Source organism: Pseudomonas sp. BIGb0176, assembly GCF_024810175.1.
GTDB classification, from domain to species: domain Bacteria; phylum Pseudomonadota; class Gammaproteobacteria; order Pseudomonadales; family Pseudomonadaceae; genus Aquipseudomonas; species Aquipseudomonas protegens.
The window spans coordinates 1032663-1263348 of the sequence record NZ_JANUEC010000001.1 but is presented as its reverse complement, the minus strand read 5'-3'; the positions used below and the strand labels follow the sequence as shown (position 1 = coordinate 1263348).

Here is a 230686-nt window from a genome sequence, read left to right as displayed (position 1 = left end):
AACCCTATGAGTCGCTTGACCGGCCTGTTGGCCAGAATCCGCCGCAAGGGCCTGCGTGGCAGCCTGCGGGTGCTGCGTGAACGCTTCTTCTATTACCACTGGGAATTGCTGACCCTGGAACGCTCCCTGGCCTTGCCGGTGCCCTGCCCCATCAACCCCGGCCGCTGGCCCCAGGTGCCCATCACCCGCGAGCTGCTGCCGGCCTTCGACAAGTACTTCAAGGCGCAACTGCCGGCCATTCGCGGCCTGCTGGACAAAGGCAGCCGCGGCAGCGCACACCTGGATGAAGACGGCAACGTGATGATGATGGTGTGGATCAGTGAGCGCGATTACTACGACGATCAGTTGTACCGCTGCTGGATGCGCATCCCGCCGGGCTGCCTGTATCAGTTCGCCGGAGAGTGCGCGGTGCCGTATCGCGGCTCGGGGGTGGTGATCCTGGCGCAGAAGCTGCTTTGGGACGAATACCGCGAGCGCGGCTTCAAGGCCACCCGGGCCCTGGTCAACGTGCGCAACGAGCCGGCGCTGAAGATGCACATGCGCCTGGGGTTCCAGGAAGTGGGTGAATCCCTGCATGTCTACTGCCTGTTGCGCTGCCTGCACTTCCACCGCCGCCGGCCCTACCACCAGACACGCCTGCACCACCTGCGCCGCGGGCGCCTGGCACAGCAGCCCAGCGGTTCCAGCCCTATCGACAAGGAACGTTCGTGAGCCTGCGTTGGCAATGGTGCGCCAGCCTCTGCACCCAGGACTTTCCCGTGGCGGCCTATGAGCAACTGCACCAGCAAGTGCCACAGGCCACGCCGTTCAATCGCTTGAGCTGGCTGCAGGGGGCGGAACGGGCCCTGGATCACCGGCACTTGCAGATCCTCCTGGGCTGGCACGGCCAGCGCCTGGTGCTCTGCCTGCCGCTGACCCTGGGCCGCGAAACCCGGGCCGGCCTGCGCCTGCAGGTGGTACGCCACCTGGGGCATCCGCTGAGCGACCGCCTGGCGCTGCTGGTCGCGGACCCGGCGCAAGGCGCCATGCCCGAGGTGCTGGAGCAGATCCGCCGGCAACTGCCCCATGACCTGCTGCAACTTCATGAACTGGTGGACGCCGAGGGCCTGCTGGCGCCCTGGCGCCGGGCCAGCTGGTACAGCGAACAGGCCCTGAGCTGCCGGGCGCCGGAACACCTGATTGTCGACAGCGACCGCGAGGAAGCCACCGGCACCTTGCGCTACGAGCTGCGCCGGGCGAAGAAACGCTGCGCGGAAATCGACGCTCGGGTGATCCGCATGGCGCCCCAGGCCGACGGCATGGACGGGGTGCTGGAAATGCTCCGCGAGGTGGAACAGGCCAGTTGGAAAGGCGCAGACGGGCTGGGGATCTTCTCCGGGGAGCTGCGCTGGCAATGGATGGCCAGCGCCCTGCGCGGCCTGGCCGCCGAAGGTTGTGTGCGGGTGGTGATGCTAGAACACCAGGGCCGTTGCATCAGCTATCGCCTCGGCCTGCTGGAGCGCGGCCGCCTGTACGACTACAACATCGCCTTCCTGGCGCAATACAAGAACCTGGGTAGCGGCCGGCTGCTGCTGGATGAGTGGATCCGCTGGGGGCTGGACGAAGGCTGGCAGTGGGTCGATGCCTCGCGGGTGAGCCTCAGCCGCTCCAGCCATCAGTTGCATGAACGCATGAGCGGCCTGGTGGAACACCAGCGCTGGAGCTTCTATTCCTGGCGCCCGCGAGCGCTGCTGGCCGGTACCGCCGAACGCATCTGGCAGTGGCTCAAGCCGCGCCTCAAGGCCTGGCGCGAACGGCGCCAGGCCAACACCGTACAAGGATCCCGCCCATGAACCGCCCCCTGACTGCCGCCCGGGCCCACCGGGTCATCGTCAATGCCGACGACTTCGGTCTCGACCTGGACTACAACCAGCTGACCCTGCGCGCCTTCAAGCGAGGTGTGATCAGCTCAGCGACCCTGATGGCCAACATGCCGGCGTTCAACGACGCCTGTGAACTGACCCTGCAGCACGGTTTGCTGGGACGCATCGGCCTGCATTTCAACCTCACCTACGGCGCGCCACTGAGCCCGGCGATGCGCCACCAGCCGTTGTTCTGTGACCCTCAGGGGCAGTTCGACCTGAACCTGCGGCGCTCGGCCCTGCGCCTGCCGGCCGCGGCGGCCGAGGCAGTGCGCGAGGAGTTGCAGGCCCAGTGGCAGCGCTGTGTCGATCAGGGCGTGCGGCCCAGCCATATCGACTCCCACCAGCACGTGCACAACCTGTGGCCGGTGGCAGCCATCGTCGCTCGCTTCGCCGCGCAGCAAGGGGTGCCGGTGCGCCTGGCGCGCAATGTGGGGGGCAACATCGGGCCCCTCAAGCGGTTGTTCAAGAGCGCGCTCAACCTGCGTATCCGCTGGTTGTGCGGGGCCGGGGCCCAGAGCGTGTGCACGCCCAGGGACCTGCTGGAAGGTTTTCGCCCGCCCGGCGTGATTGAAGTGGTGGCCCACCCGACCCAGCTGGCCGAGGGTGATTTCGGTGACGATTACCTGCCGGCGCAGCAGTCTCTGGAACAACTGCTGCAACAGGCATTGCCCGGGTATCAACGCATTGCCTACAGCGAGCTGTAAAAACATTAGCTCCCTATGCAATTTAATCGGCAATTAATCCGTCAGGCTAAAAGTGTCATTGACCGCGCTAGTTCAGAACAATCTGAAGCGCTGCGCGGCAAGTTCTAACGCCTGATTGGCGCGGAACTGACGTAGCCTGCATCGGAGAATTGCCATGAACCTGCGTATCGGTTTGACTGCCACCGCCCTGCTGTTGAGTGCCCTCAGTGGCCTGGCCCAGGCAGACAGCACCACCGCCGTGCCCTACCACTATGGAATGCCGCTGCATGTGGGCAAAGTGATCTCGATGACCGAACCTGCGACCCAGGAGTGCAAAGTGATCACCGCCGACATGAAGTTCATCGACAACCAGGGCAAGCCCGAGGAAATCACCTACAGAAAGATGTCGGATGCGTGCACCACCGATAATTGAGGCTGTGCAACACGCTCACACGGGGCCGCGCTGCGGCCCCTCATCACGCCCGGTGCCGATCGGCAAGCCGGGTTTCGCGGCGGCCTGGCGGCCCCCCTGTTGAATTCCCTACTCCCGAAGGCGCCTAGAATGCACGCCGCAGAGGGGCAACCTGGCGAGGGTTGTGCGCCAGGTCGTAGCGCAATTCGGCAATCAGCTCGTTGATTTCCCGACAGCCGTTGAGCTGCGAGGCGTCGATGCCGGTAACCACCAGGTCGACCCGGTCGGTTTGATGGTCGCCGAAGACCTTCACGGTCATCGACAGGTCGGGGCTTAGGGTGCATTGGCAGCGTTTGGGCAGAAAGCTGCTTTCAATGATATTTCGCAGTTCAAGGGCAGATAGAAACATGGCGACTCTCTCCTTTGTTCGAGACGGCCAATCAATAGGCAAACAACCTGACAACAATGACGTCCGTGTTCGGTAGTGATCCGGGCCCGGTCTTGATCCTTGCAGACGGAGCCAAGCTACAGACTAAGCCGCTTTCCCGAGGCTGCTAAATTCGATTTCGCTCTGAGCACCGGGGTTTTTCGCTGGGTTGGCTGCCAGCCCATACCGGCCGCCGGCCTATCCCTCCATTTGCGTGCAACTGGTCTTGTTTCAAGGTTTTGCTCAATCGCGGGCCTGATTGATAAAGCAGCAGGAAACGTGCCTGGCCGGCAGCGCCACAGGGCCCTGCGAAATCGGCACGCGGCGTACGAGCAGCCGTGCAAAGTGCAAGAAAGCAGGCAGTTGGCCTTGCAAAATGCCCTGCTACCCAGGACGTTTGCATTGCGCCTCGGGCGCCGGTCAGAATGCCCGGGCCGGACTTTCCCCAAGGCGCCCACTCAAACGGGTGTATCGCGCTTTCAATCAGCCAGGAGGCTTCATGCGTCTGCTCCCCCTTGCCAGCGTCACCCTGCTTTCGGCTCTCTGCGCCCAGGCCTTTGCCGCCAAGCTCGAAGACACCGCACCCTACCCCAAGGCCGAAGACGGCTTCACCCGCCAGGTCATCCACCTGCCCAAGCAACAGCACGAAGACCGCTACAAGGTCGAGATCCTCGCCGGCAAGACCCTCACCGTGGACTGCAACCTGCAGCGCCTGGGCGGCAAACTGCTAGAGAAGAACCTCGAAGGCTGGGGTTATCCCTACTACCGCCTGGACCAGGTCAGCGGCCCGATAAGTACGCGGATGGCCTGCCCCGACGGCAAGACCCGCGAGGATTTCGTCCCGGTGACCGGTGACGGCTTCGTCTTGCGCTACAACAGCAAGCTGCCGATCGTGATCTACGCGCCCAAGGACGTGGAAGTGCGCTACCGCCTGTGGAGCGCCGCGGACAAGACAGAAAACGCCCGCCAGGAATAAGCCATCCCCCCAGCCGGAGTGCCGCCCTTGATTACCTGCCATGTCAAATACGTGATCGACCCCTACCAACTGGCCGAGTTCGAAGCCTACTCCAAGGCCTGGATCGCGGTGGTGAGGCGGCTGGGCGGCACCCACCACGGCTATTTCCTGCCCTGCGAAGGTGCCAGCAACATCGCCTACTGCCTGTTCAGCTTTCCTTCCCTGGCGGACTACGAAGCCTACCGCCAGAGCGCCCTCAGTGACCCGGAAAGCGTGGCCCTGGTAGCGGCGGTGGTGCAAAAGCGCTTCATCCTCAGCTACGAACGCAGCTTCATGCGCCCTCTGCTGTCGTAGGAGCCGGCTTGCCGGTGAAGCTTGCATCGCTGTGCCGGACGCCTTCGCTGGCAGGTCTGTTCCTACAAGGCGGCGTTGCTCAGGGCGGCGCGTTCGGCGACGTGGCGCAAGCTGTCAAAGTTGATGTTGGCCCCCGAGTCGATCGCCACCAGGGTCTGGCCGCGGACGCCGCTTTGCGCCACGTATTCCTTGATGCCCGCCACCGCCAGGGCGCCCGAGGGCTCGGTGATGGAGCGGGTATCGTCGTAGATGTCCTTGATCGCCGCACACAGCTGGTCGTTGCTGACGCTGATCACTTGATCCACGTGATGCCGGCAGATCTGGAAACCATGCTCACCGATCTGCGCCACCGCAACGCCGTCGGCAAAGGTTCCCACTTCAGGCAGCACCACCCGCTGCCCTGCCGCCAGAGCCTGTTGCAGACAGTTGGAATGTTCGGACTCGACACCAACGATGCGGATCTGTGGCCGTAGGTATTTGACATAGGCGGCGATCCCGGCGATCAGCCCGCCACCGCCGACCGGAACGAAGATCGCGTCCAGTTCGCCCTGCTGCTGGCGCAGGATCTCCATGGCCACGGTGCCTTGCCCGGCAATCACATGGGGATCATCAAAGGGTGAAACAAAGGTACTGCCGGTGCGTTGGGCCAGATCCAGGGCATGCTCCAGGGCGAAGGGAAAGCTCTGGCCATGCAGGATCGCCTCGGCGCCGCGGCTGCGCACCCCCAGCACCTTGAGTTCCGGGGTGCTGGCGGGCATCACGATGCTTGCCTTGATCCCCAGTTCCCGCGCCGCCAGCGCCACGCCCTGGGCATGATTGCCGGCGGACGCGGTGACCACTCCGCGCAGCTTCTGCTCCGGGGTGAGGTGCGCCAGGCGGTTGTAGGCGCCACGGATCTTGAAGGAAAAGGTCGGTTGCAGGTCTTCGCGCTTGAGCAGGATCTGATTGCCCAGCCGCTCGGACAGCGCCGGCGCCGCCTGCAACGGCGTACGGATCGCCAGGTCGTAGACCGGCGCCGCAAGAATCATCTTCACGTAGCGCTCCAGCAACGCCATGTCGGCACTGGGCTGGGGGGTAGCAGAACGGCTGGGGCGACTCATGGTGGATCTCCTGGCTGTGTACGAAGCCCGGGAGACAGAGAGAAAAAACCCGCCTCCAGGGCGGGTTGGGTGCAGTCGTCAGCAAGCCCGCCAATAAGGAATGGCGGTAATAATGCTTGGCTGGGAACGATATGCAGGGAAAGTCATGGGCTGGAAATTACTCGCGCCAGCAGGGTCCGGTCAACGCTTTTTTCCCGGCCTCCTTGAACGGCGACGTCTGCCATTGGGCACCGTGGCTTGAAGCTCAATATACGAAACATATATGATTCGTATATTTCCTCAAGGGAGGCCCCCATGGGCATCGTCAAGATCTCCGATGAACTGCACGAGCAGATCCGCGTGGCCAGCGCCGCCATGGACCGCTCGATCAATGCCCAGGCCGAGTTCTGGATGAAGATCGGCCTGCTGGCCGAACTCAACCCTCACCTGGCCTACAACGACCTGATCAACAAGCTGTTGCTGAACAAGCCCGACCTGCTCAGGGGGCGCGCATGACCCAGGCCCTGATCAAGACCCCGGAACAACTGGCGCTGATGCGCGAAGCCGGGCGGCTGCTGGCCCAGGTGTTCACCTATCTCGACGGTTTTGTCGCCCCCGGCCTGTCCACCCTGGAGCTGGACGCCGCGGTGGAACACCTGATCCGCCATGAACTCAAGGCGCGCCCGGCCAGCAAGGGCCAGTACAACTACCCCTACTGCATCAACACCTCGATCAACGAGGTGGTGTGCCACGGCATGCCCCACCCCAAGGCCGTGCTCAAGGACGGTGACATCATCAATATCGACATCACCCTGGAGAAGAACGGCTACATCGCCGACTCCAGCAAGATGTACCTGATCGGCACCGTCGGGCCCAAGGCCCGGCGCCTGGTGGACACCACGTTCGAGGCCATGTGGGCGGCGATCAAGGTGGTGCGCCCCGGCGCCCGGCTGGGCGATATCGGCCATGCCATCCAGGCCCATGCCGAAGCCAAGGGCTACAGCGTGGTCCGTGAATACTGCGGCCATGGCATCGGCCGGCAGATGCACGAAGAGCCGCAAATCCTCCACTTCGGTCGCCCCGGTACCGGCCTGGAGCTGCGCGAGGGCATGGTCTTCACCATCGAGCCGATGCTCAACCAGGGCAGCGCCCGGGTTCGCGGGCTCAAGGATGGCTGGACCGTGGTCACCCGCGACAACGGCCTCTCGGCCCAGTGGGAACACACGGTGGCGGTGACCCGGGACGGCTTCGAGGTGCTGACCCTGCAACCGCAATGAAGGCCCCTACCAGGCCTGGCCGCGCCGCTTGAGCTCCAGGCGGCGGACAAACTCCTCCAGCACCAGGGCATAGAGATCGTCCTGCAGGTAGGCATCCTCGATGCCGGCGTCGAGGTTGGGGTTGTCGTTGACCTCGATCACCACCACCTTGTCGCCGGACTGCTTGAGATCGACGCCGTACAGGCCGTCGCCGATCAGGTTGGCGGTCTTCACCGCCAGATCCACCACCGCCCGGGGCGCTTCGTGGATCGCCAGGGTGCGGCACTCGCCGTTGATGTCCTGGCCCTTGGCCTTGTGGTTGTAGATCTGCCAATGGCCCTTGGACATGAAGTACTGGCAGGCAAAGATCGGTTTGCGATTGAGCACGCCGATGCGCCAGTCGTACTCGGTGTAGAAGAACTCCTGGGCCAGCAGCAGTACCGAGTGCTCGAACAGCTCGGCGGTGGCTTCCATCAAGGCCTGCTGGCTCTCGACCTTGATCACTCCGCGGGAAAAACAGCCGTCGGGGATCTTCAGCACCAGGGGAAAACCCAGGCGCTCGCCGACCCGTTCGAAATCCTGCGGTCGCTCCTTGTAGAGAATCTCGGTGGCGGGCATGCCCAGTTGATGGCCCTTGAGCAGGTCGCTGAGGTAGACCTTGTTGGTGCAGCGCAGGATCGACGCCGGGTCGTCCATCACCACCAGCCCTTCGCTCTCGGCCTTCTTGGCAAAACGGTAGGTGTGGTTGTCGACGCTGGTGGTCTCGCGGATCAGCAGCGCGTCATATTCGGCCAGCCGCGAATAGTCCTTCTTCTCGATCAGTTCCACATCGATGCCCAGGCCCTTGCCCACGCGAATGAAACTCTCCAGCGCCCGAGGGTTGGAAGGCGGCAGCAGTTCCTGGGGATCATGGAGAATGGCCAAGTCATAACGGGCCACTTGCCGGGAGCGCGGAACCCGCCAGACCTTGCGGCTGAAACTGTCCAGGGAGTTGGCGAACTGATCTTCCTGATCTTCGCGCAACTTATGCAGCGCCCCCGACTTGACGCCTTCGATGTGCCAACTGTTAGTTCGCTTGAAATCAACTAACAGGATCGGACAAGGGAAGAGTTCAAATAATTGCCGAGCCAATTCCTGCAAGGGCTCTATATGAGTTCGACCGAAGTAAAGGGTCAGCGTAAAGCCTTCGGTATCGCGGTAAAGATGATTGCTCAGGGCCTTTTCCAGGCTCTTGTCGAGATCATCCAGGGCCAACCCGTAAAGCGCCTTGCGGGTCAGTTCGCTGATGGTGCGCACCGAGGGAATCACCCGGTGACCGCGGGCTTCAGCCAATAGCGAGCAATAGTAGCCATGCCCCAGGTACTTGTAGCTGCGGCACAGGTTGATCACCTGGACGCGCTTGCCGGGCGCGCTTTCGCGGCTGTGTTCGAGGTACTCCTGGGCCGTGAGGATGTCGTCGCTGGGAAAGTACGAGGCCCAGTCTTCCTTGCGTTCGACAATAATGATTACCTGGCTTGAGGTTTTGTCCAGCCGGGCAATATTAGTTGAGGAAGTGATTGTCGCAGGCAAACTTTGCCCGGATACTTCTCGCCAATGACCTTGTACCGCTGACATAAAGTTCGCTCTCGCTGAAGAACCTGACCCTTTCTATTAAGCACGAACTTTTTTTGAAGTCTCGTTTCATTACGCAACTTTTACGGCGGTCATATGGATCTTGTCTTTCGCACTGCAACCCTCGAGGACTTGCCGGCGCTGGTGGCGCTGGAAGAGCAATGTTTCACCAGCGACCGGCTGACCCCGCGCAGCTTCCAGTGGATGATCAGCCGCGCCCATGGGCAGCTGCTGGTGGCCGAACAGCAGGCGCAGGTGCTGGGGTATGCCCTGGTGCTGTTTCATCGCGGCACCTCCCTGGCGCGCCTGTATTCCCTGGCCATCGCCGAAAGCGCCCGGGGCCTGGGGCTGGGCAAGCGCCTGCTGCAACGCATGGAGGCCTGTGCCCTGGCCCATGACTGCGCCTACCTGCGCCTGGAGGTACGCACCGACAACCCTGCGGCCATCGCCTTGTACGAGCGCAACGGCTACCGGCGTTTCGCCCTGGTCCCCGACTATTACCAGGACCACGCCGACGCCCTGCGCCTGGAAAAACGCATCCTCCAGCACCGCGAGACCCGCAGCATCCGCGTGCCCTACTACCAACAGACCACCGACTTCACCTGCGGCCCCGCCTGCCTGCTGATGGCCATGGGCGCCCTGCAACCTTCACGGCCCCTGGAGCGTCGGGAGGAACTGCAGATCTGGCGTGAAGCCACCACCGTCTTCATGACCTCGGGCCATGGTGGCTGCAGCCCCCAGGGCCTGGCCCTGGCGGCCTGGCGCCGCGGTTTTGCCGTGCGCTTGCAGGTCAACAGCAGCGGGCCGCTGTTTCTCAACGGCGTGCGCGACGAACATAAAAAGGACGTCATGCGCCTGGTCCACGATGAGTTCTGCAAGGAACTGGATGCCAGCGAAGTGCAGCAGGTGCTCGGCGGGCCGCTGGACCTGCCCGGCCTGTTGCGTGAACGCGGCCAGCCCCTGGTGCTGATCAGCAGCTATCGCCTGACCCGCTCCAAGGCGCCGCACTGGGTGATAGTCACCGACTGCGACCAGGACTTCGTCTACCTCCACGACCCGGATGTCGACCACAGCCAGCACCGCCAGCCCCTGGACTGCCAGCACCTGCCGGTGAGTCACGGCGAGTTCGCCAAGATGTGCAGTTTCGGCAGCAGCAAACTGCGCGCCGCGGTGATCCTCTTCCCCCCGCGAGCCCACCCGTAGGAGCCGGCTTGCCGGTGAAGAGGCGCAGCCTTGCGCGGCCCCTGCCAGCGCCTTCGCTGGCAAGCCAGCTCCTACAGCAGCCAGATACGCCCCGCAGCCGCCCCCCGTAGGAACCGGCTTGCCGGCGAAAAGGCCCGCAGCCTTGCGCGGCCCCTGTGGGCGCCTGCAAGGGAGCCCGGGGCTATTGCAGGCCGACTTTGTACAGCGTGCCCTGGTCCTCGTCGGTGAGGATGTAGAGGTAGCCGTCCGGGCCCTGGCGCACATCACGAATACGCGCCTTGAGCCCGCCCAGCAGGCGTTCCTCGTGCTCGACCCGATCACCGTTGAACTGCAGCCTGATCAGCTCCTGGCTGGCCAGGGCGCCAATGAACACGTTGTGCTGCCAGGGCTTGAAGCGGTCGCTGTCATAGAAGGCCATGCCGCTGATGCCGGGGGACTTCTCCCACACATGGTGCGGCGCCACGGTGCCGGGCGCGGTCTGGCCCACGGCCTCGGGGATCGGCTGGCCGGAATAGTTGATGCCGTGGGTCGCCAGAGGCCAGCCGTAGTTCTTGCCGCGCTCGATGATATTGATCTCGTCGCCACCCTTGGGCCCGTGTTCGTTCTCCCAGAGGGTGCCGCTCCAGGGGTTGAGCGCCGCCCCCTGGGGGTTGCGGTGGCCGTAGCTCCAGATCTCCGGGCGCACCCCGGCCTGGCCGACGAAAGGGTTGTCATCCGGCACCCGACCATCCGGGTACAGGCGCACGATCTTGCCCTGGAGCTTGTCCAGATCCTGGGCGGTGGGCCGGTCGTTGTTTTCTCCCAGGGTCACGAACAGGTAGCCGTCGCGGTCGAACACCAGCCGCGAACCGAAGTGATTGCCCGTGGACAGCTTGGGTTCCTGCCGGAAGATCACCTGGAAATCCTTGAGCCCGCTCAGGTCATCGCTCAAACGGCCACGGCCCACGGCGGTGCCGGCAGTCCCGCCCGCGCCGCCACCTTCGGCATAGGACAGATACACCATGCGGTCCTGCTTGAAGTCCGGCGACAGCGCCACATCCAGCAAGCCGCCCTGGCCCTTGGCCCAGACCTTGGGCACCCCGCTCAGGGGCGCCGAAAGCTTGCCGTCCGCGCCGACCAGCCGCAGGTTGCCCGGGCGCTCGGTCACCAGAATGCCCTGGCGGTCCGGCAGGAATGCCAGGGCCCAGGGATGGTCAAGGCCGGCAGCCACCGGAGTCAGGTTCAGCGTGCCCTGTTCACTGGGAAAAGCCTGGGGTGTGGCGGCCATGGCGGGCACGGCACTGCCCAGCAAGACGCTGGAGCACAAGGTGGCGATAAGGGTTTTACGCAACATGCTCGCTTCCTTTTGTCGATCGAGAAAATCCTCGGTAGCAGGTTTCGCACCTGCCGCCAGGGTGGCAGGACAGTGCTTCAGCGCCGGTTGCCGGGATCGCTGTCGCGGGGGCTTTGCACCCGGGGATCAGGGTTGGGTCGCTGCACCCCGCCACGCGGGTAGCCATTGCCGATGCCACCGTTCTCAAGGGTTGGCGGGCGACCGGTCGGAGCGGTGCTGGGGCCGCGCACGGGCGGGCTGCTGGGCTGGGTGCCCTGCATGCTGTTGGGGTTGGCGCGACGGATGGGGTTGCTGTAGGGGTCGTTGTTGCCGCTGCTGGGCAGGTTCTGCGCCAATTGCAGAGGGTGTTGATGGGTGGGAGGTGCTTTAGGGGCGCCAGCCCAGGCCGCGCCGCTGGTCCAGACCAGCGCGATGAGTGCGGCAAGCCCGCGAGCCAGACCGTTCATGAAAAGCCTCCTGAGGAGCGACAAGGTATCGAATTCGATTCCACGCTACGCCCAGGGTTCGGCTTTGTTAACTAAATAATCCTTCAGAACATGTAACACCCGGTATCCACGGTGCCTTCATCTGCAAGCGCTGGCTGGCCTGCGAACGGGCCCTTTGGCCATGCCTCTGGCTCAAGGATGCGTTCGCCGGCAAGCCCGCTCCTACACCGCGGGGGAGCAACGTCAGATGTAGATGAACAGCAACAGCAGTGCAGCGAAGATCGCCCACTTTTCCAGGTAGTAGCGCGCGCGGTTGCGCTTTTTCAGTTCTTTGCCCCGCAAGCGGATCTTGTACAGCTTGTTGAAGGCACGGTTCAGGCCACCGGTCTTGTCGCCGGCATCGTTGGGCGCGCCGGCGGCGGACATCACGGTACGGCTGAACCAGCCATTGAACGCAGCGGCCCAGCGGTACTTCATCGGCCGCTCGACATCGCAGAACAGAATGATGCGGTTCTGCTCGGTGGTGTTTTCCGCGTAGTGAATGTAGGTCTCGTCGAACATCACCGCTTCGCCGTCGCGCCAGTGATAACGCTCACCGTCGACCTCGATGAAGCAGCCTTCGTTGTTCGGCGTGGAAAGACCCAGGTGGTAGCGATATGAACCGGCATAAGGGTCGCGGTGACGAACCAGGCGCGAACCAGGCGGCAGCTCGGCGAACATCGCAGCCTTGATTGAACCGATGCTCTGCACCAGCTCGGTGGTGCGTGGGCACAGCTTCATCGCCGAAGGGTGGCTGTCGCCGTACCACTTCAGGTAGAAGCGTTTCCAGCCGGTCTTGAAGAAGGAGTTGAAACCCACATCGTTGTACTGGTCCGAGCGCTTGATCTCGCCGGCCTGTAGCAGGCTCTGGCCTTCGGCACGGATCTCTTCCCAGTGTTCCTGCAGCTTGTTCATCTCCGGGAAGTCGGCCGGGTCCAGGTACGGCCGGTTGGGGTACTTGGAGAACAGATAGAGGAAGCAGTTGATGGGCGCCAGGAAGGTCGAGTGATCGCTGAGCTGGCGGCCCAGTTTATGGCGCACGCGCCCCCGCAGGTGTACGTACGCAATGGATAAAACGTATACAGCGGCAATGATGAGTTTCACGGAAATCGTCACACGTCAGAAGAGAACATGCTGCGCCTCTGAAAGCCCGGAAGGCCAAAGGCAAATTGCAGCGTCTGAGTTGAAAAAAGCGTAACCGGCGACGCTCTTCGTCGCAGGTTCGACCCTCGGCATCTGGCCGTCGGCTGGCATTTTAGCCACAGTTTGTAACCAATGGTTAACTCATATTTGTTAAAAGCTGCGCTCCTTTCGTTGAAAGATGCGGGTATTGCGCCGGCTGTTGATTCAGCTCAACAAAAGCCGCTCGGTGCCGGTAGCGACCCGCAAGTGACTGTGTTGCCAGGCCTTGCCGAGGTATCCTGCGTGCCGCTGCCCTCTCCTCTTCGGCAAGGATTCCCGACTTGATCGACCCCAATCTCCCACCAACCCTGGTGCTGCTGCCGGGCATGGATGGCACCGGCACCCTGTTCGAACCGCTGCTCCAGGCCCTGGGCCAGCATTGGCCGGTACAGGTCTTGCATTATCCCGGCGATCAGCCCCTGGGCTACCCGGCCCTGGTGGAGCGGGTGATGGCGCAATTGCCGACGAACCGGCGATTCATCCTGTTGGGCGAGTCCTTTTCCGGCCCGGTGGCGGTGAGCGTGGCCGCCCGCAATCCCGAAGGGCTGATGGGCCTGGTGCTGTGCAGCAGCTTTGTACGCAATCCGCGCCCGCGCCTTGCGCCTTTGCAGCCCCTGCTCAAGGTTCTGCCGGTGCAGCGCCTGCCGTTCTGGCCCATGGATGCCCTGCTGCTGGGCGGCTTTTCCACCCCGGCACTGCGTCAGGCACTGGCGGCGGCGATCGCCCAGGTGGCGCCGCAGGTACTGCAGGCCCGGTTGCAGGCGGTGATCGCCGTGGATGTACGCCAGGCCCTGGCTGCCAGCCGGGTGCCGCTGCTGTACCTGCGGGCCCGCCAGGATCGCCTGGTGCCCCCATCGGCTTCGGCCCTGGTCCGGCAGCTGCGCAGCGACGCCCGGCTGGTGGAGATCGAGGCGCCCCACTGCCTGCTCCAGGCCGCGCCGGCCGCGGCAGCGGCGCAATTGCAGCACTTCCTGAACGACCTGCTGGAAGCGGCTGCCATGCCCGTCAGGGGTTGAACATCGTCTGCCCGCGCTAAAATCCCTGCCCCTGTGTCATACAACTGCTCGTTTACATATGCGACAATGCGCGCAAATTTCAACATGCACCCCGCACTCTTCGCTCAGCAACCTGGCCTCTTGGCCGGAATGTTGCGCTCGACGTACGCCCGCTGGCTCAGTTCCACACCCATACCGGTCCGACCTGGAAGGCTCCAGATCGCGCCCTGTGGATTTAAGGTCGGCGCTAAAACATTGGTAGGTAAGTAATTGATCTCCACAGCTAACATCACCATGCAGTTCGGCGCCAAGCCGCTGTTCGAGAACGTTTCGGTCAAGTTCAACGGCGGCAACCGCTACGGCCTGATCGGCGCCAACGGTTGCGGCAAGTCGACCTTCATGAAAATCCTCGGTGGCGACCTCGAGCCGTCCGGCGGCCAGGTCATGCTGGAACCGAACGTGCGCCTGGGCAAGCTGCGCCAGGACCAGTTCGCCTACGAAGAATTCACCGTGATCGACACCGTGATCATGGGCCACGAGGAGCTGTGGAAGGTCAAGGCCGAGCGCGATCGCATCTACTCGCTGCCGGAAATGACCGAAGAAGACGGCATGGCCGTGGCCGAGCTGGAAACCGAATTCGCCGAGATGGACGGCTACACCGCCGAGTCCCGCGCCGGTGAGCTGCTGCTGGGCCTGGGCATACCCCTGGAACAGCATTTCGGCCCGATGACCGAAGTCGCGCCAGGCTGGAAACTGCGAGTTCTGCTGGCCCAGGCGCTGTTCTCCGATCCGGAAGTGCTGCTGCTGGACGAACCGACCAACCACCTGGACATCAACACCATCCGCTGGCTGGAAAACATCCTCACGGCGCGTAACAGCACCATGATCATCATTTCCCACGACCGGCACTTCCTCAACAGTGTCTGCACCCACATGGCCGACCTGGACTACGGCGAGCTGCGCCTGTTCCCGGGCAACTACGACGAATACATGATCGCCGCGACCCAGTCCCGCGAGCAACTGCTGTCGGACAACGCCAAGAAGAAAGCGCAGATCGCCGAACTGCAGACCTTCGTCAGCCGCTTCTCCGCCAACGCCTCGAAAGCCAAGCAGGCCACGTCCCGGGCCAAGCAGATCGACAAGATCCAGCTGGCCGAAGTCAAGCCGTCGAGCCGCGTCAGCCCGTTCATCCGCTTTGAACAGACCAAGAAACTGCACCGCCAGGCGGTGACCCTGGAGCGCATGTCCAAGGGTTTCGACGGCAAGACCCTGTTCCAGAACTTCAGCTTCACCGTCGAGGCCGGCGAGCGCGTAGCGATCATCGGCCCCAACGGCATCGGCAAGACCACTCTGCTGCGCACCCTGGTGGGCGAGCTGACCCCGGACGCCGGCACAGTGAAGTGGACCGAAAGCGCGGAGCTGGGCTACTACGCCCAGGACCACGCCCATGACTTCGAAGACGACGTCAGTCTGTTCGACTGGATGGGCCAGTGGACCCAGGGCGAACAGATGATCCGCGGCACCCTGGGCCGGATGCTGTTCTCCAACGACGAGATCCTCAAGTCGGTGAAGGTGATTTCCGGTGGTGAGCAAGGCCGCATGCTGTTCGGCAAGCTGATCCTGCAAAAGCCCAACGTGCTGGTGATGGACGAACCGACCAACCACCTGGACATGGAATCCATCGAGGCGCTGAACCTGGCCCTGGAGAACTACCCGGGCACCCTGATCTTCGTCAGCCACGACCGTGAGTTCGTATCGTCCCTGGCCACCCGCATCATCGAGTTGAGCCCAAGCGGCGTGACCGACTTCAGCGGCACCTACGACGACTACCTGCGCAGCCAGGGCGTGATGTTCTAAAGACAGCGGCAAGCGGTAAGCGACAACAAAAAAGCCCCGTCCAGTGTGACGGGGCTTTTTTGTATGCCCCCTTCGCTCGCAGGTGCCGGCTTGCTGACGAAAAGGCCCGTCAGCCTTGCATCACCCGGCGGGCGCCTTCGCTGGCAAGCCAGCTCCGGCACGAACCCACAGGTCTCTGTAGGAGCCGGCTTGCCGGCGAACAGGCCCGCAAGACTTGCACCGCTCCTGCCAGCGCCTATCGGGTACGGGGAATAGATAGTTAGCCTGCTTTCTTTTACGTTCACGGCACGCGATGATGCAGGCCTCTAACCGCCGCCCGCGAACGAGCCTTCATGCCCGAGCCACAAACGCCCGCTCAAAGCTCCATGGCGATCACCCTGCAGATCGTCTCCATCGTCTTCTATACCTTTATCGCCTTCCTTTGCATCGGCCTGCCGATCGCGGTGTTGCCAGGTTATGTCCACGAACAGCTGGGCTTCAGCGCGGTGGTCGCCGGGCTGACCATTGGCGCGCAATACCTGGCCACCCTGCTCAGCCGGCCCATGGCCGGGCGCATGTCGGACACCGTGGGCACCAAGCGTTCGATCATCTACGGCTTGCTGGGGATTCTGCTCAGCGGGGTGCTGACCCTGGTTTCGGTGCTGCTCGTCCAGTGGCCGCTGCTGAGTCTCGCCGTGCTGCTGGGCGGGCGCCTGCTGCTGGGGGTGGCCCAGGGCCTGATCGGGGTCGGCACCATCAGTTGGTGCATGGGCCAGGTCGGTGCGGAGCACACCGCGCGGTCTATCTCCTGGAATGGCATTGCCTCCTACGGCGCTATCGCCATTGGTGCACCGTTGGGGGTGCTGATGGTCCAGCAATACGGTTTCGTCAGCCTCGGCATCGCCTTGTCGATCCTGGCGATCCTGGCGTTGCTGCTGATCCGCAACAAACCCTCGGTGCCGGTGATTCGCGGCGAGCGCCTGCCGTTCTGGGCCGTGTTCGGGCGCATTGCACCCTTTGGCGCCAGCCTGAGCCTGGCCTCCATCGGCTACGGCACCCTGACCACCTTCATCACCTTGTTCTACCTCAGCCGCGGCTGGACCGGCGCGGCCTATTGCCTGACGGTGTTCGGCGTGTGCTTTATCTTTTCGCGGCTGCTGTTCATCTCCTGCATCAGCCGTTTCGGCGGCTTTCGTTCGGCCATCGCCTGCATGTGCGTCGAAACCCTGGGCCTGGCCCTGCTGTGGCTGGCGCCCTCCACCGGCTGGGCCCTGGTGGGGGCCGGGTTGACCGGCTTCGGCCTGTCGCTGGTGTACCCGGCCCTGGGAGTGGAGGCCATCAAGCAAGTGCCCAACAGCAGCCGTGGCGCAGGTTTGAGCGCCTATGCGGTGTTTTTCGACCTGGCACTGGCCATCGCCGGGCCGTTGATGGGCGCGGTGGCGTTGAACCTGGGGTATTCGTGGATTTTCTTCTGCGCCGCCCTGCTCTCGCTGACCGGCCTGGGCCTGACCCTGATGCTCAAGCGCCGGGCCGGCGCCTGAGTCATTGATCGGCGGTCTGCATCCCGGCCCGGCTTGGCCGGCCCAGGGTATGGGCGAAGAAGTTGCCGGCTTCGAGAATCAGGTTGCGGTGGATGTCTTCACGGTCGACGCCGTCGGCATCGGTGCACAGCGCCGGCATCGCGGCCATCTGCTGTGCGGAACAAGGCGCCATGAACACGAAATGCCCGGCGCCGGCCAGCAGCTTGAAGTCCGGGGCCACCGGCAGTTTGCGCGCCAGGGCCGCGGCGTTCTTGTCCAGCGCCACCAACTGGTCGCCATCACCACTGTAGAGCAGCACCGGCACATGCACCCCGGCCAGGGTCTGGCGGCCGAACTTGAGGCTCAGGGGGGCCAGCAGCATCAAGGCATGCACCCGGGGGTCGGCCACCGGTTGCAGGTCGTCGCGGTCGACGATCAGTTCGCCCTGGGTGTTGCAGGCATCCCGGTCATTGGGGCGCTCCTGGCAGTAGCGCCGCAAGCGGTCCAGGTCCGGCGTGGCGCCGGAGAGAATCAACGCAGTCTCGCCACCGGCGGAATAGCCGATCACCCCCACCTGGTCGGCATTGACGAAGGGCGACAGCATGGGGTCTCCGAGGGTTGCGGTGATGGCTTCGGAAATCTGGATCGGCCGTCCGTACAGATTGCTCAGGGTACCCAGACGGCTGTGGTCCTTGGAGTTGTCGCCGGGGTGAATCACCGCCACCACGACAAAGCCCTTGCGTGCCAGAGAGGTGGCCAGGTCATGCAGGGCCAGAGGGGTGCCAGTGTTACCGTGGGACAGCATCAGCATCGGGAAGCGGCCGATGGCGATCTTGGCATCCCGCGAGGCAGCGATCTGATAGCCCTCAAGCTGGCTGCCGTGCTCGATACCGGTGGATGGGTAGAAGGCGATGGCGCGCATCGGTTGCCGGTCCAGGGGGTCGAGAAAACTCATCTCGTGAAAGCCCACGCTCCAGTGCGGATGCGGCCCAGGGGCGGCCTGCACCGAAAGCAGGCTGCTGAGCAAGCAGATCAGTAACATTGCACAAAGACGTTTCATCGCACGCCCACCTTTGCCGCCGGATCGAGAAAGCCGTTCTCCCCTGCCATCCCTTGCCGCCAAGGCCTTGCAGCTGTACCACGCCGTAGCCAGGGATGCACAAGCCGGGAGCCTTGCTCCGTGTGTTGCATAACCCGGGCCAGAAACCCTGAACACCACAATAAAAAAACTCCGCACCCTGCCCACTTCATGCGGTGAGCAGAATACAGAGTTTAGTGGCCCTTGCCGTGCAGCAAAGGCTCTTTACACAAGCCTTACGCGGCAGCGAAGAGTTGCTGGCTGATCTGCGCCTGGGCGTCGCTCATGGCTTTGCTGCGTACTTCCTCGCCGTAGGCCAGGCCATGGGCGCGAACGAATTCGACATCGGTGATGCCGAAGAAGCCGAACAGCACTTTCAGGTAGTCCTCGTGAGCCACCCCAGTGGCCTGGCCCACGTGCAGGCCGCCGGAAGTGGACACCACAATCACTTTCTTGCCGCCGCACAGGCCTTGCGGGCCGGCTTCGGTGTAGCGAAAGGTCTCGCCAGCCACGGCGATGCGGTCGATCCAGGCCTTGAGTTGGGTGGGAATGGTGAAGTTGTACATCGGCGCGGCGACTACCACGGTATCGGCAGCCTTGAATTCGGCCAGGGCCTGAGCGCTGAGCAGGGCCTCATGCTTCTGCGCGGCGTCACGCAGCTCCGCGGCGGTACCGGCAGCCACCAGGGTGGCGGCGGAGAAGTGGCTGATGGCGTCATTGGCCAGGTCGCGGTAGGTCACCACGGTGGCCGGATGAGCGGCTTTCCAGGCCTCGACCACGCTGTGGCTGAGCTGACGGGAGGCCGAGTTGTCACCAAGAATGCTGGAATCGATATGCAAGAGTTTCATCTGGGATCTCCAAGTGAGGACCGCCACTGGGCGATCGGATGTGGGCAATCCTACAGATGAAACCAATAGCTGATTAGCCGGCATAAATGCGATAGTTCGTCCCATCAGCAGGACAATCGAGCGAAAAATCATCATGCAAGACCTCAACGACCTCTATTACTTCGCCAAGGTGGTGGAAGCCGGTGGCTTCGCCGCCGCCGGACGCCTGCTGGGCATTCCCAAATCGCGGCTGTCACGGCGTATCGCCGAGCTTGAAGAACGCCTCAACGCCCGGCTGCTGCAACGCACCACCCGGCAACTGAGCCTGACTGCCGTGGGCGAGCGTTACCTGCGTCACTGCCAGGCCATGCTGCTGGAAGCGGAGATGGCCGACGAAGCCGTGGCCAGCATGGCCAGCGAACCCCGCGGGCGCCTGCGGGTGTCGAGCCCGGTGGGCCTGGCCCACGAACTGCTGACACCGCTGGTCAGCAGCTTTCTGGAGAAGTACCCCCAGGTGCAGCTGGAAATGCTCCTGCTCAACCGCCGTGTCGACCTGATCAACGAGGGTGTGGACGTCGCCCTGCGGGTGCGCGAGCTGGGCGACGAAGACCCGCTGCTGGTGACCCGGCGCCTGCGCCGGGCCCAGACGGCGATCGTGGCGACCCCAGACTTCCTCCGGCAGTACCCGGTGGAGCATCCGGAAGACCTGCGGCGCGTGCCGATTCTCGGCGCCCTGGAGGCCGACCGCCTGGTGCACCTGCGCCTGCTGGACCAGCAAGGCCAGGCCTGCGACCTGGCCCTGGAGGCACGCCTGGGCATCGACGACTTCATCGTGCGCCGTGCCTGTGCCCTTGCTGGCCAGGGCTGCACTGTGCTGCCCATGCTGTATTGCGAGGAGGAACTGGCCAGCGGCCAGTTGGTGCAGATGCTGCCGCAATGGTCATTGCCCGGCGGCTGGCTGCAGGCCGTGTATCCTCACCGCCGGGGTGTGATGCCGGCCGTGCGCGCCTGGATCGAGCACTTGAGTGAATCCTTCGAACGCTGCGGAGAACGACTGTTGTGAAAGCCCGAACCTTGAATGAAGAGCAAGTGGCGCAATTCTGCCTGGGCCTGCCGGGTGCGCGGGAAGACTACAAGTGGGGCGGTGTGCGGGTGTTCTCGATTGCCGGCAACAAGATGTTTGCCGTGCAGCACCTGCGGGGCGACTCGCTGGCCTTCAAGGTCGATCAGGAGCTGTTTCTCGGCCATGTCGACCGCCCGGGCATTGCGCCGGCGCCCTACCTGGCCCGGGCGCACTGGATCATCATGAACACCCCCTACCCCCTGGGCGCCTCGGAGCTCGAGGCGCTGCTGCAGCGCTCTCACCAGTTGGTGGTGAGCAAGCTGCCCAAGCGGGTTCAGGTGGGTTTGCTGCTCTAGAACAGGCTCAGCAGGCTGCTTTCCAGGAACAGCCGGTCGATCCAGAACACCTGGTGCAAGGCCACGATCAGCCAGAACACCAACTGGTAGGAGACCTTGCGGGTCTTGTGGCGCAACAACTGCTGGGCCAGCAAGGCCCCGGGCCAGCCACCGGCCAGTTCCAGGGCATGCAGGACGTTCTCCGGGGTACGCCGGCCCTCGGCCTGGGCCCGGCGCTTGTCGTGCCAGTAGACCAGGAAGGCCAGCAGGCTGACCGCGCCATAGGCGATCAGGGGAATGAGCGAAATCCCCTTCCACCACAGCGACAGCGAACCGAACAGCGGCAACCCGCACAGCAGTACGAACGCCAGCAGCTTGGCCCTGGGATGCTGGAGCCGTGCAGCACTGGCCGAGGACGCCGGGCGCCGGGCCGTACTCATGGCTTGGCCGCCGTCCAGTCGACCCAGCCGAACTGCCAGGTCGCCAGGATCAACAGGCCGAAGGCAATGCGATACCAGGCGAAGGCCGCGTAGCTGTGGCTGGCGATGAACTTCAGCAGGCCCTTGACCGCGATCATGGCGAAGACAAAGGCGGTGACGAAACCGATGGCGAACACCGGGAAGTCATCGGGCTGGAACAGATGGCGGTACTTGTAGCCTGAATACACCGCGGCGCCGACCATGGTGGGCATGGCCAGGAAGAACGAAAACTCGGTGGCGGTCTTGCGCGACAGGCCGAACAGCAGGCCACCGATGATGGTGGAGCCCGAGCGCGAGGTGCCCGGGATCATCGCCAGGCACTGGGCGCAGCCGACCTTGAGCGCGTCCTTCCAGGTGATGTCGTCCACTGTCTCGGCATGCACCTGGTGCTGCCGGCGCTCGGCCCACAGCATGATGAGGCCGCCGACCACCAGGGCCGTGGCCACGGTAATGGGGTTGAACAGGTAGGCATGGATCAGGTCGGCGAAGATCACCCCCAGCACCACCGCCGGCAGGAAGGCGATCAACAGGTTGATCGTGAAGCGCTGGGCCTTGGGCTGGGTCGGCAGGCCGATCACCACATCGAGGATCTTGCGGCGAAACTCCCAGACAACCGCAAGGATCGCCCCCAACTGGATAATGATGTTGAAGGCCATCGCCCGCTCGCCGCCAAAGTCGAGCAAGTCGGCCACAATGATCTGGTGTCCGGTGCTGCTGATGGGTAAAAACTCGGTCAGGCCTTCGACAATCCCGAGTATCAATGCCTGTGCGGCGGTCCAAAGATCCATCAATTCCCCCATGAGGCGATGCTCGTGGCATGCCTCTTTTTAATTGGTCAAAGCATTTGCTGCGTCGAGCGTAGCCGAGAAATCGGCGCTCGTAAGATCAACACAAGCCCATGAAAATTATGTGAAAAGTTCAGAAAGGTTCAGGTTTTCGGCAAAGGCGCCGAAATCCTAACAGACAGGCGCAAAACACGCCGCGATGTTATTGGACTTCCGTAGGGTTGGCGTTGGAAGGCCAGCGTGCTTGGATGCTCCGGGCCTTTTATGACAAGAACAAGAATCTGGAGTGACCGGATGATGAATAGCTTACGCAAGATGTCCATCAGTCAGCGCCTGTGGCTGATCCTGATCGTGGCGGTGCTGACCCTGGTGACCCTGGGCGTGATGATGCTCAAGCAGATTCATGGGGACCTGTACCTGGCCAAGGCGCAGAAGACCCAGCACGTGGTGCAGACTGCCGCCGGCGTGCTGAATTACTACCAGGGCCTGGAAGCCGCCGGCAGCCTGACCCGCGACCAGGCGCAGAAGCAGGCGCTGCAGGTGATTCGCGGGCTGCGCTACAACCAGAATGACTACTTCTGGATCAACGACCTGACGCCGGTGATGATCATGCACCCGGCCAACCCCAAGCTCGACGGGCAGAACCTGGCCGCGGTCAAGGACCCGGACGGTTTCGAGGTGTTCAACGAGATGGTGACCCTGGCCAAGGCCAAGGGCGGCGGCATGGTTGACTACCGCTGGCCCAAGCCCGGCGCCGAGCAACCGGTCCAGAAGACCTCCTACATCCAGCTGTTCCAGCCCTGGGGCTGGATCATCGGCTCCGGAGTCTATATCGACGACCTGCAGGACGAGTTCTACGCCCAGGTACTGCGCGCCTCCTCCATCGGCCTGGTGATTGCCCTGCTGATGGCCGCCCTGGTGGTGCTGATCGTGCGCAGCATTGTCAGCCCGCTGCGCGAAACGGTGCACGCCATGGCCAACATCGCCAGCGGCGAAAGCGACCTGACCCGCAGCCTCGACACCCACGGCCAGGACGAGGTCACCGAACTGGCCCGGCACTTCAACGGCTTTACCGCCAAGTTGCGCGGTGTGGTGATGCAGCTGCAATCCAGCGCCGCAGCCCTGGAACAGTCCTCCAGCGAACTGGGTAGCAACGCCAACGACGCCCAGGAGCGCAGCCAGCAGCAATCCCAACAGATGGAACAGGTGGCGGCCGCTATCAGCCAGGTCACCAGCGCAGTCCAGGATGTGGCGCGCAACGCCGAGCACGCCGCCACCGAGGTGCGCGAGGCCGAGGCCCAGGCCCAGCAGGGCCAGGTCAACATCGACGGCAGCTTGCAGCAGATCGACCAGCTTTCGGTGACCATCGACCAGGCGGTGGAAGTGATCCGCACCCTGGCGGCGGAAAGCACCCAGATCGGCACGGTGCTGGAGGTGATCCGCTCGATTGCCGAACAGACCAACCTGCTGGCCCTGAACGCTGCCATCGAGGCGGCCCGGGCTGGTGAGCAAGGGCGCGGCTTTGCCGTGGTGGCCGACGAAGTGCGCCTGCTGGCCCAGCGTACCCAGCAGTCCACTGCGGAAATCCAGGGCATGATCGAGCGCCTGCAAAACCACTCCGAAGCGGCGGTCAAGGTCATCGGCGATAGCAGCCGAGCCTCGCAACTGACCATCGAGCAGGCCGGGCTGGCCGGCGCCAGCCTCAACGCCATCGGCCAGGCACTGCGCAACCTCAACGGTCTGAACGCGACGATTGCCAGCGCCACCCTGGAACAGGCCCATGTGGTGGAAGACATCAACCACAACGTCGGCCAGGCAGCCGGCCTGTCCCAGGGCACGGCCCTGGCGGCCCAGCACTCCAGCGCCGCCAGCCGCCACCTCAAGGAGCTGTCGGAGCAGCTCAACGGCCTGTTGCGCCAGTTCCGCGTCTGACCCCTCGCTGAACCCAAGGCCCCGGACTGACGCCCGGGGCCGACTCTGGGTACAATCGCCCCCCTCCTCCATTTCCCCAAGGAACCGCCATGTCCGGGCTTGAACTGTTTGCCGCCGCCCTCGGCGTGATCGCCGTCTGGCTGACGGTCAAACAGAACCCCTGGTGCTGGCCCATCGGCCTGGTCATGGTGCTGCTGTACAGCTGGATCTTCTACGAGGTCAAGCTCTATTCCGACATGCTCCTGCAGGTGGTCTACGCGGTGCTGCAGCTCTATGGCTGGTGGCAGTGGACCCGGGGCGGCGAACAGCACCAGGGGCGGCCGGTCAGCCAGTTGCAGTCCAGCGGACTGCTACAGGGGCTGGCCCTGGGCGCAATGGGCAGCCTGCTGCTGGGGGCTGCCATGGCCCACTGGACCGACGCCGCGCAGCCCTGGCTGGACGCCGCCTTGACCGCCTTCAGCCTGGTGGCGCAGTGGTGGATGGCGCAGAAGCGCGTGCAATGCTGGCCGCTGTGGATTGCCGTGGATGTGATTTTCGTCGGGCTGTTCGTCTACAAGGAGCTCTACCTGACGGCGGCGCTGTATGCCCTGTTCACCCTGCTGGCCGTCCAGGGCTGGCGAGCCTGGCGCGCCGACCCGGCCCTGCAGTCGTGAAGGTCCTGGTACTGACCGGCCCCGAGTCCAGCGGCAAGAGCTGGCTGGCGAGCGAGCTGCAAGCCCACTTCGGTGGCATCCAGGTGAGCGAATACGTGCGCCACTTCATCGAGCAGCAGGGCCGCGACACCTGCCTGGCGGACATTCCCGAGATCGCCCGGGGCCAGCTCGCCTGGGAAGATCAGGCCCGCGCCCAGCAACCTGGACTGCTGATTCTCGATACCCACCTGTTAAGCAACCAACTCTGGAGCCAGACCCTGTTCGGCGACTGCCCGCCGTGGCTGGAACCCCAACTGCTGGCCCGCCACTACGACCTGCACCTGCTGCTGTCGCCGGAAGATGTGGCCTGGAGCGACGACGGCCAGCGCTGCCAGCCACAACTGGCAGAACGCATGGCGTTCTTCGAGGCTACCCGCCATTGGCTGGAGCAACACCGCCAGCCGTACCGCATCATTGGCGGCGACTGGCAAGCCCGCCGGCAACAGGCCTTCGAGCAGGTCCGGCAACTGCTGCAAGCGTGATCGGTGCAGTGCCGCAGGGCCACAAGTGTCCATCCCTGAAACACCTGCCTGGCCATCAGGCCGCCATTTTCCGCGGTGGCGCCCACGGCCGGGCAAACTGTTAAGCCCCTGATACACCCCCGCAGCAACCCCTGTTCCAGAGCGTTGCCCCGGTTATGGCCAATGGCCGTCGGGGGTACTTGTCTCATCCCTGAAACAGTCCCGAAAGCCGACGCCCCGCAGCGTTCGCAAGCCGTTGAATCTTAAAAACAAACAAAAAGCGGCACGGCTTCTGCTCTCTTCCTCGCAACGCCGGCTAGGGCCAGCACTGAGAAGAAGGAATACCGCCGTGGGGACGCTGAATAAAAGTTTCACCCGCCTACTGCTGATCGGCTGCGCCGTCAGCGCGGTGTACAGCCTTCCGGTGATGGCTGCGGGGAATGGCGAAATCATCATCCAGCGCACCGTCCAGGCGCAGCCCATCGGCCGCGCACCTTTGCAAAAGGATCCCAACCCCGTCGAGGTCAACACCAACCCGTCGGTCCTGGTCAATCAGATGACCAGTAATGAAATGAGCGATGGCGACTTTGCCGGAATCAAGACCGGAGCGCTGGTCCGCGGCACGGTGCTGTCCGGCAGCGCCGGTGTACCCGGCATGAATGTGCTGACCAACAACAACGGCCTGCCCGGCATGTCCGCCGGCCATGGCGGCGGTGCGGGCGCCAGTATCTCCAACTCGATCAACCGCAGCATCAGCTCCGGCATGGCTCCCTTGAGCAACATTGGAGGGCAATAACATGAGTCGCTCCCTGCTGTTCCTCGCCTTGCTGACCTGCACCGGGGCCATGGCCGACTCGGCCAGCCCAGTCACCGATACCTCGAACATCCAGAACTCCGGCGCAGGCTATACCGGCAACTTCAACGTCAACCAGGCCGCCGGCGACCAGCAGCAACAGACCAACGTACGGGCCATTGCCATCGGCACCAACGCCACGGCAACCACCAGCGTGACCCAGAAGATCACCACCGCCGCCAGCCGCGCGGTCAACGCCAGCAGCACCATCGGCGGCAACTCTTTCAGCAACGGCAACGGCGCACTGGGCGTGAACCAGTCGGCCGGGGCCAACAACCAGATGGCCAATGCCCTGCGGATCAGCATCAGTGCCAATCCGCAAAGCATTGACGACAGCGCCCTGTCGCAACAGAACGTGGCGCTGTTACCAGACTCAGGAGCAACTGGCACTCAACAAGGCAGCCGCCAGGTCGTTACCAGCGACCAGGCCTTCACCGGCAGCCGTGGAGTGATTCAGGTGAACCAGAGTGCCGGGGTGGGGAACCGAATGGCTAACACCCTGAGCATCCGGGTCGCAGATTGACCCCTCGTAGTGCAATTAGAAAGTACCAACACTTAACCAACTAATAAGCACCGGAGAAACACCATGAAACCTACAATGGCTCTCAAACCACTGGTTTTCGCACTGGCCGCCGTCATGGCAATGGCTGCTCAGGCAGGTGGTAACGATCATGGTAACAACGGCGGTCATGGCAACGGCCATGGCGATCACGATCAAGGTCCGGACCTCAGCACTCTGCTGCAAATCACCGCTGGAGCCGGTGCCGCAGTCATCGATGTGCAGAACAGCAACACCAACGTAGTGAAAAACCAGGGCACCAACAACAACGCCAAGGCCGACAACTCCCTGAACAACTCCAACGGCAACATGGGTGCCAACGTCGCCGCCGGCGACGGCAACCAACAAGACAATGCCGCTGCCCTGGCAACCGCTGACGAAAGCTTCATCTTCGGCAGTGCCGTGGCCGCTTCCAGCGCCACCCAGGTCAACAACAACAACTACGTGAAAAACTCTTCGACCCAAAACAATGCCGTGCTCAACAACTCCGGCAACAACGGTTCCGGCAACATCGGCATCAACGTGACCGCCGGCGACTTCAACCAACAGAAAAACAACCTGGCCATTGCCGTTTCCGGTGGCCGCGTAGCCACTGCCGCTGCTTCAGCCAACCAGCAGTCGACCAATCTGGTCGTGGATAACAAAGGTGTCCAGGCCTACAAAAAAGACACCCTCTCTGGCGGCTTCGTTGCCTCCGGCACCTACAAAGGCACCGGCAGCGGCAAAATCGAAGGTGGCGACGATCACAGCGGCCATGGCTATGGCGACAACAAAGGCCACGGCAACGACGATCAAAAATTCACCTTCAAAGAACAAGGCACCATCGAACTGGCTGGCTACTGGACCCAGCAAGTGCTGACCAAAGACGGCTGGAAAAACCCAGTGGTCAACAACGCCAGCATGACCAACTCGATGAACGGCTTCTCCGGCAACGGCGGCGCCAACGTCTCGGCCGGTGTGGGCAACCAACAAAGCAACTCGCTGTCCATCGCTGCTGGCTGCAAAGCCTGCATGTAATCGCGATCGTAACGAAAGCCCCGGAAACGGGGCTTTTCCACAGTCCGACTCAGGCGTAACGATCATGCGTACTGCGATCCTCTCTCTCTTGCTTTGCCTCTGTGCTCCCGTCCAGGCTGCGCAGATGGCCGTCGCCGGCCTGCCCGGTGGCAACCTGATCTTCAAACAGGTGCAGAGCGTGCGCGAGCGCAAGTTCAGCGACATCGTCGAACAGAAGACCGACTTCAGCTGCGGTGCCGCCGCACTGGCGACCATTCTGCGTCAAGCCTACTGGCTTGATGTCGATGAGGAGCACGTCATCAAGGGCATGCTGGTCAATTCGGATCAGGGCCTGGTGCGTACCCAGGGGTTCTCCATGCTCGACATGAAGCGCTACGTGGAAAGCATCGGCATGCGCGCCCGGGGCTACCGGATTCCGCCAGACAAGCTCGAGGCGGTGACCATCCCGGTGGTGGTACTGATGGAGATTCGCGGCTACAAGCACTTCGTGGTGATGCAGCGGGCGCAGAAAGGCTGGGTCTATATCGGTGATCCAGTGCTGGGCCACAAGCGCTACACCCATGATGACTTCGTCAAAGGCTGGAACGGTATCGTGTTCGCCATCATCGGCCCTGGCTACGACAAGGCCAACGCCTTGCTCGACCCGCCAGCCCCACTGACCGCGAAGAACAAGCTCGATAACTTCTACCCGGTCAGGGACGCGGACTTGATGGACTTCGGCTTCATCCAGAGCGACTTCTTCTAGAAGCGCAAACACTATAAAGGGGCAGGATGCTCCGGGAGCAGCAAGCAGATGAAGACTTCATACTGGCTGGCCGCCGCCTGCCTGGCAGCAGCTCTTCCAGCACATGCTGGTTTCAAGCCCGAACTCATCCAGGATCAGGAACTGTCGCAGTTGCGGGGCCGTTACGTCATGCCGGGGCGGATCATCAGCTTCGGCATTGTCATGAGCAGTACCTGGCGCAACGCCAGCGGTGACCTGATCGGCGCGTCCACTTCGCTGCAGATCCAGCAAGCCACGATCAAACCGCAATTCTACGTCTCCACCATCAGCCAGGCCGGCAATGGCACTACGCCCCCGCCCGGGACCGGCAACGTGATCGGCGGCGCAGGGCTGGCCAGCGGCCAGGGCGTAACCCAGAGCGTAAGGGCCGCCGGCGACGGCAACTCGGCCTACAACAACATCAATATCAATGTCACAGAAGCCAATCAGGCGCCGGCACTGGCGGCCGGTGTGGGGCAGGCATTGATCAGCGGCCAGACCATCACCGGCAGCAACGCCGCCGGCAGTGTGGCGGTGTCGGCCCTCAACGGTGGCATCCAGATGGCCATTCAGGCCAGCGGCAACCAGGGCAATGCCTTGCAGCAAGTGGCCCAGGGCAATTTGCTGCAGAACACCCAGTTGATGGGTAACAGCAACCTGGTGAACAACATGACACAGCTCAATGTGGTGCTCAGGAACAACGGTCCCAGCACCGGTGCTTTGGACTGTAATTTGAGTACGCTCAACGCTCTACGCAAATTCTGATCTTGAACTACGCTGATTCTCGACCATTGGGGTTCACAAGGGACGGTTTATTTCATGTATCGATCGGTTTCACTGCGCGCAATAGTCTGTTTAAGCACTCTATTCCCGGCGGCGCTGGTACAAGCGGCGCCGGACGCCGATGTAGAGACCCTGAAACGAGAGCTTCTGGAACTCAAGCAACGTTACGAAGTACAGCAGAAGGCCCTCGCGGTGCTGGAACAACGGGTTCGCCAAGTGGAGGATCAACCGGCGGCTCCGCCCCCCAAGCGCCTGGCCAAATCACCTGCTGACCTGAAGGGCAATCAACAGGTCGCCGGTACTGGGGCCGGTGCCGCTTCCGGAGGCGCTGCAGGAGGCGCTTCCTATGGCCAGTCCCTCAAGGATGATTCGGAACCGGCACAAAGCGTCAGCAACCTCTACGACGAGGCCAGTGGTTTCTTTGGCGGCGGCAAGTTCAGCGTCGAGACCGGCTTGACCTATGCCCGCTACGATGCCCGCCAACTGACAGTCAACGGCTTCCTGGCGCTGGATTCGATCTTTCTCGGCAACATCAACCTGGACCGGATCAAGTCCGATACCTGGACCCTCGACCTGACCGCGCGCTACAACCTCAACAACCGCTGGCAATTCGATATCAACGCACCCGTGGTCTATCGCGAATCCACCTTCCAATCCGGCGGTGGCGGCGGCTCAGGCACCCAGACCACCGAAGAGTCGGTCACCCGCGACCCGACCCTGGGTGACGTGAACTTCGGCGTGGCCTACAAGTTCCTCGACGAGTCCGAGTTCTGGCCCGACGCGGTGGCAACCTTGCGCGTCAAAGCCCCTACCGGCAAGGACCCATTCGGCATCAAGCTGGTGCGGTCCTCTGCCAACAACAACCTCTACGTGCCTGAAAGCCTGCCCACCGGTAACGGCGTCTGGTCGGTCACCCCCGGGATCTCCCTGGTCAAGACCTTCGATCCGGCCGTGCTGTTCGGGACCCTGGCCTATACCCACAACCTGGAAGAGTCCTTCGATGACATCAGCTCGACAGTGGGCAGCAAGACCCCCGGCAAGGTGCGCCTGGGCGACAGCTTCCAGATCGGCGCCGGTGTCGCCTTTGCGCTCAACGAGAAGATGAGTATGTCCTTCTCGGTTTCCGACCTGGTGCAGCGTAAAAGCAAGCTCAAGCAGGACGGTGGCGACTGGCAGTCGGTGGTCTCCAGCGATGCCAACGCCGGCTACTTCAACGTCGGCATGACGATTGCCGCATCCGACAACCTGACCATCGTACCCAACCTGTCCATCGGCATGACCGAGGATGCTCCGGCCTTCACCTTCAGCCTGAAATTCCCCTACTACTTCTGACCCACCGGCAAAAACGCCAAGGCCCGCTGCGATTCCCCAATCGCAGCGGGCCTTGGCGTTTCTCCCCGCCCTAGCGGATCTGGTGCTTGTGCAGCAAACGGTAGAAGGTCGGGCGCGAGATCCCCAGGACCCGCGCCGCCACGCTGAGGTTGTCGCTGTGCCGGTTCAACACGTCGCACAGGGCCTGGCGCTCGGCGCGGTGCTTGTAGTCTTCGAGGGTGCCCATGGGCAGGTCCTGGGCCTGCAGGCTGAGCAGGCCCAGGTCGCTGGCCTGGATCTGCCGCCCCTCGGCCAGCACCAGGCCGCGACGCACCCGGTTGGCCAGTTCGCGGACATTGCCCGGCCAATCATGCTTGCCCATGGCCACCAGGGCATCCTCGCTGAAACTGCGGGGCCGGCGCCCGGTTTCCTGGCTATAGAAGTGGGCAAAATGGCTGGCCAGCATGCCCAGGTCGCCATGGCGCTCGCGCAACGGCGCGGTGATCACTTGCAGCACATTCAGGCGGTAGTAGAGGTCCTCACGGAAGCGCCCGCTGGTAATGGCCGCTTCCAGATCGACGTGGGTGGCCGCCAGAACCCGCACATCCACCGGAATCGGCTGGCTGCCCCCTACCCGTTCGATGTGCTTTTCCTGCAGGAAGCGCAGCAGATTGGCCTGCAGTTCCAGCGGCAGGTCGCCGATCTCGTCAAGAAACAAGGTGCCGCCATGGGCCGCCTCGATGCGCCCGACCTTGCGTTGATGGGCGCCGGTAAAGGCGCCCTTCTCGTGCCCGAACAGTTCGGACTGGATCAGGTGTTCGGGAATCGCCCCGCAGTTGATTGCGACAAAGGGTTTGTCGTGGCGCTGGGACTGACGATGCAGGGTACGCGCCACCAGCTCCTTGCCGGTGCCGCTTTCGCCTCGGATCAGCACGGGCGACTCGGTGGGCGCCAGCTTGCCCAGCAGCTTGCGCAAGTCGCGGATCGGCCGGCTATTGCCCAGCAACTCATGCTCGGGCTGATCCACATGGATCGAGCCCTGGCCCCGCAGGCGCGCCATGCCGAACGCCCGGCCGAGGGTCACCTGGACCCGCGACACGTCGAACGGCAGGGTGTGGAAGTCGAAAAACCACTCGCAGACGAAATCCCCGACCTTCTGCAGGCGCAGCACTTCCTGGCTCAATACTGCGATCCACTCGGTGCCGCTGCGGCTGATCAGGTCCTTGACCGCCTCCGGGCGCTCCAGGTGAAAAGGCTGCAGGCGCAGCAGGCCGACATCGCAGGAACGTTCGCGAGCGGACTCCAGGTCACAGCTGTCGACATCCCAGCCAATGGTGCGCAAACCGGGTAACAGGCGATGGCAATCGTCACAGGGATCGACCACCAGCAAACGGCGCTGCACAGGGGCTTCGAGCATGACTGTTCCTTGGCGCCAGGGTATGGAAAAGTTATTAGAAACAGTGATTTGGAAAACCTGGCTGTAACATTAGCAAGAACTTGACGGTGGAATGTATCAATTGCTTATAGCGCTGATTACCAAAGGAACTAACGTGGGACTCCAAGCTGTTCACGAGCGACTGATTGTCGCAGTTGTTTTATCCAGCCCCCGCAACTAAGGGCCCGGCCACAAGGCCTATGCACGAAAGTTGTAAAAACTTGTTTTTCAGTGTGACCCGAGTGCTACCTCGGTGCATCAGTACAAATGACCAGCCGAACGGTAAGCCCAACCGACGGCACATCATTTGATTGGGCACACAGAGAGAAGACCCCATGAACGCCCCGCTCCGTATCAACGAAGCACTTTTGATCGCCGACCGCGCATTCCAGCCTTTTCAATGCGTGGCCTGGGCTCCACAGGACGGTAATGGCGAACTCAGCCTGACCGTCATCGACCGCACCAGCACCCGTATTGGCCACACCCAGATTCCCAGCAGTGCCTACTCCGATCCAGCCCAGCTGGAAGACCTGCTCAAACAGGCCCGCGCCGAACTGAGCCAGGACGGTTATACCTTGCAGTCCTGGGCCATGCCCAAGTAAGCGATGCTGTTAACGGATCACCCGAAGGGGTGATCCGTTATTTAAAGCAAACAACTAAGCACCCTATCTATCCTGCCCTCCTCTACAACTTCTACCTTCCGGGTATTAGTTGCTCTTGTCGTTATCCAGCCCGGCTTCCGGTTTCACTTCGAAAGCGCCCTCATTTTTGCCAAGGTCTTCATGCCCGGCCCATCAAGGGGTCGCTGATGCTGTGTGCTCCGGTTTCCAGGCGCCCGGCGATCCGGCGCAGCCAGCCGCCGTCGCTGCGCAGCGTGAGGTCGTACCAGCCGCCACTGCCCTCGTAGGCAAACACCTGGCGCACCTCGCCCCGGGCCGGTACCGCCAAGGTCCATGGGCCCTGCTGGGTGTAGGGGCAGCGATCGATACTGATGACCACCCCGTGTTCCCCCGGATTGCTCAGGGTCAGTTGCAACTGGCTGTTGCTGGTGGTCACCAGCAGTTCGGGCTGCAGGGTTTTCAGGTCGCCGTGGAAACTGCGGTGAAACCCGTTGGGGCCCAGGACCCAGAGCTGATAGCGCTCCACCACCGGCCAGCTGTCCTGCAGGGCTTTGCCGGCTTCCACGGTATAGCGGCGGGGAATCTCGCTCAGGTGCAGGCCATCGTAGACATGCAATACCGCCCCTTGCTCCCCAGTGTTCTGCAGGCTCAGCGACAAGGTGCGAGCCTTGGGATCGGCCTGGCTGTCCACATGCAGCCGATAGGGCAAGGCCCGGGAAGGCCGGGCCAGGCGCTGCTGCTGCGGCGCCAGTTGCTGGCCGGCCGAGGGCAGCGGTACCGGCAGCAGTTTCTCCTGGCGCTGGCGCAGGCTGTCGGCGGCCTGGCGGGTAGTGGTCTGCAGCGCGGGAAGGGTTTCATGGTTGGGGTCGGCAAAGTTGAACGCCGAGGTCAGGTCGCCGCAGACTGCTCGCCGCCAGGCGCTGATGTTCGGCTCTCGCACGCCAAAGCGTTTCTCGAGAAATTGCAGCACCGAGGTATGGTCGAACACTTGCGAGTTGACCCAGCCACCACGGCTCCAGGGCGACAGCACCAGCATCGGCACTCGCGGCCCCGGCCCGTATACGCCGCCATCGGGCAAGGGTTGCTGGGTCGAGCCCGCCGGGGCCGGGTGGGTGAACAGTTCGCTGTCGAAACCCAGGGTGGACTTGCCGGCAAAGCTGCCGTCCTTGCGCCGCGAAGGCGCCGAGGGCGACGGCATATGGTCGAAGAAGCCGTCGTTTTCATCGTAGGTCACCAGCAGTACCGTCTTGCTCCAGACCTCGGGGTTGCTGGTCAAGGCCAGGAGAATTTCCTGGGTGAACCAGCCGCCCTGCACCGGGCTCGAAGGCCCGGGATGCTCGGAATAGGCTGCCGGCGCGACAATCCAGCTGACCTGGGGCAGCTTGCCGGCCTGCACGTCGTTGCGAAACCCGCCAATGATGGTCTCCAGGTTGCTGCCGCTGCTGGCCGGCAGGGTGTTGCCATTGCCCTTGTACAGCGGCGCCACGGCGTTGAGCCCGTCGCTGTAGGGCACGAAGGCATTGAAATCCTTCGGCGGCTGGGCCGGGTTGCCGACCTGCACGCTGGCGGCCCGGTACTGCCGGAACCCCGCCAGCGGGTTGTCGCCGAAGTTGTCCGGCAGGTGCTGGTACACCTTCCAGCTCACGCCCTGCTCTTCCAGGCGCTCGGGGTAGGTCTTCCAGCTGTAGCCGACATTCACCGGCCCCGGGCCGTCCCATTCGTTGACCACCGCCGCCACCTTGGCTGCGCTCGCGCCATTGCTGCCAGTCCAGAGGAACAGCCGGTTGGGGTTGGTGCCGGCGTGCACCGAGCAGTGGTAGGCGTCACACAGGGTGAAGGTGTTGGCCAGGGCGAACTGGAAAGGCAGTTCCTGCTCGCGGTAGTAGCCCATGGAGGTATTGGTCTTATAGGTCGGCCAGGCGCTGATACGCCCCTCGCCCCAGGCCGAGTGGGCGTCCGCCCAGGAATGCGGGGTGCCGCTGACGCGCTGGGCGTTGCCCTTGCTGCTGTCCAGGTGATAAGGCATCACCAGCCGGCCCTTGCCCTGTTGCTCCCACACTTCCCGTTGACCGGTCTGGGGGATGGTGAAGCGGTCACTGAAGCCGCGTACCCCGGGAAAGGTGCCGAAGTAGTGGTCGAACGAACGGTTTTCCTGCATCAGGATCACCACGTGCTCGACGTCCTTGATGGTCCCGGTCCGATTGTTCGCCGGTATCGCCAGGGCCTGGCGGATGGATGCCGGCAATGAGGAAAAGAAAGTACCGATGGCGGCCGCTTGCAAGAGCTTCCTGCGTGTAAGACTGGGCATGGGTTATTGAGTCCTTATGGTTGCAGCGCGATATATAACGCTGCCCCCAAGGTATTGGTCGCAAATAACAATGCAGTGACATTGCCATTGCAGTTTGTTCATGAAACGTACAACTACCCGCCACTGCCCTGCCTTGCCAGTTCGGCAATAACTCATTGCCAGGTAACGCAGGAAGAATATTTCATGAATAAAACACCCGAGCTCAAGAAACGCCCGGTACATTTCGCCGGCGCCTTAACTTTGCGCTGGCGAAATGCACTATAGAGCGGGCCAGAAAACAGGCTTCGCACACTCCCTGGGCTGTATCCGTTTTACCGGAGAAAGCACAGTGCTATTAAAGGCTATCGGCTACTTCATTGCGCTGGACCCGCAGCGGGTTGAATAGCAGGCGAATGAACTGCGGATCTCGGGCCAGTTTGTAATCTTCACCGACAAAGTATTCTTTGGCGGCCGGGTCATTCTTGCCGATATATAAGATCCAAGCCGTGGTAATACCGGCAAACTCATCTTCCCTGACGCTTCTGACCGGGCTGAAATGGGTGGCGTTATGGGCGGTTGCGCTCCAGCCCGGCACGGCCTTGATCAGCCCGCCCTGCCACAGCCTTGGCCAGGCCCAGGCCGGGACCACTACGTCCGCTGCGCCGGTGAGCACCAGGGTCGGTGTCTTTACCGTGGAGCCAAGGCCGATCGGCCCGGGTTCGATCGGCAACGAGCCGATATAGCGCAACTGCGGGTCGATGCCCTTCAAGGTCTCTGGCAAGAGGCTTGCCGATAGAATCGATGCGCCTCCTCCCGCCGAATGCCCCGCCACAATGGTGCGCGATAGGTCGACCTTGCCGAACAGTGGCGAGGTCGGGTCCTGGTTGAGCTTGCTCAGTTCCAGGGCGCCGAGCACATGCATGGTGGGGGCGGTGTTGATGAAGTCCGAGGAGATGATCACGATGAAGCCGTAGCTGGCCCACAGCCGCAGCAGATCTGTGTACTGCCCCTGGTTGGAAAGAATGCCGCCAACAAAGTTGACCACTGGCAACTTGTCCAATTGCTTGATATTGGACGGGTAATAGACACTGGTGGAGATCGGATTGGAGAATCCGTAAGGAAAGGACTGATTGCATTGCAGGCTGTTATCCAACAGCATGATCCGCGCCAATACCCCCAACAACCCACGGCAATCACTCAGAACAGCATTGGTGTTGACTGCATAGGGCCCCGGAGACTTGGCATATTGATCATTGGCCAGCCCAAATGCCGGAACCAGTTGCGAAGCAATAGCCAACTTGCCCCAAATAACCAACATCATGGCCAGGCCGAACTTTGTAGCCAGGTTGCGAATCCACTTCATCGATAATTCCTTTATCTGTCTGCTTTCCCTGCAGGACCGAATACCTGTACCTGGCCATGCTCCCTATATTGCAAATATCTTCAAACTTGCAGTGCACGTCATTCAACTGTAATAGCGCTGAAACATTCTCTGCTTAGTTGCATTGAATACGTTCGCGACCCTAGATCAGGACAAATTCGCAGGTCAATGACTATTTAACATCCGGGCCGTGATAAACCCGGGCTGCAACGCCCGGGGCCGCCCCCTTGGCCTCGGGCATCGCAGCTGGCACCCCGTGGATGGGCGGGCTAGACCAGCCCGCCAAAACGCCGGTAGTAGCTTTCGCCGACATCCGGCAACGGGCCATCGGCGTTCTCCAGGGCAGTGGCCAGCCATTCTTCGGCCCGGGCCTGGATCAGGCGATAGATGTTGCGACACAACTGGCGCGCCGCGCGGCCTTCCCAATCCCCGGGCAGCAGTTCGTCGGGCAGTTGCGGATCGCGCAGCAGCAGCTTGCGGTACTCATGAATCAGCAACAGCCGGGCCAGGAAGCAATCCTGGGGCTGCAATTGCTCCTGCTCGCGCAGGGCCTGCCAGAGCGGGCGGAACAGCTGGATGAACTCGCTGTAGTGGGCTGCCAGTTCATCGATGTTCCAGCTTTCCCGCACTTGCAGGCGCAGGGCCCTGGAACCCAGGACATCCTGGGGCGTGGTCTCGAAGACGATGGTGTCTTCCTGGGCACCAAGCTCCGCCAGGGTGGCGTTGATATCGGCCCGATCAGTGCGCGGGCAGGCCAGCAGTACCGGCGACATGGCGCCGAACCCCTGCCATTCCAGCTCTTCGCGCACCTGCTTGCGCAACTCGACAGACAGTTGCGAGAGCATCACCAGGCACCAGGCGCCGTCCCAGGCCGGCACTCCGGCGCTGTACACGCGCTTGAAGGCTTTGTCGAAGCGCCGGCGCCCGGTCAGGGTCAGGCTGTAGTAACTGCGCCGGCCGACCTTTTCAGCGCTCAGCCAGCCCTCTTTGCTCAGGCGGAAGATCGAGGTGCGGATCAAGCGCTCGTTGATCCCCATGGGCTCCAGCAACTGAATCAGGCTGCCCAGCCACACCGTGCCGCCGTGGGGCTCGATGGCATCGCCGTACAGGGTGATGATCAGCGAACTGGCGCGGATCGGAGTCTGCTCCTGGAAACGTTTGATCAGGTGGTTCAGTGGCGCTAGGGACGACATGGATGTACCGGTAAAAAAGGAAGGAATATAGCGGGTTTCAGGCAGCTATAACGCCCGGGCAGGTTCATGGGCGAGCCTTGGGGCGCAGCGCACTGTTGCCGATTCGCGGGCGTCCGGGCTCTGCCTCCCGCAGCGGCTCGCAAGGCCGCATCTGCGCCAGGCAACGCCTGGCCAGCTGTTGGTATTCGCGGGTCCCCGCCTGCTTCCAGGCCAGCTCCGCATCACTGAGCGGGCGGCTGACCCGGGCCGGCGTGCCCATGATCAGCGACTGTGGCGCACACTCGAAGCCGGCCTTGACGAAGGCTGCCGCGGAAACGATGCAACGGGGCGCGATATGCGCGTTGTCCATCACCACCGCATTCATGCCCACCAGGGCGTCGGCGCCAATTCGACAGCCATGCAGGACAGCGCCATGACCTATATGGCCGTTGCGCTCGACCACCGTATCGCTGTCGGGAAAACCATGCATCACACACGTATCCTGCAGGTTTGCCCCCTCCTCCAGAACGATCCGCCCAAAATCGCCCCGCAAGCTGGCCAACGGGCCGACGTAACAATGGGCGCCGACAATCACATCACCAATCAGCACCGCTGAAGGGTGCACATAAGCGCTGGGGTCGACCACCGGGGTCAATCCATCGAGGCTGTAACAGGTCATGGAGAGGTTCCTTGAAGAACACGTCATCTGAAAGCAGGAAATACGATGAACTGCGGATGGCAGTTTGTATCAGATTATTGGCCAGGCACAAGACCGGCGCCGCCGCAATCAGCCAGCCTGGCTGCTCCACAAAGAGTTGTCAGTCCCGTATTTATCAACGCCTCAAGCAGCCTGGAGGCTTTTGTCGTGAGCCTGGGGCTACAAAAAAAGCTGGACCGACACTCAAAATCAAGACACATTAAATTCAAGTCACTATTGTTTTTATGTATCGCATTGGCGATATACTCGACGAAAACCGGCCAACCAGCCGACCCGACAATCGAGCCGACCACCGGCCACCCCGAGGACATTCACCATGCCTCAACGCCTTGCCTCCACGCCTGTCGGCGGTGTTCGCCTGATCGCCCAGCACAGAGCGCCCCGCCCATGAACTTCACCACCATCCTGTTCTCCATCAGCGAGGGCGTGGCCCTTCTCAGCCTCAACCGCCCCGAACAGCTCAACAGCTTCAACCCGACGATGCACCGCGAGGTTCAGGCAGCCCTGGACCTGGTGCGCAATGACCCGCAGGTGCGGGTCCTGCTGCTGACCGGGGAAGGCCGGGGCTTCTGTGCCGGGCAGGACCTGGGCGAGCGCACCGTGTCACCCGGCGGCGCCGCGCCGGACCTGGGGGCCTCCATCGAAACCTTCTACAACCCCCTGGTGCGGGCCCTGCGGGACCTGCCGCTGCCGGTGATCTGCGCGGTCAACGGGGTGGCCGCCGGGGCCGGGGCCAACCTGCCCCTGGCCTGCGATCTGGTCCTGGCCGCACGCTCGGCAAGCTTTATCCAGGCCTTCTGCAAGCTCGGGCTGGTTCCCGATTCCGGCGGTACCTGGCTGCTGCCGCGCCTGGTGGGCATGGCCCGGGCCAAGGCCCTGGCCCTGCTCGGCAACCGCCTGAGTGCCGAACAGGCCGAGCAGTGGGGCCTGATCTACCAGTGCGTGGATGATGCCCAACTGCGGGACCAGGCCCTGAGCCTGGCCCGGCACCTGGCTACCCAACCCACCTACGGCCTGGGCCTGATCAAGCGCAGCCTCAATGCCAGCCTGCACAACAGCTTCGATGAGCAACTGGACCTGGAGCGCGACCTGCAACGCCTGGCCGGGTGCAGCGACGACTACCGCGAAGGCGTCAGCGCCTTCATGGATAAACGCAGCCCCGTGTTCAAGGGCTGCTGACCACGGCGACTCCAAGGAGGCCCCTGCATGACTGAACATGACGCCATGGAACTGGCCCGGCGCTGCGCCCGGACCCTGTTCGAACGTGACCCGGCAAGCAACGCCCTGGGCATGCGCCTGTTGTCGGTGGCGCCCGGTGCGGCGCGCCTGGGCATGAGCGTGCGGGCCGACATGCTGCAGGGCCACGGCACCTGCCACGGCGGCCTGATCTTCACCCTCGCCGACTCGGCCTTCGCCATTGCCTGCAACAGCCATGACCGGGCCACGGTGGCCCTGGGTTGCAGCATCGAGTACATCGCCCCGGCGCAGTTGGGCGACACCCTGACCGCCGACTGCCATGAACAGAACCGCGGCGGCCGCACCGGCCACTACGCGGTGCGCGTGGAAAACCAGCAGGGCCGGCTCATCGCCCTGCTCCAAGGCAAATCCTACCAAGTGCACGGCCCGGTGCTGACACAGGAGACCTCCCATGAATGACCCACTGCTCATCGATGCCGTCCGTATCCTCATTCGCAGCGCCGGGGCCGCTACGCGCTGTGCACCATGTGCATCGGTGTCGACCCGGGCATCGCGCTGATCAGCGAGCGGCTGCAAGCACAGTAAAAAGACTCCCCCGGGGCTCGCCTGCGCCCCGGGGCATGCACTCAGAGCCCGCCCGCCGGCGGGCTACAAGACAACAACAATTCGAGTGACACCATGAACATGCCGATTGCCGGAACCGTGCCCGACGCGCTGCTGGACCCGATGGAAACCGCCAGCATCGACCACCTGCGCCAGCACCAGCTGGAACGCCTGCGCTGGAGCCTGAACCACGCCTACGACAGGGTCCCGCTGTACCGCCAGCGCTTCGACCAGCTCGGGGTGCACCCCCAGGACATCAAGCGCCTGGAAGACCTGGCGCACCTGCCCTTCACGACCAAGGCCGATCTGCGCGACCACTACCCCTATGGCATGTTCGCCGTGCCCATGGACCAGGTGGTACGCCTGCACGCCTCCAGCGGCACCACCGGCAAGCCCACGGTGGTCGGCTACACCCGCAATGACATCGACACCTGGGCGCAGGTGGTGGCGCGCTCGATCCGCGCCGCCGGCGGCCGGCCCGGGGACAAGGTGCATATTTCCTACGGCTACGGCCTGTTCACCGGCGGCCTGGGGGCGCACTACGGCGCCGAACGCCTGGGCTGCACGGTGATTCCCATGTCCGGCGGCCAGACCGAGAAGCAGGTGCAACTGATCAAGGATTTCCAGCCGGACATCATCATGGTCACCCCCTCCTACATGCTCAACATCGCCGACGAGATCGAGCGCCAGGGCCTGGACCCGCACCAGCTGGCGCTGCGCCTGGGAATCTTCGGTGCCGAACCCTGGACTGACGAACTGCGCAGTGCCATCGAACAGCGCCTGGGCATCACTGCCCTGGACATCTACGGGCTCTCGGAAATCATCGGCCCCGGGGTGGCCATGGAATGCGCGCAGACCCGCGACGGCCCTACCCTCTGGGAGGATCACTTCTACCCGGAAATCATCGACCCGATCACCGGCCAGGTACTGGCCGATGGCGAACTGGGCGAGCTGGTGCTCACCTCCCTGACCAAGGAAGCGCTGCCGATGATCCGCTATCGCACCCGCGACCTGACCCGGCTGTTGCCGGGCACGGCGCGGCCCATGCGGCGCATCGACAAGATCACCGGGCGCAGCGACGACATGCTGATCATCCGCGGGGTCAACGTGTTCCCCACCCAGGTCGAAGAGCAGGTGCTGAAGGTCGGGCAACTGGCCCCCTGCTACGAGATCCACCTGTACCGCCACGGCAACCTCGACAGCGTTGACATCCACGTCGAGCTCAAGCCTGAGCACCAGCAACTGGGGGACGAGCAGCAGCGGGCCCTCTGCGGCGATCTCAGCCGCCACATAAAGACCCATATTGGTATCAGCTCACGTATCGTTTTGCAGCCGGCATTCAGCATCAAGCGCTCCGAAGGCAAGGCCTGCCGGGTAATCGACAAACGCAACCGCTAATCCATCCTTCCTGGAAGCCCCGCTGATGCGGGGCTTTTTTTTGCCTTGGCAAAGGCCCAGGGGCGCAATGCGATACCAAAATCAATCATGACACGTTATTTTATGTTTGATATTAATTTGCGTATCACATATAAACATTCCCATGCCCAGCCACACCTTCACACCGGGAGACGCCACATGTACGCACAGCTGGTAGAAACGGGGGTCAAGCGCGTCACGCCACTGGCCGAGATGTCCGAACAGGAACGCAGCTTCCAGCAAAGGATCGACGGCGAGATCAAGATCGAAGCCAAGAACTGGATGCCCGAGGCCTACCGCCAGACCCTGATCCGGCAGATCTCCCAGCACGCCCATTCGGAAATCGTCGGCATGCTGCCCGAAGGCAACTGGGTCACCCGTGCCCCGACCTTCAAGCGCAAGCTGCAACTGATGGCCAAGATCCAGGACGAAGCCGGCCACGGCCTGTACCTGTACAGCGCCATGGAAACCCTGGGGGCCGACCGCGACGAAGAAGTGGCCCGGCTGCACAGCGGCAAGGCCAAGTATTCGAGCATCTTCAACTACCCGACCCTGAACTGGGCCGACATGGGCGCCGTGGGCTGGCTGGTGGATGGCGCGGCCATCGTCAACCAGGTGGTGCTGCAACGCACCTCCTACGGCCCCTATTCCCGGGCCATGGTGCGCATCTGCAAGGAAGAGAGCTTCCACCAGCGCCAGGGCTACGAAATCCTCCTGACCATGATGCGCGAGGGCAACCAGGCACAGCGGGACATGGTCCAGGACGCCATCAACCGTCTCTGGTGGCCGGCCCTGATGATGTTCGGCCCCAGCGACGAACACTCCCCCAACAGTGCCCAGTCCATGGCCTGGAAGATCAAGCGCCAGAGCAACGACGAACTGCGCCAGCGCTTCATCGACCAGACCATCCCGCAACTGGAGCTGCTGGGCTGCACCTGCCCCGACCCGGAGCTTGCGTGGAACGCCGAGCGCGGCCATTACGACTTTGGCGAAATCCAGTGGGAAGAATTCTACGAAGTGCTCAAGGGCAACGGCCCGTGCAACCAGGAACGCCTGGACACCTGCCGCCAGGCCACCGAGGACGGCGCCTGGGTGCGGGCTGCCGCCGTGGCCCACGCCGCCCGGAAGGCCGCTCGCGACGCCGCCTGAGAGCCCGTTCACCCCCGGTCATTGCCCCCAGGGGCAATGGCCCTCCAGCCCTGATGTGGAGTCACTGCAATGTCTGAATGGACCCTCTACGAGGTTTTCGTGCGCAGCAAGCACGGCCTCAACCACAAGCATGTCGGCAGCGTGCACGCCGCCGATGCCCCGATGGCCATGGCCAACGCCCGCGACCTCTACACCCGGCGCAGCGAAGGCGTGAGCCTGTGGGTGGTGCCGTCGGCGCAGATCGTCGCCTCCTCGCCGGACGAAAAGGAGCCGCTGTTCGACCCGGCGGACGACAAGGTCTACCGCCACGCCAGCTTCTATCAGTTGCCCCCCGAAGTCGGACACATGTGAGGCCGGCCATGAACCCTGCAAACGATCTGCTCAACCACCTGCTGCGCCTGGGCGACAGTGCCCTGGTCCAGGGCCAGCGCCTGTGCGAATGGTGCGGCCGGGCCCCGGCCCTGGAAGAAGAACTGGCACTGATGAACGTCGGTCTCGACCTGGTGGGCCAGGCCCGCAACTGGCTGGACTATGCCGCCGAACTGCTGGCGGATGGGCGAGATGCCGACCATCTGGCCTTTCGCCGCGACGAACGCGCCTACCGCAACCTGCTGCTGGTGGAACAACCCAATGGCGACTTCGCGGTGACCATGCTCAAGCAGTTCTTCTACGACGCCTGGCACCTGGAAACCCTCCGTGGCCTGTGCCTGTCCGGCGATCCACGCATCGCCGGGGTCGCCGCCAAGGCGTTCAAGGAAGTCACCTACCACCTGCGTCGCTCCAGCGAATGGGTCGAGCGCCTGGGGGATGGCACCGAGGAAAGCCACCGGCGCATGCTCCAGGCCCTGCCGCGGCTGTGGCGCTTTACCGGGGAACTGATCGCCACCGATCCTGCGGAGAACGCGTTGCACCAGGCCGGGCTGCTGGCAGACCCGGCTCAGGTCGCCACCGCCTGGCAGGACAGGGTCGCCGCGGTGTTCGCCCGGGCCACCCTGCCTGTGCCCGAAGCGCCCAGCCACTTCTACCTGGATGCGCGCAAAGGCCTGCATACCGAACACCTGGGCCTGCTGCTGGCCCAGATGCAATCACTGCCGCGAGCCTATCCCGATGCGGTCTGGTGAGCTGATCGGCAGCGACCTGGGGGCACGCGACCCGTTGCCCGGGGACCTGGACACCGCCTGGGCCACCCTCGACCGGGTCATGGACCCGGAAGTGCCGGTGGTCAGCGTGCTCGACCTGGGCATCGTGCGCCACCTCGACTGGCACCAGGGGCACCTGCAGGTGACGGTCACCCCGACCTACTCCGGCTGCCCGGCCACCGAGGTGATCGACAGCGACATCCGCCAGGCCCTGGAGCGCGCCGGCTTCAAGGCACCCAGGCTGCTGCGCCAGCTGACCCCGGCCTGGACCACCGACTGGATCACCGAGCGCGGGCGCCAGCGCCTGCAGGCCTACGGCATTGCACCGCCCTCGGGCAGCAGCAAGCGCAGCCTGCTGGGAGAAACGCCCCAGGTGCTCTGCCCGCAATGCGGCAGCGCCCACAGCGAGCGCCTCAGCGAGTTCGGCTCCACCGCCTGCAAGGCCCTGTATCGCTGCCGTGATTGCCTGGAACCCTTCGACTACTTCAAGTGCATCTGAGCGGCCCGGCGCCGCAGTGGAGAACCACCATGAGCCAGTTCCACCGCCTGACCATCAAGGACCTGCGCAATGAAACCCGCGACGCGGTGTCCATCGCCTTCGAGGTTCCCCCGCACCTGCAGCAGCACTTCCACTTCACCCAGGGCCAGCACCTGGTGCTGCGCACCGAGCTTGAAGGCGAGGAAGTGCGCCGCTCCTATTCGATCTGCACCGGGATCAACGACGGTGAACTGCGCATCGCGGTCAAGCGCGTGGCCGGCGGGCGTTTCTCGGCCTTCGCCAATGAACGATTGCAGCCCGGCCAAAGCCTGGACGTGATGCCCCCGGCCGGGCGTTTCCATGTGGAGCTGGACCCGGCGCGGCGCGGCCATTACCTGGCGGTGGCGGCCGGCAGCGGCATCACGCCGATCCTGTCGATCATCAAGAGCACCCTGCAAACCGAGCCCCACAGCCGGGTCACCCTGCTCTACGGCAACCGCTCCAGCAACTCGGCGCTGTTTCGCGAACAGCTTGAGGACCTGAAGAACCGCTACCTGCAGCGGCTGAACCTGATGTTCGTGTTCAGCCGCGAACGGCAGGACATCGACCTGTACAACGGGCGCATCGACCAGGGCAAGTGCCAGCAGCTGTTTTCCCGCTGGCTCGACGTCCAGCAACTGGAGGCCGCGTTCATCTGCGGCCCCCAGGCCATGACCGAAACCGTGCGCGACAGCCTCAAGGCTGCCGGCATGCCGGCCGAGCGCATCCACTTCGAACTGTTCCACGCCGGCAGCGACGGGCACAAGCGCCAGGCCCGGGAAACCGCCAGCGCCCTGGATGCCCGGCACAGCCGGGTCACCGTCATCAGCGACGGCCGCGCCCTGGCCTTCGACCTGCCGCGCAACAGCCAGAGCATTCTCGACGCCGGCAACGCCCAGGGCGCCGAACTGCCCTACTCGTGCAAGGCCGGAGTCTGCTCCACCTGCAAATGCAAGGTCATCGAAGGCGAAGTGGAAATGGACAGCAACCACGCCCTGGAAGACTACGAAGTCGCGGCCGGCTACGTCCTCTCCTGCCAATCGTTCCCGCTCAGCGACAAGGTGGTACTGGACTTCGACCAGCTCTGACTCCGGCGCTCCCCGCAGCCGCCCGTAGCCGCTGCCGAGCCCCAGCGAAGCTGCGAAAGGCCGCGCAGCGCCTTCACGTGCCAGCAACAACAAAAACAAGAGAACGCGCCATGACCCCACAACAGATCGCCCGCATCACCCGCCATCCGGACTTCATCCAGCTGGTGCGGCGCAAGCAGCGCCTCTACTGGTCGCTGACCCTGATCATGCTCCTGGCCTACTACGGCTTCGTACTGCTGGTGGCTTTCCACCCCGGGCTGCTGGGGCGCTCGTTGGCCGGCGGAGCCACCAGCGTCGGCATGCCGGTGGGCGTGGCTATGATCGGCCTGGCCTTTGCCCTCACCGGCTTCTACGTCTACCGCAGCAACCGCCTGCTGGACCCGCTGAACGACAAGCTCAAGCGCGAGTGCCAGCCATGAAGCGCCTGCTCGCTCTATTCCTGCTGCCCTGCCTGCTGGCCACCGACCTGGCCCTGGCGGCCGACACGCCGGCGCGGCCATTGAACTGGAACGCCATCGGCATGTTTCTGGTGTTTGTCCTGATGACCCTCGGCATCACCCGCTGGGCCGCCCGGCGCACCCGCTCCGCCAGCGACTTCTATACCGCCGGTGGCGGCATGAGCGGCTTGCAGAATGGCCTGGCGATCGCCGGCGACATGATTTCCGCGGCGTCCTTCCTCGGCATCTCGGCAATGATGTTCCTCAATGGCTACGACGGTCTGTTGTACGCCTTGGGGGTGCTGGCCGGCTGGCCGATCATCCTGTTCCTGATCGCCGAACGCCTGCGCAACCTGGGCAAGTACACCTTCGCCGACGTGGTGTCCTATCGCCTGGCCCAGACGCCGGTGCGCCTGACCTCGGCCTTCGGCACCCTGAGCGTGGCGCTGATGTACCTGGTGGCGCAGATGGTCGGCGCCGGCAAGCTGATCGAGCTGCTGTTCGGCATCAGCTACCTCTATGCGGTGATGCTGGTGGGCCTGCTGATGGTCTGCTACGTGACCTTCGGCGGCATGCTGGCCACCACCTGGGTACAGATCATCAAGGCGCTGATGCTGCTCTCGGGCACCAGCTTCATGGCCTTCATGGTGCTCAAGCACTTCGGCTTCAGCAGCGAGGCGCTGTTCGCCCAGGCCAGCGCGGTGCACGCCAAGGGCAGCGCGATCATGGCCCCGGGTGGGTTGCTGTCGAACCCCATCGATGCCATTTCCCTGGGGCTGGGCATGATGTTCGGCACCGCCGGCCTGCCGCACATCCTCATGCGCTTCTTCACCGTCAGCGATGCCCGGGAAGCGCGCAAGAGCGTGTTCTACGCCACCGGTTTCATCGGCTACTTCTACCTGCTGCTGATCATTGTCGGCTTCGGCGCCATCGTCATGGTCGGTACCGAGCCCCAGTACCGCGATGCCGGCGGCGCGATCATCGGCGGCGCCAACATGATTGCCGTGCACCTGGCCCAGGCGGTGGGCGGCAACCTGTTCCTGGGCTTCATCTCGGCCGTGGCCTTCGCCACCATCCTGGCGGTGGTGGCCGGGCTGGCGCTGTCCGGCGCCTCGGCGGTCTCCCACGACCTGTACGCCTGCGTGCTGCGCAAGGGCCAGGCCAGCACCCGGCAGGAAATGCGCGTCTCGCGGATCGCCACCCTGTGCATCGGGGTGCTGGCGGTGCTGCTGGGGCTGTTGTTCGAATCGCAGAACATTGCCTTTCTCTCGGGGCTGGTGCTGGCCATCGCCGCTTCGGTGAATTTCCCGGTGCTGTTTCTTTCCATGTTCTGGAAAGGCCTCACCACTCGCGGCGCGGTGGGCGGCAGCCTGGCTGGCCTGGTCTCTGCGATTGTGCTGCTGATGCTCAGCCCGGCGGTCTGGGTCAATGTGCTGCATCACCCCCAGGCGCTGTTTCCCTATGCCAACCCGGCGCTGTTTTCCATGAGCCTGGCGTTCTTCTGTGCCTGGGCCTTCTCCGTCAGCGACCGCTCGCCCCGGGCCGAACTGGAGCGCGGGCGCTACCTGGCGCAGTTCATCCGTTCCATGACCGGCATTGGCGCATCCGGCGCCACTCATCATTGACCCCATCCATGAGTGCGGGCTGCCGCGCTCAAACCCGGTTCACCCTCTGGAGGAATCCCCATGCCACAGGCTCCTACCCTGCAAAGCTTCATCGCCGGCCGCTGGTTCGGCCAGCATCCGGCCCAGTCACTGCGCAGCGCCATCGATGGGCATGAAGTAGCGCACGCCCACGAGGAGGCCCCGGACTTCGCCGAGGCCCTGGCCTTTGGTCGCCATCAGGGCGGCAAGGCCTTGCTGGCCCTGGATTTCCAGCAGCGGGCCCAGCGCCTCAAGGCCCTGGCGCTGTATCTGAGCGAGCGCAAGGAGCAGCTCTATGCCCTGTCCCATCACAGCGGCGCGACGCGGGCCGACAGCTGGATCGATATCGAGGGCGGCAACAGCACCCTGTTCAGCTACGCCGGCCTCGGCGCCCGGGAACTGCCGTCGGGCAACCTGTTGCACGAAGGCCCGGCGCAATCCCTGAGCAAGCTCGGCAGCTTCGCCGGCAGCCACATCCTTGTGCCCCGAGGGGGCGTGGCGGTGCACATCAACGCGTTCAACTTCCCGATCTGGGGCATGTTGGAGAAGTTCGCCCCGTGTTTCCTGGCCGGCATGCCATGCATCGTCAAGCCCGCCAGCGCCACCAGCTACCTGACCGAAGCCGCAGTGCGGCTGATGCATGAATCCGGGCTGCTGCCCGAAGGCAGCCTGCAACTGGTGATAGGTGGCACCGGCGACCTGTTGGATCGCCTGCAAGGCCAGGACCTGGTGACCTTCACTGGCTCTGCCAGCACTGCCGGCAAGCTGCGGGCCAACCCCAACCTGATCCGCCACTCGGTGCCGTTCAATGCCGAGGCCGACTCGCTGAACTGCGCGATCCTGGCCCCGGACGTAAGCCCGGACGACGAGGAGTTCGAGCTGTTCATCAAGGAAGTGGCACGGGAAATGACGGTCAAGGCCGGGCAGAAGTGCACCGCCATCCGCCGCGCCATCATCCCCGCCAAACAACTGGATGTGGTGGCCACCAGGTTGCGCGAACGCCTGTCGAAGGTGGTGGTGGGCGACCCGGCGGTGGAAGGTGTGCGCATGGGCGCCCTGGCCTCCCATGAACAGCAGCGCGATGTGGCCGAGCGCCTGCAAAGCCTGCTGCACAGCAGCGACCTGCTGTTCGGTGCCCGGGACGGCTTCGAGCCCCGAGGCACAAACGTCAGCCAGGGCGCGTTCTTCGCCCCGACCCTGTTGCTGGCGCGCGATCCCATGGCCGAGGGCGGCGCCCACGACATCGAAGCCTTTGGCCCGGTCAGCACCCTGATGGCCTATGACGACCTGGACCAGGCACTGGAGCTGGCCTCTCGCGGCAAGGGCAGCCTGGTGGCCAGCCTGGTCACCAAGAGCCCGGCCATTGCCGCCCAGGTCATTCCCCGGGCTGCGGCCTGGCACGGTCGCTTGCTGGTGCTGGACCGCCACTGTGCTGGCGAATCCACCGGCCACGGCTCGCCCCTGCCACAGCTCAAGCATGGCGGCCCGGGCCGCGCCGGGGGTGGCGAAGAGCTGGGGGGCCTGCGGGCGGTCAAGCATTACCTGCAACGGGCGGCGATCCAGGGCTCGCCAAGCATGCTGACGGCGGTAACCGGTGAGTACGTGCGCGGTGCCCAGGTGATCGAAACCGAGGTCCACCCCTTCCGCCGGCACTTCCAGGACCTGCGGATCGGCGAATCCCTGCTGACCCACCGGCGCACCGTGACCGAGGCCGACCTGGTGAACTTCGGCTGCCTGTCCGGGGACCACTTCTACATGCATTTCGACGACATTGCCGCCAAGGCGTCGCAGTTCGGCAAGCGCATCGCCCATGGCTATTTCGTGCTGTCGGCGGCGGCCGGGCTGTTCGTTTCCCCGGGCCCCGGCCCGGTGCTGGCCAACTACGGCCTGGACACCCTGCGCTTCATCACCCCGGTGGGCATTGGCGACACCCTGCAGGCGCGCCTGACCTGCAAGCGCAAGATCGACCAGGGCAAGCTCAGCCCCCAGGGCACGCCGCAAGGAGTGGTGGCCTGGGATGTGGAAGTCAGCAACCAGCTGGGCGAGGTGGTGGCCAGCTACGACATCCTGACCCTGGTGGCCAAGCGTACTGAGTGAAACCGTTGAAGGCTGCGCAAGGCTCGAGGCCCTCTTCGCCGGCAAGCCGGCTCCTACAAGAGTTTCGCGCCGCCAGCCCCCCCCGTAGGAGCTGGCTTGCCAGCGAAGGCGTGCTTGAGGACTGCGCAAGGCTCGAGGCCCTCTTCGCCGGCAAGCCGGCTCCTACAACAGTTTCGCGCCGCCAGCCCCCCGTAGGAGCTGGCTTGCCAGCGAAGGCGTGCTTGAAGACTGCGCAAGACTCGAGGCCCTCTTCTCCGGCAAGCCGGCTCCTACGGAAGGTCGTGCACTGGCGGCCGCTGGGGCGCTGGCGAAGTTTGTCGCAAAAGATTTCATCAATTCTTGATTATCAATCCGCCATGGGGCAAGTTGCGCGCTTCTCACTACAAGGAGCCGCCAATGTCCGGTTCAATGGCCCAGGCGTTCGCCCACAATTTTCTCGGCCAATCACCCCGCTGGTACAAGGCAAGCATTGTCGCGTTCCTGTTGCTCAACCCTCTGCTGTTCTTCGCTGTCAGCCCGGCCGCCGCCGGCTGGTGCCTGGTGATCGAATTCATCTTCACCCTGGCCATGGCCCTCAAGTGCTACCCCTTGATGCCCGGCGGCCTGCTGCTGGTGCAGGCACTGGTGCTGGGCATGACCACGCCCCAGGCGCTGTATGACGAGCTGGTGCACAACTTCCCGGTGATCCTGCTGCTGATGTTCATGGTGGCCGGCATCTACTTCATGAAGGAGTTGCTGCTCTACCTGTTCTCCCGGCTGCTGCTGGGGGTGCGCTCCAAGGCGCTGCTGGGCCTGCTGTTCTGCTTTCTCTCGGCCTTCCTCTCGGCCTTTCTCGACGCCCTGACCGTTACCGCGGTGATCATCAGCGCCGCGGTAGGCTTCTATTCGGTGTATCACCGGGTGGCGTCCGGCAATGACCCGCGTCAGGACAGCGCCTTCGCCGACGACCAACAGTTGCCTGCCCTGCATCATGACGACCTGGAGCAGTTCCGTGCCTTCCTGCGCAGCCTGCTGATGCATGGCGCCGTGGGCACCGCCCTGGGCGGTGTGTGCACCCTGGTGGGGGAACCGCAGAACCTGCTGATCGGCCATGAAATGGGCTGGCACTTCGCCGATTTCTTCAGCAAGGTGGCACCGGTTTCGATGCCGGTCCTGGCGGCTGGCCTGGTGACCTGCGTACTGCTGGAGAAGCTGCGCTGGTTCGGCTACGGCACCCTGCTGCCGGACAACGTGCGCCAGGTGCTGGCCAACTACGCCGCCGAGGACGATGCCCAGCGCACCTCGCGCCAGCGCGCGGCCCTGCTGGTGCAGGGGCTGGCGGCACTGATCCTGATCGTCGCCCTGGCCCTGCATGTGGCCGAGGTCGGGCTGATCGGCCTGCTGGTGATCGTACTGATCACCGCCTTTACCGGGATCACCGACGAGCACCGCCTGGGCAACGCGTTCAAGGACGCCATGCCTTTCACCGCCCTGCTGGTGGTGTTCTTTGCCGTGGTGGCGGTGATTCACCAGCAGCAGCTGTTCACCCCGCTGATCCAGTGGGTGCTGGCGCTGCCGGCGGACCAGCAGCCGGGCATGCTGTTCATTGCCAATGGCCTGCTCTCGGCCATCAGCGACAACGTGTTCGTGGCCACCATCTACATCACCGAAGTGAAACAGGCCTTCATCTCCGGGCAGATGAGCCGCGAGCACTTCGAAACCCTGGCGATCGCCATCAATACCGGTACCAACCTGCCGAGCGTGGCCACGCCCAACGGCCAGGCGGCCTTCCTGTTCCTGCTGACCTCGGCGATTGCGCCGCTGGTACGCCTGTCCTACGGACGGATGGTGTGGATGGCCCTGCCCTACACCGTGGTGATGGGGCTGCTGGGCTGGTACGCGGTGAGCTACTGGTTGTAACCGCCGCTTGGGGCGCCCCGGGACTGCAGATGGGGCGCAATGGGTGCAGGACTGGGGGCCGTGGCCCGGCGCGATGCCGGGCCACGGCCCTCAGCGCATGAGGATATAGCGCTCGATGGCTTCGGCGGCGCCGTCTTCCAGGTTGCTGCCGGTGATCACATCAGCCTGGCGCTTGACCTGTTCTTCCGCCTGGCCCATGGCAATCGACAGGCCGGCACGCTGGAACATCGCCGGGTCGTTGCCGCCATCGCCCAGGGCCGCGGTGCGCTCCAGCGGCACCCCCAGGTATTCGGCCAGGGTCACCAGGGCCTGCCCCTTGTCCGCCTGCAAGGCAGTGAGATCGAGGAACCTGGGTTGGGAACGGGACGCCTGGGCCTGCCCTGCAGTGGCGGCCTGCAGGCGGGCCTCCAACTGCACCAGCAAGCGGTGATCGCTGCTGGCGGCGACGATCTTGTCGATGCGCGGCAGGTATTCCTCGAAGCTGTCCACCACCTTGGGGGCGTAACCCAGCGCCTGGCGCTCCAGGGGCATCAGGGCACCGTCCAGGTTGCGCAGCAGCCATTCGTTGTCGGCAAACACCCAGGTCTCGACCTGTGGGCAGGGTTCGAACAGCAGCAAGGCGGTGACCGCCGCTTCCACCGGAACATGGTGACGAGCCAGGAAACTGCCATCGGGCTTGACGATACTGCCGCCGTTGAAGCCGGCAGTGGGCAGGTCGACGCCCAGGGCCTCGATCTGCTGCAGCATGGCCCGCGGCGGCCGTCCGGTGGCCAGGCTGAAGGCTACCCCGGCCTCGCGCAGCGCACGGACCGCGTCCAGGGTGCGGGGGCTGAGGCTGTGGTCGGGGCGCAACAGGGTGCCGTCCATGTCACTGAGGAGGAACTCGACAGGCCGCGCCTGCACGCCACTCACCCCAGGGGTCGCCATACGCGGCCATCCCGGGCCAGCAGTTCATCCCCGGCTGCCGGGCCATCCACGCCCGCCGGGTAGCTCTGCAAGCTGGCGTCCTGTTGCCAGGCATCGAGGAAGGGTTGCACCGCGCGCCAGCCGTTCTCGATGTTGTCGGCGCGCTGGAACAGGGTCTGGTCGCCGATCAGGCAGTCGTAGATCAGGGTTTCGTAGCCGGTGGAGGGCTGCATCTCGAAAAAGTCGCGGTAGGCAAAACCCAGTTCGATGTTGGCCATGTCCAGGCTCGGCCCGGGCTTTTTCGCCAGCAGGTCGAACCACATGCCTTCGTTGGGCTGGATCTGGATCCGCAGGTAGGTCGGCAACAGGCGCTCGACCTCGGTATCGCGGAACTGTGCATAGGGCGCCGGCTTGAAGCAGATGACGATCTCGGTGTCGCGCACACTCATGCGCTTGCCGGTGCGCAGGTAGAACGGCACCCCGACCCAGCGCCAGTTGTCGATCATCACCTTCAGCGCAACGTAGGTTTCGGTGCTGCTGTCCGGCGCCACGTTCGCTTCCTCGCGGTAGCCCGCCAGGGCCTTGCCGGCCACTTCACCGGCGCTGTACTGGCCGCGCACCGAGTTGGCCCGGGCCTCTTCCACGGACCAGGGGCGGATAGCCCCCACCACCTTGGCCTTTTCGCCACGTACCGCATCGGCGCCAAAGGCAGCGGGCGGCTCCATGGCCACCATCGCCAGCAACTGGAACAGGTGGTTGGGCACCATGTCCCGCAGGGCACCGGTGTGTTCATAAAAGCTGCCACGGGTTTCCACGCCGACGGTTTCCGCCGCGGTGATCTGCACGTGGTCGATGTAATGGTTGTTCCAGAATGCCTCGAACAGGCTGTTGGAAAAACGGCTGACCAGGATGTTCTGGACCGTTTCCTTGCCCAGGTAATGGTCGATGCGATAGATCTGCTTCTCGCTCATGACCTTGAGCAGGCAGCCGTTGAGGGCTTCGGCGGTCTGCAGGTCGGAGCCGAAGGGTTTTTCGATCACCACCCGGCGAAAAGCCTGCGGCCCCTCCTCCAGCAACCCGGCGCTGCCCAGGCGGCGCACCACTTCACTGAAGAAGCGCGGTGCGGTGGCCAGGTAGAACACCGCGTTGCCGGTGCCGCTGGCGGCAATCCGCGCCGCCAGTTCGGCATAGGTGGAGTCGTCGAGAAAATCGCCCTGGACATAGCTGATGCCCCGGGTCAGGCGGGCCCAGACGGCGGCATCCACCGCCGCCCCCTGGCCTTGCTTGTTGAGCACTTCATCGCGAAGGAAGTCTTCCAGCAGCGTGGCGAACTCGGCGTCGCTCACCGCGTTGTGGTCAACGCCGACAATCCGCAGCCCCTCATCCAGCAAACCGTCGCGGCTGAGGTTGTACAGCGCCGGCATCAGCAGGCGCTTGACCAGATCACCGCGGGCGCCGAACAGGAACAGCGTGGTCGGCGGCGCCGGCAACGCCTTGGACTTCTTTCGCGTGGTGGTCATTTTTTCCCGGTCTCCACATGGCCGCCAAAGCCGAAGCGCATGGCCGACAGCAGCTTGTCACCGTAGGTGCCCTGGCCGCGGGAGCGGTAGCGGGAGAACAGCGAGTTGGACAGCACCGGCACCGGCACCGATTGCTCCATGGCCGCTTCGATGGTCCAGCGCCCTTCGCCACTGTCGGCCACCGAGCCGGAGAAGCCGTCGAGCTTCGGATCGCCCGCCAGGGCATCGGCGGTCAGGTCCAGCAGCCAGGAGGACACCACGCTGCCACGGCGCCAGACTTCGGCGATATCGGCGACATTGAGGTCGAAGCGCTGGTCTTCCGGAAGGCTTTCCGAGGCCTTGGTCTTGAGGATGTCGAAGCCCTCGGCGAAGGCCTGCATCATGCCGTACTCGATGCCGTTGTGGATCATCTTGACGAAGTGCCCGGAACCGGCCGGGCCGGCGTGGATGTAGCCGCGTTCGGCACGGTCGTCATCGGCGACCCGGTCCTTGGTCCGCGGGATGGTGCCCATGCCGGGCGCCAGGGCGGCGAACAGCGGGTCCAGGCGCAGCACTTCGGCGGCGTCGCCGCCGATCATCATGCAGTAGCCACGCTCCAGGCCCCAGACGCCGCCGGAGGTGCCGACGTCGATGTACTTCAGGCCCTTTTGCGCCAGGTCGCGGGCGCGGCGGATGTCGTCTTTATAGTAGGTGTTGCCACCGTCGATGATCACATCGCCCGGCTCCAGCAACTGGCTGAGGGTGTCGATGGTGTCTTCGGTGGGTGCGCCCGCGGGCAGCATGACCCAGACCGCCCGGGGCTTTTCCAGGCCCGCCACCAGGGCCGGCAGGTCGGCGACGCCCTTGGCGCCTTCAGCGGCCAGGGCGCTGACGAAGTCGGTGTTGCGGTCAAAGACTACGGTCTCGTGCCCATTGAGCATCAGGCGCCGTGCAATGTTGCCGCCCATGCGGCCCAGTCCAATAATCCCCAGTTGCATGTGCTGATGCTCCTACTGCAAAAATTCTGATCAAAAAAAGTTATAGCCCAGTGGGCCGGGGCAAAATCCCGAGGGGCGCAACTATACAAGGCAAGAAGCCCCAAGACAGCGCAATCTTCAGGTAGATTCCGAGTTTTTACCCCCGACGGCGCGAATTACCCATCGACCGGCCCCAGCCGATTCCCCTGACGGGCAGCAGAACAATGAAGATTAGTCCCGTGCCAGCCCCTGAAGTTTCCCTGGCCCTGGGTGGATAACGCTGCAAATCTGCGCGAAGACACAGCGACCGCGAAAAATAAAAAAGTTCCCTTTGCCCGAAAAAGAAATAAAATTGCCGCCGATAGTGTTTTGCGCAGGGATGCGGCCAGCGAAGCATAGTTGAGACACGCCATTTGCGAGGTGAAGCAATGGGCACAGTACTACCGGCACGACCAACACAAACCCTGTACGTCAGCATTCGTCGTGACGAATTGCGTCAACTCAAAGACGAACGCGATCAACTGCAACGGGAGCTCGCACAATTGCGCCTGCAGTTGCAAAGCCAGGGTCAACCGGCGCCGCTACACCTCTCCTCCGCGAGCTGAGCCTCGCCCCTGAACGCAGGCCCGACCTGCGTTCAGCCCCGCTGCAGGTCCCGGGCCAAGCCGCCTTCCCTCGCCATACCGCCATAGCCCCCCGTTGCAGACCACAAAATAGCGACGTTCAGCTGACAAAGTTTTCACACTTGCCTGTCGATACTCCCGGCCATTGTGGCCGTCTTGTTACAAGACGGCGCTCATTCGCGACGCCCTTGGCGCGCAATGAATCTGGATCCCTGGGGAGCGCTCAATGGCATTGTTCAAACGCAGTAGTGCATCTGCGAAAGGTTTTGACTGGATGGGGCTGCTCTGGCTGTTCCTGTTCTTCTGGTATTTCTCCGGCATCACCCAACTGCTGATCCAGCTGACCGACACCTCCGGCTTCACCGGTTTCCGCCAGGCGTTCTTCATGAGCGCCATCTGGCTGGCACCGATGCTGCTGTTCCCGGCGCGCACCAAAGTCATGGCCGCCGTGATCGGCGTGGTGCTCTGGGCCTGTTCCATGGCCAGCCTGGGCTACTTCTTCGTCTACCAGCAGGAGTTCTCGCAAAGCGTCATCTTCATCATGTTCGAGTCCAACCCCTCGGAAGCCGGTGAATACCTGACCCAGTACTTTGCCTGGTGGATGCTCCTGGCGTTCCTCGCCCACAGCGCATTCGCCTTCTTCCTCTGGACCCGCCTGCGCCCGGTCTACCTGCCTCGGGGCCAGGCCCTGGTGGCGGCGACGGCAATCCTGGTGGCCATCGTCGGCTACCCGCTGGTCAAGCAGATCTCCCGCGCCGATACCCTGGCCGCCGGCCTGGAGAAATTCGAAACCCGCATCGAGCCCGCCGTGCCCTGGCAGATGGTGATTGCCTATCGCCGCTACCGCGAGCAACTGGACGGCATGCAGGGCATGCTCGCCAGCGCCAGCAAGATCGCCCCCCTGACCAACCTCAAGGACAGCATGGCCAACCAGCCGGCGACCCTGGTACTGGTCATTGGCGAATCCACCAACCGCCAGCGCATGAGCCTGTACGGCTACCCGCGCCAGACCACCCCGGAGCTGGACAAGCTCAAGGACCAGCTGGCGATCTTCAACAACGTCATCACCCCGCGCCCCTACACCATCGAGGCGCTGCAGCAGGTACTGACCTTCGCCGACGAAGAAAACCCCGACCTGTACCTCAAGAGCCCGTCCCTGGTCAGCGTGATGAAGCAGGCCGGCTACAAGACCTACTGGATCACCAACCAGCAGACCATGACCAAGCGCAACACCATGCTCACCACCTTCTCCGAACAGGCGGACGAGCAGGTGTACCTGAACAACAACCGCAACCAGAACGCCCGCCAGTACGACGGCGACGTGCTCGAACCGTTCTCCAAGGCCCTGGCCGACAGCGCACCGCGCAAGTTCATCGTGGTCCACCTGCTGGGCACCCACATGAGCTACCAGTACCGCTACCCGCCCAGCTTCGACAAGTTCAATGATCGCCAGGGCGTACCGGCCGGCGTGCGCGACGACCAGTTGCCCACCTACAACAGCTACGACAACGCCGTGCTGTACAACGACTTCGTGGTCTCGAACCTGATCAAGAACTACGCCAAGACCGACCCCAACGGTTTCCTGCTGTACCTCTCGGACCACGGCGAGGACGTCTTCGACTCCGCCGGCCATGACACCCTGGGGCGCAACGAAGCCCGGCCGACGGCGCCGATGTACACCATTCCGTTCATGGCCTGGGCCTCGCCGAAATGGCGGGAAACCCATGACTGGAGCTTTGCCTCGGACCTCAGCCGCCCCTACATGAGTTCCCAGCTGATTCACACCTGGGCGGACCTGGCGGGCCTGAGTTTCGATGAGCTGGACCACAGCCGCAGCCTGGTGAGCGACAGCTTCAAGCCACGCCCGCTGCTGATCGGCGACCCCTACTCGCGCCAGAGCAAGCCCTTGATCGACTTCAGCCTGATGAAACCCAAGGCTCCGGTCGAAGCCACGGTGGTACAGAAGTAAGCCCCCTGTCACGCCCGCAGGATCCGGCTTGCCGGCAAACAGCCCCGAGAACCCTGGCCGGTTCCCGGGGCTTTTTTTTGCACCAGGCCGCGTCCGCAGGCGGCGCCTTCAAGGAGGTGCCCTTGCCGGCCAGCGCGGCCAAGCGCCGGCAAAGACACATGATGTCGAAATTGTAATCAGCACTTCAGGCTGACGTTAACCCTCGCTTAATACACTTCGGTGAAACTTTCGCCCATCACTTCTTGTGCAGGGACGTAACAAGTACCGAACATTCTTAAGCAGGAAAAACAGCATGAAACTTTCAACTTTGGTATTAAGCGGCCTGATTCTGGTAGGTTCCAGCGCGGCCTTTGCCGAAGGTGGCTCGGAAAATATGCAGCGCTTCTATGACAACTTCCGCGTTAGCCAGCAGCAACTTCATGGCGACAAGACCGAAAACACCGCAAAAGCCGAAAAGCAGAAATCCGAGCCCAACTATTCCGCCTCGGATGCCAAGCAACAACAGCCTGGTGCCTGACCCCCAGTTCCAGCGATACCCCTTCCCGGCAATCTGCTCCTTTGCCAGAAGTGGATGTTTGGCGCCCTTGCGGGCGCCTTTTTCATAGGGGCTGCCCTCCTTCTCTTGCACCCGCATGACAGGCAGATGACAACCCGGTCATCTGCCGCCCGCAGTGCCCCGGCTCAATTAGTATCGCCGCACCATGCCACTCGCCACTGATCGGACAGCCTGGTTAATCAGTTGAATTAGCTGGGTTATTTTATTGACCCTATAGCTACTACAGACTTTAACCTGCGCTCGCTCGACAGCCCCGACAGCTTTGAAGAGGATATTGCAATGCGCATTCTGGTGATTGAGGACGAACCCAAGACGGCCGACTACCTGCATCAGGGCCTGAGTGAAAGTGGCTATGTGGTGGACCGGGCGAACAATGGCGTGGACGGCCTGCACCTGATTCAACAACAGCCCTATGAATTGGTAATCCTGGATATCAACCTGCCCGGCAAAGATGGTTGGCAAGTTCTTGAACAACTGCAGGGAAACTATCCCGCACGGGTCATGATGTTGACTGCCCGCGGGCGCCTGGAAGACAAGGTCAAGGGCCTGGATATGGGCGCCGATGATTATCTGGTCAAACCGTTTCAATTTCCCGAGTTGCTGGCCCGGGTTCGTACCCTGATGCGTCGTAGTGAAGTCATTGTCCAACCGGAAGTTCTGCAAGTTGCCGACCTGCAACTTGACCCGCGCCGTCATCGGGCTTATCGCGGCAGTCGGCGTATCGACCTGACGACCAAGGAGTTCACCCTGCTGCATGTATTGATGCGCCACAGCGGAGAAGTACTGACCCGCACCCAGATCATTTCCCTGGTCTGGGACATGAACTTCGACTGCGACACCAATGTGGTGGAAGTCTCCATCAGCCGCTTGCGGGGCAAGATCGACGACGCCAGTGACGTCAAGCTGATCCATACCCTGCGCGGTGTCGGTTATGTCCTGGAAGCACGCCCATGACAGCGCGCCCCGCCGCCGCGGCCAGCAGCCTGTCCATGCGCCTGGGGCTGACCGTCGCCCTGATGGGCGCGGCACTGGTGGTGCTGCTGGCAACCCTGGCCTACCTGGCGTTGAACCATGAGCTGGACAACCTGGCGCGCAAGGGCCTGGACAGCAAGCTGGAGCAGATCCGGCACAGCCTCACCAGCGACCTCAAGAGCAGTGACCTGGCGGCCCGCCCCCATTCCCTGCTGGACCTGGTGATGGGCCACGACAACCTGCAATTGAGCATCCTCGGCAGCGATCCGCTGGCCGAACCCCTGCTGATTGTCGGCGGCATGGCCCAGGAGTCCCTGCCCGAGCCCCTGGGCAATATCGGTGGCGACGGCTATATCGACTGGCGCGACAGCCGCGGCAACCCCTTGCTCAGCGCCCTGCGGCAGATGAGCCTGCGCAACGGCGAGCAGGTCCAGGTGGTACTGACCCTGGACCGCAGCAACGATCAGGCGCTGCTCAGCGCCTACCTGCGTTCCACGGTGATCGCCCTGCCCCTGTTGCTGCTGCTGATCGGTTTCGGCGCCTGGTGGCTGGTGCAACGGGGCCTGCTGCCGCTGCAGCAGTTCAGCCGGGTCGCGGCGCGGGTGACCACCCAGGACCTGACCCACCGCCTGAAGCTGCAGGGCCTGCCCCGGGAGCTGGCGGAGCTGGGCCAGGGCATCAATGTCATGCTGCAACGCCTGGACGGCGGCGTGCAGCGCCTGTCGCAGTTCTCCGACGACCTGGCCCACGAGTTGCGCTCGCCCATCAGCAACCTGATGGGCAAGGCCCAGGTGACCTTGTCCCGGGAACGCCCGCCAGAGGAGTACAAGGCGGTGCTGGAGGCCAGCATCGAAGAGCTGGAGCGGGTCACGCGGATCGTCGCCGACATGCTGTTCCTGGCCCAGGTCAGCCAGCCGGCGTCCCAGGCCCGGTTCGCCCGGGTCTCGCTGGGGGAAGAAGCGCGCCGGGTCATCGACCTGTTCGCCCTGAGCGCCGAAGAGAAGCAGCTGCAACTGCAGCCCAGTGGCGATGCCTGGGTGCTGGGGGACCGGCTGATGATCCAGCGGGCCATTTCCAACCTGCTGTCCAACGCCATTCGCCACAGCCCGGCGCGGGGGCAGATCAGCCTGCGGGTGGAGCAGACCATGGAGGCCGTGAGCCTGAGCGTGGGCAACCCCGGCCCGGGCATCGCTGCCAGCCACCTGCCCCATCTGTTCGAGCGCTTCTATCGGGTCGACAGCAGCCGCACCCGGGCCGAAGGCGGCACCGGGCTGGGCCTGGCCATCGTCCGTTCGATCATGAACCTGCACCAGGGGCGCACCGAGGTCAGCAGCATCCCGGAACTCCTGACCGAGTTCCGCCTGGTATTCCCCCGGCTCGACCCGGCGCAGCACGACCTCTAGAGCAGCCAGGCACCGGCACCGGCCCCCAGCAGCACCAGGGCCCAGGGCGGCACCCGGCCGCTGCGCAACAGCAGCAGCGCCAGCAACACCGCCACCAGTTCCGGCGCGCCGGTCACGCTGCTGGTCCACAGGGGTTGGTACAACGCTGCCGCCAGCAGGCCCACCACCGCGGCATTGACCCCGGCCAGGGCCGCCTGGATGCCCTGGCGGTGGCGCAGCCGCTGCCAGAAGGGCACCACGCCGATCACCAGCAACAACCCCGGCAGAAAGATCGCCAGCAGGCACACCACCGCCCCACTCCAGCCATCGATGGCCGCGCCGAGAAAGGCCGCGACGCTGAACAGCGGGCCGGGCATCGCCTGGGCGCTGGCGTACCCGGCCAGGAACAGCGGGCTGCTGACCCAGCCGGGCTCCACCACCTGCGCCTGCAACAGCGGCAGCACCACATGGCCGCCACCGAATACCAGAGCGCCGACCCGGTAGAAACCATCGAACAGGCTCAGCAGGCGCCCCGGCCAGAGCAGCACCAGCCCCGGCAACAGCACCAGCAGCAATAGCGCCAGCCCCAGGCAACACGCCCCCAGGCGGCGACTCGACCCAGAGGGAGGGCTCTGGACCTGCACCTGGAACACCGGCCTGATCAGCCAGCGGCCCAGCAGCGCCGCCAGCAGCATCACCAGCAACTGCCCGCCCAGGCCCGGCCAGCGCAGCACCAGCGCCGCGGCCAGCACTGCAATGACGATCTGCAAGGCGCCCCGGCACAGGCTGCGGGCCATGCCCCACAAGGCCTGGGCCACCACCGCCACCGCCACCAGTTGCAAGCCCTTGAGCGCCCCGGCCGGGACCCCGCCCCCCAACCCCAGGGCCAGCAGTGCCAGGGCCAGGGCCGAAGGCAAGGTAAAGCCGGCCCAGGCACACAGGGCCCCGGGCAGGCCACGGCGAGACAATCCCAGGGCGATGCCGACCTGACTGCTGGCAGGTCCGGGAAGAAACTGGCACAGCGCGACCAGCTCGGCATAGGCCGCCTCCCCCAGCCAGCGCCGGCGCTGGACGAATTCCTGGCGAAAGTAGCCCAGGTGCGCCAGCGGCCCGCCAAACGAACTCAGGCCCAGGCGCAGAAACACCAGGAAGATCCGCCAGGGTGTTTCTACCGGGACCGGCGCGCAGGGGCTGGGGGCGTGCATTACAAGGCTTTGCTCCAGAACAGCATGCGCCCGTGAGTCGGGTCGAGCATGGCATTGGCGAAACCGCAGGCGCGATAGGCGGCCTGGGCCTGGGCATTGCCCTCCAGCACTTCCAGGGTGACCTTGCAGCAGCCCCGTTGCCGGGCGATGTCCTCGACCTTCTGCAGCAGGCGCTTGCTCAGGCCCTGGCCGCGGTAGCTGTCCAGCACCACCACGTCATGGATATTCACCAGGGGCCGGCAGGCAAAGGTGGAGAAGCCTTCGAAGCAGTTCACCAGGCCCACCGGCTGCCCGCCGGCAAAGGCCAGCACGCTGAACGCCTGGGGCCGCTTGGCCAGTTCCGCCGGCAACTGCTGGAGCCGGTCTGCGTCCAGGGGCTGGCCGCCGCCCATGGGGTCCTCGGCATAGTGGTTGAGCAACACGCCTATGGCTTCGGCATGCACCGGGTTGCTGTAACTGGCTTGCAACACCACGACATCGGCAACGTCCATGTTCATCCTCGATCAACGTATTGAAAGTGAGCGCTCAGGGCTCAGGCAGCCTCGATTGTAGGCTGGGGGATTTGACCAAACGAAGATTTTTAACCCGCGCACTACAGAAAAAATCCTAAGCAGCGGCCGGGATCCACGGCAGCCGGAAAGGTTTCCCTTCAGGCCGCGGGCCCACCGGCAAAACGCTGCAACTGCATTTCCTGCAGGCGGCTGAGGGTGCGGCGGAAAGCGAACTCCAGGTAGCCCTCGGTGTACAGCTGTTCCATGGGCACCCGGGCTTCCAGGTAGAGCGGCACCTTGCGGTCGTAGCACTCGTCCACCAGGGCGATGAAACGCCGCACCGCGTCGTCATGTACCGACAGCTGCGGCAACTCACGATCCCCGGCCATCACCCGCTCGGCACCATCCTCGGTGCCCCGGGCAATGCGTGCGGGGCGCTGGCAAGCGCTGAGGTTGGGCACATCGCTCAGGAGAATGGCCTGGAAGCGGTCGCACAGGGCCATGAAGTCCATGGCGGAAAACGGCTGTTCGCACAGTTCGACGAAGCTGCACCAGGCCACCGTCCCGCACGCCTTGACCACCTGCAACGGGCGATAGCCGAGCAACAGCGGCTCGCTACTCGCCGGCTGCCCGGCACTCAAGCGCTCGAACACCGGCCCCAGGGCGCTCGGCTGCCCCTCGGCGCCAAGCCAGTAGCGTTGCTCGGCGGCGCCCGGGTGCAGGCGGTGATCCTGCTCGCCGTCCACCGCCACCACCTGCATGTGCTGGCGGATGGCGCTGATCGCCGGAACGAAGCGCTCGCGGTTGAAGCCATCGGCATACAGCTGCTCCGGGGGCTGGTTGGAGGTGCAGACCAGCACCACGCCCTGGTCGAACATCACCTGGAACAGGCGCCCGAGGATGATCGCGTCACCGATGTCATTGACGAACAGCTCATCGAAACACAGCACCCGCACCTCTTCGGCCAGCTCCCGGGCCAGGGCCTGCAAGGGGTCGGCAATACCGGTCAGTTGGAACGACCGCTGGTGCACCCAGCCCATGAAATGATGAAAGTGCTGGCGCCGCGCCGGGACCCGCAGGCTCTGGTAGAACTGGTCCATCAGCCAGGTCTTGCCCCGCCCAACCGCCCCCCACAGATAGACCCCGGGCACCGCCGTGCGCCCTTGATGCAGGGCTTCATGGCATTGCTGCAAGGCCTGCACCGCCCGCGCCTGCGCCGCGTCGGCGACAAAGCCCTGCTGCTCCAGGGCGTATTGGTAGGCGCTCATGGGGGAATCGAATGGCATGGGGCTCGGGCCTCCTGGCAAAGAGCCGCAGTATGCCAGCATGAGTCGCTCCAGGCCGACCTGTAGCCGCTGCCGAGCCCGCGAAGCTGGGAAAAGGACCGCAGGGCCTTGCCTGGCGATCTCCAGCAAAACCTTGGGCATGCTCAGGTTTTTCGCCGCCTGCGCCAGCGGCTACATCAGCGGGAAATATCCAGGCGTTCGATCCGCCCCTGGGCGTCCAGGCGGAAGGTATGGCGCAGGGCCTGGGGGCTGCCGGGGAAGTCACCGCACACCCGGCTGTCGAGCAGCACTTTGCCGGTGCGCTGCTGGACTCCGAGGATTTCCAGGCGGCACGCGCCTTTGCCCATCCAGCGGGCGATCTGCTGGGGCCCCACGCAGTGCTCGCGTTCATCGAAGACCTGGGCGCGGTCGGCGAAGATCGACGCCACCACTGCGCTGTCGCCGCTGTTGATGGCCGTGACATAAGCGGCGATGGCCGGGGCCAGGGAAGGGTCTATGGCCGACATGACAAAAGCTCCTTGCTGTTGAATGAGCGGGCCATGCTAAAGCCCCCGCGTGTCATTTCCTGTCAGCAGTGAAACGGCCCTGCTCGTCGCTGTGCATGCGTTTGCGCCAGGCTCGCAGCCAGTCGCTGCGCCGCCCCGGATACCGCTCGCCCTGCTCCTGGGCCGCAGCAATGCGGTCGGTGCGAAAGGTCCGGTAATCCTCGCGCAATTCACACCAGGCCACGATCACCCGGGCCTCGTTGAGAAAGCCCAGGGCCAGGGGCCAGACCCGGCGCTGGCTGGGGTTTTGGTTGACGTCGGCATAGTCGATCAGCAGCTTGGCCTGAAGGCGGATCGCCTGGCGAAACACATTGAGCGACACCGGGTTGTCGGGGAAACCGTAGCCCGCCGGGCCGGGCAACAGGGTCGGATTGCGCAGTGCGTCCTGGGCCGCGGGGGCCAGCACCGCGGCGATCTTGGCCATGGCATCGGCGGCGGCCTTGCTCAGTTCCTCGTCGCCGCGCTGGTCGACGTAGCGCAGGCCCAGCACCACGGCCTCGGTCTCGTCGGCATTGAGCATCAACGGCGGCAGGAACAGCCCGCTGCGCAGCACATACCCTATCCCGGCCTCACCGTAGATCGGCGCGCCCAGGGCGGTCAGCTCGGCGATATCGCGGTACAGGGTGCGCTCGGAAACTTCCAGCTCCGAGGCCAGGGTCGCGGCGGTCACCGGACGGCTTTTGCCCCGCAGCATCTGCAGCAGGGTGAGTAAACGACTGGCTCGCGACACGCAGGTGCACTCCGGAAAAAACACCGGCGCAGATTACCAGAGCCTCCTGACAGTTTCTGTCAGGAGGCTGGGGGTTGGCGGGACGTTGCCAGTCATGGTTCTGCCTGGGTCTTGTAGCCGCTGGCGCAGGCGGCGAAGGCACTGCGTCGCAGGGTTCGGCTGGGGGTGCCAAGCAAGGCCCTGCGGGCCTTTGCACAGCCTCGCTGGAGCTCGGCAGCGGCTACAGGGGCCGCAAGAGCCCCCGGGGCGTCAGTAGGCCATGGTCCAGGTCAGGGTGTAGGTGCGGCCACGGCCCTGGTAGTCGTAGAGGTAGTCGGGGCCGTAGGTCGGCGAGTAGAACAGCTTGGCGCGCTGGCCCCAGACGGTGCTGTACTGCTTGTCCAGCAGGTTCTGGATGCCGCCGCTGAAGGTGCCGAACTCGGTGTCGTGGCTGCCCAGCAGGTCGAAGGTGGTGTAGCCGTCGATGGTGTTGGGCGCATCCACGCTGTGGGTGGCGTCGATCTGCTTGACCGCGTCGTCCTTGAGGGTGAAGGCGTGGTTGCCCTGCAGGCGCACGCTGCTGCTGTCGTCCTTCCAGCCGACGAAGGCGGTGAGTTTCGACAGCGAGGCATAACGGGCGTCGCGCTTGCTCCAGCCGCCGTTCTTGTTCTCCTCCTCGGAGCGCACGGCATGCAGGGTGCCGCCCAGCTCCCAGCCGTTCTGGAAGTGCCGGGTCAGGGCGCTCTCAAAGCCGTAATCGCGGCTTTTCTGGTCCTTGACGTCGATGGTCAAGGTGGCCTGGTCGGTGGTGATCACCTTGTCCGACCAGATGTAGTACAGCGCCGCCTGGGCATCCCAGTCGCTATCGGAGAAGCGCCAGCCGGTCTCCACCTGGCGGCTCTTGATCCCCGCCAGGGGGTTGTCGTCCACGCTCAGGCCCGGCTTGCCGTAGAACTTGGCCGGGTCCGGCAGATCGAAGCCCTCGCCGTAGTTGACCCACAGCTGGTGGCCGTTCTTGAAGTCGTAGATGGTGCCCAGGTTGTAGAGGTTGACCGCATAGTCGTTGCTGCCGCCGGGTACGTTCTTGAACTGGCCCACGTCCACGTCCATCTGCTGGCGCCGGTAGCCGCCGGATACCGTCAGGTTGTCGGTGGCGTGCCAGTCCAGCTGGGCATAGCCGGACAGGCCGTCGACCCGGTAGCTGGGATAGCGCGGCGCCTTGCTCTGGGTCACCAGGTCGAGGCCGCCGCTGCCCGAGGAGATGCCCTGGTCGAAGGTGCTCTGCTGGGCATTGAAACGCTCGCGGTCCAGGTCCACGCCGTAGGTCAGCTTGAACGCCTCGAACTCCTTGGCGAACAGCGCCTTGAGGCTGGTGACTTCGAAATTCTGCTGGGACGCGGCGAAGTACACACCCTTGGAGCCTGCGGGGCTGCCGCTGTTGTAGTAGGGGAACGGGAAGAAGTTGTCGTCTTCCTTGCGGTACGAGGCCTGCAGGTAGAAATCCTGGCCCAGCACGTCGCTGTGGTGGTAGTTGGCGTTGAGCAGCAGGCGCTTGGTACGCGGTTCCAGGTCGGTGGAGTAGCCGCCGCGCAGCTCGGCGTCTTCCAGGTTGGACGGCGCCTTGTACTTGAGGTTGGGGAAGTAGATCCCGGTGCTGCCATGGTTGCCGGAGTCGTAGTACTGGGCCAGCAGGGCCAGGCTCTGCTCTTCGTTGAACTGCAGGGCCAGGCTGCCCATCAGGTCCAGGGTACGGTTGTACTGCAGGTCGGTCTGGGTGTTGTCGATGAAGATCTGCTTGCCGGCACCGTCATAGAACGCCTGGTTCTGCTCCCCCGCCACCGCCAGCCGGCCGCTGATGGCTTCGTTGCCGCCGCTCACCGACTGGGCGATGCGGGTCGTCAGGTCGTCACTGTTGTTGAAGCCGCTGCTGGCCCCCAGCTGGGTCTCGAAGCGCGCCGGGCCCGGTTCGCCTTTCTTGGTGACGATATTGATGATGCCGCCGGTGGCGCCGCCGCCGTAGATGGCGCTGGCCCCGGACAGCACTTCGACCCGCTCGACGTTGAACGGCGAGATGCTGTCGAACTGCCGGGACAGGCCCCGGGAGCTGTTCTGGCTGACCCCGTCGATCATCACCAGCACGTTGCGCCCGCGCATGTTCTGGCCGTAGTTGGTGCGCCCTTCCGGGGCCAGGTCGAGGCCCGGTACCAGCTTGCCGATGGCTTCCTTGAGGCTGACCCCGGTGCTCAACTGCTCGCGCAGCTGGCTCTGCTCCACCACCCACACGGTGCCGGGAATCTCGCTGATGGCGGCGCTGGTGCGTGACGCCACGGTGACCTGGGTCGGCTTGAGGTTGAGGCTGGCAGCCGGCACGCCAGCCCGACGCAGGATCACCGTGTGCCCGTCGCTGAACGACCAGCTCATGCCACTGCCGGCCAGCAGGCTTTGCAGGGCCTGGGCCACCGTGACCTCGCCGTTGAGGGCGGTGGATTGCAGGCCCTCGACATCGCTGGTGGTGTACAGCAGGCGCAGGTCGGCCTGATCGGCGAAGCGGGTCAGCGCCTGGTCCAGGGGCTGGGCCGGCAGGTTCAACGAGACCCGACGCTCCTGGGCGCTGCCGGCCTGGCTGACCGTGGCGGCCTCCTGGGCCTGGGCCAGGACCGGGCTCAAGGCCCCGGCGAACAGGGCCTGGGCCAGTAATGTGCGGCGCATGATGTGGTGACCGCGCCCCAGTGTCGACAGCTTGAACATTGCTTTCACGTGTTCCTTCCCAGCCGGTTGAAATGACGTCAATGAGAATGATTGTCTTCTCAGTCTCACTACGACGATTTCCCCCAGGGGAACTTGCAGTGCCCAGGCAAAAAAAATTCGACTCAGTGCAGGACCGCCAGCCATGGCAGGTAGGTGACGTGCAGCGGGTAGCGCTGCTGCAGGGCGTTGAGCGAGCCTTGCGGATCATGCAGGTCGAACACACCGCTGATGGCCAGGGCCGCCAACTGACCGTCGGAAATCAGGATGCGCCCGTGCTGGTAGCGCTCCAGTTCACCTATCACCTCACCCAGCGGGCGGCCGTTGAAGATCAGCTTGCCGCGCTGCCAGGCGGTCAGGCTGGCGGCGTCCACGGTCTGCTGGGCCAGCAGCGGCTGGCCGGGCTGGTATTGCAGGCGCTGGTCGGCCTGGAGCAGCACTGGTGCGTGGTCACCGCTGAACTGCACCTGCCCTTCGCGCACCACCACCGTCAGTTGGTGGCCGTCGCGGCGCACGCTGAAGGCACTGGCAGCGCTTTGCAGTTGCTGGGCCTGGGCCTGGACCACGAAGGGCCGCTGCGGGTCGGCCAGCGGTTCGAACAGCGCTTCGCCGCTGCGCAGGATCACCCGGCGCTCATCCGCCGAGTAGGCCACCGACAGCGCACTGGCGCTGTTGAGGGTGACCCGCGAGCCGTCCGCCAGGGTGATGCTCTGTTGCTGGCCGACCCCGGTGTGGTAGTCCGAGGTCAAGGCCGGCCACTGCTGCCAGCCCAGGCCAGCCCCCAGCGCCAGCAGCAGCGAAGCGGCCAGCGCCGGCCAGAAGCGCCGTGGCCGGCGCACCATGACGGGCGGCGCCTGGTGCTGCCGCGCGGTCTCGGTCTGCCCCAGGTCACCCCACAGTTGCTGGGCCTCGGCGGCCGCTGCGGCATGGGCCGGGCTGCGCTGGCGCCATTGCTGGAAGGCCATGCGCTGGGCCGGCGTGGCGTTGCCGGAGTGCAGCAGCACCAGCCAGTCGATGGCGGCGTCTTCGAGGCTTTCGGGGTGGTCGGTCATGGCATCGGCGGCAGGCAAGAAGGAATCATTCATGGTGGACTTTCAGCCAGTCGCGGCAATGGCGCAGGGCCTGGCCGATGTATTTTGCCACCATGCTTTCGGAAACGCCCAGGCGCAATGCGATCTGTGCCTGGGTCAGGCCTTCCAGGCGATTGAGCAGCAAGGCCTGGCGGGCGTTGTCCGAGAGTTGCGCCAGGGCCTCGTCGAGCACCGCCAGGCGCTCCTTGGCCAGCAGCACGGCTTCCGGGGCCGGGGCCGGGTCCACCGCTTCGGTGTGCTCCTGGCCGTCGCTGAGGTTGGCCGCCAGGCGCTGCTCGCGGCGCAGGGTGTCGATGGCCAGGTTGCCGGCCACACGGAAAATGAAACCGCGATCGTTGTGCACCTCCACCGTCTGCGGATCGACCTTGAGCAACTTGAGGTAGGTCTCCTGGGCCACGTCCGCCGCCCGTTGGCGATCGCTCATGCGCCGGGTGAGAAACTTCAGCAGGTCGTCGTAATGCTCTTGAAAGCTGCGCAGCAGGCTGGGGGTCGGCAGCATCGGGGGGCGGTCCGCAGATCGGGGAGGCGGATTATTCCATAAAGGCAAATGAGAAACAGTATCTTTCGTATCCTTTCCAACTTGGCTTTTTCCGCCTGTTTGCCCTTCTGGCTGCGGCGCCTTTCTGGCATCCTGCGCCTCCTTTTTTCTGACCGGGTGCGCACGTCTTGTCCATGACATGGCGTTGCGGCCCAAGTCCCGTCCACTTTCCGACGTGTGCCCCCGTAGTTTTCACACGTCACTGGCAGGCCTTTTCCCATGACCGCACCCGACCGCTCCCCTCCCCGCTACAAGTCAGACCTGATCTACGGCCTCAACGACCGTCCGCATTTCAGCGCGGCGATCTTCGCCGCCCTGCAGCATGTGCTGGCCAGTTTCGTCGGCATCATCAGCCCGACCCTGATCTTCGGCGGGGTCCTGGGGCTGGAAAGCGAGCTGCCGTACCTGATCAGCATGGCGCTGTTCGTCTCCGGCCTGGGCACCTTCGTCCAGGCCCGGCGCCTGGGGCCCATCGGTTCCGGCCTGCTGTGCGTGCAAGGCACCAGCTTTTCCTTTATCAGCGTGCTGCTCAGTGCCGGCTTCATGGTCAAGGGCCGGGGTGGCGACACCAACGAAATCCTCTCCACCATCTTCGGCATCTGCTTTGTCGCAGCCTTTATCGAGATGTTCCTCAGCCAGTTCATCGGCAAGTTGCGCAAGCTGATCACCCCGGTGGTGACCGGCACCATCATCACCCTGATGGGCCTGTCGCTGATCAAGGTGGCGGTCACCGACATGGCCGGCGGCTACGGTGCCAGTGACCTGGGCGCGGCGAGCAACCTGGGGCTGGCGGCGCTGGTGCTGCTGACCATCGTGGTGCTCAACCGCTTCAACCACCCGATGCTGCGCCTGGGCTCCATCGTCATCGGCCTGACCCTGGGTTTCGTGGTGGCCTGGATGCTCGGCCGGGTGGACATGGCGGCCATGCCCGAGGTGCCCCTGGTGAGCGTGCCGGTGCCGTTCAAGTACGGCTTCTCCTTCGACCTGATCGCCTTCATTCCCCTGGCGGTGATCTTCCTGATTTCCCCCCTGGAAGCAGCCGGCGACCTGACGGCCAACTCGATGATTTCCCAGCAGCCGGTCAAGGGCCCGCTGTACATCAAGCGCATCAAGTCCGGGCTGCTGGCGGACGGTTTCAACTCGGCGGTGGCTGCGGTGTTCAACAGCCTGCCGATGGTCACCTTTGCCCAGAACAACGGGGTCATCCAACTGACCGGCGTGGCCAGCCGCTACGTGGCCTACTTCATTGCCGGGCTGCTGGTGCTGCTGGGCCTGTTCCCGGTGATCGGCGCGGTGCTGCAACTGATGCCCAAGCCGGTGCTGGGCGGCGCCACCCTGATCATGTTCGGTACCGTGGCCGTGGCCGGGATCAAGATCCTCGCCGAGGCCGGGCTGCACCGACGCAACGTGCTGATCGTGGCCATCTCCCTGGGCATGGGCCTGGGCGTGGCGGCGGTGCCGGAAGTGCTGCGCGAGCTGCCCAAGGCGCTGCACAACATCTTCGAGTCGCCGATTACCGTGGGCGCCTTCTGCGCGATCTTCCTGAACATCTTCCTGCCGGAGGAATTCCTTGAGCTGGAAGAAGACGAGTTCGATCCGGAAGCGGCGACCCTCAAGGTCATGCAAGACCCGGACATGAGCGGCAAAGCGAACTCCTGAGGCTCGCGGGCGTCTATGCTGCGAGCGCTGGTGATGGGCCCTCGGCCGTGGAAGGCTGGCCGGGGGTTTGCCAGGCAAGGCCCTGCGGGCCTTGTCGTAGCCTCGCAGGCTCGGCAGCGGCTACAAGGTGCCGGCCAGCCATTCATTTCCATTGCCGACAGGTATTCCATGCGTAGATTGATCGCCTTGACCCTGGTACTGCTCAGCCTGAGTGCTTGTGCGCTGTTGCCCAATCGCGATCCACTGGCGATCAATGTGGTGGGCATCGAGCCACTGCCGAGCCAGGATCTGGAAATGCGTTTCGCGGTGAAACTGCGTCTGCAGAACCCCAACGAAAGCCCCATCGACTACAACGGCGTGGCCCTGGACCTGGAAGTCAACGGCCGCCCCCTGGCCTCCGGGGTCAGCGACCAGCAGGGGCATATCGGCCGCTACTCGGAAGACATCCTGGTGATCCCGGTCAGCGTCTCGGCCTTCTCGGTGCTGCGCCAGACCCTGGGCCTGAGCCAGACCCAGAGCCTGGACAACCTGCCCTACGTGCTGCGCGGCAAGCTTGCCGGCGGGCTGTTCGGCACCCAGCGCTTCATCGATCGCGGGCAGCTCAGCCTGAGCAACCCCGGCGCCTGGTAACTAGAACACCGACCAGCCGATACGCTGGCTGAGCAGTTCCAGGGCCGCCATGCCCACCAGCGAGTTGCCGGCGCTGTTGAGCTCCGGCGACCAGACGCAGACCGTGAACTGCCCCGGCACCACCGCCACAATTCCCCCGCCCACCCCGCTCTTGCCCGGCAGGCCGACCCGATAGGCGAAGTTGCCGGCCTCGTCGTACAGGCCGCTGGTGGCCATGATCGAGTTGACCTGCTGGGTCTGGCGCCGGGTGAGAATCTGCTCCCCGCTGTGCTTGCAGAAGCCGTCGTTGGCCAGGAAACAGAAGGCCCGGGCCAGATCCACGCAGCTCATGCGCAAGGCGCAGTGGCTGAAGTAACTGCGCAGCACCGCCTCCACATCATTGTGAAAGTTGCCGAAGGACTGCATCAGGTAGGCCATGGCCGCGTTGCGGGCGCGGTGCTGGTACTCCGACTCGGCCACCCGACCGTCCACCATCACCTGCAGGTTGCCCGACAGGCGCCGGACAAAGTCGCGCATGGACAAGGCCGGCGCGGCAAAGCGCGACTGGTTGATGTCGCAGATCACCAGGGCCCCGGCATTGATGAAGGGGTTGCGCGGCCGGCCACGCTCGAACTCCAGTTGCACCAGGGAATTGAACGGCTGCCCCGAGGGCTCGTGGCCCAAGCGCTCCCAGATCGCCTCGCCGGAATGACCGATGGCCTGCACCAGGCTGAAGACCTTGGAAATGCTCTGCACCGAGAACGGCGTATCGGCGTCACCGGCGCTGAACACCTGGCCGTCGTTGCCATACACGGCAATGCCCAACTGATTGGCCGGCACATCCGCCAGGGCCGGAATGTAATTGGCCACCTGGCCTTGGCCGATCAGGGGGCGGACTTCATCGAGAATCTGGTTCAACAGGTCTTGCATGTTCTGGCTCATTACCGATACGACTGCGGGGCTATGGCAGCTAGACGCACGCCAGAGCCGGCGCAGCACAGTCCACCGGCAAATGCCCCACAACCCAAGCCCCTGCAGGAGCTGGCTTGCCAGCGAAGGCGGTGCAAGGGTTTCTGAAGATGTCACCCAAGCCGTGGCGAATTCTCCAGCAGGGTCCGGGTGTAGATGTGCTCGGGTCGGTCCAGCACGGCGTCCACTGCGCCCTGCTCCACCACCCGTCCCTGCTTGAGCACCAGCACCCGGTCGGCAATGGCCCGTACCACGCCCAGGTCATGGGTGACGAACAGCAGGGTCAGGCCTTCGTCTTGCAACTGACGCAGGAGCGCGAGGATCGAGGCCTGTACCGAGACGTCCAGGGCCGAGGTGACTTCATCGCAGATCAGCAGCTTGGGTTCGCACACCAGGGCCCGGGCAATCGCCACCCGCTGTCGTTCGCCCCCGGACAGGCTGTGGGGATAGTGGTCCGCCAGGGCCGGCGACAGCGACACCCGTTGCAGCACCGCATGGACCCGCGCCCTGGCCTCGGCCCCCTGGATGCCGAAAAAGTGCTCCAGGGGTGCGCTCAGGGTCTGGTACAGGGTGTGCCGCGGGTTCAGCGCCCGGTAGGGGTTCTGGAAAATGTACTGGATCTGGTGCCGCAGCCCTTTGCTCCGCTGCCGGGCCGACAGGCTCAGAGGCTGGCCGGCATACCGCACCCGGCCTTCGGCGTGCTCGCCAAGCCCGGCCAGGGCCCGGGCCAGGCTGGTCTTGCCGGAGCCGGACTCGCCCACCAGCGCCAGGCACTCCCCCGCCACCACTTGCAGGCTGACGTCGAACAGCACCTGGCGGTCATAGGCCAGGTTCAGGCCCTGGACCTCCAGCAGCGGCCGTCGTTCGCTGCCGGACACAGCCGCTTGCACCGCCACCACGGGCGCCGGCATGGGCAACGCCTGCCGATAAGGGTCGATACAGGCCACCTGGACATCAGCTGCAAGCCCTTGCAGCAACGGCTCGCCCGCTGTGCATTGGGCACCCTGGCGCGGGCACCGGGGCGCGAAGGCACACCCCGCCGGCCGCTGCCCCGGCGCCGGGGCCTGCCCAGGTATCGCCAGCAGGGGCCGGCGCTGGCCGACATCGGGAATCGCCGCCAGCAGGCCCCGGGTATAGGGGTGGGCCGGCTGGCGAAACAGCGCCTCGCGGGAGGCGCTTTCGACGATCCGCCCGGCGTACATCACCAGCACCCGGTCCACCAGGTCCTTGATCACGGCCAGGTCGTGGGACACATAGATCGCCGCCACACCCAGGCTTTTGCACAGGTGGCGCAAGGTGCCGAGGATGTGCGCCTGGGTGGTCACATCCAGGGCCGTGGTGGGCTCATCGAGCACGATCAGTCGGGGCCGCAGGACAAAGGCCAGGGCCAGCATCACCCGCTGCTGCTGGCCGCCGGACAACTGATGGGGAAAGCGCCGCAGGAACTCGCGATCCGCCGGCAAGCCCACATCCTTGAGGGTGTCGCGGATCCGCTGCTGCCGCCCGTGGCGGTCCAGGTGCGATGGATGCACCGCCAGGGTTTCCTCCAGCAGGTCGGCAATGCGCAGCGCCGGGTTCAGGGCGGTGGCCGGGTCCTGGGCCACATAGCCGATCAGGCCGCCCCGGGCCCGGCGCAGGTCCTGCGCCGAGAGGTCCAGCAACGACTGCCCGGCCACCTCGACCCGCCCTTCGACAATCCGCGCGCCCCGCCGGGCATGGGCCAGCAGGGCCGTGGCCAGGGTGGTCTTGCCCGAGCCCGACTCCCCCACCAGGCCAAGAATTTCCCCCGCGGCCAGGCTGAAGCCGACCCCGGACAACACCTCCACGCCACCCGCCAGCTCCACCCGCAACCCCTCAACCTGCAGCACCCGGGCCTCTCGGGTCACTTCCACCACGGCGTTCATGGGCCTTTCTCCCCGATCCGCGCCTGACTGCGGCCGATGCCCTCGGCGAGGATGTTGGTGCCGTAGGCGAACACCCCGATCAGCAGCGCCGGGGCCAGCACCGCCCAGGGCTGGACCAGCAGCCCGGCCTGGTTCTCGTTGATCATCAGCCCCCAGTCGGCGGCCGGCTGCGCCACCCCATAGCCGAGGAAGCTCAGCCCCGACAGCATGCCCACGCCCCAGGTCAGCATGTTGCCGAAGTGCACCAGCAGCGGCGTGAGGATGTTCGGCAGGATTTCCCCAGAGAGGATCCGCCAGCGTGAATAGCCCATCATCTGCGCCGCCTCGACGAACTCCTGCCCCGCCACCGCCACCGCGCTGCCCCGGGCCAGGCGCACCACCCCGGGGGTGAAGGCGATGGCCACGGTGAGCACGATCAACCAGGGCGCGCGCCCCAGCATCGAAACGATCAGCAGCACCAGGATCAGGTCGGGAAAGGCCAGGGACACATCCGCCAGCCAACTGATCAACGTGTCCAGCCGGCGCCGCGAAAGGCCGGCCAGCAACCCCAGGGCGCTGCCCACCAGCAGGGCGATGGAGGCCGCCGCCAGGGACATCCACAACACCGACAGGCCCCCGCTGAGCAACCGCGAAAGCACGTCGTGGCCAAGAAAGTCATGGCCGAGCCAGGCGCCGGCAGCGGGCGCGCCGTATACCGGGCCCAGCATGTCGGTGCTGCCATGGGGCGCCAGCCAGGGCCCGAACAGCGCCAGCAGGACCACCAGCAAGGTGATGAATGCGCCCTTGCGGGTTTGCGGTTCGCCCAGCCACAGGCGCCAGCGGGAAATGCGTAAGCCGTTCATGGATAGGTTCTCATGCCGCAGGTTCAGGGAGCCTTGGGCGCCGAGCGGCGCCACCAGGGCTGGAGGCCTCGTCGGTTGCGGCGGATCAGGCCGGCCCGCCGCGCCGTACGCAACTTGGGGGTCAGCAGCACCGTGGCCAGGTCTGCCAACAGGTTGATCAGCACCACCCCCAGGGTGATCACCAGCACGATGGCCTGGATCATCGGCAGATCGCGCATCTGGATCGCCGAGTTGAGGGCGGTGCCGATCCCCGGATAGCTGAACACCACTTCCGCCAGCAGGGCCCCGCCGATCAGGGTGCGCAGGGTCAGGGCCAGCCCCTGCACCGCCGGCACCAGGGCATTGGCCAGGGTGTGGCGCCAGACGATGCGCCACTCAGGGATGCCCCGCAGCCTCGCGGCGATCACATAGTCCGATTCCAGGGCCTCGATCATTGCCGCGCGCACCATGCGCGTCAGGTAGGGCAAGGCCGATAGGCTCAAGGCCAGCACCGGCAGTACCAGGAATTGCAGCTGGCGCCACAGTGCCAGCTGGGGGTCGAGGATCGACACCGCCGGCAGCAGGTCCATGTGGGGCATGGAAAACAGCAGCACCAGGCCAATGGCCAGGAGAAAGCCCGGGGTAGCCTTGAGGAAGATCAGCAACGACAGGCTCCAGCGGTCCAGGCGGCTGTCACGACGCAGGGCCAGGGTCACCCCCAGCAGCAGCGCCGCGGGCACCACCAGCGCGATGACCCCGGCCAGCAACGCCAGGGTGTAGCCCAGGCGCGCGAAGAGGACGTCGGCCACAGGCGCGCTGGAATCCAGGGACTGCCCCAGATCGCCTTCCAGGGTCTGGCCCAGCCAGTGCAGGTACTGCTCCAGCAGGGGCCGGTCCAGCCCCAGTTGCCGTTGCAGGGTGAGGATGCTTTCCAGGGGCGCGTCGGGGCCAAGGATCACCCGCGCCGGGTCCGAGGGCAGCGCCTGGGTGGCGATGAACACCACCAGGCTGATGACCCAGGCCGTGAGCAGGCCGTAGCCCAGGCGGCCGACGAACCAGGACAGCCAGGCCGGGGGACGGGGCGTGTTGCGGCAGGTGTCAGGCATGGTTCAACCACATTTCGTCAAAGCGCCAGGAGGCGAAGGTCGTCTGTTCCGGCACCAGCCCGCCAACCCGCACCGAGGCCGCGTCCAGCACATCGTTGAAGCCCCAGATCAGCAGCCCGCCGCGCTGGTGCTGGATGGCCTGGGCTTCGTGTACCCATTGCCGGCGCAGTTGCAGATCGGGCTGGGCCAGGGCCTGCTGGTACAGCTGGGTGAATCGCGGGTCGTGAAAGTTGCTGCGGTTGTAGATGGCCTGGGGGGCGTCGTTGTGCAGCGCCGAGGCAAGAAAGCCCCGGGCCGGCGTGGCCCCGGGCGACAGCAGCCACTGTTCGCGCTGGGGGCCGTTGAACACCGAAGCGTCAACCTGGGTCACCTTGACCTCGACCCCGGCCCTCTTCGCCTGCTGGGCGAATACCAGCGCCGCGTTCACCCCCGGGCCCGGGGTGGTGGTCAGCTCCACCCGCAGGTCGCTCTGCCCGGCCTGACGCAACAGCGAACGGGCCTGTTCCAGGTCATGGGGCCGCTGGGCAATGCCGTGGTTGTAGGTGGGGTCGTGGGGCGAATACAGGTCATTGGCGACTCGGCCGAAACCATTGAGCCCACGGTCCACCAGCTCCTGGCGGTCGGCCAGCAGGCGGAACGCCTGGCGCACCCGCACATCCTGGAACGGCGCCTTGGCCAGATTGAGGTTGAAGCCGGTGAAAGAAGTACTCGGCGAGGCGTAGAAGCGCAGCCGCGGATCGGCCTTGAGCAGCGCGCTGTGCTCGGCCTGTACGCCGCTGGCCACGTCGATCTGCCCGGCCCGCAGCGCCGCCGCCCGCGACACCTGGTCCTTGAACTCGATGATCTCCAGTTCGTCGGCGTAGGGCTGGCCGGGCTTGTAGTAGTTCTCGAAACGGCTGTACAGCGAGCGCTGGCCGGGAATGAAGCGCTTGAGCCGATAGGGGCCGGCGCCCACCGGGTTGGTCTGCGGGTGGTAGTCGGTGGGCACTATGGCACCGAAGCTGATCAGGGTTTCGTCCAGGGGAAAGAAGCTCTGGCCCTGTTTGAAGCGGATTTCGATGGTGCGCTGATCGAGCTTGCGCAGGGCCTGGCGATCGATGGCCCCCACCAGCCCGGCAAAGGGCGAAGCCAGTTGCGGGTCGGTCAGGCGCTGGATGGAAAACAGCATGTCGTCGGCGCCGATGCTCTTGCCGTGGTGGAACTCCAGCCCCGGCTTGATGCGGATGGTCCAGACGCTGGCGTCGGCATTGGGCTCGGCGAACTCCGCCAGGGCCAGCCGGGTGCTGACGTCCGGGTTCCATTCCCAGAACTTGCTGTACAGCGCCCAGCCGCGAATGATCCCGCCGCCCACCGGTTTGTGGGCGTCGAGATTGCCGGACTGGTCGCCATCGATGATCCCCACCCGCAGGCGCCCGCCGCGCACCGGGGTGCCGGGCAACAGCGGCGCGACACCGGGCGCCGCACCGTTGTCACAGCCGCTGAGCAGGCTGCTGCCCAGCAACAGGCCGCCACCGGCGGCCAGGGAATGGCCGAGGAATACCCGGCGGGAAAATGCCTCGCTCATGGCTCGCTCCTCAGGCCTACTCGGTGGCCTTGGCCGGTTGCCTGGCCACCAGCGTGGCGCCCAGACGCGGCACCTCGAAACCGTGGTCCAGGTCCAGCAGCGGGAACAGCAGGTCGGCCACCCGGCGGGCCTCGTCGATCAGCGGAAAGCCCGAAAGGATGAAGGCCGAGGTGCCCTGCTCTTCGTATTCACGAATGCGCTCGGCCACTTGCCGCGCGCTGCCCACCAGGTAGGTGCCGGCGGCGGGCCCGAGAATGTTGAACCCGAACAGGCTCGGGCCGAGCCAGACATTGGGGTAGATCTCCAGGTCCCGGGCCTTGGGCAGGCGGCCGGCGCGGATCGCCTCGACATTGCGCTGGATCTGCGGGTCGTCGCTGTGGAAGCTGTCCAGGGTTTCCCCCGGCGGCAACTGGCGTTCGATGGAAGCCCGGGCGGTCTGCAGCGAGGTGCGCTGCAGCAGTTTCTCGGCGTGGGCCCAGGCCTCCTCCTCGGTTTCCCGGACGATGATCTGCAGGCGCGTACCGAAGCTCAGCTCACGGCCGATCTTCGTCGCCTCGGCGGCCACCTTGCGGAATTTCTCGCCGAGTTTCGGCGGCGTGTCGGCAAAGCTCAGGTACACATCCAGCAACTGCACCGAATGGGCCACTCCCGGGCCGGAGGTGCCGGCGCCCCACAGCGGGATGCCGGGGCGTTGCCTCGGCGCGTGCCAGCCGCCTAGGGGATGGCCGGCCGCGGCCGGCGAGCGCGGCGCCAGCTTGACGTAGCGGCCGTCGTAGCCGTCGGTGTCCCCGGCATAGAAGCCCTGGAACGCCCGCCAGTACTCCAGGCTGAAGTCATAGCGCTCATCGTGGGGATAGTGCACCCCCAGGGTGGCCAGCCCGGCGTCACTGCCGTTGACCACGTTGAACAGCAGGCGGCCGTTGGAGAACTGATCGAAGGTCAGCGCCCATTTGGCCAGCACCGCCGGCGACAACTCCCCCGGGTGCTGTGCCACCAAAAAGCGCAAGCGCTGGGTGGCATCGATCAGCGCCGCCGAGACTGCCAGGCTTTCATTGGGGCTAGAACCCAGCAGCGAACCGTAGTAGCCCAGGCGATCGCTGGCCACCGCCAGTTGCTTGAGGTGCTGGAAATCGGTGTTCCAGCGCCCTTCCGGCTCCCAGGGATAGGGGCCGTCGGGGGTGGTGAGGTACCAGAGAATCTTAACTGCCATGTAGCTGTTCCTTGAATGATTGAAGCCTGTGCAGCCATCGCTGCCCCGCCCACCCCCACCGCGTAGGAGCCGGCTTGCTGGCGAAGAGGCCCTCAAGCCTTGTATCGCCCTTGCGGGCGCTTTCGCTGGCAAGCCAGCTCCTACAACAGCTCCGATAGCCGCAGCCAGGGGGCGGCAGGTCAGCTGCGACGGTCGATGGCGGGCACCAGGCCGAGCTCCGTGGCGCGCTCGTACAGGCCGCTCATCTTCCATTGCTGGGTCAGTACGCCTGGGCCATAAGGGCGGGAGCCACCCAGGGCGTCGGCCAGCAGTTGCAGTTGCGCGCCCTCTTCCAGCAACAGGATGAATTCCGCCGTGGCCCGCAGGCCCTGCTTGCCCCATACCGTGGAGCCGCCGTTGGCTTCGAGAATCGCCAGGTTGAAGGGGTTCTGGGCAATGCTGTCGAGGATGAAGTCCACCTCGGGCTGGCGCCGGTCGATGTACACCGGCAGCTCCCGGGCCAGCTGGTAGCGCTGCACCGGCACATAGTGGAACGGCAGCGTGCGGTGGGTCTGGGCCCAGGCGCCCAGGTACGGCGAGTGCACATGGGACACGGTGGTGATGTCGGCATGCTGCTGGAACAGCTTGGTATAGCGACCGAGGCCGCCCTTGCCCTGGCCCAGGATCACCTTGCCGGCAAAGTCGGTGACCGTGGCCTGCAACGGTTTGCGGTAGTTCCACGGGCCGCCGTAGTTCACCGAGACCAGCAGTTCCTGGCCCGGTACCCGCTCGATGAAGCCCACGGTGCCGTTGGCGGTGATGGTCTGGGTTTCGCGGAACACGGTGAACGCCTGTTCGGCCTCCAGCAGCACCTGATTGATGAAGGCCTGCAGTTCCTGGGTAATCGGGGTTTCGTTGATCAATACAGTCATGGCAATTCTCCGGGTTCAGGCGCGGCGCTGGGCCAGCAGTTCATGGGCGGCGTGCAAGGGACGTGGGTCGACCCAGTCGGCAATGGCGAAATCCCGTTCCAGGAAGCCATGGCGATAGAGGAAGTTTTTCTGGATATCGAGGAACTCCAGGCGCTGGGGCGACAGGTCCGGCGCCAGGGTGGTGTGGAAGTCGCCGCGGTAGGCCTCATTCACTCCGGCACTGCCGGCCCGGGTTTCCTCTTCCAGGATGGCGTTCAGGGCCGGCCGGTTGTGGGCCGCCCAGTCGGCGGCGCGCAGGGTCTGGGCGAGAAAGCGCACCACCAGGTCGAAGTGATTGTCCAAGAGGCTCTGGTGCACGGTGATCGGCCGTGGCGTGCCGTTGTTGATGCGGTAGCGCGGCTCGGCGATCAGGTCCAGGTCGATGCCCACCACCAGCCCCAGGCGCCGCGCGGCATCGGCGGCGGCAGCCCCCTTGACGTAGACCGCGTCCACCTCGCCGCGCACCAGGTAGTCCAGGCCGGACCACAGGCGCTGCAAACCTTCCTGGGGCGTCGCCGCACGCTCCTGGTCCTGCAGCGCCACTTCCACCAGCTCGACATCGTCGAAACCCAGGCCCGCCAGGCTCAGGGCGCCTTTGTAGCCGTGCAGGCTCATGGCCCGGGCGATGCTGCCCGGGCGGTTTTCGCCCCAGGCCGGGAGCGCCAGGCGCTTGCCCTTGAGGTGCTCGGGGCGGCTGATGCCGGAGTCCGGGCGCACCAGCAAGGTTTGCCATTCCTCGATCCAGGTCAGGCCGATCAGCCGGCTGGGGGAACCGGCGGCGCGGGCAGCCAGGGCCGGCACGTTGCCGCCCTCGCGAAACAGCCCGGGCAACTGATGATCGTAATGGTGATGGCCCAGTTGCCGGGCTTCCTGCAGGGTCGCGACCGGCAGGCCGTCGTCGGCAAACTCCTCGCTGAGCCAGCCCAGCTTGTAGGCGATCCCGGAAGCCGTGGGCACCGGGCAGCGGGTGAACCAGATCTGCTCCAGTTCAGGCTGGGCAGCGGACGTGGGCAATGTGGCGGCAAGCGTCATGAACGAGTTCCTGTGCAATGGCTGTTGCCAGGGCTATTGCAGCGCCCGTGCCAACCGGGCAAGGCCCCGGATTACGGGGCCGGGGCCGCTGCCCGCGAAACCGGCACCTCGCCGACTGCGGCCCGACCAGCAGCATTGCGCGGCGACTGCTGCTGTCGGAGCAACGGGCCGACGAGCATTGCTGCTGGAGCAGCAGCAGGCGTTTTGGCACCCATTGCGCACCCGCCCGCCAGCCTTGTCGCACAAGGCCTGCAACGGATTTTCAGCACACTGAAAAGGCCCTGGCGCAGAACTTGCTCAAGCCTCCTCAAACCCAGCCCTTTTTCGTAGGAGCTGGCTTGCCAGCGAAGGCGTCGCCAAGACCGGCGCAAGGTTCAAGGGCCCCTTCGCCGGCAAGCCGGCTCCTACGGATCAGGTCGATACACACGCCCCTGGGGGCAGATTTCTTCAGATAGAGGTACCAGCATGAGTAGCGTTCAAGCCCTTCCTGTCACTCCGGTCCGTGTCCTGGGCAGCGAGGCCGAAGCCATCGCCGTGGCCCGGGAAATCGCCACGGAAATCGCCGCCATCGCCGCCGACAGCCAGGCCAACGGCCAGTTGCCGCGGCGCCAGGCGCAGTTGCTGTCCGACAGCGGCCTGACCGCCATCGGTGTGCCCAAGGCCTTCGGTGGCCTGGGGGCCTCGGTGGCCACCATCGTCGAAACGGTGCGCCTGATCTCGGTGGCCGATGGCGGTGTGGGCCAGTTGCTGCAGATCCACAACGTGATGCTGCGGGGCATCTTCAACGGTTACCCGGATGCCGTGCGCGACCGCGTGGTCAGCGACGTGCTGGCCGGCAAGCGCCTGGGCAATGCCCTGGCGGAGGTCGGCGGCAAGAACAAGTTCGCCCTCAAGACCCGTATCGAGCGCCGCGCCGACGGCAAGCTGATCCTTAACGGCAGCAAGTTCTACTCAACCGGTTCCTACCTGGCCGAATGGATTTCCCTGACCGCCGCCAGCGAAGAAGGCGGCGCCGGGGTGCTGCTCAACCGCAACGCTCCGGGCCTGACCCTGGTGGACGACTGGCATGCCTTCGGCCAGCAGAATTCGGTCAGCGGCACGGTGCTGTTCGACAACATCGAACTGGACGAAGACTTTGTCTCGCCGCGCAAGGGCCCGATGAAACGCACCGGCCTGACCTTCCCGCAGATCCTCCATGCGGCCATCGACACCGGGATCGCCGCCGGAGCCCTGGGGGCCGCGGTGGACTACCTCAAGCAGCACGCCCGGCCCTGGGTGGAAAGCGGCGTCGACCACGCCAGCGAAGAGCCGCACATCATCAAGCAGATCGGTGAATACGCCGTGGCCCTGCGTGCTGCCGAATCCTTGCTGCGCGATGCCGCGCGGGTGTTCGACGAACACGAGCAGGACCCGGACAACAAGGAACTGCAGGACCAGCTGATCCTGTCCGTGGCCACCGCCCGGGCCCATTCCGACAGCGCCTCGCTGAAGATCTCCAGCGACATCTTCTCGCTGTTGGGGGCCAGTTCCTCCCTGAGCAAATGGAACCTCGACCGCTTCTGGCGCAATGCCCGGGTGCACACCACCCACGACCCGATCCGCTGGCGCCTGCACCACGTGGGCAACTACTACCTCAACGGCGTCGACCCGGGCGAATACACCGCGATCCTCAACGCCAAGGAGCAACAGGGCGCGACCCGCCCCGCGCCATAACCCCAACCACCGCCATCCCTCGTAGGAGCTGGCTTGCCAGCGAAAGCGTCCTCAAGACCGACACAAGGCTCGGGGGCCTCTTCGCCGGCAAGCCGGCTCCTACGGGGGTGGCCGATTTTTTGAACGAGCCCTGCATGATCGAAAAACACCCTCTTTTGCGCGCGCTGGCGATCTACCGGGAAGTGCCCTGGCGCTTCACCCTGGTGGCGCTGCTCTATGTCGCCGTCAACCTCGGGCTGGTCTGGCAGCAGTGGCTGATCGGCCATGCGGTCAACGATGTCAGCAGCGGGCAGGCGGTAAAGCACCTGGCCGACGGCAGCCTGGATGCCAGCCTGGGCTGGTACTGGCTGTGGCTGCTGCTGGCGGTGGCCCTGGGCCGCGGCCTGTTGCAGTACGCCGCCACGGTGTTGTCCCTGGTGCTCAGCCAGGAACTGCTGACCCGCCTGCGCGAGCGCATCCTGCAGCAGGTCCAGGGCCTGCACCTGGGCTACCACTGGCAGCACGGCATGGGTGAAATGATCACCCGCACCACCCGTGATGCAGACAAGGTCCGCGATGCCCTGATCAGCTTCTGGCGCCAGGTGGTGGAAACGCCCCTGGTGGTGCTGGCCACGGTCGGCCTGCTGGCCTGGTACAGCCCCTGGCTGGCGGTGGTGCCGCTGCTGCTCACCGCCTGCGGACTGTGGATCTTCGTGCGCCAGACCGAGCACCTGGTGAGCCTCGACCGCGCAGTGGGCGCTGCCTACGACCGGGTCAACCAGGACCTCAGCGAGGGCATCGGCGGGGTGCGGGTGATCAAGTCCTTCGCCCTGGAGCACAGCCGCATCCAGGGTTTTGCCGCCCAGGTCGGGCTGTTCGCCGAGCACGCGCGACGGGCCCTGGCCTATTCCAGTTCGCGTATCCCCCTGCCCCAGGCCGTGGTCGCCCTCAGCCACGTGTGGATCCTGGTCTACGGCGCTCATCAGGTGGCGGCCAGGCAGCTGGGGATCGGCGAGCTGGTCAGCGCCCTGCTGATCGTGACCACCCTGGTGTTTCGCATCGAAGGCATCGGCCGGGTGATGCAGACCTTCGCCGATGCCCGCTCCAGTGCCGAGCGCATCTGGCAGTTGCTGGACGAGCCGCTGCACATCCGCAGTGGCAACGCCCGGCTGCCCCAGGCGCCCCTGGGGTTGCGCCTGGAGGGGGTCAGCGTCAGCGCCCCCGGCGGTGGCCGGAAGATTCTCGATGACTGCTCCCTGAGCCTTGAGCCCGGCGAGGTGGTGGCCCTGGTGGGCGCCACCGGCACCGGCAAGAGCCTGTTGGCCAGCCTCCTGCCGCGCCTCACCGAGGCCGGTGCCGGCCGGGTGCTGCTGGGCTCGGAACTCAGCGGCTGGCAGGACGTGCGCGACCTGGACCTGCAACAGCTGCGGCGCCGGGTGCATGTGGTGCCCCAGGAAAGCTTCCTGTTTTCCGACACCCTGGCGGCCAACCTGCGCCTCACGGCCCCCGACGCCAGCCACCGGCAGCTGCGCCAGGGCCTGGCCCTGGCAGCCGCCGAAGACGTACTGGAACGCTTGCCCCAAGGGCTGGACAGCCGCCTCGGCGATCGCGGGGTCACCCTCTCCGGTGGCCAGCGCCAGCGCCTGAGCCTGGCCCGGGCGCTGCTGGGGGAGCCGGACATTCTCTGCCTCGACGACGCCACCAGCGCCCTGGACGCCATCAGCGAACGCCAGGTGCTGGACAACATCCGCCAGTTGCGCCGAGACCAGGGCCGGGCCACCACCTTGCTGGTGATCTCCAGCAAGCTCTCGACCATTCTCCTGGCGGACCGGGTGTTGCTGCTGCAGGACGGGCGAATCCGCGCCAGCGGCCGCCACGCCGAGCTGCTCAAGACCAACGCCCACTACCGCGACCTGCTGGGAGTCGACCATGGCTAATCCAATCGCCGGCAAGGCCCTGAGCGATATCGAAATCGAGGAAATGCTTGCCCGCCAGGCCCTGGACCGCAGCATGCTGTCGCGCCTGCTGCCCCTGCTGCGGCCGATCCGCGGCCCGATCCTGACGGTGATCGGGATCGAGTTGCTGCTGGTGTTCACGGTGTTCCTGCGGCCCTGGTTCGTGCGCGAACTGCTGGACCGCGGGCTGGTCCCGGACCAGGGTCACTGGCTGCTGGACGAGTCCCTGGTGCTGTGGCTGGGCCTGGGGCTGGCGGCCAGCTGGCTGGGGCGCTTCGTCCTGGCCGGGCTGTCGCAGTTCGTCGCCGGCAGCGCGGCGATCCGGGTGCTCAACGACCTGCGGGTCAAGGTCTTTGCCCATATCCAGGCCCTGAGCGTCAGCTACTTCGACCAGACCCGCGCCGGGCGCATCATTTCCCGCGCCGACCGCGACGTCGACAGCCTGGAACCGCTGCTGATCCAGGGTCCGCCGGAGCTGCTGGGGGCCCTGCTGCGCTGCGGCCTGGCGGCGCTGATGCTGTGGCGCATCGACCCGCGCTTCTTCCTCAGCCTGGCGGCCACGGTGCCGCTGCTGGCGCTGGCGACCTGGGGCTTCAAGCGCATCTCCCAGCGCAACTGGGCCAGAGTCGCGGAGAACCGCAGCCGCTTCACCGCGCACCTGGTGGAAAGCGTCAGCGGCGCGCGCATGCTCCAGCAATGCGGGCAGCAGGAACCCAACCTGCAGCGCTATCGCGGCCTGCTGGATGACTTCAACCAGGCGCTGATCCGCGGCAGCCTGCGCTCCAGCTGGTTCGCCCCATTCACCGCGCTGCTCAGCACCGCCGGCATGGCCGCGCTGCTGCTGGTGGGCGGCTATGGGCTGGCCGATAACCAGATCAGCGTTGGCCAGATGGCGGAAAGCCTGTTCTACGTGTTTCTGTTTCTGGGCCCGTTGCAGGAACTCTCTGACCTGTTCGAACGCTACGCCACCGGCTCGGCCTCGGCGCAGCGGATCTTTCTGCTGCTGGACACCCGGCCCCAGGTCCTCGACCCGGCCCAGCCCCAGCGCATGCAGCGGGCCCGGGGCGAGGTCGGTTTCGAACAGGTGCGGTTCGCCTACGACCCCAGGAGCAAAAACGCGGTGATCCAGAACCTGGACCTGCAGATCAAGGCCGGCGAAGTGCTGGCGATTGTCGGCCCCTCGGGCCATGGCAAAAGTACCCTGGTGCAGTTGCTGACCCGTTTCTACGACGTTCAGGGCGGCGCCGTGACGCTCGACGGCGTGGACATCCGGCACCTGGCTCAGCACGACCTGCGCCGGGCCGTGGGCGTGGTGCTGCAGGACAATGTGCTGTTCAGCGGCACTATCCTCGACAACCTGCGCCTGGCAGCCCCCGGCGCCGATGATGCAACGCTGATTGCCGCGGCCCGGGAGCTGGGGGCCGACGAGGTGCTGGAACGCCTGCCCCACCAGTACCACAGCGAGGTCGGCCCCCTGGGTGGACACCTGAGCCATGGCCAGCGGCAACTGGTGTGCCTGGTACGGGCCTACCTGGCCAACCCGGCGGTGCTGGTACTGGACGAAGCCACCTCGGCGGTGGACATCCACACCGAGCGGCGCATCCAGCGCGCCCTGCGCCGGCTGTGCCAGGGGCGCACGGCGATCATCATCGCCCACCGCCTGGCGACCATCCGCGACGCCGACCGGATCGCGGTGATCCGCCACGGCCAACTGGTGGAACAGGGACCGCATCAGCAGTTGATCCGGCAGAGCGGCGCCTATGCGGCGTTGTACCAGGCCTATCTGCGTAGCGCCGACCAACCCGGCGGCGCAAACCCCGCGGCCCCTTTCGCCGGCAAGCCGGCTCCTGCAACAGCACCGCCGATATCGCGCCAGCTGTAGGCACTGGCTTACCAGCGAAGGCGCCCGCAAGGACAGCACAAGGCTCAAGGGCCTGTTCGCCGGCAAGCCGGCTCCTACAACAGCACCGCCGGTATCGCGCCAGCTGTAGGCGCTGGCTTGCCAGCGAAGGCGTCCGCAAGGACAGCACAAGGCTCAAGGGCCTGTTCGCCGGCAAGGAGGCACTGGGTTGTTGCGCGCTCAGCAGCGGTTGCTGCCGGGGTGCTGCTACAGCAGCACCAGGGCCCTGCGCTAGGCCGGCTGAAGCCCCCGAACCCCCGCCATGGTGGGCTGCGACGGCCATGGCATGGCCGTTGCAATTACCCCCTGACAGGCGTCTTCGCACCCGCGCGGCGCAACGGGTTACTGAATCAGGAGCACCCATGAGCACTGAATTTTTCTGGCGCCTGCCGCTGGGCACCGACGGCCCGCAGTTGAGCACCGACAAGCACAATCGCGGCAACCCCCACCCCCGTGCCGGGCATATCGCCCCCGGGCGCCTGGCCAACGGCGAGCCCGACGGTTTCACCTACATCGACTACATCGCCCAGGTGGCCAAGGCCGCCGAGCTGGCGGGCTTCGAAGGCGCCCTGCTGCCTACCGGCCCCGAGCCCTGGGTGGTGGCCGCGGCCCTGGCCCGGGAAACCCGGCGCATCCGCTTTCTGATCGCCTTCCAGGCCACCTGGACCCTGCCGGCCTACGCCGCCCAACAAGCGGCGATCCTGCAGAACCTCAGCCACGGCCGCCTGGACTGGAACATCATCACCGGCGGCAACCCGGTCAGCCAGCGAGCCAATGGCGATTACCTGGACCACGACCGGCGCTACCAGCGCACCGGCGAGTTCCTCGACATCATCCAGGGCCTGTGGCAGAACGAACGCTTCTCCTATGACGGCGATATCTACCAACTGGAGAACGGCGCCCTGCCCCCGGGCCTGCAGCAGGAACGCAAGCCGGGGGTGTATTTTTCCGGTTTCTCCGATGCGGCCCTGGACGTGGCGGCGCGGCACGCCGACGTCTACCTCAACTGGGCCGAGCCCATCGACCAGCTCAAGCCCCACATCGAGCGAGTTCGCGAGCTGGCGGACAAACAGGGGCGCACGGTGCGCTTCGGCCTGCGGGTCGATCTGTTCGCCCGGGAAACCGAAGAGCAGGCCTGGGCCGACCTGCGCCGCCAGTTCGACAAGCTCGAAGGCAAGGGCAGCCTGATCGCCAAGAACTTCACCAGCGGCTCGGATTCGGTGGGCGCTGCGCGGCAGACCGCCTACCACCAGAACGTCGACCGCTTCGACGACCTGATCCTCGGCCCCAACCTCTGGGCCGGCTTCGCCAAGGCCAAGCCGGGGCCCACCGTGGGCCTGGTGGGCAGCCACCAGAACGTTGCCGAGCGCCTGGCGGAGTACCGCGATGCCGGTTTCTCCACCTTCATCCTGGCGGGCAACCCGCACCTGGAAGAAGCCCTGCGCATCGGCCAGGAAGTCCTGCCCCTGGTGCAGCAACGCCCCGTCGCCCAGGCGACGCCGCTACAGGCCCGCGCCTGAGCCTATAAGGAGCCCGTTCATGTCCCATCCTCTGGATACCCTCTGGTACACCCGCTGCCCGGTCCCCACGGGCCTGGGCATTGCCGTGCAGAAAGGCTGGCTGCAAGAGAGCCTCGGCGCCCTCGGCACCCAGGTGCAGTCGCTGCGCGAGTCCAGCGACCAGGCCGTGCGCGAGTCGCACTTCGATCACAGCCTGCGCAACTCGGTGCGCCACGGCGGCAGCATCCCGGCCCTCTGGGCCCGGGCCCAGGGCCGGGAAACCCGGCTGATCGGCCTGTCCTGGGCCGATGAGGTGCAACTGATCCTGACCCGTGCCGACAGCGGCATCCACCGCATCAAGGAGCTCAAGGGCCGACGCTTCGGCCTGCCGGACTGGGCCGGCGCACAGATCGACTTCACCCGCGCCCAGGCCCTGCGCGGCCTGGAAAACGCCCTGGGCCTGGACGGCCTGCAAGTGGGCGACCTGCAACTGGTGAACTACCGCTACGGCGGCACCTTCAGCGACCCCCAGGTGCAGACCCTGGCCGACACCCCGGTCAGCGCCCAGCCCAGCAGCGGACGCAACCTGGAACTGCAGGGCCTGCTGCGAGGCGAAGTCGACGCGATCTTCCTCAAGGGCGCCAGCGCCGCCCGCCATGCCCACGAGTTCGGCCTGCGTACCCTGATCGACACCGGCGCCCACCCCGACCCGCTGATCCGCTGCAACAACGGCACACCGCGCACCCTGACGGTGGACAGTCATCTGCTGGAGCAGCACTTGGACGTCGCCACCGGGATTCTCGGCGCGGTGCTGCGGGCCGAAGACTGGGCCCGCCACCACCCGGAAGACACCCGCCGCTACCTGGCCCGGGAAACCAACAGCAGCGAGTACTGGATCAGCGCCGCCTATGGCGAGGATGCCCACCTGCGCCTGCGCACCGGCCTGGAAGAACAGGCCATCGACGCGCTGCAGGATTTCAGCGCCTTCCTGCGGCGCTGGCGCTTCATCCCGCAGCAGGTGGATGTGCGCCAATGGATCGACCGCCGGCCGCTGGATGCGCTGCTGGCTACCCCTACCGCTCTGGCCGGCTGACCGCGCCAGGTTTCATGGATTCGAACTGAAGACCCTTATGAGCAAATCACTCGATACCCTCTGGTACACCCACAGCCCGGTGCCCACCGGGCTCGGCATCGCGGTACAGTCCGGACGCCTGGCAGAGGCCTTCCTGCCGTTCGGCACCAATATCCAGTCCCTGCGCGAATCCAGCGAACGCGAAGTGCGCGAGGCCCACTACGACCACCACCTGCAGAACTCGGTGCGCCACGGCGGCAACATCCCGGCCATCTGGGCCTACTCCAGCGGCGTGCAGACCCGGGTCCTGGGCTTGTCCTGGAGCGACGAGGTGCAGTTGATCCTGACCACCGCCGAAAGCGGCGTGAAGAGCATCCGCGACTTGAAGAACCGGCGCTTCGGCCTGCCCAAGTGGGCCAACGTGCAGATCGACTTCACCCGGGCCCAGGCCCTGCGCGGCCTGGAGAACGCCCTCAGGCTCGAAGGCCTGGAAGTGGCCGACGTGGAACTGGTGGACTACCCCTACGGCGGCACCTACAGCGATGAGCAGAAGCAGCACCTGTACGGTTCCGAAGTGAGCCTTGGGGTGACCCGCTTCAGCCGGCGCAACAACGAACTGATCGGCCTGCTGCGGGGCGATATCGACGCGATCTTCCTCAAGGGCGCCCACGCCGTGCACCTGGCCAACGAGTTCGGCCTGCAGGTGGTTGTGGACACCGGCTCCCACCCCGACCCGCTGATCCGCTCCAACAACGGCACCCCGCGTACCCTGACCGTGGACACCCACCTGCTGCGCGAGCACTTCGACGCCAGCGTGAAGATCGTCGACACCGTATTGCGCACCGAACAATGGGCCTGGGCCAACCCCGAGGAAACCCGGCGCTTCCTGGCCCGGGAACTGAACACCAGCGAGTACTGGGTGGCGGCCGCCTATGGCGAGGATGCCCACCGACGCCTGCGCACCACCCTGGATGCGCGATCCATCGAGGCCTTGCAGGACTTCACCGATTTCCTGCATCGCTGGCAGTTCATTCCACGGCGTTTCGACGTGCGCGAGTGGATCGACTTCAGTGTGCTGGAGACGGTCATCGGCTCCACCTCCCGCGTGGCGGTATAACCCCACGAACGACGGTGGAACCCGTAGGAGCTGGCTTGCCAGCGAAGGCGCCAGCCCAGGCGATGCATGCCTCACGGGCCTCTTCGCCGGCAAGCCGGCTCCTACATAAGCAGGTACACCGCATCCCTGCGTAGGAGCTGGCTTGCCAGCGAAGGCGTCAGCCCAGGCGATGCATGTCTCGCGGGCCTCTTCGCCGGCAAGCCGGCTCCTACGGGCTGGGGGGCCGGTGCTGGCGCAGCAACAGTCCAGCGGGCAATCGGTGCTGCTCCAGCAGCACCAGCCAAGCAACTTCTGCTGAATCCTGCGCAGGATGTTTTAAACCTCTGGCCCGCAACTTTTCACGCCTGCCAAACACCCCTCTAAAACACTCAGACCAATTAAAAATAAACCTTGTTTTTCAATGAGTTGATCAAACTAACGCTTACCCATAAAACCCACTAAGCCTCTTGGCACGTTCTCTGCTCTAGCCCTCTTAGCGAAACTTTAAATGGGGGAGTTCAACATGCATAAGCTTAATCCGATCACCAAGAGTCTATGGCTGGCACTGGCGCTCACCGGGGGCACATTCAGCCAGGACCTGCTGGCCGCCGAAACCACAGGCACCGACACCACCGGGAACAGCAGCGAACCCGCCCTGAAGACCGTCACCGTCACCGCCCAGCACCGGGAGGAAACCCTGCAAGAGGTTCCGGTGGCGGTGTCCGCCGTACAGGGCACCAGCCTGGTGACCGACGGGGTGCGCAACATGGGCGACATCACCACCTTCATCCCCAACGCCTCGGCCAAGAACCCCGACGGCGACGGCCGCCCACGCTGGTACATCCGCGGCCTGGGCACGGGCGACACCGGGGCGGCCACGGTGTTCCCGGTGGGCATCTATGCCGATGACGTCTACCTCAACGCGCCCATCGCCGGCGGCGGGCCGCTGTTCGACCTGGAGCGCATCGAGATCCTGCGCGGGCCCCAGGGCACCCTGTACGGCAAGAACACCACTGCCGGTGCGGTCAATGTGATTTCCAAGAAGCCGACCTTCGACACCGACGGCTACGGCACCCTGGGCATCGGCAGCAAGAGCGAGCGCATCCTCAATGGCGCCATCGGCGGTGCCCTGGTGGATGACAGGCTGGCGGCGCGGCTGTCGCTGTATTCGGAAGAACGCGACGGCTTCCAGAAGAACCTCACCGACGACCATACCTACGGCGACGTCGACAAGAAGGCCGTGCGCCTGCAGTTCCTGGCCAGGCTCAACCCGGACCTGGACGCCCTGCTGAAGATCCACGCCCGGGAATACAAGGGCGACGGCAGCAACGGCTCGCTGCCGGTGGGCCGCTACTACAACGTCGGCTACCAGCGGCCCGACGGACGCAACATCGCCCTCAACGTCAACGAGGATGCCAAGCTCGATCACGACGGTACGTCCCTGACCCTGAACTGGCGCCTGGGGGACTACACCCTGACCTCCATCAGCGCCTACGACTACATTCGCGGGCAGTCCACCAGCGATGCCGACTACACCCCCTACGACGTCAACGGCGCGGCCATCAGCGACAACCGCTACAACCAGTACTCCCAGGAACTGCGCCTGGCCTCGCCGCAGCAGGAAACCCTGCGCTGGCTGGCAGGGGTGCACTACTTCCATGAGGACCTGGACAGCTCGGCCAAGCGCCTCATCACCCCGGGCCCCACGCCCAACGGCACCGGCTCCAACCAGACCGGCGGCGCCACCGACTTTCGCGACCTCAACTACCAGCACACCACCGACAGCTACGCGCTGTTCGGCAACCTGACCTACGACTTCACCGACAACTTCACCGTGACCGGCGGCCTGCGCTGGACCCAGGAAAAGAAAGACATCGACCTGGACCTGACCCAGCTCACCCGCGCCACCGCCAACGGCCCGCTGATCCCCCTGGGCGCCGCCGGCAGCAACGGCAGCCGCGACGAGAGCAAGACCTGGGAAGCCTGGACCTACGATCTGACCCCGGAATACCGGATCAACGACAACGTCCGGGTGTTCTTGCGCTACGCCCACGGTTTCCGTTCCGGGGGCTTCAATACCGGGCTGTCCACCAGCCTGGCGCAGTTGACCACGGTGGACCCGGAGAAACTCGACGCCTACGAGATCGGCCTCAAGTCGGAATGGTTCAACCATCGCCTGACCGCCAACGCCAACGTCTTCTACTACGACTACTCGGACATCCAGGTGAACCTGCTGACGGTCAACAACGGCGTGCTCACCACCGCCCTGACCAACGGCGCCAAGGGTAAGGTCAAGGGCGCGGAACTGGAGCTCGAAGGCCAGCCCACCGACTATCTGCACCTGCGGGCGGCGATCTCGTTCCTGGATACCGAGTACACCGACTTCAAGAACACCAACCCCAACACCGGCGCGGTCACCGGCGACTATAGCGGCAACAGTTTCGTGCGCTCGCCGCGCAACGTGGTGTCCCTGGGGGCCGACTACACCATTCCCCTGGAGATTGGCGGCAAGCTGGTGGCCGGCGGCGACGTGAGTTTCCGCGACAAGGAATACTTCCTCGCCGACCGCCAGAGCAGCGCCGACAAGACCCTGAGCCAGCCCCACTACACCCTGGCCAACACCCGCCTGACCTGGTTCAGCCCGGATGAAAAGCTCAGCGTCACCGGCTTCGTCAACAACCTCACCGACCGCCGCTACCAGGTCCATGGCCGGCCCAACGGCACGCTGGGGCAATACGTCATCACCTACGGCGACCCGCGCACCGTGGGCCTGAGCGTCACCAGCCGCTTCTGACGCCCGCGGCAGGCCACCCGAACCCTGATTTCCGGGCCGCCGGTATCGCCCACCACCGCACCCACCCTGTAGGAGCCGGCTTGCCGGCGAAGAGGCCCGCAAGCCTTGCGCCGTCCATGACGACGCCTTCGCTGGCAAGCCAGCGCCTACAGGGCCGGTTGGTGTCATCCATTTCAGAAGGAATCCGCAGATGTTCCATCGCAATCCGTTGGCCGGCGCCGTGGCGCTGGTCGTCGGCAGCCTTGCCGTGCCCGCGTTCGCTGCCCAGACCTCAAGCAATGCCCCCGGCGCCAGCGCCGATCACCTGGACACCGTAGTGGTGCTGGGCACCCGCCGCAGTGACGTCACAGCTCTGGAAAGCGCCGCACCGGTGGACGTGCTGTCCGCCCAGCAGTTGCAGCAGACCGGGGCCAGCGACCTGTCCGGCGCCCTCACCGCCCTCTCGCCTTCGTTCAGCTACCCGCAGTCGCCCCAGGGCGCCTTCGCCGGCTCCATCGCCCAGGGTGCTTCCCTGCGCGGCCTGGCGTCAGACCAGGTGCTGGTGCTGGTCAATGGCAAGCGCCGCCACACCAGCGCCAACGTCACCCGCCAGAGCCTGGTCAACGGCCGGGGCGCCGCCGCGGTGGACCTGAGCCTGATCCCCCTGAGCGCCATCGAGCGAGTGGAGATCCTGCGCGACGGCGCCGCCGCCCAGTACGGCTCCGACGCCATCGCCGGGGTGATCAATATCGTGCTCAAGGAAAAGGACGACGGCGGCAACGTCGGCTATCGCTTCGGCGGCTACGACAAGGGCGATGGCCTGCAACGCAAGCTCAGCGGCTGGAAGGGCTTGAGCCTGCCCAACGACGGCTTTTTGACCCTGAGCTTCGATGCCGGCAGCCAGGACCCGGCCAGTGACACCAACCCCGACAACCGGATCTTCTACCCCGGCTCCACCAGCACCCAGACGCCGCGGGAGCAGAACAACCGCTACCGCACCTGGCGCTGGGGGTCGGGCAACGTCTCGGACCAGTACAACTTTGCCGCCAACAGCGAGTTCGGCCTGGGCGAGGGGCTGACCGCCTACGGTTTTGCCACCTACTCCCACAAGAACACCGACGCCGAAGGCTTCTTCGACCCGCCCACCACCTTGCGCAACAACTACGGCAGCGACGCCCTGCAACGCTACCCCGACGGCCGCCTGCCGATCACCCGCTACTCGCTGGAGGACTATGCCCTGACCGGAGGCCTGCGTTACGAGGACGAGCGCCTGGGCAAGTTCGACCTGGCGCTGAACCACGGTGACAACAGCCTGAAATCCGCCGACCGCAACGCCATCAACCCCAGCTGGGGCGAGGCCAGCCCGGCGAAGATCTACACCGGCAAGCGCGAGGCCGACCAGACCAACCTGACCCTGGACTGGGTACGGGACTTCCCCACCGACCTGCTGTTCAAGCCCCTGACCCTGTCGGCGGGCCTGGCCTGGCGCCAGGAGAACTACGAACTCAGCGCCGGCGAGGCCGCGGGCTGGCAGAACGGGCCGCTGTTCAATACCGTCGACCCGGTCACCGGGAGGCGCATTCCCGGCTACTACTCGGGCATTACCCAAGTCGACGCCGCGTCCCTTGAGCGCAAGGTCTGGGGCGCCTATATCGACGTCGAAGGCCAGGTCACCGAGAAATTCCAGGCCGGGGTGGCGGTGCGCACCGAGCACTACTCGGATTTTGGCGACACCACCAACGGCAAGCTGTCGCTGCGTTACGACTTCACCCCGCAGCTCGCCGCGCGGGCCACCGCCAGCACCGGCTACCGGGCGCCGTCCCTGGTGCAGAGCGGGTTGTCCTCGTTCAGCGTGCAAGTGGTGGAGCAACCGCCGGGCAGCGGCAACTACGTCGAGGTGCAGCAACGCACCCTGCGCGCCGACAGCCCGGAAGCCAAGCTGCTGGGGGGCAAGGCGCTGAAGCCCGAGGAGTCCACCAACTACTCCCTGGGCCTGGTCTGGCGGCCCCTGGCCAACGCCTCGGTGACCCTGGATGCGTACCGGATCAACATCGACAACCGCATCACCCTGTCCGACCAGTTGCCGGCCTCGGTGGTCACGCCGATCTTTGCCGGCACCCCTTACGCCAACATCCAGAGCGCAGCCTTCTACACCAACGTCGCCGACACCCGCACCGATGGCGTCGAGCTGACCGGCAACTACCAACTGGACCTGCAGCAATGGGGGCGCCTGAACCTGTCCAGCGGCTACAGCCAGAACAACACCCGGATCACCGCCCTGCGGGACGTGGGCGACATCGCCGGCTCGCAGATCGTCGGCCGCACCACCCAGGGCCTGATCGAGGACGGCACGCCGAAGAACAAGCTGACCCTGAGCGCCAACTGGCTGTACGACAGCTGGGGCCTGACCCTGGCACAACGCAGGTACGGGCAATGGAAGAGCCTCAACGCCAGCAACCCGACCCTGGACCAGACCTTCAGCGCGCAATGGGTCACTGACCTGGACATTTCCTACAGCTTCGATAAGTCGCTGAAGCTGTCCGTGGGGGCTATCAACCTGTTCGATACCCACCCGGACAAGGCATCCGGGGCGCAGTTGTATGGCGTGCCGAAATACTCCATCACCAGCCCCGAGGGCGCCCAGGGCGCGTTCTACTACACCAGCGTCAGTTACGACTTCTGAGGCCGGATTGCTGCCGGGGTGTTGCCCTGGCAGCAGTGGCTGCTGCCCAGGCATCAGTTTCGCTGGCACGCCAGCGCCCACAACCCACCCACACGCCGCTCCTCCCGTAGGAGCCGGCTTGCCGGCGAACAGGCCGCAAGCCTTGCATCGCCCTTGCGGACGCCTTCGCTGGCAAGCCAGCTCCTACGAGCGCGCGATGGCACAGGTCTTGCGATAGGCATCGGGTACTTCGCCAATATAAGAACCGCCATGGCTCATTCCTTGCGCTGCACGCTCACCACCCTGACCTGGCTGGTCTCGCCCCTGGCCCTGTTGCTGCTCTGGACCCTGGTGGCCCAGGCCGGGATCTTCCCGCGCAACCTGCTGGTACCGCCGGCCCAGGTGCTGCACACCTTCGAAACCCTGCTGGCCAGCGGCGAGTTGCTGGAGCATTTGCACAACAGCCTGTCGCGCCTGGGCCTGGGCTTTGCCCTGGGGGCCCTTGGCGGCCTGGTGTTCGGGGTGCTGATGGCCCTGTCCAAGACCGTCGAGGCGTACTGCGCGCCGCTGTTCCATACCCTGCGGCAGATCCCCAGCATCGCCCTGATCCCGATGTTCGTGCTGCTGTTGGGTATCGATGAAACCTTCAAGATCGTCATCGTCGCCAAGACTGCGTTCTTCCCCGTGGCCCTGGCCGCCAGCGAGGGGGTCAAGGCCATTCCCCGCAGTTACTTCGAGGTGGCCGACGTCTACCGCCTGCGCTGGCCGACCCTGGTGCGCCAGATCGCCCTGCCCGCCGCGGCACCACCGATCATCACCGGCCTGCGCATCGGCCTGACCCGCTGCTGGGTGGTGCTGGTGGCCACCGAGCTGCTGGCCGCCGACAGCGGCCTGGGGCAGATGATCGAGATGGCCCGGCAGATGCTGCGCATCGATGTGGTGATGGTGGGGATAGTGGTCACCGGCGTGATCGGCTTTGTCCTGGACTTCTCCTTCCGCCGCCTGGAACAGCGCGTGCTGCGCTGGCAAACCCGCTAGGAGCCCTGCATGACGACTCTACTGGCCAAGTTTCGCGGCCTGCTGCTGCCCCTGCTGCTGATCGGCGGCTGGGAATACCTGTCCCGCCAGGACGCCGCCGGGGCCTACGCCTTCGTGCCGCTCTCCACCATCGCCAGCGCCTTGCTGGAGCTGCTGGGCAACGGCGAGTTGCCGGTCAACCTGCTGGCCAGCCTGGGCCGGGCCAGCGGCGGCCTGCTGCTGGGCACCCTGGCCGGGGTCATGCTGGGAGCCCTGATGGCCCTCTCGACCCTGGCCAACCGCCTGATCGGCCCGCTGTTCCATTCGATCCGCCAGGTGCCGATGCTCGGCTGGATTCCGCTGATTGCCATGTGGTTCGGCAACGGTGAGTTTTCCAAGATGCTGATCGTCAGCCTCGCGGCCTTCTACCCCATGGTGCTCAACACCTACCAGGGCTTTTGCCAGGTGGAACGGCGCTACCGCGAGGTCGGCCAGGTGCTGGTGCTAAACCCGGCGCAGCGGCTGCGGCACATCCTGCTGCCGGCGGCCCTGCCGAGCATTGCCACCGGCCTGTTGCAGGCCCTGGCCTTTGCCTGGGTGACAGCGGTGGGCAGCGAGCTGTTCCTGTCCTCCGGGGCCGGCCTGGGCAACCTGATGATGAACGCCGAAGCCGGCTCACGCATGGAAGTGATAGTGCTCTGCGTGCTGTGCATCGGCCTGTGCGGCTACCTGATGACATTGCTGCTGACCCTTTTGAGCCGCCGCCTGCTGCGCTGGCGCCCTACCCGTTAAGGCCTCCCCATGAATGCGATCGCCCAACACGCCCCGCTCCCCACTCATCTCCTCGCCCGGACCGGGGCCCTGCAGCTGCGCGGCCTGAACAAGAGCTACCGGATCCAGGGCCAGGCCCTGCCGGTGCTGCAAGGCATCGACCTGGACGTCCAGCCCGGGGAGTTCGTCAGCATTGTCGGTGCCAGCGGCTGCGGCAAATCCACCCTGCTGCGGCTGATCGTCGGCCTGGAGGGTGACTATCAGGGGCAGATGCTGCTGGACGGCAAGCCAGTGACCGGCACCAGCCTGGAACGGGGCATCGTGTTCCAGGACCATCGGCTGTTTCCCTGGATGACCCTGGCCCAGAACATCGCCCTGGCACTGAAGAACCACCCCTTGTCCGAAGCCGAGAAACAGCGCCGGGTGGCCGAGCATATCGCCCTGGTCAACCTGCAAGGCTTCGAGCAGGCCTACCCCCATCAGCTCTCCGGCGGCATGGCCCAGCGCGGCGCCATTGCCCGGGCGCTGATCAACCAGCCCAAGGTGCTGTTGCTGGACGAACCCCTGGGGGCGCTGGATGCCCTGACCCGGGTGCGCCTGCAGCACGAACTGCAACGTATCTGGGTGCAGCAGCGCTGCACGGTGATCATGGTCACCCATGACATTGAAGAAGCCCTGTACCTGGGGGACCGGGTAATCGTGATGGACGCGCATCCGGGGCGGATCAAGCATGAGATCCGCGTCGACCTGCCCCATCCCCGGGACCGCTCTTCACCCGTGTTGCAAGGCTACAAAGAGCAGTTGCTGGAGGAACTGGTGGGGCATTGATCGTCCCGGCACCCCGGCGCTGCGCCGGCTCCTACGCAGGTAGCGCCGCGATTACGCTGGGCCGTAGGAGCTGGCTTGCCAGCGAAGGCGCCCGCAGGGGCGGTGCAAGGCTTGAGGGCCTATTCGCCGGCAAGCCGGCTCCTACGGGGGTTCCACCGGCGGGCCTCAGGCGTGGGACCAGCGGCGATGCAGGCCACGGGCCAGGGCGTCGAGGGCAAAACCCAACACGCCGATCAGCAGCACCATGGCCATCAGTTCCGAATAGGCCAGGCGGTCCCGGGTGTCGAGGATGAAGTAGCCCAGGCCGGCGCTGACCCCAAGCATTTCGCAGGGCACCAGGACGATCCACAAGATGCCGATGGACAGCCGTACCCCGGTCAGCACATGCCCCAGCACCCCGGGCAGGATCACCTTGCGCAGGGTCTCCCAGCGGGTGGCGCTGAGGCTGCGGCTCAGTTGCAGCCAGCGCGGGTCCAGCTGGCGCACGCCGGCCGCGGTGTTGAGCAGGATCGGCCACAGCGCGGCGAACGCCAGGAGGAAGTAGATCGGCTGGTCCCCTACCCCCATCAGCATCACCACCACCGGCATCCAGGACAGCGGCGAGATCATCCGCAGAAACTGGAACGCCGGGGTGGTGGCTGCCTCCAGGTGCCGGTAGCTGCCCACCAGCAGGCCCAGGGGCACGCCGATCAGCAAGGCCAGGAGCAAACCCACCAGGATCCGCTTGAGGCTCACCAGCACATGCTCGTACAGCTCGCCACGCCCCAGCAGTTCCAGCAGGCTGGCGAAGGTCGCCTCGGGGGAGAAACGCGCAGCCAGGCCGTTGCCATCGCCCAGCAGGTGCACCCCCAGCCACCAGCCCAGCAGCAGGCTCGACAGCCCGGCAAGCCCCAGGAGCCAATGGCTCAGGGAAGAAGGTTGCTTGCCCATCAAAGACCGAACTCCTCGCTGCGCTCGAAGCTGTCCGCCAGGCCGAAGGCCTTCAGCCCGCCCACCGAGGCGATGGCGTTGCGCACGAAGCGATCGTCCACCAGGTCCTTGGCGGTGTGTGCCGGGTCAAGGCCGGCCAGAAAGCCCTTGTCGCCCTCGATCAGGGTGTCCTTGAGACGCTTGACCAACTCTTCGGTGTAGCTGGGGAACGGATACGGCTGGAAGTCGATGCGCTGCTCGTCCCAGTGGCTGTGCTGGATCGCGCCGCTGGCCAGGTAGGCCTCGCGGTCGGCCGCCGCCGGCGCCAGCACCCGGTTGAGTACCTGGGGCGCATGGGGCGTGTAGCGGTTGGCGCCATCCTTGGACAGCAGTTGCGCGGCCTCGGCGCGGTGGTCGCGGGTCCACAGCTGGGCCTTGACGATGGCGTTGACCACCTTCTGCGACCATTCGGGACGGTTGTCCAGGTCATGCTCGTGCATGAACACCACGCAGCAGGCGTGGTTGCGCCACACATCCCCGGTAAAGCGCTGCACCCGGCCCACCTTGAGTTCCTCGGCCAGGGCATTGAACGGCTCGGCGACGATGTAGCCGGCAATCCGCTTGCTGGCCAGGGCTGGCGGCATGTCCGAAGGCGGCAGCACCACCAGGTTGACCTCGTTGGCCCCCAGGGCACTGCCGGCGGCCTTGCTCACCGGCACCAGGCCGTTGTCGCGAAACAGTTGCTGCACCACCACGTTATGGATCGAATACCAGAACGGGATCGCCACCGACTGCCCCGCCAGTTGCTTGACCTCGGTAATGCCCGGGGCCACGGTCAGGCCGGAACCGCCGACGTGGTTCCAGGCCACCACCTTGGCCGGCACCCGGCTGCCGTAGCGGGCCCAGACGGTCATCGGCGACAGCAGGTGAATCACGTTGACCTGCCCGGAAATGAACGCCTCGATCACCTGGGCCCAACTGCGCAGCAGCACCGGACGCTCGGCCTTGATGCCCTCGGCCTCGAACAGGCCGTTGTTGTGGGCCACCAGCAAGGGCGTGGCGTCGGTGATCGGCAGGTAGCCGATGCGCACCGGCGCGTCCGGTTCCTGGGCGGCGCGGGCCTGCAGGCTGTTGAGCAGCGGCAAGGCGCCGCCGGCAGTCAGCAACGCGCTGAGCTTGAGAAAGTCACGACGGGTATGAGTGAAGTCGTCCAGGCACATGGTCAATCTCCGACGGTGCAGGCAAAGGGGAAGTGTGGGGGTTGCGGCTCGCCCGCCGAAGGGTCTTGAGAATCTCGATGCGCAGCGCGCCCAGTTCCTCGATCCGCTCGGCGCGCGGCGCCGGCAGCTCGATGTGCCACTGGCCGAGGGTGCGCGCCGGGCTGTTACCCAGTAGCAGTACCCGATCGGACAGCAGCAGGGCTTCGTCGATGTCGTGGGTGATCAGCAGCGCCGCGGTGCGGTGCTGGCCGATCACCTTGAGCAGCAGTTGCTGCATGTCGGCGCGGGTCACCTCGTCCAGCGCGCCGAAGGGTTCATCCAGCAGCAGCACCTGGGGCTGGCGCGCCAGGCAGCGGGCCAATGCGGTGCGCTGGGCCATGCCGCCGGACAGTTGGGCCGGATAGCGCTGGCGGGCGTGTTCCAGGCCCACTGCGGCAATCGCCTGGTCGATGCGCTCCTTGCGCTGGCGCGGGCTCAGGTGCGGCTGGCGGGCAAAATCCAGGCCGAAGGCGACGTTGTGCTCCAGGTTCAGCCAGGGCAGCAGGCTGGGGTCCTGGAATGCCACCGCGACCCGCGGATGAGGGCCGTCGAGGGGCTCGCCCAACAGGCTGACCTGCCCGGCGTGGGGCTTCTGCAGGCCGGCCAGGACCCGCAGCAGGCTGGACTTGCCGACCCCGCTGGGGCCGAGAATGGACACCACCTCGCCGGCCTGCAGGTGCAGGTCGAAATCCTCCAGCACCGTGTGCCAGCCTTGCGCCGCGGGGTAGCCGAGGCTGATCGCCTGTGCGTTCAACAGGCCGCTCATGCTGCCGCATTCCGCGCCTGGCGTTGCAGTTCGGCGCGCAGTTGCACCAGGCTCGGGGTGACGATGGGCACGAAGGCCGACTCGCGCCAGCGCCGGGCAAAGCCGCTGCCGAACTCGCTGAGGTAGGCCTTGCCGCCGCTGGCCTGCAGCTCCATTTGCACGGCGTTGGCGGTGGCTTCCGCCAGGGCGATGCGCACCCGGAACAGCGCCCCGGGCTGGCTCAGGAAGCGCCCGTCGAGCAGGCCGCTCTTGAGTTCGCCGACGGTCTGCTCCAGGTGCTGGCGTTGTTCCAGCAAGGGTTCGTGGAGGATCGAACGGGCGCCCTCGACGTGCTTTTCCACCTCGCTCAGGGCCCGGCGCGCCAGGCCGATGGCCAGGGCACATTGCAGGCCGAGAAAGGCCGGGCGCACCGCCGGCAGGAACACTCGGGCATCCTCGTGCAGCAGCCAGTCACGGGCCACCGCCACCTGGTTCAGTTCCAGGGCAGCGGTGTTGCTCGATTGCAGGGCCATCAGTTGCAGGTCATCGGAGCGCTGCAACCCGGGCAAGGCATCCGGGATCGCCAGGATGAACGGCGCGCCGCCCTCCTCGCGCTCGATGGCCGCCGCCACCACGAACCCGCTCTTGCGCAGGTTGGTGACCCAGTGCAAACGACCGTTGAGGCTCCAGCCCTGCTCCTGTTCCCGGGCCCGGACCTGCAAGGCCTCGATCCCCGAGAGAAACTTCATGGCATTGGACAGCCCGGTGGCACCGGCCAGCTCGCCGCTGAGCAACGAGGGCAGCAGGCGCTGGCGCAAACCGGCATTGGGGCTGTGCAGCAGGTATTCGATAAAGGCTCGCTGGCCCCAGCAGACAAAGGCCGCCGCCAGGGAATGGCTGGCCACGCTGGCCATGACTTCCAGAGCATCGGTCAGATCGCCGCCGCTGCCGCCCTGAGCCGGGTCGATACCGACCCGCAGTACCTCGGCGCCCGCCAGCCGGGCGAGGACCTGCTGCGGGTCGCACTGGCCCTGGTCGAGTGCCTGGGCCTGGGCATCCAGCCATTCACTCAATTGCGCATCGAGCATGTGGTTTTCTCCTTGAAAGGGGGCGCCGCGCAACCGCCGGCGCCCTGGCTCATTGACCTTGCACTGACCAGCGATACTTGGCCAGCTCGGGGTTCAGTTCAGTGCCGGCGAACACGTTGGCGAAGTTGCACAGGGTGGCCAGGCTGACGCCCAGGATCACTTCCAGGGCATTGCCTTCGCTGTATCCTGCCGCCTTGAACTGGGCATAGCCGGCGTCGCTGACCTTGCCCCGGGTGGCGATCACTTCCCGGGCAAATGCCGCCAGGGCTTCCAGCCGGGCTTCGGGCAAGGTGCTCTGCTCGCGCAGGGCGCTGACCACCGGGTCCGCAAGTTTGGCCTTGTTCAGGGCCACCGAGGTATGACCTGCGACACAGAAATCGCAGCCATGGGTGGTGGCGGCCACCAATTGCACCACTTCACGCTCCGCCAGGCTCAACTGGGCCTTGCCGTTGAGGGCGGACACCGTGACGTAGGTTTCCAGGGCCGCCGGGGCATTGGCCAGGATGCCCAGCAGATTGGGGATAAAGCCCGAGTTCTTCAGCGCGTTCTCAAGAAAGGGCCGAGCGGCTTCTGGAGCCGTGTGCAAGGTGTGTAGAGTGACGCGGGACATGGAGTGGACTCCTGCTGTGTAGGTGTGCGTCAAGTCTGTTGGTTATAAGAATTCCGATCCATATTCTAAAGTAGCGATTACTTGCTTCTGAGTGTTTCCCTTAGATGATTTCGTCAAGCCCACTGGTTGATTGGTTATTAGAAGGCCTGGAACTCGATGCCAGCCTGTTTCACGTCGGACGCTACTGCGGAGGCTGGCACGCCAGCACCCAGGGCCTGGCCCGGGCCAGCTTCCACCTGATCGTCCAGGGCCATTGCTGGCTGCATATCGACGGCGCGCCCCAGGCCCTGCGCCTGGATGCCGGGGACGCGGTATTCCTGCTGCAGGACCTGGGCTACCGGCTGTCCAGTGCCCAGCAAGCTGAAGCGGCGCAGCAACTGCCGCGCACGCCCATGGTGCCCCTGGAGCCGGGAGCCCAGGACGGTGTGGGGCTGGTCTGCGGCTTTTTCCATTTCAAGCCCGGGCTGTCCTCGCTGATCATCGACAGCCTGCCGGGCTGGCTCATCCTGAGGGCCGGCGACCCGTCCCTGAGCGCAGCCCGGGCGCTGTTCCAGCTGATTCTCGAAGAATGCCAGCGCACCCCGGTGCCCTCCTCGGCGCTGCTGGAACGCCTGAGCCATCTGCTGTTTTTGTATGTGCTGCGCCAACAGGTCAACGCCAACCAGGACCTCGGCGGCCTGGTGGCCCTGGCCCGCCACCCGGGGTTTGCACCGCTGCTGGAGCAGTTGATCCAGCGCCCCGGAGAAGCCTGGCCCCTGGAAAGCATGGCGGCCCTGACCGGGCTTTCGCGCTCGGCGTTCTTCAAGCGGTTCAATGAACTGGCCGGGCAATCCCCGGGGCAGGTACTGCTGGCCCTGCGCATGCGCCACGCCTGCCAGTTGCTCAAGGCCAACCAGACAGTGGAGCAAGTGGGCGCCGCCGTGGGCTATCAGTCGATCGCCGCCTTCACCCGGGCCTTCACCAAGGCCGTGGGCCTGCAGCCCGGGGCCTATCGCAAGCAGCACGAAGGGCGCTGAAACGCGCCCCGAATGTACTCAGCGGCGATGGGCCAGGGCCCGCACCAGGCGGTCGCCGCAGCTCTGTACCCCCTGTACCAGCAGCACCAGGACCAGCACCGTGGCCACCATGATCTGGTTGTTGAACCGCTGATAGCCGTAGCGGATCGCCAGGTCCCCCAGGCCGCCACCGCCGATGACGCCGGCCATGGAGGAAAAACCGATCAGCATCACCAGGGTCAGGGTCAGCCCTGCCAGCAGGGCCGGCAAGGCTTCCGGCAGCAGCGCCTTGAAGATCACATGGCCGATGTGCCCGCCCATGGCCAGGATCGCCTCGACCCGACCGCGGTCCACTTCATCCAGGGCGTTCTCGACGATCCGCGCAAAAAACGGAAAGGCGCCGATGGTGATGGGCACCACCGCGGCAGTGCTGCCCAGGGTGGTGCCCACCACCAGCCGGGTCAGGGGGATCAGCGCAATCAGCAGCACCACGAAGGGCAGCGAGCGCCCCAGATTGACCAGCCCGCCCAACAGCCGGTTGAGCCTTGGCATGGGGTACAGGCCGCCCTTGCGGCTGATGAACAGCAGCACCCCCAGGGGCAGGCCGATCAACAGGGTGAACAGCGAGGCCAGCAGCACCATGTACAGGGTTTCACCCGTGGCAGTCAGCAGCAGCTGCGCCAGTTCCTGCCAATCGAGGCTGCGGTTCACAGGCGTTCACTCCGAATTCCTCGCTGGGCCAGGGCCGTCAGCAGTTGTTGGAATTTGCCGGCGTCGGCGGGGGCGGCGGCGATGCGCAGGCGCCCTACCCGCCGGCCGCCTACCGCTTCGACACCACCGGCCAGGACCTTGAGCTCCAGCGCCTGCTGGCGGCTCAGTTGCTCCAGCAGCGGCGCCGCGCGCTGGTTGTCGAAAAAGGTCAGTTCGGCCTGGGGCTGGCTGCCGTTGAACGGCAGGTTGTAGCCCGGCAACAGCGCCCGGCCCAGGGCCGACTGCGGGTTGCCCAGCAGTTCGGCCACCGCCCCGCTCTCCATCAGCCGGCCGCCCGCCAGGGACGCGGCGTGGCTGCAAATGGCCTTGACCACTTCCAGCTCGTGGGTGATCAGCACAATGGTCAGCCCCAGCTCGCGGTTGATCTGCGCCAGCAATTGCAGGATCGACGCCGTGGTTTCCGGGTCCAGGGCGCTGGTGGCCTCATCCGACAGCAGGTAACGCGGCCCGGCGGCCAGGGCCCGGGCGATGCCCACCCGCTGCTTCTGGCCACCGGACAGTTGCGAAGGATAGGCCTGGGCCTTGTCGCCAAGACCCACCAGTTCCAGCAGTTCCAGAACCCGCGCGCGGCGCTGGCTTTTGCCCAGGCCGGCAATTTCCAGAGGCACCGCGACGTTGTCCTCAACCGTGCGCGAATGCAGCAGGTTGAAGCCCTGGAAGATCATGCCGATGCCCTGGCGCTGCCGGCGCAGCTCGCTCGCGGACAAGGCGCCAAGGTCCTGGCCGTCCATCAGGATGCGCCCGCTGCTGGGCCGCTCCAGCAGGTTCAGGCAGCGCAACAGGGTCGACTTGCCGGCGCCGCTGCGCCCGAGAATGCCGTACACCGCCCTGTCGGGAACCGTCAGCGAAACCCGATCCAGTGCCGCGGGCTGGCCTTCGCCGTAGACCTTGCAAAGCTGCTGGACCTCGATCATGGCTGGCGGTCCGTGACGGGAATCACCGAGCCCGAGTAGGTCCGGGTAATGAACGCCGCTACTTCCGGCGAGTTGAGGTCCTTGGCCAACTGACGGATGCGCGGGTCATCCTGCAGCTTGGGGGTGGTCACCAGGATGTTGGCGTAGGGATTGTGCTCGGCCTTTTCCAGGCCCAGGGCATCCTTGGCCGGCACCAGCCCGGCCTCCAGGGCGTAGTTGCCATTGATCACCGCCAGGTCCACGTCGTCCAGGGCCCGGGGGATCTGCGGCGATTCGATCTCCAGGATCTTCAGCTGTTTCGGGTTGTCGGCGATGTCCCTGGGGGTCGCCTGATCCCGGGCCGGGTCGGTGAAACCGGGCTTGAGGCGGATCAACTGGTAGCTCTGCAACAGGTACAGCGCGCGGCTGAGGTTGGTGACATTGTTGGGCACCGCGACGCTGGCGCCCTGGGGCAACTGCTCGAAGCGCTGGTGACGCTTGGAATAGATCCCCAGGGGCTCGATGTGCACGCTGGCAGCCACGGCGAAGGGCTGGCCCAGGGCCTGTTCCTGAGACTTGAGGTACGGCAGGTGCTGGAAGTAGTTGGCGTCCACATCGCCGTGGGCCAGCAGTTCGTTGGAGTTCACGCCATTGGGAATCTCGATGATCTTGAGCTGCAATTGCGGGTCGAGTTTTTGTACGTAGGCGAGGATCTCGGCATGGGGCACCGGGTCGGCGGCTACCCGCAACGGCTGCGCCGCAGTGGTCGGCAGGGCCGCCCCCAGGCTGGCCAGCAACGCCAGGGTCAAGACGGTGTTCTTCAGCATGGCAGTGTCCTTGAGCAGCGGATGAAGGTCAGGCACTCAGTGCCTTGGGCACCAGGGCATCGGGGTAGAAACGCCGGGCCACGTCCGGATGCGAACGCAGGCGGCCCTTGAGGTAGTTCCAGCCCACTTCGCGAAATAGCGGGTTGTCGGGGTCGCTGGCCGGGCCCCGGGCTTCGCGCAACAAGGCTTCGGGCAAGGGATACAGCGGCACCCGGGCATCGAGTTGGGCACCGAGGAAAAACGCGATGGACAGCCGCTGGCGATCCGCGGGCGGCGACTGCACCCGGTGCACGGTGGCGCGCAGATAGCCGTGGGTGGCCAGTTCCAGCAGCTCGCCGATGTTCACCACCAGGGTGTTGTCCCGGGGCGGCGCGTCGATCCAGCGGCCCTCCTCCACTTCCACCTGCAGGCCGGCCTGCTGGTCCTGCAGCAGAAAGCTGAGGAACCCGGAATCCTTGTGGGCTCCCACGCCCTGGTTGCTCTGCCCCGGCGCGCGGCCAGGGTAGCGGATCAGCTTGATGTGCTCGTTGGGCCGTTCGCCGTACAGCCCATCAAAGGCCTGTTCCGGCAGTGACAATGCCTGGGCAAAGCCGCGCAACAGGCGCAGGGACATGCCGGTCATTGCCTGCTGCCACTCCAGCAGCACGGGCTTGAACGCCGGCAGTTGCGCCGGCCATTGGTTGGGGCCCTGCAAGCGGGTCCAGGGCGGGCTGTGGGGATCCAGGGGCAAGGCCTGGCGCTCGGCCCCCAGGTCGAACTGTTCCCGCAGGTCCGGCTGGCCCCGGGTGATCTCCGAAGCCGCCTGGTTATAGCCGCGAAAGTGCGGCGAGTGGATCATGCCCACGGCCGCCTTGTCGGCCTCGGGCAAGGCAAAGAACGCCCGCGCCTGGTCCTGCACCCGGCGCAGCAGGCCGCTGTCGACTCCGTGCCCGGTCAGGTAAAAGAAACCCACGTCCCGCGCCGCCTGGCGCAAGCCGTCGAGAAAGATCCGACGCTGCTCCGGGTTGCCCTGCAATTGGCTCAGGTCCAGGACCGGCAGCGCGGTGATATCCAGCGAGTGCGGCATGCTTCACTCCCCTGTGAATGGACGATGTCCGCAGGTGCGGCTCAGAGCTTGGCGATGGAGACTTCGGTGGACTTGACGAAGGCGATCACTTCGCTGCCGACCTTGAGTTCCAGGTCGCGCACCGAGCGGGTGGTGATCACCGAAGTGACAATGCCCGAGGCGGTCTGCACGTCGATTTCCGAAACCACCTGGCCTTCGTGGATCTCCTTGATCACGCCCTTGAACTGGTTGCGTACGTTGATCGCTTGAATGGTCATGCTGAAAAGTCCTTTGCTGGCACCGGGCTCAGGAGTTGAGCGGCTGGGGCTAAACATGCGCCTTTGGCAAAAGCCTTAAAAGGAATAAATAATTAGATAGTTATTTCTTTTAGGAATATAAAAGACCCAGCCTCCCGCCCTCGCGCAGCCTTGACCCTGCCCGCCGGCTTTGCTTCCCTGTGCCCTGCACTGATCACTTTCGACAGATACCAGGAGGTAAGCATGCGCACGTTGATGCTGGCAGACACGCAGGTTCCGGTGATTGGCCAGGGCACTTGGCGGATGGGCGAGGACCGCCACCTGCGAGATCAGGAAGTCGCTGCCCTGCGCACCGGCATCGACCTGGGCCTGACCCTGATCGACACCGCGGAGATGTACGGCGAAGGCGGCGCCGAGGAAGTGGTCGGCCAGGCCATTGCCGGGCGCCGCGACCAGGTGTTCCTGGTGAGCAAGGTCTACCCCCACAACGCCAGTCGCAAAGGCCTGCCCCTGGCCTGCGAGCGCAGCCTGAAACGCCTGGGCAGCGACTTCATCGACCTGTACCTGCTGCACTGGCGCGGCCAGTATCCCTTGGCGGAAACCGTCGACGCCCTGGAGCGCCTGCGCGAAGCCGGCAAGATCCGCCGCTGGGGAGTCTCCAACTTCGATGTGGCCGACCTGGACGAACTCGACTCCCCGGCCTGCGCTACCAACCAGGTGCTGTACAACCTGGAGTCCCGGGGTATCGAGTTCGACCTGCTGCCCGCCTGCCAGCAACGGCGGATGCCGCTCATGGCCTATTGCCCGATCGGCCAGGGTGGCGCTTTGCTGGCCGAACCGGTGCTGCTGCAGGTCGCCCAGCGCCATGGGGTCACCGCGGCCCAGGTGGCACTGGCCTGGCTGCTGCGCCGGGACGGCGTGCTGGTGATTCCCAAGGCGGTGCGCCCGGCACACATCCGTCAGAATGCCCAGGCCGGCCAATTGCAATTGCCCGACGAGGACCTGCAGGCCCTGGATCAGGTGTTTGCTCCGCCACGGCGCAAGCAGCGCCTGGAAATGGTCTAGGCACAACACCGACGCAACGAGCATTTTTCAAACCGCGAAGGCTGCACGATAGTCATTGAAAAAATGAACAGGCGAGGAAAGTTGCGAGGTTCGACGGATAAGGAAGTGCCTGAACACTGTAAGTGCCACAAACCTACTTTGTACCCGGCGATTTAAGAATTGTCTGATCCCTGCTTGGCATGCCCCCAATTACAGTTGGCGCATGAGATTAAAAAGCTACCTGCATCAGATCAATCCCCTATTTTCCAGTCCTGAAGCAGCCCGCCGGCTGCTTCGTGTCGTGGCGCTGATTTTTCTGGTCGGCCTGTTCGGCGCGGTCTACAACTTTCTTCGCTCCAGCCTGCACAACGAACTCTCACAACGGCAAAGCCACATGAGCAGCGCCATTGCCGAGGCCCAGGCATTCTTCACCAGCCGCTCGGCCCTGTTGGAAAGCCTGAGCCTGGCGGCGGTCTACGACCCTGGGGAACATATCAGCCCCCCAGGCGCCAGCGGTGCCTCCCAAGAAGAGACGTACCTGCAACTGGGTGGACCGCAGGGCAACCAGTGGGGGATCTGGCTGACCCTGCGCATGCGCAACTACCTGCAAAACAAGCAACTGAACCTGCTCTACATTCCCGGCACCCGCGATCTGCAGGTGCAACGCCTGTTCAGCACCCGGCCACAGACCAGCGATCTGCCCGGCGGGTTGCTGGACAAGCTGATCGCTCTGAAGCCCGAGCAGATCCCTGTCGGCGAAGAACTTTGGCTGATGGACAACTCCGCGGCGGGCGCCCATCTGTACATCTTCACTCGCCTTGACGAACGCTTCGCCCACTCCGGCTGGCTTGGCCTGGAGATGGACGGCAAGAGCGTCTCCGCCGCCCTCAGCGACCAGAGCGCCGGGGATTTCATGATGTTCAATTCCCAGGGCGGGCTGATTTTCAGCAGTGCGCCCAGTGCCCGACTGAGCGCCGACGTACAGCACGTTCAGGGCGGCAGTTTCTTCGGCTTTCTCGGCGGCCGCTGGTGGCCCGACCATCTGGTGATCCGCAAGCAGCTGGGGGCTACCGACTGGCAGCTGGTGTACTCCTTCGACCTGCAGAACCTGCTCAAGAGCCTCTGGCCGCAGTTGCTGGCGGCGCTGCTCATCAGCCTGACCGGCATGGCTCTGATCGGCCTGCTGACCCACTGGGTCGAAGTGCGCCTGATCGCCCCCGCCCTGCACCGGATCCAGGCCCTGGTCGAAAGCGAGGCCTTCAGCCGCGACGTGATCCAGATCGCCCCGGTGGCACTCTGTGTATTGCGCCGCAGCGATGGCCGGGTGGTGCTGGAAAACACCCTGTCCCAGCAATGGCTGGGCAACGGCAGCGAACGCGACCAGCTGTGTTCCGGGTGGATCGAGCAGGCCTTCGACCCGGCCCGCCCCAACAGCTCGGACTACTTTGAAACCGCCGACGGGCGCCATCTGTACCTCAGCTCCGCCCCCACTCGCTACAACGGTGAGGACGTGCTGTTCTGCGCCTTCAGCGATATCAGCGCTCGCAAGCAGATCGAGGCGGCGCTGGAAGAAGCCAAGCGCCTGGCCGATACCGCCAATGAAGCCAAGACCCTGTTCCTGGCCACCATGAGCCACGAGATCCGCACGCCACTGTATGGCGTGCTCGGCACCCTGGAGCTGCTGTCGCGGACCCAGCTGGACAACCAGCAGAAGGATTACCTGCAAGCCATAGAAGGCTCTTCCGGTACGCTGCTGCAGTTGATCTGCGACGTGCTCGACGTGTCCAAGATCGAAGCCGGGCAACTGGCCCTGGAGCTCAGCGAATTCTCCTCCCTGGATCTGGTGCACGAGATCATCCAGGGCTACGCGGCGGCCGCCCAGGCCAAGGGCCTGCAGTTCTATGCCTGTGTCGACCCGCAGTTGCCGGAGATCCTGCTCGGCGATGTCACCCGGATCCGCCAGATCCTCAGCAACCTGCTGAACAACGCGGTCAAGTTCACCGATACCGGGCGCATTGTCCTGCGGGTCCGCACCGAAAGCCGCGATGGCGAGCGCAGCAACATCCTCTGGCAGGTTTCCGACACCGGCCGGGGCATTGCCCAGGACGACCAGACACTGATCTTCGAGCCCTTCTACCAGACCGAAGGCAACACCAACGTGATCGCCGGCACCGGCCTGGGCTTGCCGATCTGCCAGCGCCTGACCCAATTGATGAACGGCAATATCCGCATGGTCAGCGAGCTCGGCCTGGGCAGCAGCTTCACCCTGACTCTGCCGCTGGAGGCCTCGGCCGTGCAGGGCGACACCCCGCTGATCAGCCCATTGCTGCCGGAGATGGTCTATGTGGTGTCCCCGGTGCGTGAACTGGCCGAATCGGTGGCGGGCTGGCTGCGCCGCTGGGGTGCCCGGGCCCAGTTCAGCCTGCCGAGCCCGTCCGACCGGGCCCGGGGCAATGTACTGATCGAACTACACCCCGGCAGCGTGGAGCAGCGGCTGGAACCCGACTGGCAGGGCCCCCTGGTGCTCGCCAGCGGCGATGGCCATAACGAACCGCGGATCGACGGCGGCAGTTGGCAGATCAACACCAACAACCTGCGGGCGATCCATCAGGCCGTCAGCCAGGCCCAGGGGGTCTGGGTGGCCCAGAGCGAGGATCACTCCGATCACCGCGAGCTGAAAAAGCTCAGCCTGCATGTCCTGGTGGCCGAAGACAACGTGATCAACCAGTTGATCCTCAAGGATCAACTGGAAGAACTGGGGTGCAGCGTGGAGCTGGCCTCGAACGGTGAAGAGGCCCTCTGCATCTGGAAGGCCGGTCGTTTCAACGTTGTGCTGACCGATGTGAACATGCCGAAACTCAACGGTTATGAACTGGCCCAGGAGCTTCGGCGTCAAGGCTGTTCGATCCCCATCATCGGGGCAACGGCCAATGCAATGCGCGGAGAAGAAGAGCTCTGTCTTGCAGCCGGGATGAACCACTGCCTGGTGAAGCCCTTTGCATTAAGAGCGTTGTTCAACTATCTGGCGCCCTATGAAAGAGCCCCCCATGAAGTCCTGTAGCATTTTGATCGTCGAAGATCAGCCGTTTCAGTACATGTACCTGCAACACTTGTTCAACGAGCTGGGGCCCTACCAGCTGGAGGTGGCAAGCAGCGGCAAAGAAGCGCTGGAACGCCTCAAGCAGCGGCACTTCGACCTGGTACTGACAGACCTGCTGATGCCCGGCATGGATGGCGTGCAGTTCATCCAGAGCCTGGCCACCCATCGCGTGCGCCCGGCCCTGGCGATCATGAGTGCGTCATCCCGGCGCATGCTGATGGGCGCCAGCCTGGTGGCCCGCAACCTGGGGCTGAAGGTCATCGGGTTGATTTCCAAACCCGTGAACCTGGCTGCACTGCGTGCACTCACCGCTCAGTTGCCAGGACTCGCCAATGACAGCAGCCCCCCACAGATCGGGGTCGAATGCAGCCCAGAGACCCTGCGTGAAGCCCTGCGCAACGGGCAGATCCAGGCCTGGTTCCAACCCAAGAAAGCCTTGAACAACGGTCGCATCGTCGCCGCCGAAGCCCTGGTGCGCTGGATCCACCCACAACACGGCATGCTCCTGCCTTGCGACTTCCTGCCGGCACTCACCGTGGCCCGCCTCGAAGAAGAACTACTGTGGCTGATCCTGGAGCAGGCCCTTGAGGCCCAGGTGCACTGGCGCGAAGACGGCTATGACATCCCGGTGTCCATCAACCTGCCGACCCACCTGCTCAACAGCGCCGACCTGGCCGACCGCCTGTACGACTTCGTGATCCAGCACAACGGTGTGCCGGCCAGGATCTGCTTCGAACTCATGGAATGTTCGACCCCGGAGCACATCAGCAACTTCTACGCCGGAGCCTGCCGCCTGCGCATCAAGGGCTTCGGCCTGTCCCAGGACGACTTCGGCAAGGGCTACAGCTCCTACATGAACCTGGTATCGACACCCTTCACCGAATTGAAGATCGACCGGGGGCTGGTCCAGGGCTGTCACAACAATGAAGAAATAGCCCAGGCCCTGACCTGCATCATCGCCCTGGGCCGGCAACTGGGCCTGACGGTCGTCGCCGAAGGCGTGGAAAGCGCCCACGAACTGGCTCTGTTGCGCAAGATCGACTGCACCCAGGTGCAGGGCTTCCTGATTTCCCATGCGGTCTCCTCGCAACAGTTTCAGCAACTGCTGGCCCAAGACGGGCCGGCCACGGTGTATTAACCGATGAACCCATTGCCTGCCCGCGCAACAGTCACTCATCGCTGACGGTCCTGCCCCAGAGATAGGAATCTCGGCAGGGCCCTTATATGTGTTTGGGAAATCAGTGATGAAAGAAAGCAGCACCTTGCTGCAGAACCTGGCTCGCAGCTTGCCCCGATTGAACATGGGCATACTGCTGGGCCTGGCGCTGCTGCTGTTCGCCACCCTGTACTGGACCCTCGAGCGTCTGTTCGATGAACAGAACAGCAACGTGCGCTTACATTTCGCCCAACTGATGGAGAACATCCAGGAGCAGGAGCTGTTTCTCAAACGCCTGGCCGCGCGCCATTCGATCGACGCCCTGAGCCTCGACGCCCCTCATCACCTGAACCTGCAAGCCTTCCCGCCCACCGCAGGCCAGCAATCCCCCTTCGCAACGCCCTTCAGCCTGAGCTTGTACCCCCAACAGCCGGCGGCCGGCGAGCTGCCCAGGGTGTTCGCCCTGGAGCTACAACTGTCGAGCTTCTACAGCGCCTTCTGGTCAGGCTCGCAGCATGTCGCTCCGCGAACCTTTGTGTTCAACACCTTCGGCCATTTCGACATCAGCCACCCCGGGGAAAACACCGCGCCCGACACCAAGGTGGCAGACCAGGTGCTGCACCAGCAGCTCGTGAAGAGCGACGGCTTTGCCGACCACCAGATCCATTGGCAACAGTACAGGCCGCCCGCGTCGGAAGCTCTACCGACCAGGTTCCTCGCGTACACCAACCTGCATGAGCCGGCTCCACTGCTGGATGTCCAGGGAGGCAACGACTGGAGCGTGGTCGCGTCACTGCTGAGCCTGGATGACCTCGATTACCTCGAGCACACCAGACACTGGTCGATCTACGACGACTTCACCCTCATCGAGCCTTCCGGCACCGCCCTCACCGGCGACCCGGCGCCTGCCGACGTGCTGGGTGAAGGCCTCAACTTCGGCCTACAGGGGATGATCGTCAAGGTGACCAGCCAGACTCCGCAGTTGTGGACCGGGCTCTATGCCATCAGCTACAGGAACTACCTCGACTACGCGCTGTGGGCCATGCTGAGCCTGCTGGCCCTCGGGGTAGGCAGCATCGCCTGCGGCTGGGCCGCCAGCCGCTGGTACCGCAACAAGGTGGTGGTCCCGGCACAACGGGCGCAGCAATGCCTCAATGAAAGCGAAGACTTCAACCGTGTGGTCATCGACACCGTTCCCTCGGGGCTATGCGTGGTGAGCCGCGACAACCTCCAGGTTATCCTGCAGAACCGTCAGGCCGAGCAATGGCAAGGCACGGCGCAACTGCTGTCTCGGCTGGCCCAGGACCGCAGCCTGATCGACGGCGGCGAAACCAGCCTCGACATCGACGGGCGCTATCTGCAGGTAGAGTTCGTCTCGACCCGCTACCAACGCCAGGATGTGCTGGTGTGTGCCTTCAACGATGTCACCCGGCATGTGGAAGATGCCAAGGCGCTGGACCGGGCCAGGCGCTCGGCGGACGCCGCCAATACCGCCAAGACCCTGTTCCTGGCCACCATGAGCCATGAAATCCGCACCCCGTTGTACGGCGTGCTCGGCACCCTGGAACTGCTAGGCCTGACCCACCTGGACAGCCGCCAGAGCGACTACCTGCAGACCATCCAGCGCTCCTCCAGCACCCTGTTCCAGTTGATCAGCGACGTGCTCGACGTCTCCAGGATCGAGGCCGGACAAATGAGCATCGATCCGCTGGAGTTCTGCCCGCTGGACATGCTGGAGGATGTCTTGCACGCCCACGCTGGCTCTGCCCAGCGGCGCGGCCTGTTGCTCTATGCCTGCATCGACCCCAACCTGCCGGACCTGTTGCTGGGGGACGCCGCGCGAATCAGCCAGATTCTCAACAACCTGCTGAGCAATGCGATCAAGTTCACCGACAGCGGCCGGGTGGTGTTGCGGGTCCGGGTGCTGGAGTTGCGCGACCAGCAAGCCCGTATCGAATGGCAGGTCACCGATACCGGGATCGGCATTTCAGCCCAGCAGCAACCCCAGCTGTTCGTCCCCTTCTTCCAGGTACGCGACGCCTCCAACGAAGCCGGGGCCGGCCTCGGGCTGGCGATCTGCGAGCGCCTGTGCCAGATGATGGGTGGGCAGATGCAGGTGACCAGCGAGCCGGGGCTGGGCAGTAGTTTCTCTTTGCGCCTGACGCTGCGCTGCCTGCCAGGAGGGCTGCCGCCATTGCTGCCATGGCCCGAAGGTGCGCCAGTGTATGTCAGGGCTCCAGTGCCGGAGTTGCTGAAAAACACCTGTGACTGGCTCGGCCGCCTGGGAGTGCCGGCCTATCCGGCCCCCCTCGGCTGGAACGACGAGCCGCAGACTGGCGTGCTCATCGACATGCTGCCCCGGGATGGCCTGGCCTCCTGGCCTGGCCCATGCGTCAGTGCCGTCTCCGGGGGCCGTAGTGGTCGCCTGCCGCAGGCCACCTCCTGGCAAGTCGACGCCCATGATATTCGCGCCATCGCCCAGGCCGCGGTGCTGGCCCACCAGGGCCTGCCCCTGTGTCAGACACAGCAGAGAGCCGGCCGCATGGGCCAACTGAACCTGCGCATCCTGGTGGCCAAACATAGCCCGATCAACCAGGCAATCATCAAGGAACAACTGCAGGCCCTGGGCTGCCAGGTGACCCTGTCGGCCAATGGCAGGCAGGCCCTGGAACACTGGCAGCCACAGCGCTTCGACATCGTGATCACCGACGTCAATATGCCACTCATGAACGGCTACGAGTTGGCGCGGGAGCTGCGTCGCCGTGACCCGCAACTGCCGATCATCGGCGTCACCGCCAACGCATTGCGCGAGGAAGGCATCCGCTGCCTCACCGCCGGCATGAACACCTGGATAGTCAAACCCATGAACCTGCAGACCCTACGGGGGCATCTGTCGAAGTTGTGCCCGACCGGCACCGCGACCGCACCGCCCAGCATTCCGCCGGCCGCACCGTCCCGGCCTCCCCCCGACACAGCGCAAGGCGACCGGATTCAAGTCACCGAGAAAATGCGCCCGCTGTTTCTCAGTACCATGCACGAGGATCTGCGGCGGCTGGCCGAGGCGCTGGACAGCGGCGCCGGCAAGATCGCCGCCGCGCGACTGCACAGCATCGCCGGCGCCATGGGGGCGGTGCAGGCAGCCCCACTGGCCAAGGCGTGCGCCGAACTGGAGTGCCGATTGCTGGAAGGTGCTCTCACTGCGGATTTGCAAGCCCAGGCCAGGCAACTGATGCAACGCTTGTCCAGACTCCTGTTGCCCCTTGAATAATGACCTGCTGGGTTTAATGTACCGACGGTCCCTAGCTCCTTTACTAATTTGCGTATTGCAAGGGTGTGTTTGCCATGGAAAAACTGAAAGTAGTCATCGCTGACGATCACCCTATCGTGTTGCTCGGTGTGCGTGAGCTGATGGAGCGTGATGATCGCTTCGAGATCGTCGGCGAAACCCTGTCTTCCCAAGGCCTGATCCAGAAGCTGGAAAGCTGCCAGGTGGATGTGGTCATCACCGACTACAACATGCCCGGGGACTCGCCCTACGGTGACGGCCTGAAGCTGGTGGAATACCTCAAGCGCAACTTCCCGCACGTGCAGGTCCTGATCCTGACCATGATTTCCAATCAGTTGATCCTCACCCGCCTGCGGGAGTTGGGTGTGGTCGGGGTGATCCAGAAGAGCCAGTTGCACGAAGAAATCCAGATCGCCCTCAAGGCCATTGCCCAGAAAGCCGTGTATCGCAGCCTGGAGCCGGTCCCCAATTCGGTGCTGGAATCCAATGTCGCCATCGACGAGCGCATCTCCACCCTGTCGCCCAAGGAGTTCGAGATTCTGCGCCTGTTCGTTTCCGGCAAAAGTGTCAGCGAGATCGCCCGCAGCCAGAACCGCAGCGCCAAGACCATCAGCGCGCAGAAGATCTCCGCCATGCGTAAACTGGAGGTGCAGAGCGACCAGGATCTCCTGACCTACTGCATTGGCCGCAATATATTCAACTGATTCCCAGCCCAAGGAACTGCCTGAAAATGGATTTAACTTCACCCGAAGCCGCCGACCTGCTGGAGCTGCAACGCTTGCAAGGGGCCTGGGAACAGATCGCGATGGAAGACAGCGGCGTGCTCAACCCACCGGACGAACACAGCGCCCCCGGCGCCCTGACCTTTATCGAAGGGCAGGATTTTCGCGTGGTGACCCCGGCCGGTGAACTGCTGCTGGCCGGCACCTTTACCCTCGACAGCAGCACCCATCCCAAGTCGATCACCTGGACCGACTCCATGGGCGCGGACGCCGGCCAGGCGCTGCCGGCCAGCTACCAGCTGAGCGCCGATGAGTTCGTATTCATCGCCGCCGATGCCGGCCAACCCCGGCCAAGCCATTTCCACACGGGCCCGGGCCAGACCCTGCGCCGCTTTGTCCGCGCTCGCCAGGCCTGAACCGGCGCAACCCTCCTGCCTGGCCTAGCCGCCAGCCGGCGGCGCGTCCAGGGCCCACCAGCTCGGCAGCAGCTGGCGGACCCTGGGTTCGGCAAAGCGATCATCGATCAGCACCAGCACCCCACGGTCGGACTGGCCACGGATCACCCGTCCTGCCGCCTGCACCACTTTCTGCAGGCCCGGGTACAGGTAGGTGTAGTCATAGCCGGAGCCGAACAGCGCCGCCATGCGCTGCTTCATCTGCTCGTTCAGCGGGTTGAGTTGGGGCAAGCCGAGGGTGACGACAAAGGCCCCGATGAGTTTCGACCCCGGCAGGTCGATGCCCTCGCCGAAAGCGCCGCCGAGTACGGCGAAACCGATACCCTGCCCCTCTGGGCGAAACTGCTGGAGAAAGTCCTGGCGCGAAGCCTCGTCCATGCCTCGGGACTGGCACCAGAGCGCAATGTCCGGGTGCTCGCGCGCCAGTAACCCGGCCACCTGTTGCAGGTAGTCGAAGCTGCTGAAGAACGCCAGGTAGTTGCCCGGGCGCGCCGCGAACTGCCGGGCCATCAGCTCGACAATCGGCGCCAGGGAGGCCTGCCGGTGGGCATAGCGGGTAGAAATGCGGCTGACAATCTGCACCTCCAACTGCCCGGCGTCGAACGGCGATTCCACATCCAGCCACACGGTGTTGTCCGGCAGCCCCAGCAGGTCAGCGTAGTAACCTCGGGGATTGAGGGTGGCGGAGAACAGCACCGTGCTGCGAGCCGCCGCCAACCGTGGCCCCAGCAGCGCCGCCGGCACCACATTGCGCAGGCTCAGGCGCGACAGGCTGCGCTTGGCGCCCAGGGCGCGCTTGCTGATGTCGAAGATGAACTGCTGCTCATCGAACAGCTCCGCCACCCGGGCAAACTGCAGCAGTTCGAAATACAGGCCCTGCAAACCGCTGTCCAGGCCCCGGGGCTGTTCGTTGAAATAGTCCCCCAGGGCCGCTACGCACAGGGCCAGGGCCTTGAGCAGCGCGGCAGGTAGCTGGGCATAGGCCTGATACTCGGCCACCTGCTCCTTGTGCAAGGCATTCCACTCGCGATTGAGCCGCTGCAACGGGCTCTTCAAGGCCTGGGGCGCGCTGCTGCGCACGCTCGCCAATTGCTGCTGGTCCAGGCTCGCGCTGTACATGCCACGCCCGCGCTCCACCAGGTTGTGGGCCTCGTCCACCAGCACCGCCACCTGCCACTGGTTGGCCTGGGCCAGGCCGAAGAGCAAGGCGCTGAAGTCGAAGTAGTAGTTGTAGTCGGCCACCACCAGGTCACTCCAGCGAGCCATTTCCTGGCTCAGGTAGTAGGGGCAGACCTGATGCTCCAGGGCCACCTCGCGCAGCGCCTGACGATCCAGCAATGGCACCTGGCTGGCGGCCTGGCGTGCCGCCGGCAGGCGGTCGTAAAAGCCCTTGGCCAGCGGGCAGGACTCACCGTGACAGGCCTTGTCCAAGTGTTCGCAGGCCTTGTCCCGGGCCACCAGCTCCAGCACCCGCAACGCCAGCCCCGGCACCCCGGAGAACAGCACCCGGGCGGCATCCAGGGCCAGTTGCCGGCCCGGGGTCTTGGCGGTGAGAAACAGCAGTGTGTCCAGCTGCTGCGCAGCCATGGCCTTGAGCATGGGAAAGATCGTGCCCAGGGTCTTGCCGATGCCGGTGGGGGCCTGGGCCAGCAGGCAGCGCCCGGTGCTCACCGCCTTGTACACCGACTCGGCGAGCGGGCGCTGGCCGCGACGAAACTCGGCGTGGGGAAAGCGCAGGTCCCGGGTGGCCTGGTCCCGGGTCGCGCGATGGTGCATTTGCTGTTGCGCCCAGTGCAGGAACAGCGCGCACTGGCGATTGAAGAACACTTCCAGCGCCTCGGCGCTGTGCTCTTGCACCAGCGCGGTTTCGCCTTCGCTGAGCACATCGAAATACACCAGCGAGACACGGATGCTCGGCAGTTGCAGGCTCTGGCACAGCAACCAGCCATAGACCTTGGCCTGGGCCCAGTGCAATTGCCGATGGTTGTCGGGCATGCGCTCAAGGTCGCCACGGTAGGTCTTGATCTCCTCCAGCAGGTTCTGCGCCGGGTCGTAGCCGTCCGCTCTGCCCTTGACCAGCAGCTCGGCGTATTGCCCCTCCAGGGCCACTTCACTCTGGTAGCCGGGGTTGCGTCGCGAAGCCACGGTACGGTGCCCGGCAATGCCCTCCAGCGCCGTGGGCGATGGGGTGAAGCGCAGGTCCAGATCGCCGGCCTTGGCGCTGAATTCGCACAGGGCGCGCACCGCGATGCGGTAACTCACGCGCTGGGGTCCTGCCACTGTACGTAGCACACCGCCACCGGCATCCGGTGTTCCTGGCAGAAATCCAGCCAGCGCAGCTGGTTGTCCTGCAAGCGATCCCCCGGGCCCTTGACCTCGATCATCCGGTAGCGCTTCTGCTCGGGCCAGAACTGGATCAGATCCGGCATGCCGGCGCGGTTGGCCTTGATGTCCAGCAGCAGGCGCTGGAACCAGTGTTTCAGGTGCTCGGCGGGCAGGCAGTCGAGGGCCTGATCGAGCAACTCTTCGCTCAGCGCGCCCCAGAACACGAAGGGCGACTGCAACCCCCACTTGGCCACGAAGCGCTGGCGGATGCTCTGCCGGTAACGGCCATCGTCGAGTTCTGCCAGGCAGGCCTGGAACAGTTCGCTGCGCCGCTGATGGAAGTCTTCGCTGAACAGGTCCACCGGCCCACGCTGGAACGGGTGGAAAAACGCACCGGGCAAGGGGGCAAAGATCGCCGGCCAGCACAACAGGCCGAACAGCGAATTGATCAGGCTGTTCTCCACGTAGTGCACCGGCGCCTGGGGCTGGTGCAGATGGGCCTGGACATGCAGTTCCACCGCCAGGCCGTCGGCGTCACGCGCCAGGCACAAGTCCAGGCGCTGCACCTCGCGGTTGGCCGCCCGGGGCGCCGGCGGCCCGCCCAGCTTGCGCCGCAGCCGGGGCATGATCCGCAGCAGATGCTGGGCCTCGGCGGCGCTCTCGGGCGCGGCAGCGGCCTGCTCGGCCAGCGCCAGGGCGGCCTGGTATTCGGCGCTGCGCTCCAGCACCCGGATCAATCGCGATCGCGCGCCCGGGTAGGCGCACTCCTGGTAGATCTGCCGGGCCAGCGCCCACTGCGCCAGGCGCTCGCATTGCTGGCCGAGCTGAAACAGCAGCTTGGCCCGGCGTTTTTCCAGCCAGGGGTTGAGGGTCTGGAAGCGGGCAATGTGCGCCAGCACCTCGGGCAATTCGGCGCCGGCCTCGAACGCTTCCTGGCACTCATGCAGATAGAGGAAGCCGTCCACGTCTTCGCGGCTGCGCAGGCCACGGGCATCGGCACTGATCTCGACCTTCTCGTAGCTGTAGATGCCCAGGTCCGCGAGGACGAATTCCGACCAGTCCTGATACAGGTTGCCAAAGAACATCAGGCGCAGGCGATCGCACAGCGGCATCAGCGTCAGGCTCAGGAGCCGGTCTGGCAGCGCCGGGCACCACTGGGCGAATGCCTGGGGCGCCAGGCCCTGCTGGGTTAGCTCTTCCAGCCACTGGTCTTTCCTGGCCTTGGCCGCAAGCCCGTTGAAGCACTGCAGGATCTCGGCCTTTTGCAGCAGGCCGAACAGCTCTTCCAGGCAGAGCGGCGCCTGCTCATCGACCCAGCCCAGCGCCAGCAACGGCTCCAGGGCCGCGGCGCTGTCGCCGATCTCCGGGTAGCTGAGCTTGCTCAGGCGAAAGTGCCGGCCCTTGCGCATCACCATGCGCACCAGCAAGGCCTGGGAAGGCTCGGCCAGTTGCGCGAAATCAAGGATGAAGCGCTGTTCATCGGCGCTCAGCACATCGGCATAGCGCAGCTGCAGCCAGTTCAATACCTGGCGGAAGTTGTGCAGGTAATAGAGGGGGTTTTCGAGGGGATTGGAAGTCACTGAACGCAAGCGCCACGGCTGATCGGATACTGGTTATGCATACAGATAACAGCCGGCGACCGGGTCTGGCAAACACTATTGGATAAATGGCACAGCGAAGTTTTTTACAATTCCCTGGCGAACTTTCGTCGTCTTCACTACACCAAGGGCCCATGGCTATAGTGTCCGGCGCCAATGCGCGTACGCATCATTGATGAGAGGTCTGTATGAAAGTGAAGAACCTGGGATTGTTTCTGGCCGCTTGCGGCGCCATGGCCTTGGCCGGTTGCGCCTCGCCCACTGTGGTGACCCTGCAGAACGGCACCCAATACCTGACCCGGGACCAGCCCAAGACCAAGACCGCCGACGGCTTCTATGAATTCCAGGACATTTCCGGCAAGACCATCCGGGTCAAGGCGGACGATGTGGCCACCGTCCGCCAGGAAAAATGATCCGCTGCGGTTGAAGTCAGTGCGACCAGGGAAAGGGCCCCTGCCCTGGCTCGCAGAAAATCCCCAGGGGCTTGCCGCGCCTGGACAATTCGTTACGCACCTGCTGGCAACGCTCGCGCTCCCGGGCCTCGGCGTTGTCGATGCTGATGTTGCCGGTGGTATCCGGCCTCTTGTCGTCCCCCAGACGGACCTGGGCCCAGGGTTGTTCGGGTTGCACATGGAAGCGGCTCGGGGCCGGCTCCTCCTTCACTTCAGGCGCCGGCTGGCCGGCCGGCAACTGGTCCGGGGTCACCCCATAGCGCTTCAAAATCGAGCTGTGAGGCAATTCCTCGGCGGATGCCATGGCCACCCACAGGGCCAGCACCACACCGCTCGCATACCTCTTGCTGTTACTCACCGTCAAAACTCTCCTGTCATTGCCGTAGCGTGAATGCCTGCCTGTACTAACGAGCTGACACGTTTCAGCTTTACCGTTATTGGAGTCGCAAATCGACTGGCAGGTCACTTCCCCCCGGCAATGAACGGTGCGAGGCCCATTGCAGGCCTCGCGCCGCGCCGGCATCAGGCGAGAACGATGCCGGAACCGTTGAGGTGCTCCAGGCTGACCCCCACCAGGGTCACCGAGTCCTGGCCGAAGGTCAGCACCGTGTCGTTACCACTGCTGCTGGCATGAGCCCGATAGTCCTGGTCCGGCAGTACGCCGCTCACCCCCATGAACACCAGCTTGTCGCCACCCTGGTAGCCGAGGATGCGGTCCTGGCCGAAATGCCCGGTGAACAGAAAGGTATTGTTGCCGCCTCCGGCTTCCATCAGGTCGTTGCCGGCACCGCCAACGAACACGTCGTTGCCCTGGCCGCCGATCAGGTGGTCGTTGCCGTCCAGGCCGAACAGCCAGTCGCCGCCGGCATGGGCCTTGAGCACGTTGTCGCCCGCATCGCCCCTGACCGACGAGGCGTACTGGGTAACCTGCCCGCCGGCCTTGAGGCCCTGGTCGGTGACCTGGTGGATCACATCGTCCTTGAACAGGCCCCAGAGAAAGCCCGGCTCCTTGCTCTGGATCGCGCCAATGTCGCGGGTCATGCTGATACCGCCATTGGCGTCACGCAGGTACAGGGTCCCGGCGCCGTCGCTGGCAAAGCTGTAGTTCTTGACCGACTGCTGCAGGTCCAGGGTGTTGCTGCCCTGGCCGCCGAGGATGATGTTGTAGCCGCCGCTGTCGCGGAACGTATCGTTGCCGGCCCGGCCTTCCAGGTAGTCGTTGCCGCTGCCGCCCTGGATCAGGTCGTTGCCGTCGCTGCCGATGATGAAGGTGCTGCCCTTGTGGGTCTCGGCATTGCGGTTGAGGTCCTGGACCCAGGTACTGGCCCGGGCCGGGTCCGACAGGTTGGCTACCACGATGGTGGAGTCCTTGCTGGTGAAGTCGTAGAACTTCGACTCCAGCACCCGGGTCAGGCCGTCGCCGTAGCCGGTGGGCAGGTGGGAGAGCCAGGTGGGAATGTTGAGGATCGAGAACGGCAGCACATTCCACAGGGTCGAGGCGTAATGGTCGTTGAAGTTGACGATGTTGTTGGTCGCCGAGTCCTGGTGGGCGTCATGCACCCCGAGGGACGACAGGTTGAAGGTTGAGCCGTCCAGGGCGCGGAACACCGGGTCGTTCTCGTAGCCGATGTTCAGCACCTTGTCGCTGGCGCTCTGGGTCGGCGAGGCGTAGGCGATGTAGTTGGAGTCCTTGTAGAACCCCGACCAGCGTTCGCTGCTCAGGTCCGCCAGGCTGTTGACCCCCAGCCCGCCCAGGCTGTGGCCGCTGACCAGGACATCCTTGCCCGACAGGCCATTGGCCTGGGCGAAGGCGGCGACATCTCCCAGCAGCTTGCCGAACGCCTCGCCGGCATAGTTCTTCGCATAGTCCTTGGGGCCCAGGGCCGCCAGCAGGTCGTTGATCACATCACCGATGGTGTCACTGATCACCGATTCCCGTGGCCCGCTGGTGCCGCGAAAGGCAATGCCGATGGACTCCAGGTGGCCCTGGGCATCGTACTTGCCGAGGATTTCCACCTGGGCCGTGCCGTAGCCGGCCTTCTCGCCAAAGAAGGTTCCCCGGCCATCGACCTTGCCGTCGTAGCCCAGTTGCTGGGCGCTGATGGTGGACCAGCCGGCCTGGTGCAGGGCATCCAGCGCGGCCTTCTCGGAGTCGGGGTTCCAGGGAATGCCGGGGATTACCCCCTGGGAATTGCCGCTGCCGATCAGCGCCGTGACCAGGGTCGCCGGCAGGCCCAGGCCGAAGCCGTTGTGCTGGTAGCCCTCGGCAAAGCCGTTGTCGATGTTGTGGTAGGAGTACAGGGTGATCGCCAGCGCATCGGAAAACAGCGCCTTGGAGTCACTTGCAGTGAAGTTCTTGTAGTCAAACACACCCATGGTATTGCCTCTTCTGTTGTTGGAATTGTCAGAGCAAACGCATGCCGCCCAAGCCCCATGGCGGGACTCGGGCAACTCGGTGAAGGGCCGGGGGACTGCTGGCTACCCGGCCTTCAGAACTGCCAGTCCAGGGTCAAGCCGACCCCGTGACTCTTGTCCCGGGCCCCCAGCAACCCGTTGTAATCCAGGTTGACCCGAGTCCCTCGGCCCACGGCCATGCCGGCCCGGGCGCCAATGACCGCGGCGTCGCGATCCAGGGACAGGCTCTGCACCTTGAAGCCCTGCCCGCCCTCGACGAACCCCAGGTTCATCGTGGCGTCGGTGGGGCTCAGGTGGTGCTGCCAACCCAGGGTAGCCGACAGCTCCAGGCTTCGGGTCGAGCTCAGTTGCAGGCGTTGGCCAGCGCGCAGGCCCAGGGTCGTGAGCCAGGCCTCGCGGTGGTCATCCGCGCCCCTCAAGGCCGCGTCGCCGCCCTTCTCCTTGAAGCTGTCGCTGGCCACATTGACATAAGCCAGGTTAGCGAAGGGTTCAAGCGCCAGGGGTTGCAGGTCCAGGCTCCAGGCGGCCTCGGTGAACAGCTGGGCGCTCTGGGCGTCACGCTTGGTCTTGAGCCGCTCGGATTCCCCGGCAAACTGCAACTCGCGCTTGACGTCGATGCGGTGCCAGCTGTAGGAACCGCCCACACTCAGGCGCACGGCATCCAGTTGCTGGCCGACATAGGCCCCCAGGTGGTAGCTGTCGACCTTGGCCGAGGAATGGGTACCATCGCCCATGTTCAGGGAACTGTCGCTGTAGCCACCGAACAGCCCCAGGCGCCGGCCCTCGCCCACTTCACCATCCACCCCGGCCAGCAAGCCGCCGATGGAGGTGTTGTAGCCGGCCTGGGAATGCCCGCCATCGGCCTTGCCCCAGGCGCCCAGGACCTTGAGCCAGGCGCCTTCATCAAGGCTCTGGGTGCCGTTGCCGACAGCCCCGGCGTCCTGGCGCAGGCGCTCGCCCATGGTGTCGCGCAGGTGACGGCCCTGGTTGATCAGGACACTGGCCACCGCCGGGTGGATCTCCCCGGACAATTGCTGGAAGGCCTGCTGGGCACTGGCGGCAGTCGGCGCCAGCAGCAGGCTTTCGAACAGCGGGCTGCCGGCCCCCAGTTGCTCGGCGGCAGCCGCCACCGACACCTGGTTGTCGGTCAGGCCGACACTGGCGAACGAGCGCGCACTGCGCTGCACCGCCAACTGCACACCAGTGGCCGAGTAGTCCAGGCTGCCGGCAAGAAACAGGTAGCTGGGCAACACCGTGCCGAAGCTGCCCTGGACCCCGCCCGCCGCATCGAGGATGTCGAACTGGCGCCCCAGCACGCTGCCGCTGCCAGTGCTCGAAGGCTCCAGGACCATGGCCAGGTTGGCCCCGGCAATGGTCACCTGGCCGCTGCTGACGATCCGGTCGCTGCCGGTCGGCGACACCTCCACGGCGTAGGTCGAGCCCGGCTGGAAGGTCACGTCGCCGGCCACGTTCAGGGTGCCGATGGAGTTGCCCGGGGCCACCGTGGCCCCGGCGTTGGCCGTCAGCCCGCCGATCCGGCCATTGCCGCCGAGGGTTGCGCCCTGGTTCACCGTCACCGTCGACGTCAGGCTGCCGTTGACCGCCAGGCGGCCCTGGTTGACCAGGGTCGGGCCGGCGTAGCTGTTGTTGCCGCTGAGCACCAGGGTGCCGATGCCCTCCTTGGTCAGGCCGCCATGGCCGCTGATGTCGTTGCTCCAGATGTCGAAGCCGCAGTTGAACTGGGTACAGCGCCGCTGGGTGGGCTTGCCGGCGTCCAGCAGCGCTCCCACCCCCGGCAGGTTGGCTACCCACTGGGACGAGCCATAGGCGCCATCGATCCGCAGTTCCTGGGGGATGTCCTGCTCGGTGACCAGCATGCCCGGGCCGCGAATGCCCTTTTGCAGGTCGATCATGCCCCAGCCATACAGCTCGTCGATGCCCGGCGCGCCCATGTCCCGGGCGGTGGTGCGCAGCACCCCGGCGATCTGCGCCGCATCCATGTAGGGAAAGCGCTCCATCAGTACCGCTGCCGCACCGGCGGCATGGGGCGCGGCCATCGAGGTGCCGTTCTTGTTGGCGTAGCCGACCGTCATGTCTTCCAGGCTGGTGCCGCCGATCACGGCGCTGTAGATCCGTGTACCCGGGGCCGAGACACAGAAGCTCGCGGTGTAGCCGCAGCGTGAGGAAAAGGTACTGATGGTGTAAGGCTCGGCGCTGCTGGTGTCCGGGTTCTGCTGCAAGGCCGCCACTGTCAGCCACTGCGGGGCGATTTCCGGGACGAAATAGCCCAGCCCGGCGATGGCGTCCGGATTGTTCAGGTTGTAGTCGTTGCCGGCGGCGAAGATGGTCAGCACGCCACTGCGGGCCGCATTGATGGCACCGTCATAGGCACCGCCTTGCAAGGTGCCGAGCAAGGGCCGGATCTGGCTGAACTGGGCCTGGGCGTCACTCAGGCCGAAGTGCGGGAACGCCGGATCGCGCCCGCCCTTGGCGAATGCGTCGGTGATGCCGATGCCCCAGCTGTTGTTGATGATCCGCGCGCCACTGGCTACCAGGCCGTCCCAGCCGGCCTTGTACACCGCCCCATCGTTGCCCAGGATGATGCCGTCCTCGGGGCCAGGGTCGCCGTTCTCGGCACTGATGATCTGGGCGTCGAAGGCCACCCCATGCATGGCGCCGCCATCGCGGCTGCCGGCGGCGATACCGCCCACGTGAGTGCCGTGGGAACCGAGCTTGCCGTCCGAGCCCACCGAGGGCGTGCCGTCATAACGGAAGGCGTCTCCAGCCTTTACCGGAATGTAGGGATCGGTGTACTGGCGGATGCCGCTGGTCACCAGGGTGATGACCTTGTCGCTGCCGGCGAACTCGGGGTGCTGGGCATACACCGGCTGGTCGAAGATCCCCAGCTTGATGCCCTGGCCGGTGTAGCCGGCGGCATAGGCACTGTCGGCATGTATCGCCCCCAGGCCCCAGTCGGCCTTGAATTCGGCGCTGCGCCAACTGGCGGCGTCGCCGAGCTTGCCGGTTTCCACATAGGGCGCCGCCTGGGCACCAGTGGCCAGGGCCAGGCAACCGGCCAGGGCGCTGGCCAGCGGGTTGTACGCCCAGGGTAGCTGCCGGCAGCGAGGCCATCCGGAGCGGGTATTGCGAAGATGCGGTTGTCCAGGTTGAAACTGCTTCACTACGACCATCCTTAGTTGTATGGGCAATCGACCGGCGCGACGACGCTCTGCGCCGGGGTATGGCGACCGGCGCTTCAGAAGCGCCAGTCGAGGTTCAGCCCCACGTTGTGGAACTGTTCGGCATTGCCCAGCTGGCCCTGGTAATCCAGGCTCAGGTCCAGCTGGGCGGTGACTCCAAGGCGCGCCTGAAGCCCCAGCAGCGCCGCATCCCGGGACGCGCTTGCGCTGTCCACGGCAAAGCTCGGGCCGCCGCTGGCGAACGCCAGGTGCTGGCTGGAAGTGTCATGCCCCAGGCGGTGCTGCCAGGCCAGGCTACTTGACAGCTCCAGGGGCTGGCCGCGGCTCAGGCTGAGCCGCTTCAGGCCCCGGGCCCCCAGGCTGCCCAGCAGGGCCTCGGCGCTGTCGTCCCCGGCGCGCAGGGCCGCGGCGTCGCCCTTCTCATGGAAGGCGTCACGCTGCAGGTGCAGGTAGGCCAGGTTGGCGAAGGGCTCCAACGTCAGGGCCGGTAGCTGCAGCCGATACGCCGCCTCGCTGAACAGCTGGCTGCTGCGGCCGTCGATCCGGGCCTTCTGCTTGGCGCTGGCTTCGGCGTATTGCAGGTCGCGGCGCACCTGGGCGCTATGCCAGCTGTGGCTGGCCCCCAGGCTCAGGCGCAGGCCGCCCAGGTTGCGCCCGGCATAGGCGCCCAGGTGGTAGCTGTCGATCTGCGCGCTGGAGTGGCTGGCGCCACCCATGCGCAGCGAGGTGTCGCTGTAGCCGGCGGCCAGGCCGACCCGCGTGTCCGCGTCCAGGTCGCGGTCCAGCCCCAGCAGCACCCCACTGCCCTTGCCCTGGTAGGAACTGTGGCCCGAGTCGCCGTCAGTGCGCGCCTGCCCACCCAGGCCCTTGATCCAGAAACTCGCCTCGCCCTCCCCGGCATTTGGCCCCGGGCGCTGCAAGCGCTGGCCAAAGGCCTCGCGCAGGTCGCGGCCCTGATTGAGCAGGGTCTGCTCCAGAGCCGGGTAGATCTCCCCGGACAACTGTTGCAACGCCCCTTGAGCCGAAGCCGGCGAGGCCGACAGCAGCAGGCTTTCGTAGACCGGGTCGGCCGTGCCCAACTGCTCCACCGCCGTGGCCACCGCGCGCTGGTTGGGGCTGGCGGCCACGCTGGCAAAGGTCGCGGCGCTGCGCACCAGGCCCAGTTGCACGCCGCTGGCGGAGTAATCGACCACCGCGCCGAGAAACAGGTAGTTGGGTTGCACCAGGGCGAACTGCCCATCGATACCGCCCGCGGCCTGCAAAATGTCGAACTGGCGCCCGACCAGCCCCCGGACCTGCCCGGCGCTGAGCAGGTTGGCGTTGTGTTCCAGGCTCAGGCTGAGCTGGGCGCCCTCCAGATGTGCCCGGCCGCCGGCGACGATACGGTCGCTGGCGGTCGGCGTCAGCTCCACGGCGTAGGTCGAACCTGGCTGGAAACTCACATCGCCGGCCACATTCAGGGTGCCGATGGAGTTGCCCGGGGCCACGCGCGCGCCGCGGGTCGCGGTCAGCGCCGCGACCTGCCCGCTGCCACCCAGGCTCGCGCCACTGTTGACCGTGACCGCGGATACCAGGCTGCCATTGACCACCAGCAGCCCGCCATCGACCGTGGTCGGCCCGCGATAGCTACTGTCACCGCTGAGCAACAGCCAGCCGGCCCCGGACTTGACCAGGCTGCCCTGGTACAGGCGCTGCGCGGCCGCCGCATCCCGGGCCATGCCGACCGCGTAGTCGGTCAGTTCCTGCTGGCTGGCCTGGGCCCCCGGGCCCTGCTCCCAGCCACGATCCTTGAGGGTCTGTTGCCAGGCCTGGTGCTCGGCGGCATCCTCCACCTGGCGCTGGGCCAGGGCCTGGTCGGAGATGCCGTTGCTCCACACATCGCCCTGCCCGGCCTCCAGGTTGACCTTGAGTTCCCCCAGCAACTGCCCGGGCCCGTGCAATGCCCGGCCCAGGTCCGGCACGCCCCAGCCCACCAGGCTGCCAGGGGCCTGGGTCAGCGAGCCATCGAGCTGGCGGGCGGTGGTCAGCAGCACCTGCAGGGCCTGCTGGTTGTCCAGATAGGGGTAGCGCTCCATCACCAGGGCCAGGGCCCCGCTGGCATGGGGCGCGGCCATCGAAGTGCCGTTGTAGGTGGCGTAGCCGCCCCCGGGCACAGTGCTGGTGATGGCCGCGCCGGGCGTGGCCAGGCACCAGTACTTGGCGATCCCGCACTGGTTGTATTTCTGCTGGTTGTTCTTATCCAGGCCCGAGACCGCCAGCCAGTGCCCTTCCAGCTCCGGCTGAAAATACGGCAGTGCCGATCGCACGCTGGCATTGGCATAGCCGCTGTTGCCGGCGCTGAAGACGTTGATCACCCCCTGGCGCGAGACCTGCGCCGCCGCATCGAGCCAGGTGTCCTGGCCGAATTGCTGGGCATAGGCGGCGTGCAGGCCCTGGAGGGTCTGGTAGCTGACGTCCTTGGGCTGGCTGCCCCAGCTGTTGTTGATGACCCGCACCCCGGCGTCGGCCAGGGCACCGTACACCGCCTGGAAATAGCGCGGGTCGGGGCCCGGGCCGAAGAGCATGCTGTCGTTGCCGTTGGTGTTGCCGACGTAGACCTGGGCATTGAAGGCCACCCCGTGCATGCCGTTGCCGTCGCGGGCGGCGCCCATGGTGCCGGTGACGTGAGTGCCGTGGGTGTCGTTGTTGGCGTTGAGCACCCCGGACACCTGGAACCCGCTGCCGTCCTGGTAGTTGCCGCTGGCGATCACCGGGTGAAAGCGCAGGGACGAGGCTTCGGCATGGGCCGCATCGAAGCCCGAATCCAGGGCACCGATCTTGACCCCGCTACCGGTAAGGCCGGCAGCGTAGGCCTGGTTCGCCTGCATCCGGTCCAGGCCCCAGTCCTGCAGGTATTCGGCGGAGCGCCAGCTGGCGGCATCACCGAGGCGACCGGTTTCCTGGTAGGCCGCCTGGGCCCCACCCGGCAGGTTCGCGGCAAACGCCAGGAACACCCCGGCCGCCAGCACATTGAGCTGATGAACATTCACATCCATGTTGATGACTTCTCTTGTTGTTGTTCTGGGATCGACTTTCCGTAACCGATCAGCAACCACGGCTTACTTCATGGGACTGGCTCCTTGAGGGGTCGCGCCCCACGCCCAGGGGCGCCTGCTGCGGGCAAAGCTGTCGCCGCCGCAGCCCTTTTCAGGGGGCTGCGGGGCCTCTAGCGCTGGATATCGGTGAGGGTCAGGCGAAGACCAGGCCCGAGCCCGAAAGGCTGTCCATGCCGACCCCCACCAGGGTCACCGAGAACTCGCCGACACTGAGCAGGGTGTCGTTGCCGTTCTGCGACAAATGCTGGCTGTAGTCGTAATGGGCGTCGACCCCGGGCACGCCCATGAACACCAGCTTGTCGGTGTTCTGGTAGCCGTGGATCAGGTCGAAGCCGAAGTTGCCGCTGAACAGGAAGGTATTGCCCCCGCCACCGCTGGAGTGCATGACGTCGTTGCCGGTGCCGCCGACGAAAGTCACGTTGGCCTTGTCGCTGCTCAGCAGGTCATCGCCGCCATGGCCGAACAGCCAGCCGCCATCGACGCTGGCTACCAGCGCATTGCCGTAGGCATCGCCGTTGAGGGAATGGTTGTAGGCGGTCCACTGGTTGCCGTTCTGCAAGCCGTCGGCGGTGACGCTGTGGCTCACGTCCTTGCCGAACAGTTGCCACCAGCTTCCGGTCTCGTGGCTGACCAGGGCGCCGACGTCCCGGGTCATGCTGATGCCGCCGTAGGCATCACGGATATACAGGGTGCCGTCGCCGTCATTGGCGATGGAAAAGTTCTTCAGCGGCTGCTGCAGTTCCAGCACGTTATGGCCCTGCCCGCCATGGATGATGTTGTAGCCGCCGTCATCGCGGAAGCGATCATCGCCGGCCCCGCCATCCAGGTAGTCGTTGCCCTTGCCGCCGTGCAGCAGGTCGTTGCTCTGGGTGCCGATGATGAAGGTGCTGCCGGTGTGTTTTTCCGCGTACAGGTTGAGGTCCTTGACCCAGACCTGATCGCGCTTGCCCTCGGACAGGTTGGAAATAACCACGGTGGAGTCACGGCTGGTCAGGTCATAGAAATCCGAGTTGATCAGGCGGTTGAGGCCGCCGGCATAGTCCACCGCGCTGTGGGCCGACCAGGACTGCGGATTGAGGATGCTCTGGGGAATCAGCTTGCCCAGGAACGATGAATAGTGATCGGTGAAGCTGACGATGTTGTTGGTCGCCGACTCCTGGGGCTTGTCGTGGGTGCCCAGGGACGAGGCGTTGAAATGAGTGCCGTCCAGGGCGCGGAACACCGGGTCGTTTTCATAGCCGATGTTCAGCACCTGCGAGCTGTTGGCGCTCTGGGTCGGCGAGGCGAAGGCCACGTAGCTGGCGTCCTGGTAGAAGCCGCCCCAGTGATCGCTGCTCATGGCCGCCAGGCTGTTGACCCCAAGGCCGCCCAGGCTGTGGCCGGTGACCAGCACATCGCTGCCGCTCAAGCCCTGGGCCGCAGCAAAGGCCGCCACCTTGCCCAGCAGGTTGTCAAAGGCCAGGCGGCTGTAGTTGTCGGCAAAGCCCGACACAAAGGCCGCCTGCAAGTCGTTGATACCGTCCTTGAGGCTGTCGGTGCCGCGAAAGCTGATGCCGATGGACAGCAACTGCCCGGCCGCGTCGTATTTGCCCAGCACCTCGACCTGGGCGTCGCTGACAATCGCCTGCTCGCCGGAAATCGTGCCCTGGGCGCTGACGTTGCCCTGGTAGCCCAGCTGGCTGGCGCTGATGGGGCGCCAGGCGGTGCCCGGCAGCGCCTCGCCGGTGGGTGTGGAGGCGTACAGCGCCAGAGTAATGGCCTCGCTGTAGAGGGCCTTGCCGTCACCGCCAAGGGCGGTCTTGTAATCGAAGATACTCATGCTCATTCCTCTTTTTTATTGTCCCTGAGCCTGCGGTCGGCAAGGCCTCCTAAGGCTGCGCGCGCTGGCCGAAAGCCTCGTCGACCCTGGCCAGATCCTCTTCCCGCAGAGTGCCTGCGTAGTAGTGCAGCTTGGTCCAGGCCATCAAGTAGTCATAGCGCGCCTGGGCCAGGTCGCGGCGGGTGGTGTAGAGCTGCTGTTCGGCGTTCAGTGCATCGAGGTTGACCCGTTCGCCCCCCAGGATGCTCTGCTTGGTCGAGACCACCAGGGCCTCGGCCGAAGTCAGGGCTTTCTGGTAGGCCCGCAACTTGCTCACCCCCGATAGACAGGCACTGAATTGGCGGCGGAGTTCAATCAGGGTTTCCCGGGTCTTGCCGTCCAGTTCGTACTCGGCCTGTTCCATGGAGCGGCTGGCCTGGCGGGTCGAGGCCGAGACCCCGCCCCCGGCATACAACGGCACGCTGACTTCGATACCGATGGTGTTGGTGTCGTAGCGCTGGTTGTAGGTGTTGCCGCTTTCCGATTCGTTCTGGCGCATGGTGGCGTAGGCGCTGAGTTTGGGCAGGTGCCCGGCGCGGTTGCGCTCCACCTCGTAGCGCGCGACCTCGACCCGCTGGCGCTGGGAAGCCAGCACCGGGTTGTTGCTCAGGGCCATCTCGTGCCAGGTGTCGTAGTTGGCCGGAGTCAGGGAGAAGGACTGGAAGTCTTCCTGCAAGGGGTCCAGATCCCGCACATCGAGGTTCGGCTCGCCGGTCAGGGCCGCCAGCTCGCGCAAGGCCGCGTCCTGCTCGTCCCGGGCTTCGATCTCTTCGGCGGTGGCCAATTCGTAGCGCGACTCGGCTTCGAGGATGTCGGTGCGGGTGCCCTCGCCCTGCTGGAACATGTGCCGGTTCTGCTGGAACTGCTGCTCGAAGGCCTTTTTCTTGGCCAGGGCGATGTCGATCTGGTCCTGGGCGAACAGCGCCTTGGTGTAGTAGCTCAGCACCCGCACCAGCAACTCCTGGCTCTTGCCGCGAAAGTTCTCGTCGGCAAACAGCGCCTGGGCCACGCCCTTGCGGTAATTGGCGTAGGCCTCGTAGTCGATCAGCGGCTGCTGCAGGGTCAGGGACGAACCGTAGCTGTCGTAGTTGCGTTTTTCGGTAATGGTGCCGCGCACCGTATCCAGGTAGCTGACCTTGGAGTTGTTATGGCCCTTGTTGTAGCTGTAGCCGACCTTGGGCAGCAGCCCGGCACGGCCGATGGCGCGGTTTTCAAGGCCGGCATCGCGTTCCTTGATGGCGCCGAGGAACACCGGGTCGTTGCGCAGGGCCTGTTCGTAGATCTGGAACGGGCCCACCGCCTGGGCCGTCTGGCAGGCCAACAGCGCCAGAGCCGCCGCGAGAATGGAAAGCTTACTCATACGACGCGACATCCTTATTCTTCGGTCAGTGCAGAACCTGCCCGGTCGAGCAGTGGCTTGAACAGGTAATTGAGCAGGGAACGCTCGCCAGTGCGCACGAACATTTCCGCCGGCATGCCGGGCTTGATCACCAGGCCGTTGAGCTTCTCCATGGCCTGGTCGCTGACACTGCTGCGCAGCACGTAGTAGGGCATGCCGGTTTTCTCGTCGAGCATCTGGTCGGCGGAAATCAGGCTGACTTCGCCCGGCACCCGTGGCGTGCGGCTCTGGTTGAAGGCGGTGAACAGGATGTCCACCGGCAAGTGGGTGCCGACCTTGTCCACCAGGTTCACCGGCAGCCGCCCTTCCACCTCCAGGTGAGTGCCCTGGGGCACGATTTCCAGCAGGGTCTCGCCCTGTCGCACCACCGCGCCCTCGGTGTGCACCCCGAGATTGACCGCGATGCCGTCGGCGGTGGCGATGATCTCGCTGTGCTGCAGGTCGAAACCGGCAGAGGTCAGTTGCTGCTCCAGGGTCTGGGTCTTGAGCTGGGCTTCGGCCAACTGGCTGCGTACCTCTTTCTGGTACTCCTCGCTGTGCTGTTGCAGCTTGAGCCGGGATTCGAGGATGCCCTGCTCCACTCGCCCGCTTTCCCCGGTGTTCTGCGCCAGTTCCTGCTGCACCTGGGACAGTTGGCGCTGATATTCCAGCAGGCGGTTGCGCGGGATGTAGCCGTTGTCCGCCAAAGGTTGCAGGTTGCTCAGTTGCTGGCGCAGGGATTCGGCCTGGCTACCGAGGTCGGTGCGGGCCCGGCGCATGCCGGCCAGTTGCGCGGTGGCGCCTTCGATATTGGCACGGATGCCCGCCTGCTCCCGGGAGAATGCCTCGCGCCGGCTGCTGAACAACTGGCGCTGGCCTTCCAGCACCAGGGCCAGGCGCGGATCGTCGCTGTCGCTCAGGGGCGCGGGGAAATCCACCTGCTTGAGGTTGTCGCGCTCGCTGCGCCAGCGCGCCAGGCTGGCCATGGCCATGCGGTACTGGGCTTGCAGCGATTGCACGTCCGCCGCCACCTGGGTCTGGTCCAGGCGGAACAGCGGCTGGCCCTGCTTCACGCTTTCGCCCTCGCGCACCAGGATCCGGCTGACCACCCCGCTGCTCATGGACTGCACCGCCTTGCGCTTGCCGGACACCACCACCGTGCCTTGCACCGGAATGCCCTGGTCCAGGGGCGCCAGCGCCGCCCAGACGAAGAAACTGCCCGCCCCCACCAGGGCCAGGATCCAGCCCATGCGGGCGAAAAAGCCCGCGTCACGCTCGACCCGTTCCGGCGCGTAACCCTCTTCGATCATCATGTTGCTGTCCTTGCTCATGCGCCTGAATTCCGTGTCGGAGCCTGGTATTGCCGGCTCATGCTGAGGCCGCCGGGCGCCGCTGCAACGGGCTTGGGCGCCTCCTGGGCCTGGGCTTGCTGGCCGCCGGCCAGGGCCTTGAGCACTTCCTGGCTCGGGCCGAAGGCCTGCAAGCGGCCTTCGTTGAGTACCAGCAGTTTGTCGGCCAGGGCCAGCACCGAGGAACGGTGGGTCACCAGCACCACGCTGGTGCCCCGGGCCTTGAGCTGGGCAATGGCCGCCGCCAGGGCACTTTCGCCCACGGTATCGAGGTTGGAATTGGGTTCGTCCAGCACCACCAGGCTCGGGCTGCCATACAGCGCCCGGGCCAGGGCCACCCGCTGCTTCTGGCCACCGGACAGGCCGCTGCCGTCATCGCCGAGCACGGTGTCGTAGCCCTGGGGCAGGCGCAGGATCAGCTCATGCACCCCGGCCATCTGCGCGGCCTGGACCACCTGCTCCGGGTCGGCCTGGCGAAAGCGTGCGATGTTCTCGGCGATGCTGCCGGTAAACAGCTCGATATCCTGGGGCAGATAGCCGATGTAGGGCCCCAGTTCGTCGCGGTTCCAGCGATGGATATCGGCCCCGTCCAGGCGCACGGTGCCGCCCAGGGTCGGCCATACGCCCACCAGTACCCGGGCCAGGGTCGACTTGCCGGAACCGGAGGCCCCCAGCACGCCAAGCACTTCGCCGGCATTGATGCTGAAGCTCACCTGTTGCAGGGTCGCCATCCGCCGTCCGGGTGGGCCGGCGCTGACCTGCTCGAAGCTCACCTGGCCCTTGGGCGCCGGCAAGGACATCGCCGTATCACTGGGCGGGAACTCGCGCAGCAGTGCATCCAGGCGGCCGTAGGCCAGCTTGGCCGAACTCCATTGCTTCCACACCGCGATCAACTGGTCGATGGGGCTCAGCACCCGGCCCATGAGGATCGAACCGGCAATCATCATCCCCGCGGTCATGTCGCCCTTGATCACCAGCAAGGCACCCAGGCCCAGCACCAGGGATTGCAGGCACAGACGCAAGGTCTTGCTCAGGGAGCTGATCACCGAGCCGGTATCGCTGGCCTGGTTCTGCAGGCCGAGGAAGCGCGAGTGCACGGCGAACCAGCGTTTGCGCAAGGCGCCAAGCATGCCCATGGCCTGGATGGTTTCGGCGTTGTGCAGGTGGCTGGTGGCCAGCTGGGTGGAACGCTGCGAAAAACCGCTGGCCTCGGCCAGGTCCTTCTTGGTCATGGCTTCGTTGAGGTACGCCAGGGCAATCAGCAACAACGCGCCTACAGTGGCGAACACTCCAAGCCAGACGTTGAAGGCGTAGATCACCAGCAGGTAGATGGGGAACCAGGGTGCATCGAAGAAGGCGAACAGTGCCGGCCCGGTGAGGAACTGGCGAATATGGGTCAAATCCCCCAGGGACTGCCCCGCATGACCCTCGCCCCGGGACAGGTTGCGCTCGAACGCGGCCTGGTAGACCCGCAGGTTGAAGCGGCGCTCCAGCTGGCTGCCGATGCGGATCACGATAAAGCTGCGCAGCACTTCCAGAAGACCGATAAAGACGAAGAAGCCCACCACCATCAACGACAGCATCACCAGGGTGGTTTCATTCTGCGACGACAGTACCCGGTCGTAGACCTGCAACATATAGATGGAAGGCACCAGCATCAGCACGTTAATCAACGCAGTGAAACAACCGACACTGATGAGGATGCCCTTATATTCGCCCAGTGCCTTGAACAGTGGTGCAGGATGATTGTTCTTCACCATTTCTAACATTTTCCCTGAGCTGTTAATCCGCGCCCGCTAGCGTGGAACCAATGTAGCCTACAACTAACAACCCGCACTACTTAGTTGCTGAATCCTGCGGACACGAATAATTCGGACAGCTGTATCCAACAGCAGCCCGAACATGTTCCTGCCGGCCAAGAGAGTGGCGACATAATGGCCGTCGTTTATTAGACGAACACACTCATCGCTTAATTAGCGGCGCGTTGTAACACAATCAGACCGTCGGCTTTCAGGCGGGCTTCGTAGAGGCCCTCTTTCTGGCGACTGAAGAAAATGATTTTCGAGCCTTCGCGGCCGGTAATGGCAATGCCATCGGGCTCCGGGAACCAGCCCACCGCGGCTTCCCCGAGCCATTTCGACAGGCAGTCGGCGCCGTCGCCCAGGGCGGCGTTGTGCAACAGGTCCAGGGTGCAACCTTCAGCGGGTGCGGCTGCCTGTTGCAGCTGCCAGTGTCCAACCAGTTCCGAGGGGTCCGCCAAGCGCAGGCTGCTTGCCATGGTGATTGCTCCATAAAAGATCATCAGTGTCGCCAGCAGCCATCGGGCCGCCCGGCAACAGGAAATATGCAGGGTCATAGGGTGCTCCGTTCGCCCGGTAGACTCGCTCAGGCCAGGGCCCAAAGCAAGAACGCAGAGCCGCTCGACTGCGCGGCCCTGTGCTCATTTCACTCAGGCGACGATGTCGCTGACCGCTGCCTGGCCCACGGTGCTGACCAGGAAGTCCGCCACGCCATGCCCGGAGAAGTCCACGGACAAGGTGCTCACGCCCCCGGAGGTGGTGAGGATCGCGTCACCCGCCGCGCCGGTGAAGGCGTTGACGAAGTGCAGGCCGGCGCCCTTGGTGATCCCGGTCAGATCGATCTTGTCCAGGCCGCTGACAAAATCCATGATCTGGTCGGCCGCACCCGGCTTGGAGTCGGTGCTGGCGGCGAACACGAAGGTGTCCGAGCCCGAGCCGCCCCACAGCTGATCTGCACCGCCGGCGCCGTAGATGATGTCGTTGCCGGCACCACCCTTGAGCACGTTGGCGGCGTTGTTGCCGATCAACAGGTCGTTGCCCGAACCGCCGATGGCGTTCTCCACGGTCACGCCCTGAGCGATGGAAACGTTACCCACCATGCCGCCAACGTCGGAGAACGAGGCTTCATTGAGGTTGATCTTCTGGTTCTGGGTGAAACCGGAGAAGTCCAGGGTATCGTTGCCGCCACCGTCCCACACCGAGAACACCAGCTTGTCGGAAGACGAGCTGGCGCTGTAGAAATCACGCCCGGTGTTGGAGTTGAAGCCGTAGGTGGTATCGCCGGCACGGGTGCTGTAGTTGGCACCGTAGAGTTTCTGGATAGCCGCGATATCGTCCATCAGCGGGCCGGACGAATAGGCTTCGACCCCGCCCTTACTGAAGTTCTGGCTGGTATTGCTTTCACTCCAGTAGCTCATGACGCTGTAGCCACGGGTGTCCTGGCCGTAGCTGGCGTCCTTGTAGCTGGGGTTGCCTTCGCCGGCGTTGTAGTCGCCAGGGTGAGCCAGGCCCAGGGTGTGACCGATCTCATGGGTCAGGGTCTGACGGCCATAGTTGTTCAGGTCGGGGTTCTTGTTCTGGGTGTAGCTGCTGTTGATCAGGTACCACGAGGTGCCGTCGTAGCCGGCGCCGGTACCTGGCAGGTAGGCAAATGCCGCCGCGCCATCCTGGCCACCGCTGTAGTTGCCGAAGGTCATGTGGGCGTCGCCACCCGAGGCTTTCTCGGTAAACACGACGTTGGCCACGTCAGCCCAGGACTGCATGGCCAGGACTGCCTGGGCCTTCTGCTGGGCGCTGAACTGGCTGAACCCGGAGATGCCATGCTTGTACATGGTGCTCGAGGAAGCCGAGGTCAGGAAGGTATAGGTCAGATCGATCTTGCCGTTACCGTTCAGGTCCTTATAGGCAGCGCCGTCACGCAGCAGTTGCGTGGCGGCCTGATCGACCGAGAACGAAGGTTTGCCATTGACCGTGAGATTGCCGCCACGATCGTATTGGTGGCTGAAGCTATTGATCTGGTTATACGCCGAACTTGCTGCGGCCAAAGGCACCAGTTGTTGTTCGGCAGATGCAATAGCGTTCTCTGTTACTTTCGACATAAACACACTTCCTTGTAATCAATGGAACAGTTTTTGTCAGATAGCGACAATCCCTGGCGAGATCGTCCTATCACTCGCCCTAAGCAGGCGCAAGAAAACTGACACAATTTGAAATCAGGCGTCCACTACTTTTTTGACGTCAAATCTCACTATTCCAGCGAACTCCAGCAAACAATGACTGTACAGTCGAAAGATTCTTTTCCAACTGATTAACGGCAGTCATTGTCCGACAATCTACAATTTAATTATTAAATATCCATATAAACAGTTATGTCGACCGCGTCGCACTTCTTAGTCCGTTAACTTCTGTTCCAACCAGTTAGTTCCAATGTTTCCAGCAACACTTGCGCACTCAGGGCCGGCACTTGCACGCCGTCGGCGCTGGTCATGGGCACCCCCGCCAGCAGGGCGTTGATGATGGCTTCCTCCACCGCTTCGGCGGCTGCGCTGAACAAGGGCGAGATGTGATCGTTGTTGAGCATCGCCAGCGGCGTGCTGAAACCCAGGCCCTTGCGCCCGTAGTCCGCCGTCGGCAAGTCCCGGTTTCCCGTGGCAAAGGCCAGGAAGATATCGCCGCTGGAATCCTCGGTGCCTCCGCCGGTGCGGGCGATGCCGATGGATGCGCGCTGGGCCAGGCGCTGGCACTGGTGCGGCAACAGCGGCGCATCGGTGGCCAGTATCACCACGATCGAGCCCATGCCCGGGGTCCCGCGCTCGGCAAACGGCGAAGGGATATGCCCCAGCCGGCGCCCCACTGGATAGCCATCGACCCGCAGTTCCTCGCGCTTGCCGTGGTTGGCCTGGACCAGGGCACCGACGGTGTAGCCGCCCTGCTCGGCCGTCAGCCGCCGCGACGCCGTACCGATGCCGCCCTTGAACTCATGGCAGATCATCCCGGTGCCGCCGCCGACCGCGCCCTCGGCCACCGGCCCGGACTCGGCGCAGGCCATGGCTTCGCGCACCTGCTGCACACCCACATGCTGGCCCCAGATGTCATTCAACAGGCCGTCGTAGGTTTCCATCACCACTGGCATGCACCAGTACACCGCCGGGTCTTGCAATGCCTCGCGCTCCAGGGCGATCAAGGCATCGCGCACCACGCCCACACTGTGGGTGTTGGTGATCGCCAGCGGCGTGGTCAGGGTGCCGGCCTCGCGAATCCACTCCAGGCCCGTGGCATCGCCATTGCCGTTGAGCACATGGCAACCGGCAAAGCACGGCTGCTGGCGGGCGTGCCCGGCCCGGGGCTGGACCAGGGTAACCCCAGTGCGCACCTGCTTGCCGTCCACGCTGGTATTCAAGGTGCTGTGGCCGACCCGCACCCCGGGAACATCGGTGATCGCATTGAACGGGCCTGGCGTCCCCAGGCCCAGGTGGATGCCCAATTGACGTGCTCGCATAACCACTCCTTACAGTTTCTGAAACGCCGGACTGTACCGGCCGTTGGTGCCATAAAGAATCACCGACAGCGCCAGCAGCCCGATGATGACCATGATGTCCCGCAGGGACGCTTCGAGGAACAGATTGACCAGCAGGTAACCCGCGCCGAGCACCGCCAGCAAGGCCGGCAGCGGCCACAGTGGCATGCGGTAGGGATGCTCGCGGTCGCGCAGCAGTACCCGGCTCATCAGCGCGCTGAGGGCGACGATCAGGTACACCAGCATGATCAGCAGCACGCTGAAGGACGTCAGGTCCGCCAGGTTCGAGCTGAAGCTCAGCACCGCCGAGGGAATGGCCAGGAACAGGGTCGCCAGCCAGGGTGAATCCCAGCGCGGGTGAATGCGGGTGAACAGGCGATTGATAGTGGGCGTCCACAGCGCATCGCGGCCACTGCTGAACACCACCCGACCGATCTGGATGACGATGGCGACAATGGCATTGAACACCGAAAGGAAAATCCCGCCGCTGACCACCCGGGCCAGGGTCTCGTTGCCATGGCTGGTGAGCAGGTAACCGATGGGGTCGGGGCTGGCGAGCATCGCGCTCAAGGACGGCGCGCCGATCAGCAGCGCGGTGAGCGGCACCAGTTCGATGATCACCACCAGCACCAGGGACCACAGCACCGCCTTGTGCACCCCGCGGCCCTTGCATTTCATGTCCTCGGCCAGCAGCACCGCCGGGCCGTAGCCGTTGTAGGAAAACAGGCCGATGCCCACCGCGCCGATCACCAGTGCCCAGGGCGCCAGTTGCAAGGCGCCGTGATCGACGATCTGCGGTTGCAGCAGAATGCTCACCGGCTGCGAGGCATTGCCGAAGCCGAGCCAGACGATCACCAGCAAGGCCGCCACTTCCAGCAGCAGGCACGTGCCGGTGATCCAGGCATTGAGCTTGATATTGAGGATGCCCAGCAGATAACTGCAGACCACGATCACCAGGGCCACGGTCTGGGAATCGAAGTTCGTGCCCAGGGCATTGTTCAGGTAGGTGGCGGCACCAGTGGCCAGCACCGGCGGAATGAACAGCAGCATCACCAGCACCGTGAGGAAGGTGGCATAACCGGCCATGCCGCCGAACACTCGCTTGGCGTATACATACTCGCCGCCGGCGCTGTTGTGGGCGCGGCCCAGCTCGGCGTAGCAAAAGGCGAACATCAGGGCCAGCAACCCGGCCATGACGAAGGCCAGGAACACCCCGCTACCGGCCTGATGGATGGCGAAGGGGGCGATCACGAACACTGAACTGGCGGGGGTCACACCGGACACGGTGATGGCCACCACATCGAACACACTCAAGGTAGGTTTCAGCGCACCGTCGGGCGCAGAGGGAGAGCTCATATCGTTATCCTCGTGTTTATTGTTGGTCTGAGGCAGAAACGAAATTCATCGGGCGGGTGCGTTCTGGGGCGCACTTGCTGGGAGCTACTCTAGGCAGATGCAGACCATCACCCAATTCCCCTATTGGAGTACTCCCCTTGACGACGGCGGTTAAATCGACGAAACCGGGCCACGACATTTCAGCGGATCAACGGAGCAACGCCTTTGAGTAACCTGTTCAGGGAAGTGGGCCTGCATGCCGGCCTGGGCCGCACCCTCACATTGATCGGCAATCCACGCTTCTGGAAACAGCTGATCCTGCTGCTGCACCAGGCTACGCCGTTCGACAACGCCCTGGCGATCTTCTACCCGCTGGACGGCCCGCCCCGGGCCCTGGAGGAATATGACGCCGAACCCAGCAGCAAGCCGGCGTCCATGCTCACCTACCTCAACGGCCTGTACCTGCTGGACCCCTTCTTCCAGGCCTGTCGCGAAGGCTACCCCAGCGGCCTGTACCGCCTGGAAGAAGTGGCCCCGGACCATTTCCGCCAGAGCGAATACTTTCTCAGCTACTTCCACGACAACGTCCTGGAAGACGAAGTGCAGTTGATTCTGCAACTGCCCGAGGCTGGCACCCTGTCGCTTTCCCTGGGCAGCCAGCGCGTCTTCAGCCACGACGAGATCGGCCTGCTCACCACCTTTTCAGCCTGGGTACTGCCGCTGATGGAGCAGCACTGGCAACACAGCCAGGCCCGCCCCCAAGGCCCTGCGCCCCAGGAAATGGCCAGCCAGATCCGCGACGCCCTGAGCCATTTCGGCAGCGCCGTACTTTCGGAGCGGGAGCTGGAGATAGCCCGCCTGATCCTCCGGGGATTTTCTTCAAAGGCCATGGCGGAACGGCTGAAGATCTCGCCGGACACCATCAAGGTCCACCGCCGCCACCTCTACGCCAAGCTGGATATCTCCAGCCAGCCGGAGCTGTTCTCGCTGTTTATCCAATCCCTGGGGCACGACCTGGAAAATCCGTGATTGCCGGTCTGCCAGCGGCCATCTGCCGCCCGTCATCCGCTATCCGCTATCTGCTATCTGCTATCTGCTATCTGCTATCTGCTATCGGTAGGAGCTGGCTTGCCAGCGAAGGCGCAATCAAGAGCGACGCATGCCTTGCGGCCTTCTTCGCCGGCAAGCCGGCTCCTACAGGCGAAGGCGCACTCAAGAGCGGCGCATGCCTTGCGGCCCTCTTCGCCGGCAAGCCGGCTCCTACAGGCGAAGGCGCACTCAAGAGCGGCGCATGCCTTGCGGTGCGGCCGCCGGCAACGACGGCGGCCGCAAGGGCCATGCCGTCAGGCGTTCAGGGACCGGGCGCGGAAATCCCGGGGCGATTGTTCGAAATGCTTCTTGAAGGTGCGGCTGAAATGCGCCGAATCGGTGAAGCCCCATTTGAAGGCAATGTCGGTGATGGATTCGTTGCGCAGGTGCGGATTGCTCAGGTCCGCGGCGCTGCGCTTGAGCCGCGAGCGCTGGATGAAGCGGCAAACGCTGTCCCCCTGCTCCTCGAACAGCCGGTACAGCTGGCGCACCGAGATATTCAGCTGGCCGGCCAGTGACACCGGAGTCAGGCCCGGCTCATTGAGGGACTGGCTGATCAACTGCCGCGCCTGATCACGCAGGCATCCGCCATGCAGGCCCTCGTCAAAGCCATCCAGGCTGTTGACGGTCTGGCGCAAGGTCGGACCGAGCAAGGCAATCAGGGCTTCCTGCAAGGCCTGCCCTTCCTGCTGGGCCGCACAACCCTGCAACTCGCCGGCGCAGATCTGCTCCACCAGCAAACGCATCAGGCGCCCGCTGGCGCAATTTTGCGACAACTTGCCGAACTTGCGCTGCTGGGCCGGCAGGTGGCGGTAGACCTCCTCCCGGCACAGATGGAACGAAGCATGCTCGATCAGGCCATGGGGCACGATCTCGCAGGCTCCGGCGGAGTCCAGCAGCGCCATGTCCCCCGGGGCCAGTTCGACACTTTCGCCGCCCTGGCTCAAGCGCGCATGGCCGCTGCGCTGGATGATGAGGAAGCAATGGCGATCGTCCTCATGATCGACCTTGGTGCTCTGGCGGGAGATCAGCCCGGCGTTGGTGCGGATCTGCGCCACCTCCAGCCCGGCGTAATCCTGCATGCCCACTTCACCAATGAACAAGGCGGGATTGCGCGCCGGACGGGCATCGAATCGACCGCAGACGCCCTGCAGGGCGCCCACCCAGGAACTGAAACTATGCGAAGCAAGCACTGTGCACCTCCAGAAGCCGGTTCCAACCGCCTTTGTTGTTATGGCGATATCATTAACATGTTATCTATTTGCCAGGCAAGGCGCCTGACAGCATGGATAGTCTGTTATGGCTTAAGCAGGCTGTATGCCAGCGCTTACGGTTATGTCCCTCAGAAATCTCGCAGTAGCTTGTACAACTCAGTGAAGCTGCCCAGTAGCGCCGCCCGCTGTTCAGCGCTCAAGCGGATATAGCGGCGGAACCCGGGCAGGCGGTTGACCACTTCGCTGGCGCCGAAATGCTCCAGGTGCACCTGCCAGCCCTGGGCATCGCGCCGCAATTCCAGGTGTTTGAAATCCAGGGGCAACAGGTGCTCCAGCAAGCGCTGGTCACTGCACAGGCGCTGCAGCAGCGGCGCCCATTCAGCGTCCTCCCCCGTGAGCAGCCGAGCTGCGACACCCTGGCGGCGGATCGCGCCAGTGTGACGCAGACGGATCCGCGCCTGCCGGGCCGTGTCGCAAGGCACCGGCAGGCGCCACTCACAGGCCACGATGTGCATCAGGAACTGCGCCTGGGCGCGCTCTTGCACCACGAACCTCAAACCGTTTTGCGGGCAATGAAAACCGCCCTGCACCTGGCTCCGTGGAGTGAAATCGAGCCCCGCCAGATCCCGACGCAACTGCCCCAGGGTCAGCCCCGGGCGATAGCCCGATGGCGCGCGGTTCCACAGTTCAAAGAGGTTTTGCCGCCAGCTTGAAAGATTCATCAGGCGCGCTCTCCCGTAGGTTATGGGCGGTATCCGGATTCAAGCCCAGCGCCTGTTCCAGCACCTCCTCCACCGGCACCGGGCGAAACGGATTGACCTTCTGCACCAGCAGGGTCCAGAACAGCGCATAGATCGCGGTCAGGCCCAGCATGCTGCCGAAAGGCACATAGATGTCCCGCGGATTCATGCCCGGCGGCGTGATGAACCACATGCCCAGCAGGATGCCCACCGAAGACAGGATCTGCGGCAGCGGAAACCACGGCGACCTGTAGGCCCGGGGCAGGTCCGGCCGGCGAATGCGCAGCATCACCACTGACAGGGTGACCAGCAGATAGGCAGTGCTCCAGGCACAGACCGCCGCCAGCACCAGGTGCATGATGCTGTCGGTGCTGCCCCCCAGCCACCAGGCATGCAGGCAGGGAATCAGCACGGCTACGGCAATGCACAGCAACGGCGTCTTGAAGCGCGGGTGCAGGTAAGTGAATACCTTCGGCAACGCCCCATCCAGAGCCATGCCGTAAAGGATCCGCGGCAAGCCGGCCATCAGCGTGTTGATGGTGGCGGCGCCGGCGAACAGCAGGCCGATGCCCAGCCAGATACGGCCGAAGGGCCCCATGATCTGCTCGGCAAAATGCGGAATGGCCATGGGCGTATCCAGCAGGTGCACGCTGCCATCCTCGCTCAGGGCGATGTTTTCCACCTGGCGCTTCATCGCCGCGCCATAGATGAACATGCACACCGCTACCCCCACCAGCCCCAGGGCCATGGCCCGGGGAATGGTCTTGGCGGCCTTGCGCACATCCGGCGTCAGGGGCGTGACGAATTCACAGCCGACGAACATGAACATGGCCATGCCCACCAGGGACAGGATGGTCGGCAGGTCGGTACCCACCATCGAGGCGCCGAACCAGCCATCGAGCTGCACCGCCGGTGCCTTGAGCACCCCGAGCACGCCAAAGATGATCAGGGTGGTCCACATGCCGAAGGTCAGGATCACCTCGGCACGGCTGAAGGCGGTGATGCCCACGGCGTTCAGCGCACCGAAGAACAGCACCAGCCCCACCCCCACCAGCCAGGCACTGCCGCTCTGCTCCAGCAGGGTGTTGAGGGACTCGAAGTTAACCAGGGCCATGACTCCACTGAGAATGGTCTCCGCGGTACCGGCGAACACGTGCACGATCAGGTAGGCGGACAAGGTCCCGGTGATGGCGAAAAAACGCCCCAGGCCACAGGCCAGGTAGTCATAGACCGAACCGTTGGTGGGCAGCAGGCAGGCCGCTTCGGCGAAGGTGGTGGATTGCGCCAGCATCATCACCAGGGCGATCACCATCGCCATGGCAAAGGCGCCGCCGCCGATACCAAAGCCCGTGGTGGCCGTGAGGATCACCGGGCTGGCCATGATCAAGCCCACGGCACTGGCCAGGGCCGTGGGAAAGCCGACTACACCTTGATCCAGGTGGCGACTGAGTCTGTCGTTGAGCGACATGGTGGTAAACCTCGAAAGCATGGGTTGATGATTGTTGTTCTAGGCATTTCAAGGGCACGCCTGATGGCGGAGTGCTTGGCTGTCTGACGCAGCTGTCTTCATGTTCACACCCTGTAGGAGCTGGCTCGCCACGAAGGCGTCGGCAAGATCACCGCCCAATCCAGGGGCCTCTTCGTCGGCCAGCCGGCTCCTACAGTAAACCGGTTGGCCCTGCCCCCGCAGGGGCCGGCTGGCCGGCGAAGGCGTTCGGCTCAATAAGCGATGCACACCGACTTGTTCTCGGTGTAGGCCTCGATGGCCGCATGGCCCATCTCGCGACCGATGCCCGACTGCTTGTAGCCACCGAAGGGCATCGACGGGTCCAGCATGTTGTGGGTGTTGACCCAGACAGTGCCGGCCTTGATCTGCGGAATCAGCTGCATGACCCGCCCCAGGTCGTTGGACCAGATGCTCGCCCCCAGCCCGTACTGGTTGTCATTGGCCAGGCCCACCACTTCGTCCAGGGTGTCGAACGGCGTGGCCACCACCACCGGGCCGAAGATTTCCTCGCGCACCAGTTGCTGGTCGGCGTGCACATCGGCCACCACCGTCGGGCGCACATAGAAGCCCCGCTCGCCATGGGCGACACCGCCACAGAGCAGCCGGGCGCCCTCTTCGACTCCGCGCTGGACCATCTGCAGCACGCGCTTCTGCTGCTTGGCGGAAATCAGCGGATTGATCTGTGCCTGCTCGTCCAGCCCCGGCCCGATGCTCAGGGACCCGGCAATGGCCACCAGGCGCTCCAGCACCTCGTTATAGATACGGCGCTGGATGTACAGCCGCGAACCCGCCGTGCACACCTGCCCCTGGTTGAAGAAGATCGCCCCGGCTGCGCCGGCGGCAGCGGTCTGCGGGTCGCAGTCGTCAAGCACGATCACCGGCGATTTGCCGCCCAGCTCCAGGGAAAAACGGGTCATGTTGTCCACCGCGGCATGGCCGATCAGCTTGCCCACCTGGGTCGAGCCGGTGAACGCCAGCTTGTCGATTCCCGAATGGGCGGCCAGGGCCGCGCCGGCCTGGGCGCCACTGCCGGTGACCACGTTGACCACCCCGGGGGCGATCCCCGCTTCCAGGCACAACTGGCCCAGGCGCAACGCGGTCAGCGGGGTTTCGTCCGCCGGCTTGAGCACCACGGTGCAGCCACAGGCCAGGGCCGGAACGATTTTCCAGATGGCCATCAGCAGCGGGAAGTTCCACGGCACGATGGCCCCCACCACGCCCACCGGCTCCGGCACGGTGTAGGCCCGGTACTGCGCCCCGGGCACTGCGGCGATGGAAACATCCAGGCTCTTGCCCTCGATCTTGGTGGCCCAGCCAGCCATGTAGCGGGTGAACTCTGCGGCCGCTCCCACCTCCAGGGCCCGGGCCAGGTGGATCGACTGGCCGTTGTTGAGGGTCTCCAGTTGCGCCAGTTCCTCGCCATTGGCTTCCAGCAGGTCCGCCAGCTTCAGCAGCAGGCGCTCGCGGTCGGCGGGGCGCAGCGCCTTCCAGCTACCCTCGAAGGCCCGACGTGCGGCGTTCACCGCCAGGTCGATATCGGCCTGGGCAGCTGCCGCGACCTCGGCCAATTGTTCGCCACTGGCGGGGTTGTACACCGCCATCCGCGCACCGCTGAGGGCCGGCTGGCTGTGACCGTCGATCAGCAGGCCATGCTGACTGTCTATGAATGCAGCGACACGTGGGTCGATGGCAACGCTCATCTTGAATCCTCGCAGGTAGACCTAGTTCGAGATGGACTTTGAGCGCAAAGACGCACGCCGTCTTGACCCTGGCTGCCGCGAAACTTGGCCCTGGCTGCCAGCCCCGCCAGGGCCTTCGCTGGCAAGCCAGCCCCCGCAGGTGCGCGCCATTGGCCGGCGAACAGGCCCGCAAACCCGCCACTGGCAGCCTGGGTCAAGTGCCCTGGCACACAGAGGCAAGCCAGGGGCGCATAAATGACGCACTAATATCTCCACGCTGTCCGTGCGTTATCAGGAGACTCAACGTGAGCGAACCAAGCCGTTTCTGGCACCCCATGCTGCACCCCAACGAAATGAAGCAACGCGAGCCGATCCGCATCGTCCGTGGCGACGGCTGCTATGTGTATGACGACAAGGGCCACCAGCTGGTGGATGGCGTTGCCGGGTTGTGGAACGTCAACGTCGGCCACAACCGCAAGGAAGTGAAGGCGGCGATCACCGCGCAACTTGATGAACTGGAATACTTCCAGCTGTTCGACGGGGTCAGCCATCCCCGGGCTGAAGAACTGTCGCGAGTGGTGATGAACCTGCTGGAACCCGAGGACATGCGCCGGGTGGCCTTCAGCTCCGGCGGCTCGGACGCCATCGAAAGCGCTTTGAAGCTGGCCCGCCAGTACTGGAAGCTCGAAGGCCAGGCCGACCGCACCAAGTTCATTTCCCTGCGCCAGGGCTACCACGGCACCCACTTCGGCGGCGCCTCGGTCAACGGCAACACGGTGTTCCGCCGCAACTACGAGCCGCTGCTGCCGGGCTGCTACCACATCGATACCCCCTGGCTGTACCGCAACCCCTACAGCCAGGACCCGGAAGAGCTGGGCAAGATCTGCGCCGACCTGCTGGAGCGGGAAATCCAGTTCCAGAGCCCGGACACCGTCGCCGCCTTCATTGCCGAGCCGATCCAGGGCGCTGGCGGCGTGATAGTGCCACCGGCCAACTACTGGCCGCTGATCCGTGAAGTCTGCGACAAGTACGGCGTATTGCTGATCGCCGACGAAGTGGTCACCGGCTTCGGTCGCAGCGGCTCGATGTTCGGCAGCCGCCTGTGGGGCGTCAAGCCCGACATCATGTGCCTGGCCAAGGGCATCACCTCGGGCTACATCCCACTGGGCGCCACGGTGGTCAACCGGCGCATCGAGGAAGCCTTCGAGAAGAACGCCAACTTCACCGGGGCCATCATGCATGGCTACACCTACTCCGGGCACCCGGTAGCCTGCGCCGCCGCCCTGGCGTGCCTGGACATCGTGGTCAAGGAGGACCTGCCGGCCAACGCCGCGAAAATGGGCGACTACATGCTCGACAAGCTGCTGCCCTTCGTCGAGCGCTTCGACACCGTCGGCGAAGTGCGCGGCAAGGGTCTGATGCTGGCCCTGGACCTGGTGGCGGACAAGACCACCCGCGAACCCATCGACCCCATGAGCGGCTACGCCAATCAGGTGGCACAGATCGCCCGGGACAACGGGGTCATGGTGCGCCCGGTGGGCACCAAGATCATTCTCTCGCCGCCCCTGGTGATCCAGCAGGCACAGGCCGATGCCATAGTCGACGCCCTGGCCGAAGGCTTGAGCAAGGCCCGCCGCTAACCCCGGCAGCAAGCTGCGATCGAGGCAATCACGATCGCAGCTTGCGGCGCTGGAGGCTTGCCAGGCACGCCCAGCAGGGTTTCACTGTGGCAGTCCGGGTTCCGGACAGGATCAATCCACGTCCTTGCGCCCCTTTCACCGAGCCACTGCCCCAGGTGCAGCCAGGAGCCATCCGATGAACGCACCCGCCTCCCTGCCCGGCCCTCATGAACTGGGCCACCGCTGCATCGCCGCTTTCACCCGGGTAGTACCCGCCAGCCTCTGCGCCTTCTACCGCATCGATGCCCAACTGCAGGCCCGGGATTTTTCGCTGTACCGCATGCCGGAGCAGATGCACCAGGCCTACCTGCAGCACTTTCGCCACTACGACCCCCTGCAACCTCGTCACTGCGCCGCGGCGGGGCGCCCGGTGCTGTCTCTGCACATGGGCATGGCCCACCAGGGCCATCACGAGAGCGAGGTTTATCAGGGGTTCCTGCAGCGCCATGGGGTACTGGATGTGGTGGAAATCCTGGCCTGCGATGGCGAACGGCCGGTCGCCGGCCTGTCGCTGCTGCGCGACGTCGGGCTGGGGCACTTCAGCGTGGAGGAACTGGGCACCCTGCATGCCTTGCAAGGCCTGCTGGAGATTGCCGCCCTGGCGCCCTGGTCCCAGGTCGATGAGCGCCTGTCGGGCCTGACACCCCGGGAGCGGGAAATCGCCTGGCTGCTGCGCGACGGCGCAGACAACAAGACCATCGCCCGGCGCCTGGACCTGGGCCTGCCCACGGTCAAGACCCACTTGATCAACCTGTTCCGCAAGGTCGGCGCCAGTAACCGTACGGAGCTGGTCAGGGCGCTGTTCCTGTAAAGCCCGGGCACTTCAACCATAAGGTTGATGGGCAACCCGGGGCTGGCGGCCGAACATGCAGCTCTCCTTGCTGACAAGAGCCTTGCCATGAACCCGCAACCTGAATGGATCACCGTCGGAGCCCTCGCCGACGGCTTTGCCGAAGACAATCACATCCTCCCGGCGGTCGACGACCTGGCCGGTCGCCGCCTGAGCCTGCACTTCGACAACCACTGGCAGATCGAACACCATTTCGCCGCCCACACCCTGCGCTGGAACAACGTCGGGGAAGCGGCCGGCGCCGAGTTGCCCTATCGCGCAACCTGCCTGCGCCCCGGCATCTACCTGGTGGACTTCCTCAAGCACGAACAGGGGCAGATCCACTCGGTGAGCCTGGTCCTGGACCTTGAGCAGCAATGCTTCAGCGCCGTCATCGGGCAGATGCCCAGCCAGGCCGAATCCAGCGTCGACCTGTTCAGCCGGGCCCTGGCCGGTGGCGAGCTGACCTCGGTCAAGGCCCAGTTTCTCCACGGTGCCATCGACACGCCGGTCACCGCCGGCACGCCACGCCATGAACCCACCGATGAACTGGTGGGCCTGCGCAACCGGTACATCTACAGCGCCAGCGAGGCCTACGAGCACATCTACCTGAATGCCAACTTCTACAGCTGGCAATGCCTGCGGGGCGTCGAACAGGGGCTGGCGGATACCGACCGCTGCCACTACTACAAGATCGCCGAGCAGCTGTACCTGTTCGTCTGGCGAGAAAAGATCGTCCCGACCCTGGGCCTGGTGCTGATCGACCTCAAGGCCGGTCGCAGCGACGGCAAGATCTTCGGCTACCAGGGTGCCGACTTCAGCAGCGCCGCCAACTTTCCGGTGGGAGCCCTGGCAGAGGTGCTCAACCGTACCCGGCACCGCTGATACCCGCCCCCTGGCTCCAGGCTGCCGGCCCAGGCCGGCACCTGGGCCAGCCAGCCCTCTTCCTCACAGGACACTGCCATGACTCTGGGCCTCGATCTGCAACGCGTCGCCAGTTGCTACCAGACCGAACTGCAACTGTTTGCCGAGAAACACCCGCGCTCCGGCGCTTTCTACCAGGAAAACCTCCAGCATTGGCTGTACGGCGCGCCCTTGCACTGGATGCAGCAATGGCCCGGCTCCTACCCGATCATGGTGGCCGACGCCCAGGGCGCGACCCTCACCGATTGCGACGGTCATCACTACGTGGACTTTGCCCTGGGTGACACCGGAGCGATGTTCGGCCACGCCCAACCGGCGGTCGCCGCTGCCATCGCCGAACAGGCACTGCATGGTTCGACCCTGATGCTGCCCACGGCCGACAGCCTGTGGGTCGGCAAGGAACTGACCCGGCGCTTTGGCCTGCCCTACTGGCAGGTCACCACCTCGGCCACCGACGCCAACCGTTTTGTCCTGCGCCTGTGCCGGATGATCACCGGGCGGCAGAAGGTCCTGGTGTTCAACTGCAACTACCACGGCAGCGTCGACGAGTCCCAGGTGGAGTTCGACGCCCAGGGCCAGATGATCCCGCGGGACGGCGTGCACGCCAACGGCCTGCAGCACCAGGCCACCACGCGGCTGGTGGAGTTCAACGACCTGCCGGCCCTGGAAGCGGCCCTGGCCCATGGCGACGTGGCCGCGGTACTCACCGAACCCTTCATGACCAACGTCGGCATGGTGCCGCCAGCCCCAGGCTTTCATGATGGCCTGCGGGAGCTGACCCGGCGCTTCGAGGTGCCGCTGATCATCGACGAGACCCACACCCTGTCCTGCGGCCCCGGCGGCTATTGCGGCGAGCACGGGTTGCAGCCGGACTTCTTCGTTCTCGGCAAATCCATCGCCGGTGGCATTCCCACGGCGGTCTGGGGCGCCAGCCAGGCCATGGCCAAACGGATCTGGCAGGTGCTGCCGCATTTCCAGCCGGGCCAGGCGATCAACCATTTCGGCTTCGGCGGCACTCTGGCCGGCAACGCCCTGCAGATGGCGGCCATGCGCGCCACCTTCAGCGAAGTGATGAACGAGGCCAGCTACGCCCATATGTTCCATCTCGCCGAGCGCCTGCGGGCCGGGGTCGAAGCCATCATCCACAAGCACCGCCTGCCCTGGCATGTGACCCGCATCGGTGCCCGGGTCGAATACCTGTTCATGCAGCAGCCTCCGCGCAACGGCGGCGAGGCCCATCATGCCCGCCATGGGCTGATCGAAGCCTATCTGCACCTGTACCTGCTCAATCGCGGGGTGTTGCTGACGCCGTTCCACAACATGGCGCTGCTGTGCCCGACCGCCAGCGAGGCGCAGGTCGACCTGCACAACCTCCTGCTGGACCAGTGCCTGGCCCAGGTTCTGCCAGGAGCCGGCTCATGAGCCAGGATCTGCGTGGGCGCATCGCCCTGGTCACCGGTTCCGGCCAGGGCATCGGCCGGGCCATCGCCCAACTGTTCGCCGCCCAGGGGGCCAGCGTCATGCTGGCGACCCGCAGCGCGGCATCAGGCGATGAAACCCTGCGGCTGATTCGCCAAGCCGGCGGCACCGCCGAACTGCTGCCTGTGGACCTGGGCACCCGCAATGCCGCCGAACAGGCAGTGGCGGCAACCCTGGAGGCCTTCGGCGGCCTCGACCTGCTGCTGCACAATGCCGCGATCTTTCCGATGCAGAAGCTGGCCGAACTGGAGGATGAAACCTTGGACAGCACCCTGGCGGTGAACCTGAAAAGCTGCTTCTGGCTGACTCGGGCCGCCTTGCCGGCGTTGCGCCGGTCCCAGCAGCCGAGGATCGTCATCACCTCCTCGGTCACCGGCCCGCGCACGGCGATTCCCGGGCTCGCCCACTACGCGGCCTCCAAGGCCGGGGTCAATGGTTTTATCCGCGCTGCCGCGCTGGAGCTGGCGGAATATGCAATCACGGTCAACGGCGTGGAGCCCGGGCTGATTGCCACCCAGGCCATGGACAATCTCGGCGATGCTTCGACCCTGGCTTCGAGCATTCCCCTGAAGCGCCTGGGCAGCGCCGAGGATATTGCCTGGGCCATGCTGTTCCTGGCGTCACGGCAAGCGGGCTATATCACCGGCCAGACCCTGGTGGTGGATGGCGGCGCCCTGCTCCCGGAAAACACCCAGCTATAGAAACTGCCGCCCCCCACACCGGCACCTAAGAGGCGGACCGGCTGGCGCCCTCCATGGAGAACGACGGGCGTAGGAGCTGGCCTGCCAGCGAAGGCGACCCCGAGCGCAACACAGGGCTTGAGGCCCTCTTCGCCGGCAAGCCGGCTCCTACGAAGGGGCCAGGTCAGCTGCCGCTGCGGATCTTGTTCCACAGGCGGGTGCGGATGCGGTCGATGTCCAGCGGCATGGCCTCCAGGGCAAACAGCTTGTCCATCATTTCCGGGCTCGGATAGACCTTGGTGTCGTTCTTGATGGCCGGGTCGATCAGGCTGTCGGCCTGCAGGTTGCCATTGGCGTAGTGCACGTAGTTGCTCACGCCGGCCATCACTTCGGGGCGCAGCAGGTAGTTCATGAAGGCATAGCCGGCCTGCTCATCCGGGGCATCCACTGGCATGGCCACCATGTCGAACCAGATCGGCGAGCCTTCCTTGGGAATCGAGTAGCCGATCTCCACCCCGTTCTTCGCCTCCCTGGCACGGCTTTCCGCTTGCAGGATGTCGCCGGAGAATCCCACCGCCACGCAGATATTGCCGTTGGCCAGGTCGCTGGTGTACTTCGACGAGTGGAAGTAGCTGACATAAGGCCGGACCTTCATCAGCAACGCCTCGGCCTGCTTGTAGTCAGCCGGGTTCTTGCTGTGGTGCGCCAGCCCGAGGTAATTGAGAGCGGTAGGGATCAGTTCCGGGCCGTTGTCGAGGATCGCCACCCCGCACTTCTGCAGCTTCTGCATGTACTCGGGCTTGAAGATCAGGTCCCAGGAATCCAGTGGGGCATCGTTGCCCAGCACTTCCTTGATCTTGGCCACGTTGTAGCCAATGCCGGTGCTGCCCCAGAGGTAGGGGAAGCCGTGCTGGTTGCCCGGGTCGTTGACCTCCAGGGCCTTGAGCAGCACCGGGTTGAGGTTCTTCCAGTTGGGCAGCTGGCTCTTGTCGAGCTTCTTCAGTGCCCCGCCCTGAATCTGCCGGGCCATGAAGTGGTTGGAAGGAAACACCACGTCATACCCGGATTTTCCGGTCATCAACTTGCCGTCCAGGGTCTCGTTGCTGTCATAGACGTCGTAGGTGAAACCAATCCCGGTTTCCTTCTGGAAGGCCTTGGTGGTGTCCGGGGCGATGTAGTCCGACCAGTTGTAGATCTTCACCGTATCGGCCTGGGCCAGGGACGTGGCCAGGAACAACGGGCTGAGCAATAGCAACGCGCAAGTCTTGCGGATCATGAGTCGATACCTGTGGCTGGTTTTGTTGTTGGCAGGCAATCAAGGGATCAGAAAATCAAGACGTAGGTCTTGCGCACCGTTTCCTGGATATCCCAGATCCCAGTGCTGTTGGCCGGCAACATCAGTGCATCGCCGGCTTCTATGTGCAGGGTTTCGCCGTTGTCCGAGGTGAAGGTGCAACGGCCCTGGATGAAGTGGCAGAACTCCTGGGCCACGATCTGCCGCCGCCAGCGCCCCGGGGTGCATTCCCAGATGCCGGTCTCGACCCCGTCGTTGCGTTCGACGGCGGTCACCGAGGTCACGGCCACCGGAGTGCCCAGGGGCACCGCCACTGGTGCCGATTCGGCCAGGGTGGCGGTGGCGGTTTGCTTGAATTGGGTGATGCTCATGGTTCTACCTTTCGACGGGAAATCCGAACGGACAGCGTTCGGTACATAGAGGCCGGCTCAGTGCATGAAACCTTCCATGAAGCCGGCGATCCGGCTGGCCATCCTGCGCCGCCATGGAGCCGAGGCCGGGTTGGCCAGGGTCTGGTCCTCGTGGACGAAGCTGCGAATGATCGCGTTGTAGCCCAGCCAGCGGCACGGCTCCGGCTCCCAGGCCCGCAGGGCCTCCAGGCCACACTCGGGCATGACCCAGGGCTGGTGTACCAGAGGGCTGTCGCGTTCCAGGATCAGGTCCGCCAGGGTCCGGCCGCCGAGGTTGCTGGCGCCCACGCCCTCGCCGCCATAGCCGCCGGACAGGGCAATGCCCTTGCGCCGGTCGCAGAGCATGTGCGGCTTGAAGTGCCGGGACATGCCCAGGTTGCCGCCCCAGGAATGGCTGATGCGCACGTTCTTGAGTTGCGGGAACAGCTCGCCGAACAGGTAGCGGCGCAGTTCCACTTCGTCACGGGTCAGGTCGAAGTCATGGCGCAGCTTGCTGGCGAACTGATAGCCGCCCCGGGCACCGAACACCAGCCGGTTGTCCATGGAGCGCTGGCCATAAGTCACCTGTCGGCTGCTTTCGCTGAAGGCCTGGCCCTGGCTCAGGCCGATTTCTTCCCAGACGGACTCCGCCAGCGGCTCGGTGGCCACCAGCAGGCTTTGCACCGGCAACTGGTAGCGGCCCAGGGGCGGCAAGGTGACCGAATAGCCTTCCACTGCCGGCACTATCCAGCGGCTGCGCACCGAAGCCTGGGCCGTCTGCAGGCTGCCGGACTGCCAATGGGTCACCGGGCTGTTTTCATAGAGGGTCACCCCCAGGCGCTCAACCGCCCGGGCCAGGCCGCGCACCAGCTTGGCAGGCTGGATGGTGGCGCAATGCGGGGCAAAGATACCGCCATAGGGCTTGGCCAGGCGGATCTGCTGGGCCAGTTGCTCGGGGTTGAGCCAGCGGTAGTCGTCCTGGTTCAGGCCCTGGGCATAGAGCTTGTCCAGATAGTGGCGCAGGCTGGTTTCCTGCTCCGGGTAGCGGGCGGCGCAATACAGCACCCCGCCCTTGCGGTAATCGCAGTCGATGCCCTCACGTTCGATGACATTGGCCACTTCATCAGGGATGCCGTGCAACAGATCGAAGGAGGCCCGGCGCTGCTGCGGCGACAGAGCGGCCAGCAGCCGGTCTTCTCCCAGCAGGTTGCCCATCAGCCAGCCGCCATTGCGGCCCGAGGCACCAAAACCGGCGGTTTGCGCTTCGATCACCGCAATATTCAACTGCGGCGCCTGGCGCTTGAGGTAATAGGCGGTCCACAGCCCGGTATAGCCGGCGCCGATGATCGCCACGTCCAGGTCCAGGTCTTGCGCAAGCTGCGGCCGCGGCAATAGCGGCTCGTCGAGCTGGTCCATCCACAAACTGATACTGCGCCACGCTGGCATGCAAGCACTCCGCAACCCGAATTTCGAATGCGGCGATCCTAGTGCCTGGCCTCAGGGGCTGTCTTGCGCGCGTGCACGCAAAGAAATTTGCTTGGCGTAGGCCTTGGGCGACTGGCCGGTGTGCTGGCGAAAACAGCTGTAGAAGGCCGACAGCGAGTTGAACCCTGCGGCAAACGCCAGCTCGTCGATGCGCAGCGGCGGCGTGGCCTGGTCCAGCGCTGCCAGCAGATGCTGCAGGCGCGCCTGGTTGACGTAGCGGTAGAAGCTCTGCCCCAGCACCTGATTGAGCAGGTAGGAAATCTGGTTGCGGCTGTAACCGCATTCCCGGGACACCCGCTGCAGGTCCAGCTCGGGGTCCAGGTACGGCTGCTGGCGCTGGAAATACTGCTGCAGGTCCTCGGCCATGAAACTCAACTGGCGCGGCGACAGCCCCAGCCGGCTGGCCGCCGGGCGCAGTCTGGCGGAGGACTTGCTCGGTGCCGGCTCCCGGACCAGTGAGGCGTACTCGTTGACCCGCCAGATCAGCCCGTCGCGCACGGTGATCGCTTCACTGGAGCGAAATGACACCAGGCCCTGGCCGCCGCGCAGGGTCACCTGGTACTGGATAAACGCGGTGTTGCCATCCAGGCGGATGCGATCGCTGTGCTCCAGGGCCTCGTCGGGAGCCCGGGGCATGCTGGCCCGCACGTATTCGCGCAGTTCCTCCAGGCCCAGGGTACGGTTCTGGAAAAAGTCGTTGTACTGGATGTCCGGGTGGTACAGCGCCATTACTCCATCCAGGTCCCGGTGCTTCCAGCACAGGTGGTAGCGCATCACGGTTTCACCGGTGGCCTGGGTGTGCAGCGGCCCGTCATCGGGGGCAGACATAGGTTTCTCGAACAGGAAAAGGCGCAGCTTGCCGAACTTCGCCAAGGGCTTCAACGACCGGCCGCCGGCCAGATACGGCAGCCGCCGGGGGGTGCCTGGGAGATGACATGACTTGCATCAATAATCCGTGAGTGAACCGCCGGACGGTGGGCAAAAAAACTGCGAACCGTCACAAGCCAATGCTATTTTTAAAACCTCAACCGATCGGGTCATTGACGATCCGGTCGTTCCTACCGCGAGCACAAGGAAGCGCTCAATGAATCAAGGTGGGCCACCGATGAACAGAGTCTGGGCCAGTAAAGTCACCTTTCCCAACGCCTGCCAGCTGATGCGCTGGCATTTTCATCCCATGGGTTTCGAAGCCAGCATGGATGCGCCCGGCAGCATGATCGCCCGGCTCTTCGATCGCGCCAGCGGCGAAACCATGATCGCCATCGCCGGCATTCCCTGTGCCACGGTAATGAGCGCTGCGGATGTCGAACGAATAATCGAGGCGGTGGAAGATGAGCTGGAGGCCTTTTCCCCGTCCCTGGCACTCAAGGCCTGAAGCCCCGCTGCCTCACCCGAAGCCCGCCTCGCCAGCGGGCTTTTTTCATGTCGCCTGGCGCAAGTCCTGGAAGTACGGCTTGTCTCGCGGTACCCGGTCCGAAGCCTTGGGCGCATTGCCCGAGGGGCCTTCCTGGCGGTCCACATACCAGTAGCAATGCTTGGCCGCCCGAGTGATGCCCACATAGGCCAGCCGCAGGATCTCGTCCTTCTGTGCGCTGTCGTAGGGCTCGGCATCGCCGTCCTTGCCCAACCCGGCCATGCGATAGACCTGGTTCTTGTACGGCGAACTGCTCAGGTGCTGGCAGTCGCCCAGCAGGAATACCGCATCCGCCTGCAGTCCCTTGGCGCTGTGATAGGTCAGCTGTTTCAGGCGCCGCGACCCTGAAGGCAGGCTAGAATCAACATTAACTATTTGCGAAATAACGTTTTCAATCAATAACTTATCACTACTTTTTCGAAACAACATCAAGATCGAATCACCCTGCTCATAGTGCTCAGCCAGACGCTGGGCCAGGCCCTGGTCATCGCGATCGAGCACCTGCACCGGCCACAGCTCTGTAGCTTCGCCGCTGGCCTTGGCCTTCTTTCCGGCAATGGCCGGCGCCGCGCGGACAATATGCTCCGCGGCATCGATCACATGCTGATGGCTGCGGTAGTTCTCGCTGAGCATGACCCGGGTGGTGCCCGGGGACGGGAACTCCTTGTTGAACTCGATGAAGTACTTGGGCGAACTGCCCCGCCAGCCGTAGATCGACTGCCAGTCGTCACCAACGCAGAGCAGCGAGGAATGCTGGGCGGCGCGCCCGATGTGCAAGGCGGCGCCTCGGCTGCGGATCGCCGCAAGGCTGGCCCTGATCCAGGAAACGATCTGCGGCGAAACATCCTGGAACTCGTCGATCATCAGGTGTGACATCGGGCGCAGGCAGGCATCGCTGAGCAGCTTGAAGTTCTCCGGCGAGCGCTCGCTGAACAGGGCGAACATGCGGTTGTAGCTCATGATGGGCGGCGACTGATCCAGCAGATGGTCCTCCAAGGCTCGCCAGAACAGGCTCAGGGCCTCGAAGAAAAACCGGTCCGGATCGTCCTGCGCAAAACTCATGCCCGCGACGGCATCGCCCACTTCCAAGCCCAGGTTCTCGATAAAGCCTGCGGCGGCGACAAAGCAATCGAGCAGCGGCGCCGACGCCAGCTCGCCCTTGACCTTGTAATCGAAACCCGGACCGCCATTGACCTGGGCCGAAAAGGCGCCGGCAGAACGCTTTGAAGCTTCGTAACTATTAAGCCAAATCAATGGTTTACGGCAAAAAGCTTGAAACAGGGTGCGCTTTACAGCCCACTCCGCCCGCACCGTCAGCTTGGCCCCGGGCCGGGTCAGCTGCGGGCTCTCGCGCGGGTCGAAACCCAGCACCACCCAGGCGTCCAGCTCCGCACAGTAGCCATGGCTGTGAAAGGTCGCACCGTTGATTTCGAACCGCTGGCGCTGCGGCTCGATGCCCTTGATCGGCCAGGCGCCCGCGCGAAACCACAGGTCCTCCACGGTGTCGCAGAGCTCTTCATCGCGCTTGGCCGCCAGTTCGGTCACCGCCATGCGCTTTTGCACGTCAGGGTGATCGCGCTCCAGTTCCTTGAGCTGCAGGGCGTGGCGCACCAACGGCTGCAACGCCAGGCGAAAGCGCGGGTCATCGCGGTACAGTGCCTGGTAGCAGGCATTCAGGTGCCGGCGCTGGGCGTCGTTGATGCGCAGATCGAATGGGTTGCTGTCCACCTCGTCTTCGCCGCTCTGGAGCCGATCGCTGAGGTTCTCGAAGGCCTGCAGGCGCTCGAAGCCCGGCAGGCTGCGGACCATGGGCAGGATCCGCGAGTGGAAAGTCCGCACCAGCTCCCGGGCTTCCCTGGCGCCCAGTTGCCGCCCCCACAGGGCAAAGACTTGCGTGAGCTTGGTGATGAAGTCCTTGCGTGACTCCCGGGTGAAGGTCACCACGGTCATGGCGTCCAGTTCGAAGCCCAAATAGTGATGCAACAGCAGCAGGCGCAGCACCAGCGAGGTCGACTTGCCGGCCCCGGCCCCAGCGATCACCGCGGTGGCGGGTGTGTCGCTGAAAATCATCTTCCACTGCGCGGCGCTGGGCTGCGCGGCGGCGGGCAGCAGGCGGGCGACATCGGCCTTGAAGCGCTTTTTCAGCTCGGCGCTCAACGGCAGGCGCCAGTCATCGAACAGCCGGTCATCCACCCCGGGCGGGCGGTGCTCGGTGTTGCGGCTGTCGCGGATCAACAGCACCTGGCGGCCTTCCTCCAGCCCCTCAAGCCGACCTTCCTGGTAGCCGTATTCCACGCCGGCAGTGTGGCCACTGCGAAAGCCATCGGCCTGACCATGCAGCCAGGAAGCCCGATGCTGGGCCCGCAGGCGGTTCAGGCCATGGCCGAAGAAGCGCGCCGCGAGGCGTTTCAACAAGGGCATCTGGGCCAGGGGCAAAAGCTCGGGGGGCAGATCGGGGGTGTGTTGCGACACGCGGACTCCAGGGTGTGAGGCTGAGCAGTAATCTTCGGCGGATTGTTCCACGGTATCCAGCCAATTGCTTGCAGGTCATTAACTTAAGCGATGAACCGAAGGTTTAACACCAACTTTGCGACAAAATAATCATCTAATTTTACGATTGGATTACGGCATTTTTTGCGCTTTTTATCGATCTATAGCTGATGGAAGATGCTCGCCATCAACCAACGGTTATCGTTTTCTGGCCCGGGTATAACGTGCCATGACGAGCCCTTAATGAGGAGAAGTTCATGCTTGAACTCAGACCTTTCAGCTCCCTGGGCGGCGCGCACCACGGCTGGCTGGATGCCCACCACCATTTTTCCTTCGCCGAGTACCATGACCCCAAGCGCATGCACTGGGGCAACCTGCGGGTCTGGAACGATGATGTGATCGCCCCTGGCACCGGCTTCCCCCAGCACCCGCACCGGGACATGGAAATCATCACCTACGTTCGCGAAGGGGCCATCAGCCACCAGGACAACCTGGGCAACAAGGGCCGCACCGAAGCCGGTGATGTGCAGGTGATGAGCGCCGGCACCGGGATCGCCCACAGCGAGTACAACCTGGAAGCCACGCCAACCAAGATATTCCAGATCTGGATCATCCCCAACCAGGCAGGCTCTGCGCCCTCCTGGGGTGCCAAGCCTTTTCCCAAGGGCCAGCGTGAAGGTTTCGTGACCCTGGCCAGTGGCAAGGCTGGCGATGAGGAAAGCCTGCGGATTCGCGCCGATGCGCGGCTGGTGGCGGCCAACCTGAAGGCCGGGGAAACGGCCGAGTATCACCTGGACGACGGGCGCCGGGCTTACCTGGTTCCGGCGACTGGCGCGATTGAAGTCAACGGCTTGCGCGCCGAAGCTCGAGACGGCATCGCGATTGAGAATGAGCCGGTGCTGCGGGTGACGGCGTTGCAAGACAGCGAGATCGTGCTGGTGGATCTGGCGTGAAATACAGCGGCCAATAAAAAGGGGCGACCGTGATGGCCGCCCCTTTTTTTGTCTGACGGGCCCGGAGCGTCGGTCAGTTGCCGCTGATGGCGGTGTCCACCAGGGTCTGGGCCTCCTGCACCAGTTGCTTGAGGTGGTCGTCGCCGATGAAGCTTTCAGCGTAGATCTTGTAGATGTCTTCAGTACCCGACGGGCGTGCGGCGAACCAGCCGTTCTCCGTCATGACTTTCAGGCCGCCAATGGCCTGGTCATTGCCCGGTGCATGGCTGAGGATCTGCTGGATCGGCTCGCCGGCCAATTGGGTCGAAGTCACCTGCTGTGGCGACAGCTTGCTGAGCAGGGCCTTCTGCTGCGGGTTGGCCTTGGCATCGACGCGGACCGAGAACGGCTCACCCAGCTCGTCGCACAGAGCGCGGTAGGCCTGGCTCGGATCGCGACCGGTACGCGCGGTCATTTCCGCCGCCAGCAGGGACGGGATCAGGCCATCCTTGTCGGTGCTCCAGACGCCACCGTCGCGGCGCAGGAAAGAGGCACCGGCGCTTTCTTCGCCGCCAAAGCCCAGTGAGCCGTCGAACAGGCCATCGGCAAACCACTTGAAGCCCACCGGCACTTCATACAGACGGCGGCCCAGGCGTGCAGCGACCCGGTCGATCAGGCCGCTACTGACCACGGTCTTGCCCACCGCGGCATCAGCGCGCCATTGCGGGCGATTCTGGAACAGGTAATCGATAGACACCGCCAGGTAGTTGTTCGGCGCCAGCAGGCCGCCGCTCGGGGTGACGATGCCGTGGCGATCGTGATCAGGGTCGCAGGCGAAGGCCACGTCGAAGCGTTCCTTGAGGCCGATCAGGCCCTGCATGGCGTAGCTGGAGGACGGGTCCATGCGGATCTGCCCGTCCCAATCCACCGACATGAAGCGGAAAGTGGCGTCCACTTGCTTGTTCACCACCTCCAGGTCCAGGCGGTAGTGCTCGGCGATCGCCGACCAGTAGCGCACCCCTGCTCCGCCCAGCGGATCCACGCCCAGGCGCAGCTTGGCGTTGCGGATGGCGTCCAGGTCGATGACGTTGACCAGGTCGGCGACGTAGGTGTTGAGGTAATCGTGGCGATGGGTGGTGTCGGCCTTCAGCGCCTGTTCGTAACCGATGCGCTTGACCCCGGCCAGCTTGGCTGCCAGCAGTTCATTGGCCTTGGCTTCGATCCACTTGGTGATGTGGGTGTCGGCCGGGCCGCCGTTGGTGGGGTTGTACTTGTAGCCGCCGCTTTGTGGCGGGTTATGGGACGGGGTGATGACGATGCCGTCCGCCAGGCCCGATGTACGCCCCCGGTTATAGCAGAGGATAGCGTGGGACACCGCTGGGGTCGGGGTGTACTCGTCGCCGGCAGCAATCATCACGGTCACGCCATTGGCCGCCAGCACTTCCAGGGCGCTGGCCCCGGCCGGGGTCGACAGGGCATGGGTGTCGATGCCGACAAACAGCGGGCCGTCGATGCCCTGGGATTCGCGGTACAGGCAAATGGCCTGGCTGATGGCCAGCACATGCCATTCGTTGAAACTCAGATCGAACGAGCTGCCACGGTGCCCGGAGGTGCCGAAGGCCACACGCTGGGTAGACACCGATGCATCAGGCTGACCGGTGTAATAAGCCGTAACCAGTCGCGGGATGTCGACCAACAATTCAGCCGGTGCCGGTTTGCCCGCAAAAGGACTGAGAGTCATGCAAAACCTCTGGAAAAGGATGGTTCGGAAATGGGCCGCAGTTTACTGGCAGTTTGACCGCAGCGCGATGGAATCTATCCCGGCGCCCCGGCGCTTTTATGCAGCAGCCGGCTTGCCGGCAAAAGGACTGCCAGGGGAAAAACTAAAAAGCCGGCGCAAGGGCCGGCAAATCGAGGCAATAAAAAACGCCAGGCTTTGCCTGGCGTTGGGATCAGACCGGTTCGACCTGAAGCGCGACCCGTTCGCGGCATGGGCATTCATCCATGTAGCGGTGCGCCTCGACAAACTCGTTGAACGCGAATACCCGGGTCTTCAGGGGGAGCAGCACCCGGTCCGCGGTGAGCTGGTTGATGTCGCGCAACGCACGCTGCAGCGCGACCTGATCCTGGACAATTCCCAACTCCGGCTTGCCAGTGAAGTTGCCGATGCAATGGACGAAGAACTGGATGTTCTTCTGGAACGCCGCGCAGGCCGGGAACGGCGTCTGGTTGCCGCCTTGCAGGCCATAGAGCACCAGGCTGCCACGGGGCGCCAGGACATCGCCGAGCATGGACATCTGCGGGCCGCCCAGGCCGTCGAACACCACGTCGACGCCGCGGTTGTCGGTGAGCTTGTTGATCTGCATCAGCAGGTCCTGTTCCTCGGTGACAATCACCTTCTCAGCACCCAGGGACAGCAGGTATTCACGCTCTTCAGCGGTCTTGGTCGCGGCAATCACCCGCACACCCAGGGCCTTGCCCAACTGGACAAAGGACGGCCCGGCGCAATGGCTGGCGTCCGTGACCAGGGCAAACTGCCCCGGCTTGACCCGCGCCAGGTCGGCGTAGGCGAAATAGGCGATCAGCAGCGGCGTGTAATGAACAGCAGCCTCGATCGGGCTGAGAACATCGGGATAACGGGTCAGGGCCGAACGCGGCAGGACGATCAGCTCGCCATACACCGGGTAATCGTTGGGGCTTTCGGCGGGAAAACTCGCCACCTTGTCACCTACCGCCAGGTCGTCGACGCCCTCGCCCACGGCCGTGACCACACCGGCCATTTCGTGCCCGAGGCCCGAGGGTAGGCGCGCATGGGACGACGCCAGGTTCTGCCGCCAGAGCACGTCATACCAGCTGATACCGATGGCTTCGACTCGTACCTGCACTTCGCCTGGCGCAGGCAACGAGGCCGCATGCTCTTCGCATTTGAGCACCTCGGCCGGTCCAAACTTGTGAAAACGAATCGTGCGGGACATCGCAAACCTCGTCAAATTAACCTCTAATGCCGCGAACTTTATCCGGGCTTTGCAAGCAAGACTATCAGTGCCTATTAATAGTCGACATGCCTGGCATTGATTTCGTGCCCTTGAAAATCGGGGCGTACAGCGTGCTCGAACCTTGCCCGGCTACAAACAAACAACATTTAGCCGATGCAGAGTACCAGCCTTTCCCCGTAAGATTCACGCCGGCCATTGTTCCGATATGGTCGCTCCCGTCAAGCTCGCTGACTCTGCCAGGACTCCAGATGAATCGTAATGACCTGCGTCGTGTCGACCTGAATCTGTTGATCGTATTCGAAACACTGATGCACGAACGCAGTGTGACCCGCGCCGCCGAGAAGCTGTTCCTCGGCCAGCCGGCCATCAGTGCAGCCCTGTCGCGCCTGCGCAACCTGTTCGACGATCCGCTGTTCGTGCGTACCGGGCGCAGCATGGAGCCCTCGGCCCGGGCAGTGGAAATCTTCGCCCTGCTCTCGCCGGCCCTGGATTCGATCTCCACCGCCGTCAGCCGCGCCGCCGAATTCGACCCGGCCACCAGCACCGCCGTATTCCGTATCGGTCTTTCCGACGACGTGGAATTCGCCCTGCTGCCGATGCTGCTCAAACGCCTGCGCGCCGAAGCCCCGGGCATCGTGCTGGTGGTACGCCGCGCCAACTACCTGCTGATGCCCGCGCTGCTGGCCTCCGGCGAAATCTCCATCGGCGTCAGCTACACCGCCGACCTGCCGGCCAACGCCAAGCGCAAGGTCCTGCGCCGCAGCCTGCCCAAACTACTGCGGGCCGACACGGTGCCCGGCCCCCTGACCCTGGACGACTTCTGCGCCCGCCCCCACGCCCTGGTGTCGTTCGCCGGGGACCTGAGCGGGTTCATCGATGAGGAGCTGGAGAAGCTCGGACGCAAGCGCCACGTCGTGCTCGCCGTACCGCAATTCAACGGCCTGAGCACCCTGCTGGCCGGCACCGACATCCTTGCCACCGTGCCCGACTACACCGCCGACGCCCTCACTGCCGCCGGCGGCGTACGCGCCGAAGATCCGCCACTGCCGGTGCGAAGTTTTGAGCTGCACATGGCCTGGCGTGGCTCACAGGACAACGATCCAGGGGAGCGCTGGTTGCGTTCGCGGATTCAGATGTTCTTCGGCGACCCCGACAGCCTCTGAGCCTTCCCCAACGGCTCACTGATCTACCGAAACGCCCCCAGACTCCGCGGCCCTGTACCACGTAGGACACCCTTGGACAGATGCGCTGCCCTGTCCTGCCCAGCAGGGTCGCGCACCTGCCCTGCCCCTCAAGGAGTCTGCAGACGGCCACCCCCACGCCTTGAGCCCTTTCACCACCCGCCCCGAGAAAACTTTAGTCGTGCCCGGCAGTGACTTTGGTCGTATTGCGTAACGCCAACAGTCTGTTTTGGCGGCCATTTTTTGATCCAGATCAATACTTCGACGGGTTATTCGAAGCGTTCAGCACCTTCATCGACAAGACCTATCAGACCATCGACCCAGCCTATTAGCCGCCTACGCAAGCGGGCCATAAAATCGCCGGCACACAGCAGAATCAGCACAAGACTTGCCGTTCTATTCCACACGCGTTGTGCCCCCCATTAAAAGAGTGGCCCTTGCCACCTTGCCTGATCACCCGTGATTGAAAAATGCCTGCATAAGGAATGCGTCATGACACTTGGCAGAAGACAGTTCTTTAAACTTTGTACAGCCGGTGCCGTGGCCACCACCGCCGTATCCCTGGGCTTCGCGCCCACCACGGCCAATGCCAGCCAGTCGCGCCAGTACAAACTGCTGCGCGCCAGGGAAACCCGCAACAACTGCACCTACTGCTCGGTCGGTTGCGGCATCCTGATGTACAGCCTGGGCGATGGCGCAAAGAACGCCAAGGCGCGGATCTTCCATATCGAAGGCGACCCTGACCACCCGGTGAGCCGCGGCTCGCTGTGCCCCAAAGGCGCCGGCCTGGTCGACTACATCCACAGTGAGCAACGCTTGCTGTACCCCGAGTACCGCGCCCCGGGCTCGGACCAATGGCAGCGGGTCAGCTGGGATTACGCCATCGAACGCATCGCGCGGTTGATGAAGGACGACCGCGACGCCAACTTCATCGAGAAAAACGCCAAGGGCGTCACGGTCAATCGCTGGCTGTCCACCGGCATGCTCTGCTCGTCGGCCGCCAGCAGCGAGACCGGCTCGCTCGACCAGCGCTTCACCCGCGCCCTGGGCATTCTCGGCACCGACAGCCAGGCCCGGGTCTGCCACGCGCCGACGGTCTCGGCGCTGGCCCCGACCTTCGGCCGCGGCGCCATGACCAACAACTGGGTCGACATCAAGAACGCCAACGTGGTGCTGATCATGGGCGGCAACCCGGCCGAGGCGCATCCGGTGGGGTTCAAGTGGGTGATCGAGGCCAAGATCCGCAATGGCGCCAAGGTCATCGTGGTGGATCCGCGCTTCAACCGCAGCGCCGCGGTGGCGGATATCTACTCGCCGGTGCGCGCCGGTTCCGACGTGACCTTCCTCATGGGCATGGTCAACTACCTGCTCAGCAACGATCGCATCCAGCATGAATACGTGCGCGCCTACACCAACGCCTCGTTGATCGTGCGCAGCGACTACCGCTTCGATGACGGCCTGTTCAGTGGCTACGACGCCAAGGCTCGGCGCTACGACCGCAGCTCCTGGGCCTACGAGCTGGACGAACAAGGTCACGCCCGCCGCGACCTGAGCCTGAGCCACCCGCGCTGCGTGCTCAACCTGCTCAAGCAGCATGTCAGCCGCTACACCCCGGAGCGGGTCAGCCAGATCTGCGGTACGCCCCAGGCCGACTTCCTGGAGATTTGCGAGATCATGGCCAGCACCAGCGTGCCGGACAAGACCGCGACCTTCCTCTATGCCCTGGGCTGGACACACCACACCACCGGCGCCCAGATGATCCGCGGCTCGGGCATGATCCAGCTGCTGCTGGGCAACATCGGCATGGCTGGCGGCGGCGTCAATGCCCTGCGCGGGCACTCCAATATCCAGGGCTACACCGACCTTGGCCTGCTCTCGCAGCGCCTGCCGGGCTACATGAACCTGCCGTCCGACAACCAGGCCAGCCTGGCGACCTACCTCAAGGAAACGACCCCAAACGCCCAACTGCCCGGCCAGGTCAACTACTACCAGAACACCCCCAAGTTCTTTATCAGCCTGATGAAGAGCCTGTACGGCGACAAGGCCACCCGTGACAATCAATGGGGCTTCGACTGGCTGCCCAAGTGGGACGAGAGCTACGACGTACTGAACTTCTCCAACCGCATGTATGAAGGCAAGGTCAACGGCTACATCGCCCAGGGCTTCAACCCGATTGCCGCCTTCCCGGACAAGAACAAGGCCGCCGCGGCGCTGGCCAAGCTCAAGTTCCTGGTGATCATCGACCCGCTGGCCACCGAGACTTCGAGCTTCTGGCAGAACCACGGCGAGTCCAACGATGTCGACCCGGCGCAGATCCAGACCGAAGTGTTCCGCCTGCCCTCGAGCTGCTTTGCCGAGGAAAACGGCTCGATCGTCAACTCCGGGCGCTGGCTGCAGTGGCACTGGGCCGGCGCTGCGCCACCCGGCGAGGCCTGGCACGACGGCAAGATCCTCGGCCACCTGTTCATGAAACTACGCGAGCTGTACCGCAGCGAAGGCGGCGCCTGCCCCGAGCAGGTGCTGAATATGGCCTGGGACTACCGCGACCCCTACGACCCCGCTCCCGAGGAAGTGGCCAAGCAATCCAACGGCTACGCCCTGGCCGACGTGCGTGATGACCAGGGCAACCTGATCCTGCGCAAGGGCCAGTTGCTGGACAACTTCGGCCAACTGCGCGACGACGGCAGCACCGCCTGCTTCAACTGGATATTCGCCGGCTCCTGGACCGAGGCCGGCAACCAGATGGCCCGTCGCGACAACGCCGACAGTGGCCTGGGCTGCACCCCGGGCTGGGCCTGGGCCTGGCCGCAGAACCGGCGGATTCTCTACAACCGCGCCTCGGCCGACCCGCAGGGCAACCCCTGGGATGCGCAACGCAAGATCATCGGCTGGGACGGCAATCGCTGGAGCGGCATCGATGTGCCGGACTTCCCGGTCAACCTGGCGCCGGGCACCCAGGCCAACCCGTTCATCATGCTCCCCGAGGGCCTGGGCCGGCTGTTCTCGGTGGGCGCCATGAACGACGGCCCGTTTCCCGAGCACTACGAGCCCACCGAAAGCCCGCTGGCGCACAACCCGCTGCACCCCAACGTCAGCAAGAGCCCCACGGCGCGGCTGTATGACAGTGACCGAACGCGCATGGGCAGCCGCGAGGAATTCCCCTACGTGGCCACTACCTATTCGATCACTGAACTGTTCCGTCACTGGACCAAGCACTCCCGGCTCAACGCGATTATCCAGCCGGAACAGTTCATCGAGATTGGCGAAGTGCTGGCCCAGGAAAAAGGCATCGTCCAGGGCGACCTGGTGCGCGTCAGCACTAAGCGCGGCTACATCAAGGCCAAGGCGGTGGTGACCAAACGCATCCGCCGCCTGCAGATCGACGGCCAGCCGGTCGATACCATCGGCATTCCTTGCCACTGGGGCTACGAAGGTGCAACCCGCAAGGGCTTCCTGGCCAATACCCTGACCCCGGGCGTCGGCGATTCCAACACCAACACCCCGGAATACAAAGCGTTCCTGGTGAACGTGGAAAAGGCCTGACGGAGCAACTGACATGTCCATGCAATCCCAAGACATCATCCGCCGTTCGGCCACCAACGCCTTCACCCCGGCGCCGCGGGCCCGCGATCACCAGGCCGAAGTGGCCAAGCTGATCGACGTCAGCATCTGCATCGGCTGCAAGGCGTGCCAGGTGGCGTGCAACGAATGGAACGACCTGCGCGACGAAGTCGGCCACAACGTCGGGGTCTACGACAACCCCGCCGACCTCAGCGCCGACACCTGGACCCTGATGCGTTTCGACGAGCACGAGAACGAAGCCGGCAAGCTCGAATGGCTGATCCGCAAGGACGGCTGCATGCACTGCGCCGACCCTGGCTGCCTGAAAGCCTGCCCGCAACCGGGAGCGATCATCCAGTACGCCAACGGCATCGTCGACTTCCAGTCCGAGCACTGCATAGGTTGCGGCTACTGCGTCGCCGGCTGCCCGTTCGACGTGCCGCGCATCAGCAAGAAGGACAACAAGGCTTACAAGTGCACCCTGTGCGTCGACCGGGTCACGGTGGGCCAGGAGCCGGCTTGCGTGAAGACCTGCCCCACCGGGGCGATCAACTTCGGCAGCAAGGCCGACATGCTGGTGCAGGCCGCAGAACGGGTCACCGAACTGCAGGGCCGCGGCTTTGCCGGCGCGGGGATCTACGACCCGCAAGCGGTGGGCGGAACCCATGTGTTCTACGTGCTGCAACACGCCGACCAGCCGCAGCTGTACCACAAGCTCAACCCTGACCCGCGCATCAGCAGCGCGATCGAAGGCTGGAAAGGCTGGCTCAAGCCGGCGGCCGCCGTGGCTTTCTTCGCCACCTTGGCCGGTACGGTATTCCACTACATCGGCGTCGGCCCGAACGAAGTCGAAGAAGACCTCAAGGAGAACCCGTGATGAACAAGAACAAGCTGATCCTGCGTACCCGCTTTATCGAGCGCGCCAGCCACTGGTTCATGGTCATCTGCTTCTTCATGGTGGCGTTGTCGGGGCTGTCGTGGTTCTTCCCGTCGCTGAACTGGCTCAACGGCGTGTTCGGCACACCGCAGCTGGCGCGCATCCTGCACCCGTTTCTGGGAACGGTGGTGTTCCTGCTGCTGATGTTCCTGTTCGTGCGTTTTGTGAAGTACAACCTGCCGGAACGCCAGGACGCGATCTGGTTTCGCAACCTCAAGACGGTGCTCTCGGGGGACCACAGCCAACCGCTGCAGATTGGCAAGTACAACGCCGGGCAGAAGATCCTGTTCTGGGGAATCATGGGCCTGATCAGCCTGTTGCTGCTCAGCGGCGTGGTGATCTGGCGGCCGTGGTTCGCCCAGTACTTCAGCATTCCCCTGATTCGCATCGCCCTGCTCACCCATGCCCTGGCCGGGATCTCGCTGATGCTGCTGATCATCGGTCACGCCTACCTGGCGTTCTGGGTCAAGGGTTCGATCCGCGGCATGGTCACCGGCTACGTATCGCGCAGTTGGGCCCGCTCGCACCATGACCGCTGGTACCAGCAGATTTCCAAGAGTGAGAAGAAATGAGCAGCATCAAGCTAACCCCACTGGAGCCCACCAGTGGCGGCGTGGAAGAAATCAGCGCCTTGTTGCTGCCGGACCTGCGCCAGCACTTCAGCCGGCGCGCAGCGCGCCTGCGCCAACTGGCCGAAGGTCACGAGCAGGCCGACTACCTGCGGTTTGCCGCGCGGGTGGCTGAGGCGCAACAGGCGATATTCGAGCGTTCGCCGGTGGCGGCCGAGGAGTTGCAGGCGCTGGTGGCGCGGATCGGTGATGGCGCGCCGCTGGATGTGCAGCGCCTGCCGCGCTCGGCCTATTGGCAAGCGGCCCTTGAGCAACTGATCGAGCACCTGCGCAGGGACGCCAGCGCCCCGCTGACCAAGGCCCTGGACGCCATCGGCGGCATGCCCGCCGAGCAGCGTGAAGCCTGTGCCGAGCAGTTGCTGCTGGGGCATTACCTTCAGGTAGACAGCGGCCAGGCGCTGTTTTTCTGGGCGGCCCTGAGCCTGTATTTCAGCCAACTGGCCAGCGCCCTGCCGGTGACTGCCCAGGCCCAGGTGGGAGAACAGCGCCAGCATTGCCCGGTGTGCTGCAGCGCGCCGGTGGCCAGCGTGATCCTCAGCGGCAAGCGCGCCGGCCTGCGTTACCTGCACTGCGGATTATGCGAGAGCCGCTGGCACATAGTGCGAGCCAAATGCAGCAACTGCGAAGGCACCGGCCAACTGCACTACTGGTCGCTGGAGCACCAGGACAGCGCGGTCAAGGCCGAGAGCTGTGGAGACTGCCAGAGCTACCTGAAGGTGTTCTATTACCCACACGATCAGAGGCTGGAGCCGGTGGCCGACGACCTTGCGTCGTTGGCCCTGGATGCCGGGCTTGAGGCTGAAGGCTTCGCGCGCAGCAGCATCAGCCCGTTCCTGTTTCCCGGCCAGGCATGACGTCTGGCGGCCCGAGAAATCCACCGAAGCGGCTAGCTCGAAGGTCTGCGCTGCCCCAGCCCCAGGCTGGACAGCAACCGATATCGGAGGAATCGGTGATCCCACCACCCAAAAGCCTCGTAGAAGTGGGCTTGCCAACGAAAGCACCCGGGCGTCGAAAGGCCCTTTTCGCGGGCCAGTCGACTCCGGTAGCACCGGCCAATATTGCGTCAGCCGCAATAACTAATTGCACGCCAGGGAATTGATAGCAGCCTAACGAAAGGTGCATGCTAGAGGGCTTGCTTGGCGCTTATATCATTCCGAATGATAGTTACCTTCGCTTCATTCGATTCGTGAGATACAACCCTGCCGAGCATCATCCGCCCATCTCAAATACAGTGGCGGATGCACCATGGACCAGTCAGTCAAACTCCTACGTTTTCCACTCGCCGTTCTCGCCGTGCTGGTGATGAGCGCGTGCGGCAAAGCCCCTGAGACCGCCTCCGCCCCGCCCGCTGCCAAAGTCAGCGTGGCCAAGGTGCTGGAACAGCCGGTCAACGAATGGGATGAATTCACCGGGCGCCTGGAAGCCCCGGAAACCGTGGAGATCCGACCTCGGGTCTCGGGCCAGATCGATCAGGTGGCCTTCACCGAAGGCGCCCTGGTGAAGAAAGGCGACCTGCTGTTCCAGATCGACCCACGGCCTTTCCAGGCTGAAGTACGCCGCCTCGAAGCCCAGCTGCAACAGGCTCGGGCCACCGCGACCCGCAGTGCCAACGAAGCCCAGCGCGGCCAGCGCCTGCTGACCAGCAACGCGATTTCCGCCGAGCTGGCCGACACCCGCACCAGCGCCGCCCAGGAAGCCCGGGCCGGGGTCGATGCGATCCAGGCCCAGTTGGACGTGGCCAAGCTCAACCTGAGCTTCACCCGGGTAGTGGCGCCCATCAGCGGCCGGGTCAGCCGCGCGCAGATCACCGCCGGCAACCTGGTGACCGCCGATGTCACCCCGCTCACCAGCCTGGTCTCCACCGACAAGGTCTACGCCTACTTCGACGCCGACGAGCGCGTGTACCTCAAGTACACCCAGCTCGCCCGCCAGGGCCAGCGCGGCCAGACCACCCCGGTGTACCTGGGCCTGTCCAATGAAGAAGGCCACCCGCACCTGGGGCAGATGAACTTCGTCGACAACCAGGTCAACCCCAAGACCGGCACCATCCGTGGCCGCGCGGTGTTCGACAACAGCGACGGCAGCTACACCCCGGGCCTCTATGCGCGCCTGAAACTGGTGGGCAGTGGCACCTACTCGGCGATGCTGATCAACGACGAAGCCGTGGGCACCGACCTGGGCAAGAAGTTCGTGCTGGTGATGGACGCCGACAACAAGCCGGCCTACCGCGCCGTGGAACTGGGGCCGAAGATCGAGGGCCTGCGCATCGTGCGCAACGGCCTGAGCAAGGACGACACCATCATCGTCAAGGGCTTGCAGCGGGCACGTCCCGGCGCACCGGTCACGCCTGAAGTGATCCCCATGGCCAGCAAGGAAACCCTCGCCGCCCTGGCCCAACAACGCCAAGCACTGGAAGCCAGCAACCTGCCGCAGGTCACCCCTGCCAAGGCGGCTCCGGCTGTGAAACTCGCCGCTGCGACACCGCGCGGTTAAGGGACGACTCTCAAGATGAATTTTTCCCAGTTCTTCATTTCAAGGCCGATCTTCGCCGCGGTGCTGTCGCTGCTGATCCTGATCGCCGGCGCCATCTCGCTGTTCCAGTTGCCCATCAGCGAATACCCGGAAGTGGTGCCGCCCACCGTAGTGGTGCGCGCCAACTTCCCGGGGGCCAACCCGAAAGTCATCGGTGAAACCGTGGCCGCGCCCCTGGAACAGGCGATCACCGGGGTCGAGAACATGCTCTACATGTCCTCGCAATCCACCGCTGACGGCAAGATCACCCTGACCATCACCTTCGCCCTGGGCACCGACCTGGACAACGCCCAGGTGCAGGTACAGAACCGCGTGACCCGTACCCAGCCCAAGCTGCCCGAAGAAGTGACGCGCATCGGTATTACCGTGGACAAGGCCTCTCCGGACCTGACCATGGTGGTCCACCTGACCTCGCCGGACAAACGCTACGACATGCTCTACCTGTCCAACTACGCCCTGCTCAACATCAAGGATGAGCTGGCGCGCCTGGGTGGCGTGGGGGATGTGCAACTGTTCGGCATGGGCGACTACTCGTTGCGGGTCTGGCTGGATCCGAACAAGACCGCTTCGCGCAACCTGACCGCCACCGACGTGGTCACCGCCATCCGTGAACAGAACCGCCAGGTCGCCGCCGGTGCCCTGGGCGCGCCGCCTGCGCCCACCGCCACCAGCTTCCAGCTATCGGTCAACACCCAGGGCCGCCTGGTCACCGAGGAAGAGTTCGAGAACATCATCATCCGCTCCGGTGAGGACGGTGAAATCACCCGCCTGAAGGACATCGCCCGCATCGAGCTGGGGTCGAGCCAGTACGCTTTGCGTTCCCTGCTCAACAACCAGCCGGCGGTGGCGATCCCGATCTTCCAGCGCCCGGGCTCCAACGCCATCGAGATCTCCAACGAAGTGCGGGCCAAGATGGCCGAACTCAAGCAGAGCTTCCCGCAGGGCATGGACTTCAGCATCGTCTACGACCCGACCATCTTCGTCCGCGGCTCCATCGAAGCGGTGGTGCACACCCTGTTCGAAGCCCTGATCCTGGTAGTGCTGGTGGTGATCCTGTTCCTGCAGACCTGGCGTGCCTCGATCATCCCGCTGGTGGCCGTACCGGTGTCGCTGATCGGCACCTTCGCGGTGATGCACCTGTTCGGTTTCTCGCTCAATGCCCTGTCGCTGTTCGGCCTGGTGCTGGCCATCGGCATCGTGGTGGACGACGCCATCGTGGTGGTGGAGAACGTCGAACGTAACATCGGCCTGGGCCTGAACCCGGTGGAAGCCACCAAGCGTGCCATGCGTGAAGTGACCGGCCCGATCATCGCCACCGCCCTGGTGCTGTGTGCGGTGTTCGTACCGGCGGCCTTCATCAGTGGCCTGACCGGGCAGTTCTACAAGCAGTTCGCCCTGACCATTGCCATCTCCACGGTGATCTCGGCCTTCAACTCCCTGACCCTGTCGCCGGCCCTGGCCGCGGTACTGCTCAAGGAACACCATGCGCCCAAGGACCGCTTCTCGAAGATCCTCGACAAGCTGCTGGGGGGCTGGCTGTTCAAGCCGTTCAACCGCTTCTTCGATCGTGCCAGCCATGGTTACGTCGGCACCGTGCGCCGGGTCATCCGCGGCAGCGGCATCGCCCTGTTCCTCTATGCAGGCCTGATGGTGCTGACCTGGTTCGGCTTCGCCCACACCCCGACCGGTTTCGTCCCGGCCCAGGACAAGCAGTACCTGGTGGCCTTCGCCCAACTGCCGGACGCCGCCAGCCTGGACCGCACCGAAGACGTGATCAAGCGCATGTCCGACATCGCCCTGAAGCAGCCCGGCGTGGAAAGTGCGGTGGCCTTCCCTGGCCTTTCGATCAACGGCTTCACCAACAGCCCGAACAACGGCATCGTCTTCGTCACCTTGAAGCCCTTCGATGAGCGCAAGGACCCGAGCATGTCCGCCGGTGCCATCGCCGGTGCCCTGAACGGCAAGTACGCGGATATCCAGGACGCCTACATGGCGATCTTCCCACCGCCGCCGGTACAGGGCCTGGGAACCATCGGCGGCTTCCGCCTGCAGGTGGAGGACCGCAGCGGCCTGGGCTACGACGAGCTGTACAAGGAAGTGCAGAACGTCATCACCAAGAGCCGCAGCGTGCCGGAACTGGCCGGGCTGTTCACCAGCTACCAGGTCAACGTGCCCCAGGTGGATGCTGCCATCGACCGGGAAAAGGCCAAGACCCACGGCGTGGCGATCTCCGACATCTTCGACACCCTGCAGATCTACCTGGGTTCGCTGTATGCCAACGACTTCAACCGCTTTGGCCGCACCTACCAGGTCAACGTCCAGGCCGAGCAGCAGTTCCGTCTCGAGCCCGAGCAGATCGGCCAGCTGAAAGTGCGCAACAACAAGGGCGAGATGATCCCCCTGGCCACCTTCATCAAGGTCAGCGACACCGCAGGTCCCGACCGCGTGATGCACTACAACGGCTTCGTCACTGCGGAAATCAACGGCGCAGCGGCCCCGGGCTACAGCTCCGGGCAAGCGGAAGCGGCGATCGAGAAACTGCTCAAGGAAGAACTGCCCAACGGCATGACCTACGAATGGACCGAGCTGACCTACCAGCAGATCCTGGCCGGTAACACCGCGCTGTTCGTCTTCCCGCTCTGCGTGCTGCTGGCCTTCCTGGTGCTGGCCGCTCAGTACGAAAGCTGGAGCCTGCCACTGGCGGTGATCCTGATCGTGCCTATGACCCTGCTGTCGGCCATTACCGGGGTGATCGTCTCCGGGGGCGACAACAACATCTTCACCCAGATCGGCCTGATCGTTCTGGTGGGCCTGGCCTGCAAGAACGCGATCCTGATCGTCGAGTTCGCCAAGGACAAGCAAGAGGAAGGCCTCGACCCGCTGGCCGCGGTGCTGGAAGCCTGCCGCCTGCGTCTGCGGCCGATCCTGATGACCTCCTTCGCCTTCATCATGGGCGTGGTGCCCCTGGTGATCTCCAGCGGCGCCGGTGCGGAAATGCGTCATGCCATGGGTGTCGCGGTGTTCTCCGGGATGCTCGGGGTGACCTTCTTCGGCCTGCTGCTGACTCCGGTGTTCTATGTACTGATCCGCAACTACGTGGAGCGCAGCGAGGCGCGCAAAGCCGCCCGTGCTCTGCAACTGGAGGCGCAACAATGAGTTCCAAAGTCTTCCTGCCGAGCCTGCTGGTGCTGGCCCTGAGTGCCTGCGCCGTCGGTCCGGACTACCAGACTCCAACCACCGAGGCGGCGCACATCAGCGCCGCCACCGATGGCGCTGCGGGCCAGAAGAACTTCGACCGCGCACGCTTCGAAGGCATCTGGTGGCAGCAGTTCGATGACCCGACTCTCAACCAGCTGGTGAGCAAATCGTTGCAGGGCAACCGTGAACTGCGGGTGGCCTTCGCCCGCCTGCGGGCCGCCCGGGCGATTCGCGATGACGCCAGCAATGACGCCATGCCCACCATCACCAGCCGCGCCAGCAGCGACCTGGCCAAGGGACAGATCCCCGGCCAGACCACCAAGCGAGTGAACAGCGAGCGCTACGACCTGGGCCTGGACATGGCCTGGGAGCTGGACCTGTTCGGCCGCATCCAGCGCAACCTGGAAGCCACCGACGCCGACCAGCAGGCCGCCGAGGCCGACCTCTACCAACTGCAGGTGACCATGATCGCCGAGCTGGTGGACGCCTACGGCCAGTTGCGGGGCGCACAGCTGCGGGAAAAGATCGCCCTGGCCAACCTGGACAACCAGCAGGCCTCGCGCAAGATCACCGAAAGCCTGCGCGACGCCGGGGTCGGCGACCAGCTCGATGTGGTCCGCGCCGACGCCCGCCTGGCTTCGGTGGAAGCCAGCGTGCCGCAGTTGCAGGCCGAGCAGACCCGCCAGCGCAACCGCATCGCCACCCTGCTGGGTGAACGCCCGGACAAGCTCAGCGTCGACCTGTCGCCGGCGCAGCTGCCGGCCATTGCCAAGGCCCTGCCGATTGGCGACCCGGGCGAGCTGCTGCAACGCCGGCCGGACATTCTCAGCGCCGAACGCAAGCTGGCAGCGGCCACCGCGCGCATCGGCGTGGCCAAGGCCGACCTGTTCCCACGGGTCAGCCTCAGCGGCTTCCTCGGCTTCACTGCCGGGCGCGGTTCGCAGATCGGCTCCTCGGCGGCCAATGCCTGGGCCCTGGGCCCGAGCATCACCTGGGCGGCCTTCGACCTGGGCAGTGTGCGAGCCCGCCTGCGCGGCGCCGACGCCAATGCCGACGGCGCCCTGGCCAGCTACGAGCAGCAGGTGCTGCTGGCCCTGGAGGAATCGGAAAACGCCTTCAGCGACTACGGCAAGCGCCAGCAACGGCTGATCTCCCTGATTCGCCAGAGCGAATCCAGCCGCGCCGCCGCAGACCTGGCCGAGATCCGCTACCGCGAAGGCACCGTGGACTTCCTGGTGCTGCTCGATGCCCAGCGTGAACGCCTGGCCGCCGAAGACTCCCAGGCCCAGGCCGAAGTCGACCTGTACCGCGGCATCGTCGCCATCTACAAGGCCCTGGGTGGTGGCTGGCAACCGGAGACGGTAGCCAGCAAGTAAGGATTTGCAACGAGCTCCTTTGGTTGGCCGCAACCAACCAATGTTTGGCCCCGTGGATCATTCGGTCGCGGGGCTTTTTTTTGCCTGGCTCAAGGGCCTCTTCGCCGGCTAGCCGGCTCCTACAAGAGCCCGCGCAACGCTTGGCCCCAAACGCATGGCCCCGAATACATGGCCCCGGTAGGCGCTGGCTTGCCAGCGAATGCGCCCGCCAGAACACCGCCCACCCCAAGCCCATTGATAGAGGCCGTCGATCATGCGGTTGGCCATTGCGATTGGACAGCCCCACAGCGCGCTCCTACTCTTCACTCGCCGCGTAATCGCCCTGGCCTCAGCCCCCCATGATTGTCCGCCCCAAGCCGAACCTGATCGGCATCCTCTTCGCCCTCAAGGGCTCGATTGCCAAGCGCATTGCCCTGCGCTGCGTGCTGGTCACACTGCTGGCCTCGGTGATCGTGCTGGTGGAAACCCTGCAACCGAGCTATTTCTCCAAGGTCAACGCCACGCCCTTCACCCTGCTGGGGCTGTCGCTGTCGATCTTCATGAGTTTTCGCAACAACGCCTGCTACGACCGCTGGTGGGAAGGCCGCAAGCAATTGGGGCAGTTGATCATCGAGGTGCGTTCGCTGATCCGTGAAAGCCTGATCATCGACGGCCACCCCGAGCGCGAGGGCATGCTGCGCGACCTGTGCGGCTTTGCCCACAGCCTGATCGCCCGCCTGCGCCATGAAGACGAGGCCGCCGCCCTGCGCCCCTGGGCCCAGGCCAGCCTCGCCCCCGGCCACCCGAACCTCACCGACGCGCAGTTGCAACGCATCGGCCAGCGCTGCTCGCAGTGGGCCCAGCAGGGGCTGATCAGCGAATGGCGCTACACCCAACTGGAAACCCGGCTGGTCAGCCTGAGCCTGGTGCAGGCCGCCTGCGAGCGGATCCAGAACACCCCGCTGCCCTTCCCCTACACCCTGCTGCTGCACCGCACCATCTACCTGTTCTGCATCCTCCTGCCGTTCGCCATGGCCGAGCCCCTGGGCTGGCTGACGCCGATCTTCACCGCCATTGTCAGCTACACCTTCCTGGGCCTGGACGAGATCGGCGACGACCTCGAAGACCCTTTCGGCTATGACGACAACGACCTGCCGTGCAGCGCTCTATTGCGCGGCCTGGAGCGCGAAGTCCTGGCGGCGCTGGGGCAAACCGAGCTGCCGCCGCTGCTGGAGCCGCAGGAGTACGTGCTGACCTGAACCGGGGTTTGACTCAAGCCGGTTCCTGACCGAAGCTTGCGCCTTCCAAAAGTCGCCAGCTTCCGGATTCCTGCATGTCCCAGCCCCGCCGCTACCTGCTGATCAGCCTGCTTACCGTCGTCGTCCTGGCCCTGGCCTGGAGCTTTCTGCGCAGCAGCCCGCCGCAGGTTCCCGAGGCCATCAAGCATGGCTACAGCGCGGCACTGGAAAAAGCCCGCAATGGCCAGCCTGGCGCGGCGCGCGTGCTCTACCAGCAGTTGGGCCGGCCCGACCTCGACGACCAGCAGCGCATCCGCCTGCTGGCAGTGCTGGCCAACTACCCCAGCCCCCAGGCATTGAAACTGGCGGACGCCGACCTCTATCACCCTTCTGCCGAGGTGCGCAAAGCGGCGATCAAGAGCGTGCTCGGCCTGGTGCCCAGCGGCCAGCGCAGCCTGCTGCTGGGGCCATTGCTGGACGATCACGAACAGAGCGTGCGCTTCGCCGCGGTGGACGCCCTGCTGGGCCTGAGCCCCGACGACCAGGGCCTGTACTTCGGCCCGTTGCAGCAGGTGATCGACGAATACACCCAAGTGCTCAAGACCCGCGGCGACAACGTCGAGGCCCAGTACCAGCTGGCTCGCCTGTACCTGCACAATGCCGACCTGATCAAGGCCCAGCAGACCCTGGAACAGGCCCTGCGCCTGGCCCCGGACAACCTGCAGGCAGTGGTGCTGCAGATCGAAGTGCTGGACAAGCAGGGCCAGAGCGATGCCGCCCGCCAATTGCTGGCCAAGCAGTTGCAGGCACAGCAGGATTCGGCCTACCTGCAACATGCCCTGGGGCTCTGGCTGCTGCACCATGGCCAGGGCGAGTTCGCCCTGCTCGGCTTGTCCCGGGCGGTGGAACTGGAGCCTAACAACGCCGCCTACCGCTACGACCTGGCCACCACCCTGCACAGCGAACAGGAGCTGGAAGCGGCGCAGAAGCAACTGGAGGAAATCGTCCAGCGCCAGCCCTACAACCGCAAGGCGCGGGTGCTGCTGATCAGCTACTGGAAGGAAAGCGGCCAGTTGCAGAACGTCCAGGTCCTGCTGGCCCAGCTGGAACAGCAGAACCCCGACGACCCGGCCCTGCAGCAGGGCCTGTAGCCGCCCCCCGGGCCTTGCCTCGCGATCCCCAGCCGAACCTTTGGCGCCCTTGAGCCCCCCGCGCCTGCTGCGTCGGAATGCCGCCCAAGCCGTTCGCAGCCTGCGCCAGCGGCTACAAGAGCCAGCACAAAACCTGTAGCCGCTGCCGAGCCTGCGAGGCTGCGAAAAGGCCCGCAGGGCCTTGCCTGGCAATCCCCAGCCGCACCTTTGGCACCCTTGCCCCCCTGCGCCTGCTGTGCTCAGCAGCGGCTCCACGGCGACAAAAGGTTGAACCGCGCCAGCGGCAGGCGGTCAAGTGATTTATCAGCGATATCAAGGTGCTCGACGCCGTCGCCGATCACTTGGACCTATTTGCGAGGGCATTGTTTGTCGACCTCATCTGCGTTGCTCAGCGAAAAAGCCGCCACCGGCATCGAAGGCCTGGACGATATCCTCTCCGGCGGATTGTCACGTAGCCATGTGTTCCTGCTGGAAGGCGAACCCGGTACCGGCAAGACCACCGTGGCCTTGCATTTTCTGCGGGCCGGCGCCGCCGCCGGCGAGCGCTGCCTGTACATCACCCTCTCGGAAACCGAGCGCGAGTTGCGCCAGGGCGCGCAATCCCACGGCTGGCAACTGGATGAGAACATCCACATCTTCGAGCTGATCCCGCCGGAAAGCCTGCTCAACGCCGAGCACCAGCAGAGCCTGCTGTACTCCTCGGACCTGGAGCTGGGGGAAGCCACGCGGCAGATCTTCGAAGTGGTGGAGCGGGTCAAGCCGACCCGGGTGGTGCTCGACAGCCTTTCGGAAATCCGCCTGCTGGCGCAAAGCTCCCTGCGCTACCGGCGGCAGATCCTGGCGATCAAGCACTACTTCGTGCGCTATGACGCCACCGTCCTGCTGCTGGACGACCTGACCACCGAATCCCTGGACAAGACCGTGCACAGCGTGGCCCACGGGGTGATCCGCCTGGAAGAACTGACCCCCAGCTACGGCGCCGAACGCCGGCGCATCCGGGTGGTGAAATACCGCGGCCAGAAGTACCGCGGCGGCTTCCATGACTTCACCATCATGGGCGACGGGGTCCAGGTGTTTCCGCGCCTGGTGGCCGCCGAGCACCGCGGTCAATACCAGCGCCTGACCCTGACCAGCGGCATCACCGAGATGGACGCGCTGCTGGGGGGCGGCATCGAGACCGGCTCCAGCACCCTGATCCTCGGCCCCGCCGGCACCGGCAAATCGCTGATCTCGATGATCTTCGCAGCGGCCGCCGTAGCCAGGGGAGAGAAAGCCGCGCTGTTCATCTTCGACGAGGAACTGGGGCTGCTGTTCGAGCGCATGCGCAACATGGGCATCGACCTCAAGGCGCTGCAGGCCAGCGGCAACCTGATCATCGAACAGGTGGACGCCGCCGAGCTCTCGCCGGGGGAGCTGTCCTACCGGGTGCGACGCTGCGTCGACCAGGAGCGGATCAAGACCGTGGTGATCGACAGCATCAACGGCTACCAGGCAGCGATGCCCGAGGAAAATGCCCTGGTGCTGCACATGCACGAATTGCTGCTGTACCTCAACCGCCAGGGCGCCGCCACTTTCATGACCGTGGCCCAGCATGGCCTGGTGGGCGACATGCAGGCCCCGGTGGACATCACCTACCTGGCCGACACCGTGATCCTGCTGCGTTACTTCGAGGCCCTGGGCAAGGTGCGCCGGGCCATTTCCATCATCAAGAAACGCACCGGCAGCCACGAGTCGACCATTCGTGAATACCGCATTAGCGCTCGTGGCCTGACCATCGGCGAGCCCCTGGAAGCCTTCCAGGGCGTGCTGCGGGGCGTGCCCACCTACCTGGGCGAGAGCAAACCCCTGCTCAGGGATGAGGGCCAATGAGCCCCGACCTGGACTTTTCCGAACGGGCTCTGGTGCTCACGCCCCACGGGCGTGACAGCCAACTGGCGCAGATGATGCTCAAGGAGGCCGGCTTCAGCAGCCTGATCACCCCGCACCTGCCCGCCCTGTGCGAGCAGCTGGAGCACGGCGCCGGGCTGGCGATCATCGCCGCCGAAGCCTTGCGCGGGGTCGACCTGGAGCCCCTGCTGCGCCACCTGGAACAGCAACCGGCGTGGTCGGACCTGCCCATCGTGCTGCTGACCCAGCACGGCGGCCCCGAGCAGAACCCGGCATCGCGCTTCAGCGAGCCCCTGGGCAACGTCAGCTTTCTGGAACGGCCCTTCCACCCGGCGACCCTGATCAGCCTGGTCAGCGCCGCCCTGCGGGGCAGGCGCCGGCAGTACGACGCCCGCGACCGGCTGATCGACCTGAGCCAGAGCGAACTGCGCCTGCAACGCACCCTGGAGACCCTGGAACAGCAGGTGGAAGAACGCACCGCACAACTGCGGCACAACGAAGAAGCCCTGCGCCAGTCACAGAAGATGGAGGCCGTGGGGCAACTCACCGGCGGCATCGCCCACGACTTCAACAACATGCTCACCGGCATCATCGGCAGCCTGGAGCTGTTGCGCCGGCGCCTGGCCCGGGGCCGCACCGAGGACCTGGACAGCCTGATCGACCTGGGGGTGACCTCGGCCAACCGCGCCGCCGGCCTGACCCACCGCCTGCTGGCCTTCTCCAGGCGCCAGTCGCTGGACTCCAAGCCGGTGGAGATGAACGCCCTGGTGACCTCCATGGACGAGCTGCTGCAACGCAGCCTCAGCGAAAGCATCGAGCTGGACATGCGCCTGGACCCGCAGCTATGGGTGGCCGAAGCCGACCCCAACCAACTGGAAAGCGCCCTGCTCAACCTGGTGCTCAACGCCCGGGACGCCATGCCCAACGGCGGCCGGCTGCTGGTGGAAACCCTCAACCAGCGCCTGGCCCCGGACTTCGCCCAGGCCCACGACAACCTCAAACCGGGGGACTACGTGCTGCTGCGAGTCAGCGACAACGGCTGCGGCATGCCCGAGGCGATCATCAACCGCGTGTTCGATCCGTTCTTCACCACCAAGCCCATTGGCCAGGGCACAGGGCTGGGGCTGTCGATGATCTACGGCTTCAGCAAGCAGTCCCGCGGCCATGTGACCCTCAACAGCACCCTGGGCCGGGGTACCGAGGTCAGCCTGTACCTGCCGCGTTTTGTCGGCGACCTGGAGCAGGCCGAACACCCTCTGGTGCAACAACCGCCCCATGCGCAGAACGGTGAAACCGTGCTGATCGTCGAGGACGACCCGGCGGTGCGGGTGCTGGTCTGTGCGGTGCTCAGCGAACTGGGCTACGCCTTTGTCGAAGCCGGCGATGCCCGCAGCGCCATGCCGATCCTCGACTCGGCGCAGCGCATCGACCTGCTGATCAGCGATGTCGGGCTGCCGGGCATGAATGGCCGGCAACTGGCGGAAATCGGGCGGCAGATCCGCCCGGAGCTCAAGGTCCTGTTCATCACCGGCTACGCCGAGCACGCGGCGGCCCGTGGTGGCTTTCTCGAACCCGGCATGCAACTGATCACCAAGCCGTTCACCTTCGACCTGCTGACCGCCAAGGTGCGGGAAATGATCCGCGACTGATAGCCGGGCTTCAGGCCAGCAATTGCTGGATCTGTTCCTGCAGGCTGTTGAGGTCGAAGGGCTTGGCCAGGATCGGCGCCTTGCGGGTGATGGGGCTGCCGCATTCGAGGATTTCGTTGGGGTAGCCGCTGATGAAAATCACCTTCAGATCCGGACGCAGCTTCACGGCAGGCTCGGCGATCATCACCCCGGTGATCCCGCCCGGCAGGCGGTAATCGGTGATCATCACGTCCAGGTGCGGCTTGCTGGCGAGAATCTCGAACGCCTGCTCGCCATTCTCGGCCTGCAGCACCCGGTATCCCAGGCCCGACAGGTAGTCGGCCAGAAGCATCAGGATCACTGGTTCATCTTCGACGATCAGTACGACGTCTTGTGCATCTTCACTCATGGAAAACCTTTGCTCGGTCAATTGCTGCTGTTACGACCATTGGGTCACGCAGAGGTTGCGTGCGCGTTACGCTTTTAATGATTCACCGGCCAACGGGCCTCTACAGGGGCAGGCTGACGCGAAACAGCGCGCCCTCGCCGATCCGGCTCTCGACACTGATGGCACCACCATGGGCGGTGACGATCTGCTCGGAAATGAACAGCCCCAGGCCCAGCCCCGCCGCCACGTGGTTGGCACTGACCCGTTCGAACTGCTGAAAAATGCGCTTCTGGTTGTCTTCGCTGATACCGATGCCGTGGTCACGCACCTCGACCCGAGCCTCGCCGTCCTGGGCATAGACCCGCACTTCGATCGGGCTCTTGGCGCCGTAGCGCAGGGCGTTGGTCAGCAGGTTGGAAACCACCTGTTCGATGCGGAACTCGTCCCAGTTGCCCTCCAGTGGCTGCTCGGCCTGCAGGCTCAGGGACGACTGCGCCGCTTCCACCTGAGGCGCGAAGTTTTCCACCAGCCCGCGCACCAGTTGCGCCAGATCGAACCGCGAGGGGCGGATCGACAGCTTGCCGGTACGGATGCGCGAGATGTCCAGCATGTCCTCGATCAGGCGGATCAGGCTTTTGATCTGGCGCTCGTCGCGGTCGACCATGGCGTGCATCTTGTCCAGGCTGAAGGCCGCGGCGTTCTCCCGGGCCAGGTGCATCTTGCGCAGCTGGGTCTCGAGAATCAGGCCATTGAGCGGCGTACGCACTTCGTGGGCGACGATGGACATGAAGTCATCGCGCATGCGCACCGCCTGCTCCAGCTCGTTCTGGGTGGCCTGGAGCTTCTGGAGCAGCGCTTCCTGCTCGCGCCGGCTCTGCTCCAGGGCCTCCACCTGCTGCTTCATGGCCTTGCTCTGGCGGTACAGGTCGACGAATACGTTGACCTTGCTCTTCACCGCGTGGATGTCCAGGGGCTTGTGCAGAAAGTCCACCGCCCCGCTCTCGTAGCCCTTGAAGGCGTAGTTGAGCTCGCGCCCGGCGGCGCTGACGAAGACGATGGGAATGTTCTTGGTCTTCTCGGTGCCGCGCATCAGCTCGGCCAGCTCGAAGCCGTTCATGCCGGGCATCTGCACATCGAGGATAGCCATGGCGAACTCATGCTGGAGCAGCAGCGACAAGGCTTCGTCAGCCGACAGCGCCTTGTACACCGTACGGTCCTCGCGCTTGATCAGCGCCTCCAGGGCCAGCAGGTTCTCCGGCAGATCGTCGACGATCAGCAGCTTGGCTTGAATATTACTTAACATGGGTTCCTTCCAGCTCGGCAAGCAGACGGCTGATGCCGCGCAAAGGGAGAATGTAGTCCGGTTGATGCAGGGCCAGGGCGGCGTCCGGCATGGTCGAGACATGGGCCTCATTGGGGTCCTGGACGATGGTCAGGCCACCCTGGCGCTTGACCTCGGCCAGGCCGCGGGCGCCATCCTGGTTAGCCCCGGTCAGGAGCACCGCGGCCAGGTTCCGGCCATAGGCATCGGCGGCGGACTCGAACAGGTAGTCGATGGCCGGGCGTGAGTGATGCAGGCGTTCTTCCTGGCTCAGGGACAGGCTGCGGTCCTGCTCCACCGACAGGTGATAGCCGGGCGCGGCGAAGTACAGGGTGCCAGGCACGATCTGCTCCTTGTCGTCGGCTTCCTTCACCGCCAGCGCCAGACGCCGGCCGAAGACTTCGGCCAGCTGGCTGCGGCGCTCGTCGGGCAGGTGCAGGACCACGATCACCGGCAGGCGGAAACCCTGGGCGAAACCGCTGAACAGCTTCAGCAAGGCTTCGACCCCACCCGCAGAGGCCCCTACCACGATCGCCTCGATCTGCGGCCAGAAACCCTGGCTGACAATCTCCTGGCTCATGTCTTGCGATAGATCCGTTCTTGTTTGACCAAGGGCTCGAAGTGCTTGCCATAGGCGGAGAAGTCCAGGGTTTCCTTGCTGCCCAGCACCAGGAAACCACGATGGCAGAGGGACTCGTGAAACAGTCCGAAGGCACGATCCTGCAATTTTTTATTGAAATAAATCAATACGTTACGACAAGAAATTAATTGAGTTTCGGAGAATACACTGTCGGTCGCCAGGCTGTGGTCGGCGAAGGTTACGTTCTCGCGCAGGCTCTTGTCGAAGATCGCGTAGTCGTAGGCCGCGGTGTAGTAGTCGGCAAAGGAGCGCTGGCCGCCGGCCTGCTGGTAGTTGTGGGTGTAGGCCCGCACGTTCTCCAGGGAAAAGATGCCTTGCTTGGCCTTCTCCAGGGAGCTGGGGTTGATGTCGGTGGCATAGATGATGGTGCGCTCCAGCAGCCCCTCTTCGCGCAGCAGGATGGCCATGGAGTAGACCTCCTCCCCGGTGCTGCAGCCGGCGATCCAGATCTTGATCGAAGGATAGGTCTTGAGCAGCGGCACCACCTCCTGGCGGATCGCCAGAAAGTGCGACGGGTCGCGAAACATCTCGCTCACCGGAATGGTCAGGAACTGCAGCAACTGCATGAACGCGGTGGGGTCGTGCAGCACCCGCTCCTGCAACGCAGAAATGGTCTTGCATTCGAACTGGCGCAAAGCGTGGTTGACCCGGCGCTTGATCGAGGCACCCGAGTAGTCGCGGAAGTCGTAGCTGTACTTGAGGTAAATAGCTTCGATCAGCAAACGCAGTTCGATCTCGGTATTCCGCTCCACTAAATTCTTTCCATCTTGGGTAGCCACACACGGATAAGGGAAAACAGCCGGTCCAGGTCAATGGGCTTGGCCAGGTAATCGTTGGAGCCGGCCTGCAGGCAGCGCTCCTGGTCATCCTTCATGGCCTTGGCGGTGACCGCGATGATCGGCAGCTTGCGCCAGCGCGGATCCTTGCGGATCTGCACCGTGGCTTCGAAACCGTCCATCTCCGGCATCATCACGTCCATCAGCACCAGGTCGATATCCTCGACCTCATTGAGCCTGGCAATGGCTTCATGGCCGTTACGGCCGATCACCACTACCGCGCCCTTGTGTTCCAGGGCGCTGGTCAGGGCAAAGATGTTGCGCACGTCATCATCCACCAGGAGGATCTTGCGGCCCTCGAAGACCTTGTCGCGGCTGCGGGCGGTCTTGAGCATCTTCTGCCGTTCATGGGACAGCTGGGATTCGACTTTGTGCAGAAAAAGCGTCACTTCATCCAGCAGGCGCTCCGGCGAGCGCGCGCCCTTGATGATGATCGAGCGCGAATACTTGCGCAGCTCGGCCTCTTCATCCCGGGTCAGGTTGCGCCCGGTGTAGACGATCACCGGCGGGAAGGAGCAGATATCCTCGGTGGACATGCGCTTGAGCAGGTCGTTGCCGAGCATGTCCGGCAGCTTGAGGTCGATGACCATGCAGTCGTAGACGTTCTCGCGCAGCAGGTCCAGAGCCTCCTGGGCCAGGCCCACGGCGGTGATCTCGATGTCATCGTCACCGATCAACCGGGCAATGCTGTCGCGTTGCAGGTCGTCGTCCTCCACCAGCAGCACGCGCTTGACCTTCTGCGTCAGCTTGGCTTCCAGGCGGGCGAAGACATCCTTGAGCTCCTCGCGGGTGGTGGGTTTCACCGCATAGCCCACGGCGCCCATGTGCATGGCCGCTTCCACCCGGTCTTCCACCGAAATCACGTGCACCGGGATGTGCCGGGTCTGGGCGTTCTCCTTGAGGCGCTGCAACACGGTCAGGCCGGAGTGGTCCGGCAGGCGCATGTCCAGCAGGATGGCGTCCGGGATGAACTGGGCAGCCAGGCTGTAGCCTTCGTCGGCGCCGTGGGCCACCAGGCAGTGGTAACCCAGCTCGTGGGCCAGGTCGAAGAGGATGTGGGCAAAGTTCGCCTCATCTTCCACCACCAGGATGCAACGACTGCTGAACGGCGCCTTGTCGCGGTCATCGGCGAAGCGCGGAATGTCCGCCCCCGGGGCCTCGGCCACCGGCTGCGGCAGGCTGGCAGGCTGAGGCGCGGCCACGGGCGCGACTGGGGCCGGCGGCGCCACCAGCGGCTCGGCGGCCTCCTGGTACTGCTCCGGCAGCACCAGGGTGAAGATACTGCCGCGGCCGGGTTCGCTGCTGACGCTGATGGAGCCGCCGAGCAGGGTCGCCAGATCCCGGGAGATCGACAGCCCCAGGCCGGTGCCGCCATAACGCCGGTTGGTGGTGCCGTCGGCCTGGCGGAAGGCCTCGAAGATGCTTTCCTGCTGATCCTGGGCAATGCCGATCCCCGAATCCTGCACGGCAAAGGCGATACCGGCCCCCGGCTGAGCGGACACCGTGAGGCTCACCTGGCCCTTCTCGGTGAACTTGACCGCATTGGACAGCAGGTTCTTGAGAATCTGCTCGACCCGCTGGCGGTCGGTGAACAGCATCTGCGGCGCTCCCGGTTGCAGCTCCACCTTGAATTCCAGGCCCTTGTCCTGGGTCAATGGCTGGAACAGGGTGCGCAGCCCGTCCACCAGGCGCGGCACGCTGGCGTTCTCCGGGCGCACTTCGAGCTTGCCGGCCTCGACCTTGGAGATGTCGAGGATGTCGTTGATCAGGTTCAGCAGGTCATTGCCCGCGGAATAGATCGACTCGGCGAACTTGACCTGCTCGGGGCTGAGGTTTTCCTGGGGGTTTTCCGCCAGCAGCTTGGCCAGGATCAGCGAGCTGTTGAGCGGCGTGCGCAGCTCGTGGGACATGTTGGCAAGGAACTCGGACTTGTACTTGCTGGAGCGCTGCAACTCTTCGGCGCGCTCCTCGAGCTGGGTCTGGGCCTCGTTGAGCTCGTTGTTCTTGCGGTCCATGGCGTCGCGCTGATCGGCCAGGATCTGCGCCTGCTCCGCCAGTTGCTCGTTGGTCTGCTCCAGCTCCACCTGCTGGGTTTCCAGGTGCACCTGGGATTCCTTGAGGATCCGCGACTGCTCTTCCAGCTCCTCGTTGGCGGTCTTGAGCTCTTCTTGCTGCACTTGCAGCTCTTCGTTGAGCTGCTGGGTCTCGGCCAGCACTTCCTGCAGGCGCTGGCGATAACGCGCGGCCTCGATGGAGGTGCCGATATTGCCGGCAATCAGTTCCAGCAGCTCGACGTCGCGCTCGCTCAAGGCCCGCAGGAAGCCCAGCTCGATCACCCCGTTGACCCGATCGTCGTCACGGGTCGGCACCACCAGCACGCTGCGCGGCGAACCATCGCCCAGGCCGGAGCTGACCTTGAAGTAATCGGCGGGCACCTCGTCCAGACGGATCAGGCGCTTGTGCTGCGCGGCCTGCCCCACCAGCCCTTCGTCACTGTACAGCGACTGTTCCTGGGCTTCCTGTTCCCGGGAGAAGCCATAGGACGCCACGCGCCTGAGGCCACCGTGCTCCTCACGCACATAGAGCGCCGCCACCGGTGTGCCCAGGTACTGAGCGCAGAATTGCAGGATGTTGCGCCCCAGCAAATTAAGGCTCAGCTGGCCGAGCATCTGCTCGGCCAGTTCGGTCTGGCCGTTGCGCAGCCAGGCCTGCTGTTCCAGGCGCCGGGCGCTCTTTTCCTGGGCTTCGAGGTTGTCGCTGTAGCTCTTGGACAGTGCCAGCAGGTCACGACGGCCGATGTAGGCCAGCAGCGCGCTGATGCCTACCACGAACAGCAGGTACAGCACCACGCTGAAAATGGTGGTGCGGGTAACGCTCTCGTTACGCTCCAGACGCAACTGCTGCTCCATGGCCACCGCGTCGTCGTATTCCTTGCGGATCTCGTCAGTCAGGCGCTTGCCACGCCCGGCCTGCACCGCGCCGCGGTAATCACCACTCTGGCGACGCAGGTCGATCATGCCCTGGGCAAAGCTGTTCCACTCCATCTGCAGGGCTTCCAGGCGCTTGAGCCGGTCCACCTGCTGCGGGTTGTCCGCCACCAGTTCCTGCAAGCTGCGCAGTTCGCTGACGATACGCGGCTTGGCCACTTCGTAGGGGTCCAGAAAGTGCTCGTCGCCAGTGATCAGGAAGCCGCGCATGCCGGTTTCCAGGTCGATGGTCAGGCGCGCCGACTCGTTGAGGTTGTTGATCACTCGATCAGTGTGCTGCACCCACTGGATGACCGAGAGCAGGTAGGTGATCAGGGACACGAAAAAAACCGCGCTGAGTACACCGACACCCAGCGGCAGGCTGATGTTGCGGGTCAGCAGCTTGCGGAAACTCTGTTCATCAACCGAGGACGGACGAATCATTTGATGGGCCTTGGCGCTGGTGAAAAAAAACGAAGTTTGCCCCACATTCAGCCAGGACAGCTATTTTTTATAACCAAGGTAGCGCTCGCTTGCGATTTGTCCTGCCGTGGGACAAAGGAAGCGGTTATTCTTGCCGACGCTTGTACAAGGGGATTTTTTTGTACAGCTTCGGGAACTTGTGGCAAGCCGGCACTTACTGATGCACAGGGCTGCCTGCCGCACTGCCCCGCCGAATTCATTTCTTGAGAGTGTCCCTATGCCCGCCAGCGCCTCCACCATCCTAGTCGTCGAAGACGATGCCATCGTGCGCATGCTGATTGTCGATGTCCTTGAAGAACTGGAGTTCAGCGTGCTGGAGGCCGACGGCAGCGAAGCGGCCCTGAGCCTGCTGGAGGACGCCGGGCAACATATCGACCTGCTGATGACCGATGTCGGCCTGCCCGGGATGAACGGCCGCGAGCTGGCGGAGCGTGCCCGCACCCTGCGGCCGCAGTTGCCGGTGCTGTTCGCCAGTGGTTACGCCGAGTCCATCGAGGTGCCGGCCGGCATGTCGGTCATCGGCAAGCCGTTCTCCATCGACCAACTGCGCGACAAGGTGCGCAGCATTCTCGGCTGAGGGCAGGCAGCCTGCTCGGGCGCTGGCGCGCTGTGGTTTAATGGCGGCCTTTTTTGCCCCCCGCCTGCCAGGAATGCCCGCTCATGAGTCCCACCGCCGCAACCAAAGTCCTGATCATTGGTTACGTCTGGCCCGAACCCCGCTCCTCCGCCGCCGGCGGGCACATGATGCAGATCCTCCAGAGCTTCCTCGACCAGGGCTGGGAGCTGACCTTCAGCAGCCCGGCCAACGAGGGCGAACACAAGGAAGACCTGACGGCCCTGGGCATTCGTGAATGCCCGATCGAACTCAACAACGCCAGCTTTGACCGTTTCGTCGCCGAGCTGGCACCGGATATCGTGCTGTTCGACCAGTTCATGATGGAGGAACAGTTCGGCTGGCGGGTGGAGCAGCATTGCCCGAATGCCCTGCGGGTGCTGGAGACCTCCGACCTGCAATGCCTGCGTCATGCCCGGCACCAGCGCCTCAAGGATGTTCTCAAGGAGGGCACCGAGGAAGACGACTTCAGCCCGCTGTTCGCCCAGGCGCCGGAGCAGGAATTCCAGCACATGTCCGTCACCGACCTGGCCAAGCGTGAGATCGCCGCCATCTATCGCTGCGACCTGAGCCTGATGATCTCCGAGGTGGAAATCGAGCTGCTGGTGCAGCAGTTCCACTTGCCGCCGGCCCTGCTGCACTGGTGCCCGCTGATGCTCGAGCAACTGCCGCAGGGCTTTGCTCCCTTCGAGCAGCGGGCGCACTTGCTGAGCATCGGCAACTTTCGCCATGCGCCGAACTGGGACGCCGTGCTGTGGATGAAGAACCGCGTATGGCCGCTGATCCGCCAGCAATTGCCCGGCGCGCAATTGCACCTGTACGGCGCCTACACCCCGCCCAAGGCCGCGGCGCTGCACAACCCGGCCCAGGGCTTTCACATCATGAACTGGGCCGAGGATGCGCTGCAGGTGATGAGTGCAGCGCGGATCTGCCTGGCGCCCCTGCGTTTCGGCGCCGGGATCAAGGGCAAGCTGCTCGATGCCATGCTTTGCGGCACGCCCAGCGTCACCACCCCGGTGGGCAGCGAATCCATGTCCCAGGACGGCCTGCCATGGCCGGGGGCGGTGGCTGAATCCGCCAGTGGCCTGGCGGCGGCCGCGGTGCGCCTCTATCAGGACCGGCAGCTGTGGGAGCAGGCCCAGGCGGATGGCCGGCAGTTGCTCGAAGCGCGCTACCGCCAGCAAGTCCACGGCCCGGCGCTGATCCAGCGCCTGCAACACTGCCGCCAGCACCTGGAGCGACTGCGCCGGGACAACTTCACTGGCGCCATGCTGCGTCACCACCATCACAAGAGCACCCAGTACATGGCGCAGTGGATCGAAGCGAAAAACCGCCCGGCCTCCTGACCCTTCTTCGCTGGCGCACTGCCGGCGGTGCGCTTGCCGGCGAACAGGCCCTGGGATTTGCGCCGAACGTGAGGCCGCCTTCGCTGGCAAGCCAGCTCCTGCAGCTGGCGTGATGTCGGCGGTGTTCTTGTAGGAGCCGGCTTGCCGGCGAACAGGGCGCCAACCCTGAGAACGCCTTCTCTGGTGCGCGAGCGGGCCACGAGGCATTATCAGCCGGGCCTACAACAAGAACAGGCCCGCGCCATGAGCCGACCCGGCAAGATCACCGACCCCTCCTATGAGTTGATGGACGACCACAACGGCCTGTCCATCATCTATCGCCAGCACGGCTTCCCCTGCCCTCTGGTGCGCTGGCATTTCCACAAGGAATACGAGCTGCACCTGATCGTCGCCAGCTCCGGCAAGGTGTTCATCGGCGACTACATCGGCAACTTCTACCCGCAGACGCTGTTTCTCACCGGCCCCAACCTGCCCCACAACTGGATCAGCCAGGTGGCCGAGGACGAAGTGGTGGCCAAGCGCGACATGCTGGTGAACTTCACCGATGAGCTGTTCGACAGTGGCAGCCAGGTGTTCGCCGAGCTGAAGAACCTCAGCCCGCTGCTGGAGCGGGCGCAGTACGGCATCGAGTTCCGCTGCCCGCAAACCATCGCCCAGGCCCTGCCACTGATGCAGCGCATCGCCGACTCCAGCGGTATCACCCGCCTTGGCCACTTCCTCATCCTCATGGAGCTGCTGGCGGCCTGCGACGACTACCAGTTGCTGTCCGGCGCCACCAGCGTGCAACTGGCGGACGAACACAGCGTCGACCGCACCAACCGCGCGGTGGACTACATCTTTGCCCACTACGCCCGGGAGTTGCCCCTGGAGGAAGTGGCCGACTACCTGGGCATGAAGCCCAGCTATTTTTCCCGGGTGTTCAAGCAGGCCACGGGGCGCTGCTTCGTCGAGTTCGTCAACCGGCTGCGCATCAGCAAGTCCTGTGAACTGCTGGCCGACGGCGACAAACCGGTGACCGATGTGTGCTTCGAGTCGGGCTTCAACAACATTTCCAACTTCAACCGGCGCTTCCAGCAGCTCAAGGGCATGACCCCCTCCCACTACCGCCGCCTGGCGGTGCAACGCCTGACCGAACAGAACCTCGGCTGAGTACCCACGCCCGGCGCAGCGCTCAAGGGCCTCTTCGCCGGCAAGCCGGCTCCTACAAGAGCCCCCAATATCACACCAGCTGTAGGAGCTGGCTTGCCAGCGAAGGCGCCCCCACGCCCGGCGCCAGGAACAATCGCCCGCAAGAGCCAACAAACCGGTCCAGGCTTGGTAAACGAGACCCGTTCAGCTTCCGTTCAGCAGTTGTCAATAATCTTCATTTAGCAATGAGTATCATTATGTTACAAATTACCCCCTAGCCTATTTGCCCACCGGTGCTGAATGCTCGTTCCATTTCTGATCATGTTGCGCGAAGGGATTGAAGCCGCGCTTATCGTTGGCATCATCGCCAGCTATCTGAAACAGACTGGCCGTGGCCAGTGGATGCCCGCCGTGTGGATCGGGGTCTTCCTCGCCGCGGCCCTGGCCCTGCTGGTGGGCGGTGGCCTGGAACTGATGAGCGCCGAATTCCCGCAGAAGCAGCAGGAACTCTTCGAAGGCATCGTCGGCCTGGTGGCCGTGGGCATCCTCAGTTCCATGGTGTTCTGGATGCGCAAGGTGGCGCGTTCGATCAAACATTCCCTGCATGTCTCCCTGGACCACGCCCTGGCCGGCTCCAAGCACCAGGTCACGGCGCTGATCGCCATGGTGTTCTTCGCCGTGGCCCGCGAAGGCCTGGAAACCGTGTTCTTCCTGCTGGCGGTGTTCCAGCAGAGCGAAGGCCCGGGCGCGCCCATAGGCGCCCTGCTGGGCCTGATCTCAGCGATCATCGTCGGTTTCCTGATCTACACCGGCAGCATGCGCCTGAACCTTGGCGCCTTCTTTCGCTGGACCGGGCTGTTCATCCTGGTGGTGGCCGCCGGCATCCTCGCCAATTCGGTGCAGGCCCTGCATGAAGCCGGGGTCTGGAACCACCTGCAGACCGTACTCTTCGACTTCAGCGCCAGCCTGCCCATGGATGGCCCGGTGGGTTCGGTACTGGCCGGCATGTTCGGCTACCAGGACGCCCCCACCATCAGCACCCTCGGCGCCTATGTGCTGTACCTGGCCGTGACCCTGGTGCTGTTCTTCCTGCCCGGCGGCGCCCCAGCCAAGGCGCCCGGCTCAACGTCTTCCGTTTCCAGTCAGTAAGGCTCCCCATGACCCAGCAAGCCTCTCCCCAGGCCTCGCCTCCCCGCGCTCTGCGCTGGGCGGTTGCCGGTTCGGTGATCGTCATGATCGCCGCCGGCGGGCTGTTCTACTACGCCTCGCAACTGGCCGCCAGCAAGCGCCAGGCCCACCAGGGCGAGATCACCGTGACCATCCACCCCAAGAGTTGTGAACCCAACGCGCTGACAGTCCCGGCCGGGCGCGCCAGCTTCCGCATCGTCAACCGTTCGGATCGCGCCGTGGAGTGGGAAATTCTCGACGGCGTGCTGGTGGTGGAGGAACGGGAAAACATCGCCCCGGGCCTGAGCCAGGTGATCAACGCCAACCTGCAGCCAGGGGACTACGCCATCACCTGCGGGCTTTTGAGCAACCCCCGCGGCACCCTGCACGTGACCCCGACCGCCGAGTCCGACGCCCAGGCCAAGGCGCGGCCGTCGATGGTGGCCTTTATCGGCCCGCTGTCGGAGTTCCGGGTCTACCTCAGCACCCAGGGCAGTGCCCTGGTCAAGGCAGTGAACGCCTTGCAGCAGGCCATAGACGCCGGCGACCTGAAACAGGCCCAGGCGCTGTACCTACCGGCCCGCGCAGCCTATCAGCGCCTGGCCCCGGCGGCCCAGCGCCTGGCCGAGCTGGACAACACCATCAACGCCCGTGCCGATTATTTCGAACAGCGCGAACAGGATCCGGGCTTCAGCGGTTTCCACCGCCTGGAATACGGCCTGTTCCAGAAAAATGACCTGGCAGGCCTGGCTCCCGTAGCTCAGCGCCTGTCCAGCGACGTGGTCAGCCTCAAGGAACAGTTGCTGGCCCAGACCCTGCCACCGGAGCAATTGGTGAGCATCGTCGCGCGCAACATGCGCAGCCTGGCCGACCTGCGGGCCAGCAGCGGTGAAGAGGAACGCTACAGCCACAGCGACCTCAACGGCTTTGCCGCCAACCTGGAAACCACGCGCAAGGTCATCGACCTGCTGCGGCCGCTGCTGGCCAAGTCCGCGGCCCAATTGCTACCCCAGGTGGACAGCGCCGCCGATGCCCTGGCCACTCGCCTGGCCAGCCTGCGCGACGGCTTCGGCTATGTGGCCTACGACCAGGTCGACGCCCGGCAGCGCAAAGAGATCGCCGACAAAGCCAAGGCCCTGGCCGACGCCCTCGACGCTATTGATCCCGCACTTGGCCTTTCCGGCCTGTAACAAGACGAGTTTTCAATGAACGATTCAGATCAGCCCAATCCGTCTTTTTCCGCCCAGCGTCGGCGCGTGCTGCTGGGCATGGGCGCCGCCGGCGTGGCCCTGGCCGGCAGCAGCCTGAGTTGCCCGGCCATGGCCGCCGCGCCCGCCCAGGTCACCGAAGCCCCCAGCAGCGACAAGACCCAGGACCGCCACGACTTCCATGGCCAGCATCAGAGCGGCATCGTCACCCCGCGCCCGGCCGCGGGCATGCTGGTGTCCTTCGATGTGCTGGCCAGCGACCGCGACGACCTGGAACGGCTGTTTCGCACCCTCGACCAACGCATTGCCTTTCTCATGCGCGGTGGCCCGGTGGCCCAGGTGGACCCGAAGCTGCCGCCCCTGGATTCCGGCATCCTCGGCCCGGTAGTGACCCCGGACAACCTGACCATCACCGTCTCGGTGGGCGAATCGCTGTTCGACGAGCGCTTCGGCCTGGAGGCGGCCAAACCCAAGCGCCTGATCCGCATGGTGGGCTTCCCCAACGATGCCCTGGAGCCCGCCTGCTGCCACGGCGACCTGAGCCTGCAGTTCTGCTCCAACACCGCCGACACCAACATCCACGCCCTGCGCGACATCGTGAAGAACCTGCCCGACCTGCTGCTGGTGCGCTGGAAACAGGAAGGCAGCGTACCGCCCCAGGCCCCGGCCAAGCCCGGCGAGCCGGCGCAGAGTGCGCGCAATTTCCTGGGCTTTCGCGATGGCTCGGCCAACCCCGACTCCAACGACCCGAAGGCCATGCAGCAGATCGTCTGGGTCCAGCCCGGCAGTGACGAACCGGCCTGGGCGGCCCATGGCAGCTACCAGGCAGTGCGGATCATCCGCAACTTCGTCGAACGCTGGGACCGCACCCCGCTGCAGGAGCAGGAAAGCATCATCGGCCGGATCAAGACCAGTGGCGCGCCCATGGACGGCCAGAAGGAAAGCCAGGTGCCCGACTACGCCCGGGACCCCCATGGCAAGGTCACCAAGCTCGACGCCCACATCCGCCTGGCCAACCCGCGCACTGCCCAGAGCCAGCAGAACCTGATCCTGCGCCGGCCGTTCAACTACTCCAACGGGGTCAACAAGAACGGCCAGCTGGACATGGGCCTGCTGTTCATCTGCTACCAGGCCGACCTGGAGAAAGGCTTCATCGCCGTACAGACCCGTCTGAACGGCGAACCCCTGGAGGAGTACCTCAAGCCCACTGGTGGCGGTTACTTCTTCACCTTGCCGGGGGTCACCGGCGAAGAGGATTTCATCGGGCGTTCGCTGCTCGATGCCACCCGGCCTAAAAGCACTGCCTGACACCCCTAACACAACAACCCCCACGGAAAAGTCCCATGAAAAAGTCGCCTCTCGCTGTGTTGCTGACCCTTGGCTTGCTCCACGCGCCGCTTTCGGCGTTCGCCGCAACTGCGCCCCTGGAGCTGGTGGGGCCGATCTCCGACTACAAGATCTACGTCACCGAGCAGCTCGACGAACTGGCCAGCCACACCCAGCAGTTCACCGATGCGGTGAAAAAGGGCGACCTGGCCGCCGCCAAGAAGCTCTACGCGCCGACCCGGGTCTACTACGAGTCGATCGAACCGATCGCCGAGCTCTTCAGTGACCTGGACGCGTCCATCGACTCCCGGGTCGACGACCACGAGAAAGGCGTCAAGGCCGAAGACTTCACCGGCTTCCACCGCCTGGAATACTCACTGTTCTCGGAAAACAGCACAGCAGGCCTGGGCGAGCTGGCCGACGGCCTGAACAAGGACGTCAAGGACCTGCAGACCCGCGTCGCCGGCCTGACCTTCCCGCCGGAAAAAGTCGTGGGTGGCGCCGCCGCGCTGCTGGAAGAAGTGGCCGCAACCAAGATCTCCGGTGAAGAAGACCGCTACAGCCATACCGACCTCTACGACTTCCAGGGCAACATCGACGGGGCGAAGAAAATCGTCGACCTGTTCCGTCCGCAGATCGAGAAGCAGGACAAGGCCTTTGTCGCCAAGGTGGACAAGAACTTCGCCACGGTGAACAAGATCCTGGCCAAGTACAAAACCCCCGACGGCGGCTTCATGACCTACGACAAGGTCAAGGAAAACGACCGCAAGGCCCTGGTAGGCCCGGTCAATACCCTGGCCGAAGACCTCTCCACCCTGCGCGGCAAACTGGGCCTGAACTGAGCCCGGAACCCAACACGCCATCCTCCCCGTAGGAGCTGGCTTGCCAGCGAAAGCGGCCCTGGGTACAACGCCCGATCAAGGCCCTCTTCGCCGGCAACATCATCACGAATGCAGATAAGCCTGGGCTGTGACACGTTATCCCGTTAACGTTCACGGCCCATCGACTTTCATGGAAGACCCTTCATGCCTCGCTCCACAGCCGCCAGCGCGCCGCTGACCGTCAGACCCTTCTCGCTGGTTCCACTGATGGCCGCCTATATGGCCTGCACCATGTCGATGATGGCCTTCGTCTCGCTGATCGGCCCGATCTCCCGGGCCCTGCACCTGGAAACCTGGCACGCCGGCGCGGCCGTCACCGTTTCCGGGGTGATCTGGATGCTCCTGGCGCGCCCCTGGGGCCAGGCCAGCGACCGCTTCGGCCGGCGCCGGGTGCTGCTGCTGGGCACCGCCGGCTTCACCCTCGCCTACTGGGCCTTGTGCCTGTTCATCGACCTGTCGCTGCAGTCGCTGCCCAGCGTCGCCATGGCCTTTCTCGGCCTGATGCTCGGCCGCGGCCTGATCGGCGCCTTCTACGCGGCGATCCCGGTGGGCGGCTTCGCCCTGATCGCCGATAACGTCGAGCCTCAGCACCGCGCCCGTGCCATGGCCACCCTGGGCGCCGCCAACGCCGTGGGCCTGGTGGTGGGCCCGGCGGTGGCCGCGCTGCTGGCGCGCTACAGCCTGAGCCTGCCGTTCTACGCCATGGCGGTGCTGCCGTTGCTGGCATTCCTGGTGCTGCGCTACCAACTGCCGCGCCAGGAACTGCACCTGGCCCAGGCGCCGACCCGGGTACGCCTGGGCGACCCGCGACTGCGCCGGCCCATGGTGGTGGCCTTTGTCGCCATGCTCTGTGTGTCGGTGGCCCAGATCACCGTCAGCTTCTATGCCCTGGACCGGCTGCACATGAGCCCCGCCGATGCCGCCCAGACGGCCGGGGTGGCCCTGGCCATGGTCGGCGTGGCGCTGATCTGCGCGCAGTTGGTGGTGCGCAAGCTGGAATGGCCGCCGCTGCGGATGATCCGCTACGGCGCCCTGCTGTCGGCGCTGGGTTATGCCGGCAGCATGCTGGTGGACAGCGCCTGGGGCTTGTGGCTGGCGTTCTTTGTATCGGCGGCAGGCATGGGTGGGGTGTTTCCGTCGTTCTCGGCCCTGGCGGCGAATGCCGTAGAGGCCTCGGAACAGGGCGCGACTGCCGGCAGCATCGGCGCCGCCCAGGGCCTGGGCGTGGTCATCGGGCCCATGGCCGGCAGCCTGATCTACGCTATCGAACCGCGCCTGCCCTACCTGCTGGCGGCGGTGCTGCTGGTACTGATCGCGATCTGGCCCGCCCCGCAGCCCAAAGACCTGTAGCCGCTGCTGCAGGCTGCGAACGGCTGCAAATCAGACGCCGCTCTTAAGGTTGCTGAAGGCCCTGCGGACCTTTGCGCAGCCTCGCAGGCTTGGCAGCGGCTACAGGTACTGCGCTGCTTTTGTAGCCGCTGCCGCAGGCTGCGAACGGCTGCGAAGCAGACGCCGCTCTTGAGATTGCTGAAGGTCCTGTGGATCTCGGCAGCGGCTACGGGTTAAAGCATGCGGTAGAGCAAGCGCTCGATGCGCACGCGGCTGACCCGGCGCAGGAACTTGCCCACGGCCTCGGGGTAGTCCACCAGGCTGTCCAGGTACTGAAAGTGCTCGATACGGCGGGTGTGGCGATAGATCTCGGCCTGTTCGGCGTTGCGCGCCTGCAGCAGCTCGCCCTTGGGGTCGTCCAGCAACAGGGCGTTTTCCAGGTCCAGGCGGAAGGCCCGCGGATTGAGGTTGTTGCCGGTGAGCAAGGTATAGCGCTCATCGACCCACATGCCCTTGAGGTGGTAGGTGTTGTCACCGTCACGCCACAGGTGCAGGTTCAACTGGCCGTTGTCGATCACTTTCTGATGCCGCTTGGCAAAACGCCGCAGGCTGATTTCATACAGATAAGGCAGCGCGGCGATCACCTTGAACGGCTCGCTGGGCGGGATATAGAAGTCGTTGGCGGTCTTGTCGCCGACGATAATGTCGATCTTCACCCCGCGCTCCAGGGCCCGGTTGATCTCCCGGGTCACCGGCAGCGGCAGGTTGAAATACGGGGTGCAGATGGTCAGCTGGCGCTGGGCGCCGGCAATCAGCTCGCAGATCACCCGGTTCAACGGGTTGCCCTTGCCCACCCCGAGCAACGGGCTGACCGACAGCCCGCTCTTGTCCAGGCCACCGGCAGTGGTGTCGTAGGTGGCGTGCTTGAGGCGGCTGCGCAGATCGCCGATGTCGTTGCGCAGGCTGCGGGTGGTGGGCAGGTTCGGCAGGTCCAGGCGGTGCACTGCCCGCGACTCCACCAGGCCGTGCTGCACCAGGTGGTGCATGGAGTCGGCCAGCGCCTGGTTGTGCAGCAGGTGGTAACGGTCGAAGCGGTACTTGTCGAACTTGTGCAGGTACACGTTGTTCAGGCTGGCGCCGCTGTAGAGCACGCAGTCGTCGATGACGAAACCCTTGAGGTGCAGCACCCCGAACAGCTCGCGGGTCTGAACCGGCACGCCGTAGATCGGCACTTCGCTGGCGTGAGTGCGGGTCATTTGCTGGTACCAGGCCGAGTTGCCCGGCTGCTTGCCGGCACCGATCAGGCCGCGCTGGGCCCGCAGCCAGTCAACCACGACCACCACTTCCAGCTCGGGGCGGGCGGCCTTGGCGGCGTGCAGGGCATCGAGGATTTCCTGGCCGGCTTCATCCTGTTGCAGGTACAGCGCGACGATATAGATGCGCCGGCGTGCCTGGGCAATCTGCTCCAGCAGCGTGCGGCGAAACTGCGCGGCGCCGGTCAGCGTGGTGAAAGCCTCGGCGGCCAGTGGGAAGCTGCGCAGCTTGGGCAGCAGGGAACGTTTGAAAAGCGACGGCATTAGGGCTCGCAGTGGCTCAAATCCAAAGAGCGCAAGAGCTTACACCATGGACAGGCCGGAGTCCCCTGCCTGGCATGTATAACGCCCTCCCTCAGCAAAGCACCCGCCCGCTGTGCGCAGGAGCCGGCTTGCCGGCGAATGGGCCCCCAGCCCTGCGCAAGGCGCAATGAAACCTTCGCTGGCAAGCCAGCTCCTACAAAGGGTAATGGCCAGTTTCGAAGAAAAACAAAAAATATAATTGACCAAGGAGAACGATCGTTCTACTGTTCGCCACATGAACGAAATCATGCACTCTGAAACCCGAGACATCATCCTCGATGTCACCGAGAAACTGATCTACCAGAACGGCATTGCCGCCACCGGCATGGATCTTCTGGTGAAGACCGCCGGCGTCTCGCGCAAGAGCGTCTACCGCTATTTCACCAACAAGGACGAGCTGGTGGTGGCCGCCCTGGAGCGTCGCGATCAGCGCTGGATGCACTGGTTCTGCAGCACGGTGAACCAGGCCGCGACCCCGGCCCTGCGCCTGCTGGCGCTGTTCGACGTGCTCAAGGACTGGTTCGCAACCCCCGGTTTTCGCGGCTGCGCCTTTATCAACACCAGTGGCGAAACCGGCGACCCGCAAGACCCGGTGCGCCAAGTAGCAAAACGGCACAAGCAGAACCTGCTCGACTACGTGACCGAGCTTTGCCAGGAACATGGCGTGCAACATCCTGAGGAACTGGCAGCGCAACTGCTGATCCTGATCGATGGCGCCATTACCGTTGCCCTTGTGATGGGCAATCACAGTGCTGCTGATAATGCGCAATGCATGGCGCGAAAGTTATTGGACCTCTGATTGTTTTAAACAAGAGCAGCCTCTTTGTTTGAACAGCAACTTTCATTGGAGACAGATCATGTCGTCTAACGCTCAAGTGCGCCCGCCCCTTCCGCCTTTCACTCGCGAGTCGGCGATTGAAAAGATCCGCCTGGCCGAAGATGGCTGGAACTCCCGGGACCCGGAGCGGGTATCCCTGGCCTATACCCTGGATACCCAATGGCGCAACCGCGCCGAGTTCGCCCACAACCGCGAAGAGGCCAAGGCGTTCCTGACCCGCAAATGGGCCAAGGAACTGGATTACCGCCTGATCAAGGAACTGTGGGCCTTTACCGACAACCGTATTGCCGTGCGCTACGCCTACGAATGGCACGACGACTCGGGCAACTGGTTCCGTTCCTACGGCAACGAAAACTGGGAGTTTGACGAACAGGGTTTGATGGCCCGGCGCTTTGCCTGCATCAACGACATGCCGATCAAGGCCCAGGAGCGCAAGTTCCACTGGCCCCTGGGCCGCCGGCCCGACGATCACCCGGGCCTGAGCGAACTGGGCCTGTAATCACCACCGCCTCCGCGCTTGTAGGAGCTGGCTTGCCAGCGAAAGCGCCCTCTAGCCCGGCACAAGGCTCCGAGACCCGTTCGCCGGCAAGCCGGCTCCTACGAAAAAACACACCTCCTCTGCCCCCGTAGGAGCTGGCTTGCCAGCGAAAGCGCCCTCTAGCCCGGCACAAGGCTCCGAGGCCCGTTCGCCGGCAAGCCGGCTCCTACGAAAAAACACACCTCCTCTGCCCCCGTAGGAGCTGGCTTGCCAGCGAAAGCGCCCTCAAGCCCGGCACAAGGCTCCTAGGCCCATTCGTCGGCAAGGGGCGGCTTCAGGCGGCGGCTTCCTGTTCCTTGGACCGCGCCCGGGCCTCCAGCTCGCGTACCAGGGGCAGCACGCGCTGGCCGAAATACTCCACCTCTTCCTGGAAATGCAGGAACCCGGCCAGTACCAGGTCCACACCCACCGCCTTCAACTCCACGATGCGCTGGGCAATCTGCTGTGGCGTGCCGATCAGGTTGGTCTTGAACCCGTCGTTGTACTGCACCAGGTCCTCGAAACTCGACTTGGCCCAGTTGCCCTCGCCTTCGGGGGACGCCTTGCCGGCCTGCCGGGCGGCGTCACCGAAGGCTTTCACCGCCTCCGGGTCGGCCTGATCGATGATTTGCTGCAACACCGCCCGCGCCTCCTCTTCGGTGTCCCGGGCGATCACGAAGGCGTTCACTCCGATCTTCACCGAGTGCTGGTTGGCCGCGGCCTTGGCGCGGATGTCATCGACCTGGGCCTTGATCCCCTCGACACTGTTGCCGTTGGTGAAGTACCAGTCCGAAACCCGGGCCGCCATGTCCCGGGCAGCCCGCGAGCTGCCGCCCTGGAAGATCTCCGGCTGGCCCAGGGGCTTGGGCTTGAGGCTGTAGTGGTCGAAGCGATAGAAATCGCCCCTGAAGGTGAAGGCATCCTGGCTCCAGACCCCGCGCAGGCAGCGAATGAATTCCTCGGACCGGCGATAGCGCTCGTCGTGCTCCAGCCAATGCTCGCCAATGGCCTGGAACTCACCCTTGAACCAACCGCTGACGATGTTCACCGCAATACGGCCATTGGTCAGTTGGTCGATGGTCGCCAGTTGCTTGGCCGCCAGGGCCGGCTGCCAGGGCCCGGGCAGGATCGCCGCAATCACCTTGAGCTTGTCGGTGGCCGCCAGCAGTGCGTGGCTGAAGGCCACCGACTCGTGCTGGTACTCGGCGCCATAGCCGGCGGTGAAGCGGATCTGGGTCAGGGCGTATTCGAAGCCGGCCTGCTCGGCGATCTGCGCCAGCTTGCGGTTGTAGTCGATGCCCCAATGGGTGCGTTGCTCGATCTTGCTGACCACCAGCCCACCGCTGACGTTGGGCACCCAGTAGGCAAATTTCACGGCTTGCTGACTCATGGTTCGGTCCTCGGGACTTGGGAAAGTACCTCGGAGCAGAGCAGCAAGCGTGCCAGGGCCTGGAAGCCCTCGGCGCGTAGGCCGCCAGACGCCGTGTGGAGCCTCAAGCACGCCTTCTCCCGAGCAATGGCTGAGGCTCGCTGCCTGCGGCGGCGCGGGGCCGGCCAACCCTGGAAACGGGCTGTTTTGTTGATGAACTGTTGGCGGAGCAACAGTTGCAGGCGCTCTGCGGGAGCCCTTGCCCCGGCAAACCGGCGTTTGCGGCTTCGGCATGGTGTGTGCAATCGGCCTGGACCCTGCAGCGCTTTTTTCTGCCGAACCCAGGAGCTACACCATGACTGAACACCAGGTAATCAATCCGCTGTCCGTGGGGGTCGACTACGAGACCCTGGCCGCAGGCTTTCGCCCGATCTTCCAGCGCATCGCCAGTGGCGCGGTGGAACGGGAACAGCAACGCAAACTGCCCTACGAGCCCATCCAGTGGCTCAAGGAATCCGGATTCGGCGCGGTACGGGTGCCGCTGGAATATGGCGGTGGCGGCGCTTCCCTGCCCCAGCTGTTCCAGCTGCTGATCGAGCTGGCCGAGGCCGACGCCAACGTGCCCCAGGCCCTGCGCGGGCACTTTGCCTTTGTCGAGGATCGGCTCAATGCCACGCCCGGACCGGGCCGGGACCTGTGGTTCAAGCGCTTTGTCGAAGGCGATATCGTCGGCTGCGCCTGGACCGAAATCGGCGCCGTGGACATCGGCCAGGTCATCACCAAAGTCTCTCCGGATGGCGAAAAATGGCGCCTCAACGGCGAAAAGTTCTACAGCACCGGGAGCATTTTCTCCGACTGGATCGATGTCTACGCCCAGCGCACGGACACCGGCGGCGACGTGATTGCCGCGGTGCGCACCCGCCAGCCGGGCATCGAGCAGAGCGACGATTGGGACGGCTTCGGCCAGCGCACCACCGGCAGCGGCACCTCGCGCTTCCAGGACGCTGAAGTGGACGCCGAGAACATCATCGACTTCGCAACCCGCTTCAAATACCAGACTGCTTTCTACCAGTTGGTGCTGCTGGCGACCCTGGCCGGCATCGGCCGCGCGGCGCTACGTGATGTGGCCCACGAAGTGCGGGTGCGCAAGCGCATCTACAGCCACGGCAACGCGCCCCAGGCCAGCGCCGATGCCCAGGTGCAGCAGGTGGTGGGCGAGATCGCGGCCCTGGTGTATGCCGCCGAAGCCGCCGCCCTGCGTGCTGCAGCCCCTGCGCAACAGGCCTACCTGGCGCGCTTTGCCGGGGATCCGGCCCAGGAGCGCGCGGCCAATGTGGCGGCGGAAATCGAATCGGCCACGGCCCAGGTGGTGGTCACCGAACTGGTCCAGCGCGCCACCAGCGAGCTGTTCAATGCCCTGGGGGCTTCGGACATTCGCCAGGGCAAGGCCCTGGACCGGCACTGGCGCAATGCGCGCACCGTGTCTTCGCACAACCCGGTGATCTACAAGGCGCGGATCGTCGGCGACTGGAAGATCAACGGCAGCGAGCCACCCTTTGTCTGGCAGATTGGCAACGGGCCCCAGCGCTGACCTCAGGCACCGCCCCCCGTAGGAGCTGGCCTGCCAGCGGAGGCGTCATCCAGGCGAGCGCTCGGCCCAGCGGCCTCTTCGCCGCCAAGCCGGCTCCTGCAGCGAAATCTCGGCGCACCGCCCCGTAGGAGCTGGCTTGCCAGCGAAGGCGTTATCCAGGCGGGCGCTCGGTTCAGGGAGAGGCATCCGACCAAGGTCGAGGCGGTCGCGCGGCGGGCTGGGTTGCAGGTAATATGGCGGACTTTCGCGCAGCCCCCTTTGCGCTTCTCGCCGAAATAAGCCGACCCCATGCCCTTCGAACTCAGCGTAGACCTGACCACCCTCGCCATTCTCGCCCTCGTGGCCTTCATTGCCGGTTTCATCGACGCCATTGCCGGCGGCGGCGGCCTGCTCACCACCCCGGCCCTGCTCACCGCCGGCCTGCCGCCGCACCTGGTGCTGGGCACCAACAAACTCAGCTCGACCTTCGGCTCGGCCACCGCCAGCTTCACCTTCTATCGGCGCAAGCTGTTCCACCCCAGGCAATGGACCCACGCCATTGTCGGCACCCTGGTGGGCGCCCTGACCGGGGCCATCGTCGCTCACTACCTGCCGGCGGAATGGCTGAACAAGATGCTGCCGGTGATCGTCTTCGCCTGCGGCCTGTACCTGCTGTTCGGCGGCACGCCCAAAGCGCCACTGGACAGCGACGCACCGATCAAGAAGAAGTGGCAATCGAGCCAGGGCTTCAGCCTGGGCTTCTATGACGGCGTGGCCGGCCCCGGCACCGGGGCGTTCTGGACCGTGAGCAGCCTGCTGCTCTACCCCATCGACCTGGTCAAGGCCAGCGGCGTGGCCCGCAGCATGAACTTCGTCAGCAACATCGCGGCGCTGTCGGTGTTCGTGTTTTCCGGGCAGGTGGACTGGATCATCGGCCTGTGCATGGGCCTGTCGGTGATGGTCGGGGCCTTCTTCGGCGCACGCACCGCCATCAGCGGTGGTGCCAAGTTCATTCGCCCGGTGTTCATCACCGTGGTCCTCGGGCTGACCGTGCGCCTAGCCTGGCAGCACTGGTTCAGCGTGGCCTAGGCGGCGCGCCACATAGAGATCGATCAGGTAGCGGGCAATCGAGCGCGAGGCCGGCAACGGCGGTAGCGCATGGACGCTGAACCACTGGGCGTCCTCGATCTCGTCTTCCTGGGGAATGATCTCGCCGCCGGCGTATTCGGCGTGAAAGCCCAGCATCATCGAATGGGGGAACGGCCAGCATTGGCTGCCCACGTACTGGATGTTCCTGACTTCGATGCTCACCTCTTCGCGTACCTCGCGAATCAGGCAGTCCTCCGCCGACTCGCCCGGCTCGGCAAAGCCTGCCAGGGTGCTGTAGACCCCGGTGACGAAGCGCGGCGAACGAGCCAGGAGGATTTCGTCACCGCGGGTGATCAGCACGATCATGCTCGGTGAAATGCGCGGGTAGCTGCGCAGGTCGCAAGGCTGGCAATACATCGCCCGCTCCCCCGGCACCTGGGCCATGGGCCGCCCGCAACTGCCGCAGTACCGGTGCTCCCGGGCCCAGGTGCCGATCTGCGCGGCATAGCCCAGGACCTTGTACAGGGTGTGATCGCCCTCCAGCATGAAGGCCCGCAGGCCTTTCCAGCCGCAGCCCGGCACTTCGGCCCGGGCGCTCAGTTCCAGCAGGTACACCGGCTCGCCATCGAGATGGCCGATGCCGTGTTCCGCCAGCAGCGGCAGGTCCTGGCCCTTGAGCCAGTGCCGGGGGAACAGCGCGCCGTTGTCGTCATAGAGAAAGCCGTCCGGGCCGCGGGCCACGGCCCAGCCGCCGGGAAGGTCGGTGTCGAGTACTGCGGTGGTCCAGCGTTCAATCATCGTCAATCAATCCAGAAATTCGGGTTTCTGTTTGCTCATGTGGGCGGCGATGGCCACGCGCAAGTCGTTGGACTGCAACATGGCAGCGTTCCAGGTGGCGACATATTCCAGGCCGTCATCAATACGGTGGTCACGCATGTAGCTGAGCATTTCCTTGGTGCCGCTGACCGCGATCGGCGACTTGGCGGCGATCTCCCGGGCAATTCCCATGACCCCGTCCAGCAGGCTTGCGGCATCGCTGTAGGTCCGGTTGACCAGGCCAATGCTGCGTGCTTCCTCGGCACCGAAGGTGCGCCCAGTGTAGGCCAGCTCGCGCAGGATGCCGTCGCCGATGATACGTGGCAAACGTTGCAGTGTGCCGACATCCGCAGCCATGCCGATATCGATTTCCTTGATCGAGAATTGCGCATCGTCCGCGGCGTAACGCATGTCGCAGGCGCTGATCAGGTCGATGGCGCCCCCCAGGCAATAGCCCTGGATCGCCGCCAGCACCGGCTTGCGGCAGTTGTCCACGGCGTTGAACGAGGCCTGCAGCTGGAAGATCTTGCGCCGCAGCAGGCGCGCGTTGCGGCCCACATCCTTGCCCAGTTCGTTGGCCACCCCGGCCAGCATCATCAGGTCGATGCCCGAAGAAAAATGCTTGCCGGCACCGCTGAGCACCACCACGCGCACTGCGTCGGTGTCGTCGATCCAGCGGAAGATCTCGACGATCTCGCTCCAGAACGCGGCGTTCATGGCGTTGATCTTTTCCGGGCGGTTGATCTGCACATGGGCGATGTTGTCAGCAAGTTCGACGCGAAAGGCTTGGTATTCGGACATGGCAGTGATCCTTTACTGGGCAGAAAATGAGGGCCGAACTATAGCAAGGGCCGGCGGCGGGCCGTAAGGCAGCGCATCGGCCAAAAGCGGGACTGGCCACCGCCCCTGCAGGCGCCGCCTTGCCGACGAAGAGGCCCCTGAGCCGGGCCCCCGTCCGGATAACGCCTTCGCTGACAAGCCAGCGCCTACATGGGGGCGATGAGCTCAGCCTTGCCGGGTGCAATAGAAAGCGGCGGTCGTGTAAGGCACGGTGACCTGGGCCTTGCCCCGCAGCTGCGGCTCGCTGTCGATCAGGGCGGCGATCTGCCGGTCCACGGCCTCGCGTTCGGCCTGGGGCAAGGCGGCGATGAAGCTGGTGGAGCGCACACGGTTGAAGATCACGTCCTCCGGCGTGCCGCTGTGGCCCTGGGTGAAATGCTGTTCCTGCAGAGGCCCGAAACCCGGGTGGGGAAAGGCCTGGCGCCAGGCACCGGTGTAATAGCGCGGGGTATCGGCCTGCAAGGCATTGACGATGGCGTCCAGGCGCGCCACCCAGGGCACCCGGGCATCCCGCAGGTTCCACACCAGGGCCAGCTTGCCGCCGGGCTTGAGCACGCGATGGATTTCCTCCAGTGCCGCGCGGTGGGCAAACCAGTGAAAGGCCTGGGCACAGACCAGCACATCCACCGAGGCATCCTTGAGCGGCAGCGCCTCGGCGCTGCCCTCCAGTACCTGGGCCTCGGGCTGGGCCGCCGCCAGCCTGGCGCGCATTTGCTCGACCGGCTCCACCGCGATCACCTGGGCCCCCGTGGCCAGCAAGCGGCCGGTGAACTTGCCGGTGCCCGCGCCCAGGTCCACCACCACCCTGCCCGGCCCGAGGCCCAGCGTCTCCCGCAGCCAGGGCTCAAGGGCTGGCGGATAGTCCGGCCGGCCCCGCACATAGGTATCGGCGGCCTGTTGGTAGCCGTCGGCCGCAGCATGATGAATCGCCTGATCGTTCATGGATGAACCTCCTCATTGCGGGTGAGTACGAACAGGATAAACCGTGCCCGACAACAGACAGCATGAAACTCCTGTCAGTTGCACCCCCGTTGCAGGAGCAGGCTACAGGAGCTGGCTTGCCAGCGAAGGCGTTATCCGCAGGGGCGCTCGGCTCAGGGGCCTCTTCGCCGCCAAGCCGGCTCCTCCAACGAATCCGCGCCGCACCGCCTGGTAGGCGGCCTTGAGACAAGCGCTGGGCTCTGCGGCCCTTTCACCGGCAAGCCGGCTCCTACGGATTCAGGCCCTGGGCGGGGGCGGCAGGCTCAGGCGAAAACGCGCGCCGCCCAGGGGCGAGGCTTCCACGGTCAGGGTGCCGTCCTGGGCTTCCAGGGCCCGGCGGCTGATGGCCAGGCCCAGGCCGAAGCCGCCGGTGGCGCGGTCGCGGCTGCGGTCCAGGCGGTAGAACGGCTCGAACACCCGCTCGCGCTCGTCGTCGGGAATGCCGATGCCGTCATCGTCGACCCAGATCTCGCAGCCGTCGTCACTGACCAGCACCCCCACCTGGATGCGCTTCTCGCAATAACGGGTGGCATTGCGCAGCAGGTTCTGCAAGGCCCGGGCGGTCAGCCGCGGATCCAGAGTGAAACGTTCCAGGGCACCGTGCAGCAGGACGTCGATGACGATATCCGACTCCAGCTCATCGTCGACACTGCCCAGGATGCTGTCGATGAACTCGTCCAGGGACACCTCGATCTGCTCCGGCAGGCACGCCGGGTTCTGCAGGCGGCTGTAGGACAGCAGCTCAAGTACCAGTTCATCCAGTTCGCGAATGTGCGCCACCAGCCCTTGCAGGCGCTCGCGGCTGGCCGCCGGCAAATCGTCGGAGAGCGCCAGGGCCAGGCCGAAATCCAGCCGGGTCAGGGGCGTGCGCAGTTCGTGGGACACCGCGTTGAGCAGGTCACGCTGCTGGTTCAGGAGTTTTTCGATATCCCCGGCCATGGTGTCGAAGACATTGGCCAGGCTGCCGATGTTGGAACTGGCGGGCAGCTGGGTGCGCTCGCCCAGATGGCCCTTGCCGAAGCGTTCGGCGGTGCGCTTGAGGCGCTCCAGGTCACGCCAGTGCGGGCGCACCCAGAGCAGCAGGCAGGCCAGCAGCACGGCGACGATCAGGACATTGATACTCCAGTACAGCAGGTTGACGTCCAGCGGGTCCGGCGGCACCACCAGCTTCACCGCCAGTTGTTCATCCAGCGGCGACACCGCCAGGGTGCGCCAGCCCCAATCGCCCAGGCGCACCACTTTCTCGCCGCGTTGCAGGCGCTCGCGCTCGTAATCGCTGAAATCCGGGTCGTCGATGCGCACCAGGGCCACCTGCAGCGGGTGGAACTCCTCGTCCATCTCCTTGACCAGGGTCGGCCACTGCTGCGCCGGCAAGGCGCGGAACTGCTTGACGATCAGGCTCTGCAGGCCCCGGGACTGGTCCAGGTTGTAGTCCAGGAAACGCTCGTGGAAAACCTTGATCACCAGGTCCGGGATCAGGTAGATCGCGGCGCTGAAGGCAATGATGGTGATCAGGTACAGACGGACCAGGATGCGCAGCATGGAATCAGCATTCCCACTCGGAACGGCTGAACAGGTAACCCTTGCCCCACACGGTCTTGATCTTGCGCGCCTCGCCGGCGTGATCGTCGAACTTGCGCCGCAGCTTGGAGATCGCCACGTCCACCGAACGATCGGTGCCGTTGAACTCGATGCCCCGCAGGCGCTGCAGGATCTGGTCGCGGCTCAGCACTTCACCGGCATGCCGGGCCAGCACCACCAGCAGGTTGTACTCGCCGCTGGACAGCTCCACCAACTGCTCGCGCCAGGTCACGGTGCGCTCCGACAGGTCGATGCACAGGTTGCCCATGAGGATCTGGTCGCTGGCGCTCTGCGGCTCGCTGAGGCTGCTGCGGCGCAACAAAGTACGGACCCGGGCCAGTAGCACTCGCGGTTCGCAAGGTTTTGTCACATAGTCGTCGGCGCCCATTTCCAGACCCAGCACCTGATCATGGCTATCATCCCGCGCGGTCAGCATCAGGATCGGCAGGGTCGCCGAGTCGGCGCGCAACAGGCGGCAGACTTGCAGGCCATCCAGGCCCGGCAGCATCAGGTCGAGGATCACCAGGTCCGGCGGGCTGGCCTTGGCCCGCTCCCGCACCTGGTCACCACGGCTGATCACGCTGACCTGATAGCCATTGCGTTCCAGGTAGCTGGCGATCAGTTCGGACAGCGCGGTGTCGTCTTCGACAAGAAGAATATTGGGCATGGAGAGCGATCTTTATTGAAGAAATACAGAATACCGGCGTTCTTTATAAGGCACCGGGCAAAACCAGCAAGGCGCCAAGGATATACAACCCTGGCCGCACCGGTGCGCAGGCTTCACACTTTTTCACACAGCACCTACACAGCTTCACAGCGGGCCTTGACCCATGCCCTTAGCATGCCGAGGTCATTATTGGGGTATCAGCATGTCGAATAAACTCTTTGCGCCATTCTGCCTGGTCGTTCTGGCAGCGGCGCTGAGCGCGTGTGGCAAGACCGAAGGCGAGCAGACGCCGCCACCGGCCAAGGTACGGATCGAAACCGTACAGAGCCAGGCCCTGTCCATCACCAGCGAACTGAGCGGGCGCATCGCCGCGCCACGGATCGCCGAAGTCCGCGCCCGGGTGGCCGGGGTGGTGCTGCAACGGACCTTCCGCGAAGGCTCCGACGTCAAGCAGGGCGAGGTCTTGTTCCGCATCGACCCGGCCCCGTTCAAGGCTGACCTGGACAGCGCCCAGGCCAGCCTGCGCAAGGCCGAGGCCACCGCCTTCCAGGCGCAGTTGCAGGAGCAGCGCTATTCCAAGCTGGTCGCCGACCAGGCCATCAGCGGCCAGGAATACGACAATGCCCGGGCTGCGGCACGCCAGGCCAGCGCCGACGTCGCCGCCAACCAGGCCGCGGTGCAGCGGGCCAAGCTCAACCTCGGCTATGCCACCGTCACCGCGCCGATTTCCGGCCGGGTCGGCCGCGCCCTGGTCACCGAAGGCGCCCTGGTGGGCCAGAACGAGACCACGCCGCTGGCGCTGATCCAGCAACTGGACCCGATCCACGCCGACCTGACCCAGTCCACCCGTGAACTCAACGACCTGCGCCGGGCCTTCCGCGCCGGCCAGTTGCAGCAGGTGGGCAAGGACCAGGCCAAGGCGACCCTGATCCAGGACGACGGCAGCCTCTACCCGCTGCCGGGCAAGCTGTTGTTCGCCGATATCAGCGTTGACCCGAGTACCGGGCAGATCATCCTGCGCAGCGAGTTCCCCAACCCGGACCTCGACCTGCTGCCCGGCAGTTTCGTGCGCGTGCGCCTGGAACAGGCGGTCAACCAGCAAGGCATCAGCGTGCCGCAGCGGGCCATCCAGCGCGACAGCGCCGGCATCGCCCAGGTGCTGCTGGTGGATGCGCAAAACAACGTGGTGCAGCACCCGGTGCAACTGGGTGGAGTGCAGAACGATCGCTGGATCGTCACCGAGGGCCTCAAGCCCGGTGACCGGGTGATTGTCGAAGGCCTGCAACACGCCCGCCCCGGCGAGCCGGTGGAAATCGACGCCAGCCCCCTTGCGCACGTCCAGAACCCTGGCCAGTAGGTAGTACACATGCCGCAATTCTTTATTGACCGCCCGGTATTCGCCTGGGTGGTCGCCTTCTTCATCCTGTTGGCCGGCGCCCTGGCGATCCCCCAACTGCCGGTGGCGCAATACCCCACCGTGGCCCCGCCGCAGATCGAGATCTACGCCGCCTACCCGGGCGCCTCGGCGCAGACCCTGGACGAATCGGTGGTCAGCCTGATCGAGCAGGAGCTCAATGGTGCCGACCACCTGCTGTACTTCTCGTCCCAGAGCAGCCTCGGCAGCGCCACCATCACCGCCACCTTCCAGCCGGGTACCAACCCGGAACTGGCCCAGGTGGACGTGCAGAACCGTCTCAAGGCGGTGGAACCGCGCCTGCCCCAGGCGGTAACCCAGCAGGGCCTGCAGGTGGAGAAAGTCTCCGCCGGCTTCCTCTTGCTGATCACCCTGACCTCCAGTGACGGCCGCCTGAACGATGTCGCCCTCAGCGACTACCTGGCGCGCAACGTGATGAACGAGATCCGCCGCCTCGATGGCGTCGGCAAGGCCCAGTTGTACGGTGCCGAGCGGGCCATGCGGATCTGGCTCGACCCGCAGAAACTGATCGGTTTCAACCTGACCCCGGCCGACGTCAACGCCGCGGTGGCGGCGCAGAACGCCCAGGTTCCGGCCGGCAGCATCGGCGACCTGCCCAACCCTGCCAGCCAGGAAATCACCGCGACCATCCTGGTCAAGGGCCAGCTTTCCAGCCCTGAAGAGTTTGCCGATATCGTCCTGCGGGCCAACCCCGACGGCTCCACGGTACGCATCGGCGATGTGGCCCGGGTGGAAGTCGGCAGCCAGGAATACCAATACGGCACCCGCCTGAACGGCAAGCCGTCCACCGCGGTGGGCGTGCAGTTGTCCCCCGGGGCCAACGCGTTGAATACCGCGACCCTGATCCGCGCCAAGATGGACGAGCTGTCGCGCTATTTCCCGGCCGGCGTGGAATACAAGATCCCCTACGACACCTCGCCCTTCGTCAAGGTCTCGATCACCAAGGTGCTCTACACCCTGGCCGAAGCCATGGTGCTGGTGTTCCTGGTGATGTTCCTGTTCCTGCAGAACATCCGCTACACCCTGATCCCCACCCTGGTGGTGCCCGTGGCCCTGATGGGCACCTTCGCCACCATGCTGGCCCTGGGGTTCTCGATCAACGTGCTGACCATGTTCGGCATGGTGCTGGCCATCGGCATCCTGGTGGACGATGCCATCGTGGTGGTGGAGAACGTCGAGCGGATCATGGCCACCGAAGGCCTGTCGCCCAAGGAAGCCACGCGCAAGGCGATGCAGCAGATCACCGGGGCCATCATCGGCATCACCCTGGTGCTGGTGGCGGTGTTCATCCCCATGGCCTTCATGCCCGGCTCGGTGGGGGTGATCTACCAGCAGTTCTCGCTGTCCATGGCCACCTCGATCCTGTTCTCGGCGTTCCTCGCCCTGACCCTGACCCCGGCCCTGTGCGCCACCCTGCTCAAGCCCATTGCGGCGGGCGAACACCATGAACGCACGGGGTTCTTCGGCTGGTTCAACCGGCGCTTCGAACGCCTGAGCGACAGCTATCAGGGCGGCGTGACCTATGCCCTCAAGCGTACCGGCCGCTACCTGCTGATCTACCTGGCGCTGCTGGCGATCATGGCGCTGCTGTTCAGCCGCCTGCCCTCCTCCTTCCTGCCAGTGGAGGACCAGGGCTACACCATCACCGACATCCAGCTGCCACCTGGTGCCAGCCAGAACCGCACGATCAAGGTGGTGGAGCAGATCGAAGCGCACAACGCCAGCGAACCGGGAGTCGGCGACAGCACCATCATTCTCGGCTTCAGCTTCTCGGGTAACGGGCAGAACGCCGCGCTGGCCTTCACCACGCTCAAGGACTGGTCGCAACGGGGCAGCGAGGATTCGGCGATGTCCATCGCCGACCGCGCCAACGCCGCCCTCGGCGCGATCAAGGATGCCGTGGTGTACGCCGTGCTGCCGCCGCCGATCGATGGCCTGGGCACCTCCAGCGGCTTTGAGTTCCGCCTGCAGGACCGTGGCGGCGTCGGCCACGCGGCCCTGATGCAGGCCCGGGACGAGCTGCTCAAGGCCACGGAAAAGAGCCCGATCCTGGCCAACGTCCGGGAAAGTGCCCTGGCCGAAGCGCCGCAGGTGCAACTGGAGGTCGACCGCAAGCAGGCCAACGCCCTGGGCGTGTCCTTTGCCGATATCGGCAGCCTGCTGTCCACCGCCCTGGGGTCGTCCTACGTCAACGACTTCCCCAACCAGGGGCGGATGCAGCGGGTGGTGATCCAGGCCGAAGGCGACCAGCGCAGCCAGGTCGAAGACTTGCTGCGCCTGAACGTGCGCAACAGCGCCGGCAAGATGGTGCCGCTGTCGGCCTTCGTCCGCGCCAGCTGGAGCCTGGGCCCGGCTCAACTGACCCGCTACAACGGCTACCCGGCCATTGCCGTCTCCGGCGAGCCGGCCCCTGGCCACAGTACCGGTGAAGCCATGCAGGAAATCGAACGGCTGGTGGCGCAGTTGCCCACCGGGCTGGGCCTGGAATGGACCGGCCTGTCACTCCAGGAACGGCTGTCCGGCAGCCAGGCGCCGATGCTGCTGGGCCTGTCGCTGCTGATCGTGTTCCTGTGCCTGGCGGCGCTCTACGAGAGCTGGTCGATTCCCACCTCGGTGCTGCTGGTGGTGCCCCTGGGGGTACTGGGCGCAGTGCTGGCGGTGAGCCTGCGCGGCATGCCCAACGACGTGTTCTTCAAGGTCGGCCTGATCACCATCATCGGCCTGTCGGCGAAGAACGCGATCCTGATCATCGAGTTCGCCAAGAGCCTGTACGACGAAGGCCATGATCTGATCGATGCCACGGTGCAGGCTGCACGCCTGCGCCTGCGCCCCATCGTCATGACCTCGCTGGCGTTCATCCTCGGCGTGGTGCCCCTGGCCATCGCCACCGGCGCCAGCTCCGCCAGCCAGCAGGCGATCGGTACCGGGGTGATCGGCGGCATGATCACCGCAACCCTGGCAGTGATCTTCGTGCCGGTGTTCTTCGTGGTGGTGATGAAACTGGTGAAACGCGGTTCGTCCAAGGACTGACATCGCTGCATGGGGTCCCGGTTCCGGGGCCCCTTCTTCTCTTGCCCCCCCTCTTCTCGTCTCAGGCCGCCATGGCCGGGCATACCCGTGCCTGTGGGCAATCCAGGGCGAAAGGCCCGGGAAAGGCCGCAGCGGATTTGCCCGGTGGATTGCCCGCCAGCAGCGCCGGAGCCTTGGCCGCCTGGCTGTGATGGGCGATCTGGTGATTGCATTCGATGGCCCGCGCCAATGCTCCGGCCGAGCCCTGGCCCAGCCCCAGCAGGCTGGTGCCATTGGTGAAGAACGCGAGGAAGGCGGTGATCATCAGACGGCGCCCTTTCATGGCCGTCTCCCCGCTTCGGCATGGAGTACCGGGCTCTGGCCGCTTGCCGCGCCGGAATCAATCAACGCAGCGCTCGGCAGGCCCGCAGCCAGGCTGGCCCAGAGCATCAGAAGCAGATAAAGCCCCAGCGCCAGGTAGGCGCCGTACTTGGCAGAACTGAGGATCGAACGGGCCATGGTGATCTCCTGAGGCGTTTTCGTGCCCAGAGGATCTATCAATCAAACGCCAGTAAAAAGACGTTTATATCCATAGCCATCATCAATTTTCTTGATACTTTAAACTCGCGTCTCAGTCCTGCAACAGGCTGGTCAGACGCTCGCGGGAAGTCTCCGGCTCGCCTTCGACAGGCTGGGCAGAGGACAGGATGGGGGTGGAGTAGAGCAACAGCAGAACCACGGTCAGACGCATCACCATGCTATCGATCCTTGCTCGGGAAAGAGTCAATAATTCAGCGTCAAATTTAAACACATGGCTATATGACACTACCAAGCAAAATTTGCCTGGCGGGAAGAATAAGTCGCAAACAGGTGATGCAGGAGCGACATCACTGCTTCAGTGACTTCGCTCCTGCATACCTTGGGTTTGCTGCTTGCGGGGTGATCCGGAGCGCTCATTGCTGGGCTTTGTGATCCAGGGCGGCGTAGAAGTTGGCGCTTTGTTGCAGGTACTTCTGGGTGTAGGTGTTGGTGCTGGATTTCTTCTGGCTGATTTCCACGCTGGCGCTGGCAGGCAGTGCCACGGTGGCGGAAATGGCGGAGGCTGCGATCACGGAGAAGAGATTGAAGTTCATCGGTATAACCCTCGTATTCAGTTGGCTTGCTTGCCCGTGTGGGCCGTGAAGCAAACTTACTCCCGAGGGTTGGCGGGAAAAAATTCTTTGCGGCAGTAGCCATTATCAGCGTCGTTAATAGAAGGAGTCAGGCCCCGGACGCCGGGGCCTGCGGTCTATTGACGCACCAGGAATTTGATATCGCTGGGGGAATCGAACGGCAGTTTCTGCACGGTCTTGCCCAGGAAACCGGTCTTGGCGTCGCGCTCGATCACCACGATCTCGTTGCTTTTCTGGTTGCCGATCAGCACATAGCGGTTGCTCGGGTCGAGGCTGAACTCCCGTGGGTGATCGCCTTCCACCGAACGCCGCTGGATTTCCTTGAGCTGGCCATTGGCCGGGTCGATGGCAAACACCAGCAACTGGTTGGCGGTGCCCCGGTTGCTGACATACAGGTACTGGCCGTCCTTGGAAGCGTGCAAGGCCGCGGCGGCCTTTTTCTCCTTGGAGCCGTTGGCCGCCAGGTCGAGCATCTGACGCTGAGTCAGCTTGCCGTCCTGGTAGTCGAAAACTGCCAGTTGAGCGCTCATTTCCATGGTCAGGTAGGCATGCTTGCCATCGGCGCTGAACAGCAGGTGCCGCGGGCCACTGCCCGGCGGCAGCTGGACGAAGGCCGGGTCGGCCGGGCTCAGCGGGTGTTCCGCATTGGCCTTGGGGTCATAGCGATAGACGAAGATCTTGTCCGCACCCAGGTCGTTGGCGAACAGGAACTTGCCGTCCGGGGACGGCACCGACGAATGCACGTGGGCCGATTGTTGGCGCTCGGGGTCGACCCGGCTGGCCGGATGACTGGTGAGCTGCACCACCGGCGACAGATGACCGTCATCGCTGACCGGCACCACCGCCAGGCTGCCGCCCGGATCCACATCCACCGAATAGTTGCTGACGAACAGGTAGTTGCCGTCGGCACTCAGGCTGGAATGGGTGGGCTCGTTACCCTGGCTCTGCACCTGGTTGATCAGGCTCAGTTGATGGGTTTTCGGCGCAAGGCTGTAGCTGCTGACACGACCGATGGGGTCGGCCTGCCCCGGGCTGTTCTCATTCACCGCGAAGACGAACTTGAGGTCCTTGGACAAGGTCAGCCAGGACGGGTTGGAGCTCTTCACCACCTGCAGCGGCTTGGGGTCGATCTGCCCGGTGCGCTCATTGAATTGCAGGCGGTACAGACCCTGGCTCTGGCCCTGGGTATAGGACCCTACCAGCAGCTCATGGGTTTCGGTGGCCGGCGCGGCCTGGACCGCCATGGCACCGACACTGCCGGCCATCAGCAGGGGCCAGAAATTACGCATCTTCATGTTCACCTTCCTCTTCGTCGCGGGCACTGAACGCGCTCATGCACACCAGGCGGTGCTCACCGGAGTCGCCTGCCAGGGTCCAGCTCTGCAAGTCCTGGTCGAAGGTCGCGGCCTGGACCTGGGCCAGGGTAAAGCTCCAGCGCTTGGCCGCGCGGCCGTCCATGCACTCGATCAGCAGGCGCTGCTCGTCGAGGGTGAAATCGAAGGCGTGCAGGCCGTCGATTTCCAGCATGTCGCAGGCTTCAAGGGCGCAGAGCAAGGTGTCGGTAGCAGCGGTCATAGCGATCAGTCATCAGATGGAAAGGCGCAATGATAGCTGATTGGCGCTGCCGGGTTGGGCCAGCATTGCGCCGCGCAAGCGACTGCCCCGGATACACCCTCCGACAGGCACTGCCGGGGCCGCCCGGTTCTTCAGCACCACCCGCTTTCCCCTCGGAACACCAGGCATGAAAAAGCCGCACCCGAGGGTGCGGCTGAGTACTCATGCAACGGGATCAGTGGGCGAACAGCGAGTTACCCTTCTGCCCCGCCAGCTTCTCCGGCTTGATCAGGAACCGCGCCAGGGCCGGCAGCAGCCACAGGGCACCGAACATGTTCCACAGCAGCATGAAGGTCAGCATCAGGCCCATGTCGGCCTGGAACTTGATGGCTGAGAAGATCCAGGTGCACACGCCGATGGCCAGGCACAGGCCGGTGAACAGCACGGCCTTGCCGGTGGAGCGCAGGGTCTGGTAGTAGGCCTCCTGCAGCGGCAGGCCGGCCCGCAGGAAGCTCTCCAGGCGGCTGTAGATATAGATGCCGTAGTCCACGCCGATGCCCACCCCCAGCGCCACCACCGGCAGGGTCGCCACCTTGACCCCGATGCCCATGAAGGCCATCAGCGCGTTGCCCAGCACCGACGTCAGCACCAGTGGCAGGACGATGCACAGGGTCGCCGCCCAGGAGCGGAAGGTGATCATGCACATGCCGGCCACGCAGATGTAGACCAGGATCAGGATGGTCAGCTCGGACTCCTTGATCACCTCGTTGGTCGCGGCCTCGATCCCGGCGTTGCCGGCAGCGAGAATGAACTCCAGGCCGTCCTTGTTGTGCTGCGTGGCGAACTCCTGCACCGCATGCACCGCGCGATCCAGGGTCGCGGCCTTGTGGTCGTTGAGGAACACCAGCACTGGCGCCAGGGAGCAGTTGTTGTTGTACAGGCCGTCGGCCCGGGCAATGGAGTTGTTCAGTACGTCAGGGTTGCGCGACAGGGTTTCCCACTTCAGGTTGCCCTCGTTCATGCCCTTGATCATCTGCTTGGAGACGGTCACCAGGGAAATCGCCGACTGCACGCCCTCGGTGTTCTGCATCTTCCACATCAACTCGTCGATGGGCGCCATGGCCTCATAGCGCGAGCAGCCTTCGGCCGCGGTCTTGACCATCACCACCAGCACGTCGGAACTGGTGGAGTAGTTGCTGATGATGAAGTTGTTGTCCTTGTTGTAGCGCGAATCGGGACGCAACTCCGGGGCGCCCTGGTCGAGGTCGCCGATCTTCAGGTTCTGGCTGTACCAGAGGCCGCCGGCAAAGGCCACCAGGGCCAGGGCGATGGAAATCGGCGCGACTTTGGGGCTGGCGAAATTGGACAGCAGGCGCCAGAACGGATGCTCGCGGGAAGCGTCCTTCTTGCTGCGCTCGATGGCGCGCTTGCTGATGCCGACGTAGGAAATCGCCACCGGCAGCAGGATCAGGTTGGTGAACACGATCACCGCCACACCGATGGAGGCACCGATGGCCAGCTCGCGGATCACCCCGATATCGATGATCAGCAAGGTGATGAAGCCCACGGCGTCGGCGAGGATCGCGATCATCCCCGGCAGGAACAGCTGGCGGAAGGTGCGCCGCGCCGCGGTCAGGGCATTGTCGGCATCACTGGACTGCAAGGCGATGCCGTTGATCTTCTGCACCCCGTGGGAAATGCCGATGGCGAAGATCAGGAACGGCACCAGCATCGAATACGGGTCCAGGCCGAAGCCGAAGGCGTGCATCAGGCCCAATTGCCAGACCACCGCCACCAGGGTGGTGATCAACACCGCGATGGTGCTGCGGATGCACCAGGTGAACCAGTACAGCAGCACCAGGGTGATGATGAAGGCCACGCCGAAGAACATCACCACCATGATCAGGCCGTCGATCAGGTCGCCGACCTTCTTGGCGAAGCCGACGATGTGGATCTTCACATTGGGGTTCTGCGCCTCGAACTTGTCGCGGATCTTCTCTTCCAGCTGGTGGGAGAATTTCTGGTAGTCCAGGGCCAGCAGCTTGCCCTGGTCCTGCGGGTCCGGGTAGGACTCCAGCAGCGGGATATCGACGATGCTGGACTTGAAGTCGTTGGCCACCAGGCGCCCGACCTGGCCGGACTTGAGCACGTTGTTGCGCAACTGTTCGAGGCTGTCGGCCGAACCGTTGTAGCTCTGGGGAATCACCTCGCCGCCGGCGAAGCCCTCTTCGGTCACTTCGGTCCAGCGCACGCTGGGGCTCCACAGCGACTTGAGCCCGGAGCGATCGACGCCGGAGATGTAGAACACCTCGTCGTTGATCTGCCGCAGGGTTTCCATGTAGTCCTTGGTGAAGATGTCGCCGTCGCGGGCCTCCACCGAGATGCGCACGGTGTTGCCCAGGTTCGCCAGGTCGTTGCGGTGCTCCATCATCCGCTCGATGAACGGGTGCTTGAGCGGGATCATCTTCTCGAAGCTGGTGGACGGCCGGATCAGGGTCGCCTGCCAGAACAGGAAAGCGCTGACCAGCAAGCAGATGAAGATCACTGCCGGGCGGTTATTGAAAATCAGGCGCTCAAGAAAGTTCGCCTTGTCCTGGTGATGACTGCTCATGGAATTCCCCACCTTCTTATTATGTGCCCGGCTTATTGGCCGAGTTCAGCGCCCGTTGCTGCAGAAACCCGTACACCGCCCTGCCCGGCCAGGATCAGGTCGCCGTTGCCGGCAGCGGTGACCGCCGACAGCGAGATGCGGTCCGCACGGTTGAATACGCTGAAGGTCTGGCCGTGGTCGGTGCTGCGGATCACGCTGCCGCCGTTGCCGACGATCACCAGCGAGCCATCGTCCAGCAGGGTCGCCCCCGACAGGCCGAACTCCAGGGCGCCACGGGCGGCGTTCAACTCCACCTGTTCCCAGGTGCTGCCAAAATCCGTGGAGCGGTAGAGATTGCCGCGCAGGCCATAGACCAGCAGAGTGGCCGGCTGGCCGGTGCCGATCACGCCGAACAACGAGCCTTCATAGGGGCCTTCGAGGCGCTCCCAGGTCTGCCCGTCATCGGCGGAGCGGAACATGCTGCCCTGCTCGCCGACAATGAACAGCCCGGAATCCTTGACCTGGGCAATGGCGTTGAGGTGGAACTGGTCCTCGTTGTCCAGACGGTCGCTGACGTCCTCCCAATGCTGGCCGCCATCGCTGGTTTCCAGCAGGGCCCCGTAGGCGCCCACGGCGTAGCCGGTCTGGGTGTCCTTGAACCATACATCGAGCAAGGGTGCCTCGCGCTTGAGGTCCTGGAACTGCCGGGTCCAGGTGGCACCGCCGTCGCTGCTGGCCAGGACCTGGGCATCGTGGCCCACCGCCCAGCCGCGCTTATCATCGACGAAGTACACCGCCGTCAGCAGTTGCCGGGTCGGCACCTTGGCCTGGACCCAGGTCTGGCCCTGGTCGTCGGAATAGAGAATGTGCCCGCGATCGCCCACCGCCACCAGGCGCTTGCCGGCGTGGACCACATCGAGCATCAGGCTTTTCGCCGCCTTGGGCGATTCGATGGAATAGACAGAATCCGCTGCAGTGGCAGCGGCCAGGACTGGCGTCGACAGCGTCACGACGCCCAACAGCGAGAGCGCTGTAGCCAACAGTGCGAACGTGCGCAGCGCCGGCGGGCGGCCAACAACCACACCCATGACAGGCTCACTCATAGACCATTCCCCCATTATTATTGTCAGGTCATTCAACCTCTCAGGGCGCCTTGAGGGGGCTGCGCAGGCCTGGGCGATCATGACGATCGTCCTGGAAACTGCAATCTAGAGCCCCTTCGGCTGCGGGCTATCCTATCGGGCTTTGGAAAGGTCTGACAATCGACGCCACGTTATCTTTTGTTAACCATCAGCCCCTGCCGAAACCCTGCATGATCGGCCATTCGCAAGACTGATGGATGTGTCTAGGCCGCGTCTGCGCGACAGTGGGACAAAGCCTGATCCAGGACAGGGGCCGACACTCCCCGGCCGGGGCTATGATGAGCCGGACAGACTTCAGGACAGAGCCATGATTGCCATACGCGAGGCGTGGAAAGCCGGATTGCTGGGACGTGCACACTGGGGCCGCAACCTGGTGTCCGGGGTGATTGTCGCAGTGGTGGCGCTGCCCCTGGCCATGGCCTTCGCCATCGCCTCCGGGGTCAAGCCCGAACAGGGTATCTACACCGCCATCGTCGGCGGCCTGCTGGTGTCGCTGTTCGGCGGCAGCCGGGTGCAGATCGCCGGGCCCACCGGGGCCTTTATCGTGATCCTTGCCGGGGTCACCGCCCAATACGGGGTCGGCGGCCTGCAACTGGCGACCCTGATGGCCGGGTTGATCCTGTTCCTGCTGGGCATCAGCCGCCTGGGCGCCCTGATCAAGTTCATCCCGGACCCGGTGATCCTGGGCTTCACCGCCGGTATCGGGGTAATCATCTGGGTCAGCCAGTGGAAGGATTTCTTCGGCCTGCCCGCGGTCAGCGGCGAGCACTTTCATCAGAAACTCTGGCACCTGCTGCAAGCCCTGCCCCAACTGCACCTGACCACCACCCTGCTGGCCCTGCTGAGCCTGGCGCTGCTGCTATGGGTGCCGCGCATCCCCCAGCTCAAGCGTTTGCCGGCCCCCCTGCTGGCCATGACCCTGGCCACGGCCTTGCAGTCGCTGTTCCAGTTCCAGGGCGTGGCCACCATTGGCAGTGCCTTCGGTGGCATTCCCCAGGGCTTGCCGGCGTTGCAGTTTCCAGAGGTCAGCCTGCCGCAGGTCCTGGACCTGATCGGCCCGGCCTTCGCCATCGCCATGCTCGGGGCCATCGAATCGCTGCTGTCGGCGGTGGTGGCCGATGGCATGGCTGGCACCCGCCATGACTCCAACCAGGAACTGATGGGCCAGGGCATCGCCAACCTGGTCACCCCGCTGTTCGGCGGTTTCGCCGCCACCGGCGCCATTGCCCGTACCGCCACCAATATCCGCAACGGCGGCAGCAGCCCGCTGGCGGGTATCGTCCATGCCCTGGTGCTGCTGCTGATCATCCTGTTCCTGGCGCCGCTGGCAGCGAACATTCCGCTGTGCGCCCTGGCGGCGATCCTGTTCGTGGTGGCCTACAACATGAGCGAGCTGCACCACTTCAAGCGCATGCTGCAACGGGCCCCCCGGGCCGATGTGGCGATCCTGCTGTGCACCTTTGTGCTGACCGTGTTCAGCGACCTGGTGATCGCGGTGAACATCGGCGTGGTCCTGGCCATGCTGCATTTTCTGCGGCGCATGGCCTCCTCGGTGGAGGTGCAACAAGTGGTGGAACAGGATCTGCAGCAGGAACTGCACCACAGTGGCCAGCAGCACCTGCCACCGGGCGTGCTGATCTACACCATCGAAGGGCCGTTGTTCTTTGGCGCCGCGGAGACCTTCGAACGGGCCCTGGCCCAGACCCACAGCGACCCGCAGGTGCTGATCATCCGCCTCAAGCATGTGCCGTTCATGGACATCACCGGGCTGCAGACCCTGGAAGAAGTGATAGGCCAGCTGCACAAGCGCGCGATTGTGGTGAAGCTGTGCGAAGCCAACCTCAAGGTGCACGGCAAGCTGGAGCGGGTCGGCATCCTGCACGCCATAGGCGCGCAGAACTATCACCGCGACTTGAGCGAAGCGCTACAGAGCCAAATCCCCCCTGCCTCCCCACCACCACCGCTCGCGTAGGAGCTGGCTTGCCAGCGAAGGGATGCCGAGGGCGGTACAAGGCTTGAGGGCCTCTTCGCCGGCAAGCCGGCTCCTACAGAGGGGGTATGCGGTGGTTTGGGTCCGTAGGAGCTGGCTTGCCAGCGAACGCGATGCCGGGGGCGATACAAGCCTCAGGCGAGGCTTTTGCTCACCACCTCGAACACATCGCTGGACAGCTCGCCGGAGGCGCGGATGCGCTCCAGTTCGCCTTTCATCAGTGCCTGGCGGGCACTGTCGTATTTGCGCCAGCGAGTCAGCGGCGCCAGTTGCCGCGAGGCAATCTGCGGGTTGAAGCCGTTGAGCTGGATCACCAGGTCCGCCAGGAAGCGATAGCCCGAACCATCGGCGGCGTGGAAGTTGATCAGGTTCTGCCCGGCAAACGCCCCCACCAGCGCCCGCACCTTGTTCGGGTTCTTGATGTTGAACGCCGGGTGCTGCATCAGTGCCTTGACCCGCTCCAGGCCACCGGGCAACGGGCTGCCGGCCTGCACGCTGAACCATTGGTCCATGACCAGGGCGTTGTCCTTGAAGTTCTCGGCGAATACTTCTAGGGCCTTGGCCTTCTCGGCCTCGAACGGCGAGTTGACCAGCACTGCCAGGGCGGTCAGGCGCTCGGTCATGTTGTCGGCGCTGTCGAACTGTTCGATGGCCGCAGCCAGTACCTCGGGCTTGTGGGTCAGCATCAGGTACGACAGGGCGATGTTCTGCAGCGCGCGACGGGCAAAATGCTCGGACTCGGCCACGTAGGCGGTGGCCTTGGACACCTGCCGATTGGCCTGATAGCGCTTCCACAGGGCATCGAACAGACTGTCAGCCAGTTGCTGACGGGCAAACTCGCGAGCCGCGTGGATCGCCTCGACATCCGCCACTTCGCTGATCTCGGTGAGGTAGGCCTCGCCCGGCAGGGACAGCATTTCGGCGACCATGGCCTGATCCAGGCTGTCATCGGCGAGCACAGTGCCCAGGGCAGCCACCAGACGTTCGTCCATCACCAGCGCCCGGCCCTGTTGGTGCTGGGCGATCAGTTCCTGCAACACCTGCACCGACAATTGCTGGCCGGCGTCCCAGCGGTTGAAACCGTCGCTGTCGTGCTGCATGAGGAACATCAGCTGGTCACGGTTGTAGGGGAAGCTCAGCTTCACCGGAGCCGAGAAACCCCGCAGCAGCGAGGGCAGCGGATGTTCGGCGATGTCGACGAAGGTAAAGGTCTGCTCGGCCTCGGTCACCGACAACACGCGGGACGAGCCCTGGGCGGCGGCTTCACCCGCCAGGCGCAAGGCCATGTCGGCACCGGTGCTATCGAGCAGGCCCAGGGCCACCGGAATCACGAACGGCAGTTTCTCGACCTTGTCCGGGGTTTGCGGGCAGCTCTGGCGGAAGGTCAGGCTGTAGGTTTTCGCCGCTGCGTCGTAGGACTCGCTGACCGCCAGCCGCGGCGTACCGGCCTGGCTGTACCAGCGCTTGAACTGGGTCAGATCGACGCCGTTGGCGTCTTCCATGGCCTTGACGAAGTCGTCGCAGGTCACGGCCTGGCCGTCATGGCGCTCAAAGTACAGGTCGCTGCCCTTACGGAAGCCTTCGGCACCGAGCAAGGTGTGGATCATGCCGACAACTTCCGAACCCTTTTCGTACACGGTCAGGGTGTAGAAGTTGGAGATCTCGATAAAGCTTTCCGGACGCACGGCGTGGGCCATGGGGCCGGCGTCTTCGGCGAACTGGTGGGTCCGCAGGTACGCCACGTCCTGGATGCGCTTGACCGTGGCCGAGTTCATGTCCGCGGAGAAACCGGCGTCGCGGAACACTGTGAAACCTTCCTTGAGCGACAGCTGGAACCAGTCGCGGCAGGTCACCCGGTTGCCCGACCAGTTATGGAAGTATTCGTGGGCAACGATGGCCTCGACCCGCTGGTGCGCGGCGTCGGTGGCGGTTTCGGCACGGGCCAGCACGGCGCTGGAGTTGAAGATGTTCAGGCCCTTGTTTTCCATGGCGCCCATGTTGAAGTCGTTGACCGCGACGATCATGAAGATGTCCAGGTCGTACTCGCGGCCATAGGTCTCTTCGTCCCAGCGCATGGACTTCTTGAGGCTGTTCATCGCGTGCTGGCACTTGTCGATGTTTTCCGGCTCGACATAGATGCGCAGCGCCACGTCGCGACCGCTCTGGGTGCGGAAGCTGTCTTCCACGCACCACAGGTCTCCGGCCACCAGGGCGAACAGGTAGGCCGGTTTCATGAACGGGTCTTCCCAGGTCGCCCAGTGCCGGCCGTCTTCTCCCGGGCCGCTGGCGATCGGGTTGCCGTTGGACAGCAGCACCGGGTAGCTGTGCTGCTCGGCGACCACGGTGGTGGTGAACTTGCTCATCACGTCCGGGCGGTCGAGGTAATAGGTGATCTTGCGAAAGCCCTCGGCCTCGCACTGGGTGCAGAACATGCCACTGGACTTGTACAGGCCTTCCAGGGCGGTGTTGCTTTCCGGGTGGATGCGCACGCTGGTGTCCAGGGTGAAACTGGCGCTGGTCGGGTGCAGGGTCAGGTGGCTGTCGTCCAACTGGTAGTCGCTGGCACTCAGGGCCTGATCGGACAGGCTCACCGACAGCAACTCCAGTTGCTGGCCGTCCAGCACCAGGGGCGGCAGGCCGGCGCCCCGGGCCGGGTTGCGACGCATCACCAGCTGCGCATGGACCAGGCTGTGGTCCTCGAACAACTCGAAGGTCAGGTGGGTCTCGTCGATCAGGTACTCGGGGGCCTGATAGTCCTTCAGGTAGATCATCTTCGGTTGGTCGGTGCGCATGACGAATTCCTTCTACTGATGCACGGCGAGCTGGTACGCCGTGTATTTGCGAATGTTGATCACGCCGGTGTCGAAGATCAGGTACTGGCCCTTGATCCCCAGCAACGTGCCTTCGGCGATCGGATTCTTGTCCAGGTTGAAGCTGACGATCTTGGTCGGATACTCCACGACCGGATAGCGGATTTCCAGAGGCTCGATATCGGTCACCGGCTGGATCGCCTGCAGGCCGAAACGCTCCTGCAGGGCCAACAGGCCCTCGGCGCAGGCGGCGAACAGCTGCTCGCGCACTGCCACCAGGTCCACTGCCTGGGCATCACCCTTGAGCAAGGCGCGCCAGTTGGTCTTGTCGGCCACCTGGGAACGGAACAGGTCTTCGACGAAGCCCGATTGCTGGCGGGTCGCCACGCGCATGATCGGCAGCGCCTGGCTGGCCCCCTGGTCGAGCCAGCGGGTCGGCAGTTGGGTGGCGCGGGTGATGCCGACCTTGATCCCCGACGAGTTGGCCAGGTAGACCACGTGGTCGGTCATGCAGAACTGCTCGCCCCATGACGGATCGCGGCAAGTACCGGCGTCGTAGTGGCAGCGTTCCGGGCTCATGATGCAGATATCGCACTGGGCCAGCTTGGTCATGCACGGGTAGCAGTAGCCCTGGCTGAAGCTGGTCTTGGTCTTGCGCCCGCAATGGCTGCAATGGATCGCACCCAGGTATTCCAGGCGCACTGTGGTGCCGATCAAGGGGTTGACCGGTACCTCGCTGTCGCCCAGGCGAAAAGCGTATTCAACGTTCGACCCGTCAAGGCGCGCCGACATTTTACTGATGGAGCCGCGGCCAATCTCGATCAATGGATGGCATCCGACTTGAACAGGATGTTCGGCACCGGCGCCGACTTCGAGGCGCATTCCTGCGGGCCCATGTAGCCGGTACGTTGATCCTCGGGCAGATTCTGCATTTCCCAGGCGATCATCGCCTGCAGGGACAGTTCACGCTGTTCGGCGGTGAGCTTGCGGCCATCGGACCATTTGCCGATCTCTACCGCCAGTTTCAGGCTCTGGTAGATCTCGGGGGTGATGTTTTCGATCATTTCAACAAAGGACGACATACAAGACTCCAGCGTTTAAAGGGCCCGTCGGCGGCTATACAAGCCGCCCAACAGGCCGGTGAGGCATCCGATAAGCAACCCGCCAACGTGGGCGGCGTTGGCGATTTCACCGAAACCGATCATCGAGACCAGCCCGGACAGGCACAGCAGCAGCCACACCAGCATCATCACCAGCACGCCCCGGGGCAGGCGGTAGATGGGGTTGGGGGCCAGCAATTGATAGATCCAGCAATGCCCGAGCAGGCCGTAGAGCACCCCGGACAGGCCGCCGAACAGGGTCGGCCCGCTGAAGTAGTACTGCGCGTAATTCGACACCAGGCTGAACAGCAGGGTCAGGCCCAGCAGGTTGATGCCGCCCTGGCGCATTTCGATGCGCCGCCCCAGCTCCCAGTACCACATGCCGTTCATGGCGATATGCAGGAAGCCGAAGTGGATCAGCATCGGCGTCACCAGGCGCCACCACTGTCCCGCTGCCAGGCTGTCGGCCAGGGAGCTGAACTGGATGTAGTCGCCAACCACGCGGAACTCGAGGAAGGTGAACCAGCTCAGGGTCTGCAGGTTGTCGCCGAGCAAGGTGATACCGCATACCGCCAGGCTCAAGAGCAGGATCAGCGCGGTGACCGGGCTGCTGCGCAGTTGCTGGACGAAGCCGGGGCGCGCCGGGGCACTGGCCTGGGGAATGTCCAGTTGCTGATCGGGGTCGCCCTGGGGAAAGCGCTGGTACAGGCCACGCACGTCCTCGCTGATGGATTCCGGCACCCAGAGCACCTGCTCCCCCGCCTCCTCGCTGACCCGGTGAGGCACCTGCATGCGTTGCAGCAGCTTGACGAAGCCGCTCAGGTCCGTCGCCAGGGGCAGGCGCAATACCGCTACCGCACTCATCGCACTACCTCGGGCCGTTCAACGTCGACCCAGACAAATTTATTCGGATCCAGGCGGGTTTCCTGGTCCAGCCGATACGCGGCGAGCTTGCCGTAGAGCACCGCGCTGTAGTCCAGGCACGCCAGGTTGGGACGGATCGGCGCCGGCTTGCCGCTGCGCCAGTAGTGCCCGACGAACAGCATCGGTTCCTCGGCGCCATAACGCAGCAGGCTGTTCTTCTCGGCCGGGGACAACGGCGTGCGGGCCACAGGCTCGGGCAAGGCGTCGGGCTGGAACACGATGTCGCCGTAGGTCTGCGGGTCGTCTTCCCAGAACTTGGTACGGAAGAAGGCGCGGGTCAGGCCGTCGCCGCTGGTCATGGTCAGGCCATGGGGCAGGCGCATGTCGGTGCCCCGCAGCAGGCGGTCGAAGGCGGTACAGGCAAAGCTGTCGGGAACGGCCGCGGACTGCAGGAACTCGCGGTCGATGCAGCCGTTGGGGTACTGCTGGCGCAGCGGCGCGATCAGGCCGGCATCCCAGCAGGCGTGCACCACACGGAAACGGCCGGCGTCGACGAACAGCGGCAATTCATAGAACCACTGCAGGAAATCGTGCCAGTCACCCGGGTGCTGTTCGAACTGGGTCAGGGTCTCGTGGATCAGCCGGGCATGGCGCGGGGTGTGCTCGCGCACGAACTGCTTGCCGCTGCCTTCGGCCGCCGGAGTGCTCCAGCCCAGGGCATTGAACTCGTGGTTGCCCATGATGCACAGGGCCTGACCGGCCTCGACCATGTCGTGGACGATGTGCAGGGACTCACGGATACGCGGGCCGCGGTCGATGATATCGCCGAGGAACACCGCCATGCGCGACGGGTGCCGCCAGACGCCGGCCTGCTTGTGATAACCGAGCCGATCCAGCAAGTGCTCCAGGGTCAGGGCGCAACCGTGCACGTCACCGATCAGGTCGTAGCTACGCGCGGGATCGAGCATCAGTCGCCTCCACCGCCCAGCCGGCTGCCCCAGCCGAGTTTGGTCCGGCAGACCTCGTAGTAGTTGTGGTCCAGCGGGTGGATCAGGCGCAGTTTTTGCGCCTTCTTGCTGACCGTGATGGTGTCGCCCGGGGCACAGGTGAAATGGTTCTGCCCGTCACAGGAAACTTGCGGATAGATCTGCATATCTTTGGACACGACGATTTTCAGCTCGCTGTTGCCATCGACCACGATCGGTCTTCCCGACAAGGTATGGGGGTACATCGGCACAATCACAATGGCATCCAGCTTGGGATGCATGATCGGCCCGCCGGCGGACAGGGCGTAGGCCGTGGAACCGGTGGGCGTGGCGACGATCAGGCCGTCGGCCTTCTGGCTGCAGACGAACTGGCCGTCGATGTAGATCTCGAACTCGATCATCCGCGTCGACTTGCCCGGGTGCAGCACCACATCGTTCAGCGCATCGCCCTGGCCGATGGCCTCGGCATGGCGGCGCACCTCGGCCTGCAGCAGGAAGCGGTTCTCTACCAGGTAGTGGCCGTCCAGCACCTCGGCGACCTTGACCTCCAGCTCGTCGGGGCGGATGTCGGTGAGAAAGCCCAGGCTGCCGCGGTTGATCCCCAGCACCGGGATGTTGTGCCGGGCCAGGGCCCGGGCGGCGCCCAGCAGGCTGCCGTCGCCACCGACCACGATGACCATGTCGCAGACCTCGCCCAGCAACTTGCGCGAGGAAGTCTGCAGGCCGTGGCCGGGCAGCACTTCGGCGATGGTGTCCTCAAGGATCACGTGCAGGTGCCGCGCCAGCAGAAACTTTTTCAGTCGGCGAACTGTGTCCAGCACCTGGGAACTGCCCAGGCGACCGATAATGCCGATATTGCGAAATTGCTCCATGGGGCTCCTGCGGGGTTCGGGTACGGGCGAAACGGAGGATTATGGGCGAAACCCGGCGTTAGACAAAATCCTTTCAGCCACACGGGCTTAGCCAGCCCTGCCGCAACTGCGAGTGGCACGCATTTATCGCGATCGGCCCGGGTTTGCGTCTATGCTCGCAAGATGCTCCTGTTCCCTGATCTGCTCGGCCTTCCCCGCCAGTTGCGTCAACCTGAAGTCCGCGACCTCGCCTGGGTCATCCTCGCGCCGCCGATGCTCAGCCACACGCCCTGGCCGCAGCGCCACCCGCTCGCCGGCAGCGACTGGGTCCAGGCGCCGCAACTGCTGGCCCACTGGCTGCGCTGCCAGGACCTGGACAGCCGCGCCCTGCGCCAGTGGCTGGCCGAAGGCCCGACCCGGCGCCTGGGCCTGTATTACGAACGCCTCTGGCAATTTGCCGTCCGCCACGCCCCCGGGGTCGAGCTGCTGGCGGCCAACCTGCCAATCCGCCGCGGCGGCCACACCCTGGGTGAA

The 230686-nt window shown here is 64.7% G+C and carries 193 protein-coding genes and 2 pseudogenes (2 of these 195 only partly in view); 100 read left to right on the top strand and 95 right to left on the bottom strand.

Features of this window, described 5'->3' with window-relative positions:
• The 5 genes from M2395_RS05445 to M2395_RS05420 form a co-directional block, all read left to right on the top strand.
• A protein-coding gene (locus M2395_RS05445) for a hypothetical protein (protein ID WP_019093963.1) crosses the window boundary here: on the top strand, positions 1 to 10 show its 3' end. Its footprint begins 1919 nt before the window's first position; the window shows 10 of its 1929 coding nt (coding positions 1920-1929); the start codon falls outside the window, past its left edge; the stop codon is at positions 8 to 10.
• A complete protein-coding gene (locus M2395_RS05440; protein ID WP_011061378.1) occupies positions 7 to 711 on the top strand; it encodes a GNAT family N-acetyltransferase in 705 nt (234 codons plus the stop codon). Before M2395_RS05445 ends, M2395_RS05440 begins: the two co-directional genes overlap by 4 nt.
• Positions 708 to 1832: a GNAT family N-acetyltransferase gene (locus tag M2395_RS05430; RefSeq protein ID WP_123430739.1), complete on the top strand. Its 1125-nt coding sequence runs from the start codon at positions 708 to 710 to the stop codon at positions 1830 to 1832. Before M2395_RS05440 ends, M2395_RS05430 begins: the two co-directional genes overlap by 4 nt.
• The gene (locus tag M2395_RS05425; protein ID WP_123430738.1) at positions 1829 to 2608 is read left to right on the top strand and encodes a carbohydrate deacetylase; all 780 of its coding nucleotides are present in this window, start codon (positions 1829 to 1831) and stop codon (positions 2606 to 2608) included. The genes M2395_RS05430 and M2395_RS05425 overlap by 4 nt, the downstream gene beginning before the upstream one ends.
• Before the next feature lie 154 nt (positions 2609 to 2762).
• A complete protein-coding gene (locus M2395_RS05420) occupies positions 2763 to 3020 on the top strand; it encodes a DUF2790 domain-containing protein (protein WP_011061381.1) in 258 nt (85 codons plus the stop codon).
• 124 nt (positions 3021 to 3144) lie between these two features.
• Here M2395_RS05420 and M2395_RS05415 read toward each other — a convergent pair whose 3' ends face one another.
• The gene (locus M2395_RS05415) at positions 3145 to 3408 is read right to left on the bottom strand and encodes a DUF1652 domain-containing protein (protein WP_011061382.1); all 264 of its coding nucleotides are present in this window, start codon (positions 3406 to 3408) and stop codon (positions 3145 to 3147) included.
• Positions 3409 to 3925: 517 nt separating this feature from the next.
• Here M2395_RS05415 and eco point away from each other — a divergent pair.
• Positions 3926 to 4402: a serine protease inhibitor ecotin gene (eco, locus tag M2395_RS05410; RefSeq protein WP_015635680.1), complete on the top strand. Its 477-nt coding sequence runs from the start codon at positions 3926 to 3928 to the stop codon at positions 4400 to 4402.
• A gap of 27 nt (positions 4403 to 4429) precedes the next feature.
• Positions 4430 to 4735 carry an NIPSNAP family protein gene (locus tag M2395_RS05405; RefSeq protein WP_053151739.1) on the top strand — a complete coding sequence of 102 codons (306 nt, stop codon included), beginning with the start codon at positions 4430 to 4432 and terminating at the stop codon, positions 4733 to 4735.
• A gap of 62 nt (positions 4736 to 4797) precedes the next feature.
• Here M2395_RS05405 and ilvA read toward each other — a convergent pair whose 3' ends face one another.
• Positions 4798 to 5835, bottom strand: coding sequence for a threonine ammonia-lyase, biosynthetic (gene ilvA, locus M2395_RS05400; protein WP_015635681.1), 1038 nt, complete (start codon positions 5833 to 5835; stop codon positions 4798 to 4800).
• A gap of 294 nt (positions 5836 to 6129) precedes the next feature.
• Here ilvA and M2395_RS05395 point away from each other — a divergent pair, with 294 nt between their 5' ends.
• Together M2395_RS05395 and map are read left to right on the top strand one after the other, a co-directional pair.
• Complete coding sequence (locus M2395_RS05395; protein WP_011061386.1) at positions 6130 to 6330, top strand: ParD-like family protein; 201 nt, start codon at positions 6130 to 6132, stop codon at positions 6328 to 6330.
• Positions 6327 to 7091 carry a type I methionyl aminopeptidase gene (gene map, locus M2395_RS05390; RefSeq protein WP_011061387.1) on the top strand — a complete coding sequence of 255 codons (765 nt, stop codon included), beginning with the start codon at positions 6327 to 6329 and terminating at the stop codon, positions 7089 to 7091. The genes M2395_RS05395 and map overlap by 4 nt, the downstream gene beginning before the upstream one ends.
• A gap of 6 nt (positions 7092 to 7097) precedes the next feature.
• On the opposite strand, the gene M2395_RS05385 is transcribed toward map, so the two are convergent.
• A complete protein-coding gene (locus M2395_RS05385; protein ID WP_015635682.1) occupies positions 7098 to 8684 on the bottom strand; it encodes a RimK family alpha-L-glutamate ligase in 1587 nt (528 codons plus the stop codon).
• 93 nt (positions 8685 to 8777) lie between these two features.
• On the opposite strand from M2395_RS05385, the gene M2395_RS05380 reads away from it, so the two are divergent.
• Positions 8778 to 9884 (top strand): GNAT family N-acetyltransferase/peptidase C39 family protein, encoded by a 1107-nt coding sequence (locus M2395_RS05380; RefSeq protein WP_123430737.1) that lies wholly within the window; start codon positions 8778 to 8780, stop codon positions 9882 to 9884.
• A 181-nt stretch (positions 9885 to 10065) separates the two neighbouring features.
• Here M2395_RS05380 and M2395_RS05375 read toward each other — a convergent pair whose 3' ends face one another.
• The 3 genes from M2395_RS05375 to lpxO all read right to left on the bottom strand — a co-directional run bounded on the left by M2395_RS05375 (position 10066) and on the right by lpxO (position 12785).
• Positions 10066 to 11217, bottom strand: a complete 1152-nt coding sequence (locus M2395_RS05375; RefSeq protein WP_065364102.1) for a PQQ-dependent sugar dehydrogenase — start codon at positions 11215 to 11217, stop codon at positions 10066 to 10068.
• A 77-nt stretch (positions 11218 to 11294) separates the two neighbouring features.
• Positions 11295 to 11663, bottom strand: coding sequence for a hypothetical protein (locus tag M2395_RS05370; protein WP_077934159.1), 369 nt, complete (start codon positions 11661 to 11663; stop codon positions 11295 to 11297).
• A gap of 222 nt (positions 11664 to 11885) precedes the next feature.
• Positions 11886 to 12785: a lipid A hydroxylase LpxO gene (gene lpxO / locus M2395_RS05365; RefSeq protein WP_077934160.1), complete on the bottom strand. Its 900-nt coding sequence runs from the start codon at positions 12783 to 12785 to the stop codon at positions 11886 to 11888.
• A gap of 359 nt (positions 12786 to 13144) precedes the next feature.
• Here lpxO and M2395_RS05360 point away from each other — a divergent pair, with 359 nt between their 5' ends.
• From M2395_RS05360 to M2395_RS05350, 3 genes are all read left to right on the top strand, one after another.
• Positions 13145 to 13879: an alpha/beta fold hydrolase gene (locus M2395_RS05360; RefSeq protein ID WP_053158645.1), complete on the top strand. Its 735-nt coding sequence runs from the start codon at positions 13145 to 13147 to the stop codon at positions 13877 to 13879.
• 249 nt (positions 13880 to 14128) lie between these two features.
• Positions 14129 to 15715, top strand: coding sequence for an ABC-F family ATPase (locus M2395_RS05355; RefSeq protein ID WP_011061394.1), 1587 nt, complete (start codon positions 14129 to 14131; stop codon positions 15713 to 15715).
• A gap of 332 nt (positions 15716 to 16047) precedes the next feature.
• Entirely contained in the window at positions 16048 to 17235 is a 1188-nt protein-coding gene (locus M2395_RS05350) for an MFS transporter (protein WP_072450281.1), read from the top strand.
• A gap of 1 nt (position 17236) precedes the next feature.
• On the opposite strand, the gene M2395_RS05345 is transcribed toward M2395_RS05350, so the two are convergent.
• Together M2395_RS05345 and M2395_RS05340 are read right to left on the bottom strand one after the other, a co-directional pair.
• Positions 17237 to 18274 carry a dienelactone hydrolase gene (locus M2395_RS05345; protein WP_011061396.1) on the bottom strand — a complete coding sequence of 346 codons (1038 nt, stop codon included), beginning with the start codon at positions 18272 to 18274 and terminating at the stop codon, positions 17237 to 17239.
• 254 nt (positions 18275 to 18528) lie between these two features.
• Positions 18529 to 19140, bottom strand: a complete 612-nt coding sequence (locus tag M2395_RS05340) for an FMN-dependent NADH-azoreductase (RefSeq protein ID WP_053151749.1) — start codon at positions 19138 to 19140, stop codon at positions 18529 to 18531.
• A 133-nt stretch (positions 19141 to 19273) separates the two neighbouring features.
• Here M2395_RS05340 and M2395_RS05335 point away from each other — a divergent pair, with 133 nt between their 5' ends.
• A complete protein-coding gene (locus M2395_RS05335; RefSeq protein WP_011061398.1) occupies positions 19274 to 20182 on the top strand; it encodes a LysR substrate-binding domain-containing protein in 909 nt (302 codons plus the stop codon).
• An 11-nt stretch (positions 20183 to 20193) separates the two neighbouring features.
• The gene (locus M2395_RS05330; RefSeq protein ID WP_169891849.1) at positions 20194 to 20538 is read left to right on the top strand and encodes an MmcQ/YjbR family DNA-binding protein; all 345 of its coding nucleotides are present in this window, start codon (positions 20194 to 20196) and stop codon (positions 20536 to 20538) included.
• On the opposite strand, the gene M2395_RS05325 is transcribed toward M2395_RS05330, so the two are convergent.
• Complete coding sequence (locus M2395_RS05325) at positions 20535 to 20957, bottom strand: DUF1294 domain-containing protein (RefSeq protein WP_011061400.1); 423 nt, start codon at positions 20955 to 20957, stop codon at positions 20535 to 20537. The two genes, M2395_RS05330 and M2395_RS05325, sit on opposite strands and share 4 nt — an antisense overlap.
• Entirely contained in the window at positions 20954 to 21784 is an 831-nt protein-coding gene (locus tag M2395_RS05320; RefSeq protein WP_011061401.1) for an undecaprenyl-diphosphate phosphatase, read from the bottom strand. The genes M2395_RS05325 and M2395_RS05320 overlap by 4 nt, the downstream gene beginning before the upstream one ends.
• A 261-nt stretch (positions 21785 to 22045) precedes the next feature.
• Here M2395_RS05320 and M2395_RS31740 point away from each other — a divergent pair.
• The 10 genes and pseudogenes from M2395_RS31740 to M2395_RS05275 form a co-directional block, all read left to right on the top strand.
• Positions 22046 to 22855, top strand: a pseudogene (locus M2395_RS31740) (cache domain-containing protein); the annotation flags it as partial.
• 21 nt (positions 22856 to 22876) lie between these two features.
• Positions 22877 to 23713, top strand: coding sequence for a methyl-accepting chemotaxis protein (locus tag M2395_RS31735; protein WP_370508234.1), 837 nt, complete (start codon positions 22877 to 22879; stop codon positions 23711 to 23713).
• Between the two features lie 89 nt (positions 23714 to 23802).
• Positions 23803 to 24366, top strand: a complete 564-nt coding sequence (gene pnuC, locus M2395_RS05310; protein ID WP_011061403.1) for a nicotinamide riboside transporter PnuC — start codon at positions 23803 to 23805, stop codon at positions 24364 to 24366.
• The gene (locus tag M2395_RS05305) at positions 24363 to 24887 is read left to right on the top strand and encodes an AAA family ATPase (RefSeq protein ID WP_123430736.1); all 525 of its coding nucleotides are present in this window, start codon (positions 24363 to 24365) and stop codon (positions 24885 to 24887) included. Before pnuC ends, M2395_RS05305 begins: the two co-directional genes overlap by 4 nt.
• Positions 24888 to 25215: 328 nt before the next feature.
• Positions 25216 to 25662: a hypothetical protein gene (locus tag M2395_RS05300; protein WP_011061405.1), complete on the top strand. Its 447-nt coding sequence runs from the start codon at positions 25216 to 25218 to the stop codon at positions 25660 to 25662.
• 1 nt (position 25663) lies between these two features.
• A complete protein-coding gene (locus tag M2395_RS05295; RefSeq protein ID WP_015635693.1) occupies positions 25664 to 26242 on the top strand; it encodes a hypothetical protein in 579 nt (192 codons plus the stop codon).
• Between the two features lie 63 nt (positions 26243 to 26305).
• Positions 26306 to 27295, top strand: a complete 990-nt coding sequence (locus M2395_RS05290; protein WP_011061407.1) for a hypothetical protein — start codon at positions 26306 to 26308, stop codon at positions 27293 to 27295.
• Between the two features lie 64 nt (positions 27296 to 27359).
• The gene (locus tag M2395_RS05285) at positions 27360 to 28040 is read left to right on the top strand and encodes a C39 family peptidase (protein ID WP_011061408.1); all 681 of its coding nucleotides are present in this window, start codon (positions 27360 to 27362) and stop codon (positions 28038 to 28040) included.
• A gap of 48 nt (positions 28041 to 28088) precedes the next feature.
• Entirely contained in the window at positions 28089 to 28823 is a 735-nt protein-coding gene (locus tag M2395_RS05280; RefSeq protein WP_011061409.1) for a hypothetical protein, read from the top strand.
• Between the two features lie 54 nt (positions 28824 to 28877).
• Complete coding sequence (locus M2395_RS05275; protein ID WP_015635694.1) at positions 28878 to 30173, top strand: hypothetical protein; 1296 nt, start codon at positions 28878 to 28880, stop codon at positions 30171 to 30173.
• Positions 30174 to 30243: 70 nt separating this feature from the next.
• Here M2395_RS05275 and M2395_RS05270 read toward each other — a convergent pair whose 3' ends face one another.
• Positions 30244 to 31569 carry a sigma-54 dependent transcriptional regulator gene (locus M2395_RS05270; RefSeq protein ID WP_011061411.1) on the bottom strand — a complete coding sequence of 442 codons (1326 nt, stop codon included), beginning with the start codon at positions 31567 to 31569 and terminating at the stop codon, positions 30244 to 30246.
• Between the two features lie 353 nt (positions 31570 to 31922).
• Between M2395_RS05270 and M2395_RS05265 the strand changes: the two genes are divergently transcribed.
• Positions 31923 to 32189: a hypothetical protein gene (locus tag M2395_RS05265; RefSeq protein ID WP_015635695.1), complete on the top strand. Its 267-nt coding sequence runs from the start codon at positions 31923 to 31925 to the stop codon at positions 32187 to 32189.
• Between the two features lie 178 nt (positions 32190 to 32367).
• Here M2395_RS05265 and M2395_RS05260 read toward each other — a convergent pair whose 3' ends face one another.
• The 4 genes from M2395_RS05260 to paaY form a co-directional block, all read right to left on the bottom strand.
• Complete coding sequence (locus M2395_RS05260) at positions 32368 to 34515, bottom strand: phosphocholine-specific phospholipase C (protein WP_053158661.1); 2148 nt, start codon at positions 34513 to 34515, stop codon at positions 32368 to 32370.
• Positions 34516 to 34849: 334 nt separating this feature from the next.
• Positions 34850 to 35857 carry an adenylate cyclase gene (locus M2395_RS05255; protein WP_123430735.1) on the bottom strand — a complete coding sequence of 336 codons (1008 nt, stop codon included), beginning with the start codon at positions 35855 to 35857 and terminating at the stop codon, positions 34850 to 34852.
• Between the two features lie 287 nt (positions 35858 to 36144).
• Entirely contained in the window at positions 36145 to 37068 is a 924-nt protein-coding gene (gene paaX / locus M2395_RS05250; RefSeq protein ID WP_053151759.1) for a phenylacetic acid degradation operon negative regulatory protein PaaX, read from the bottom strand.
• Between the two features lie 64 nt (positions 37069 to 37132).
• Positions 37133 to 37726: a phenylacetic acid degradation protein PaaY gene (paaY, locus tag M2395_RS05245; protein WP_015635697.1), complete on the bottom strand. Its 594-nt coding sequence runs from the start codon at positions 37724 to 37726 to the stop codon at positions 37133 to 37135.
• A gap of 426 nt (positions 37727 to 38152) precedes the next feature.
• Here paaY and paaG point away from each other — a divergent pair, with 426 nt between their 5' ends.
• The 12 genes from paaG (at position 38153) to nhaB (ending at position 50950) form a co-directional block, all read left to right on the top strand.
• Complete coding sequence (gene paaG / locus M2395_RS05240) at positions 38153 to 38944, top strand: 2-(1,2-epoxy-1,2-dihydrophenyl)acetyl-CoA isomerase PaaG (protein ID WP_123430734.1); 792 nt, start codon at positions 38153 to 38155, stop codon at positions 38942 to 38944.
• Between the two features lie 27 nt (positions 38945 to 38971).
• The gene (paaI, locus tag M2395_RS05235) at positions 38972 to 39421 is read left to right on the top strand and encodes a hydroxyphenylacetyl-CoA thioesterase PaaI (protein ID WP_011061418.1); all 450 of its coding nucleotides are present in this window, start codon (positions 38972 to 38974) and stop codon (positions 39419 to 39421) included.
• A gap of 219 nt (positions 39422 to 39640) precedes the next feature.
• A complete protein-coding gene (paaK, locus tag M2395_RS05230; RefSeq protein WP_011061419.1) occupies positions 39641 to 40963 on the top strand; it encodes a phenylacetate--CoA ligase PaaK in 1323 nt (440 codons plus the stop codon).
• 177 nt (positions 40964 to 41140) lie between these two features.
• Positions 41141 to 42130, top strand: coding sequence for a 1,2-phenylacetyl-CoA epoxidase subunit PaaA (gene paaA, locus M2395_RS05225; protein ID WP_123430733.1), 990 nt, complete (start codon positions 41141 to 41143; stop codon positions 42128 to 42130).
• 69 nt (positions 42131 to 42199) lie between these two features.
• On the top strand, positions 42200 to 42481 hold the full coding sequence (gene paaB, locus M2395_RS05220; protein WP_011061421.1) for a 1,2-phenylacetyl-CoA epoxidase subunit PaaB: 282 nt from the start codon (positions 42200 to 42202) through the stop codon (positions 42479 to 42481).
• Positions 42482 to 42489: 8 nt separating this feature from the next.
• Positions 42490 to 43251 carry a 1,2-phenylacetyl-CoA epoxidase subunit PaaC gene (paaC, locus tag M2395_RS05215; protein WP_015635700.1) on the top strand — a complete coding sequence of 254 codons (762 nt, stop codon included), beginning with the start codon at positions 42490 to 42492 and terminating at the stop codon, positions 43249 to 43251.
• Positions 43238 to 43768, top strand: coding sequence for a 1,2-phenylacetyl-CoA epoxidase subunit PaaD (paaD, locus tag M2395_RS05210; RefSeq protein ID WP_123430732.1), 531 nt, complete (start codon positions 43238 to 43240; stop codon positions 43766 to 43768). The genes paaC and paaD overlap by 14 nt, the downstream gene beginning before the upstream one ends.
• 29 nt (positions 43769 to 43797) lie before the next feature.
• Complete coding sequence (gene paaE / locus M2395_RS05205; RefSeq protein ID WP_123430731.1) at positions 43798 to 44874, top strand: 1,2-phenylacetyl-CoA epoxidase subunit PaaE; 1077 nt, start codon at positions 43798 to 43800, stop codon at positions 44872 to 44874.
• 110 nt (positions 44875 to 44984) lie between these two features.
• The gene (locus M2395_RS05200) at positions 44985 to 45293 is read left to right on the top strand and encodes a DUF485 domain-containing protein (RefSeq protein WP_011061425.1); all 309 of its coding nucleotides are present in this window, start codon (positions 44985 to 44987) and stop codon (positions 45291 to 45293) included.
• Positions 45290 to 46936, top strand: coding sequence for a cation acetate symporter (locus tag M2395_RS05195; protein ID WP_123430730.1), 1647 nt, complete (start codon positions 45290 to 45292; stop codon positions 46934 to 46936). Before M2395_RS05200 ends, M2395_RS05195 begins: the two co-directional genes overlap by 4 nt.
• A 60-nt stretch (positions 46937 to 46996) precedes the next feature.
• The gene (gene paaZ, locus M2395_RS05190) at positions 46997 to 49051 is read left to right on the top strand and encodes a phenylacetic acid degradation bifunctional protein PaaZ (protein ID WP_123430729.1); all 2055 of its coding nucleotides are present in this window, start codon (positions 46997 to 46999) and stop codon (positions 49049 to 49051) included.
• A gap of 396 nt (positions 49052 to 49447) precedes the next feature.
• On the top strand, positions 49448 to 50950 hold the full coding sequence (gene nhaB / locus M2395_RS05185; protein ID WP_019093618.1) for a sodium/proton antiporter NhaB: 1503 nt from the start codon (positions 49448 to 49450) through the stop codon (positions 50948 to 50950).
• A gap of 90 nt (positions 50951 to 51040) precedes the next feature.
• On the opposite strand, the gene M2395_RS05180 is transcribed toward nhaB, so the two are convergent.
• The 3 genes from M2395_RS05180 to gnd are packed head-to-tail and all read right to left on the bottom strand — an operon-like array spanning position 51041 to position 54353.
• Positions 51041 to 51877 carry an HAD family hydrolase gene (locus M2395_RS05180; RefSeq protein WP_015635706.1) on the bottom strand — a complete coding sequence of 279 codons (837 nt, stop codon included), beginning with the start codon at positions 51875 to 51877 and terminating at the stop codon, positions 51041 to 51043.
• Complete coding sequence (zwf, locus tag M2395_RS05175; protein WP_047286745.1) at positions 51859 to 53376, bottom strand: glucose-6-phosphate dehydrogenase; 1518 nt, start codon at positions 53374 to 53376, stop codon at positions 51859 to 51861. The genes M2395_RS05180 and zwf overlap by 19 nt, the downstream gene beginning before the upstream one ends.
• Complete coding sequence (gene gnd, locus M2395_RS05170) at positions 53373 to 54353, bottom strand: phosphogluconate dehydrogenase (NAD(+)-dependent, decarboxylating) (RefSeq protein ID WP_015635708.1); 981 nt, start codon at positions 54351 to 54353, stop codon at positions 53373 to 53375. Before gnd ends, zwf begins: the two co-directional genes overlap by 4 nt.
• 407 nt (positions 54354 to 54760) lie before the next feature.
• Between gnd and M2395_RS05165 the strand changes: the two genes are divergently transcribed.
• The 5 genes from M2395_RS05165 to M2395_RS05145 all read left to right on the top strand — a co-directional run bounded on the left by M2395_RS05165 (position 54761) and on the right by M2395_RS05145 (position 59855).
• Positions 54761 to 54937: a DUF6026 family protein gene (locus M2395_RS05165; RefSeq protein WP_174395770.1), complete on the top strand. Its 177-nt coding sequence runs from the start codon at positions 54761 to 54763 to the stop codon at positions 54935 to 54937.
• 244 nt (positions 54938 to 55181) lie between these two features.
• Positions 55182 to 56924 (top strand): phosphoethanolamine transferase CptA, encoded by a 1743-nt coding sequence (locus tag M2395_RS05160; RefSeq protein WP_011061432.1) that lies wholly within the window; start codon positions 55182 to 55184, stop codon positions 56922 to 56924.
• Between the two features lie 292 nt (positions 56925 to 57216).
• Positions 57217 to 57441 carry a hypothetical protein gene (locus M2395_RS05155; protein ID WP_015635710.1) on the top strand — a complete coding sequence of 75 codons (225 nt, stop codon included), beginning with the start codon at positions 57217 to 57219 and terminating at the stop codon, positions 57439 to 57441.
• A 318-nt stretch (positions 57442 to 57759) separates the two neighbouring features.
• Positions 57760 to 58434, top strand: a complete 675-nt coding sequence (locus M2395_RS05150) for a heavy metal response regulator transcription factor (RefSeq protein ID WP_011061434.1) — start codon at positions 57760 to 57762, stop codon at positions 58432 to 58434.
• Positions 58431 to 59855, top strand: coding sequence for a heavy metal sensor histidine kinase (locus M2395_RS05145; protein ID WP_123430727.1), 1425 nt, complete (start codon positions 58431 to 58433; stop codon positions 59853 to 59855). Before M2395_RS05150 ends, M2395_RS05145 begins: the two co-directional genes overlap by 4 nt.
• On the opposite strand, the gene chrA is transcribed toward M2395_RS05145, so the two are convergent.
• The 8 genes and pseudogenes from chrA to M2395_RS05105 all read right to left on the bottom strand — a co-directional run.
• Complete coding sequence (chrA, locus tag M2395_RS05140) at positions 59852 to 61039, bottom strand: chromate efflux transporter (RefSeq protein WP_015635712.1); 1188 nt, start codon at positions 61037 to 61039, stop codon at positions 59852 to 59854. The genes M2395_RS05145 and chrA overlap by 4 nt on opposite strands.
• Entirely contained in the window at positions 61039 to 61530 is a 492-nt protein-coding gene (locus M2395_RS05135) for a GNAT family N-acetyltransferase (protein WP_077935021.1), read from the bottom strand. Before M2395_RS05135 ends, chrA begins: the two co-directional genes overlap by 1 nt.
• Positions 61531 to 61688: 158 nt before the next feature.
• Entirely contained in the window at positions 61689 to 62816 is a 1128-nt protein-coding gene (gene zapE / locus M2395_RS05130) for a cell division protein ZapE (RefSeq protein ID WP_123430726.1), read from the bottom strand.
• A gap of 176 nt (positions 62817 to 62992) precedes the next feature.
• Positions 62993 to 63322 carry a hypothetical protein gene (locus tag M2395_RS05125; RefSeq protein ID WP_015635715.1) on the bottom strand — a complete coding sequence of 110 codons (330 nt, stop codon included), beginning with the start codon at positions 63320 to 63322 and terminating at the stop codon, positions 62993 to 62995.
• 52 nt (positions 63323 to 63374) lie between these two features.
• Positions 63375 to 64091, bottom strand: a complete 717-nt coding sequence (locus tag M2395_RS05120; RefSeq protein ID WP_015635716.1) for a YafY family protein — start codon at positions 64089 to 64091, stop codon at positions 63375 to 63377.
• A gap of 249 nt (positions 64092 to 64340) precedes the next feature.
• Complete coding sequence (locus M2395_RS05115) at positions 64341 to 66818, bottom strand: TonB-dependent receptor (RefSeq protein WP_123430725.1); 2478 nt, start codon at positions 66816 to 66818, stop codon at positions 64341 to 64343.
• Positions 66819 to 66940: 122 nt separating this feature from the next.
• Positions 66941 to 67900: a FecR domain-containing protein gene (locus tag M2395_RS05110; RefSeq protein WP_123430724.1), complete on the bottom strand. Its 960-nt coding sequence runs from the start codon at positions 67898 to 67900 to the stop codon at positions 66941 to 66943.
• Between the two features lie 7 nt (positions 67901 to 67907).
• A pseudogene (locus M2395_RS05105) lies at positions 67908 to 68405 on the bottom strand (RNA polymerase sigma factor); the annotation flags it as partial.
• 258 nt (positions 68406 to 68663) lie between these two features.
• On the opposite strand from M2395_RS05105, the gene M2395_RS05100 reads away from it, so the two are divergent.
• Entirely contained in the window at positions 68664 to 70103 is a 1440-nt protein-coding gene (locus M2395_RS05100) for a nucleobase:cation symporter-2 family protein (protein WP_011061444.1), read from the top strand.
• 168 nt (positions 70104 to 70271) lie between these two features.
• Positions 70272 to 70733: an LEA type 2 family protein gene (locus M2395_RS05095; protein WP_011061445.1), complete on the top strand. Its 462-nt coding sequence runs from the start codon at positions 70272 to 70274 to the stop codon at positions 70731 to 70733.
• On the opposite strand, the gene glsB is transcribed toward M2395_RS05095, so the two are convergent.
• The 8 genes from glsB to M2395_RS05055 form a co-directional block, all read right to left on the bottom strand.
• Complete coding sequence (gene glsB / locus M2395_RS05090; RefSeq protein WP_011061446.1) at positions 70734 to 71642, bottom strand: glutaminase B; 909 nt, start codon at positions 71640 to 71642, stop codon at positions 70734 to 70736.
• A 152-nt stretch (positions 71643 to 71794) separates the two neighbouring features.
• A complete protein-coding gene (locus tag M2395_RS05085) occupies positions 71795 to 73585 on the bottom strand; it encodes an ABC transporter ATP-binding protein (RefSeq protein WP_123430723.1) in 1791 nt (596 codons plus the stop codon).
• Entirely contained in the window at positions 73582 to 74427 is an 846-nt protein-coding gene (locus M2395_RS05080; protein WP_185057778.1) for an ABC transporter permease, read from the bottom strand. The genes M2395_RS05085 and M2395_RS05080 overlap by 4 nt, the downstream gene beginning before the upstream one ends.
• Positions 74428 to 74450: 23 nt before the next feature.
• On the bottom strand, positions 74451 to 75512 hold the full coding sequence (locus tag M2395_RS05075) for an ABC transporter permease (protein ID WP_123430721.1): 1062 nt from the start codon (positions 75510 to 75512) through the stop codon (positions 74451 to 74453).
• Positions 75505 to 77076, bottom strand: coding sequence for an ABC transporter substrate-binding protein (locus tag M2395_RS05070; RefSeq protein ID WP_123430720.1), 1572 nt, complete (start codon positions 77074 to 77076; stop codon positions 75505 to 75507). Before M2395_RS05070 ends, M2395_RS05075 begins: the two co-directional genes overlap by 8 nt.
• A gap of 16 nt (positions 77077 to 77092) precedes the next feature.
• On the bottom strand, positions 77093 to 78286 hold the full coding sequence (locus M2395_RS05065) for an LLM class flavin-dependent oxidoreductase (RefSeq protein WP_123430719.1): 1194 nt from the start codon (positions 78284 to 78286) through the stop codon (positions 77093 to 77095).
• A 179-nt stretch (positions 78287 to 78465) separates the two neighbouring features.
• A complete protein-coding gene (locus M2395_RS05060; protein ID WP_123430718.1) occupies positions 78466 to 79197 on the bottom strand; it encodes a class II aldolase/adducin family protein in 732 nt (243 codons plus the stop codon).
• Between the two features lie 15 nt (positions 79198 to 79212).
• On the bottom strand, positions 79213 to 80268 hold the full coding sequence (locus tag M2395_RS05055) for an ABC transporter substrate-binding protein (RefSeq protein ID WP_123430717.1): 1056 nt from the start codon (positions 80266 to 80268) through the stop codon (positions 79213 to 79215).
• A gap of 465 nt (positions 80269 to 80733) precedes the next feature.
• Here M2395_RS05055 and M2395_RS05050 point away from each other — a divergent pair, with 465 nt between their 5' ends.
• The 11 genes from M2395_RS05050 to M2395_RS05000 all read left to right on the top strand — a co-directional run bounded on the left by M2395_RS05050 (position 80734) and on the right by M2395_RS05000 (position 97533).
• The gene (locus M2395_RS05050) at positions 80734 to 81981 is read left to right on the top strand and encodes an acyl-CoA dehydrogenase family protein (protein WP_103291222.1); all 1248 of its coding nucleotides are present in this window, start codon (positions 80734 to 80736) and stop codon (positions 81979 to 81981) included.
• Between the two features lie 134 nt (positions 81982 to 82115).
• The gene (locus M2395_RS05045; RefSeq protein WP_015635729.1) at positions 82116 to 83897 is read left to right on the top strand and encodes an ABC transporter ATP-binding protein; all 1782 of its coding nucleotides are present in this window, start codon (positions 82116 to 82118) and stop codon (positions 83895 to 83897) included.
• A complete protein-coding gene (locus M2395_RS05040) occupies positions 83890 to 85797 on the top strand; it encodes an ABC transporter ATP-binding protein (RefSeq protein ID WP_077934179.1) in 1908 nt (635 codons plus the stop codon). Before M2395_RS05045 ends, M2395_RS05040 begins: the two co-directional genes overlap by 8 nt.
• Before the next feature lie 380 nt (positions 85798 to 86177).
• Positions 86178 to 87335, top strand: coding sequence for an LLM class flavin-dependent oxidoreductase (locus tag M2395_RS05035; protein WP_041118346.1), 1158 nt, complete (start codon positions 86178 to 86180; stop codon positions 87333 to 87335).
• A gap of 19 nt (positions 87336 to 87354) precedes the next feature.
• The gene (locus M2395_RS05030; protein WP_123430716.1) at positions 87355 to 88407 is read left to right on the top strand and encodes an ABC transporter substrate-binding protein; all 1053 of its coding nucleotides are present in this window, start codon (positions 87355 to 87357) and stop codon (positions 88405 to 88407) included.
• Positions 88408 to 88444: 37 nt separating this feature from the next.
• Complete coding sequence (locus M2395_RS05025) at positions 88445 to 89503, top strand: ABC transporter substrate-binding protein (RefSeq protein WP_011061460.1); 1059 nt, start codon at positions 88445 to 88447, stop codon at positions 89501 to 89503.
• A gap of 502 nt (positions 89504 to 90005) precedes the next feature.
• A complete protein-coding gene (locus M2395_RS05020; protein WP_123430755.1) occupies positions 90006 to 92276 on the top strand; it encodes a TonB-dependent receptor in 2271 nt (756 codons plus the stop codon).
• 190 nt (positions 92277 to 92466) lie between these two features.
• The gene (locus tag M2395_RS05015) at positions 92467 to 94938 is read left to right on the top strand and encodes a TonB-dependent siderophore receptor (protein WP_123430715.1); all 2472 of its coding nucleotides are present in this window, start codon (positions 92467 to 92469) and stop codon (positions 94936 to 94938) included.
• 249 nt (positions 94939 to 95187) lie between these two features.
• Positions 95188 to 95955, top strand: coding sequence for an ABC transporter permease (locus M2395_RS05010; protein ID WP_053158712.1), 768 nt, complete (start codon positions 95188 to 95190; stop codon positions 95953 to 95955).
• A gap of 9 nt (positions 95956 to 95964) precedes the next feature.
• Entirely contained in the window at positions 95965 to 96726 is a 762-nt protein-coding gene (locus tag M2395_RS05005; RefSeq protein ID WP_015635737.1) for an ABC transporter permease, read from the top strand.
• Between the two features lie 9 nt (positions 96727 to 96735).
• Positions 96736 to 97533, top strand: coding sequence for an ABC transporter ATP-binding protein (locus M2395_RS05000; RefSeq protein ID WP_123430714.1), 798 nt, complete (start codon positions 96736 to 96738; stop codon positions 97531 to 97533).
• A 165-nt stretch (positions 97534 to 97698) separates the two neighbouring features.
• On the opposite strand, the gene M2395_RS04995 is transcribed toward M2395_RS05000, so the two are convergent.
• Genes M2395_RS04995 through M2395_RS04975 form a run of 5 tightly spaced genes read right to left on the bottom strand, consistent with a single transcriptional unit; the run spans position 97699 to position 102144 of the window.
• Complete coding sequence (locus tag M2395_RS04995) at positions 97699 to 98463, bottom strand: ABC transporter permease (RefSeq protein ID WP_011061467.1); 765 nt, start codon at positions 98461 to 98463, stop codon at positions 97699 to 97701.
• Entirely contained in the window at positions 98463 to 99662 is a 1200-nt protein-coding gene (locus M2395_RS04990) for an ABC transporter substrate-binding protein (protein WP_011061468.1), read from the bottom strand. Before M2395_RS04990 ends, M2395_RS04995 begins: the two co-directional genes overlap by 1 nt.
• On the bottom strand, positions 99628 to 100467 hold the full coding sequence (locus M2395_RS04985) for an ABC transporter ATP-binding protein (protein WP_011061469.1): 840 nt from the start codon (positions 100465 to 100467) through the stop codon (positions 99628 to 99630). The genes M2395_RS04990 and M2395_RS04985 overlap by 35 nt, the downstream gene beginning before the upstream one ends.
• Positions 100464 to 101534 (bottom strand): acyl-CoA dehydrogenase family protein, encoded by a 1071-nt coding sequence (locus M2395_RS04980; RefSeq protein ID WP_123430713.1) that lies wholly within the window; start codon positions 101532 to 101534, stop codon positions 100464 to 100466. The genes M2395_RS04985 and M2395_RS04980 overlap by 4 nt, the downstream gene beginning before the upstream one ends.
• A 49-nt stretch (positions 101535 to 101583) precedes the next feature.
• A complete protein-coding gene (locus M2395_RS04975) occupies positions 101584 to 102144 on the bottom strand; it encodes a carboxymuconolactone decarboxylase family protein (protein WP_123430712.1) in 561 nt (186 codons plus the stop codon).
• A gap of 104 nt (positions 102145 to 102248) precedes the next feature.
• On the opposite strand from M2395_RS04975, the gene M2395_RS04970 reads away from it, so the two are divergent.
• Positions 102249 to 103160: an AraC family transcriptional regulator gene (locus M2395_RS04970; RefSeq protein ID WP_041118355.1), complete on the top strand. Its 912-nt coding sequence runs from the start codon at positions 102249 to 102251 to the stop codon at positions 103158 to 103160.
• An 18-nt stretch (positions 103161 to 103178) separates the two neighbouring features.
• On the opposite strand, the gene M2395_RS04965 is transcribed toward M2395_RS04970, so the two are convergent.
• Genes M2395_RS04965 through M2395_RS04945 form a run of 5 tightly spaced genes read right to left on the bottom strand, consistent with a single transcriptional unit; the run spans position 103179 to position 106953 of the window.
• Entirely contained in the window at positions 103179 to 103850 is a 672-nt protein-coding gene (locus M2395_RS04965; protein ID WP_015635740.1) for a methionine ABC transporter permease, read from the bottom strand.
• Positions 103847 to 104824: a methionine ABC transporter ATP-binding protein gene (locus tag M2395_RS04960; RefSeq protein WP_011061473.1), complete on the bottom strand. Its 978-nt coding sequence runs from the start codon at positions 104822 to 104824 to the stop codon at positions 103847 to 103849. The genes M2395_RS04965 and M2395_RS04960 overlap by 4 nt, the downstream gene beginning before the upstream one ends.
• Complete coding sequence (locus M2395_RS04955; protein ID WP_011061474.1) at positions 104821 to 105630, bottom strand: MetQ/NlpA family ABC transporter substrate-binding protein; 810 nt, start codon at positions 105628 to 105630, stop codon at positions 104821 to 104823. The genes M2395_RS04960 and M2395_RS04955 overlap by 4 nt, the downstream gene beginning before the upstream one ends.
• A 28-nt stretch (positions 105631 to 105658) precedes the next feature.
• Positions 105659 to 106696, bottom strand: a complete 1038-nt coding sequence (locus tag M2395_RS04950; RefSeq protein WP_123430711.1) for an isopenicillin N synthase family oxygenase — start codon at positions 106694 to 106696, stop codon at positions 105659 to 105661.
• 41 nt (positions 106697 to 106737) lie between these two features.
• Positions 106738 to 106953 carry a molybdopterin-binding protein gene (locus M2395_RS04945; protein ID WP_011061476.1) on the bottom strand — a complete coding sequence of 72 codons (216 nt, stop codon included), beginning with the start codon at positions 106951 to 106953 and terminating at the stop codon, positions 106738 to 106740.
• 222 nt (positions 106954 to 107175) lie between these two features.
• Here M2395_RS04945 and M2395_RS04940 point away from each other — a divergent pair, with 222 nt between their 5' ends.
• From M2395_RS04940 to M2395_RS04915, 6 genes are all read left to right on the top strand, one after another.
• Complete coding sequence (locus M2395_RS04940; protein ID WP_123430710.1) at positions 107176 to 107997, top strand: aldo/keto reductase; 822 nt, start codon at positions 107176 to 107178, stop codon at positions 107995 to 107997.
• Positions 107998 to 108199: 202 nt separating this feature from the next.
• Positions 108200 to 111037: an ATP-binding protein gene (locus M2395_RS04935; protein WP_123430709.1), complete on the top strand. Its 2838-nt coding sequence runs from the start codon at positions 108200 to 108202 to the stop codon at positions 111035 to 111037.
• Positions 111024 to 112214 carry an EAL domain-containing protein gene (locus tag M2395_RS04930; RefSeq protein WP_011061479.1) on the top strand — a complete coding sequence of 397 codons (1191 nt, stop codon included), beginning with the start codon at positions 111024 to 111026 and terminating at the stop codon, positions 112212 to 112214. Before M2395_RS04935 ends, M2395_RS04930 begins: the two co-directional genes overlap by 14 nt.
• Positions 112215 to 112320: 106 nt before the next feature.
• Complete coding sequence (locus M2395_RS04925) at positions 112321 to 115500, top strand: hybrid sensor histidine kinase/response regulator (RefSeq protein WP_123430708.1); 3180 nt, start codon at positions 112321 to 112323, stop codon at positions 115498 to 115500.
• A 74-nt stretch (positions 115501 to 115574) separates the two neighbouring features.
• The gene (locus tag M2395_RS04920; RefSeq protein ID WP_041118370.1) at positions 115575 to 116222 is read left to right on the top strand and encodes a response regulator; all 648 of its coding nucleotides are present in this window, start codon (positions 115575 to 115577) and stop codon (positions 116220 to 116222) included.
• Between the two features lie 26 nt (positions 116223 to 116248).
• Complete coding sequence (locus tag M2395_RS04915; RefSeq protein WP_053158737.1) at positions 116249 to 116656, top strand: TIGR03067 domain-containing protein; 408 nt, start codon at positions 116249 to 116251, stop codon at positions 116654 to 116656.
• Between the two features lie 24 nt (positions 116657 to 116680).
• Here M2395_RS04915 and M2395_RS04910 read toward each other — a convergent pair whose 3' ends face one another.
• Together M2395_RS04910 and M2395_RS04905 are read right to left on the bottom strand one after the other, a co-directional pair.
• Positions 116681 to 118957: an ATP-dependent DNA helicase gene (locus tag M2395_RS04910; RefSeq protein ID WP_123430707.1), complete on the bottom strand. Its 2277-nt coding sequence runs from the start codon at positions 118955 to 118957 to the stop codon at positions 116681 to 116683.
• Positions 118954 to 120600 (bottom strand): VRR-NUC domain-containing protein, encoded by a 1647-nt coding sequence (locus M2395_RS04905; RefSeq protein WP_123430754.1) that lies wholly within the window; start codon positions 120598 to 120600, stop codon positions 118954 to 118956. Before M2395_RS04905 ends, M2395_RS04910 begins: the two co-directional genes overlap by 4 nt.
• Before the next feature lie 206 nt (positions 120601 to 120806).
• Here M2395_RS04905 and M2395_RS04900 point away from each other — a divergent pair, with 206 nt between their 5' ends.
• The gene (locus M2395_RS04900; protein WP_011061484.1) at positions 120807 to 121031 is read left to right on the top strand and encodes a YgdI/YgdR family lipoprotein; all 225 of its coding nucleotides are present in this window, start codon (positions 120807 to 120809) and stop codon (positions 121029 to 121031) included.
• A gap of 16 nt (positions 121032 to 121047) precedes the next feature.
• On the opposite strand, the gene M2395_RS04895 is transcribed toward M2395_RS04900, so the two are convergent.
• The 12 genes from M2395_RS04895 to M2395_RS04840 form a co-directional block, all read right to left on the bottom strand.
• Positions 121048 to 121428: a hypothetical protein gene (locus M2395_RS04895; RefSeq protein WP_019095821.1), complete on the bottom strand. Its 381-nt coding sequence runs from the start codon at positions 121426 to 121428 to the stop codon at positions 121048 to 121050.
• A gap of 164 nt (positions 121429 to 121592) precedes the next feature.
• Positions 121593 to 123446: a polyurethanase gene (locus M2395_RS04890; RefSeq protein ID WP_123430706.1), complete on the bottom strand. Its 1854-nt coding sequence runs from the start codon at positions 123444 to 123446 to the stop codon at positions 121593 to 121595.
• A 113-nt stretch (positions 123447 to 123559) separates the two neighbouring features.
• The gene (locus M2395_RS04885; RefSeq protein WP_123430705.1) at positions 123560 to 126676 is read right to left on the bottom strand and encodes an autotransporter serine protease; all 3117 of its coding nucleotides are present in this window, start codon (positions 126674 to 126676) and stop codon (positions 123560 to 123562) included.
• A gap of 65 nt (positions 126677 to 126741) precedes the next feature.
• The gene (locus M2395_RS04880; RefSeq protein WP_123430704.1) at positions 126742 to 129720 is read right to left on the bottom strand and encodes an autotransporter serine protease; all 2979 of its coding nucleotides are present in this window, start codon (positions 129718 to 129720) and stop codon (positions 126742 to 126744) included.
• Between the two features lie 193 nt (positions 129721 to 129913).
• Entirely contained in the window at positions 129914 to 131599 is a 1686-nt protein-coding gene (locus M2395_RS04875) for a polyurethanase (protein WP_123430703.1), read from the bottom strand.
• Positions 131600 to 131648: 49 nt separating this feature from the next.
• A complete protein-coding gene (locus M2395_RS04870) occupies positions 131649 to 132998 on the bottom strand; it encodes a TolC family outer membrane protein (protein ID WP_370059185.1) in 1350 nt (449 codons plus the stop codon).
• Positions 132999 to 133012: 14 nt separating this feature from the next.
• A complete protein-coding gene (locus tag M2395_RS04865; RefSeq protein ID WP_370059505.1) occupies positions 133013 to 134329 on the bottom strand; it encodes an HlyD family type I secretion periplasmic adaptor subunit in 1317 nt (438 codons plus the stop codon).
• A 14-nt stretch (positions 134330 to 134343) separates the two neighbouring features.
• The gene (locus M2395_RS04860; protein ID WP_123430702.1) at positions 134344 to 136125 is read right to left on the bottom strand and encodes a type I secretion system permease/ATPase; all 1782 of its coding nucleotides are present in this window, start codon (positions 136123 to 136125) and stop codon (positions 134344 to 134346) included.
• Positions 136126 to 136334: 209 nt separating this feature from the next.
• A complete protein-coding gene (locus M2395_RS04855) occupies positions 136335 to 136721 on the bottom strand; it encodes an AprI/Inh family metalloprotease inhibitor (protein WP_011061493.1) in 387 nt (128 codons plus the stop codon).
• Between the two features lie 93 nt (positions 136722 to 136814).
• Entirely contained in the window at positions 136815 to 138263 is a 1449-nt protein-coding gene (locus M2395_RS04850) for a serralysin family metalloprotease (protein WP_011061494.1), read from the bottom strand.
• 299 nt (positions 138264 to 138562) lie between these two features.
• Positions 138563 to 139663, bottom strand: coding sequence for a P1 family peptidase (locus M2395_RS04845; RefSeq protein ID WP_123430701.1), 1101 nt, complete (start codon positions 139661 to 139663; stop codon positions 138563 to 138565).
• A 9-nt stretch (positions 139664 to 139672) separates the two neighbouring features.
• A complete protein-coding gene (locus M2395_RS04840; protein WP_011061496.1) occupies positions 139673 to 141037 on the bottom strand; it encodes an APC family permease in 1365 nt (454 codons plus the stop codon).
• A gap of 204 nt (positions 141038 to 141241) precedes the next feature.
• Between M2395_RS04840 and M2395_RS04835 the strand changes: the two genes are divergently transcribed.
• Entirely contained in the window at positions 141242 to 142045 is an 804-nt protein-coding gene (locus tag M2395_RS04835) for a helix-turn-helix transcriptional regulator (protein WP_015635760.1), read from the top strand.
• A 314-nt stretch (positions 142046 to 142359) separates the two neighbouring features.
• Here the strand turns inward: M2395_RS04835 and feaR are convergent, their stop codons facing one another.
• The 4 genes from feaR to M2395_RS04815 form a co-directional block, all read right to left on the bottom strand.
• Positions 142360 to 143298, bottom strand: coding sequence for a transcriptional regulator FeaR (gene feaR, locus M2395_RS04830; RefSeq protein ID WP_019095317.1), 939 nt, complete (start codon positions 143296 to 143298; stop codon positions 142360 to 142362).
• A 149-nt stretch (positions 143299 to 143447) separates the two neighbouring features.
• Positions 143448 to 144041, bottom strand: a complete 594-nt coding sequence (locus M2395_RS04825; protein ID WP_123430700.1) for a DUF3156 family protein — start codon at positions 144039 to 144041, stop codon at positions 143448 to 143450.
• Positions 144007 to 145527, bottom strand: coding sequence for an APC family permease (locus tag M2395_RS04820; protein ID WP_123430699.1), 1521 nt, complete (start codon positions 145525 to 145527; stop codon positions 144007 to 144009). Before M2395_RS04820 ends, M2395_RS04825 begins: the two co-directional genes overlap by 35 nt.
• 251 nt (positions 145528 to 145778) lie before the next feature.
• Positions 145779 to 147266: an aldehyde dehydrogenase gene (locus tag M2395_RS04815; protein ID WP_123430698.1), complete on the bottom strand. Its 1488-nt coding sequence runs from the start codon at positions 147264 to 147266 to the stop codon at positions 145779 to 145781.
• A gap of 284 nt (positions 147267 to 147550) precedes the next feature.
• Here M2395_RS04815 and M2395_RS04810 point away from each other — a divergent pair, with 284 nt between their 5' ends.
• The 5 genes from M2395_RS04810 to M2395_RS04790 all read left to right on the top strand — a co-directional run bounded on the left by M2395_RS04810 (position 147551) and on the right by M2395_RS04790 (position 152857).
• On the top strand, positions 147551 to 148885 hold the full coding sequence (locus M2395_RS04810; protein WP_011061503.1) for an aspartate aminotransferase family protein: 1335 nt from the start codon (positions 147551 to 147553) through the stop codon (positions 148883 to 148885).
• Positions 148886 to 149060: 175 nt separating this feature from the next.
• Complete coding sequence (locus M2395_RS04805; RefSeq protein ID WP_011061504.1) at positions 149061 to 149735, top strand: helix-turn-helix transcriptional regulator; 675 nt, start codon at positions 149061 to 149063, stop codon at positions 149733 to 149735.
• A gap of 87 nt (positions 149736 to 149822) precedes the next feature.
• Positions 149823 to 150638 carry a molybdenum cofactor biosynthesis F family protein gene (locus tag M2395_RS04800; protein ID WP_053158753.1) on the top strand — a complete coding sequence of 272 codons (816 nt, stop codon included), beginning with the start codon at positions 149823 to 149825 and terminating at the stop codon, positions 150636 to 150638.
• Between the two features lie 78 nt (positions 150639 to 150716).
• Positions 150717 to 152099, top strand: coding sequence for an aspartate aminotransferase family protein (locus M2395_RS04795; RefSeq protein ID WP_123430697.1), 1383 nt, complete (start codon positions 150717 to 150719; stop codon positions 152097 to 152099).
• Positions 152096 to 152857, top strand: coding sequence for an SDR family oxidoreductase (locus tag M2395_RS04790; RefSeq protein WP_011061507.1), 762 nt, complete (start codon positions 152096 to 152098; stop codon positions 152855 to 152857). Before M2395_RS04795 ends, M2395_RS04790 begins: the two co-directional genes overlap by 4 nt.
• A 163-nt stretch (positions 152858 to 153020) precedes the next feature.
• Here the strand turns inward: M2395_RS04790 and M2395_RS04785 are convergent, their stop codons facing one another.
• Genes M2395_RS04785 through M2395_RS04770 form a run of 4 tightly spaced genes read right to left on the bottom strand, consistent with a single transcriptional unit; the run spans position 153021 to position 156832 of the window.
• Positions 153021 to 154112, bottom strand: coding sequence for a polyamine ABC transporter substrate-binding protein (locus M2395_RS04785; RefSeq protein ID WP_011061508.1), 1092 nt, complete (start codon positions 154110 to 154112; stop codon positions 153021 to 153023).
• A 47-nt stretch (positions 154113 to 154159) separates the two neighbouring features.
• A complete protein-coding gene (locus tag M2395_RS04780) occupies positions 154160 to 154501 on the bottom strand; it encodes a cupin domain-containing protein (protein ID WP_015635770.1) in 342 nt (113 codons plus the stop codon).
• 57 nt (positions 154502 to 154558) lie between these two features.
• Positions 154559 to 155965 (bottom strand): FAD-binding oxidoreductase, encoded by a 1407-nt coding sequence (locus M2395_RS04775; protein WP_011061510.1) that lies wholly within the window; start codon positions 155963 to 155965, stop codon positions 154559 to 154561.
• 51 nt (positions 155966 to 156016) lie between these two features.
• Positions 156017 to 156832 (bottom strand): AraC family transcriptional regulator, encoded by an 816-nt coding sequence (locus tag M2395_RS04770; RefSeq protein WP_011061511.1) that lies wholly within the window; start codon positions 156830 to 156832, stop codon positions 156017 to 156019.
• A gap of 277 nt (positions 156833 to 157109) precedes the next feature.
• Here M2395_RS04770 and M2395_RS04765 point away from each other — a divergent pair, with 277 nt between their 5' ends.
• Positions 157110 to 157379, top strand: a complete 270-nt coding sequence (locus M2395_RS04765) for a DUF1652 domain-containing protein (protein ID WP_011061512.1) — start codon at positions 157110 to 157112, stop codon at positions 157377 to 157379.
• A 45-nt stretch (positions 157380 to 157424) separates the two neighbouring features.
• On the opposite strand, the gene M2395_RS04760 is transcribed toward M2395_RS04765, so the two are convergent.
• On the bottom strand, positions 157425 to 159890 hold the full coding sequence (locus tag M2395_RS04760; RefSeq protein ID WP_123430695.1) for a UvrD-helicase domain-containing protein: 2466 nt from the start codon (positions 159888 to 159890) through the stop codon (positions 157425 to 157427).
• Between the two features lie 275 nt (positions 159891 to 160165).
• Here M2395_RS04760 and M2395_RS04755 point away from each other — a divergent pair, with 275 nt between their 5' ends.
• Entirely contained in the window at positions 160166 to 160861 is a 696-nt protein-coding gene (locus M2395_RS04755; RefSeq protein WP_041118416.1) for a pirin family protein, read from the top strand.
• 73 nt (positions 160862 to 160934) lie between these two features.
• Here M2395_RS04755 and pgm read toward each other — a convergent pair whose 3' ends face one another.
• Positions 160935 to 162581 carry a phosphoglucomutase (alpha-D-glucose-1,6-bisphosphate-dependent) gene (pgm, locus tag M2395_RS04750; protein ID WP_053151852.1) on the bottom strand — a complete coding sequence of 549 codons (1647 nt, stop codon included), beginning with the start codon at positions 162579 to 162581 and terminating at the stop codon, positions 160935 to 160937.
• A gap of 211 nt (positions 162582 to 162792) precedes the next feature.
• Positions 162793 to 163815 carry a zinc-dependent alcohol dehydrogenase family protein gene (locus tag M2395_RS04745; RefSeq protein WP_011061516.1) on the bottom strand — a complete coding sequence of 341 codons (1023 nt, stop codon included), beginning with the start codon at positions 163813 to 163815 and terminating at the stop codon, positions 162793 to 162795.
• Positions 163816 to 164084: 269 nt separating this feature from the next.
• Here M2395_RS04745 and M2395_RS04740 point away from each other — a divergent pair, with 269 nt between their 5' ends.
• From M2395_RS04740 to M2395_RS04685, 12 genes are all read left to right on the top strand, one after another.
• The gene (locus M2395_RS04740; RefSeq protein ID WP_011061517.1) at positions 164085 to 164999 is read left to right on the top strand and encodes a LysR family transcriptional regulator; all 915 of its coding nucleotides are present in this window, start codon (positions 164085 to 164087) and stop codon (positions 164997 to 164999) included.
• Between the two features lie 510 nt (positions 165000 to 165509).
• Positions 165510 to 168560 (top strand): formate dehydrogenase-N subunit alpha, encoded by a 3051-nt coding sequence (gene fdnG, locus M2395_RS04735; RefSeq protein ID WP_077934200.1) that lies wholly within the window; start codon positions 165510 to 165512, stop codon positions 168558 to 168560.
• Positions 168561 to 168573: 13 nt separating this feature from the next.
• Positions 168574 to 169455, top strand: coding sequence for a formate dehydrogenase subunit beta (gene fdxH / locus M2395_RS04730; protein ID WP_015635777.1), 882 nt, complete (start codon positions 168574 to 168576; stop codon positions 169453 to 169455).
• Positions 169455 to 170087, top strand: coding sequence for a formate dehydrogenase subunit gamma (locus M2395_RS04725; RefSeq protein ID WP_053151854.1), 633 nt, complete (start codon positions 169455 to 169457; stop codon positions 170085 to 170087). Before fdxH ends, M2395_RS04725 begins: the two co-directional genes overlap by 1 nt.
• Positions 170084 to 170998: a formate dehydrogenase accessory protein FdhE gene (gene fdhE, locus M2395_RS04720; protein ID WP_123430694.1), complete on the top strand. Its 915-nt coding sequence runs from the start codon at positions 170084 to 170086 to the stop codon at positions 170996 to 170998. Before M2395_RS04725 ends, fdhE begins: the two co-directional genes overlap by 4 nt.
• A 391-nt stretch (positions 170999 to 171389) precedes the next feature.
• Entirely contained in the window at positions 171390 to 172637 is a 1248-nt protein-coding gene (gene mexE / locus M2395_RS04715) for a multidrug efflux RND transporter periplasmic adaptor subunit MexE (RefSeq protein WP_011061523.1), read from the top strand.
• A gap of 15 nt (positions 172638 to 172652) precedes the next feature.
• A complete protein-coding gene (locus M2395_RS04710) occupies positions 172653 to 175832 on the top strand; it encodes an efflux RND transporter permease subunit (protein ID WP_011061524.1) in 3180 nt (1059 codons plus the stop codon).
• On the top strand, positions 175829 to 177250 hold the full coding sequence (locus tag M2395_RS04705) for an efflux transporter outer membrane subunit (protein ID WP_041118422.1): 1422 nt from the start codon (positions 175829 to 175831) through the stop codon (positions 177248 to 177250). The genes M2395_RS04710 and M2395_RS04705 overlap by 4 nt, the downstream gene beginning before the upstream one ends.
• A gap of 338 nt (positions 177251 to 177588) precedes the next feature.
• A complete protein-coding gene (locus tag M2395_RS04700) occupies positions 177589 to 178488 on the top strand; it encodes a bestrophin family protein (RefSeq protein WP_123430693.1) in 900 nt (299 codons plus the stop codon).
• A 74-nt stretch (positions 178489 to 178562) separates the two neighbouring features.
• Positions 178563 to 179618 (top strand): tetratricopeptide repeat protein, encoded by a 1056-nt coding sequence (locus M2395_RS04695; protein WP_011061527.1) that lies wholly within the window; start codon positions 178563 to 178565, stop codon positions 179616 to 179618.
• 366 nt (positions 179619 to 179984) lie between these two features.
• Positions 179985 to 181487, top strand: a complete 1503-nt coding sequence (locus tag M2395_RS04690) for an ATPase domain-containing protein (protein ID WP_015635782.1) — start codon at positions 179985 to 179987, stop codon at positions 181485 to 181487.
• On the top strand, positions 181484 to 183154 hold the full coding sequence (locus tag M2395_RS04685) for an ATP-binding protein (RefSeq protein WP_053151862.1): 1671 nt from the start codon (positions 181484 to 181486) through the stop codon (positions 183152 to 183154). Before M2395_RS04690 ends, M2395_RS04685 begins: the two co-directional genes overlap by 4 nt.
• A 10-nt stretch (positions 183155 to 183164) precedes the next feature.
• Here the strand turns inward: M2395_RS04685 and M2395_RS04680 are convergent, their stop codons facing one another.
• The 5 genes from M2395_RS04680 to M2395_RS04660 form a co-directional block, all read right to left on the bottom strand.
• On the bottom strand, positions 183165 to 183542 hold the full coding sequence (locus M2395_RS04680) for a response regulator (protein WP_011061530.1): 378 nt from the start codon (positions 183540 to 183542) through the stop codon (positions 183165 to 183167).
• Positions 183543 to 183642: 100 nt separating this feature from the next.
• On the bottom strand, positions 183643 to 184824 hold the full coding sequence (locus M2395_RS04675) for a hybrid sensor histidine kinase/response regulator (RefSeq protein WP_011061531.1): 1182 nt from the start codon (positions 184822 to 184824) through the stop codon (positions 183643 to 183645).
• Positions 184814 to 185422 (bottom strand): chemotaxis protein CheB, encoded by a 609-nt coding sequence (locus M2395_RS04670; RefSeq protein ID WP_053151864.1) that lies wholly within the window; start codon positions 185420 to 185422, stop codon positions 184814 to 184816. Before M2395_RS04670 ends, M2395_RS04675 begins: the two co-directional genes overlap by 11 nt.
• Positions 185419 to 186234, bottom strand: a complete 816-nt coding sequence (locus tag M2395_RS04665) for a protein-glutamate O-methyltransferase CheR (RefSeq protein WP_011061533.1) — start codon at positions 186232 to 186234, stop codon at positions 185419 to 185421. The genes M2395_RS04670 and M2395_RS04665 overlap by 4 nt, the downstream gene beginning before the upstream one ends.
• Positions 186234 to 189728, bottom strand: coding sequence for a response regulator (locus tag M2395_RS04660; RefSeq protein WP_123430692.1), 3495 nt, complete (start codon positions 189726 to 189728; stop codon positions 186234 to 186236). The genes M2395_RS04665 and M2395_RS04660 overlap by 1 nt, the downstream gene beginning before the upstream one ends.
• A 256-nt stretch (positions 189729 to 189984) precedes the next feature.
• Here M2395_RS04660 and M2395_RS04655 point away from each other — a divergent pair, with 256 nt between their 5' ends.
• From M2395_RS04655 to M2395_RS04620, 8 genes are all read left to right on the top strand, one after another.
• Complete coding sequence (locus tag M2395_RS04655) at positions 189985 to 190344, top strand: response regulator (protein ID WP_011061535.1); 360 nt, start codon at positions 189985 to 189987, stop codon at positions 190342 to 190344.
• Between the two features lie 83 nt (positions 190345 to 190427).
• Positions 190428 to 191726, top strand: coding sequence for a glycosyltransferase (locus M2395_RS04650; protein WP_123430691.1), 1299 nt, complete (start codon positions 190428 to 190430; stop codon positions 191724 to 191726).
• 243 nt (positions 191727 to 191969) lie between these two features.
• The gene (locus tag M2395_RS04645; protein WP_011061537.1) at positions 191970 to 192875 is read left to right on the top strand and encodes an AraC family transcriptional regulator; all 906 of its coding nucleotides are present in this window, start codon (positions 191970 to 191972) and stop codon (positions 192873 to 192875) included.
• Between the two features lie 279 nt (positions 192876 to 193154).
• Positions 193155 to 194003 carry an iron uptake transporter permease EfeU gene (efeU, locus tag M2395_RS04640; RefSeq protein ID WP_011061538.1) on the top strand — a complete coding sequence of 283 codons (849 nt, stop codon included), beginning with the start codon at positions 193155 to 193157 and terminating at the stop codon, positions 194001 to 194003.
• Positions 194004 to 194011: 8 nt separating this feature from the next.
• Entirely contained in the window at positions 194012 to 195211 is a 1200-nt protein-coding gene (gene efeO / locus M2395_RS04635) for an iron uptake system protein EfeO (protein WP_041118440.1), read from the top strand.
• A 15-nt stretch (positions 195212 to 195226) separates the two neighbouring features.
• Positions 195227 to 196537 carry an iron uptake transporter deferrochelatase/peroxidase subunit gene (gene efeB / locus M2395_RS04630; protein ID WP_011061540.1) on the top strand — a complete coding sequence of 437 codons (1311 nt, stop codon included), beginning with the start codon at positions 195227 to 195229 and terminating at the stop codon, positions 196535 to 196537.
• 35 nt (positions 196538 to 196572) lie between these two features.
• Entirely contained in the window at positions 196573 to 197397 is an 825-nt protein-coding gene (gene efeO / locus M2395_RS04625; RefSeq protein ID WP_123430690.1) for an iron uptake system protein EfeO, read from the top strand.
• Between the two features lie 183 nt (positions 197398 to 197580).
• On the top strand, positions 197581 to 198786 hold the full coding sequence (locus M2395_RS04620) for an MFS transporter (protein ID WP_053151872.1): 1206 nt from the start codon (positions 197581 to 197583) through the stop codon (positions 198784 to 198786).
• Between the two features lie 212 nt (positions 198787 to 198998).
• On the opposite strand, the gene pssA is transcribed toward M2395_RS04620, so the two are convergent.
• Positions 198999 to 200342: a CDP-diacylglycerol--serine O-phosphatidyltransferase gene (gene pssA, locus M2395_RS04615; protein WP_015635793.1), complete on the bottom strand. Its 1344-nt coding sequence runs from the start codon at positions 200340 to 200342 to the stop codon at positions 198999 to 199001.
• A gap of 274 nt (positions 200343 to 200616) precedes the next feature.
• On the opposite strand from pssA, the gene M2395_RS04610 reads away from it, so the two are divergent.
• On the top strand, positions 200617 to 201180 hold the full coding sequence (locus M2395_RS04610; RefSeq protein ID WP_015635794.1) for a TetR/AcrR family transcriptional regulator: 564 nt from the start codon (positions 200617 to 200619) through the stop codon (positions 201178 to 201180).
• 58 nt (positions 201181 to 201238) lie between these two features.
• Positions 201239 to 201718, top strand: a complete 480-nt coding sequence (locus M2395_RS04605; protein WP_011061545.1) for a nuclear transport factor 2 family protein — start codon at positions 201239 to 201241, stop codon at positions 201716 to 201718.
• Between the two features lie 313 nt (positions 201719 to 202031).
• Here M2395_RS04605 and sfnG read toward each other — a convergent pair whose 3' ends face one another.
• Positions 202032 to 203126 (bottom strand): dimethylsulfone monooxygenase SfnG, encoded by a 1095-nt coding sequence (gene sfnG / locus M2395_RS04600; protein WP_077934204.1) that lies wholly within the window; start codon positions 203124 to 203126, stop codon positions 202032 to 202034.
• Between the two features lie 334 nt (positions 203127 to 203460).
• Here sfnG and M2395_RS04595 point away from each other — a divergent pair, with 334 nt between their 5' ends.
• Both M2395_RS04595 and M2395_RS04590 read left to right on the top strand, forming a co-directional pair.
• Positions 203461 to 204696 (top strand): acyl-CoA dehydrogenase family protein, encoded by a 1236-nt coding sequence (locus M2395_RS04595; RefSeq protein ID WP_011061547.1) that lies wholly within the window; start codon positions 203461 to 203463, stop codon positions 204694 to 204696.
• A gap of 288 nt (positions 204697 to 204984) precedes the next feature.
• Positions 204985 to 205764, top strand: a complete 780-nt coding sequence (locus M2395_RS04590; RefSeq protein ID WP_011061548.1) for a TSUP family transporter — start codon at positions 204985 to 204987, stop codon at positions 205762 to 205764.
• Here M2395_RS04590 and nudC read toward each other — a convergent pair.
• From nudC to M2395_RS04565, 5 genes are all read right to left on the bottom strand, one after another.
• Positions 205732 to 206562: an NAD(+) diphosphatase gene (gene nudC, locus M2395_RS04585; RefSeq protein WP_011061549.1), complete on the bottom strand. Its 831-nt coding sequence runs from the start codon at positions 206560 to 206562 to the stop codon at positions 205732 to 205734. The genes M2395_RS04590 and nudC overlap by 33 nt on opposite strands.
• A 6-nt stretch (positions 206563 to 206568) precedes the next feature.
• Complete coding sequence (locus M2395_RS04580; protein WP_015635797.1) at positions 206569 to 207381, bottom strand: crotonase/enoyl-CoA hydratase family protein; 813 nt, start codon at positions 207379 to 207381, stop codon at positions 206569 to 206571.
• Between the two features lie 204 nt (positions 207382 to 207585).
• Positions 207586 to 208362, bottom strand: a complete 777-nt coding sequence (locus tag M2395_RS04575) for a class I SAM-dependent methyltransferase (protein WP_015635798.1) — start codon at positions 208360 to 208362, stop codon at positions 207586 to 207588.
• Positions 208363 to 208638: 276 nt separating this feature from the next.
• Entirely contained in the window at positions 208639 to 209943 is a 1305-nt protein-coding gene (locus tag M2395_RS04570; RefSeq protein WP_011061551.1) for an ATP-binding protein, read from the bottom strand.
• Between the two features lie 4 nt (positions 209944 to 209947).
• A complete protein-coding gene (locus M2395_RS04565) occupies positions 209948 to 210649 on the bottom strand; it encodes a response regulator transcription factor (RefSeq protein WP_011061552.1) in 702 nt (233 codons plus the stop codon).
• A 202-nt stretch (positions 210650 to 210851) separates the two neighbouring features.
• Here M2395_RS04565 and M2395_RS04560 point away from each other — a divergent pair, with 202 nt between their 5' ends.
• Positions 210852 to 212006, top strand: coding sequence for an efflux RND transporter periplasmic adaptor subunit (locus tag M2395_RS04560; protein WP_011061553.1), 1155 nt, complete (start codon positions 210852 to 210854; stop codon positions 212004 to 212006).
• A 9-nt stretch (positions 212007 to 212015) separates the two neighbouring features.
• Complete coding sequence (locus M2395_RS04555; RefSeq protein ID WP_019095826.1) at positions 212016 to 215114, top strand: efflux RND transporter permease subunit; 3099 nt, start codon at positions 212016 to 212018, stop codon at positions 215112 to 215114.
• 61 nt (positions 215115 to 215175) lie between these two features.
• On the opposite strand, the gene M2395_RS04550 is transcribed toward M2395_RS04555, so the two are convergent.
• The 8 genes from M2395_RS04550 to M2395_RS04515 all read right to left on the bottom strand — a co-directional run bounded on the left by M2395_RS04550 (position 215176) and on the right by M2395_RS04515 (position 221512).
• Positions 215176 to 215436 carry a hypothetical protein gene (locus M2395_RS04550; RefSeq protein ID WP_041118453.1) on the bottom strand — a complete coding sequence of 87 codons (261 nt, stop codon included), beginning with the start codon at positions 215434 to 215436 and terminating at the stop codon, positions 215176 to 215178.
• Positions 215433 to 215612, bottom strand: coding sequence for a hypothetical protein (locus M2395_RS04545; RefSeq protein ID WP_123430689.1), 180 nt, complete (start codon positions 215610 to 215612; stop codon positions 215433 to 215435). The genes M2395_RS04550 and M2395_RS04545 overlap by 4 nt, the downstream gene beginning before the upstream one ends.
• Before the next feature lie 112 nt (positions 215613 to 215724).
• Positions 215725 to 215850: a hypothetical protein gene (locus tag M2395_RS04540; RefSeq protein ID WP_015635802.1), complete on the bottom strand. Its 126-nt coding sequence runs from the start codon at positions 215848 to 215850 to the stop codon at positions 215725 to 215727.
• A 196-nt stretch (positions 215851 to 216046) separates the two neighbouring features.
• Positions 216047 to 216226, bottom strand: a complete 180-nt coding sequence (locus M2395_RS04535; protein WP_015635803.1) for a hypothetical protein — start codon at positions 216224 to 216226, stop codon at positions 216047 to 216049.
• Between the two features lie 155 nt (positions 216227 to 216381).
• A complete protein-coding gene (locus tag M2395_RS04530) occupies positions 216382 to 217560 on the bottom strand; it encodes a lactonase family protein (RefSeq protein ID WP_019094608.1) in 1179 nt (392 codons plus the stop codon).
• Positions 217547 to 217840 carry a DUF5629 family protein gene (locus M2395_RS04525; protein WP_015635805.1) on the bottom strand — a complete coding sequence of 98 codons (294 nt, stop codon included), beginning with the start codon at positions 217838 to 217840 and terminating at the stop codon, positions 217547 to 217549. Before M2395_RS04525 ends, M2395_RS04530 begins: the two co-directional genes overlap by 14 nt.
• 214 nt (positions 217841 to 218054) lie before the next feature.
• A complete protein-coding gene (locus tag M2395_RS04520; RefSeq protein ID WP_011061561.1) occupies positions 218055 to 220430 on the bottom strand; it encodes an RND family transporter in 2376 nt (791 codons plus the stop codon).
• A 32-nt stretch (positions 220431 to 220462) separates the two neighbouring features.
• A complete protein-coding gene (locus tag M2395_RS04515) occupies positions 220463 to 221512 on the bottom strand; it encodes a YCF48-related protein (protein ID WP_011061562.1) in 1050 nt (349 codons plus the stop codon).
• Positions 221513 to 221858: 346 nt separating this feature from the next.
• Between M2395_RS04515 and M2395_RS04510 the strand changes: the two genes are divergently transcribed.
• On the top strand, positions 221859 to 223523 hold the full coding sequence (locus M2395_RS04510) for a SulP family inorganic anion transporter (protein WP_077934207.1): 1665 nt from the start codon (positions 221859 to 221861) through the stop codon (positions 223521 to 223523).
• A 152-nt stretch (positions 223524 to 223675) separates the two neighbouring features.
• Here M2395_RS04510 and pepN read toward each other — a convergent pair whose 3' ends face one another.
• From pepN to M2395_RS04480, 6 genes are read right to left on the bottom strand one after another with little or no spacing between them, the layout of a single operon-like run.
• Complete coding sequence (gene pepN, locus M2395_RS04505; protein ID WP_015635807.1) at positions 223676 to 226333, bottom strand: aminopeptidase N; 2658 nt, start codon at positions 226331 to 226333, stop codon at positions 223676 to 223678.
• A 12-nt stretch (positions 226334 to 226345) separates the two neighbouring features.
• The gene (locus tag M2395_RS04500) at positions 226346 to 227176 is read right to left on the bottom strand and encodes a DUF2797 domain-containing protein (RefSeq protein ID WP_019092921.1); all 831 of its coding nucleotides are present in this window, start codon (positions 227174 to 227176) and stop codon (positions 226346 to 226348) included.
• Complete coding sequence (locus M2395_RS04495) at positions 227173 to 227433, bottom strand: YeaC family protein (protein WP_011061566.1); 261 nt, start codon at positions 227431 to 227433, stop codon at positions 227173 to 227175. Before M2395_RS04495 ends, M2395_RS04500 begins: the two co-directional genes overlap by 4 nt.
• Positions 227434 to 227448: 15 nt before the next feature.
• Positions 227449 to 228315 carry a rhomboid family intramembrane serine protease gene (locus M2395_RS04490; protein WP_041118467.1) on the bottom strand — a complete coding sequence of 289 codons (867 nt, stop codon included), beginning with the start codon at positions 228313 to 228315 and terminating at the stop codon, positions 227449 to 227451.
• Positions 228312 to 229286: a metallophosphoesterase gene (locus M2395_RS04485; protein ID WP_169891843.1), complete on the bottom strand. Its 975-nt coding sequence runs from the start codon at positions 229284 to 229286 to the stop codon at positions 228312 to 228314. Before M2395_RS04485 ends, M2395_RS04490 begins: the two co-directional genes overlap by 4 nt.
• On the bottom strand, positions 229283 to 230173 hold the full coding sequence (locus tag M2395_RS04480) for an NAD(+) kinase (RefSeq protein WP_007920913.1): 891 nt from the start codon (positions 230171 to 230173) through the stop codon (positions 229283 to 229285). The genes M2395_RS04485 and M2395_RS04480 overlap by 4 nt, the downstream gene beginning before the upstream one ends.
• A 162-nt stretch (positions 230174 to 230335) precedes the next feature.
• Between M2395_RS04480 and M2395_RS04475 the strand changes: the two genes are divergently transcribed.
• Positions 230336 to 230686, top strand: partial view of a DUF1853 family protein gene (locus M2395_RS04475; RefSeq protein ID WP_015635810.1) — the beginning only. The gene runs 603 nt beyond the window's last position; the window shows 351 of its 954 coding nt (coding positions 1-351); the start codon lies at positions 230336 to 230338; the stop codon falls past the right edge of the window.

Excerpts from the sequence above, each read along its gene's own strand:
- M2395_RS05440 (WP_011061378.1), top strand. The coding sequence starts at position 7 with ATGAGTCGCTTGACCGGCCTGTTGGCCAGAATCCGCCGCAAGGGCCTG.
- M2395_RS05425 (WP_123430738.1), top strand. The coding sequence starts at position 1,829 with ATGAACCGCCCCCTGACTGCCGCCCGGGCCCACCGGGTCATCGTCAAT.
- M2395_RS05420 (WP_011061381.1), top strand. The coding sequence starts at position 2,763 with ATGAACCTGCGTATCGGTTTGACTGCCACCGCCCTGCTGTTGAGTGCC.
- M2395_RS05415 (WP_011061382.1), bottom strand. The coding sequence starts at position 3,408 with ATGTTTCTATCTGCCCTTGAACTGCGAAATATCATTGAAAGCAGCTTT.
- eco (WP_015635680.1), top strand. The coding sequence starts at position 3,926 with ATGCGTCTGCTCCCCCTTGCCAGCGTCACCCTGCTTTCGGCTCTCTGC.
- ilvA (WP_015635681.1), bottom strand. The coding sequence starts at position 5,835 with ATGAGTCGCCCCAGCCGTTCTGCTACCCCCCAGCCCAGTGCCGACATG.
- M2395_RS05395 (WP_011061386.1), top strand. The coding sequence starts at position 6,130 with ATGGGCATCGTCAAGATCTCCGATGAACTGCACGAGCAGATCCGCGTG.
- map (WP_011061387.1), top strand. The coding sequence starts at position 6,327 with ATGACCCAGGCCCTGATCAAGACCCCGGAACAACTGGCGCTGATGCGC.
- M2395_RS05385 (WP_015635682.1), bottom strand. The coding sequence starts at position 8,684 with ATGTCAGCGGTACAAGGTCATTGGCGAGAAGTATCCGGGCAAAGTTTG.
- M2395_RS05380 (WP_123430737.1), top strand. The coding sequence starts at position 8,778 with ATGGATCTTGTCTTTCGCACTGCAACCCTCGAGGACTTGCCGGCGCTG.
- M2395_RS05375 (WP_065364102.1), bottom strand. The coding sequence starts at position 11,217 with ATGTTGCGTAAAACCCTTATCGCCACCTTGTGCTCCAGCGTCTTGCTG.
- M2395_RS05370 (WP_077934159.1), bottom strand. The coding sequence starts at position 11,663 with ATGAACGGTCTGGCTCGCGGGCTTGCCGCACTCATCGCGCTGGTCTGG.
- M2395_RS05350 (WP_072450281.1), top strand. The coding sequence starts at position 16,048 with ATGCCCGAGCCACAAACGCCCGCTCAAAGCTCCATGGCGATCACCCTG.
- M2395_RS05345 (WP_011061396.1), bottom strand. The coding sequence starts at position 18,274 with ATGAAACGTCTTTGTGCAATGTTACTGATCTGCTTGCTCAGCAGCCTG.
- M2395_RS05340 (WP_053151749.1), bottom strand. The coding sequence starts at position 19,140 with ATGAAACTCTTGCATATCGATTCCAGCATTCTTGGTGACAACTCGGCC.
- M2395_RS05335 (WP_011061398.1), top strand. The coding sequence starts at position 19,274 with ATGCAAGACCTCAACGACCTCTATTACTTCGCCAAGGTGGTGGAAGCC.
- M2395_RS05325 (WP_011061400.1), bottom strand. The coding sequence starts at position 20,957 with ATGAGTACGGCCCGGCGCCCGGCGTCCTCGGCCAGTGCTGCACGGCTC.
- M2395_RS05320 (WP_011061401.1), bottom strand. The coding sequence starts at position 21,784 with ATGGATCTTTGGACCGCCGCACAGGCATTGATACTCGGGATTGTCGAA.
- M2395_RS31735 (WP_370508234.1), top strand. The coding sequence starts at position 22,877 with ATGCAGCTGCAATCCAGCGCCGCAGCCCTGGAACAGTCCTCCAGCGAA.
- pnuC (WP_011061403.1), top strand. The coding sequence starts at position 23,803 with ATGTCCGGGCTTGAACTGTTTGCCGCCGCCCTCGGCGTGATCGCCGTC.
- M2395_RS05295 (WP_015635693.1), top strand. The coding sequence starts at position 25,664 with ATGAGTCGCTCCCTGCTGTTCCTCGCCTTGCTGACCTGCACCGGGGCC.
- M2395_RS05290 (WP_011061407.1), top strand. The coding sequence starts at position 26,306 with ATGAAACCTACAATGGCTCTCAAACCACTGGTTTTCGCACTGGCCGCC.
- M2395_RS05285 (WP_011061408.1), top strand. The coding sequence starts at position 27,360 with ATGCGTACTGCGATCCTCTCTCTCTTGCTTTGCCTCTGTGCTCCCGTC.
- M2395_RS05280 (WP_011061409.1), top strand. The coding sequence starts at position 28,089 with ATGAAGACTTCATACTGGCTGGCCGCCGCCTGCCTGGCAGCAGCTCTT.
- M2395_RS05275 (WP_015635694.1), top strand. The coding sequence starts at position 28,878 with ATGTATCGATCGGTTTCACTGCGCGCAATAGTCTGTTTAAGCACTCTA.
- M2395_RS05270 (WP_011061411.1), bottom strand. The coding sequence starts at position 31,569 with ATGCTCGAAGCCCCTGTGCAGCGCCGTTTGCTGGTGGTCGATCCCTGT.
- M2395_RS05265 (WP_015635695.1), top strand. The coding sequence starts at position 31,923 with ATGAACGCCCCGCTCCGTATCAACGAAGCACTTTTGATCGCCGACCGC.
- M2395_RS05260 (WP_053158661.1), bottom strand. The coding sequence starts at position 34,515 with ATGCCCAGTCTTACACGCAGGAAGCTCTTGCAAGCGGCCGCCATCGGT.
- M2395_RS05255 (WP_123430735.1), bottom strand. The coding sequence starts at position 35,857 with ATGAAGTGGATTCGCAACCTGGCTACAAAGTTCGGCCTGGCCATGATG.
- paaX (WP_053151759.1), bottom strand. The coding sequence starts at position 37,068 with ATGTCGTCCCTAGCGCCACTGAACCACCTGATCAAACGTTTCCAGGAG.
- paaY (WP_015635697.1), bottom strand. The coding sequence starts at position 37,726 with ATGACCTGTTACAGCCTCGATGGATTGACCCCGGTGGTCGACCCCAGC.
- paaG (WP_123430734.1), top strand. The coding sequence starts at position 38,153 with ATGAACTTCACCACCATCCTGTTCTCCATCAGCGAGGGCGTGGCCCTT.
- paaI (WP_011061418.1), top strand. The coding sequence starts at position 38,972 with ATGACTGAACATGACGCCATGGAACTGGCCCGGCGCTGCGCCCGGACC.
- paaK (WP_011061419.1), top strand. The coding sequence starts at position 39,641 with ATGAACATGCCGATTGCCGGAACCGTGCCCGACGCGCTGCTGGACCCG.
- paaA (WP_123430733.1), top strand. The coding sequence starts at position 41,141 with ATGTACGCACAGCTGGTAGAAACGGGGGTCAAGCGCGTCACGCCACTG.
- paaB (WP_011061421.1), top strand. The coding sequence starts at position 42,200 with ATGTCTGAATGGACCCTCTACGAGGTTTTCGTGCGCAGCAAGCACGGC.
- paaC (WP_015635700.1), top strand. The coding sequence starts at position 42,490 with ATGAACCCTGCAAACGATCTGCTCAACCACCTGCTGCGCCTGGGCGAC.
- paaD (WP_123430732.1), top strand. The coding sequence starts at position 43,238 with ATGCGGTCTGGTGAGCTGATCGGCAGCGACCTGGGGGCACGCGACCCG.
- paaE (WP_123430731.1), top strand. The coding sequence starts at position 43,798 with ATGAGCCAGTTCCACCGCCTGACCATCAAGGACCTGCGCAATGAAACC.
- M2395_RS05200 (WP_011061425.1), top strand. The coding sequence starts at position 44,985 with ATGACCCCACAACAGATCGCCCGCATCACCCGCCATCCGGACTTCATC.
- M2395_RS05195 (WP_123430730.1), top strand. The coding sequence starts at position 45,290 with ATGAAGCGCCTGCTCGCTCTATTCCTGCTGCCCTGCCTGCTGGCCACC.
- paaZ (WP_123430729.1), top strand. The coding sequence starts at position 46,997 with ATGCCACAGGCTCCTACCCTGCAAAGCTTCATCGCCGGCCGCTGGTTC.
- nhaB (WP_019093618.1), top strand. The coding sequence starts at position 49,448 with ATGTCCGGTTCAATGGCCCAGGCGTTCGCCCACAATTTTCTCGGCCAA.
- M2395_RS05180 (WP_015635706.1), bottom strand. The coding sequence starts at position 51,877 with ATGGCGACCCCTGGGGTGAGTGGCGTGCAGGCGCGGCCTGTCGAGTTC.
- zwf (WP_047286745.1), bottom strand. The coding sequence starts at position 53,376 with ATGACCACCACGCGAAAGAAGTCCAAGGCGTTGCCGGCGCCGCCGACC.
- gnd (WP_015635708.1), bottom strand. The coding sequence starts at position 54,353 with ATGCAACTGGGGATTATTGGACTGGGCCGCATGGGCGGCAACATTGCA.
- M2395_RS05165 (WP_174395770.1), top strand. The coding sequence starts at position 54,761 with ATGGGCACAGTACTACCGGCACGACCAACACAAACCCTGTACGTCAGC.
- M2395_RS05160 (WP_011061432.1), top strand. The coding sequence starts at position 55,182 with ATGGCATTGTTCAAACGCAGTAGTGCATCTGCGAAAGGTTTTGACTGG.
- M2395_RS05155 (WP_015635710.1), top strand. The coding sequence starts at position 57,217 with ATGAAACTTTCAACTTTGGTATTAAGCGGCCTGATTCTGGTAGGTTCC.
- M2395_RS05150 (WP_011061434.1), top strand. The coding sequence starts at position 57,760 with ATGCGCATTCTGGTGATTGAGGACGAACCCAAGACGGCCGACTACCTG.
- M2395_RS05145 (WP_123430727.1), top strand. The coding sequence starts at position 58,431 with ATGACAGCGCGCCCCGCCGCCGCGGCCAGCAGCCTGTCCATGCGCCTG.
- chrA (WP_015635712.1), bottom strand. The coding sequence starts at position 61,039 with ATGCACGCCCCCAGCCCCTGCGCGCCGGTCCCGGTAGAAACACCCTGG.
- M2395_RS05135 (WP_077935021.1), bottom strand. The coding sequence starts at position 61,530 with ATGGACGTTGCCGATGTCGTGGTGTTGCAAGCCAGTTACAGCAACCCG.
- zapE (WP_123430726.1), bottom strand. The coding sequence starts at position 62,816 with ATGCCATTCGATTCCCCCATGAGCGCCTACCAATACGCCCTGGAGCAG.
- M2395_RS05125 (WP_015635715.1), bottom strand. The coding sequence starts at position 63,322 with ATGTCGGCCATAGACCCTTCCCTGGCCCCGGCCATCGCCGCTTATGTC.
- M2395_RS05115 (WP_123430725.1), bottom strand. The coding sequence starts at position 66,818 with ATGTTCAAGCTGTCGACACTGGGGCGCGGTCACCACATCATGCGCCGC.
- M2395_RS05110 (WP_123430724.1), bottom strand. The coding sequence starts at position 67,900 with ATGAATGATTCCTTCTTGCCTGCCGCCGATGCCATGACCGACCACCCC.
- M2395_RS05100 (WP_011061444.1), top strand. The coding sequence starts at position 68,664 with ATGACCGCACCCGACCGCTCCCCTCCCCGCTACAAGTCAGACCTGATC.
- M2395_RS05095 (WP_011061445.1), top strand. The coding sequence starts at position 70,272 with ATGCGTAGATTGATCGCCTTGACCCTGGTACTGCTCAGCCTGAGTGCT.
- glsB (WP_011061446.1), bottom strand. The coding sequence starts at position 71,642 with ATGCAAGACCTGTTGAACCAGATTCTCGATGAAGTCCGCCCCCTGATC.
- M2395_RS05085 (WP_123430723.1), bottom strand. The coding sequence starts at position 73,585 with ATGAACGCCGTGGTGGAAGTGACCCGAGAGGCCCGGGTGCTGCAGGTT.
- M2395_RS05080 (WP_185057778.1), bottom strand. The coding sequence starts at position 74,427 with ATGAACGGCTTACGCATTTCCCGCTGGCGCCTGTGGCTGGGCGAACCG.
- M2395_RS05075 (WP_123430721.1), bottom strand. The coding sequence starts at position 75,512 with ATGCCTGACACCTGCCGCAACACGCCCCGTCCCCCGGCCTGGCTGTCC.
- M2395_RS05070 (WP_123430720.1), bottom strand. The coding sequence starts at position 77,076 with ATGAGCGAGGCATTTTCCCGCCGGGTATTCCTCGGCCATTCCCTGGCC.
- M2395_RS05065 (WP_123430719.1), bottom strand. The coding sequence starts at position 78,286 with ATGGCAGTTAAGATTCTCTGGTACCTCACCACCCCCGACGGCCCCTAT.
- M2395_RS05060 (WP_123430718.1), bottom strand. The coding sequence starts at position 79,197 with ATGACTGTATTGATCAACGAAACCCCGATTACCCAGGAACTGCAGGCC.
- M2395_RS05055 (WP_123430717.1), bottom strand. The coding sequence starts at position 80,268 with ATGACGCTTGCCGCCACATTGCCCACGTCCGCTGCCCAGCCTGAACTG.
- M2395_RS05050 (WP_103291222.1), top strand. The coding sequence starts at position 80,734 with ATGAGTAGCGTTCAAGCCCTTCCTGTCACTCCGGTCCGTGTCCTGGGC.
- M2395_RS05045 (WP_015635729.1), top strand. The coding sequence starts at position 82,116 with ATGATCGAAAAACACCCTCTTTTGCGCGCGCTGGCGATCTACCGGGAA.
- M2395_RS05040 (WP_077934179.1), top strand. The coding sequence starts at position 83,890 with ATGGCTAATCCAATCGCCGGCAAGGCCCTGAGCGATATCGAAATCGAG.
- M2395_RS05035 (WP_041118346.1), top strand. The coding sequence starts at position 86,178 with ATGAGCACTGAATTTTTCTGGCGCCTGCCGCTGGGCACCGACGGCCCG.
- M2395_RS05030 (WP_123430716.1), top strand. The coding sequence starts at position 87,355 with ATGTCCCATCCTCTGGATACCCTCTGGTACACCCGCTGCCCGGTCCCC.
- M2395_RS05025 (WP_011061460.1), top strand. The coding sequence starts at position 88,445 with ATGAGCAAATCACTCGATACCCTCTGGTACACCCACAGCCCGGTGCCC.
- M2395_RS05020 (WP_123430755.1), top strand. The coding sequence starts at position 90,006 with ATGCATAAGCTTAATCCGATCACCAAGAGTCTATGGCTGGCACTGGCG.
- M2395_RS05015 (WP_123430715.1), top strand. The coding sequence starts at position 92,467 with ATGTTCCATCGCAATCCGTTGGCCGGCGCCGTGGCGCTGGTCGTCGGC.
- M2395_RS05010 (WP_053158712.1), top strand. The coding sequence starts at position 95,188 with ATGGCTCATTCCTTGCGCTGCACGCTCACCACCCTGACCTGGCTGGTC.
- M2395_RS05005 (WP_015635737.1), top strand. The coding sequence starts at position 95,965 with ATGACGACTCTACTGGCCAAGTTTCGCGGCCTGCTGCTGCCCCTGCTG.
- M2395_RS05000 (WP_123430714.1), top strand. The coding sequence starts at position 96,736 with ATGAATGCGATCGCCCAACACGCCCCGCTCCCCACTCATCTCCTCGCC.
- M2395_RS04995 (WP_011061467.1), bottom strand. The coding sequence starts at position 98,463 with ATGGGCAAGCAACCTTCTTCCCTGAGCCATTGGCTCCTGGGGCTTGCC.
- M2395_RS04990 (WP_011061468.1), bottom strand. The coding sequence starts at position 99,662 with ATGTGCCTGGACGACTTCACTCATACCCGTCGTGACTTTCTCAAGCTC.
- M2395_RS04985 (WP_011061469.1), bottom strand. The coding sequence starts at position 100,467 with ATGAGCGGCCTGTTGAACGCACAGGCGATCAGCCTCGGCTACCCCGCG.
- M2395_RS04980 (WP_123430713.1), bottom strand. The coding sequence starts at position 101,534 with ATGCTCGATGCGCAATTGAGTGAATGGCTGGATGCCCAGGCCCAGGCA.
- M2395_RS04975 (WP_123430712.1), bottom strand. The coding sequence starts at position 102,144 with ATGTCCCGCGTCACTCTACACACCTTGCACACGGCTCCAGAAGCCGCT.
- M2395_RS04970 (WP_041118355.1), top strand. The coding sequence starts at position 102,249 with ATGATTTCGTCAAGCCCACTGGTTGATTGGTTATTAGAAGGCCTGGAA.
- M2395_RS04960 (WP_011061473.1), bottom strand. The coding sequence starts at position 104,824 with ATGATCGAGGTCCAGCAGCTTTGCAAGGTCTACGGCGAAGGCCAGCCC.
- M2395_RS04955 (WP_011061474.1), bottom strand. The coding sequence starts at position 105,630 with ATGCTGAAGAACACCGTCTTGACCCTGGCGTTGCTGGCCAGCCTGGGG.
- M2395_RS04950 (WP_123430711.1), bottom strand. The coding sequence starts at position 106,696 with ATGCCGCACTCGCTGGATATCACCGCGCTGCCGGTCCTGGACCTGAGC.
- M2395_RS04945 (WP_011061476.1), bottom strand. The coding sequence starts at position 106,953 with ATGACCATTCAAGCGATCAACGTACGCAACCAGTTCAAGGGCGTGATC.
- M2395_RS04940 (WP_123430710.1), top strand. The coding sequence starts at position 107,176 with ATGCGCACGTTGATGCTGGCAGACACGCAGGTTCCGGTGATTGGCCAG.
- M2395_RS04935 (WP_123430709.1), top strand. The coding sequence starts at position 108,200 with ATGAGATTAAAAAGCTACCTGCATCAGATCAATCCCCTATTTTCCAGT.
- M2395_RS04930 (WP_011061479.1), top strand. The coding sequence starts at position 111,024 with ATGAAGTCCTGTAGCATTTTGATCGTCGAAGATCAGCCGTTTCAGTAC.
- M2395_RS04925 (WP_123430708.1), top strand. The coding sequence starts at position 112,321 with ATGAAAGAAAGCAGCACCTTGCTGCAGAACCTGGCTCGCAGCTTGCCC.
- M2395_RS04920 (WP_041118370.1), top strand. The coding sequence starts at position 115,575 with ATGGAAAAACTGAAAGTAGTCATCGCTGACGATCACCCTATCGTGTTG.
- M2395_RS04915 (WP_053158737.1), top strand. The coding sequence starts at position 116,249 with ATGGATTTAACTTCACCCGAAGCCGCCGACCTGCTGGAGCTGCAACGC.
- M2395_RS04900 (WP_011061484.1), top strand. The coding sequence starts at position 120,807 with ATGAAAGTGAAGAACCTGGGATTGTTTCTGGCCGCTTGCGGCGCCATG.
- M2395_RS04890 (WP_123430706.1), bottom strand. The coding sequence starts at position 123,446 with ATGGGTGTGTTTGACTACAAGAACTTCACTGCAAGTGACTCCAAGGCG.
- M2395_RS04885 (WP_123430705.1), bottom strand. The coding sequence starts at position 126,676 with ATGGTCGTAGTGAAGCAGTTTCAACCTGGACAACCGCATCTTCGCAAT.
- M2395_RS04880 (WP_123430704.1), bottom strand. The coding sequence starts at position 129,720 with ATGGATGTGAATGTTCATCAGCTCAATGTGCTGGCGGCCGGGGTGTTC.
- M2395_RS04875 (WP_123430703.1), bottom strand. The coding sequence starts at position 131,599 with ATGAGTATCTTCGATTACAAGACCGCCCTTGGCGGTGACGGCAAGGCC.
- M2395_RS04870 (WP_370059185.1), bottom strand. The coding sequence starts at position 132,998 with ATGAGTAAGCTTTCCATTCTCGCGGCGGCTCTGGCGCTGTTGGCCTGC.
- M2395_RS04865 (WP_370059505.1), bottom strand. The coding sequence starts at position 134,329 with ATGATGATCGAAGAGGGTTACGCGCCGGAACGGGTCGAGCGTGACGCG.
- M2395_RS04860 (WP_123430702.1), bottom strand. The coding sequence starts at position 136,125 with ATGGTGAAGAACAATCATCCTGCACCACTGTTCAAGGCACTGGGCGAA.
- M2395_RS04855 (WP_011061493.1), bottom strand. The coding sequence starts at position 136,721 with ATGACCCTGCATATTTCCTGTTGCCGGGCGGCCCGATGGCTGCTGGCG.
- M2395_RS04850 (WP_011061494.1), bottom strand. The coding sequence starts at position 138,263 with ATGTCGAAAGTAACAGAGAACGCTATTGCATCTGCCGAACAACAACTG.
- M2395_RS04845 (WP_123430701.1), bottom strand. The coding sequence starts at position 139,663 with ATGCGAGCACGTCAATTGGGCATCCACCTGGGCCTGGGGACGCCAGGC.
- M2395_RS04840 (WP_011061496.1), bottom strand. The coding sequence starts at position 141,037 with ATGAGCTCTCCCTCTGCGCCCGACGGTGCGCTGAAACCTACCTTGAGT.
- M2395_RS04825 (WP_123430700.1), bottom strand. The coding sequence starts at position 144,041 with ATGAATCTTTCAAGCTGGCGGCAAAACCTCTTTGAACTGTGGAACCGC.
- M2395_RS04820 (WP_123430699.1), bottom strand. The coding sequence starts at position 145,527 with ATGTCGCTCAACGACAGACTCAGTCGCCACCTGGATCAAGGTGTAGTC.
- M2395_RS04815 (WP_123430698.1), bottom strand. The coding sequence starts at position 147,266 with ATGAGCGTTGCCATCGACCCACGTGTCGCTGCATTCATAGACAGTCAG.
- M2395_RS04805 (WP_011061504.1), top strand. The coding sequence starts at position 149,061 with ATGAACGCACCCGCCTCCCTGCCCGGCCCTCATGAACTGGGCCACCGC.
- M2395_RS04800 (WP_053158753.1), top strand. The coding sequence starts at position 149,823 with ATGAACCCGCAACCTGAATGGATCACCGTCGGAGCCCTCGCCGACGGC.
- M2395_RS04795 (WP_123430697.1), top strand. The coding sequence starts at position 150,717 with ATGACTCTGGGCCTCGATCTGCAACGCGTCGCCAGTTGCTACCAGACC.
- M2395_RS04790 (WP_011061507.1), top strand. The coding sequence starts at position 152,096 with ATGAGCCAGGATCTGCGTGGGCGCATCGCCCTGGTCACCGGTTCCGGC.
- M2395_RS04785 (WP_011061508.1), bottom strand. The coding sequence starts at position 154,112 with ATGATCCGCAAGACTTGCGCGTTGCTATTGCTCAGCCCGTTGTTCCTG.
- M2395_RS04780 (WP_015635770.1), bottom strand. The coding sequence starts at position 154,501 with ATGAGCATCACCCAATTCAAGCAAACCGCCACCGCCACCCTGGCCGAA.
- M2395_RS04775 (WP_011061510.1), bottom strand. The coding sequence starts at position 155,965 with ATGCCAGCGTGGCGCAGTATCAGTTTGTGGATGGACCAGCTCGACGAG.
- M2395_RS04770 (WP_011061511.1), bottom strand. The coding sequence starts at position 156,832 with ATGTCTGCCCCCGATGACGGGCCGCTGCACACCCAGGCCACCGGTGAA.
- M2395_RS04765 (WP_011061512.1), top strand. The coding sequence starts at position 157,110 with ATGAACAGAGTCTGGGCCAGTAAAGTCACCTTTCCCAACGCCTGCCAG.
- M2395_RS04755 (WP_041118416.1), top strand. The coding sequence starts at position 160,166 with ATGCTTGAACTCAGACCTTTCAGCTCCCTGGGCGGCGCGCACCACGGC.
- pgm (WP_053151852.1), bottom strand. The coding sequence starts at position 162,581 with ATGACTCTCAGTCCTTTTGCGGGCAAACCGGCACCGGCTGAATTGTTG.
- M2395_RS04745 (WP_011061516.1), bottom strand. The coding sequence starts at position 163,815 with ATGTCCCGCACGATTCGTTTTCACAAGTTTGGACCGGCCGAGGTGCTC.
- M2395_RS04740 (WP_011061517.1), top strand. The coding sequence starts at position 164,085 with ATGAATCGTAATGACCTGCGTCGTGTCGACCTGAATCTGTTGATCGTA.
- fdnG (WP_077934200.1), top strand. The coding sequence starts at position 165,510 with ATGACACTTGGCAGAAGACAGTTCTTTAAACTTTGTACAGCCGGTGCC.
- fdxH (WP_015635777.1), top strand. The coding sequence starts at position 168,574 with ATGTCCATGCAATCCCAAGACATCATCCGCCGTTCGGCCACCAACGCC.
- M2395_RS04725 (WP_053151854.1), top strand. The coding sequence starts at position 169,455 with ATGAACAAGAACAAGCTGATCCTGCGTACCCGCTTTATCGAGCGCGCC.
- fdhE (WP_123430694.1), top strand. The coding sequence starts at position 170,084 with ATGAGCAGCATCAAGCTAACCCCACTGGAGCCCACCAGTGGCGGCGTG.
- mexE (WP_011061523.1), top strand. The coding sequence starts at position 171,390 with ATGGACCAGTCAGTCAAACTCCTACGTTTTCCACTCGCCGTTCTCGCC.
- M2395_RS04710 (WP_011061524.1), top strand. The coding sequence starts at position 172,653 with ATGAATTTTTCCCAGTTCTTCATTTCAAGGCCGATCTTCGCCGCGGTG.
- M2395_RS04705 (WP_041118422.1), top strand. The coding sequence starts at position 175,829 with ATGAGTTCCAAAGTCTTCCTGCCGAGCCTGCTGGTGCTGGCCCTGAGT.
- M2395_RS04700 (WP_123430693.1), top strand. The coding sequence starts at position 177,589 with ATGATTGTCCGCCCCAAGCCGAACCTGATCGGCATCCTCTTCGCCCTC.
- M2395_RS04695 (WP_011061527.1), top strand. The coding sequence starts at position 178,563 with ATGTCCCAGCCCCGCCGCTACCTGCTGATCAGCCTGCTTACCGTCGTC.
- M2395_RS04685 (WP_053151862.1), top strand. The coding sequence starts at position 181,484 with ATGAGCCCCGACCTGGACTTTTCCGAACGGGCTCTGGTGCTCACGCCC.
- M2395_RS04680 (WP_011061530.1), bottom strand. The coding sequence starts at position 183,542 with ATGAGTGAAGATGCACAAGACGTCGTACTGATCGTCGAAGATGAACCA.
- M2395_RS04675 (WP_011061531.1), bottom strand. The coding sequence starts at position 184,824 with ATGTTAAGTAATATTCAAGCCAAGCTGCTGATCGTCGACGATCTGCCG.
- M2395_RS04670 (WP_053151864.1), bottom strand. The coding sequence starts at position 185,422 with ATGAGCCAGGAGATTGTCAGCCAGGGTTTCTGGCCGCAGATCGAGGCG.
- M2395_RS04660 (WP_123430692.1), bottom strand. The coding sequence starts at position 189,728 with ATGATTCGTCCGTCCTCGGTTGATGAACAGAGTTTCCGCAAGCTGCTG.
- M2395_RS04655 (WP_011061535.1), top strand. The coding sequence starts at position 189,985 with ATGCCCGCCAGCGCCTCCACCATCCTAGTCGTCGAAGACGATGCCATC.
- M2395_RS04650 (WP_123430691.1), top strand. The coding sequence starts at position 190,428 with ATGAGTCCCACCGCCGCAACCAAAGTCCTGATCATTGGTTACGTCTGG.
- M2395_RS04645 (WP_011061537.1), top strand. The coding sequence starts at position 191,970 with ATGAGCCGACCCGGCAAGATCACCGACCCCTCCTATGAGTTGATGGAC.
- efeU (WP_011061538.1), top strand. The coding sequence starts at position 193,155 with ATGCTCGTTCCATTTCTGATCATGTTGCGCGAAGGGATTGAAGCCGCG.
- efeO (WP_041118440.1), top strand. The coding sequence starts at position 194,012 with ATGACCCAGCAAGCCTCTCCCCAGGCCTCGCCTCCCCGCGCTCTGCGC.
- efeB (WP_011061540.1), top strand. The coding sequence starts at position 195,227 with ATGAACGATTCAGATCAGCCCAATCCGTCTTTTTCCGCCCAGCGTCGG.
- efeO (WP_123430690.1), top strand. The coding sequence starts at position 196,573 with ATGAAAAAGTCGCCTCTCGCTGTGTTGCTGACCCTTGGCTTGCTCCAC.
- M2395_RS04620 (WP_053151872.1), top strand. The coding sequence starts at position 197,581 with ATGCCTCGCTCCACAGCCGCCAGCGCGCCGCTGACCGTCAGACCCTTC.
- pssA (WP_015635793.1), bottom strand. The coding sequence starts at position 200,342 with ATGCCGTCGCTTTTCAAACGTTCCCTGCTGCCCAAGCTGCGCAGCTTC.
- M2395_RS04610 (WP_015635794.1), top strand. The coding sequence starts at position 200,617 with ATGAACGAAATCATGCACTCTGAAACCCGAGACATCATCCTCGATGTC.
- M2395_RS04605 (WP_011061545.1), top strand. The coding sequence starts at position 201,239 with ATGTCGTCTAACGCTCAAGTGCGCCCGCCCCTTCCGCCTTTCACTCGC.
- sfnG (WP_077934204.1), bottom strand. The coding sequence starts at position 203,126 with ATGAGTCAGCAAGCCGTGAAATTTGCCTACTGGGTGCCCAACGTCAGC.
- M2395_RS04595 (WP_011061547.1), top strand. The coding sequence starts at position 203,461 with ATGACTGAACACCAGGTAATCAATCCGCTGTCCGTGGGGGTCGACTAC.
- M2395_RS04590 (WP_011061548.1), top strand. The coding sequence starts at position 204,985 with ATGCCCTTCGAACTCAGCGTAGACCTGACCACCCTCGCCATTCTCGCC.
- nudC (WP_011061549.1), bottom strand. The coding sequence starts at position 206,562 with ATGATTGAACGCTGGACCACCGCAGTACTCGACACCGACCTTCCCGGC.
- M2395_RS04580 (WP_015635797.1), bottom strand. The coding sequence starts at position 207,381 with ATGTCCGAATACCAAGCCTTTCGCGTCGAACTTGCTGACAACATCGCC.
- M2395_RS04575 (WP_015635798.1), bottom strand. The coding sequence starts at position 208,362 with ATGAACGATCAGGCGATTCATCATGCTGCGGCCGACGGCTACCAACAG.
- M2395_RS04570 (WP_011061551.1), bottom strand. The coding sequence starts at position 209,943 with ATGCTGCGCATCCTGGTCCGTCTGTACCTGATCACCATCATTGCCTTC.
- M2395_RS04565 (WP_011061552.1), bottom strand. The coding sequence starts at position 210,649 with ATGCCCAATATTCTTCTTGTCGAAGACGACACCGCGCTGTCCGAACTG.
- M2395_RS04560 (WP_011061553.1), top strand. The coding sequence starts at position 210,852 with ATGTCGAATAAACTCTTTGCGCCATTCTGCCTGGTCGTTCTGGCAGCG.
- M2395_RS04555 (WP_019095826.1), top strand. The coding sequence starts at position 212,016 with ATGCCGCAATTCTTTATTGACCGCCCGGTATTCGCCTGGGTGGTCGCC.
- M2395_RS04550 (WP_041118453.1), bottom strand. The coding sequence starts at position 215,436 with ATGAAAGGGCGCCGTCTGATGATCACCGCCTTCCTCGCGTTCTTCACC.
- M2395_RS04545 (WP_123430689.1), bottom strand. The coding sequence starts at position 215,612 with ATGGCCCGTTCGATCCTCAGTTCTGCCAAGTACGGCGCCTACCTGGCG.
- M2395_RS04540 (WP_015635802.1), bottom strand. The coding sequence starts at position 215,850 with ATGGTGATGCGTCTGACCGTGGTTCTGCTGTTGCTCTACTCCACCCCC.
- M2395_RS04535 (WP_015635803.1), bottom strand. The coding sequence starts at position 216,226 with ATGAACTTCAATCTCTTCTCCGTGATCGCAGCCTCCGCCATTTCCGCC.
- M2395_RS04530 (WP_019094608.1), bottom strand. The coding sequence starts at position 217,560 with ATGAAGATGCGTAATTTCTGGCCCCTGCTGATGGCCGGCAGTGTCGGT.
- M2395_RS04525 (WP_015635805.1), bottom strand. The coding sequence starts at position 217,840 with ATGACCGCTGCTACCGACACCTTGCTCTGCGCCCTTGAAGCCTGCGAC.
- M2395_RS04520 (WP_011061561.1), bottom strand. The coding sequence starts at position 220,430 with ATGAGCAGTCATCACCAGGACAAGGCGAACTTTCTTGAGCGCCTGATT.
- M2395_RS04515 (WP_011061562.1), bottom strand. The coding sequence starts at position 221,512 with ATGAGTGAGCCTGTCATGGGTGTGGTTGTTGGCCGCCCGCCGGCGCTG.
- M2395_RS04510 (WP_077934207.1), top strand. The coding sequence starts at position 221,859 with ATGATTGCCATACGCGAGGCGTGGAAAGCCGGATTGCTGGGACGTGCA.
- pepN (WP_015635807.1), bottom strand. The coding sequence starts at position 226,333 with ATGCGCACCGACCAACCGAAGATGATCTACCTGAAGGACTATCAGGCC.
- M2395_RS04495 (WP_011061566.1), bottom strand. The coding sequence starts at position 227,433 with ATGTCGTCCTTTGTTGAAATGATCGAAAACATCACCCCCGAGATCTAC.
- M2395_RS04490 (WP_041118467.1), bottom strand. The coding sequence starts at position 228,315 with ATGAGTGCGGTAGCGGTATTGCGCCTGCCCCTGGCGACGGACCTGAGC.
- M2395_RS04480 (WP_007920913.1), bottom strand. The coding sequence starts at position 230,173 with ATGGAGCAATTTCGCAATATCGGCATTATCGGTCGCCTGGGCAGTTCC.